The sequence below is a fragment of the Polynucleobacter campilacus genome, from assembly GCF_002206625.1.
In the GTDB taxonomy this organism is placed as follows: Bacteria; Pseudomonadota; Gammaproteobacteria; order Burkholderiales; family Burkholderiaceae; genus Polynucleobacter; species Polynucleobacter campilacus.
Window position 1 is genome coordinate 172,167 of sequence record NZ_NGUP01000003.1, and the last position, 228,692, is coordinate 400,858.

The 228,692-nt window shown below is 45.3% G+C and carries 221 protein-coding genes, 2 tRNA genes and 3 pseudogenes (1 of these 226 only partly in view); 107 read left to right on the top strand and 119 right to left on the bottom strand.

Annotated elements, in window-relative coordinates; all coding sequences use genetic code 11:
- The 10 genes from ccmD to CBI31_RS04365 form a co-directional block, all read right to left on the bottom strand.
- Positions 1-151, bottom strand: the 5' portion of a protein-coding gene (ccmD, locus tag CBI31_RS04315; protein WP_088525190.1) for a heme exporter protein CcmD. Its footprint begins 38 nt before the window's first position; the window shows 151 of its 189 coding nt (coding positions 1-151); the start codon lies at positions 149-151; its stop codon lies beyond the left edge, outside the window.
- Positions 151-927 (bottom strand): heme ABC transporter permease CcmC, encoded by a 777-nt coding sequence (gene ccmC / locus CBI31_RS04320; RefSeq protein ID WP_206075452.1) that lies wholly within the window; start codon positions 925-927, stop codon positions 151-153. The genes ccmD and ccmC overlap by 1 nt, the downstream gene beginning before the upstream one ends.
- Positions 924-1,589: a heme exporter protein CcmB gene (gene ccmB / locus CBI31_RS04325; RefSeq protein ID WP_088525191.1), complete on the bottom strand. Its 666-nt coding sequence runs from the start codon at positions 1,587-1,589 to the stop codon at positions 924-926. The genes ccmC and ccmB overlap by 4 nt, the downstream gene beginning before the upstream one ends.
- A complete protein-coding gene (gene ccmA / locus CBI31_RS04330; RefSeq protein WP_206075453.1) occupies positions 1,586-2,233 on the bottom strand; it encodes a cytochrome c biogenesis heme-transporting ATPase CcmA in 648 nt (215 codons plus the stop codon). Before ccmA ends, ccmB begins: the two co-directional genes overlap by 4 nt.
- A 342-nt stretch (positions 2,234-2,575) precedes the next feature.
- Positions 2,576-3,556 (bottom strand): quinone oxidoreductase family protein, encoded by a 981-nt coding sequence (locus CBI31_RS04340; RefSeq protein WP_088525193.1) that lies wholly within the window; start codon positions 3,554-3,556, stop codon positions 2,576-2,578.
- A 34-nt stretch (positions 3,557-3,590) separates the two neighbouring features.
- On the bottom strand, positions 3,591-4,025 hold the full coding sequence (locus tag CBI31_RS04345; RefSeq protein ID WP_088525194.1) for a DUF2452 domain-containing protein: 435 nt from the start codon (positions 4,023-4,025) through the stop codon (positions 3,591-3,593).
- A gap of 26 nt (positions 4,026-4,051) precedes the next feature.
- The gene (locus CBI31_RS04350; RefSeq protein ID WP_088525195.1) at positions 4,052-4,510 is read right to left on the bottom strand and encodes a superoxide dismutase family protein; all 459 of its coding nucleotides are present in this window, start codon (positions 4,508-4,510) and stop codon (positions 4,052-4,054) included.
- Between the two features lie 171 nt (positions 4,511-4,681).
- Positions 4,682-5,233 (bottom strand): DUF3833 domain-containing protein, encoded by a 552-nt coding sequence (locus CBI31_RS04355; RefSeq protein WP_088525196.1) that lies wholly within the window; start codon positions 5,231-5,233, stop codon positions 4,682-4,684.
- Positions 5,234-5,785 carry a chalcone isomerase family protein gene (locus CBI31_RS04360; RefSeq protein WP_088525197.1) on the bottom strand — a complete coding sequence of 184 codons (552 nt, stop codon included), beginning with the start codon at positions 5,783-5,785 and terminating at the stop codon, positions 5,234-5,236. It abuts the gene before it with no gap.
- Positions 5,782-6,192: a thiol-disulfide oxidoreductase DCC family protein gene (locus tag CBI31_RS04365; RefSeq protein ID WP_088525198.1), complete on the bottom strand. Its 411-nt coding sequence runs from the start codon at positions 6,190-6,192 to the stop codon at positions 5,782-5,784. The genes CBI31_RS04360 and CBI31_RS04365 overlap by 4 nt, the downstream gene beginning before the upstream one ends.
- Positions 6,193-6,254: 62 nt before the next feature.
- On the opposite strand from CBI31_RS04365, the gene CBI31_RS04370 reads away from it, so the two are divergent.
- Together CBI31_RS04370 and CBI31_RS04375 are read left to right on the top strand one after the other, a co-directional pair.
- On the top strand, positions 6,255-6,629 hold the full coding sequence (locus tag CBI31_RS04370; protein ID WP_088525199.1) for a DUF2237 family protein: 375 nt from the start codon (positions 6,255-6,257) through the stop codon (positions 6,627-6,629).
- A complete protein-coding gene (locus CBI31_RS04375) occupies positions 6,626-7,525 on the top strand; it encodes a histone deacetylase family protein (protein WP_088525200.1) in 900 nt (299 codons plus the stop codon). Before CBI31_RS04370 ends, CBI31_RS04375 begins: the two co-directional genes overlap by 4 nt.
- Before the next feature lie 15 nt (positions 7,526-7,540).
- On the opposite strand, the gene CBI31_RS04380 is transcribed toward CBI31_RS04375, so the two are convergent.
- Together CBI31_RS04380 and CBI31_RS10320 are read right to left on the bottom strand one after the other, a co-directional pair.
- Positions 7,541-9,244: an amidohydrolase gene (locus CBI31_RS04380; protein ID WP_088525201.1), complete on the bottom strand. Its 1,704-nt coding sequence runs from the start codon at positions 9,242-9,244 to the stop codon at positions 7,541-7,543.
- Between the two features lie 99 nt (positions 9,245-9,343).
- A complete protein-coding gene (locus CBI31_RS10320; protein WP_161491181.1) occupies positions 9,344-9,496 on the bottom strand; it encodes a hypothetical protein in 153 nt (50 codons plus the stop codon).
- A 131-nt stretch (positions 9,497-9,627) separates the two neighbouring features.
- Between CBI31_RS10320 and CBI31_RS04390 the strand changes: the two genes are divergently transcribed.
- A complete protein-coding gene (locus tag CBI31_RS04390; RefSeq protein ID WP_088525203.1) occupies positions 9,628-10,263 on the top strand; it encodes an NAD(P)H-dependent oxidoreductase in 636 nt (211 codons plus the stop codon).
- A gap of 119 nt (positions 10,264-10,382) precedes the next feature.
- Here the strand turns inward: CBI31_RS04390 and CBI31_RS04395 are convergent, their stop codons facing one another.
- From CBI31_RS04395 to CBI31_RS04405, 3 genes are read right to left on the bottom strand one after another with little or no spacing between them, the layout of a single operon-like run.
- Positions 10,383-11,351: a tripartite tricarboxylate transporter substrate-binding protein gene (locus CBI31_RS04395; RefSeq protein ID WP_088525204.1), complete on the bottom strand. Its 969-nt coding sequence runs from the start codon at positions 11,349-11,351 to the stop codon at positions 10,383-10,385.
- A gap of 27 nt (positions 11,352-11,378) precedes the next feature.
- The gene (locus CBI31_RS04400) at positions 11,379-12,278 is read right to left on the bottom strand and encodes an NAD(P)-dependent oxidoreductase (RefSeq protein WP_088525205.1); all 900 of its coding nucleotides are present in this window, start codon (positions 12,276-12,278) and stop codon (positions 11,379-11,381) included.
- Entirely contained in the window at positions 12,278-12,655 is a 378-nt protein-coding gene (locus CBI31_RS04405) for a carboxymuconolactone decarboxylase family protein (protein WP_088525206.1), read from the bottom strand. The genes CBI31_RS04400 and CBI31_RS04405 overlap by 1 nt, the downstream gene beginning before the upstream one ends.
- A 249-nt stretch (positions 12,656-12,904) precedes the next feature.
- On the opposite strand from CBI31_RS04405, the gene CBI31_RS04410 reads away from it, so the two are divergent.
- Positions 12,905-14,053, top strand: a complete 1,149-nt coding sequence (locus CBI31_RS04410; RefSeq protein WP_088525207.1) for a lactonase family protein — start codon at positions 12,905-12,907, stop codon at positions 14,051-14,053.
- A 42-nt stretch (positions 14,054-14,095) separates the two neighbouring features.
- On the opposite strand, the gene CBI31_RS04415 is transcribed toward CBI31_RS04410, so the two are convergent.
- Entirely contained in the window at positions 14,096-14,599 is a 504-nt protein-coding gene (locus CBI31_RS04415; RefSeq protein WP_088525208.1) for an alpha/beta hydrolase family protein, read from the bottom strand.
- The gene (locus tag CBI31_RS04420) at positions 14,596-15,195 is read right to left on the bottom strand and encodes an alpha/beta fold hydrolase (RefSeq protein ID WP_088525209.1); all 600 of its coding nucleotides are present in this window, start codon (positions 15,193-15,195) and stop codon (positions 14,596-14,598) included. Before CBI31_RS04420 ends, CBI31_RS04415 begins: the two co-directional genes overlap by 4 nt.
- Before the next feature lie 243 nt (positions 15,196-15,438).
- Between CBI31_RS04420 and CBI31_RS04425 the strand changes: the two genes are divergently transcribed.
- Complete coding sequence (locus CBI31_RS04425; RefSeq protein WP_088525210.1) at positions 15,439-16,443, top strand: 2-hydroxyacid dehydrogenase; 1,005 nt, start codon at positions 15,439-15,441, stop codon at positions 16,441-16,443.
- Between the two features lie 22 nt (positions 16,444-16,465).
- On the opposite strand, the gene CBI31_RS04430 is transcribed toward CBI31_RS04425, so the two are convergent.
- The 6 genes from CBI31_RS04430 to CBI31_RS04455 all read right to left on the bottom strand — a co-directional run bounded on the left by CBI31_RS04430 (position 16,466) and on the right by CBI31_RS04455 (position 21,527).
- A complete protein-coding gene (locus tag CBI31_RS04430) occupies positions 16,466-17,224 on the bottom strand; it encodes a class II aldolase/adducin family protein (protein WP_088525211.1) in 759 nt (252 codons plus the stop codon).
- 7 nt (positions 17,225-17,231) lie between these two features.
- Positions 17,232-18,209 (bottom strand): Bug family tripartite tricarboxylate transporter substrate binding protein, encoded by a 978-nt coding sequence (locus tag CBI31_RS04435; protein ID WP_133062486.1) that lies wholly within the window; start codon positions 18,207-18,209, stop codon positions 17,232-17,234.
- Between the two features lie 31 nt (positions 18,210-18,240).
- Entirely contained in the window at positions 18,241-19,038 is a 798-nt protein-coding gene (locus tag CBI31_RS04440) for a fumarylacetoacetate hydrolase family protein (RefSeq protein WP_088525857.1), read from the bottom strand.
- 146 nt (positions 19,039-19,184) lie between these two features.
- The gene (locus tag CBI31_RS04445) at positions 19,185-20,687 is read right to left on the bottom strand and encodes an amidohydrolase family protein (RefSeq protein WP_088525213.1); all 1,503 of its coding nucleotides are present in this window, start codon (positions 20,685-20,687) and stop codon (positions 19,185-19,187) included.
- 46 nt (positions 20,688-20,733) lie between these two features.
- Complete coding sequence (locus tag CBI31_RS04450; RefSeq protein ID WP_206075454.1) at positions 20,734-20,916, bottom strand: hypothetical protein; 183 nt, start codon at positions 20,914-20,916, stop codon at positions 20,734-20,736.
- Entirely contained in the window at positions 20,916-21,527 is a 612-nt protein-coding gene (locus CBI31_RS04455) for an alternative oxidase (RefSeq protein ID WP_088525215.1), read from the bottom strand. The genes CBI31_RS04450 and CBI31_RS04455 overlap by 1 nt, the downstream gene beginning before the upstream one ends.
- A 162-nt stretch (positions 21,528-21,689) precedes the next feature.
- On the opposite strand from CBI31_RS04455, the gene CBI31_RS04460 reads away from it, so the two are divergent.
- The gene (locus CBI31_RS04460; RefSeq protein WP_088525216.1) at positions 21,690-22,385 is read left to right on the top strand and encodes an SDR family NAD(P)-dependent oxidoreductase; all 696 of its coding nucleotides are present in this window, start codon (positions 21,690-21,692) and stop codon (positions 22,383-22,385) included.
- Between the two features lie 16 nt (positions 22,386-22,401).
- On the opposite strand, the gene CBI31_RS10630 is transcribed toward CBI31_RS04460, so the two are convergent.
- The 3 genes from CBI31_RS10630 to CBI31_RS04475 are packed head-to-tail and all read right to left on the bottom strand — an operon-like array spanning position 22,402 to position 24,361.
- Entirely contained in the window at positions 22,402-22,563 is a 162-nt protein-coding gene (locus tag CBI31_RS10630) for a DUF2256 domain-containing protein (RefSeq protein ID WP_088525217.1), read from the bottom strand.
- A gap of 8 nt (positions 22,564-22,571) precedes the next feature.
- The gene (locus CBI31_RS04470) at positions 22,572-24,107 is read right to left on the bottom strand and encodes a cryptochrome/photolyase family protein (protein ID WP_088525218.1); all 1,536 of its coding nucleotides are present in this window, start codon (positions 24,105-24,107) and stop codon (positions 22,572-22,574) included.
- Positions 24,104-24,361 (bottom strand): TIGR03643 family protein, encoded by a 258-nt coding sequence (locus tag CBI31_RS04475; RefSeq protein ID WP_240553733.1) that lies wholly within the window; start codon positions 24,359-24,361, stop codon positions 24,104-24,106. The genes CBI31_RS04470 and CBI31_RS04475 overlap by 4 nt, the downstream gene beginning before the upstream one ends.
- Before the next feature lie 72 nt (positions 24,362-24,433).
- On the opposite strand from CBI31_RS04475, the gene CBI31_RS04480 reads away from it, so the two are divergent.
- Complete coding sequence (locus tag CBI31_RS04480) at positions 24,434-24,781, top strand: HNH endonuclease (protein WP_088525220.1); 348 nt, start codon at positions 24,434-24,436, stop codon at positions 24,779-24,781.
- A 64-nt stretch (positions 24,782-24,845) separates the two neighbouring features.
- Here the strand turns inward: CBI31_RS04480 and CBI31_RS04485 are convergent.
- The 5 genes from CBI31_RS04485 to CBI31_RS04500 form a co-directional block, all read right to left on the bottom strand.
- A tRNA-Ile gene (locus tag CBI31_RS04485) sits at positions 24,846-24,922 on the bottom strand.
- A gap of 197 nt (positions 24,923-25,119) precedes the next feature.
- Positions 25,120-25,824: an outer membrane protein gene (locus CBI31_RS04490; RefSeq protein ID WP_088525221.1), complete on the bottom strand. Its 705-nt coding sequence runs from the start codon at positions 25,822-25,824 to the stop codon at positions 25,120-25,122.
- A 162-nt stretch (positions 25,825-25,986) separates the two neighbouring features.
- Positions 25,987-26,172, bottom strand: coding sequence for a hypothetical protein (locus CBI31_RS04495; protein ID WP_088525222.1), 186 nt, complete (start codon positions 26,170-26,172; stop codon positions 25,987-25,989).
- Between the two features lie 4 nt (positions 26,173-26,176).
- Positions 26,177-26,323, bottom strand: a complete 147-nt coding sequence (locus tag CBI31_RS10325) for a hypothetical protein (protein WP_161491182.1) — start codon at positions 26,321-26,323, stop codon at positions 26,177-26,179.
- A 4-nt stretch (positions 26,324-26,327) separates the two neighbouring features.
- The gene (locus CBI31_RS04500) at positions 26,328-26,768 is read right to left on the bottom strand and encodes a DUF6641 family protein (RefSeq protein ID WP_088525223.1); all 441 of its coding nucleotides are present in this window, start codon (positions 26,766-26,768) and stop codon (positions 26,328-26,330) included.
- Between the two features lie 1,089 nt (positions 26,769-27,857).
- On the opposite strand from CBI31_RS04500, the gene CBI31_RS04505 reads away from it, so the two are divergent.
- Positions 27,858-28,415 carry a tyrosine-type recombinase/integrase gene (locus tag CBI31_RS04505; RefSeq protein WP_338047327.1) on the top strand — a complete coding sequence of 186 codons (558 nt, stop codon included), beginning with the start codon at positions 27,858-27,860 and terminating at the stop codon, positions 28,413-28,415.
- Between the two features lie 125 nt (positions 28,416-28,540).
- Here CBI31_RS04505 and CBI31_RS04510 read toward each other — a convergent pair whose 3' ends face one another.
- The 6 genes from CBI31_RS04510 to rpsU all read right to left on the bottom strand — a co-directional run bounded on the left by CBI31_RS04510 (position 28,541) and on the right by rpsU (position 36,053).
- A complete protein-coding gene (locus CBI31_RS04510; RefSeq protein ID WP_088525224.1) occupies positions 28,541-29,128 on the bottom strand; it encodes a hypothetical protein in 588 nt (195 codons plus the stop codon).
- A gap of 23 nt (positions 29,129-29,151) precedes the next feature.
- The gene (locus tag CBI31_RS04515) at positions 29,152-30,366 is read right to left on the bottom strand and encodes a tyrosine-type recombinase/integrase (RefSeq protein WP_088525225.1); all 1,215 of its coding nucleotides are present in this window, start codon (positions 30,364-30,366) and stop codon (positions 29,152-29,154) included.
- Between the two features lie 212 nt (positions 30,367-30,578).
- Positions 30,579-33,065 carry an RNA polymerase sigma factor RpoD gene (gene rpoD / locus CBI31_RS04520; RefSeq protein WP_088525226.1) on the bottom strand — a complete coding sequence of 829 codons (2,487 nt, stop codon included), beginning with the start codon at positions 33,063-33,065 and terminating at the stop codon, positions 30,579-30,581.
- 223 nt (positions 33,066-33,288) lie between these two features.
- Complete coding sequence (gene dnaG / locus CBI31_RS04525) at positions 33,289-35,214, bottom strand: DNA primase (RefSeq protein ID WP_088525227.1); 1,926 nt, start codon at positions 35,212-35,214, stop codon at positions 33,289-33,291.
- Positions 35,215-35,265: 51 nt separating this feature from the next.
- The gene (locus CBI31_RS04530; protein WP_088525228.1) at positions 35,266-35,712 is read right to left on the bottom strand and encodes a GatB/YqeY domain-containing protein; all 447 of its coding nucleotides are present in this window, start codon (positions 35,710-35,712) and stop codon (positions 35,266-35,268) included.
- A 128-nt stretch (positions 35,713-35,840) separates the two neighbouring features.
- Positions 35,841-36,053 (bottom strand): 30S ribosomal protein S21, encoded by a 213-nt coding sequence (gene rpsU / locus CBI31_RS04535; RefSeq protein ID WP_011903537.1) that lies wholly within the window; start codon positions 36,051-36,053, stop codon positions 35,841-35,843.
- Positions 36,054-36,130: 77 nt separating this feature from the next.
- Here rpsU and tsaD point away from each other — a divergent pair, with 77 nt between their 5' ends.
- Positions 36,131-37,204, top strand: coding sequence for a tRNA (adenosine(37)-N6)-threonylcarbamoyltransferase complex transferase subunit TsaD (gene tsaD, locus CBI31_RS04540; protein WP_088525229.1), 1,074 nt, complete (start codon positions 36,131-36,133; stop codon positions 37,202-37,204).
- Positions 37,205-37,210: 6 nt separating this feature from the next.
- Here tsaD and folE2 read toward each other — a convergent pair whose 3' ends face one another.
- Genes folE2 through xseB form a run of 4 tightly spaced genes read right to left on the bottom strand, consistent with a single transcriptional unit; the run spans position 37,211 to position 41,109 of the window.
- Positions 37,211-38,038, bottom strand: a complete 828-nt coding sequence (folE2, locus tag CBI31_RS04545; RefSeq protein ID WP_088525230.1) for a GTP cyclohydrolase FolE2 — start codon at positions 38,036-38,038, stop codon at positions 37,211-37,213.
- A gap of 25 nt (positions 38,039-38,063) precedes the next feature.
- Complete coding sequence (dxs, locus tag CBI31_RS04550; protein WP_088525231.1) at positions 38,064-39,965, bottom strand: 1-deoxy-D-xylulose-5-phosphate synthase; 1,902 nt, start codon at positions 39,963-39,965, stop codon at positions 38,064-38,066.
- A gap of 20 nt (positions 39,966-39,985) precedes the next feature.
- Positions 39,986-40,876, bottom strand: coding sequence for a polyprenyl synthetase family protein (locus CBI31_RS04555; protein ID WP_088525232.1), 891 nt, complete (start codon positions 40,874-40,876; stop codon positions 39,986-39,988).
- Positions 40,876-41,109, bottom strand: coding sequence for an exodeoxyribonuclease VII small subunit (xseB, locus tag CBI31_RS04560; protein ID WP_088525233.1), 234 nt, complete (start codon positions 41,107-41,109; stop codon positions 40,876-40,878). Before xseB ends, CBI31_RS04555 begins: the two co-directional genes overlap by 1 nt.
- 161 nt (positions 41,110-41,270) lie before the next feature.
- Between xseB and CBI31_RS04565 the strand changes: the two genes are divergently transcribed.
- Positions 41,271-42,377 carry an aromatic ring-hydroxylating oxygenase subunit alpha gene (locus CBI31_RS04565; protein ID WP_088525234.1) on the top strand — a complete coding sequence of 369 codons (1,107 nt, stop codon included), beginning with the start codon at positions 41,271-41,273 and terminating at the stop codon, positions 42,375-42,377.
- A 46-nt stretch (positions 42,378-42,423) separates the two neighbouring features.
- Positions 42,424-43,257 carry a sulfurtransferase gene (locus CBI31_RS04570; protein WP_088525235.1) on the top strand — a complete coding sequence of 278 codons (834 nt, stop codon included), beginning with the start codon at positions 42,424-42,426 and terminating at the stop codon, positions 43,255-43,257.
- Between the two features lie 14 nt (positions 43,258-43,271).
- Here CBI31_RS04570 and CBI31_RS04575 read toward each other — a convergent pair whose 3' ends face one another.
- The 3 genes from CBI31_RS04575 to polA are packed head-to-tail and all read right to left on the bottom strand — an operon-like array spanning position 43,272 to position 47,786.
- Complete coding sequence (locus tag CBI31_RS04575) at positions 43,272-44,045, bottom strand: ZIP family metal transporter (RefSeq protein WP_088525236.1); 774 nt, start codon at positions 44,043-44,045, stop codon at positions 43,272-43,274.
- A gap of 5 nt (positions 44,046-44,050) precedes the next feature.
- Entirely contained in the window at positions 44,051-44,935 is an 885-nt protein-coding gene (locus CBI31_RS04580) for a dienelactone hydrolase family protein (RefSeq protein ID WP_088525237.1), read from the bottom strand.
- Positions 44,936-44,957: 22 nt separating this feature from the next.
- The gene (gene polA, locus CBI31_RS04585; RefSeq protein ID WP_088525238.1) at positions 44,958-47,786 is read right to left on the bottom strand and encodes a DNA polymerase I; all 2,829 of its coding nucleotides are present in this window, start codon (positions 47,784-47,786) and stop codon (positions 44,958-44,960) included.
- 82 nt (positions 47,787-47,868) lie between these two features.
- Between polA and CBI31_RS04590 the strand changes: the two genes are divergently transcribed.
- From CBI31_RS04590 to CBI31_RS04600, 3 genes are read left to right on the top strand one after another with little or no spacing between them, the layout of a single operon-like run.
- Complete coding sequence (locus CBI31_RS04590; RefSeq protein ID WP_088525239.1) at positions 47,869-48,282, top strand: hypothetical protein; 414 nt, start codon at positions 47,869-47,871, stop codon at positions 48,280-48,282.
- Between the two features lie 22 nt (positions 48,283-48,304).
- Positions 48,305-49,282, top strand: a complete 978-nt coding sequence (locus tag CBI31_RS04595) for a homoserine kinase (protein ID WP_088525240.1) — start codon at positions 48,305-48,307, stop codon at positions 49,280-49,282.
- A complete protein-coding gene (locus CBI31_RS04600) occupies positions 49,279-50,058 on the top strand; it encodes a BPSS1780 family membrane protein (protein ID WP_088525241.1) in 780 nt (259 codons plus the stop codon). The genes CBI31_RS04595 and CBI31_RS04600 overlap by 4 nt, the downstream gene beginning before the upstream one ends.
- A 20-nt stretch (positions 50,059-50,078) precedes the next feature.
- On the opposite strand, the gene CBI31_RS04605 is transcribed toward CBI31_RS04600, so the two are convergent.
- On the bottom strand, positions 50,079-52,442 hold the full coding sequence (locus CBI31_RS04605; protein WP_088525242.1) for a UvrD-helicase domain-containing protein: 2,364 nt from the start codon (positions 52,440-52,442) through the stop codon (positions 50,079-50,081).
- Positions 52,443-52,466: 24 nt separating this feature from the next.
- Between CBI31_RS04605 and CBI31_RS04610 the strand changes: the two genes are divergently transcribed.
- Both CBI31_RS04610 and galU read left to right on the top strand, forming a co-directional pair.
- Complete coding sequence (locus tag CBI31_RS04610; protein WP_088525243.1) at positions 52,467-55,358, top strand: valine--tRNA ligase; 2,892 nt, start codon at positions 52,467-52,469, stop codon at positions 55,356-55,358.
- 33 nt (positions 55,359-55,391) lie between these two features.
- Positions 55,392-56,276, top strand: a complete 885-nt coding sequence (galU, locus tag CBI31_RS04615; RefSeq protein WP_088525244.1) for a UTP--glucose-1-phosphate uridylyltransferase GalU — start codon at positions 55,392-55,394, stop codon at positions 56,274-56,276.
- A 27-nt stretch (positions 56,277-56,303) separates the two neighbouring features.
- On the opposite strand, the gene CBI31_RS04620 is transcribed toward galU, so the two are convergent.
- Together CBI31_RS04620 and alaS are read right to left on the bottom strand one after the other, a co-directional pair.
- Positions 56,304-56,546 (bottom strand): sulfurtransferase TusA family protein, encoded by a 243-nt coding sequence (locus CBI31_RS04620; protein WP_420812061.1) that lies wholly within the window; start codon positions 56,544-56,546, stop codon positions 56,304-56,306.
- Positions 56,543-59,167 carry an alanine--tRNA ligase gene (gene alaS, locus CBI31_RS04625; protein ID WP_088525245.1) on the bottom strand — a complete coding sequence of 875 codons (2,625 nt, stop codon included), beginning with the start codon at positions 59,165-59,167 and terminating at the stop codon, positions 56,543-56,545. Before alaS ends, CBI31_RS04620 begins: the two co-directional genes overlap by 4 nt.
- A 121-nt stretch (positions 59,168-59,288) precedes the next feature.
- Between alaS and CBI31_RS04630 the strand changes: the two genes are divergently transcribed.
- From CBI31_RS04630 to CBI31_RS04640, 3 genes are all read left to right on the top strand, one after another.
- Positions 59,289-59,750, top strand: coding sequence for a tripartite tricarboxylate transporter TctB family protein (locus tag CBI31_RS04630; RefSeq protein ID WP_088525246.1), 462 nt, complete (start codon positions 59,289-59,291; stop codon positions 59,748-59,750).
- Between the two features lie 19 nt (positions 59,751-59,769).
- Positions 59,770-61,272 carry a tripartite tricarboxylate transporter permease gene (locus CBI31_RS04635; RefSeq protein ID WP_088525247.1) on the top strand — a complete coding sequence of 501 codons (1,503 nt, stop codon included), beginning with the start codon at positions 59,770-59,772 and terminating at the stop codon, positions 61,270-61,272.
- A gap of 84 nt (positions 61,273-61,356) precedes the next feature.
- On the top strand, positions 61,357-63,129 hold the full coding sequence (locus CBI31_RS04640; RefSeq protein ID WP_088525248.1) for a glutamine--tRNA ligase/YqeY domain fusion protein: 1,773 nt from the start codon (positions 61,357-61,359) through the stop codon (positions 63,127-63,129).
- Here CBI31_RS04640 and CBI31_RS04645 read toward each other — a convergent pair.
- Positions 63,110-63,997, bottom strand: coding sequence for an SDR family oxidoreductase (locus CBI31_RS04645; RefSeq protein ID WP_088525860.1), 888 nt, complete (start codon positions 63,995-63,997; stop codon positions 63,110-63,112). The genes CBI31_RS04640 and CBI31_RS04645 overlap by 20 nt on opposite strands.
- Before the next feature lie 36 nt (positions 63,998-64,033).
- Between CBI31_RS04645 and CBI31_RS04650 the strand changes: the two genes are divergently transcribed.
- Both CBI31_RS04650 and CBI31_RS04655 read left to right on the top strand, forming a co-directional pair.
- Positions 64,034-65,074: a CDP-6-deoxy-delta-3,4-glucoseen reductase gene (locus tag CBI31_RS04650; protein ID WP_088525249.1), complete on the top strand. Its 1,041-nt coding sequence runs from the start codon at positions 64,034-64,036 to the stop codon at positions 65,072-65,074.
- A gap of 56 nt (positions 65,075-65,130) precedes the next feature.
- A complete protein-coding gene (locus CBI31_RS04655; protein ID WP_088525250.1) occupies positions 65,131-66,324 on the top strand; it encodes an acetylornithine transaminase in 1,194 nt (397 codons plus the stop codon).
- Between the two features lie 24 nt (positions 66,325-66,348).
- Here CBI31_RS04655 and CBI31_RS04660 read toward each other — a convergent pair whose 3' ends face one another.
- The 7 genes from CBI31_RS04660 to CBI31_RS04690 all read right to left on the bottom strand — a co-directional run bounded on the left by CBI31_RS04660 (position 66,349) and on the right by CBI31_RS04690 (position 72,522).
- Positions 66,349-67,062 (bottom strand): ABC transporter ATP-binding protein, encoded by a 714-nt coding sequence (locus CBI31_RS04660; protein WP_088525251.1) that lies wholly within the window; start codon positions 67,060-67,062, stop codon positions 66,349-66,351.
- Positions 67,062-67,835 (bottom strand): ABC transporter ATP-binding protein, encoded by a 774-nt coding sequence (locus CBI31_RS04665; protein WP_088525252.1) that lies wholly within the window; start codon positions 67,833-67,835, stop codon positions 67,062-67,064. The genes CBI31_RS04660 and CBI31_RS04665 overlap by 1 nt, the downstream gene beginning before the upstream one ends.
- Entirely contained in the window at positions 67,832-68,923 is a 1,092-nt protein-coding gene (locus CBI31_RS04670; RefSeq protein WP_420812062.1) for a branched-chain amino acid ABC transporter permease, read from the bottom strand. Before CBI31_RS04670 ends, CBI31_RS04665 begins: the two co-directional genes overlap by 4 nt.
- Positions 68,916-69,851 (bottom strand): branched-chain amino acid ABC transporter permease, encoded by a 936-nt coding sequence (locus CBI31_RS04675; protein ID WP_088525861.1) that lies wholly within the window; start codon positions 69,849-69,851, stop codon positions 68,916-68,918. Before CBI31_RS04675 ends, CBI31_RS04670 begins: the two co-directional genes overlap by 8 nt.
- A 69-nt stretch (positions 69,852-69,920) precedes the next feature.
- Positions 69,921-71,078, bottom strand: coding sequence for a branched-chain amino acid ABC transporter substrate-binding protein (locus CBI31_RS04680; RefSeq protein WP_088525863.1), 1,158 nt, complete (start codon positions 71,076-71,078; stop codon positions 69,921-69,923).
- Between the two features lie 52 nt (positions 71,079-71,130).
- On the bottom strand, positions 71,131-72,072 hold the full coding sequence (gene ispH, locus CBI31_RS04685; protein ID WP_088525253.1) for a 4-hydroxy-3-methylbut-2-enyl diphosphate reductase: 942 nt from the start codon (positions 72,070-72,072) through the stop codon (positions 71,131-71,133).
- Between the two features lie 3 nt (positions 72,073-72,075).
- Positions 72,076-72,522 carry an FKBP-type peptidyl-prolyl cis-trans isomerase gene (locus CBI31_RS04690; RefSeq protein WP_088525254.1) on the bottom strand — a complete coding sequence of 149 codons (447 nt, stop codon included), beginning with the start codon at positions 72,520-72,522 and terminating at the stop codon, positions 72,076-72,078.
- 30 nt (positions 72,523-72,552) lie between these two features.
- On the opposite strand from CBI31_RS04690, the gene radC reads away from it, so the two are divergent.
- The 3 genes from radC to rpmG all read left to right on the top strand — a co-directional run bounded on the left by radC (position 72,553) and on the right by rpmG (position 73,805).
- Complete coding sequence (gene radC / locus CBI31_RS04695; protein WP_276207124.1) at positions 72,553-73,248, top strand: RadC family protein; 696 nt, start codon at positions 72,553-72,555, stop codon at positions 73,246-73,248.
- A gap of 144 nt (positions 73,249-73,392) precedes the next feature.
- A complete protein-coding gene (rpmB, locus tag CBI31_RS04700) occupies positions 73,393-73,626 on the top strand; it encodes a 50S ribosomal protein L28 (RefSeq protein WP_011903570.1) in 234 nt (77 codons plus the stop codon).
- Between the two features lie 11 nt (positions 73,627-73,637).
- Positions 73,638-73,805: a 50S ribosomal protein L33 gene (gene rpmG / locus CBI31_RS04705; protein WP_015421876.1), complete on the top strand. Its 168-nt coding sequence runs from the start codon at positions 73,638-73,640 to the stop codon at positions 73,803-73,805.
- A 71-nt stretch (positions 73,806-73,876) separates the two neighbouring features.
- Here the strand turns inward: rpmG and CBI31_RS04710 are convergent, their stop codons facing one another.
- The 3 genes from CBI31_RS04710 to purN are packed head-to-tail and all read right to left on the bottom strand — an operon-like array spanning position 73,877 to position 77,290.
- Positions 73,877-75,076: a DesA family fatty acid desaturase gene (locus CBI31_RS04710; RefSeq protein WP_088525256.1), complete on the bottom strand. Its 1,200-nt coding sequence runs from the start codon at positions 75,074-75,076 to the stop codon at positions 73,877-73,879.
- A 28-nt stretch (positions 75,077-75,104) separates the two neighbouring features.
- Complete coding sequence (locus tag CBI31_RS04715; RefSeq protein WP_088525257.1) at positions 75,105-76,664, bottom strand: RsmB/NOP family class I SAM-dependent RNA methyltransferase; 1,560 nt, start codon at positions 76,662-76,664, stop codon at positions 75,105-75,107.
- Positions 76,661-77,290, bottom strand: a complete 630-nt coding sequence (gene purN, locus CBI31_RS04720; RefSeq protein ID WP_088525258.1) for a phosphoribosylglycinamide formyltransferase — start codon at positions 77,288-77,290, stop codon at positions 76,661-76,663. The genes CBI31_RS04715 and purN overlap by 4 nt, the downstream gene beginning before the upstream one ends.
- A gap of 39 nt (positions 77,291-77,329) precedes the next feature.
- On the opposite strand from purN, the gene CBI31_RS04725 reads away from it, so the two are divergent.
- From CBI31_RS04725 to dut, 5 genes are read left to right on the top strand one after another with little or no spacing between them, the layout of a single operon-like run.
- Positions 77,330-78,280, top strand: coding sequence for a bifunctional riboflavin kinase/FAD synthetase (locus tag CBI31_RS04725; protein WP_088525259.1), 951 nt, complete (start codon positions 77,330-77,332; stop codon positions 78,278-78,280).
- Positions 78,255-81,134, top strand: a complete 2,880-nt coding sequence (ileS, locus tag CBI31_RS04730; RefSeq protein WP_420812074.1) for an isoleucine--tRNA ligase — start codon at positions 78,255-78,257, stop codon at positions 81,132-81,134. The genes CBI31_RS04725 and ileS overlap by 26 nt, the downstream gene beginning before the upstream one ends.
- 12 nt (positions 81,135-81,146) lie before the next feature.
- Positions 81,147-81,635, top strand: a complete 489-nt coding sequence (gene lspA / locus CBI31_RS04735; protein WP_088525261.1) for a signal peptidase II — start codon at positions 81,147-81,149, stop codon at positions 81,633-81,635.
- A gap of 9 nt (positions 81,636-81,644) precedes the next feature.
- Positions 81,645-82,856: a bifunctional phosphopantothenoylcysteine decarboxylase/phosphopantothenate--cysteine ligase CoaBC gene (gene coaBC, locus CBI31_RS04740; protein ID WP_088525262.1), complete on the top strand. Its 1,212-nt coding sequence runs from the start codon at positions 81,645-81,647 to the stop codon at positions 82,854-82,856.
- Positions 82,857-82,886: 30 nt separating this feature from the next.
- The gene (gene dut / locus CBI31_RS04745) at positions 82,887-83,336 is read left to right on the top strand and encodes a dUTP diphosphatase (protein WP_088525263.1); all 450 of its coding nucleotides are present in this window, start codon (positions 82,887-82,889) and stop codon (positions 83,334-83,336) included.
- A gap of 64 nt (positions 83,337-83,400) precedes the next feature.
- Here dut and CBI31_RS04750 read toward each other — a convergent pair whose 3' ends face one another.
- Genes CBI31_RS04750 through clpS form a run of 3 tightly spaced genes read right to left on the bottom strand, consistent with a single transcriptional unit; the run spans position 83,401 to position 86,318 of the window.
- Positions 83,401-83,634, bottom strand: a complete 234-nt coding sequence (locus CBI31_RS04750) for a hypothetical protein (RefSeq protein WP_088525264.1) — start codon at positions 83,632-83,634, stop codon at positions 83,401-83,403.
- A 24-nt stretch (positions 83,635-83,658) separates the two neighbouring features.
- Positions 83,659-85,965 (bottom strand): ATP-dependent Clp protease ATP-binding subunit ClpA, encoded by a 2,307-nt coding sequence (gene clpA / locus CBI31_RS04755; RefSeq protein WP_088525265.1) that lies wholly within the window; start codon positions 85,963-85,965, stop codon positions 83,659-83,661.
- Positions 85,962-86,318: an ATP-dependent Clp protease adapter ClpS gene (clpS, locus tag CBI31_RS04760; protein WP_088525266.1), complete on the bottom strand. Its 357-nt coding sequence runs from the start codon at positions 86,316-86,318 to the stop codon at positions 85,962-85,964. The genes clpA and clpS overlap by 4 nt, the downstream gene beginning before the upstream one ends.
- A gap of 275 nt (positions 86,319-86,593) precedes the next feature.
- Here clpS and CBI31_RS04765 point away from each other — a divergent pair, with 275 nt between their 5' ends.
- Together CBI31_RS04765 and CBI31_RS04770 are read left to right on the top strand one after the other, a co-directional pair.
- On the top strand, positions 86,594-86,797 hold the full coding sequence (locus CBI31_RS04765; protein WP_011903586.1) for a cold-shock protein: 204 nt from the start codon (positions 86,594-86,596) through the stop codon (positions 86,795-86,797).
- Between the two features lie 83 nt (positions 86,798-86,880).
- Positions 86,881-87,333 (top strand): DUF192 domain-containing protein, encoded by a 453-nt coding sequence (locus tag CBI31_RS04770; RefSeq protein WP_088525864.1) that lies wholly within the window; start codon positions 86,881-86,883, stop codon positions 87,331-87,333.
- Positions 87,334-87,403: 70 nt separating this feature from the next.
- Here CBI31_RS04770 and ppnP read toward each other — a convergent pair whose 3' ends face one another.
- From ppnP to argF, 3 genes are all read right to left on the bottom strand, one after another.
- Positions 87,404-87,709, bottom strand: a complete 306-nt coding sequence (ppnP, locus tag CBI31_RS04775) for a pyrimidine/purine nucleoside phosphorylase (protein ID WP_088525267.1) — start codon at positions 87,707-87,709, stop codon at positions 87,404-87,406.
- A gap of 30 nt (positions 87,710-87,739) precedes the next feature.
- Positions 87,740-88,972 carry an argininosuccinate synthase gene (locus tag CBI31_RS04780; protein ID WP_088525268.1) on the bottom strand — a complete coding sequence of 411 codons (1,233 nt, stop codon included), beginning with the start codon at positions 88,970-88,972 and terminating at the stop codon, positions 87,740-87,742.
- Positions 88,973-89,036: 64 nt separating this feature from the next.
- A complete protein-coding gene (gene argF / locus CBI31_RS04785) occupies positions 89,037-89,984 on the bottom strand; it encodes an ornithine carbamoyltransferase (protein ID WP_206075467.1) in 948 nt (315 codons plus the stop codon).
- A 152-nt stretch (positions 89,985-90,136) separates the two neighbouring features.
- Between argF and CBI31_RS04790 the strand changes: the two genes are divergently transcribed.
- A complete protein-coding gene (locus tag CBI31_RS04790; RefSeq protein ID WP_088525270.1) occupies positions 90,137-90,451 on the top strand; it encodes a DUF3579 domain-containing protein in 315 nt (104 codons plus the stop codon).
- A gap of 73 nt (positions 90,452-90,524) precedes the next feature.
- Here the strand turns inward: CBI31_RS04790 and rpsT are convergent, their stop codons facing one another.
- Positions 90,525-90,791, bottom strand: coding sequence for a 30S ribosomal protein S20 (gene rpsT / locus CBI31_RS04795; protein WP_011903592.1), 267 nt, complete (start codon positions 90,789-90,791; stop codon positions 90,525-90,527).
- A 151-nt stretch (positions 90,792-90,942) separates the two neighbouring features.
- Here rpsT and murJ point away from each other — a divergent pair, with 151 nt between their 5' ends.
- Positions 90,943-92,496: a murein biosynthesis integral membrane protein MurJ gene (murJ, locus tag CBI31_RS04800; RefSeq protein ID WP_088525271.1), complete on the top strand. Its 1,554-nt coding sequence runs from the start codon at positions 90,943-90,945 to the stop codon at positions 92,494-92,496.
- Between the two features lie 5 nt (positions 92,497-92,501).
- On the top strand, positions 92,502-93,344 hold the full coding sequence (locus CBI31_RS04805; protein ID WP_088525272.1) for a SirB1 family protein: 843 nt from the start codon (positions 92,502-92,504) through the stop codon (positions 93,342-93,344).
- A gap of 23 nt (positions 93,345-93,367) precedes the next feature.
- On the opposite strand, the gene CBI31_RS04810 is transcribed toward CBI31_RS04805, so the two are convergent.
- A complete protein-coding gene (locus CBI31_RS04810) occupies positions 93,368-94,009 on the bottom strand; it encodes a VTT domain-containing protein (RefSeq protein ID WP_088525273.1) in 642 nt (213 codons plus the stop codon).
- Positions 94,010-94,067: 58 nt separating this feature from the next.
- Between CBI31_RS04810 and miaA the strand changes: the two genes are divergently transcribed.
- Positions 94,068-95,072: a tRNA (adenosine(37)-N6)-dimethylallyltransferase MiaA gene (miaA, locus tag CBI31_RS04815; protein ID WP_088525274.1), complete on the top strand. Its 1,005-nt coding sequence runs from the start codon at positions 94,068-94,070 to the stop codon at positions 95,070-95,072.
- A gap of 12 nt (positions 95,073-95,084) precedes the next feature.
- Here miaA and purM read toward each other — a convergent pair whose 3' ends face one another.
- Positions 95,085-96,137, bottom strand: coding sequence for a phosphoribosylformylglycinamidine cyclo-ligase (gene purM / locus CBI31_RS04820; protein ID WP_088525275.1), 1,053 nt, complete (start codon positions 96,135-96,137; stop codon positions 95,085-95,087).
- Between the two features lie 72 nt (positions 96,138-96,209).
- Here purM and CBI31_RS04825 point away from each other — a divergent pair, with 72 nt between their 5' ends.
- From CBI31_RS04825 to panB, 6 genes are read left to right on the top strand one after another with little or no spacing between them, the layout of a single operon-like run.
- Positions 96,210-97,199 carry an AI-2E family transporter gene (locus tag CBI31_RS04825; RefSeq protein WP_088525276.1) on the top strand — a complete coding sequence of 330 codons (990 nt, stop codon included), beginning with the start codon at positions 96,210-96,212 and terminating at the stop codon, positions 97,197-97,199.
- A 10-nt stretch (positions 97,200-97,209) separates the two neighbouring features.
- Positions 97,210-97,965, top strand: coding sequence for a DnaA regulatory inactivator Hda (hda, locus tag CBI31_RS04830; RefSeq protein ID WP_088525277.1), 756 nt, complete (start codon positions 97,210-97,212; stop codon positions 97,963-97,965).
- Positions 97,966-97,984: 19 nt separating this feature from the next.
- Complete coding sequence (locus CBI31_RS04835) at positions 97,985-98,665, top strand: histidinol-phosphatase (RefSeq protein ID WP_088525278.1); 681 nt, start codon at positions 97,985-97,987, stop codon at positions 98,663-98,665.
- Complete coding sequence (pcnB, locus tag CBI31_RS04840; protein ID WP_088525279.1) at positions 98,662-100,065, top strand: polynucleotide adenylyltransferase PcnB; 1,404 nt, start codon at positions 98,662-98,664, stop codon at positions 100,063-100,065. Before CBI31_RS04835 ends, pcnB begins: the two co-directional genes overlap by 4 nt.
- Positions 100,066-100,117: 52 nt before the next feature.
- Positions 100,118-100,645 carry a 2-amino-4-hydroxy-6-hydroxymethyldihydropteridine diphosphokinase gene (gene folK, locus CBI31_RS04845; protein ID WP_088525280.1) on the top strand — a complete coding sequence of 176 codons (528 nt, stop codon included), beginning with the start codon at positions 100,118-100,120 and terminating at the stop codon, positions 100,643-100,645.
- 17 nt (positions 100,646-100,662) lie between these two features.
- The gene (gene panB / locus CBI31_RS04850; RefSeq protein WP_088525281.1) at positions 100,663-101,478 is read left to right on the top strand and encodes a 3-methyl-2-oxobutanoate hydroxymethyltransferase; all 816 of its coding nucleotides are present in this window, start codon (positions 100,663-100,665) and stop codon (positions 101,476-101,478) included.
- Positions 101,479-101,485: 7 nt separating this feature from the next.
- Here the strand turns inward: panB and dnaJ are convergent, their stop codons facing one another.
- From dnaJ to hrcA, 5 genes are all read right to left on the bottom strand, one after another.
- Positions 101,486-102,607 (bottom strand): molecular chaperone DnaJ, encoded by a 1,122-nt coding sequence (dnaJ, locus tag CBI31_RS04855; protein WP_088525282.1) that lies wholly within the window; start codon positions 102,605-102,607, stop codon positions 101,486-101,488.
- A gap of 113 nt (positions 102,608-102,720) precedes the next feature.
- Complete coding sequence (gene dnaK, locus CBI31_RS04860) at positions 102,721-104,655, bottom strand: molecular chaperone DnaK (RefSeq protein WP_088525283.1); 1,935 nt, start codon at positions 104,653-104,655, stop codon at positions 102,721-102,723.
- A gap of 184 nt (positions 104,656-104,839) precedes the next feature.
- Positions 104,840-105,382 (bottom strand): nucleotide exchange factor GrpE, encoded by a 543-nt coding sequence (gene grpE / locus CBI31_RS04865; RefSeq protein ID WP_088525284.1) that lies wholly within the window; start codon positions 105,380-105,382, stop codon positions 104,840-104,842.
- 91 nt (positions 105,383-105,473) lie between these two features.
- Complete coding sequence (gene hemH, locus CBI31_RS04870) at positions 105,474-106,568, bottom strand: ferrochelatase (RefSeq protein WP_088525285.1); 1,095 nt, start codon at positions 106,566-106,568, stop codon at positions 105,474-105,476.
- A gap of 25 nt (positions 106,569-106,593) precedes the next feature.
- Positions 106,594-107,604: a heat-inducible transcriptional repressor HrcA gene (hrcA, locus tag CBI31_RS04875; protein ID WP_088525286.1), complete on the bottom strand. Its 1,011-nt coding sequence runs from the start codon at positions 107,602-107,604 to the stop codon at positions 106,594-106,596.
- Positions 107,605-107,641: 37 nt separating this feature from the next.
- On the opposite strand from hrcA, the gene CBI31_RS04880 reads away from it, so the two are divergent.
- Together CBI31_RS04880 and recN are read left to right on the top strand one after the other, a co-directional pair.
- Positions 107,642-108,547: an NAD kinase gene (locus CBI31_RS04880; RefSeq protein WP_088525865.1), complete on the top strand. Its 906-nt coding sequence runs from the start codon at positions 107,642-107,644 to the stop codon at positions 108,545-108,547.
- A gap of 26 nt (positions 108,548-108,573) precedes the next feature.
- Positions 108,574-110,245: pseudogene (recN, locus tag CBI31_RS04885) on the top strand (DNA repair protein RecN).
- A gap of 12 nt (positions 110,246-110,257) precedes the next feature.
- Here recN and glnE read toward each other — a convergent pair.
- On the bottom strand, positions 110,258-113,077 hold the full coding sequence (gene glnE / locus CBI31_RS04890; RefSeq protein WP_088525287.1) for a bifunctional [glutamate--ammonia ligase]-adenylyl-L-tyrosine phosphorylase/[glutamate--ammonia-ligase] adenylyltransferase: 2,820 nt from the start codon (positions 113,075-113,077) through the stop codon (positions 110,258-110,260).
- 78 nt (positions 113,078-113,155) lie between these two features.
- Here glnE and CBI31_RS10575 point away from each other — a divergent pair, with 78 nt between their 5' ends.
- From CBI31_RS10575 to CBI31_RS04910, 5 genes are read left to right on the top strand one after another with little or no spacing between them, the layout of a single operon-like run.
- Complete coding sequence (locus tag CBI31_RS10575) at positions 113,156-117,037, top strand: YhdP family phospholipid transporter (RefSeq protein ID WP_276207125.1); 3,882 nt, start codon at positions 113,156-113,158, stop codon at positions 117,035-117,037.
- 55 nt (positions 117,038-117,092) lie between these two features.
- Positions 117,093-117,323, top strand: coding sequence for a hypothetical protein (locus tag CBI31_RS10580; RefSeq protein WP_476704262.1), 231 nt, complete (start codon positions 117,093-117,095; stop codon positions 117,321-117,323).
- Entirely contained in the window at positions 117,320-118,150 is an 831-nt protein-coding gene (locus CBI31_RS04900) for a carbon-nitrogen hydrolase family protein (protein ID WP_240553738.1), read from the top strand. The genes CBI31_RS10580 and CBI31_RS04900 overlap by 4 nt, the downstream gene beginning before the upstream one ends.
- A 20-nt stretch (positions 118,151-118,170) precedes the next feature.
- Positions 118,171-119,661: a metalloprotease TldD gene (gene tldD / locus CBI31_RS04905; protein WP_088525288.1), complete on the top strand. Its 1,491-nt coding sequence runs from the start codon at positions 118,171-118,173 to the stop codon at positions 119,659-119,661.
- Between the two features lie 30 nt (positions 119,662-119,691).
- Positions 119,692-120,816 (top strand): 3-deoxy-7-phosphoheptulonate synthase, encoded by a 1,125-nt coding sequence (locus CBI31_RS04910; RefSeq protein WP_088525289.1) that lies wholly within the window; start codon positions 119,692-119,694, stop codon positions 120,814-120,816.
- 51 nt (positions 120,817-120,867) lie between these two features.
- On the opposite strand, the gene CBI31_RS04915 is transcribed toward CBI31_RS04910, so the two are convergent.
- Entirely contained in the window at positions 120,868-121,437 is a 570-nt protein-coding gene (locus tag CBI31_RS04915; RefSeq protein ID WP_088525290.1) for a cob(I)yrinic acid a,c-diamide adenosyltransferase, read from the bottom strand.
- A gap of 27 nt (positions 121,438-121,464) precedes the next feature.
- On the opposite strand from CBI31_RS04915, the gene CBI31_RS04920 reads away from it, so the two are divergent.
- The 5 genes from CBI31_RS04920 to proC are packed head-to-tail and all read left to right on the top strand — an operon-like array spanning position 121,465 to position 126,986.
- Positions 121,465-122,970, top strand: a complete 1,506-nt coding sequence (locus tag CBI31_RS04920; protein ID WP_420812063.1) for an FAD-linked oxidase C-terminal domain-containing protein — start codon at positions 121,465-121,467, stop codon at positions 122,968-122,970.
- Entirely contained in the window at positions 122,970-124,112 is a 1,143-nt protein-coding gene (glcE, locus tag CBI31_RS04925; protein WP_088525291.1) for a glycolate oxidase subunit GlcE, read from the top strand. The genes CBI31_RS04920 and glcE overlap by 1 nt, the downstream gene beginning before the upstream one ends.
- 8 nt (positions 124,113-124,120) lie before the next feature.
- Positions 124,121-125,398: a glycolate oxidase subunit GlcF gene (gene glcF / locus CBI31_RS04930; RefSeq protein ID WP_088525292.1), complete on the top strand. Its 1,278-nt coding sequence runs from the start codon at positions 124,121-124,123 to the stop codon at positions 125,396-125,398.
- A complete protein-coding gene (locus CBI31_RS04935; RefSeq protein WP_088525293.1) occupies positions 125,395-126,120 on the top strand; it encodes a YggS family pyridoxal phosphate-dependent enzyme in 726 nt (241 codons plus the stop codon). The genes glcF and CBI31_RS04935 overlap by 4 nt, the downstream gene beginning before the upstream one ends.
- Positions 126,117-126,986 carry a pyrroline-5-carboxylate reductase gene (proC, locus tag CBI31_RS04940; protein WP_088525294.1) on the top strand — a complete coding sequence of 290 codons (870 nt, stop codon included), beginning with the start codon at positions 126,117-126,119 and terminating at the stop codon, positions 126,984-126,986. Before CBI31_RS04935 ends, proC begins: the two co-directional genes overlap by 4 nt.
- Positions 126,987-127,001: 15 nt before the next feature.
- Here the strand turns inward: proC and ubiA are convergent, their stop codons facing one another.
- Both ubiA and recG read right to left on the bottom strand, forming a co-directional pair.
- Positions 127,002-127,865 carry a 4-hydroxybenzoate octaprenyltransferase gene (ubiA, locus tag CBI31_RS04945; RefSeq protein ID WP_088525295.1) on the bottom strand — a complete coding sequence of 288 codons (864 nt, stop codon included), beginning with the start codon at positions 127,863-127,865 and terminating at the stop codon, positions 127,002-127,004.
- 10 nt (positions 127,866-127,875) lie between these two features.
- Positions 127,876-129,942 carry an ATP-dependent DNA helicase RecG gene (gene recG / locus CBI31_RS04950; protein WP_088525296.1) on the bottom strand — a complete coding sequence of 689 codons (2,067 nt, stop codon included), beginning with the start codon at positions 129,940-129,942 and terminating at the stop codon, positions 127,876-127,878.
- A gap of 30 nt (positions 129,943-129,972) precedes the next feature.
- Between recG and queA the strand changes: the two genes are divergently transcribed.
- The 5 genes from queA to secF all read left to right on the top strand — a co-directional run bounded on the left by queA (position 129,973) and on the right by secF (position 135,496).
- Complete coding sequence (gene queA, locus CBI31_RS04955) at positions 129,973-131,019, top strand: tRNA preQ1(34) S-adenosylmethionine ribosyltransferase-isomerase QueA (protein ID WP_088525297.1); 1,047 nt, start codon at positions 129,973-129,975, stop codon at positions 131,017-131,019.
- Entirely contained in the window at positions 131,016-132,173 is a 1,158-nt protein-coding gene (tgt, locus tag CBI31_RS04960) for a tRNA guanosine(34) transglycosylase Tgt (protein ID WP_088525298.1), read from the top strand. Before queA ends, tgt begins: the two co-directional genes overlap by 4 nt.
- 133 nt (positions 132,174-132,306) lie before the next feature.
- Positions 132,307-132,633: a preprotein translocase subunit YajC gene (yajC, locus tag CBI31_RS04965; protein WP_087909480.1), complete on the top strand. Its 327-nt coding sequence runs from the start codon at positions 132,307-132,309 to the stop codon at positions 132,631-132,633.
- Positions 132,634-132,658: 25 nt separating this feature from the next.
- Positions 132,659-134,518, top strand: a complete 1,860-nt coding sequence (gene secD / locus CBI31_RS04970; protein ID WP_088525299.1) for a protein translocase subunit SecD — start codon at positions 132,659-132,661, stop codon at positions 134,516-134,518.
- Positions 134,519-134,521: 3 nt separating this feature from the next.
- Positions 134,522-135,496 carry a protein translocase subunit SecF gene (secF, locus tag CBI31_RS04975; RefSeq protein ID WP_088525300.1) on the top strand — a complete coding sequence of 325 codons (975 nt, stop codon included), beginning with the start codon at positions 134,522-134,524 and terminating at the stop codon, positions 135,494-135,496.
- Between the two features lie 11 nt (positions 135,497-135,507).
- On the opposite strand, the gene CBI31_RS04980 is transcribed toward secF, so the two are convergent.
- Both CBI31_RS04980 and purB read right to left on the bottom strand, forming a co-directional pair.
- Positions 135,508-136,869, bottom strand: coding sequence for a 3-deoxy-D-manno-octulosonic acid transferase (locus tag CBI31_RS04980; protein WP_088525301.1), 1,362 nt, complete (start codon positions 136,867-136,869; stop codon positions 135,508-135,510).
- Entirely contained in the window at positions 136,866-138,245 is a 1,380-nt protein-coding gene (gene purB / locus CBI31_RS04985) for an adenylosuccinate lyase (protein WP_088525302.1), read from the bottom strand. Before purB ends, CBI31_RS04980 begins: the two co-directional genes overlap by 4 nt.
- A gap of 95 nt (positions 138,246-138,340) precedes the next feature.
- On the opposite strand from purB, the gene CBI31_RS04990 reads away from it, so the two are divergent.
- Entirely contained in the window at positions 138,341-138,955 is a 615-nt protein-coding gene (locus CBI31_RS04990) for a glutathione S-transferase N-terminal domain-containing protein (protein WP_088525303.1), read from the top strand.
- 25 nt (positions 138,956-138,980) lie between these two features.
- Here the strand turns inward: CBI31_RS04990 and mnmA are convergent, their stop codons facing one another.
- A complete protein-coding gene (gene mnmA / locus CBI31_RS04995; protein ID WP_276207132.1) occupies positions 138,981-140,081 on the bottom strand; it encodes a tRNA 2-thiouridine(34) synthase MnmA in 1,101 nt (366 codons plus the stop codon).
- Positions 140,082-140,273: 192 nt separating this feature from the next.
- Here mnmA and CBI31_RS05000 point away from each other — a divergent pair, with 192 nt between their 5' ends.
- The 4 genes from CBI31_RS05000 to CBI31_RS05015 all read left to right on the top strand — a co-directional run bounded on the left by CBI31_RS05000 (position 140,274) and on the right by CBI31_RS05015 (position 144,246).
- Positions 140,274-141,404, top strand: a complete 1,131-nt coding sequence (locus tag CBI31_RS05000; RefSeq protein WP_088525305.1) for a Re/Si-specific NAD(P)(+) transhydrogenase subunit alpha — start codon at positions 140,274-140,276, stop codon at positions 141,402-141,404.
- Between the two features lie 28 nt (positions 141,405-141,432).
- Positions 141,433-141,771 carry a proton-translocating transhydrogenase family protein gene (locus tag CBI31_RS05005; protein WP_011903634.1) on the top strand — a complete coding sequence of 113 codons (339 nt, stop codon included), beginning with the start codon at positions 141,433-141,435 and terminating at the stop codon, positions 141,769-141,771.
- Between the two features lie 42 nt (positions 141,772-141,813).
- Complete coding sequence (locus CBI31_RS05010) at positions 141,814-143,181, top strand: NAD(P)(+) transhydrogenase (Re/Si-specific) subunit beta (RefSeq protein WP_088525306.1); 1,368 nt, start codon at positions 141,814-141,816, stop codon at positions 143,179-143,181.
- An 87-nt stretch (positions 143,182-143,268) separates the two neighbouring features.
- Complete coding sequence (locus tag CBI31_RS05015; RefSeq protein ID WP_161491183.1) at positions 143,269-144,246, top strand: Bug family tripartite tricarboxylate transporter substrate binding protein; 978 nt, start codon at positions 143,269-143,271, stop codon at positions 144,244-144,246.
- A gap of 99 nt (positions 144,247-144,345) precedes the next feature.
- Here CBI31_RS05015 and groL read toward each other — a convergent pair whose 3' ends face one another.
- Both groL and CBI31_RS05025 read right to left on the bottom strand, forming a co-directional pair.
- Positions 144,346-145,998: a chaperonin GroEL gene (groL, locus tag CBI31_RS05020; protein WP_088525308.1), complete on the bottom strand. Its 1,653-nt coding sequence runs from the start codon at positions 145,996-145,998 to the stop codon at positions 144,346-144,348.
- A gap of 28 nt (positions 145,999-146,026) precedes the next feature.
- Positions 146,027-146,317 carry a co-chaperone GroES gene (locus CBI31_RS05025; protein ID WP_088525309.1) on the bottom strand — a complete coding sequence of 97 codons (291 nt, stop codon included), beginning with the start codon at positions 146,315-146,317 and terminating at the stop codon, positions 146,027-146,029.
- Between the two features lie 313 nt (positions 146,318-146,630).
- Here CBI31_RS05025 and CBI31_RS05030 point away from each other — a divergent pair, with 313 nt between their 5' ends.
- From CBI31_RS05030 to dacB, 4 genes are read left to right on the top strand one after another with little or no spacing between them, the layout of a single operon-like run.
- The gene (locus CBI31_RS05030) at positions 146,631-147,473 is read left to right on the top strand and encodes a diguanylate phosphodiesterase (protein ID WP_088525310.1); all 843 of its coding nucleotides are present in this window, start codon (positions 146,631-146,633) and stop codon (positions 147,471-147,473) included.
- Positions 147,473-148,096 carry a response regulator transcription factor gene (locus tag CBI31_RS05035; RefSeq protein WP_088525311.1) on the top strand — a complete coding sequence of 208 codons (624 nt, stop codon included), beginning with the start codon at positions 147,473-147,475 and terminating at the stop codon, positions 148,094-148,096. Before CBI31_RS05030 ends, CBI31_RS05035 begins: the two co-directional genes overlap by 1 nt.
- A 7-nt stretch (positions 148,097-148,103) precedes the next feature.
- Positions 148,104-150,542 (top strand): ATP-binding protein, encoded by a 2,439-nt coding sequence (locus CBI31_RS05040; RefSeq protein ID WP_240553740.1) that lies wholly within the window; start codon positions 148,104-148,106, stop codon positions 150,540-150,542.
- 49 nt (positions 150,543-150,591) lie between these two features.
- Positions 150,592-152,130 (top strand): D-alanyl-D-alanine carboxypeptidase/D-alanyl-D-alanine endopeptidase, encoded by a 1,539-nt coding sequence (dacB, locus tag CBI31_RS05045; protein ID WP_088525312.1) that lies wholly within the window; start codon positions 150,592-150,594, stop codon positions 152,128-152,130.
- Here dacB and CBI31_RS05050 read toward each other — a convergent pair.
- Genes CBI31_RS05050 through CBI31_RS05080 form a run of 7 tightly spaced genes read right to left on the bottom strand, consistent with a single transcriptional unit; the run spans position 152,076 to position 159,574 of the window.
- Positions 152,076-153,182 carry an L-threonylcarbamoyladenylate synthase gene (locus CBI31_RS05050; protein ID WP_088525313.1) on the bottom strand — a complete coding sequence of 369 codons (1,107 nt, stop codon included), beginning with the start codon at positions 153,180-153,182 and terminating at the stop codon, positions 152,076-152,078. The genes dacB and CBI31_RS05050 overlap by 55 nt on opposite strands.
- 2 nt (positions 153,183-153,184) lie before the next feature.
- On the bottom strand, positions 153,185-154,369 hold the full coding sequence (locus tag CBI31_RS05055) for a 5-(carboxyamino)imidazole ribonucleotide synthase (RefSeq protein ID WP_088525314.1): 1,185 nt from the start codon (positions 154,367-154,369) through the stop codon (positions 153,185-153,187).
- Between the two features lie 4 nt (positions 154,370-154,373).
- Positions 154,374-154,868: a 5-(carboxyamino)imidazole ribonucleotide mutase gene (gene purE, locus CBI31_RS05060; protein ID WP_088525315.1), complete on the bottom strand. Its 495-nt coding sequence runs from the start codon at positions 154,866-154,868 to the stop codon at positions 154,374-154,376.
- 40 nt (positions 154,869-154,908) lie between these two features.
- The gene (locus CBI31_RS05065) at positions 154,909-155,805 is read right to left on the bottom strand and encodes a phosphoribosylaminoimidazolesuccinocarboxamide synthase (RefSeq protein ID WP_088525316.1); all 897 of its coding nucleotides are present in this window, start codon (positions 155,803-155,805) and stop codon (positions 154,909-154,911) included.
- Between the two features lie 7 nt (positions 155,806-155,812).
- Complete coding sequence (gene fba / locus CBI31_RS05070; RefSeq protein ID WP_088525317.1) at positions 155,813-156,877, bottom strand: class II fructose-bisphosphate aldolase; 1,065 nt, start codon at positions 156,875-156,877, stop codon at positions 155,813-155,815.
- Between the two features lie 46 nt (positions 156,878-156,923).
- On the bottom strand, positions 156,924-158,360 hold the full coding sequence (pyk, locus tag CBI31_RS05075) for a pyruvate kinase (RefSeq protein ID WP_088525318.1): 1,437 nt from the start codon (positions 158,358-158,360) through the stop codon (positions 156,924-156,926).
- A 2-nt stretch (positions 158,361-158,362) separates the two neighbouring features.
- Positions 158,363-159,574 (bottom strand): phosphoglycerate kinase, encoded by a 1,212-nt coding sequence (locus CBI31_RS05080; RefSeq protein ID WP_088525319.1) that lies wholly within the window; start codon positions 159,572-159,574, stop codon positions 158,363-158,365.
- A gap of 189 nt (positions 159,575-159,763) precedes the next feature.
- Here CBI31_RS05080 and CBI31_RS05085 point away from each other — a divergent pair, with 189 nt between their 5' ends.
- Genes CBI31_RS05085 through CBI31_RS05105 form a run of 5 tightly spaced genes read left to right on the top strand, consistent with a single transcriptional unit; the run spans position 159,764 to position 163,047 of the window.
- The gene (locus tag CBI31_RS05085; protein ID WP_088525320.1) at positions 159,764-160,687 is read left to right on the top strand and encodes a branched-chain amino acid transaminase; all 924 of its coding nucleotides are present in this window, start codon (positions 159,764-159,766) and stop codon (positions 160,685-160,687) included.
- 14 nt (positions 160,688-160,701) lie between these two features.
- Positions 160,702-160,890, top strand: a complete 189-nt coding sequence (locus CBI31_RS05090) for a zinc-finger domain-containing protein (RefSeq protein ID WP_088525321.1) — start codon at positions 160,702-160,704, stop codon at positions 160,888-160,890.
- Between the two features lie 46 nt (positions 160,891-160,936).
- Positions 160,937-161,971 (top strand): lipopolysaccharide heptosyltransferase II, encoded by a 1,035-nt coding sequence (waaF, locus tag CBI31_RS05095; protein WP_088525322.1) that lies wholly within the window; start codon positions 160,937-160,939, stop codon positions 161,969-161,971.
- 18 nt (positions 161,972-161,989) lie between these two features.
- Positions 161,990-162,424, top strand: a complete 435-nt coding sequence (locus CBI31_RS05100; RefSeq protein ID WP_088525323.1) for a YybH family protein — start codon at positions 161,990-161,992, stop codon at positions 162,422-162,424.
- Between the two features lie 8 nt (positions 162,425-162,432).
- Positions 162,433-163,047, top strand: coding sequence for a DUF2946 family protein (locus CBI31_RS05105; RefSeq protein ID WP_088525324.1), 615 nt, complete (start codon positions 162,433-162,435; stop codon positions 163,045-163,047).
- 8 nt (positions 163,048-163,055) lie between these two features.
- On the opposite strand, the gene CBI31_RS05110 is transcribed toward CBI31_RS05105, so the two are convergent.
- Positions 163,056-164,666, bottom strand: a complete 1,611-nt coding sequence (locus CBI31_RS05110) for a M48 family metalloprotease (protein WP_240553741.1) — start codon at positions 164,664-164,666, stop codon at positions 163,056-163,058.
- A gap of 113 nt (positions 164,667-164,779) precedes the next feature.
- Between CBI31_RS05110 and moaC the strand changes: the two genes are divergently transcribed.
- Positions 164,780-165,256 (top strand): cyclic pyranopterin monophosphate synthase MoaC, encoded by a 477-nt coding sequence (moaC, locus tag CBI31_RS05115; RefSeq protein ID WP_088525326.1) that lies wholly within the window; start codon positions 164,780-164,782, stop codon positions 165,254-165,256.
- Positions 165,257-165,301: 45 nt separating this feature from the next.
- Here moaC and CBI31_RS05120 read toward each other — a convergent pair whose 3' ends face one another.
- Complete coding sequence (locus CBI31_RS05120; protein ID WP_088525327.1) at positions 165,302-167,701, bottom strand: tetratricopeptide repeat protein; 2,400 nt, start codon at positions 167,699-167,701, stop codon at positions 165,302-165,304.
- A 76-nt stretch (positions 167,702-167,777) separates the two neighbouring features.
- On the opposite strand from CBI31_RS05120, the pseudogene CBI31_RS05125 reads away from it, so the two are divergent.
- Positions 167,778-167,915: pseudogene (locus CBI31_RS05125) on the top strand (cyclic pyranopterin monophosphate synthase MoaC); the annotation flags it as partial.
- A 57-nt stretch (positions 167,916-167,972) separates the two neighbouring features.
- Here CBI31_RS05125 and CBI31_RS05130 read toward each other — a convergent pair.
- From CBI31_RS05130 to CBI31_RS05165, 8 genes are all read right to left on the bottom strand, one after another.
- The gene (locus tag CBI31_RS05130; protein ID WP_088525329.1) at positions 167,973-168,494 is read right to left on the bottom strand and encodes a pilin; all 522 of its coding nucleotides are present in this window, start codon (positions 168,492-168,494) and stop codon (positions 167,973-167,975) included.
- Between the two features lie 121 nt (positions 168,495-168,615).
- Entirely contained in the window at positions 168,616-169,323 is a 708-nt protein-coding gene (locus CBI31_RS05135) for a TerC family protein (RefSeq protein WP_088525330.1), read from the bottom strand.
- A gap of 109 nt (positions 169,324-169,432) precedes the next feature.
- Positions 169,433-170,326 carry a succinate--CoA ligase subunit alpha gene (sucD, locus tag CBI31_RS05140; RefSeq protein WP_088525331.1) on the bottom strand — a complete coding sequence of 298 codons (894 nt, stop codon included), beginning with the start codon at positions 170,324-170,326 and terminating at the stop codon, positions 169,433-169,435.
- A gap of 15 nt (positions 170,327-170,341) precedes the next feature.
- Positions 170,342-171,511: an ADP-forming succinate--CoA ligase subunit beta gene (gene sucC / locus CBI31_RS05145; protein WP_088525332.1), complete on the bottom strand. Its 1,170-nt coding sequence runs from the start codon at positions 171,509-171,511 to the stop codon at positions 170,342-170,344.
- A 200-nt stretch (positions 171,512-171,711) separates the two neighbouring features.
- Positions 171,712-172,227: a recombination regulator RecX gene (recX, locus tag CBI31_RS05150; RefSeq protein ID WP_088525333.1), complete on the bottom strand. Its 516-nt coding sequence runs from the start codon at positions 172,225-172,227 to the stop codon at positions 171,712-171,714.
- A gap of 4 nt (positions 172,228-172,231) precedes the next feature.
- Positions 172,232-173,275, bottom strand: a complete 1,044-nt coding sequence (gene recA, locus CBI31_RS05155) for a recombinase RecA (protein WP_240553743.1) — start codon at positions 173,273-173,275, stop codon at positions 172,232-172,234.
- 166 nt (positions 173,276-173,441) lie between these two features.
- The gene (locus CBI31_RS05160; RefSeq protein WP_088525335.1) at positions 173,442-173,975 is read right to left on the bottom strand and encodes a DUF2878 domain-containing protein; all 534 of its coding nucleotides are present in this window, start codon (positions 173,973-173,975) and stop codon (positions 173,442-173,444) included.
- Between the two features lie 60 nt (positions 173,976-174,035).
- Positions 174,036-174,112: transfer RNA gene (locus CBI31_RS05165), tRNA-Met, on the bottom strand.
- Between the two features lie 68 nt (positions 174,113-174,180).
- Between CBI31_RS05165 and CBI31_RS05170 the strand changes: the two genes are divergently transcribed.
- Positions 174,181-174,501 carry a 7(1) septoil knot domain-containing protein gene (locus CBI31_RS05170; RefSeq protein WP_088525336.1) on the top strand — a complete coding sequence of 107 codons (321 nt, stop codon included), beginning with the start codon at positions 174,181-174,183 and terminating at the stop codon, positions 174,499-174,501.
- Between the two features lie 47 nt (positions 174,502-174,548).
- Positions 174,549-175,127, top strand: a complete 579-nt coding sequence (locus tag CBI31_RS05175) for an MOSC domain-containing protein (protein WP_240553744.1) — start codon at positions 174,549-174,551, stop codon at positions 175,125-175,127.
- Between the two features lie 55 nt (positions 175,128-175,182).
- On the opposite strand, the gene CBI31_RS05180 is transcribed toward CBI31_RS05175, so the two are convergent.
- Entirely contained in the window at positions 175,183-176,853 is a 1,671-nt protein-coding gene (locus CBI31_RS05180) for an MFS transporter (protein WP_088525338.1), read from the bottom strand.
- Positions 176,854-177,186: 333 nt separating this feature from the next.
- On the opposite strand from CBI31_RS05180, the gene CBI31_RS05185 reads away from it, so the two are divergent.
- Genes CBI31_RS05185 through maiA form a run of 5 tightly spaced genes read left to right on the top strand, consistent with a single transcriptional unit; the run spans position 177,187 to position 182,588 of the window.
- Positions 177,187-178,272, top strand: a complete 1,086-nt coding sequence (locus CBI31_RS05185) for a TRAP transporter substrate-binding protein (protein WP_088525339.1) — start codon at positions 177,187-177,189, stop codon at positions 178,270-178,272.
- Between the two features lie 20 nt (positions 178,273-178,292).
- Positions 178,293-178,835 (top strand): TRAP transporter small permease subunit, encoded by a 543-nt coding sequence (locus CBI31_RS05190; RefSeq protein ID WP_088525340.1) that lies wholly within the window; start codon positions 178,293-178,295, stop codon positions 178,833-178,835.
- Positions 178,832-180,277 carry a TRAP transporter large permease gene (locus CBI31_RS05195; RefSeq protein ID WP_088525341.1) on the top strand — a complete coding sequence of 482 codons (1,446 nt, stop codon included), beginning with the start codon at positions 178,832-178,834 and terminating at the stop codon, positions 180,275-180,277. The genes CBI31_RS05190 and CBI31_RS05195 overlap by 4 nt, the downstream gene beginning before the upstream one ends.
- A gap of 39 nt (positions 180,278-180,316) precedes the next feature.
- Positions 180,317-181,915, top strand: a complete 1,599-nt coding sequence (gene ggt, locus CBI31_RS05200; protein ID WP_088525342.1) for a gamma-glutamyltransferase — start codon at positions 180,317-180,319, stop codon at positions 181,913-181,915.
- A gap of 4 nt (positions 181,916-181,919) precedes the next feature.
- Positions 181,920-182,588 (top strand): maleylacetoacetate isomerase, encoded by a 669-nt coding sequence (gene maiA, locus CBI31_RS05205; RefSeq protein ID WP_088525343.1) that lies wholly within the window; start codon positions 181,920-181,922, stop codon positions 182,586-182,588.
- On the opposite strand, the gene CBI31_RS05210 is transcribed toward maiA, so the two are convergent.
- From CBI31_RS05210 to CBI31_RS05225, 4 genes are all read right to left on the bottom strand, one after another.
- Positions 182,581-183,525, bottom strand: coding sequence for a ketopantoate reductase family protein (locus CBI31_RS05210; protein ID WP_161491184.1), 945 nt, complete (start codon positions 183,523-183,525; stop codon positions 182,581-182,583). The two genes, maiA and CBI31_RS05210, sit on opposite strands and share 8 nt — an antisense overlap.
- A complete protein-coding gene (locus CBI31_RS05215; RefSeq protein WP_240553745.1) occupies positions 183,515-183,802 on the bottom strand; it encodes a 2Fe-2S iron-sulfur cluster-binding protein in 288 nt (95 codons plus the stop codon). The genes CBI31_RS05210 and CBI31_RS05215 overlap by 11 nt, the downstream gene beginning before the upstream one ends.
- 63 nt (positions 183,803-183,865) lie before the next feature.
- On the bottom strand, positions 183,866-185,422 hold the full coding sequence (locus tag CBI31_RS05220) for a Rieske 2Fe-2S domain-containing protein (RefSeq protein ID WP_088525345.1): 1,557 nt from the start codon (positions 185,420-185,422) through the stop codon (positions 183,866-183,868).
- Between the two features lie 46 nt (positions 185,423-185,468).
- Positions 185,469-186,308, bottom strand: a complete 840-nt coding sequence (locus tag CBI31_RS05225) for a class II aldolase/adducin family protein (RefSeq protein ID WP_088525346.1) — start codon at positions 186,306-186,308, stop codon at positions 185,469-185,471.
- Between the two features lie 148 nt (positions 186,309-186,456).
- Here CBI31_RS05225 and CBI31_RS05230 point away from each other — a divergent pair, with 148 nt between their 5' ends.
- Positions 186,457-187,353: a LysR substrate-binding domain-containing protein gene (locus tag CBI31_RS05230; RefSeq protein WP_240553747.1), complete on the top strand. Its 897-nt coding sequence runs from the start codon at positions 186,457-186,459 to the stop codon at positions 187,351-187,353.
- A gap of 14 nt (positions 187,354-187,367) precedes the next feature.
- Here the strand turns inward: CBI31_RS05230 and CBI31_RS05235 are convergent, their stop codons facing one another.
- From CBI31_RS05235 to CBI31_RS05245, 3 genes and pseudogenes are all read right to left on the bottom strand, one after another.
- Positions 187,368-188,708 carry an NAD(P)H-dependent oxidoreductase gene (locus CBI31_RS05235; protein WP_088525348.1) on the bottom strand — a complete coding sequence of 447 codons (1,341 nt, stop codon included), beginning with the start codon at positions 188,706-188,708 and terminating at the stop codon, positions 187,368-187,370.
- A gap of 74 nt (positions 188,709-188,782) precedes the next feature.
- Positions 188,783-191,422: an alpha-ketoglutarate dehydrogenase gene (gene mdeB / locus CBI31_RS05240; protein WP_088525349.1), complete on the bottom strand. Its 2,640-nt coding sequence runs from the start codon at positions 191,420-191,422 to the stop codon at positions 188,783-188,785.
- A 34-nt stretch (positions 191,423-191,456) separates the two neighbouring features.
- Positions 191,457-192,356, bottom strand: a pseudogene (locus CBI31_RS05245) (2-oxo acid dehydrogenase subunit E2); the annotation flags it as partial.
- Positions 192,357-192,557: 201 nt separating this feature from the next.
- On the opposite strand from CBI31_RS05245, the gene CBI31_RS05250 reads away from it, so the two are divergent.
- The 3 genes from CBI31_RS05250 to CBI31_RS05260 are packed head-to-tail and all read left to right on the top strand — an operon-like array spanning position 192,558 to position 194,847.
- A complete protein-coding gene (locus CBI31_RS05250; protein ID WP_088525350.1) occupies positions 192,558-193,022 on the top strand; it encodes an Lrp/AsnC family transcriptional regulator in 465 nt (154 codons plus the stop codon).
- A gap of 49 nt (positions 193,023-193,071) precedes the next feature.
- Positions 193,072-193,833, top strand: a complete 762-nt coding sequence (locus CBI31_RS05255; protein ID WP_088525351.1) for an SDR family oxidoreductase — start codon at positions 193,072-193,074, stop codon at positions 193,831-193,833.
- Positions 193,834-193,863: 30 nt separating this feature from the next.
- On the top strand, positions 193,864-194,847 hold the full coding sequence (locus tag CBI31_RS05260) for a Bug family tripartite tricarboxylate transporter substrate binding protein (RefSeq protein WP_088525352.1): 984 nt from the start codon (positions 193,864-193,866) through the stop codon (positions 194,845-194,847).
- A gap of 8 nt (positions 194,848-194,855) precedes the next feature.
- Here CBI31_RS05260 and CBI31_RS05265 read toward each other — a convergent pair whose 3' ends face one another.
- Both CBI31_RS05265 and CBI31_RS05270 read right to left on the bottom strand, forming a co-directional pair.
- Positions 194,856-195,380 (bottom strand): gamma carbonic anhydrase family protein, encoded by a 525-nt coding sequence (locus CBI31_RS05265; protein ID WP_088525353.1) that lies wholly within the window; start codon positions 195,378-195,380, stop codon positions 194,856-194,858.
- Between the two features lie 45 nt (positions 195,381-195,425).
- Positions 195,426-196,628 carry an ammonium transporter gene (locus CBI31_RS05270; protein ID WP_088525354.1) on the bottom strand — a complete coding sequence of 401 codons (1,203 nt, stop codon included), beginning with the start codon at positions 196,626-196,628 and terminating at the stop codon, positions 195,426-195,428.
- Between the two features lie 136 nt (positions 196,629-196,764).
- Between CBI31_RS05270 and CBI31_RS05275 the strand changes: the two genes are divergently transcribed.
- Both CBI31_RS05275 and CBI31_RS05280 read left to right on the top strand, forming a co-directional pair.
- On the top strand, positions 196,765-197,127 hold the full coding sequence (locus tag CBI31_RS05275; protein ID WP_088525355.1) for a Rap1a/Tai family immunity protein: 363 nt from the start codon (positions 196,765-196,767) through the stop codon (positions 197,125-197,127).
- Positions 197,128-197,174: 47 nt separating this feature from the next.
- On the top strand, positions 197,175-197,462 hold the full coding sequence (locus CBI31_RS05280; protein WP_088525356.1) for a glycine zipper domain-containing protein: 288 nt from the start codon (positions 197,175-197,177) through the stop codon (positions 197,460-197,462).
- A 34-nt stretch (positions 197,463-197,496) separates the two neighbouring features.
- On the opposite strand, the gene CBI31_RS05285 is transcribed toward CBI31_RS05280, so the two are convergent.
- Positions 197,497-197,886 carry an OsmC family protein gene (locus CBI31_RS05285; RefSeq protein WP_088525357.1) on the bottom strand — a complete coding sequence of 130 codons (390 nt, stop codon included), beginning with the start codon at positions 197,884-197,886 and terminating at the stop codon, positions 197,497-197,499.
- A gap of 30 nt (positions 197,887-197,916) precedes the next feature.
- On the bottom strand, positions 197,917-198,318 hold the full coding sequence (locus CBI31_RS05290; RefSeq protein WP_088525358.1) for a rhodanese-like domain-containing protein: 402 nt from the start codon (positions 198,316-198,318) through the stop codon (positions 197,917-197,919).
- A 58-nt stretch (positions 198,319-198,376) separates the two neighbouring features.
- Between CBI31_RS05290 and CBI31_RS05295 the strand changes: the two genes are divergently transcribed.
- From CBI31_RS05295 to CBI31_RS05335, 9 genes are read left to right on the top strand one after another with little or no spacing between them, the layout of a single operon-like run.
- Positions 198,377-199,639, top strand: coding sequence for a putative Na+/H+ antiporter (locus CBI31_RS05295; RefSeq protein ID WP_088525359.1), 1,263 nt, complete (start codon positions 198,377-198,379; stop codon positions 199,637-199,639).
- A 48-nt stretch (positions 199,640-199,687) separates the two neighbouring features.
- Entirely contained in the window at positions 199,688-201,034 is a 1,347-nt protein-coding gene (gene miaB / locus CBI31_RS05300) for a tRNA (N6-isopentenyl adenosine(37)-C2)-methylthiotransferase MiaB (protein WP_088525360.1), read from the top strand.
- Entirely contained in the window at positions 201,024-201,482 is a 459-nt protein-coding gene (gene ybeY / locus CBI31_RS05305) for an rRNA maturation RNase YbeY (RefSeq protein WP_088525361.1), read from the top strand. The genes miaB and ybeY overlap by 11 nt, the downstream gene beginning before the upstream one ends.
- A 56-nt stretch (positions 201,483-201,538) precedes the next feature.
- Complete coding sequence (locus CBI31_RS05310) at positions 201,539-202,378, top strand: HlyC/CorC family transporter (RefSeq protein ID WP_088525362.1); 840 nt, start codon at positions 201,539-201,541, stop codon at positions 202,376-202,378.
- Positions 202,379-202,422: 44 nt separating this feature from the next.
- Positions 202,423-203,919, top strand: coding sequence for an apolipoprotein N-acyltransferase (lnt, locus tag CBI31_RS05315; RefSeq protein ID WP_240553749.1), 1,497 nt, complete (start codon positions 202,423-202,425; stop codon positions 203,917-203,919).
- Positions 203,920-203,978: 59 nt separating this feature from the next.
- On the top strand, positions 203,979-204,863 hold the full coding sequence (gene glyQ / locus CBI31_RS05320; RefSeq protein WP_088525364.1) for a glycine--tRNA ligase subunit alpha: 885 nt from the start codon (positions 203,979-203,981) through the stop codon (positions 204,861-204,863).
- Between the two features lie 24 nt (positions 204,864-204,887).
- Positions 204,888-207,026: a glycine--tRNA ligase subunit beta gene (glyS, locus tag CBI31_RS05325; protein ID WP_088525365.1), complete on the top strand. Its 2,139-nt coding sequence runs from the start codon at positions 204,888-204,890 to the stop codon at positions 207,024-207,026.
- On the top strand, positions 207,023-207,595 hold the full coding sequence (gene gmhB, locus CBI31_RS05330) for a D-glycero-beta-D-manno-heptose 1,7-bisphosphate 7-phosphatase (protein WP_088525366.1): 573 nt from the start codon (positions 207,023-207,025) through the stop codon (positions 207,593-207,595). The genes glyS and gmhB overlap by 4 nt, the downstream gene beginning before the upstream one ends.
- 7 nt (positions 207,596-207,602) lie before the next feature.
- Complete coding sequence (locus CBI31_RS05335; RefSeq protein WP_088525367.1) at positions 207,603-208,337, top strand: lysophospholipid acyltransferase family protein; 735 nt, start codon at positions 207,603-207,605, stop codon at positions 208,335-208,337.
- A gap of 6 nt (positions 208,338-208,343) precedes the next feature.
- Here CBI31_RS05335 and rsmA read toward each other — a convergent pair whose 3' ends face one another.
- The 4 genes from rsmA to CBI31_RS05355 are packed head-to-tail and all read right to left on the bottom strand — an operon-like array spanning position 208,344 to position 214,079.
- Positions 208,344-209,120 carry a 16S rRNA (adenine(1518)-N(6)/adenine(1519)-N(6))-dimethyltransferase RsmA gene (rsmA, locus tag CBI31_RS05340; RefSeq protein ID WP_088525368.1) on the bottom strand — a complete coding sequence of 259 codons (777 nt, stop codon included), beginning with the start codon at positions 209,118-209,120 and terminating at the stop codon, positions 208,344-208,346.
- Between the two features lie 3 nt (positions 209,121-209,123).
- Complete coding sequence (gene pdxA, locus CBI31_RS05345) at positions 209,124-210,131, bottom strand: 4-hydroxythreonine-4-phosphate dehydrogenase PdxA (RefSeq protein ID WP_088525369.1); 1,008 nt, start codon at positions 210,129-210,131, stop codon at positions 209,124-209,126.
- Complete coding sequence (locus CBI31_RS05350) at positions 210,106-211,539, bottom strand: peptidylprolyl isomerase (protein ID WP_240553751.1); 1,434 nt, start codon at positions 211,537-211,539, stop codon at positions 210,106-210,108. The genes pdxA and CBI31_RS05350 overlap by 26 nt, the downstream gene beginning before the upstream one ends.
- Positions 211,540-211,556: 17 nt before the next feature.
- The gene (locus CBI31_RS05355; protein WP_088525370.1) at positions 211,557-214,079 is read right to left on the bottom strand and encodes an LPS-assembly protein LptD; all 2,523 of its coding nucleotides are present in this window, start codon (positions 214,077-214,079) and stop codon (positions 211,557-211,559) included.
- Positions 214,080-214,112: 33 nt separating this feature from the next.
- On the opposite strand from CBI31_RS05355, the gene CBI31_RS05360 reads away from it, so the two are divergent.
- The 10 genes from CBI31_RS05360 to ruvB all read left to right on the top strand — a co-directional run bounded on the left by CBI31_RS05360 (position 214,113) and on the right by ruvB (position 223,694).
- Positions 214,113-215,117 (top strand): aminoglycoside phosphotransferase family protein, encoded by a 1,005-nt coding sequence (locus CBI31_RS05360; RefSeq protein ID WP_088525871.1) that lies wholly within the window; start codon positions 214,113-214,115, stop codon positions 215,115-215,117.
- A 10-nt stretch (positions 215,118-215,127) separates the two neighbouring features.
- Positions 215,128-215,844: an N-acetylmuramate alpha-1-phosphate uridylyltransferase MurU gene (gene murU, locus CBI31_RS05365; RefSeq protein ID WP_088525371.1), complete on the top strand. Its 717-nt coding sequence runs from the start codon at positions 215,128-215,130 to the stop codon at positions 215,842-215,844.
- Positions 215,828-217,201 (top strand): aminopeptidase P N-terminal domain-containing protein, encoded by a 1,374-nt coding sequence (locus CBI31_RS05370; RefSeq protein ID WP_088525372.1) that lies wholly within the window; start codon positions 215,828-215,830, stop codon positions 217,199-217,201. The genes murU and CBI31_RS05370 overlap by 17 nt, the downstream gene beginning before the upstream one ends.
- Before the next feature lie 9 nt (positions 217,202-217,210).
- Positions 217,211-218,368 carry an FAD-dependent monooxygenase gene (locus tag CBI31_RS05375; protein ID WP_088525373.1) on the top strand — a complete coding sequence of 386 codons (1,158 nt, stop codon included), beginning with the start codon at positions 217,211-217,213 and terminating at the stop codon, positions 218,366-218,368.
- A 131-nt stretch (positions 218,369-218,499) separates the two neighbouring features.
- Positions 218,500-219,516 (top strand): tRNA dihydrouridine synthase DusB, encoded by a 1,017-nt coding sequence (gene dusB, locus CBI31_RS05380; RefSeq protein ID WP_088525374.1) that lies wholly within the window; start codon positions 218,500-218,502, stop codon positions 219,514-219,516.
- 50 nt (positions 219,517-219,566) lie between these two features.
- Positions 219,567-219,806 (top strand): helix-turn-helix domain-containing protein, encoded by a 240-nt coding sequence (locus tag CBI31_RS05385; RefSeq protein WP_088525375.1) that lies wholly within the window; start codon positions 219,567-219,569, stop codon positions 219,804-219,806.
- Between the two features lie 54 nt (positions 219,807-219,860).
- A complete protein-coding gene (gene purH / locus CBI31_RS05390; RefSeq protein WP_088525376.1) occupies positions 219,861-221,441 on the top strand; it encodes a bifunctional phosphoribosylaminoimidazolecarboxamide formyltransferase/IMP cyclohydrolase in 1,581 nt (526 codons plus the stop codon).
- Between the two features lie 16 nt (positions 221,442-221,457).
- Positions 221,458-221,976, top strand: a complete 519-nt coding sequence (gene ruvC, locus CBI31_RS05395) for a crossover junction endodeoxyribonuclease RuvC (RefSeq protein WP_088525377.1) — start codon at positions 221,458-221,460, stop codon at positions 221,974-221,976.
- A 35-nt stretch (positions 221,977-222,011) separates the two neighbouring features.
- Entirely contained in the window at positions 222,012-222,596 is a 585-nt protein-coding gene (gene ruvA / locus CBI31_RS05400; protein WP_088525378.1) for a Holliday junction branch migration protein RuvA, read from the top strand.
- A gap of 27 nt (positions 222,597-222,623) precedes the next feature.
- A complete protein-coding gene (gene ruvB / locus CBI31_RS05405) occupies positions 222,624-223,694 on the top strand; it encodes a Holliday junction branch migration DNA helicase RuvB (protein ID WP_088525379.1) in 1,071 nt (356 codons plus the stop codon).
- Here the strand turns inward: ruvB and tyrS are convergent.
- The gene (gene tyrS / locus CBI31_RS05410; RefSeq protein ID WP_088525380.1) at positions 223,691-224,923 is read right to left on the bottom strand and encodes a tyrosine--tRNA ligase; all 1,233 of its coding nucleotides are present in this window, start codon (positions 224,921-224,923) and stop codon (positions 223,691-223,693) included. The genes ruvB and tyrS overlap by 4 nt on opposite strands.
- Positions 224,924-224,996: 73 nt before the next feature.
- Between tyrS and CBI31_RS05415 the strand changes: the two genes are divergently transcribed.
- Positions 224,997-226,124 carry an anhydro-N-acetylmuramic acid kinase gene (locus tag CBI31_RS05415; RefSeq protein WP_088525381.1) on the top strand — a complete coding sequence of 376 codons (1,128 nt, stop codon included), beginning with the start codon at positions 224,997-224,999 and terminating at the stop codon, positions 226,122-226,124.
- Between the two features lie 18 nt (positions 226,125-226,142).
- Here CBI31_RS05415 and erpA read toward each other — a convergent pair whose 3' ends face one another.
- The 4 genes from erpA to rplM form a co-directional block, all read right to left on the bottom strand.
- Positions 226,143-226,529, bottom strand: a complete 387-nt coding sequence (gene erpA / locus CBI31_RS05420) for an iron-sulfur cluster insertion protein ErpA (RefSeq protein ID WP_088525382.1) — start codon at positions 226,527-226,529, stop codon at positions 226,143-226,145.
- Between the two features lie 91 nt (positions 226,530-226,620).
- Positions 226,621-227,679, bottom strand: coding sequence for an N-acetyl-gamma-glutamyl-phosphate reductase (gene argC / locus CBI31_RS05425; RefSeq protein WP_088525383.1), 1,059 nt, complete (start codon positions 227,677-227,679; stop codon positions 226,621-226,623).
- Between the two features lie 118 nt (positions 227,680-227,797).
- Positions 227,798-228,199, bottom strand: coding sequence for a 30S ribosomal protein S9 (gene rpsI / locus CBI31_RS05430; protein WP_088525384.1), 402 nt, complete (start codon positions 228,197-228,199; stop codon positions 227,798-227,800).
- A gap of 9 nt (positions 228,200-228,208) precedes the next feature.
- Positions 228,209-228,637, bottom strand: a complete 429-nt coding sequence (gene rplM, locus CBI31_RS05435) for a 50S ribosomal protein L13 (protein ID WP_071466176.1) — start codon at positions 228,635-228,637, stop codon at positions 228,209-228,211.
- Positions 228,638-228,692: the final 55 nt, after the last annotated feature.

A 228,692-nucleotide genomic window follows, 5' to 3' on the forward strand; every position in this document is an offset into this window, starting at 1 on the left:
GCTCTTGCTTGAGTCTGCGCACAATTGCCTTAAAGCGAGCACGCACTACTAGAGGCTCAAGCAATAAAACCAACGCGCAAACACCAAAGCTACCCCATACATAGAGCGCGTAGCCACCCATTGCAAAGAATTCTGCTGGACTATTCCACATTAGTTCTTAACCTCGCTCAATTGTCTCACCCAATCGGTATGGGCTTCACGCTCCAGAATGATGGCTCTTACTCGCATCAAACCCACTGCAATCGAGTACATCCAGAAGCACAGGGCCATTAGCAGCATCCCCCAGAGCATGGTCTGTACCATCGCAGGTGCTTTTGTCAAAGAAACAGAAGCGCCTTGGTGCAAGGTATTCCACCATTTCACCGAGAAATAAATGATAGGTACGTTCACTACTCCTACCAGAGCCAAAATGGCTCCTGCTTTATCTGCACGACGCCGATTATCAATCGATGCCTGCAAGGCCATAAAGCCCAAGTAAAGAAAGAGCAAAATTAATTCGGAAGTGAGACGCGCATCCCAAACCCACCAAGTACCCCACATGGGTTTACCCCAAAGCGCTCCAGTCCACAAAGATAGAAATGCCATCCATGCACCTACCGGAGCCAAGGCTTGAGCCATCATCGCGGACAAGCGGGTATTAAAAATCAAGCTGAGCCCAGCCCATGCCGCCATCACAAGATAGATAAACATCGACATCCATGAGGCTGGCACATGAATAAAAATAATGCGATAACCCTGGCCCTGAACTGCATCTACTGGGGCAACAAAAAAACTAATCCATAGGCCAGCCAAACCAAATCCAGCGGCAAGCGTCCAGAAAATAGGAATCAGTTTTCCGGCAACCGGATAAAAGGTGCTCGGGCTTGATAACTTAAACCAGTTGATCAAGCGGCTATTCGAAAAAGAGGGTTTATTTACCTGATTCATTCAATCGCAATCTTCACAGCAGCAGCACTTACCCAAGGTACAAATGCTAAAGCCAAAATCAATAGGGCACCCAGCAAAGAAAAGTGGCCAGAAGTATCTAAGCCAACACTATTTGCATATACAGCGCCCGCACCAAAAATTAATACCGGGATATACAAAGGCAAAATCAATAAACTCATTAATACGCTACCGCCCCGTACACCAAGAGTTAAAGCTGCACCAATAGAACCTAGCAAGGATAGCACTGGAGTGCCCAGCAGGAGAGTAGCCACCAATACCGATAAAGAACCAGCATCTAAATCAAACTGAATACCAATTACGGGCGCTAGTAACACTAGAGGTAGACCGCAAACGATCCAGTGCGCAATGATTTTTCCCATCACTAACAAAACCATGGATTGTGGCGATAAAGACAACTGCTCTAAAGCTCCATCCTGATAATCTGCTGCAAACATACGATGCAACCCCAATAAGGTAGAAAGTAAGGCAGCGACCCAAATAACACCGGGGGCAATTTTTCTCAATAAGGCGGTATCAGCACCAATGCCAAGCGGAAATAGGCTGGTCACCACTACGAAGAAAAATAATGCAGTGAGAACTTCGCTCTTGCGGCGCATGACTAAGAGCAAGTCTCGGTGGATGACGGCAAGTAAGGCTCTCATAACTCTAGCACCTGCACATTGGGAATCTTGACCTCTTGATGACTGGTGAACACTACAAGACCGCCAGCAGAAAGATGTTCAATCATTAAATTCTGTAACTCATGAACTGCTTGTATATCAAGGGCATTAAAGGGTTCATCTAAAATCCACAGCTTGGCCTGACGCGTCAACATACGCGCCATTAATACTCGTCGCTTTTGCCCTGCAGACAAACAATTGACGGGTAAATTTTCACGGCCGCGCAAACCAAAACGCCATAAAGCGGCTAAGAATTTTTCTTGCGAAAGATCAATATCATCGAGCGCCGCATACATCTGTATATTTTCTAAAGCAGTGAGATCCTCTTTTAAGGCATCTCGATGTCCTAAAAATAAGAGCTCGCGATGATAGGTAATCGGATCAAGCGCAATAGATTGATTACACCAAAGCACCTCACCAGATTCAGGTTTTGATAAGCCTGTTAAGAGGCGCAGGAGGCTAGTTTTACCAACCCCATTCTCACCACGCACATGCAAACAGTTTCCAGTACTAATACGCAAATTGAGACCAGAAAATAGCTTTCTTTCACCGCGGACACAGCAAAGTCCATGGGCTTCAAGCACCAAGGCAGGGTTAGTAGAGGTCGCGGAAATATAAGCTGTCATTTGAGGCTGTGGCTTGAATCAAACCACCGCATGCATTGTCCAAGAGCCCATCAGGGCTGTCAAACAAGCAGAAATGGATTTTTGGGAATAATCCCTTTTAATTCAGATGCTTAGAAGATTATAAGCGGAGTTAATGGAAGCTGCTTCCCTTAAATTGAGGGGTTATTCTGGTTTAATGCCAGCACTTTTAATCATCTTGCCCCAGCGCGCTGATTCTTTCTTCCGAAAGACCCCAAAAGTCTCAGGGCTTATGGGAGGAAATTTTGAATTTCATTCGCTTTCTAGCGCTAACTATAAAAAAGCCCCGCAAAAGCGGGGCTTAGGTTGTTAACTTGATACGGATTAAGGAATCATGACAATAGCGCCAGAGATCTTCCTGCCTTCAGCTGCACGATGAGCATCAGCAGCTTGTTCCAGCGGAAACTTAGCGCCAATTTGTACCTTAACGTAACCCTTGGCAATTGCATCAAATACAGCCTTTGCATTTTCTTGTAGCAATGCATGCGTAGCGTTATGAGGAAATACAGATGGTCTAGTTAAAAACAGACAGCCCTTCTTATTCAAAATCTCTGGCTGAATTTCAGGAGCGGGTCCCGAGGCAGCACCAAATAAAGCTAAGGTTCCAAAAGGAGCAACGCAGTCTAATGAGCCCATGAAGGTCGTTTTAGCAACAGAGTCGTAAACCACATTCGCTTTTTTACCACCAGTAGCCTTTAAGAATTCTTCAACCCAATTTGGCTGCGAGTAATCGACTACTGCATCACATCCTGCCGCTTTAGCTACAGCCACTTTAGCTTGTGAACCAACGCTGCCGACGACAAAAGCGCCGAGTGCTTTGGCCCAACCAGCCAAAATTTGACCGACGCCACCAGCAGCGGCGTGCACCAAAACAATATCGCCCGCTTTTACTTTGTAGGTTTTTTGAATCAGGTACTGGGCAGTCATTGCCTTAAAGAAGACAGCTGCTGCCACTTCATCAGAAACATTGCCTGGTACTGGCACCAGCTTATCAGCAGCAACGTTACGGGCACTTGCATACGCGCCGATACCGGCATTCATATACATCACACGATCTCCTACTTTAAGCCCTGCCACCCCCTCACCTAAGGCCTCAACTACGCCTACAGCCTCATGGCCAAGGCCTGTAGGCAAATCAAGCGGGTAATAACCTGAGCGCTGATAAATATCAATGAAATTGAAACCAATGGCGGTCTGACGAATCTGAACTTCGCCTTTGCCTGGAGAAGGCAATTCTTTATCAATTACCTGAATTACCTCAGCACCACCTAATTCGGAAAGACTTACTACTCGAGCTTTTGTCACGTGTTACCTTATTAATTATTGTTAAATAGAAAAATCATACTGTAAGAGCATCTTCCTCAATCACAGCCCAAGTACTATCGCCTAACTTCTTCACGGCCATTGAATAGTTCCAACCATCTGGAATACCGCAACTCCACTCTTTAGGGCCATTCTGAATAAGAACATTGACCGCATTTCTACTGTCGTAATAGAGGTGATAGATTTTTCCATGAATCGGATTAAAACCAAATTTCGCAGCATGGACCATCTCGGTAGCATCAAGCCTAGATTGCAGGGCCCGGGCTTGCTTCATCAAAACCTCTGCCTGCTCCATGATGCGCTCATACTCTAGCTTTGCATTTTGGCGCGCGACATTCACTGCCTTATCTTTTTCTTCAACTACCTTAATAGGCGCAAATACAGGAGCTCCAACCTCCATTGGATATTCAATCCCGGCATGTCTAGCTGGATCAGTATCTTCTATTCTCATTAAAACCCCTGCATCGCCTAAAGTGATTACTTAATTAAGCCACACGCAATACGCGGCCCTGAATTACCAGCTGGCTGAGACTTATAGTCATCAGGATCACGATGCACTACAACTGAGCGGCCCACAATTCCAGTGGGGCCTGTATTGACAGCAAAACCATGCATGGTTGCCGTGTAAGTAGCATTGCCATTTGCATCTGACTTGATGTTCGGCATATCACCAGCATGATTCATGCCGCTATTAGGCATGCCATGGGCTTTGGTGTCCGGATTGAAGTGACCAGCAGCACTAGTGGCATCAGGTGCAGAGCAATCGCCTTTTTCATGAACATGAAAGCCTTGCTCCGCATTAGGCTTCAATCCAGAAAATTTTCCATTGACTAAAACATTGCTACCCTGCCAGGTAAAAGTCACTTCACCTTTTGTATTGGACCCAGATCTAGAATCTAAAGTCGCACTTGCTTTTTGACCTGTGCCCTGCTCCATCGACTGGCATGCAACTAAGGTAAAAAGTCCTGCTACAGATAAACCAATTGCCTACCTTTTTTAATTTTGTATTCATATTCATCTCCATGGGTTTTAAAGTATTTTTTGGTACGCTACGAACGCCTGATATGTCACCTCAAGGAAAGTGTGACACAAATTTGGGGTATCTGCTCAACGTTTATAAAAGCTCAAGGTAACCTCCCCGAGCTCTATGCCAAACTTGCTCATTTTGGCCTTATTGAGCATTACTTTAGGGGTGACGAGATACATCCAGTCGTTAAACTGCACGTGATAAATGGTACCGTCTACTGGCAAGGCTAGGGTATAAGTCCAATTGAGTGCATTACCTGCTAGATCACCCTGTGCCTCCCCTATAACATCATCTGCCCTACCAATATATTTTCCTGGGGATTGTTCAGTCAAAGTCCAAATGCGTTTTTGCTTAGTGCCGTCTGAATAATCAAAGCTCTCATCGAGAGTGCCTACCTTCTTACCATCAACTACTTTCCAATCTGCTTTGATGAGTACTGTAAATCGCTTCTTTACCTCGCCACTGCGATCTGTGAAGATTCCATAGGCATCAATCGTCCCTGAAAAATACTCACTGAGATCTAATGTAGGCTTCTCATTTGCATATTGCTGAACATTCGGACCCGAACACGCAAGTAAGAATAATGTGAAAACTATTGCGGCAAAAGACTTTAGGTAGAGATGTTGATTCATTTAGCAAACCTCGTTAAAAAGTGGTGGTGGGCAACCTTTTCCCAGTAATTCATTTCGTAACTTTGGTGCGCTCGTCTTAGGATCCAACCAAATACCAAAGAAAGCTTTTGAAAATTCTACGTCAGGTATTTGAGCGATGAGCTTACCATCATGGTAAAAAATAGTTCCTTGTTTTGGCGCATAGACAGCAGTTAAAGTCTGACCAGACTCAATATTAGGGAAGACCTTCGCAAGCTCCCTACCCCATAGCACCACCTGTGCATCTGAAACACCCATTTTTTTCATCTCTTCAGCACTGCTATTAGCGATGGAAACACCTGAGAAAGATTTTTGATAACGAATGTCAATCGCAAATTCGGGTGAAGATGGTGTACCTGCACGATAAAAAGATGCATCATAAATATGAAAACCCCACCAATTCAATCTACCGCTACCCTGAAGCAGTGCAGGATTAAATATCTTATCGATATAGCTGACTTCTCGAGCAAAGCCATTGGACATGAGTAAAAGAATTGAGATACACAAAGGCAAAAGGATTTTGATCAATCTCATGATGCACCCTTTGAAGATGTTGCCTTAACCAAATACAAGGCTGTTGGGCCAAATAATCTAGAAATTGCGTGGCGATTTTTAGCAAAAAATCGGTAACCCACCTGCAAGGTACCTTGTAATGATTTTCTAGAGAATATCCACGCCAAGAATGGGAGATTTGCCCTGCGGTATGCCTCCGGGAAAACAGCTACGCCCTCTATTAAACCTCCGCTGGCGTATTGACCATACATAGCAGCCAAGGCCTGATCGCAGGAAATGCCAATGTTGGCAGAATCAAAGCGCTCAGAATTAACATCTATAAAATCTAATAGCCCAGCCTGGTTTCTTCTAGATAAAAATAGAATCTCAGCCTGGCACAAAGGGCAAGCAGCATCATAAAAGAGGGTCAGTTTCTCTAATGCATCCATGTCTAAGCAAGTTTAAGCCTTATTGAATAAACTGGCTGATAACCACACTATCGAAAGATGCCATGCAAAAAGAAGTTGCCTTAAATGTATTTGGAGAGCCCCTCATCCCTTGCTCCTTTGACCCACTGACAGGCTTCTTTAGGGATGGCTGCTGCAAAACCAATGAAGAAGATGTTGGCAGTCACTTAGTTTGTGCTGTAGTCACAAAAGAATTTTTGCAATTCAGTCTTGAAAAGGGCAATGATCTGATTACCCCGCGGCCAGAGTATCAATTTCCAGGGCTCGTTGCTGGAGATCAATGGTGCCTATGTATTTCTCGCTGGGTAGAGGCTGTGAATGCGCAATGTGCCCCTTTAATCAAATTGGAGAGTACTCATATTAATGCACTCAAAATAGTTCCCTTAGATACTTTGAAAGAATATTCGAGCGAAGTGTGAAGGCTTTCTATACAGATCATTTTGTATTGCCGCTACCAGCGGGACACCGCTTTCCAATGGAGAAATACTCTTGCTTAAGAGATCTAGTAAAGACTGTTGCTGATATAGAGTTAATCGAAGCTCCTGCCGCAAGTGATACCCAAATTCTGTATGCCCATGATCCAAACTATCTCATCAAAATCCTTGGGGGGAAATTAAACCCTCAAGAGCAGCGAGAAATTGGCTTTCCTTGGAGTGAAAAAATGGTTGAGCGCTCTCGCCGCTCTGCGGGCGCAACTATTGCTGCGGCAAAGTCTGCTCTTGAAGAAGGTATTGCCGTCAATTTAGCTGGAGGTACTCACCACGCGTATCGCAATATGGGCAGTGGCTTTTGTGTATTCAATGACTCTGCTATTGCAGCACGCACACTTCAGAAAGAAGTGAACACAAAGCTGAAGATTGCGATTATTGATTTAGACGTTCATCAAGGTAACGGTACAGCTTCTATTTTGCAAAATGACCCCTCAATCTTCACGCTATCCATTCATGGTGAAAATAATTTCCCCTTTAAGAAAGAGCAAAGTGATCTTGATTTAGGCCTTGCAGATGGATGCAATGATCACACCTACTTAACTTCCCTAGAGCAATGCCTAGACGATCTAAACTCTCGCTTCAAAGCAGACTGCCTAATTTATCTTGCAGGAGCAGACCCTCATGAAGGTGATCGTCTAGGTAGATTGAAGATTAGCAAAGATGGCATGCGCCTCAGAGATGAAACCGTTTTCCAGTACGCCTTAGATAAAAGGCTACCAATAGCGATATCAATGGCAGGTGGCTATGGAAAGGAAATTGAATCTACTGTAGATATCCATTTCCAGACCATCAGCACAGCCCTACGCTTTCAGCAAGAATACTAATTTAGAGCCCAGCTATCACCAAACCTGCTTTTTGCCATCAATCCAAGTTTCCTTGACTTTGATATTGGCAATTTTTTCTGGGCTTGTCTTGCGAGGGTTTTTATCCAAGATCACTAGGTCAGCTTGCTTGCCTACTTCAAGGCTTCCAATCTTATCGTCCGACATGAGTTGATAAGCTGCATTAATGGTGACTGCACGAATAGCATCATCTATAGATACACGCTCATTAGGCCCCAAGACTTCGCGGGGCGGCTTTTGCCATAGACGATCAACGCCTTCAGAAATGTAACGCAAAGGGCTTACTGGCGAGATCGGAGAATCGCTGTGATAGGTAAAGCGGGCACCTTCCTTTTTAAATGAAGCGCCCGGAGCAATTCTACTGGCACGCTCGGGGCCAACGATGTGATTATGAAAGGCTTCCCCCCAATAGTTCACGTGACCCACAGTAAATCCAGGAACAACGCCTAATTGCACAGCTTTTTTCACTTGCTCAGGTGTATTAATAGTGAAATGCTCAATTCGTAAACGGCGAGTTTCAGGCTTTGCATTACCTGCTAAAAGTTTTGCGTAGTTATTCAGAGTTTGTTCAACAGCACGATCGCCATTGGCATGAATTGATAATTGCCAACCCTGATCAAAGAATGGCTTGATCAAACCGAAGAGATCCTCATCTTTGTAATCAAGATCGCCACGTCTTTTGCTGCCAATTGGGTAAGTGTATGGCTGGTTTAAGGCGGCTGTTAATCCCTGAGTAGAGCCATCAGATACAAATTTGATGCCCACAAAACGTAGGCGGTCGTTTCCATCATTTGGCTTAATAGTATTAAAGCCTTTGGGAATTGCCGGGCCATATAAGTAGCCCCTGACGCGAAGTGGCCAGTCCTTGCTAGCGCTAGCACCTTGGAGTAACTTCACTTCATTATCTAAGCCCAACATGGCCCCTATAGTAATTTCAGTGGTCGTGGTGACGCCTTTTGAAGCAATCATCTTCCCAGTCTTTTGAACCGCCTTGAGTAAATCCGCATCCGAAGGTGGCGGCATTTTTTCTAAAAATGGTAAGTAAGAAGCGCCTTCAATCAAAACCCCAGTGAGCTTACCTTGAGCATTTTTCTGAAATACCCCACCACCAGCTGGATTGGGAGTGCTATCAGTGACACCAGCAATTTCATAAGCCTTATGATTGACATACGCAATATGACCAGATTGATTTAGAACGAAAATAGGTACTTCAGTGCTGACCTTATCTAAAACATCAGCAGTTAATTCCGCCATGAATGGATTAGTGCGGGATGGATCTACGCCAAAGCCCATCAACCATTGCCCTTTAGGTAAAGTCTTTAAATGCGCCTTTAATTTGTTGCTAAGCGTTGCAACTGTGTCGTACTTGGTGGTGAAGTTAGAGAGATCTAACCAAATATATTCACCAACTGCCGTCAAGATAATATGGACGTGAGGATCAATCAGGCCTGGCATGACTGTTTTACCTTGCAGATCGACAATCTTGGTAGAGCTCGTTTGCCATCCTTTTGTCACGTCGGATTTAGTGCCTGCAGCAACAATTTTCCCATCCTTTACAGCAAGTGCTTCCACCTCTTCATTTTTGGCGTTTACGGTAACAATAGGCCCGCCATAAAAAATCGTATCTGCATTATTTTGGGCAAAAGCCATAGACGCATGGATAGCCAATACTGCAATAAGAATATTTGATGAAAATTTCATTGAATAGAGCCCAAATGGATTAAGAGAGGAACTTAGTAATCATAATTAGTTTTCTACTACCAAGCACTTATAAATCTAGTAATGATCTGAAAACCATCTTTAAGCACATGTAGCGCCATAGGGTAATGTAGGCTCTTGGATAAATGAGAGATTGGCTTCCGCAGGCTTTGTAGTGATATAGGCAATAACGCATGCCGTAATGATTAGCAAGACGCCGACCCATAAGGCCCAAGATTTTGAATTTTTATCCATATCAAACTCCTTAAAATGATCGTTCATGCTTCATATTACCCTCTAGTGATAGATGCGTTACGCTAATCACAATTTTCAACTTAAACTAAAATAAATTATCTTTGATAACAATTAAATCCAAGGAAAGCGTAATGAGTCTGATTGAGAAGCTGCAATGGCGCTATGCCACTAAAAAGATGGATCCAGCAAAGGCTGTATCCCAAGATAAAGTTGAGAAAATTCTTGAAGCCATTCGCTTAACAGCGAGCTCTAGTGGATTACTGCCTTATGAGGTACTAGTCATTACCAATAAAGAGATTCGCGACAAGATAAAGCCGATCGCAAATGGCCAATCTCAAATCGTTGATTGCTCACACTTGCTGGTCTTCGCAGCTTGGGATAACTACACTGCAGAGCGTATTAATGATGCATTTGATATGACTGAAACAATCCGCAATTTTACAAGCGACGCCGGTACTGCTTATCGCCAAATGCTTCTCAAGGTCTACCCAGCCAGAGATTCAGAAATCAACTTTACACACGCTGCAAAACAAGCCTATATCGGACTTGGTACTGCACTGGTTGCTGCCGCTGAAGAGCAGGTGGATAGCACTCCCATGGAAGGATTTGATCCACAAGCGCTTGACACTCTTCTGAATCTCAAAGAAAAGGGCTTACGCAGTGTTGTCATGCTTCCTTTGGGCTACAGAAAAACGGATGAGGATTGGCTGCTTAACCTCAAGAAAGTTAGACGTGCCAAAGAGAGCTTTATTCGCTGGATCAAGTAAACATTTATCCTGCAGGGAGAAATAAAAACACCAACTATTCAGTTGGTGTTTTTATTTCCAGAGAACAATCATGATCAAAGATCAATCCAAGGACTCTCCATTATTTAACGAATATCAATTTACTGAGGTTTAACTCCCGCGTTTTTCATGGCGACTTTCCATCTCTCAATATCCGTCAATAAAAATTTGGATCCATAGCTAGGGTTAGCTATTGTAGGAGTAGCCACAGAAGCATCCATTTCACCAAAGCGACGCACTAAGCCTGGATCTTTCAATGCATTATTTAATGCTTTTGTTAATCGATCAATCACTGGTTTGGGGGTATCTTTGGGTGCATATAAAGCATGCCATACCGATAATTGAAAACCAGGCATACCGGATTGACTAAATGTGGGCGTTGTAGGTAAGGAGCTAATACGATCCTTGCTAGCTACAGCAAGTGCTTTGATACTACCCGCACGAATATGTTGCAATGTACTGGCTGGTTGATCGCAAATGACATCGACTTGTCCAGCCAATAAATCATTGAGTGCTGGGCCAGTTCCTTTATAAGAAACTGATAGCCAGGATGCTCCCAAAGTTGACTTTATGAGCACTTCGCACAAGTTCGATGTAGCGCCAACACCTGCATTAGCGAAATTCACCTTATCAGGGTTTGCTCGCACATAATCAACAAAACCTTGAAGGGACTCTGCCGGGAAATCTTTTCTGGCAACCAAAACCATTGGAACATCAGTTACCATACCAATCGGAATAAAGTCAGTTGCTGGGTCATAAGGTAATTTTGAATACAGCGCTGGTGCAGATGCTTGAGCCATATTATGAAAAAGTAAGGTGTATCCATCTGGACTCGCTTTGGCAACCTTAGCTGCACCAATCGTTCCACCTGCGCCGCCAGAGTTTTCAATAATGACAGATTGCCCTAAATCCTTAGACATCGACTGCGCCAAAACCCTGCCTAATACATCTGTAGAGCCGCCTGGCGGAAATGGGACAACAATCGTGATTTGCTTATCGGGATAGGCGGCAAACGCTAGGGATGCAGATAAGCAACTCAATGCTAAAAGAAGTTTGTAGATGAATTTCATAACACTCCCATCAAATAATTAGGCGAATTAAAGAGCCGCAGACCTGACATAGTCAAACATAGCGGTATGGTCTGCACCTTTACCCAGCTTCTCATCCGCCTCTTTGGCAGTGAGAACGCATTGCTTTGCCAGGTTTGCATAGCAATTCATATTCTCAATAAAGTTCAGCGCAATTTGCACATCTTTACGCATTAAAGCCAAGGAGAAGCCAGAATTAAAGGCATCATTGAGCATAAAATTTTCAACTTTATTTTCGGTCGTGTTATTACGACCGGTTGAAGCATTAAACACTTGATTTACGACATGAGGATCTAAGCCAAACTTATTCGCCGCATTGAGTGCCTCAGAGGCAGCAATCAATCCAGCTGCAGACACATAATTATTCAAAGCCTTCACTGCATGCGCTGCACCTGCATCGCCAACATGCACAATGCTCTTGCCCATACATTCCAGTAACGAATGAATCTCTCCAAAATATTCTTTTTTTCCACCAACAATAATGGCTAGCGATCCATCAATTGCTTTTTTAACCCCTCCAGATACTGGAGCATCAATAAACTTAATACCCAACTTCTCTAATTTTTGATTATTTTCTTTAGATGAGATCGGGCTAGATGAGCTCATATCCATGAGGTAGCTATCCTTACTCAACTGAGTAGCAATACCTGCAGATCCATTACTGCCCCACAAAAGCGCATCAATGATGGTGCTATCCGGCAACATTAAGATCGTTAGATTGGCATCTTGTATTGCTTGCTCAGGGCTCGATACAAACTGAAACCCTTTGTCATCTGAAAACTTTGCTGCTACCTCTTGATTAAGATCAAATCCAGAAATCTGATATCCGGCCTTCAGGAGGTTTTTTGCCATGGGGACTCCCATGAGCCCCAATCCCACAAAAGCGATCTTTGTATCGGATGCTTGCATTAGATACCCATTTCTTTAAAGACTTCCTTAGCTACACGAAAGCTATCAATGGCAGCTGGGACGCCACAATAAATTGCAACCTGTAAAAAGACTTCTTGAATCTCTTCTTTTGTTAAGCCATTATTAATAGCGCCTCTGACATGTAGCTTCAACTCATGTGGGCGATTTAGCGCTGCGATCATGGCAAGATTTAAAAAGCTACGCGTTTTTCTTTCTAGGCCTGGTCGATTCCAAATCTCGTTCCAGCAATACTCAGTCACCAACTCTTGCATTGGCATGTTGAAATCATCTGCATTCTTGAGTGAGGTCTCAACATACTCAGCGCCTAATACTTCTTTGCGGGTTTTTAACCCTTTTTCAAAATTATCGCGATTCATCACTTCTCCTAGTTATTGATTATTTTTAATTAAATGGCTGGTAGACTTTTTATAAGAAAATAATATTACCTCTTTTCCCCTCTCAACCCTAAAAAAGCTGAGATGACTGACCCTATCCAAATCTCAGTCAAGGCAGCAATTGGTATAAAACTAATGGAAGATACCAATGTTCTCAAGGCAAGCACAACCGTTATTCTGAGCCAAGAACAATAAAAACAAACTCAAAAAAATACCAAAGGGAGAATCATCATGAAAACTATTTTCGGGAAGTTAGCTTTTGCAATATCTGGAGTGGCAATAGCAAGCACAGCGTATTGCGGCACTTACGTATACATTTCAAACATTGAAGATGCCGATATTGCAGCTTATGAGCTAACGACTGGGTCAAGTCCACACTTAAATTTAGTTGGGCGCTTTCCGGCTGGAAAATTCGCTATGCCTATGGCTGTAACACCCGATGGTAAAAATTTATATGCCTCGGTCCGCTCTAAGCCCTTTTCTTTATATATGTATCAAATAGATCAGTCTAATGGACAGCTAAAATGGACTGGTGCAATACCATTGCCCGATAGCATGGTTGCTGTATCTACAGATAAAACTGGTAAATGGTTATTAGCCACCTCTTTTGGCGGCCATAACAACAGCGTGAACCAAATACAAGCCAATGGCTATGTCAATCCTATCCCAGCGGAAGCATTTCCAAGTGGCGGCAAAAATCCACATGCAATCATATTTGACCAGTCCAATAAGTTTGTCTATGTGCCCCAGCTAGGAACAGATGAAATTAAAATCCATACTTTTAATGCCTCTCAAGCCAAGCCTCTCTCTGAAACATCAACTTCAGTAGCCCTCCAAAAACAACAAGGGCCAAGACATATTGTTATTTCGGACGACAATAAATTTGCCTATGTCATTACAGAGATGACTGGTGAGGTGGTAGTTTTCTCTCGAGATATCAAATCAGGGGCATTGACTCAAATTCAGGCTGTATCTAGCCTGCCAAGTGATAGTAAATTAGTGCCCGGCAGACCAAGACCTCCAACTGGCTCACCAGAGGCAACTGCATTTGATGACTCTAATATGATTTTCTGTGCTGAAATTAAATTAACACCCAACGGTAAATTTCTCTACACATCCGAAAGAACTAAGAGCACATTAAGCGGCTTTGAAGTTAACCCTCAAACAGGCAAAGTAAAGTATCTGTTTACGATACCTACAGAAGAAATGCCGAGAGGATTTAATGTTGATCCTAGCGGTCAATTTTTAGTTGCCTCCGGACAAAAGTCTGACAAGGTATCTCTCTACTCCATCAATCAAGCTAATGGTGAATTAAGTCTGATTGAAAGAGTTGCTGGCGGCAAAGGAGCTAACTGGGTCACTTTCGTTAAAACGAAGTGAAATGATCACTCCCAGCCCTCAAGCCACCCTTGGGTGGCTTTTTTATTTATTTTTTAGCGTACTTAAAAACTGCTTAATTGCTTTATTCTGAACTTCATTCTCATTCGGCGTTACTCCTGCCCCTGAAAGATGCCCCATAGGTGCAGCCTCATTAATCGCAACATATTTCGCCTGAGGTATATATTTTACTGATTCCTTGGCATCAGATTCTGGATTAAGCAAATCCCCAGTTCCTGCCAGAATCAATGTCTTTGCTTTGATTGATTTCAATGCAGCAATCGTATCGCCATTAAAACCCTTTGTTTGCCCAATATCATGGCGATCATAAGCGCGAGATTGCCAAATCCAATCATTCGCATCCATACGCTTCCAAGAAGCATCCTGTAGCTTATTGAGAAAGTTAATTTCTGCCTCAGGACTATTGAATTGTTGATTTTGGTAGGAAGGTGTTCTAACAATCACTCCACTTAACCACCCTGCCCATAGGCGCATTCCTTTTTCAACGGGCTTGTCATATTTACCGCCCTGGTAAGCTGAGTCAGTCATGATGCTTTGCTAAGCATCTCAAGCACCCCAGAAGTCCATGCATGGGTTTTAGCCAAAGGAATGATGGGTACGATTGACTGCATCGCATTGGGATAAGAAACAGCCCACTGCAAAGCTTGCATACCGCCCATGGAGGCGCCCACCACTGTCACCAGCTTGGTGATCCCAAAATGCTCCGTCACTAATCGATATTGACTGTTCACCATATCTCGGATATTGAACTCTGGAAAACTCACATTGGCCTGTGTTTGGCTATTTGATGGAGAGCTTGTCAAGCCATTGCCTATCGCATCCGTACAAATCACAAAATACTTATCTGTATCGAGAGCCCTGCCAGGACCTATTAGGTAATCAATACGGTGATGATTTCCGCCAATCGCAGTCACCATCAAAATGGCATTGGATTTATCTGCGTTAAGAACACCCTGCGTGGTGAAGGAAATTTTGAAGTTTTCAATAGTGGCCCCATTTTCAAGGACAAGATTGCCCTCTGCATAAGTTTGATGAGGTGGATCCGTATCTTTGTGGGCGTAAGAGTTTGCCGAGAAAATGGTTAGCGTCAAACACACAACAAGAAAATGTAATTTTGTTTTCATAAGTCCCCTATTGAATCCTATTCCAAGAATGAAAAATCAGAATTTCCTTAGCATCAAGGTCGTAATCTTTTGCATTATTGGGCTATTTTTTATTTTAAGTATAGGCCAATGTTCAATATACCCCATGATATTTGAGATGATGATTTCCATCCTTATTCGCTGACTAGAACCTAGGCCTGGGACCAAAGACTGATGAGAGCAGAATTAGCTGTATATTTAAGCCATTAATGACATTGGAAGATCATGCCTAGAAATATTCTAATAGTTGGAGAATACGGAAAAATATTTCTTGTTCCACTGATCCAGGCTCTTGGAAAACCCTGGGTAGTTCAACACTGCATTGTTGAACAAGCTAAATCTGAATTGCTGGAGCTTGTATCCAAGGCGCATATTTTGGTTGTATCAGCTGAGCTGGTTTACTCCAAAGATCCGACCCTAGTAAAGGATCTCATTACGGCAGGTAAGCAACTTCAATTAATCCAAGTGCCATTTTCTGGCATGGAGTGGCTGAAAAAAGAATGGCTTCCAGCTGGCTGCATCGTTTGCAATACAAATCAGCACTCTGAACCTATCGCCGAATACGTCATGCTGGGTATTTTGGAGTTTGCTATCAATATGCGCCTCATGGACCGGGAACTCCGCCAGGGTAAATGGACTTACGGTGGCTCTATCGTACGAGGACTGAAACATAGTGAGATTCAACATAAAACCATTGGCTTTATTGGCTTTGGACATATCGCCAAAAGAGTCACTGAGCTCGCCACTCCTTTTGGGATGGAGTTTATTGCGATTAGCCGCAATCCAAAGGTAGACGCTAGATTGAAGTGGTGGAAAGACAGTTCACATCTTGAGGCCTTATTGATGGAAAGTGACTACGTTCTCATCACTGCGCCTCTGAGCGAAAGTACCAGGGATTTAATAAATGAATCCACACTAAAAAAAATGAAGCCCACTGGTGTCGTCATCAACGTTGCTAGGGGGCCGATTATTAATGAGGTAGCCATTTATCAGGCCCTCAAAAACCATGAGATTGGAGGCGCGCTACTGGATGTTTGGTATCAATATGCCAGTACTGATAATTTAGAAATGCGTCCATCAGCGCTACCGTTCCATGAGCTAGATAACGTCATCATGACTCCTCACACTGCTAGCTGGACTGATCAACTCGATGAAAGAAGGATCGAATCAGTTGTGAAAAATATACAAAACTTCATAGATCAAAAGCCTTTGGCTGAGCGTGTTTTTTAAACAGCTATAACAACTTGATATATTAGTTTTTATAAGTAGGGTCTAACTTTTCTACAATACGCAGCATTGCGGGCCATTCCATCTCCCCGAATGGCCTTCTGACGTGAGGTTGGTATAGGTGGTGAGTCTTCTGAATGACTTCATCCGGTGGCATCGTTAATTTAACCCCGGAAGAGAGCGCATCTACCTGAGCCTTACATGCCATTTCTAGCCAATATAAAGTATTAAAGGCTTGGGCTGTACTTGGGCCCACCGCTAGGAGGCCATGATTCCGCAGAATCATGGCAGTTTGATCACCCAAATCTGCAACTAGGCGTGACTGCTCGTCTAAATCAATCGCAACGCTTTCATAGTCGTGATAAGGGATGCCATAAAATCGCATCGATGTTTGTGTAATGGGTAGCAGGCCACATTCCATCGCAGAAACAGCCATACCAGCTCGCGTGTGAGTATGGATAACACAGCTGACATTCTCTCTAGCGCGATGCACAGCACTATGAATCACATATCCAGCCTGATTAATCCCAAAATCTGGATTAGGGTTATAGATCACTTCACCATCCAAATTAATAGTGATGAGATTAGAGGCAGTGACTTCGTTGTACATCAAACCATAAGGGTTAATTAAAATAAGCTCTTCTGCACTATCAGGAACTCTAGCGGTAATATGGTTGTATATCAAATCACTCATACCAAAATGAGCGACTAGTCTATAGCAGGCTGCCAAGTCAATACGGGCCTGACGCTCCGCAGGACTAACAACATAAGTGGATTTATTCATTACTCTTTTATTCCATTGGCTTAATGTTGAAATCACGAATTAACTTTCCAGTATTTTCGTAATCATTTTTTAAGAACACCGAAAATTCTCCAGAGGAAGATGAAGATCTCACCTCAGCCCCACCCTTTGCTAACTTCGCGCGTGTTTCTGGCTCTTGCAATATGAGATTGATTTCATTTAATAAGGTTTTCTGAATCGCTGGAGGTAGGCCAACTGGACCAAAAAGTCCTAGCCAAGCTCCAATTTCAAAACCGGGAAAACCTTGCTCAACCACAGTTGGGATTTCTGGCGCAAGCTCCGTTCTTTTCAGCGTAGCAACTGCCAAGGGCTTTAACTTACCGGCCCGCACCATCGCAATACTGGAAGATAGCGTATCAAAAGTGACTGGTAATTGCCCACCAATCACATCTGCTTGTGCTTGACTGCTGCCTTTATAGGGAACCTGAGTCATTTCAATATTGGCACGCTTAGCTAGCACTGACATCACTAAGTTACTAGTAGCGCCATTGCCAGTAGATCCATAGCTAATCGGGGTTGGGCTCTTTTGCGCATTTGCCAGAAATTGTTGCAAAGTATTGGCTGGATCATTCGGATTGACCACCATTAAATAGGGTAGCCAGACAAGCATTCCAATTGGTGTGAAATCCGTCAGAGGAGTGTAAGTGAGGGTTTTATAAATATGGGGGTTGATCGACATCGGTGCAGAAGCACTGACCAATAAGGTATATCCGTCTGGCTTAGCCTTAGCAGCAATTCCTGCTCCGATACTTCCTGCTACGCCCACTTTGTTTTCTACTAAAAATTGCTGTCCCATTCTCTGAGAAAGACGATCGGCCATGATGCGCGTGACTGTATCTGTGCCCGTGCCCGGCGGGAAACCAATGATGATCGTTACCGGTCTATCTGGATAAGCCGCCAACGCAACTAAAGAAATGCTGGACAAGGCAGAAAATATCAACGCCTTGACAAAGAATTGAAGCTTCACTATGCCCCCATTATTTTTAAAGTTTTCCAATTTAAACAATCTTAATGACTAAATCTGGCAATCGATCTATAGAGCAACGAATCACGTCACCCTTGATGACTGGGCCCACATTTTCAGGAGTTCCCGAGTAGATAATATCCCCAGGGTAGAGCTCGTTAGCTTCGGATAATTTAGAAATTTGCTCAGCTACTGACCAAATCATTTGCGATAAATCCGCCTTTTGTTTCACGGCCCCATTGACTGAAAGCTCAATATTCCCCTTGGTGAAATGTCCAATATTGGCAAGCGGGAAAATGGGGCCAATGGGTGCCGAGCGATCAAAGGACTTACCAATTTCCCAAGGCTTCTTTTGATCCCCCATAAAACGCTGCAGGTCTCTGCGCGTCATATCCAAGCCAAGTGCATAACCAAATACATGATCAAGTGCTTTTTCAACTGGGATATTCTTGCCGCCTTTGTTTAAGGCCGCAACCAACTCCACCTCATAGTGGTAATTCTTGGTCAAAGTTGGATAAGGATGATCCACGATTTTATTTGGCGCAACAAACTGAATGGCATCTGTTGGCTTTTGAAAGAAGAATGGGGGTTCACGCGTCGGGTCAGAACCCATTTCTCTTGCATGCGCTGCATAGTTTCTACCAATGCAATAAATCCTACGCACCGGAAATTCTTGGCTACTACCAGCAATAGGAATGTAGACCTGCTCAACATTAAAAGGAGTTTTTACACTCTTGTCATGGGCTTGACTTACGCCTGCACTACTCAGAATAGCCGTACCCACACTCATTTTTAATACATTGCGGCGTGTAATATTTTTTTCTTGTGTCATCTTCCCTATTCCATTTAATACAATCTTTGCAGCCATCAAGATTTGGTTTCTAAGAAATCAATTTATACAACAATCAGAGGTAGAAATAGACAGTAAATACCCGCATCTATTATTAGAAAAGTATTGCAGATGAAAGTTGGGCTAAATTAAGCCTGCATATAACCATATCTGAGATTTGTTCTACCATCCCCATACTGGTCATAATTCACTTTTGCGATAGCAACCTTATCAGTCATTAAGGCGGCTCGTTGTGCAGCGGTAAAGTTATATAGCCGTGCAGAATTTTCGCCAAAGATTGCTCGCTTGACTGCTCCATCTGCAGAGCCCAGAGGATTAAAACCATATTTTTTCTGCATATCCTCAGGAATTTCTAATCGACGTAAAGCCTCAATTTGCCATTGAGGGGAGCCTGTCCAGATGGCGTCGGTACCCCAAACAACGTGATCGGCGCCTAAGCCTTGAATAAGCTGACCAAGCATCGCGGCGCATAGCCTTGGTTCGGCAATAGTGCTTTGAGCAAAAATTTGACCTAAATCACCATAGACATTCGTGACACCCATTTTTTGTGGGATCTGGGCTAAATCTGTTACCCAATCAATGCGGCCAGATTGTCTAAACTGCTCCCATCCTATATCCCAGGTTCCACCTGTATAACGAAAAGCAGAATGGTAAATAACGAAATTTAATTGGGGCCAGTCTTTGGCAGCTTTTGCAACGTCATCTACTTTTGCATAAGCCAATAAGTGAGGATACTGCTGCGTGATTGATGGTGGATAAAGACCTTTATGAACACAGACATTCGCTAAGCTTGGCTTAGCTTTACTCCATTTCGCTAACTTTTCATAAAAAGGATAAAGCAATTTCTCATCATCAAGACGCCAAGGGTGCTTTGAAAGTTGCTTATTAGTGTTATCGCCGATCGTGTAACCCTTAAAAGAGTCTGGCTTTAAATTTTCGTGATCTGCTTCGGCCTTTTCTAACCAACCCGGCATTCCCGGCATAAAAATGGCATGTGAAAACATTCTTTTAGTACCGGATCCTTGATTCACTGATTCACGCGCCTGCGCTTTCATTGCATTAGTCAAAAACCAATCTCGGGGATCCTCAGATCCAGAACCAGAAATCAATGCCACTTTAGTATCGCTATCTAAATAAATCTCTTTAAAGTAATTGGCAAACTTCAAGTCATCTAAGGTTTGTGGTTTACCAACTAAAGCAGGATTCCATGAGGCTTTGCCTACAGCCTCGCGAGATCTCACAAAGCCTTCTAGCCTGGTATCGTCACGTAAGAAATGGGTATGCATATCCATAATGAACTGATCTTTTAACAAAGCAGATCTTTCATTAGCCAGCTCTGGTGTTGCGGCCTCGGCATGACTAACGCTGTATAGCGGGCCAAAGGTGTCATTCATTACCAAAAAAGCTGCTGCCATTCCTGCAGCACTTTGAAAAAATCGGCGGCGAGGTATTCCTTGATGCTTGGCAAGGGCTGTGCCGATATCCTTGATACGAGTCTCAAATTCTTTTTGCTTGGGAGTCTGCACGCCAGGCAAAAACTCATCACTTGAAATTGCTTGGGTAGGTATCGGAGAACGAAAACGGGCTTTTTCTGCCGGAATTAGTCCTGCAATCTCATCAGGAGTCATCATAATTTAAGCTTCCTATAGTCAAAAGAGAACCTGCCTGAAACTCAATTTAGGAGTTAGGCTTGATCTTATCGGAATCTTGCTCTTGGTTTTTATCGGTAGCTGCTTGTAGATTCAAGCTAGGTGCGGACATTTTTTCACCGTCCCATACTTGGCCACACCAGCACTCGCCCGCATCATTGATGATGCAAACACCAGAGCCACAGCAACGCTTATCTGGAGCCTTCATCATTAGGCCTTGTCGTAGTCACTAGCAAATTGATGGTTTGTATCCCGGTGATGGGCCTCATCATTGCGCACAGCAATCACCACATCTCGTAGAGTTGCACTAGGTTCAAGCTTCCAATAATCAATGGCGATTTGAGGAGCTGGGACATTCTCTATACGACCCTCGTCAATTTCTTTTAGATATTCGGTATAGGAATAGACTGCCTCTTCCTCAAAATAGCCAACGATGCGATGGGCAGTTCTTGGAAAGAATACATAAATAATGAAAAAGAAATTCCAGAAAATCGCCTGCGCAATCAAGACAAGGTAGCGCTCAAACATATTAGGCTTTGCAACCTCAATGAAAGTCATGAGATGCATTCTTTCATTCTCAGCTTCCGCTAAAAGCACTCGAATCTTTGGCCCATAGCCAACTTTCATACTCCGTAGGCTGGTTAAATGAGTCCACATTCCAGCAACCATTCCCGGAACCCCCGCAACAGTCTCTAAAACAACCGCTCGGTGCCCATAGCGCTTCTTAAAAAAAGTATCAGCAAAAAAACGCATGCCTTTAGTAAAAAATAAGGCAACTCGATCAGAAAATCCAAGGGGTGTGTAGTGGGCTATCTCTTCCATATAAATCACTTTAAATGATTTTTACATTTTACGCCCGCATGAAAATGACACACCCCTAGCCTACCTATCATGAAAGGGCCATAGCCTAGCAAATCAGCCCTTATTGAGCAGGTTTAAGACTTATTAACTAAACTGAATGAAGACTACATTAATTAAGACACCTTGAAACTGCTTCCAAGCCCTTTTTCTGCCCTCATTATTGGTTCCTCTGGAACCATTGGCGCAGCGTTTATGGAGCTACTTGAAAGTAATCCTCTGTGCTCAAGTGTCGTAGGTATTCATCGTCACTCAGAACAGAGTATCGATTACCAGCACCCAGACTCAATAGAATCGTGTGCCACAGCACTCTCTCAAGAAGCACCTTTTCAACTCATCATTAATACGATTGGCGTCTTGCACACTAGCAATTGGATGCCTGAAAAGAAACTAGATGATCTTAATGCTGATCAACTAGTAGAGCTGATGAAGATCAACGCGATTGGTCCAGCACTAACTATTCGGCACTTCTCTAAATTACTAGATCCTAAAAACGGCATCATGGTTACCCTGTCGGCCAAAGTTGGCAGTATTGAAGATAACCGTCTCGGTGGTTGGTATAGCTACCGAGCCTCAAAGGCTGCGCTCAATATGCTGATTAAAACAGCCTCCATTGAATGGGCGCGCACCAAGCCGAATACTGCCTTGATCGCAATGCATCCTGGTACTGTGAACTCGAGACTCTCAAAACCTTTTCGTGGCGAGCAGATTGGCAGGCCTGCGCACGATGCAGTGGCGGATATGTTTGCAGTGATTGAAAATTTAAAGAAAGAAGATTCAGGAAGCTTTCTTTCTTACTCAGGTGAAAAACTGCCCTGGTAAAAAGTCAATTACTGATTTAGGCCTGCGACTTAGGTGCTTTTTTCCTACAAGCATCTGAGCAATATTTCACTTCTTCCCAATTTTTGGCCCAAGACTTTCTCCAGGTCATCTCTTTTTTGCAGACGACGCAAATTTTGCTTGGCAGAAAACTTTTATTACCCTTAAAGGAAGCGCTCATCTCAAACCCTAGAGATCATTGAGATGGGTTAGGAGGTGATCTGCATGCTCCACGATTGACTTTTGGTCCTCATCGCTAATGCGCTTGAGATTGGCAGTCATCAGCTTTGTGCGTGGACTCGATTCAAACTGACTACGATGTTTAATTAAGAAATTCCAATACAAGGTTGTTACTGGGCAAGCTTCTTCTCCAAAGCGAACATCTGACTTGTACTGGCAGGAGCCGCAATAATTACTCATGCGCTTGATATAGGCTCCACTGGCAATATAGGGCTTACTGGTAAAGCGACCACCATTTGCAAACAGAGCCATGCCAGCAGTATTTGGCAGCTCTACCCACTCAATCGCATCGACATAGATTGCCAAGTACCAGTCACACACTTCTTTTGGCAGAATTTCTGCTAGCAAGGCAAAGTTGCCCGTTACCATCAGGCGCTGAATATGATGCGCATAACCATACTGCAGTGTTTGACCGATCGCATCTTTCATACAAGCCATATTGGTTTGACCAGTCCAATACCATTTAGGTAGAGCTCTTTGATGATCGTAATAATTATCTTGAGCCATCTTAGGCATATCTAAGTAATACATGCCTCGTACAAACTCTCGCCAACCGAGTATTTGGCGAATAAATCCCTCAACGGTAGAAAGATCTAAAGAGTATTTTTTCCAGGCCTGCAAAACAGCGGCAATCACTTCTCGTGGGTTGAGTAACTTCAGATTGAGTGAGCTCGATAGAATGGAATGCCAGCCAAACGGAGTATCCGTCCACATGGCATCCTGAAATACTCCAAAGTTTCTTAAACGATATTCCACAAAATAATCTAGCGCTTCAAGGGCTTGAGCTCGAGTTACTGGCCACCGAAAATGATCTAGTGAGCCAGGATGATTTGGGTAGGTATCGTTAACAAACTCAAGAACTTCTTTTGTCGCTGAATCTGGCTCAAATAATACGGGGGACTCAATAATGCCGGGGCCCTTTTTAGAATAGGACTTACGGTTGTCTTGATCAAAATTCCACTGTCCGCCTTGAGGATTCCCTTGGTTATCAACCAGGATATTGTGGCGCTTACGCATTAGGCGATAAAAGTACTCTAGCCGTAATTCTTTTTTATCCGCTACCCATTCCAAAAACTCTTGATGCGAGCAATAGAAGTGATCATCCTCACGCATCTCAAGTCTGAGCGATAGCTCGCCTGCCAATTCTTCTATCTGCTGCTTTAAGCGCCATTCGCCTGGTTCAACACAGATGAGGTCTGTAACGCCCTTTTTAATCAGTTTTTCTTTTAAGGCCTCAACGATTGATAGCGGTGAGTCTTTAATGTAAGTCAGAGGGTACTTGAGCTCTTTTAACTGAATGGCAAAGTGGCGCATAGCAGATAAAAACAGAGCAATCTTGGCTTTATGGGACCAAACATATTGCGCTTCTGCAATGGACTCAATCATGACTATTTCATCAGTCTTGAAATCAAAACCTCTGAGGGCAGCTCCATTTAAATCTAACTGATCCCCCAGAATCAGAACTATTCTTTTGGGAGAACTCATTTATTTTTGTACTGTGTTGGACAATAGGCGCGATCAACCAACTTACTTCGAAGCGCAACGTGCTTGGTTGCTCTTCCTGTAACGCGCTTACGCCATAATTCAAATGAACCCCGTTTAAGTTCGTGGCGCATTAATTGAATGACTTGTGGCTCAGATAATCCAAATGATTTCTCGATGGCATCAAATGGGGTACGGTCTTCCCAGGCCATCTCAATCAGGCGGGATATATCAGATTCAGAAAGTGTTTTGGACAAGAATTTTGGCACCCTGCAAGTTTATGACTTATTTACTAAACTTGTACGACACATGAATATTTCAAAAACCAGATGATTGGCAAAATTCGCAGGAAGTTAATTTCGCTTGCGCCAACACCATTCCTAAAAGCGGTGGATGTGGTCTGCCCTATCTGCGACCGCCCTATACCTGATTCCCAAAAAGATGCCCATCACCTCATACCGAAGTCCAAAGGCGGGAAAACTACCGAGTACCTACACCGGATTTGTCATCGTCAGATACACGCCCTCTTTACTGAAACTGAACTAGCCGTGCAATTTAATACTGCTACAGCTCTTCAAGAACATCCTGAAATGCAGCGATTTATTCATTGGGTTAAATCAAAGCCTAATCACTTTTATGAAAAATCACGTAAAAGTTCTCGCTTAAAAGAAATTTAACCCTTAAATAAGGCCAGAGGCGAAAGACAAAACCCCCACCATTTCTGATGAGGGTTTGCTTTTCTGGTGGGCCCACCAGGACTTGAACCTGGGACCAAAGGATTATGAGTCCTCTGCTCTAACCAACTGAGCTATAGGCCCGTATAAACCTTGTTGGAATCTATAAGTGGCTATTGTAATAGTTTCCCCGTGCTGACGAATGTGCTGACTATGCCAACCCCGTCAAACCTATACGCCTTGTAGCTTCAGAGTGTCTAATCCTAATTATTAGGGTTGGTTGATGGTGTAGAAACAAAAAAGCCACTGCGAACAGTGGCTTTTTGAGAGGCTAAGTTTGTTTAGAACTTGTAGCCAACACCAACGAGGAGTTGGTACGAGTTAATACTTGGGTTGCTTGTGAGCTTATAACCATCTGTTTGAGTGGCAGAAAAGCTTGGCTTGCCGTAACTCATATAGTTACCTTCAGCAAATCCATAAATACCGCCAGTGATGATTTGCTTGTAGCCCAAGCCAACCACATATCCGCCTTGCGTTGATGATGAGTTAGTGCTAACTAAAGAACCACTGCTACTTGTAGTGTATGTAGTTGGAGTCTGCTGCTTGATGGACACAGAGCTATAGCCTGCCTTCAGATACACTAATTTGTCTTTATCAATCTCGTATCCAGGTGTAACGAATATGTTAAGACGATTAGAGGTTTCTAGCGTGGAGCCCTTAAGTGAATATCCACCAATATTTGAGTTGTATGTTGAACTCTTTTGATTCAAGACAGAATAATCTACACCAATTCCTACCAACCACTTAGGAGCAACAGAATAGTTATAACCAGCGCCAATCACCAATGGGATACCGCCAAAAGATTGGCTACTGCTATTCCAAGTATCATTAGCACCTGCTTGACTGCCAGTGTAATTTAAATTTGAAGCATTGTTACTCTCATATCCAGTAGCAATCTGTCCATAGAATCCTTCAAATGCTGACTGAGCCATTGCTGAACTAGCCACTACTGTTGCGGCGGCTGCTACTAATAGTTTGATTTTCATTCTGTTATCCCTTGTGTCGTTAGTTATTTTTATTGCTTGTAGTAATTAATTAAAATTACCAGTATGATTATATATATTAGTATGGTTTTTGCTTGATGGATGTTTGCTACCCCCCCTTAGAGCACTGCTGGCTGGGGTTCGTGCGTTGTGGGTTTACAACATTCAGTTTTGAATGGGCATTTTGGCTTTAGCTAATTGAGTCTGAGCCTTAGCGACTTGCTGACGCTGTCGTTCAGCTTTGACAGCCTCTTGACTGCGTTTAACTTGTTGCTTGAGCGTGTCAATACGCTGTTGCTGTGGCGTCAGTGGCCGTATAGGTTTGATGGTGGTGACTTCTTTGATGAGCATAGACTTAATGTATTTGTGTAGGAATGCTAACAACGTTGTTGGCGCCAAACTGCGCTTGCAATATCTTCTGCGCCTCAAGCGTAGAAGTTGCGAAGACTACTGTAGTCACCACCATCCCACTTGCTCTGACTGTTGCACGAAACTGTTTCATATAACTACTTATCAAACACTTTACGAACATTGATGCTTGCGTTATTGATTTGCGTATCAAGTTCTCCAGCCTCAACAGCTTGCTTGACAAGCTCTAACGCTTTAATCAACGCTGTTGCACTTTCCACTTCAATACTTCCTTTGCCTTTAACAAGCTCTATAGTTTGTGTGCCATATCTAATGCTCACGCACATCTTGCCTTGTTCATTCTTAAACCACCACTCGCGAATACGTTTGGGAACTTCTACTTGTTTGCGTAAGCCTGTTTCTCTATCTACTATGCTTTTATATTTCTTGACAACAAACTGCGTGCCTTCAATTTGACTTTTGGCTAACTGAATTTGCTCCCATAGTTTGTTTGATAGTTTATTTCTGCGTAAAACGATTTGTGGCAGATGTGCTGGTTTTTTTGCTGTGCTAAGTTTCAATCCATCCAATGTGCTCATTACTCATTCTCCAAGTTGATTTATAGGTATGGTTTATCAAAAAGCAGACTTTTTTTGTTATAAAAAACCCTGCGTTTGCCTAAACCCTATATATCTACTGTAGTTGCGGTGTATGGCTTTATGCGACCTCTTTTTGCCACCAAGTTCCCATTCAAACCAAATAAAAGGATGGAAAAAATTACGGATTATTTGGTCTTGTATAAATAAAATACAAATGAGACAAAGGTTGGCACGCCAAATGTATGTGCTGTTAAATCCGTTCTGATGTGTGACGGTAGACGATTGGGTTGCTCATTACTCGCTGTATCGCACTACCTAGCTGTAGTTATCCACTATGTGCTAGATGCCTTAAATGCCACACCACTGTGTAGAAGCGTTTGCGATGCTGTAATGGTTAGTAGCGTAGCGATATGCGAATAAAGTGAGTGGGATGCCACAATTAAACCCACAAACACTCCACAAAGCTACTGATATAGGCTGTGGAAGTGTTGCGTTAGACGAGCACATAAAAGGGGATAGCAAAACCTACCTTCCTTGTTAAATCAAGTTGTGTGTATATCAGTTATGAAAACCTAAGTAAAAGTATTTACGAGATTACTTAAAAGCCACGCTTACTTGTAGAAGCGTGGCTTATGCTTCCTAGTAAAAGATATCTAAAAGCAATTTCAAATAATCAATGAATAAGAAATTAAAAAAGAAAGTGCTGAGTAAAAGCGATAGCTTTTATGAAAGCACAAGTTAGCGTAGCTAACTTCTAAACAAATACATCAATTAGCTTCTACAAGCAATTTAATCTAACTATCTAATAGCTACACAGCTGAGAATTAAACACACAGCACATAGACGCTATACGCAAGTCTATGCATTTCTGTAGTCAATGTCCCACAAACCCAATAAATAGCTATATGTAAGGAAATAAGCAAAACATTACATTTGATATTTAAAACAGCTTATCCCATTGATTATTGGAAGGAATTTAATTTGATACAGAGTTGGCACAAAGAGGTCGCAGAAAGAAACAAAAGAAAACACAATTTAGCTATAGCAAAACTTTGGTTAGGAAAGAAAACTATGGCTAAGCAAGCAAAAGTGTTAAACAACGCAGAAATTCGTAAAGTGCTTGATTATTGCGCTACACGAAAACACGCATCACGCAACAGAGCATTAGTAATGATGATGTTTAATACGGGAATGCGTGTCAGTGAAGTGGCAAGCCTACGAATACGCGATGTTATGGATACTGATAGCAGTATAAAGAACGAAATACGCTTATTGGCAGAAAACACAAAGACGAATGAGGCAAGAACAGTATTTGTAAATGAGAAGTTGCGAAGAGAGCTACAGCAATATGCCAAACTCCTTGTAAATACCAATCCTAACTGTAAGTTCTTTTACAGTCAAAAGCGAGATAGTGATGGATTTACAGCAAATACACTGACACAGCACTTCCACTATCTTTATAAGCGTGTGGGTTTGGATGGAGCAAGCTCACACTCATCTCGTCGCACTTTCATTACCACTTTAGCCAACAAAGGAATTGGTGTGCGTGTGATTATGGGTTTAAGTGGTCACAAAGCACTCAGTAGCGTTCAATGCTACATAGACTGTAATAGCGAATTGATGCGTAATGCTGTAGAGATGGTTTAACTTGGTCAGCTTGGTTGGGATGGGATGGTTGGTTTTTATGGCCTTGTAAGCCAAGTAATTATAAGGGTTTAAGGAAACGCAGGGTTTTTTACAAATAAACAAAAAACCTGCGTTTTAATAAACCACTACTTCTTCCGTTTTTTCACTGCCTTTTCGTGCTCTCTCACCAAATCTAACTGTTCTTTTTTTTCTACACTTAGCTTACTCTCAAGCATTTTCAATATTGCTTCTTCTGACTCCCTAATTTCTCTATCTCTTTTAGTAAGCCCAATACTACCTTTTGGTGTAAATCCTGCTCTCGTTAAGGCAATATTCCCTGCACTCTCTGCGCTTGCTCCACGCTTACCTTCATCTATAGCTTTACTCCACGCATCCATAAACACTCTTGCAGCCTTTGCCTCTCTCTGTCTTTGTAGTTCTCTAATATCATCCACTACATTTGCATTCAACTCTTCTAATGCTTGCTTATAAATTCCTAAACGCACATCTCTAATTTCTTTCCATCCAATAGCATCTTTTTCTTCTTGTGTTTTTGGTCTCTTATGCGTTTTCTTTAATTTCTGTTGATGAGCTAATGCCTCTTTTAATTCCTTTTGCTGTTGTTCATTCAAAAGTGTTTTATCTTTTTTAGCTTCAACTTCTTCACCACGCTCCATTTTTGCGATGTGCTCTTGTATGCGTTCTGGTAGATGGGTGTTGTTTAGTTTTGGCATAACGCCATTATTCTAACTAATCCTTATGCTAACTTCTCAGCACTTAGCATTGGGGTTATCTTGCTGTAGTGCTTTTCAATCATCAAAACACTTGTTCCCATTTGGCGCGCCAATGTGTGTATATCTACTCCTTTTGCCAATGCTCTTGTAGCGTAGGTATGGCGTAGGCTATACAGCGTTCTTCGCTGTCCTCCACTGTCATACATCAACTTGCTACGCTTCATCAAATTACGAAAGATGTTTTCCATATTGCTAATTTGCTCACCACTCGTCAGCCTAAATATCAGCTTGTCTAACTTGGCATCTATCAAATCATCCAATGTTGCGTAAGGTAGCTCGTGCCAAAGTATTATTTTCTCTAATACCGCAATCACTTCATTCTTAGCAATCAAATAGCGTGGTCCAGTTTTTCCACTCACCCATATGCGTAAGTATTTCTTCTCACCAATCCAATGCCACTGCAAGTGCTTCCATCTCAATGGCAATGCTTCTGTGCCGTGTCTAATTCCAGTATTCACGAGAAACTCTATATACGCACCACATAAAATTCGCATCAACCTTGTTCTTGCTGTGTATGAGCTTTCAATCCAACTTGGCACAAATGCTATCACCTCACTTAGCTCCTCGTCAGTAAATGCAGGACGAGCACGACTTCTTTCACCGTTGCTATCTAACATTGGCACAACACGAGTGCTACTGATAACACCAAGCTCTTTTGCTAAATTGATAACACGGATATAGGCAGACGAGTGATTACGCTTAGTGCTTTGCATAGGCACCTTGCCCATCATTGCTATACGCCAACTCTCAAAGTCTCTTACCAACTCTGTAGTAATTTTTTCTATCGTGTAATTACCAAAAAATGGAATAAGATATTTGTTGATGGCAAATATATAGTCTCTGTATGTTCTCTTACCAACCCCATTAGCCATTGCTTGCGACATATTCGCTAACTCTTCTGTAGCAATTTGCTTAAATGTTTTTGTCACTGGCGTTAGTCCAGCTTCAGTTTTTATTTGGACTGTTTGATAAATGTATTCAGCATTTGTTATTGCTTCATCTTTATCCTCTGTGTAAGTTGATTGCGAATGCCACTTGCCATTGGCTAACTTAAATCGCACTTGCCAATGCTTGGTGCTGGAACGCTTATACAGCGTGGCTTTGCCAGCCACTGCTTTTATTTTTTTATCAGCGTCAGCGTCAACTTGTGCTTTATAGAATTGTTGTAGTAGTGACATACACGCAAGTGTGCTGTCAAAGACATTTTCTCGCGACTACATACGCTTGAGAGCGTTGTCGCAAACCCACGAATATGCAACAAGATTGCTGTCAAGCGGACTTACAGTTTTGCTGTGCTTAAATCAATGTAGCAAAACTGTATTAGTCCTCTATCCAACTTTATGAGTCCTCTGCTCTAACCAACTGAGCTATAGGCCCGTTAATCTTTGGATCAATCTTCCTCGAGGAAGGTCTTGAGTTTGTCACTACGGCTTGGATGACGCATTTTTCTCAAGGCTTTCGCTTCTATTTGACGAATCCGCTCACGCGTTACATCAAACTGTTTGCCCACTTCTTCGAGAGTATGGTCTGTGCTCATCTCAACGCCAAAACGCATACGCAATACTTTTGCTTCACGTGGTGTTAATGAATCCAGAACATCTTTGACAACGTCACGCATAGATTCATGCAGGGCAGCTTCGGCTGGGGCCAAGGTATTGCCATCTTCAATGAAGTCACCTAAATGAGAATCTTCATCGTCACCAATTGGAGTCTCCATCGAGATTGGCTCTTTAGCAATCTTCATGATCTTACGAATTTTGTCTTCCGGAATCTCCATCTTCAGCGCTAGGGTTGCAGCATCTGGCTCATGGCCAGTCTCTTGCAAGATCTGACGGCTGATACGGTTCATCTTGTTGATTGTCTCAATCATGTGCACTGGAATACGGATGGTTCTGGCTTGGTCAGCAATAGAACGGGTGATTGCCTGACGAATCCACCAGGTTGCATAAGTGGAGAACTTATAGCCACGACGGTATTCAAACTTATCTACCGCTTTCATCAAACCAATATTGCCTTCTTGAATCAAGTCCAAGAACTGCAAACCACGGTTGGTGTATTTTTTGGCAATGGAGATTACGAGACGTAAGTTGGCTACCGTCATCTCACGCTTAGCCTCACGAGTACGCTTCTCACCTGCAGTCATCTGCTTATTCACTTCTTTTAACTCTGGCAGTGGAATGACCACACGGGTCTGAATATCAATCAACTTCTGTTGAAGCTCCTGAATGGCAGGTACGTTACGCTGTAAGAGTGCACCGTAAGGCTTGTTCTCTTTGAGCAGCTTGTCAGTCCAAGTCAGATTCATGGCCATCTTTGGGAAGTCTTTTAATACTTCACCACGATTGACGCCAATCTTATCTACTAACAAGCTCACAATGCCACGCTCTAGCTTCCATACTTGGTCAACCTGAGAGCGCATCGTGTCACATAACTTCTCAACACTTTTCGCAGTTAAGCGGAAACCTAACAACTCGCCACGAATCAGATCTTGTGCTTTGATATAAGCAGGACAGTTATAACCATCCTTATCAAAAGCACGACGCATTTTGTCGGCTTGTGTGCGAACGATGGCAAATTTCTCGAGGGAGATTTGTTTTAACTCTTCAAGCTGTTTAGCATTGGCTGCTGCAGCAGCAGCGCCACCGCCACCGCCCTCATCATCGCCTTCCTCTTCTTCAGCATTAGGATCAATCTCTGGCTCTTCTGGTCCCAACTTAATATCTTCAGCGTTTGGATCTACTAGGCCATCCACAAACTGGTCAATCTCCATCTCGCCAGTAGTAATCTTGTCAACGTTGCTCAAGATTTCACTAATGGTAACTGGGCAGGCAGCCAAGGCCATCACCATATCTTTTAGGCCAGCCTCAATCTTCTTCGCAATCACAATCTCGCCTTCGCGAGTCAGAAGATCTACAGTACCCATCTCGCGCATATACATACGGACTGGATCGGTAGTACGACCAAATTCTGAATCTACCGTAGAGAGGGCTGCTTCAGCCTTTTCTTCGGCCTCTTCTTCAGAAGCGGCAGCTTCCGTGTTGTCAGACAGAATTAATGTTTCTGCGTCTGGAGCCTGTTCATAAACAGTAATACCAATATCGTTCAACAAGCTAATTAAAGTCTCTAATGCATCAGCATCAGATAACTCATCAGACATTACGTCATTCATTTCACCATGGGTTAAATAACCCTTGGACATACCCATCTTGATCAAGGTCTTCAAACGAGCACGGCGTAACTCCTGCTGCTCCTCTGTACCCAATTGTTGAGCTGCAAATTCTTTTAAGAGCGCCTTCTCTTTTGCTTTGCGCTCACGTGCTTTTTGACGATCCGTTAATACTGGCTCAGCGCCATCAGTAGGAGCCTCTACTTTAGCCTTACGACCGCGCTTTTTCTCCTCCTCAACTACCGGAGCAGCAACTTCAGCGGCCTTTGCTTTTTTACCTTTAACTTCTTCAACCTTTGCTACTGCAGAGGCTTTCACTTTTTTTACAGGCTCAGGCTTAGCAGCAGCTTTCACTGGTTTAGCTGGAGCTTTCACTGCCTTCACCGGCTTAACAGGTTTAGCTGCCGCTTTTTTGGCTTCAGGCTTAGGAAGCGCTTTTGCTTTTGGAGCTGACTTAGCAGCAGCCTTCACTGGCTTAGCTGGTTTGATTGACTTAGCCGAAGGTTTCTTAGCTACTGGTTTTGCAGCAGCTTTTGCTTTTGGAGCTGGCTTAGCTGGTTTGACTGACTTAGCCGTAGGTTTCTTAGCTACTGGTTTTGTAACAGCTTTTGCTTTTGGGGCCGGCTTGGCAGCAGCCTTCACTGGCTTAGCTGGAGCTTTCGCTTTTTTAGCGACTGGTTTGACTGGTTTTTTGGTCTTGGTATTAGGCATTTATTAGCACTTACTCACATTACTGTTATTGATATCGACTGATGAAGTACAGCCCCGTAGTCCGCTTGCCCAAAATTTCATCAAAATAAAGCGCAAGTAGCTGAATTAATTCATTTTTTTCTTGGGAACAGAGGATTATAGTCGATTGCGACTTTTTTAGCCCCCGATGAACTAAAAATAGTAAGTAGTTTCAGGCTATTTTTAGGGGTGTTTGCGTAAATACTTAAGAGAATTTCAGCTTTTCGCCTAATTCACGATACCTAGCGCGATCTTGGTCATCGGCAGTGCTGCCAGCAATCTTTTGTGCAATTGCGGTCATTTCTTGTTTTAAATGGGTCAGTTCTAGCTTTTTAAAGGCGCCTTCTAGATCTGCCGTAGCCCCATCCAGATCCAAGTCTGACCCCATGACTCGATTTCTAAGTACCTCGTATAAGGGGGCAAGCTCACTGCGTGAGAGTTGGTCTTGGAACATTGCAAAAGCGCCAGCGCCTGCGGTAGCAGACTGATTACCCTCACCTGGAATTAATTCTACTAAGTCACATTGAGATAAAAGATCTTGCATCAATGAGAGAGCTTTAGTTGATCGCTGTTCTGCAGCCTTCAATGCCAGTGAACGTTTATTGGCGTCTAATGATTTTCCAAGATGTGGAAACTGAATGATTACACGCAACATTTGCTCTGCTAAATCCGTTGGCGCCTTCGGTGGCTCAATATTTTGGATAGCAACGCGTTTTGCAGAACCTTTAGATGCTTGCCAAGGTGCGCCCTGCCGATTACTGTTAGCAAAAGAATTTGAATTGATTTGTGATCTAGCTTGTTGTGCAGGAGCTGGTACTGCTGTTAAACCACAAAATGACTCAAGCTCTGCCGGGGTCGTATTCGTTCGAATCGCGAGCTCACGCAAAATCTGAGTGCGTAATGCAATGGGTGGCATCGAGAGCAATAATGGTTTGGCTGCGTGATGGGTATGCGCTCTACCCTCTGGAGTAGTGAGCTCGTGGTCCTCACTGACAACCTTAAAGAAGAAGCTGGAGATCGACATCGCTTCTTTAATAACCTTCTCAAATGCAGTTGCGCCATAAGCGCGCACATAGCTATCAGGATCATGCTCTGTCGGCAAGAATAAGAAACGAATTTCTTTATCGTCAGACATCAGCGGCAAACAAGCCTCGAGTGCACGTTGTGCTGCACGTTGACCAGCAGAGTCGCCATCAAATGAGAAAACTACTTTGTCTGTTTGTCTGAGAAGCATACGAACGTGATTTGCTGTACATGCAGTTCCCAAAGTGGCTACTACATTCGGGAAACCCAATTGCGCCAGCGCCACCACGTCCATATAACCTTCACATACCAAGACATACTCTTGCGCACGAATTGCTTGTCTTGCTTCAAATAATCCGTAGAGCGTGTTGCCTTTTGAAAACAATGGCGTCTCAGGAGAATTTAAATACTTCGGCTCGCCTTGATCCAGAATGCGCCCACCAAAGCCAATGGTTTGACCTTTGGGATTGCGAATGGGGAACATGATGCGATCACGAAAACGATCGTAGCGCTTCACTGGAGCGCCTTCAGACTGCTCTCCCTGAATTAGGAGGCCGCCCTCTACAAGCGTCTTTGCTACTTCATCATTGGTATAAGAACCAAACACCGACTCGAGTCCTTGCCAGCCATCCGGGGCATAGCCCAAGGCATAACGTTTTGCGATCTCACCGGTCAGGCCGCGACCCTTTAAATACTCTACTGCTCTGGTATTGCCTTTGAGTTGTTGGCGATACCAATCTGCTGCTGAGCTCATCACCTCACTTAAGGCCATCGCTTGCTGCGCTCTTGCAACATCATTGGCGGTGCGCTCTTCGCGCGGCAAATCTAGCCCTGCAGAGCGTGCTAAATCTTCAATCGCATCCACATAACCAAGACCAGAATATTCCATCAAGAAACTAATGGCAGATCCATGGGCCCCACAGCCAAAGCAGTGATAGAACTGTTTAGTAGGCGACACTGAAAATGAGGGGGACTTTTCTGAATGAAAGGGGCACAAACCTTGGTAATTTGCACCGGCTTTTTTTAACTTGACGTGCTGCCCAACCACATCAACGATGTCAACCCGATTTAAAAGATCGGCAATGAAGGATTGTGGAATAAGCGCCATTAGGCTAGCAGTATGAAACTGTTTTACTGAGTTGGCTAGTCGCTCAATTACTTACTTGGCGAGTGCGGCTTTTACTAAAGCAGATACTTTACCCATATCAGCCTTACCAGCCAATTGACCCTTCAGAATGCCAATCACTTTACCCATATCTTGTGGGCCAGTAGCGCCTGTAGAAGTAACTGCTGCTGCAACTGCAGCCTCTACTTCAGTATCTGACATTTGGGCGGGCAAGTAGGCTTGCAAGATGGTCATTTCAGCAACTTCGATTGCCACCAAATCATCACGATTAGCTTTTTCAAACTGCGAGATTGAGTCTTTACGCTGCTTCATCATTTTTTCAATAATCGCAATCACAGCAGCATCATCCAGAACAATACGGTCATCCACCTCACGCTGCTTAATCGCAGCAAGCAATAAACGAATAGCCCCCAGACGTGCAGTCTCTTTTGCACGCATAGCATTTTTCATATCTTCAGTGATTTGATCTTTTAGACTCATTGCATTTTCCTGATGTTGAATATATCTCGCTATATAGCTGTAGTTAGCAATTCAAAAAACAAAAACCCGCTGCGTTTCACCGTCAGCGGGTTTCAAAGCTTCTCGGTGAAGAGAGCTTTTAAATTCTATTAGTAAAGCTTCTTAGGCAACATTTGGCTGCGAATGCGCTTGTAATGGCGCTTGGCAGCAGCAGCCTTTTTACGCTTACGCTCAGCCGTTGGCTTCTCGTAAAACTCGCGGGCACGCAAGTCTGTCAAAAGACCATTTTTTTCAATGGTGCGCTTGAAACGGCGCAATGCCACTTCAAATGGTTCGTTTTCGCGGAGGCGGACTGTAGTCATACTTATTTAACTCGTATATGCTCGATAAATATCGAAAAATTAACTGAATTGCGATTCTAGCACGAGCAAACCAAAAAATGATTGTTTTAGGAATAGAAACTTCTTGTGACGAGACTGGGGTGGCTTTATACAACACCACCCCTTGGGAAGAGGGCAAACCTGCATTTCAGGGCATTTTGGGGCAAGGTTTGCACTCCCAGATCGCTATGCACCGTGATTACGGGGGTGTAGTTCCAGAACTAGCCTCAAGAGACCATATTCGGCGTGTTTTACCCCTTTTAGACCAATCTTTAAGGCAATCAGGCCTCAAACTGGCTGATATTGATGCAGTTGCCTTCACCCAGGGCCCCGGCCTTGCTGGTGCCCTTCTAGTGGGTAGTGCATTTGCCAAGTCTCTAGCCCAGGGGCTCAATTTACCCTCCATTGGGGTTCATCACCTTGAAGGACATCTACTTTCTCCGCTTTTAGGTCAAAGTGCTCCCCAATTTCCGTTTATTGCCCTGCTCGTCTCTGGTGGTCACACCCAGCTCATGAAGGTTTCTGGCATTGGCCAATATGAGCTTTTAGGCGAAACCTTAGATGATGCTGCCGGCGAAGCATTTGATAAGACTGCGAAATTATTAGGGCTGGACTACCCAGGTGGCGCAGCTATTTCTAAGTTGGCAGAAAAAGGACGGCCTGGAATTTTTGATCTACCCAAGCCGATGTTGCACTCTGGTGATTTGGACTTCTCTTTCTCAGGCCTTAAGACTGCAGTTCTCAATCAGGTGAAAAAGTTTGAAGAGAAAAAGATTGCCGACTCTACTGAGGTAGCGCAATTTCAGGCAGATCTCGCGCGTAGCTTTGTTGATGCCATCGTTGCAGTGCTAGTGAGTAAATCAGAAAAAGCTCTCAAACAAACTAGCTGCAAACATTTAGTGCTTGCTGGTGGTGTGGGGGCAAATATGCAATTACGCAATGCGCTTGATGAAAAAGCAAAGAAAAATAGTTTTGAAGTGCACTATCCACCATTTGAACTCTGTACCGATAACGGAGTCATGATTGCATTTGCTGGAGCTCTACGCATGCTGGCTAAAAATAATGGCTCCACAACTTCTGGAGCCTTTGATATCAAACCCCGTTGGGATTTACAAAGCAATAATTTGGTTTAGCTTGCTTTATTTCTTGTGGCTAATTCTGGCAAAAGCGCTATGGTTATGAATGGATTCAAAGTTCTCAGCCTCAACCACAAAGGAGCGGATACGCTGATCAGCCTTAAGATTGCCAGCCACATCACGTACTAAATCCTCTACAAATTTAGGATTGCTATAGGAATGCTCAGTGACCCACTTCTCATCGGGACGCTTTAGCAAACCCCAAAGCTCACTAGAGGCTTCGCTCTCTGCGGCAGTAATTAAATCTTCAACTGTCATCTTCGTTTGTGAATCAAGTACAACATCCATCGTGACATGGGATCGCTGATTATGTGCACCAAATTCTGAAATCTCTTTAGAGCAAGGGCACAAACTCATGACTGGTACTTGAGCGCGTAACCCTAACTCAATATCTAACTTGCCTGCAGGATTTTGCTTGGCTGTTGCCATCCAGGTCACTTCGTAATCCATCAAGCTTTCTACGCCAGATACCGGCGCTGCTTTTTTAACAAAGTGGGTATAGGTAAATTGAACATGGCCTTCTTTAGCGTCAAGTAAGGGCAACATATCGCACACCATTGCAACAACGGTTGTGCTATCAACGGCCATCTCTTGCTTTTGAAGAAGCGCCATGAAACGCGACATATGCGTTCCTTTGACATGCGCAGGTAGGGCAACATCCATCTCGAACTGACCAACAGATGGAAAGTCTCCAGATGCACTGCGAATGGTTAAGGGGTGACGTACGCCACGAATACCAACTTGCTCAATCGGCAAAGCACGCTCATCCAATGTGGATTGCACATCAGGCATTGCGCTAGCTTTCAGGAAGGCGGGGTTCATGTCGTTCATAGCTCTATTTTCAAGCAAAACGAGCTTATTTGCCCGCGAGCACTGAATTTATTCTGAATACGGCCGGAAAACGTTGTTTGATGGAATGTGTAATACCCTCCACATCCAGGCCACACTTGGTCATCAGTAGGTTGTAGTCTCCATGCTCAATGAATTGATCTGGAAGGCCTAACTGGAGAAGGGGTTTGCTAATTCCGAGATGCGCAAGCGCTTCTAAACAAGCACTTCCAGCGCCACCGGCAATCACACCATCCTCGATTGTTACAAAATAATCGTGATTCTCCGCTAAGGATTTAATGAGATCAACATCAAGTGGTTTTACAAAACGCATATTAGCAACCGTTGCATCAATTCCCTCTGCCACCTCTAGCACTGGATATAGCAAGGTACCAAATGCCAGAATTGCTAGGCGGCTTCCAGATGGCGCATTGGATTTGCGACGAATCTCGCCTTTACCAAATGGTAAGGTGCGCAGTTCCTTAGAAGGAATTAATCCAGCGCCTGAACCACGGGGGTATCTCACAGCACTAGGATGAGGTTGATGAAATGCTGTAGTCAGTAGATCGCGACACTCTGACTCGTCTGCTGGCGTCATCACCAACATATTCGGAATGCAGCGTAAGTATGGAATGTCGTAAGCACCCGCGTGGGTTGCACCATCAGCACCAACCAAGCCAGCACGGTCTAATGCAAACAAGACTGGCAGATCTTGCACAGCGACATCATGAATCAATTGATCATAAGCACGCTGCAAGAAAGTGGAATAAATTGCCACCACCGGCTTCATACCCTCACATGCCATGCCCGCAGCAAAAGTGACTGCATGTTGCTCAGCAATACCAACATCGTAGTAACGATTCGGAAAGTTTTTCTCAAACTCTACTAAACCAGAGCCCTCACGCATCGCCGGTGTAATACCAATTAATCGTGGATCTGCTTGGGCCATATCGCATAACCACTCACCAAATACTTGGGTAAAGGTTTTCTTGGTCGCCGCAGCTTTTTTGACGCCCTCTTTAGGATTAAATTTACTAGGGCCGTGATAGAGCACAGGATCGGCTTCAGCCAACTCATAGCCTTGACCCTTGCGAGTTACCACGTGCAAGAACTGTGGCCCACCGCCCTCTAGGGCTAAGCGGCGTACGTTCTGCAGCATTGGAATTAAGGCATCTAAATCATGGCCATCAATTGGCCCAAAGTAATTAAAGCCAAATTCTTCAAAGATAGTTGAAGGTGACACCATGCCTTTGGCATGATCCTCTAGACGTTTTGCAAACTCGCGCAGCGGAGGTGCAATCGATAAGACGCTATCGATACCCTTTTTAGTAGCCGAATAAATATTGCCACTCAGTAATCTCGCTAGATGACGATTGAGCGCGCCCACTGCAGGAGAGATCGACATATCGTTGTCGTTCAGAATAACAACTAAAGGCAGATCGTCATATACGCCAGCGTTGTTCATGGCCTCAAAGGCCATACCGCCAGTCATTGCACTATCACCGATGACTGCCACGGCTACATGACGCTCACCCTTTGTCTGAAAGGCACGAGCCATACCCATCGCCGCTGAGATGCTGGTTGATGAATGCCCTGTTCCAAATGCATCAAACTCACTTTCAGCGCGTTGCGGGAATCCGGATAATCCCTGGAACTGACGCAGAGTGTTCATGCGCTCACGACGACCCGTCAGTATTTTATGTGGATAGCTTTGGTGACCCACATCCCACACGATACGATCGTGTGGAGTATCAAATACATAATGCAGCGCAATCGATAACTCTACTGTTCCTAAGTTGGATGACAGGTGTCCGCCAGTTTGCGATACCGAATCCAAAACAAATTGGCGCAACTCATCAGCAAGCGCTGGCAATTCTTCACGAGTCAGTTTTTTTAATTCGTCGGGGGAGTTGATGGAATGTAAAGTCATTAAATTGATTTAATCTGTATTTATTTAGCTCTATTCACAACCAAGAGTGCTAAATCTTTTAAGGCGTCTGCCTTGCTACCAAAATCAGTGAGACTAGCGATGGCCGCTTCTTGCAACTCTTTAGCCTGCTGTTGAGCGTAGTCTAAACCCATCAAGGTCACATAGGTAGGCTTGTTTGCAGCTGCGTCCTTACCTGCTGTTTTTCCAAGGGTTTGGCTATCGGCCGTTGCATCAAGCACATCATCAACAATCTGAAAAGCTAAACCAAGGGCTGTTGAATATTTTTGGAGTTGCGCCATTTGAGTAGGGTTTAGATGCGCTGCAATACCGCCTAATTCAACAGCGCAAGAAAGTAAGGCACCGGTTTTCATGGCATGCATTTGTTTTAAGCCTGCCAGATCTAATGTTTTCCCAACGCTCTCTAAATCAATTGCTTGGCCACCAGCCATGCCACGCGAACCAGAAGCAGCGGCTAAAGAACTAATCATCAGCAAGCGTACGTCAACTTCACACTGCGCATTGGCGAGTATCTCAAAAGCGCGAGTTTGCAAAGCATCGCCAACTAAAAGAGCAGTCGCTTCATCAAACGCTTTATGGACTGTTGGCCGGCCACGACGTAAATCATCATCGTCCATACAAGGTAGATCATCATGTACTAATGAATACGCATGAATACATTCAATCGCAACTGCTGCAGCATCTAATGCTTGTGCTTTAGCATCACCAAGAGAGCCTGCCGCATAAACTAATAAAGGACGAATGCGTTTACCGCCGCCTTGCGCTGCATAACGCATGGCTTCGTGCAAACGCTTGGGCGTAGTTTGTGCAGAATCAAGCAAGCTATCCAATGCCGTCTCAGCTCGTTCAGAGTGATTAGTAAGCCACTCTTGAAATTGAAAAATGGTAGTCATTAAGCCTCGAACACTCGCACTTGTTGTTCAACTTGAGCAAGCACTCCCTGGCAATGTTTCAACAAAGCAGCGCCGCGTTGATAAGCCAAAAGGGTCTCTTCCAAGGAGAATTTTCCTGATTCCATGTCCAAAATTAACTTTTCGAGCTCTTTTACGGCTTGCTCATAGCGAAGATCTGGGTCAATTGTGACCTCAAGGCCTGATTTTTGAGTCTCTGACTTTTTGGCTGGCATACGCTGTTTCCTTCATATTTCCCATACGGATAGCCCTACATATTAAAGCGAGAAGCCCCTCCGATGGGTATAATCTACCCCTTCCTTTCCAATATCGATCCGTCGATGGTTGGATTGGTTATTCCGCTTAGCTTCGGCTGACGTTTTCGGGGGTGGGGAGAATGACTAATCTGGCTACCGCGCAGAAGCTTGCGCCGTCCAATCTACAACTGCCGGTTTCGGCATATTTTGACGCTGACCTGTATCAGCGTGAAATTGAACTGCTTTTTAAGCAGGGGCCTGGCTATGTTGGCCACGAACTCATGGTGCCTGAAATTGGCTCCTATCAAACTTTATCCGCAGAAAACGAAGGTCGCATCCTCGTTCGCAATGAATCTGGTGTTGAGCTGCTTTCTAATGTCTGCCGTCATCGCCAAGCACTCATGCTCAATGGCAAAGGTAAAGTAGACAATATTGTTTGCCCACTCCATCGCTGGACTTACGATTTAGGTGGAAGTTTATTAGGCGCGCCCCATTTTGAAGATAAACCTTGTCTTAACTTAGGCAAGTCCCCTTTACAAAATTGGCAAGGCATGTTGTTTGAAGGCCCACGCGATGTACGCGCTGATCTTGCAAAACTGGGTGTAGCTGACGATCTTCAATTTGATGGCTATATGCTGGATCATGTTGAAGTACATGACTGCAATTACAACTGGAAAACGTTTATCGAGGTTTATCTCGAGGATTACCACGTTGTGCCGTTTCACCCTGGCTTAGGTAAGTTTATTTCTTGTGAAGACTTGCACTGGGAGTTTGGTGATTGGCATAGCGTACAAACTGTTGGCATACATAAAGATTTGCAAACTCCAGGCTCACCGGTGTATCGCAACTGGCATGAAGCAGTCTTACGGCAATATCAAGGCAAGACTCCACGGCATGGGGCTATCTGGCTGACCTACTACCCTAATGTGATGGTGGAATGGTACCCAGGCGTTCTCTGTGTTTCCACTTTGCACCCAATGGGGCCAAATAAAACTCGCAATATTGTTGAGTTCTATTACCCAGAAGAAATTGCCTTATTTGAGCGCGAGTTTGTAGAGGCCGAGCGTTCCGCCTACATGGAAACTTGCATTGAAGATGATGAGATTGGTGAGCGCATGGATCAAGGTCGTGCTGCACTGTTTGCACGCGGCATTAATGAAGTAGGGCCTTATCAAAGCCCCATGGAAGACGGTATGCAACATTTTCATGAATGGTACCGTCGCGTCATGAATTTTCAAGGCGCATAATTAAGGCGCACTCTTTAACCATTTTGCATTCAAGATAGGAAGCCTTATGACTCCTCTAGTTTCCGCAAACCAGTTAGAAGAAATTCTCAACAGTGGTGAGAATGTTTTGCTCTGCGATTGCCGCTTTGATTTAACTAACCCAGAAGCCGGCAGAAAAGCTTACGAAGAAAGTCATATACCCGGCGCTATTTATGTCGATCTTGATCAAGACATGTCTGGTACTAAAACGGGAAGTAATGGTCGACATCCACTTCCCAACCCACAAGATTGGGCAAAAACCAAAGCCCGTTTAGGCATTAGTCCAAACACTTTAGTCGTAGCTTACGATAAACAAGGCTCGGTTTATGCCAGCCGCCTGTGGTGGATGCTCAAAGCCACTGGGCATGCCAATGTCCGCGTCTTAGATGGTGGCTTAGATTCCTGGAATGGTCCGATGGGCACAATACCCCGCAAACCGACACCGACATCTCAAGCCATTGAGCCCATGCCCTATGTTGGCCTAGTTTCAGTTAATGATGTGGTGAGCAATCTAGAGTCTGGCAAAAATCTCGTACTGGATGCTAGAGCAAACGATCGTTTTCATGGACAGAACGAAACTCTAGACCCTATCGGTGGGCATATCCCTGGCGCAGTCAATCACTTCTTTAAAAACAACCTGTCGGCCACTGCATTTAAAGCGCCGGAACAACTGTTTAAAGATTTTGTAGAGTTACTGGGAACTAAAAAGCCATCTGAAATCATTCATCAGTGTGGCTCAGGCGTTACTGCTTGTCATAATCTTTTGGCAATGGAAGTAGCAGGATTAAAAGGCTCACGTCTTTATGCAGGCAGCTGGAGTGAGTGGTGCGCTGACTCAACAAGACCAATTGCTACAGATTAGTAGCAATTAAGCTATCAATGCAACATTGATAGCAAGATCACAAATCCTACGCCGCACGCAATTAAAAGAGTTTGACGCAAAGACTCAGCCCAGTGAGGGCGGCGATGCATTTGCGGAATTAAATCACTCACCGCAATATAGATAAAACTACTCGATGCAATCACCAACAGATACGGCATCGCAGCGTGCGCCTTCTCTAAGAAGAAGTAGGCCAATACGCCACCAAGTACTGCTGCTAATCCACAAATCAGGTTGTACAACAATGCGCGAGTTTTTGAGAAGCCTGCATTAAGCAACACAATAAAGTCACCAATCTCTTGCGGAATCTCATGGGCGATGATTGCTATTGCAGTAAAAACGCCAACCTGATAGTCAGCCATGAAGGCAGCAGCAATCAAGATACCATCCACAAAATTATGAATGCCATCGCCAACTAAAATCATCCAACCGCTACGTCCAGCATTCTCAGCATCATGTCCATGGTGATGGGAATGACCATCCCCTTCGTGATGGTGGTCATGACGCAGAAGGGCAATTTTCTCAAGCAAGAAGAAGCCCAATAAGCCCGCAAGCAATGTCGCAAACAATAGCTGTGGGCTTGCCCCTCCCATACTGAATGCTTCAGGTAAAGAATGTAGTAAGGCGGTTGCTAACAAAATGCCGACCGATAAACTCACCATGTTATGGACCATCTTAGCAAGCAATGCTACAGAAAAGGTAGCCGCTACCAATACGCTAGCAGCGCCTGCTAAGGCAGTAACCAAGACAATGGTTTGTAATATCGTCATAGCGACTAAACCACTCCCATTTTCTTAAACCAAGCGATACACTTTTCCCAACCGTCTTTTGCAGGGCCTTCACGATAGGTAGCGCGATAGTCTGCATGAAAAGCATGGGGGGTATCGGGATAAACCTCAAATTGAGATGCTTTAGCAGCAGGATTCTTAGGGGCTGCTTGCGCTAATGCCGCCTTCATCTGATCAACACTCTCTAGAGAAATACCAGTATCAGCACCACCATACAAACCAAGCACTGGTGCCTTCAAGTCAGCAGCAATATCGACTGGATGGCGTGGATTACCTTCTGTCTTTTCACCAATCAAGCGACCATACCAGGCTACGCCTGCGCGTACTTGCGGCAATGTGGCGGATAACCAAGTAATACGACCACCCCAACAAAATCCAGTGACGCCCACTCTTTTAAGATCGCCACCATTTTTTCCAGCCCACACTAAAGCAGCCTGCAAGTCATTTAAGACTTGTGCGTCCGGGGTTTTGGAAACAATATTAGCGAAGATTTCTGCGGTAGTGCCATAGGTATTTGGATCGCCAGCACGAGTAAAAAACTCCGGAGCAATAGCGAGATAACCGAGCTTTGCAAAGCGGCGAGTGATATCGGCAATGTACTCATGTACACCAAAGATCTCACTCACTACGATAATGATCGGTACAGGTCCTTTAGAGTTTTCAGGGCGCGATACATAAGCAGGCAACTGAAAGCTGCCTACTGGAATCATTTGCTCGCCCGCCTTAAGACCTTTAAAATCAGTCACAATCGCAGAAGCCATCACTGGCTCTGATGCTGTAACAAATCCAACACCGATAGTAGTTACGGCCGTGGCACCTAGCGCTGAGGTCTTCATGAAACCTCTTCTACCATTTTGTATTTTTTCAGTCATTTTTGTCTCCTCGTCATGATTACTAATGTGCTTCTTCCCAATTATCGCCAATACCAATACTCACTACCAAAGGTACCTTTAACTCTGCAACATTACACATCAAGCCAGGCAATTTAGCTTGCAAAAGCTCGATTTCATCCAAAGGCACATCAAATACCAATTCATCGTGTACTTGGAGAAGCAGTTTTGTTTTCAATTGCTCCTTTTCAAGCCAATCCTCAACTGCAATCATGGCCAACTTAATCAGATCTGCAGCGGTGCCCTGCATCGGAGCATTAATTGCAGCGCGCTCCGCACCTTGGCGACGTGGGCCATTCGAGCCTTTAATCTCTGGCAACCAGAGACGGCGCCCAAAAACTGTTTCCACGTAACCGTTTTCTCTGGCCTCCAAGCGAGTGTGCTCCATATATTGAGCAACTCCTGGGTAACGATCAAAGTATTTGGCAATATAGTTTTGTGCAGCAGAGCGTTCGATTCCCAAGTTACCCGCAAGACCGAATGCACTCATGCCATAAATCAAGCCAAAATTAATGACCTTGGCATAACGTCGCTGCTCAGAGCTCACATCATCTAAGGGAATGCCGAAGATTTCTGCAGCTGTAGCCTGGTGAACATCCTTACCATCTCTAAAGGCTGTTAACAAATTTTCATCCTCAGCAATATGCGCCATGATGCGCAGCTCAATTTGCGAATAGTCTGCTGAAAGTAATTTACAGCCATCAGCCGGTACAAAAGCCTCCCTAATACGACGGCCTTCTTCAGTACGCACAGGAATATTCTGTAAGTTGGGATCGCTAGAGGCCAAGCGGCCAGTAACTGCAGTGGCTTGAGAGAAGTTGGTATGTACACGACCCGTCTTTGGATCAGCCATACGTGGAAGTTTCTCAATATAAGTGGACATTAGCTTCGCTAAACTGCGGTAGTCCAAGATACGTGCTGGCAAGGGGTAATCTTCGGCAAGTTTTTGCAATACCTCTTCATCTGTAGAAGGTGCGCCGGAAGGTGTTTTCTTAATGACCGGCAACTCCAGTTGGCCGAATAATATTTCAGCAATCTGCTTGGGTGATTGAATATTGAATGGTTGTCCAGCCAGCTGATGAATCTCTCCTTCTAACTCCAGAAGACGCTTACCCACTTGCTGACCTTGCTTAGCTAATAAAGCAGAATCAATCCGAATGCCGTTGCGCTCCATGATGCCCAGTACACGCATCGCTGGCATTTCAATCTTTTCATAGACATACAGCAATCCCTGATTTTCCTGAATCTGTGGCCATAGCTCTAAATGCAGACGCAAGGTAATATCTGCATCCTCTGCTGCATAGTCCGTAGCAATTTTGAGATCAACTTGATCAAAGCCAATCTGATGAACACCCTTGCCGCAAACCTCTTCGTAACGAATCGTCTTCATGCCTAGATGACGCTCAGCCAAGCTATCCATATTGTGTGGAAGATGTGATTCCAACACATAAGACTCTAGCAAGGTATCAAATGCAACGCCATTTAAGGTAACCCCATAGTTAGCAAAGATATGTGCGTCATACTTTAAGTTTTGCCCGACCTTTAAATGCGTTTTACTTTCTAACCAAGGTTTCATGCGCGCAAGAACAGTAGCGCGATCTAGCTGCACCTCTCCATTGCGATGTGCCACCGGAATGTAACAAGCCTCACCTGGCTTGACCGATAAAGAAATGCCAACTAACTCTGCAGCTAGCGCATCCAGACTAGTGGTTTCTGTATCAACGGCAGTTAATTCTGCTGAATCAATTTTCTTGAGCCATTTTTCAAAGCTCGCTTCGTCCACTACGCATTCATATGTTTTCTCAATGGCACCTTGAAAATCTTTCGCATCTTGTGACAAATCTTTGGTAGGCGAAGTTGCAATCACTGTAGATTTTTTTGGCGAAGCAAACTGATCGGCTACTTGATTAGCAATTGGAGTGCCTGCTAAGTCAACAGTAGCCGCAGGAGCGTCATTCGGTGGACTTGTTAGCTGCTTTTCTACATCCCGCAACCAAGTCTTAAAAGCATAGCGCTCAAATAGTTCTCGCAGTAAAGCGGCATCTTCAGACATTGCATGGAGATCATCTAAGCCAGGTAAATGTGGGGATAAATCACAATCGGTTTTAACAGTGATCAGTTGTCGCGCTTGAGGTAGCCATTCCAATGAGGCACGCAGATTTTCTCCAACCACGCCTTTTACTTGATCAGCATTGGACATCAAATTATCAAGGTCACCAAATTCTGCTAACCATTTATTAGCTGTCTTTGGTCCAGCCTTAGGAACACCCGGAACGTTATCGACCGCATCTCCAATAATGGATAAGTAATCGACTATGCGCTCTGGTGGAACACCAAACTTTTCAATCACGCCATTGATATCTAACTTTTCATTAGTCATCGTATTAATCAAGGTCACCGATGGATTGACTAACTGAGCTAAATCCTTATCGCCAGTGGAGATGATGGTTTCCCAACCCGCTTGCGTAGCTTGGCAAGCTAAGGTACCGATCACATCATCAGCCTCAACTCCAGAAACCATTAATACCGGCCAGCCCAATGCTTTGACAATCGCATGAATCGGCTCAATTTGTTTGACCAAATCCTCCGGCATTGGGGAGCGATGGGCCTTGTATTCGGAGTACATTTCATCTCGGAAAGTCTTACCTTTGGCGTCAAAAACACAGGCAATGTGGTCGGCCTTGAGCTCCGACCTGGCTCGGCGCATCATATTGACCATGCCATAAATGGCCCCAGTGGGCTCCCCAGCCCCATTTCTGAGGTCTGGCATGGCATGGAAGGCGCGATAGAGGTAGCTAGAACCGTCTACCAACAAGAGTCTATGTTTAGTCATACCGCAATCGTACAATCTAGTTGTGAATTGCCTACAGGTCTGGTTAAGGAACCGTCCGAGAGTAGGCTTAAAAAGGTGAAAAATGATGCATGCACTAACCAACTTAATTAGCCACGCCTTCAGTCAAAACCTGGCTCTCATGAGCTTTTTGATGGCTTTAGGACTTTTAGCAGTAGCACCTGCACATGCCCAGAATAACAGCCAAGCCCTAAGTCCTTCGGAACTCAACCGAATCAACAATCAGCCGCTTGCACCTGTTGCAACTCCATCAGGCGCCCTCAATTCTCCCCAGAGTCGCAATCCAAGCTATCAATACAAGGACGCGAATGGCACTGAAATCACAGAATACAAAGATACCAATAGCCCAACGCAAGTTCAAGTAAAAACCAAGTACACCACTTATGAGATGTCTCCGCCAGATTCTGTAAAGCCTGGAGCGCAATCTGGAGAAGGTGGTTTGCTGAGCGTGCCTAGCATCAGTATTCCACTGAAGTAAAGAAAAGAATCGTTGCTGCTTTATGGCTGTATTTACCCCAATCGAACTAAAAGATATTTCCCATTGGATTGCTAAAGACTTCAAGATTGGCCAAGCCAGCGAAATTCGGGGAATTCATGGTGGGATTGAAAACTCCAATTTTTTCCTCGATACCATGCAAGATGGAAAAAAACAGGAGTACGTTTTAACCATCTTCGAAAGATTATCTGCGCAGCAACTCCCTTATTACCTGGAATTGATGCGCCACTTGGCAAACAAAGGCATTCCGGTTCCAAAGCCGATTGAGAATCACAAAGGTGAAATTCTGTTTTCACTCAAAGGGAAGCCCGCTGCAATTGTGAGCAAGCTACCTGGATTATCTAGACTCAAGCCAGAGGTAAAACACTGCAGCATGGTTGGCGAGATGCTAGCCAAGATGCACTTAGCTGGCAAAGACTTTTCTAAGACTCAAGAGAACTTACGTAGTCTTGGATGGTGGCAAAAAACAATTCCTCTGATAACACCACATCTCAATGCAGCGCAAAAAGATTTGCTGATCCACGAGCTAGCAATACAAGAAGCTTTTTTCAGCTCAGCTGCTTATGACATGATTCCGCAGGGTGCCAGCCACTGCGACCTTTTTCGGGACAATGTCTTATTTGATCCAAGGGGATTGGCTGATAGCTCTCAGGATCAATTAGGTGGTTTCTTTGACTTCTATTTCGCCGGTACTGATAAGTGGCTATTTGACCTAGCAGTGACTGCAAATGATTGGTGTCTGGCTGATAATAAACAGGATTTAGATCCTGCACGCCTTGATGCCCTCATGCAAGCATATCAATCGGTACGCCCTCTCACTAGCGAAGAACAAGCGAGCTGGCCCCTCATGCTTCGTGCAGCAGCGCTGCGTTTTTGGGTATCTCGCCTTTGGGATTTTTATTTACCTAGGGATGCGCAAATGTTGACACCGCATGACCCAACTCACTTTGAACACATTCTTTTAAGTCGCCGATCCCTATGAAACTAAATTCCGTTCCACCTAAAGAAGGTTATACCTGGATCAGGCAAGGCATTTGGCTCTTTAAACAGAATCCATTGGGCTTCTTGATGTTGGTCTTTTTGTATATCTTTGCAGCTCAATTGGCAGTGATTATTCCGGTGATTGGTGTGTTTGCTGTGTTACTTCTCACACCAACACTATCGGTAGGCTTTATGACTGCTTGTCGCCAAGCCATTCAAAAGGAGCGCATCAGTCCGATGGTGTACTTGATCGCACTGAAGTCTGGCGCCCTCATACGCAAACGTATCTTGCAACTGGGTATCGTGTATGCGGTTCTGATTTTGCTTCTTAGCTTTGTCTTAAGTCTCTTAGTAGATTTTGAATTACTAATCCCATTAATGACAAGCGATAAGCCGATTACGCCCGAGGCCCTTCGTCAAATTTACTTGGTGCTGTTCTTTGGAGCAATTCTCTATATTCCGGTAGCCATGTTGATGTGGTTCTCACCAGTTCTAGTAGCCTGGGAAGATATGCCTGTTGCTCAAGCGCTCTTTTCTAGCTTCTTGGCCTCCTGGACTAATAAGTCAGCATTCTTTGCATATCTGACAATTTGGAGCGTTGTTTTGATTGCCATCCCATTAACGGTGGGCATGATTTTTGATGCAATGGATCTAGGTCAGGCCGCTTCTTTCATTATTGCGCCCATCTCTATGGCAGGTCTGACTGTAATGCACTGCTCCTTCTATGCAACCTGGAAAGCCTGCTTCACAGAAGATGAAGTCATTCCATCTGCTTAAGCATTAAATGAGATTTCAAACTAATCAATCGCAGCAAGCTTGGCGATACTGAGCTGCAACCATTTCACGCCATGCCGCTTGAAGTTCACTTGGGCTCGCGCGTCCGTATCAACACCTTCTAACCCCGTAACTCGCCCCTCACCAAATTTTGTATGAAACACATTTTGGCCAATCGAAAATGGATAACTTCCACGCGGTGGCGAAGCCAGTCTTTTCACTTCAGTTGAAGCTGAGCCAACTCGCTTTGTAGGTCTCGGACGTTCGCTACCAGAGTCAAAGAAATCATCAGATTCGTATTCGCGCTGGCGGGTATAGCCATCCTGCCAGGTCGCTCCAGATTTAGTGCCTCCACCCCAGCGTGCATCTTTTGCCTTTGGTGTGAGCCACTTCAAAGATTCAGAAGGTAATTCCTCTAAGAAACGGGATGGCATGTTGTAACGCACTTGGCCATGGAGCATGCGTGACTGAGTATGTGACAAATACAAACGCTCCTTAGCGCGAGTAATTGCGACATACATTAAGCGGCGCTCTTCTTCTAAGCCATTCTGCTCATTGATACTGTTCTCATGAGGAAATAAACCTTCTTCTAGGCCCGTAATGAATACGGAGGTGAACTCCAAGCCTTTGGCGGAGTGCACTGTCATTAACTGCACTGCATCTTGCCCAGCTTGAGCCTGGTTATCACCTGCCTCCAAGGAAGCATGGGATAAGAAGGCTGCTAAGGGTGAAACTTCAACGATGCCAGGAGCATTTTCACCAGGCAACATGGCCGCAGCAGCATCCTGTCCGTACCCCTCTTCAGCAATAAAAGCCGTTGCAGCATTAATCAATTCTTGTAAGTTCTCTACACGATCTTGACCTTCACGCTCCGAAAGATAGTGCTGAATCAAACCACTGTGCTGAATTACAAACTCAACGGTTTCAGGAAGGGTGTTATGACGCGTAGCTTCACGCATGTGATCTACTAAACGTACAAATCCACCCAGAGCAGCACCGGCTTTACCCTCTAAGGAAGAGGCAGCAGTGTACAGAGAGCATTGCTGAGACTTGGCTGCATCTTGTAAGGTCTCGATTGATCTTGCACCAATGCCACGTGTCGGGAAATTGACTACCCGCGAGAAAGAAGTGTCATCGTTTGGATTTTCGAGCAAACGTAAATATGCAAGCGCGTGTTTAATTTCAGCGCGTTCGAAGAATCGCAATCCACCATAGACGCGATAGGGAATGGCTGCCGAGAACAAAGCATGTTCAATAATTCGAGACTGTGCATTACTTCGATACAGCAGTGCTATTTCAGTGCGTTTAATGCCACTACTAATAAGGGCTTTAATCTCATCAACTAACCAAGCAGCCTCTGCATGATCACTCGGTGCATCAAAGATACGCACGGGTTCACCGTGGCCTGCATCGGTTCGTAGATTTTTTCCAAGTCGCTCTGAGTTATTGGCAATTAAATGATTTGCTGTATCTAATATATGTCCGTGTGAGCGATAGTTCTGCTCCAACTTCACCATCATAGGGTGATACTGCTTTTCGTAAAGGCGCATATTCTCAACATCAGCACCGCGAAAGGCATAAATACTTTGATCATCATCGCCTACCGCAAACACTGCACTGCTTCCCATGCCACTCACATTAATACGACTAGCATCATGGCCAGATAATAATTTGAGCCACGCATATTGCAAAGCATTGGTATCTTGAAACTCATCAATCAAGATATGGCGGAAGCGTTCTTGGTAATGCGTACGAATCGCCTCGCTATGTTTTAGTAACTCGTAGCTGCGCAAGAGGAGTTCAGCAAAATCAACCACCCCTTCACGTTGGCATTGCTCATCATAAGCTGCATAGAGTTGCGCCATCTTTGCCTGAAAATCATCTCCGACCGATAAATCTTTAGCACGCTGTCCGCGCTCTTTAGCATGAGCAATAAAGTACTGCAGCTGTTTTGGAGGGTACTTCTCATCATCCACCTTCAAACCCTTCAAAAGACGCTTAATGGCAGAAAGCTGATCTTGGGTATCTAATATTTGGAATGTTGATGGCAAGCCGGCATCTTTATGGTGCGCTCGTAATAAACGGTTGCAAAGACCATGAAAAGTTCCAATCCACATGCCTCGGGTATTAATCGGCAACATGGCACTTAGTCGCACCATCATCTCTTTGGCAGCTTTATTGGTAAAAGTGACCGCCAGGACCCCTATAGGCGAGACCTGACCAGTTTGGATCAACCAGGCAATACGGGTCGTGAGGACGCGAGTCTTGCCGCTACCAGCCCCAGCCAAAATCATGGCTGATTGGGCTTGGCCATTTTCATTAACGGGCGGGAGGGTTACTGCCTCGCGTTGTTCTGGGTTGAGGTTGGCGAGCAGGTCAGAGTACATCGCCCCAATTATAATTTGCCTCTTATGCCAAATGCCTCAAATACCCCTAATTCACCAGCAGCCAGTTCGGCAGACGAACTCGCTAAATCCTATGAACCTGCCCCGATCGAAGCCTACTGGGGTCCAGAGTGGGAACGTAGGGGTATTGCCGAAGCCACCATGCTCGCAGGTAAGGGTGATTTTTCCATTCAGCTACCGCCCCCCAATGTCACTGGCACCCTACATATGGGTCACGCCTTTAACCAAACCATCATGGATGGCCTGGTTCGTCATGCACGCATGTCTGGCAAAAATACTTTGTGGGTCCCTGGTACTGACCACGCTGGCATTGCTACCCAAATCGTAGTCGAGCGTCAGCTCGATGCACAAAAAGTTTCTCGTCATGACTTAGGTCGTGAAAAGTTTTTAGAAAAAGTATGGGAATGGAAGGAAACTTCCGGTACTACCATCACCCGTCAAATTCGTCGCCTAGGTGCTTCGATTGATTGGAGTAAAGAATATTTCACAATGGACAGCAAGATGTCCAAAGCAGTGGTGGAAGTTTTTGTTCGCCTGCACGAACAAGATTTGATCTATCGCGGTAAACGTTTAGTGAACTGGGATCCCGTTTTAGGTACTGCGGTATCAGATCTTGAAGTGGTGAGCGAAGAAGAAGATGGCTCGATGTGGCATATCCGCTATCCACTAACCGATGACTCCGGCCACCTGACCGTTGCCACAACTCGTCCCGAGACTTTGCTAGGTGACGTTGCCGTCATGGTGAACCCCGAAGACGAACGCTACAAGCACCTCATTGGCAAGTCAGTCAATCTGCCTTTATGTAATCGTCAAATCCCGATCATTGCTGATGACTATGTGGATTTAGCTTTTGGTACTGGCGTAGTGAAGGTAACGCCTGCACATGACTTTAATGACTACGCAGTGGGACAACGTCATCAACTACCACTCATTAATATTCTTACTTTAGATGCGAAGATTAATGAAAATGCGCCAGCTGCTTATCAAGGCATGGAACGCTTTGCTGCGCGCAAACAAGTAGTAGTAGATCTAGATGCGGCTGGCCTATTAGAAAAAGTGCAGCCACACAAGCTCATGGTGCCCCGTGGTGACCGCACCCAAACCATTATTGAGCCGATGCTCACTGACCAATGGTTTGTGGCGATGTCCAAACCCAGTCCGGATAACCAATATCAACCTGGCTCATCGATCGCTGGCGCTGCATTAGATGCAGTCACTAAGGGTGACATCAAGCTTGTTCCAGAAAACTGGATTAACACATACACCCAGTGGCTAGAAAATATTCAAGACTGGTGCATCTCACGTCAGCTCTGGTGGGGTCATCAAATCCCTGCTTGGTATGGCGATGATGGCCAGATCTTTGTAGGCCGCTCTGAAGAGGAGGCTAAAGCAAAAGCTGTTACTGCCGGCTATACCGGCAAACTGAATCGCGACCCTGATGTTCTTGATACTTGGTTTAGCTCAGCACTTGTTCCCTTTAGTTCACTAGGCTGGCCAGAAAAAACACCTGCCTTAAATCACTTCCTACCATCATCGGTATTGGTCACTGGCTTTGACATTATTTTCTTCTGGGTGGCTCGCATGGTCATGATGACCTGTCACTTCACTGGCAAAGTGCCCTTTCATACTGTGTACGTTCACGGCTTAGTGCGCGATGCTGAAGGTCAAAAGATGAGTAAGTCCAAAGGAAACACCTTGGACCCAATTGATTTAATCGATGGCATCAAGATTGAAGAGTTAGTCGGAAAACGTACTACCGGCTTAATGAACCCCAAGCAAGCAGAAAGTATTAGTAAGAAAACCAAAAAAGAGTTTCCGGATGGTATCCCTGCATTTGGAACCGATGCCTTGCGCTTTACTTTTGCATCTCTGGCCTCTCTTGGTCGCAATATTAACTTTGACCAAAAGCGTTGTGAAGGCTATCGCAACTTCTGTAATAAGCTTTGGAATGCCACCCGCTTTGTGTTGATGAATTGCCCTGATGGCGACGAAGAAAATGGCTTTGCACCTTGCGACAATCAATGCGGTCCCGATGGCTATTTGGATTTTTCACCGGCTGATAAATGGATTGTTTCTCAACTCCAAAGAACTGAGGCTGAAGTTGCCAAAGGTTTTGAGAACTATCGCTTTGACAATATCGCAAGCAGCATCTACCAATTTGTTTGGGATGAGTATTGTGATTGGTACTTAGAACTCGCCAAGGTACAGCTGCAAACCGGCACCCCAGCCCAGCAACGTGCCACACGTCGTACGCTATTAAGGGTTCTAGAAACCATCTTGCGAATGGCGCATCCACTGATTCCATTCATTACTGAGACTCTTTGGCAAACCGTTGGACCTAAATCTGGAAAGGATTTAGAAAAACAAGAAAAGCAAACTATTGCCTTCCAGTCCTACCCCGTTTCTCAGCCAGAAAAAATTGATGAGAAGAGCGAAGCTTGGGTAGCGCAAATCAAAGCCATCGTAGATGCATGCAGAAACTTGCGCGGCGAGATGCAAGTGCCCCCCGGTCAAAAGGTTCCTCTTTGGATTAGTGGATCAGAAGCCTTCCTGCAAAAAGCTACGCCTTACTTACTCGCCTTAGCTAAACTCTCTGAGGTCAAAATCTATCTCGATGAGTCTGGCTTAGAAAAAGATGCTCCTGGCGCTCCGATGGCACTCGTTGGCGATCTGAAGCTACTTCTGAAGATTGAGGTTGATGTTGCGGCAGAGCGTATTCGACTTGGCAAGGAAATAGAGCGCCTCGCCAACGAAATCACCAAAGCCCGTGGCAAATTGACCAATGAAAGCTTTGTAGCTAGAGCTCCTGAAGAGGTGGTTGCCCAAGAAAAACAGCGTCTTGCTGGTTTTGAGCAGAATCATGAGAAGCTTGTTGCACAATTAGAGCGTCTGAAATAAAGCAATAGTCAATCCAGAGTGATCGGAACCCTTATGCCATTAACTACTAAAGCTGTTACCAAAGCCGTCTTTCCTGTTGCTGGCTTAGGCACTCGCTTCTTGCCTGCAACCAAAGCAAGTCCAAAAGAGATGCTCAATGTAGTTGATAAGCCCTTGATTCAGTACGCGGTTGAAGAAGCTATAGCAGCTGGTATTACCGAGATGATTTTTGTTACTGGTCGGAGCAAACGCGCTATCGAAGATCATTTTGATAAAGCATATGAACTGGAAGCTGAACTGGAAGCCAAAAACAAACAAGCTTTACTAGAAATTGTACGGAGTGTTAAACCAAGTCACGTTGATTGCGTGTATGTGCGTCAACCCGAGGCACTCGGCTTAGGTCATGCAGTTTTGTGTGCAGAGAAACTAGTACGTGATGAGCCTTTTGCCATCATCTTGGCGGACGACTTATTGGATGGACAACCCCCCATCCTCAAACAGATGCTTAAGGTATTTAATGAGCAAAACGGCTCAGTGATCGCCGTAGAAAAAATTGATCCAGCCAAGAGTAGCTCCTATGGCATCGTATCTGGCGACGAGGTGGCTAAAGGTATCTATCGCCTTAATGGCATTGTAGAAAAGCCCCAACCAAAAGATGCGCCTTCTAATTTAGCAGTTGTTGGCCGCTACGTTCTGTCCTCTGATATTTTTAGCCACATTCGCAATCTCAAACCAGGCGCTGGTGGCGAAATTCAGTTGACTGATGCGATTGCCTCCTTACTAAAGCAAGATTCTGTATTTGCTTATGAGTACGATGGCGTTCGCTATGACTGCGGTAGCAAGCTTGGCTACCTTAAAGCTTCAGTGGAATTTGCTCTTCGTCACCCAGAAGTAGCAACTGATTTTGCGGCTTACTTAAAGAGTCGCTCTTTAACTTAAGACTCTTTTTTTCGCCGACCTGCTCACTTATCTTCTTTTCATAAAGAAAATCAATACATCACCTTCAGTAGTGCTAGCGAGTAATTCATTACCCGTTTGTTTGGCAAATGCTGGAAAGTCATGGGCGGCACCAGCATCGGTTGCTTTGATCTTTAAGACTTCACCCGACTGCATGGTTGCTAACGCCTTTTTAGTTCGCAAGATGGGCAAGGGGCAGTTCATGCCAATCGCATCGACCTCAGCATTAAATACAATATTTTGATCACTCATTTGCTTGCTATCCAATCCTTAACGCCATCCAAGGCTGCGCCTAGCTTACTAGGGTCCGTTCCGCCAGCCATTGCCATCTCTGGCTTACCGCCGCCTTTGCCGCCCACCTGCTGAGCAACAAAATTCACGAGATCACCCGCTTTAACCTTGCCAATAGAGTCTGCAGTAACACCGGCAATTAAGCTGACTTTATCGCCCTGTACGGATGCCAGAACGATTGCTGCAGTTTTGAGTTTTGCCTTGAGTGCATCCATCGTTTCACGTAAGACTCCTGCATCAGCACCATCTAAACGAGCAGCTAATACCTTGAGACCATTAACATCAATTGCCTGACCAGCTAATTCGTCACCCTGACTTGCCGCCAACTTAGAGTTCACCTTTTCTAGCTCACGCTCTGCTTGACGCAAACTCTCTTGTAACTGCGCAACGCGGTTTACTAAATCACCTGGATGGGTTTTCAGAATCGCTGCAGCTTCATTCATTCTGTCTTCCATGCCCTGCAAGAAGTGAAGTGCATTATTGCCAGTGACCGCCTCAACACGACGGATCCCCGCTGCTACACCACCCTCAGAAACAATCTTGAGGCTACCAATATCTCCAGTGCGTGATACGTGTGTGCCACCACATAGCTCTTTGGAGCTACCAATTTCTAGTACACGGACTTCTTCACCGTACTTCTCACCAAACAGCATCATGGCGCCAGTCTTCTGCGCATCCTCCAAAGACATAACCTTACCTGATGTGGCGGTGTTCTCCAGAATCTCTTGATTCACAATATCTTCTATTTTGCGAATTTGCTCAGATGTAATCGGAGCATTGTGAGTAAAGTCAAAACGGGTCTTGGTAGCATCTACCAGTGAACCTTTTTGCTGAACATGATCACCCAGCACCTCACGCAAAGCTTTGTGCAAGATATGTGTAGCACTGTGATTTCGCATCGTATCAGTTCTTTGTTGAACGTCTACCAAAGCATTGAGCGTATCACCCACTTTAAGCTCACCCTCGAGTAAGTCACCTTGGTGACCAAAGACATCAGCCTGAATCTTAAAAGTATCTTCTACTGCAAAACGGACCGTCTCATTACGAAGCTCGCCTTTGTCGCCAACTTGGCCACCAGACTCCGCGTAGAAAGGAGTGTTATCCAGTACGATAACAGTAGCATCACCAGCCTTCACCGAAGCCACTGCAGATCCATCTACATATAGACCGGTTACCTTTGCACCCACATGTTTTAAGGTGTCATAACCATAAAACTGGGTAGGCTGGCCTTTGTACTCTAAGCCTTGAGCTACCTTGAACTTGCCGGCTGCCCTGGCTTGATCGCGCTGCTTTTGCATTGCCACTTCAAAACCGGGGGAATCGACTGTCACGCCACGCTCACGGCAGACGTCTGCGGTTAAGTCCAATGGGAAGCCAAAGGTGTCATGTAAACGGAAAGCGGTTTCGCCATCAACTACTTTGGCGCCGCCAGCTAAAGCGCCATCTAAAATTTCCATACCATTGGCAATCGTCTGAAAAAAGCGCTCTTCCTCTTGCTTTAGTACTTCACCAACCTTATCTTGTGCAGCACGCAATTCTGGATAGGCATCGCCCATCTCTTTAACCAGAGCAGGAACCAATTGATAGAAGAATGGTTTGCGTGCACCTAACTTGTAGCCATGACGAATCGCACGACGTGCAATCCGACGCAATACATAACCGCGTCCTGCATTACCCGGAATTACTCCATCCACAATAACAAAGCTACAAGCACGAATATGGTCAGCAATCACTTTAAGAGAAGGACTCTGCGCATCACAGCTCCCTCCACCAGCAGCATCTACAGCATCTTTAGCAGCCTTTAATAAATTGACGAAGAGATCGATCTCATAGTTAGAGTGAACGTGCTGCAAAATAGCGGCAATACGCTCAAGGCCCATGCCCGTATCAACACTAGGCTTAGGCAGCAGGTGCATGACACCGGCTTCATCACGATTGAACTGCATGAAGACGTTATTCCAAATTTCAATATAGCGATCGCCATCTTCATCTGGACTGCCAGGAGGACCACCAGGAATATGATCACCGTGATCATAGAAAATTTCTGTACAAGGACCGCAAGGTCCGGTATCGCCCATCATCCAAAAATTGTCAGAAGCGTAACGTGCGCCCTTGTTGTCGCCGATTCGAATAATGCGATCAGTTGGAATACCGATCTGCTTATTCCAGATCTCATAAGCCTCATCATCTTCGGCATAGACCGTGACCAACAGTTTTTCTTTGGGTAACTTAAATACTTGGGTCAATAAATCCCATGCAAGCTGAATCGCATCTTTCTTAAAGTAATCTCCAAACGAAAAATTACCCAACATCTCAAAAAAGGTGTGGTGACGTGCGGTGTAGCCCACGTTATCCAAATCATTGTGTTTGCCACCAGCCCGAATGCACTTTTGGGCAGTCGTAGCGCGGTTATAAGGCCGCTTATCAAACCCTAAAAACACGTCTTTGAACTGGTTCATCCCCGCGTTGGTAAATAGCAGGGTTGGGTCATCCCCCGGGACGACCGGACTGGACGGAACGATTTGGTGGCCTTTTTGGGCAAAGAAATCTAGGTATGCCTGGCGAATTTGAGAGACTTTCATGCTGATAATTATCGCATTGGCACCCGCCTAGGGCAAACCCTAGACAAGAGACCCCCTTAGTGCCTTACAATCGCTCAACATCAATAAATCGGCATTTAAGTCGATCAATAAGGAGCACAACTTGAAAATTCGCAATCAACGGGATTTTGGGGCTGGGATCATGTATATGGTCATTGGTCTCTTCTTCGCCATCATCGCAAGACAGTATCAATATGGCACAGCAGCCAAGATGGGCCCTGGTTATTTCCCATTCTGGCTGGGCATGCTGATGGCAGCTATCGGCTTATTGGTTCTTGTCAGATCTATGAATGCTAAGGCTGCGATCGAGAGTATTCCAAAATTCAATTGGCGCATCATGCTCCAAATCACGGGCGCGGTTGTTTTGTATGGCCTTTTGCTCCCTAGGATGGGCTTCTTAGTAGCTGTTGTGGTTTTAGTTTTTGTTGCAGCTAGTGCTAGCAAAGAGTTCACCTGGAAGGGTACTGCTATCAATGCCGCCTTCTTGGTAACCTTTACTTATTCCGTGTTTGTAGTGGGTCTGAAGCTTCAGTTCCCGCTCCTGCCAGTATTCCTACAACAATAAAGAACCGGGAAATTACAAAATGGATTTATTTGCTAACTTAGGCCTCGGTTTCGAAACCGCATTTACCTTACAGAATCTCCTGTACTGTTTGATCGGCTGTGTACTGGGAACCCTCATCGGCGTATTGCCTGGTCTGGGCCCGATCGCCACTATCGCGATGCTCTTGCCAGCAACTTATGCGTTGCCTCCAATTGCTGCATTGATTATGTTGGCTGGTATTTATTACGGCTCACAGTATGGTGGATCCACAACTGCGATTTTGCTCAACATTCCGGGGGAGACGTCGTCAGTGGTAACCGCAATCGATGGCTACCAAATGGCTCGCAATGGTCGAGCTGGTGTTGCCTTGTTTACTGCAGGTTCCGCTTCATTCTTTGCAGGTTGTGTGGCAACTTTAATTTTGGCTGCATTTGCTGCACCTCTCTCACAGCTCGCCTTTAAGTTTGGTCCTGCTGAATATTTCTCACTCATGGTCTTAGGACTAATTGGTGCGGTTGTTCTAGCATCTGGCTCCCTGATTAAAGCGATTGGCATGATCATCTTAGGTCTTTTGATGGGCCTCATTGGTACCGACGTGAACTCTGGCGTCTCACGCTATGCGTTTGATATTCCAGAACTCAGTGATGGTATCGGCTTCGTTGCAGTTGCGATGGGTGTATTTGGTTTCGCAGAAATCATGGGCAACCTTGAGAAAACTGGCGATGATGAGGGCTTCCTCAACAAACTTACAACCATGGTTCCAACCAAAACTGATGTGAAGCGCATGATCCCATCTATTTTGCGCGGCACTACTATTGGTTCTATCCTGGGTATTCTGCCTGGTGGTGGCGCTGCTTTGGCCGCTTTCGGCGCTTACTCTGTTGAGAAAAAATCTTCTAAGTACAGCCACGAGTTTGGCAAAGGTGCCATTGAAGGTGTGGCGGGTCCTGAAGCAGCGAACAATGCTGCTGCTCAAACCTCATTCATTCCATTGCTCACACTGGGTATCCCTCCAAATGCTGTGATGGCTTTGATGGTTGGCGCGATGACCATTCATAACATTCAACCAGGTCCACAAGTGATGACCAGTAACCCAGCTTTGTTCTGGGGTCTGATTGCTTCGATGTGGATTGGTAACGTGATGTTGATTCTCTTGAACTTGCCTCTCATTGGTATTTGGGTCAAGCTCTTGAAGATTCCATACCGCTTCCTCTATCCAGCGATTTTGGTGTTCTGTTGTATCGGTGTATATACCGTGAACAACACCGTGTTTGACGTCTATGTCACTGCTGGCTTTGGCTTGATTGGTTACCTATTCTTCAAACTGGGTTGCGAACCTCCTCCATTGCTCTTGGGCTTCGTGCTTGGGCCCATGATGGAAGAGAACTTCCGTCGTGCCCTATTACTTTCCCGCGGTGACTTCACCACCTTCCTGACTCGCCCACTTTCACTAGGCTTGCTGATTGCTGCAGCCCTCTTGGTAGTGATCGTAGCTTTGCCGGCGGTGAAGAAGACTCGCGAAGAGGCATTCGTAGAAGATTAATTCGCTTTACCTCTGTAGAAACGAGCCCGCAGCAGTTTGCGGGCTTTTTCTTTATGGGTAAGAGGTTTTCTCTACAATATGACTATGTCAGAAGATAGCAAACCCTCAAAAGCAAGTACTGGCGCCCTAGCTGAGCCCTCCAACTTCTTACGTCAGATCATTGATCATGACTTAGCAAGTGGTGCTTTTGCCAAGCGCACTAATTTAGCCGGCGAGCCTATCCCATCGATCATTACGCGCTTTCCGCCTGAGCCCAACGGCTATTTACATATTGGTCATGCGAAAAGTATTTGCCTAAACTTTGGTCTTGCTGCTGACTACAATCATCAGCCTGGTAGTGCGCGTTGCAATATGCGCCTTGATGACACCAACCCTGTCAAAGAAGATATCGAATACGCAGTTAGTATTTTGGATGCAGTCAAATGGCTTGGGTTTGATTGGGGTACCCATCTTTATCATGCCAGCGACTACTTTGATCACCTTTATGAATTTGCGCAAATTCTGATTCAGAATGGCAAAGCTTATGTTGATAGTCAAAGTGCTGATGACATTCACACCAATCGTGGTAACTTTGGTCAAGCAGGAAAAAATAGTCCGTATCGTGAACGTAGTCCAGAAGAAAACCTTGCTCTCTTTCGCGAGATGAAGAGCGGGAAGTTCAAAGATGGTGAACATGTTCTACGCCTGAAAATTGATATGGCTCACCCCAATATCATCATGCGCGATCCTGTTGTCTACCGTATTCGGCATACGGATCACCATCGCACTGGCAGCAAGTGGTGTATCTATCCCTTATATGACTTCACGCATTGCATCTCTGATGCCCTAGAGAATGTATCCCACTCTATTTGCACTCTCGAGTTTGAAAACAACCGCCCTCTTTATGACTGGATTGTTCATTCGCTAAAAGAACTGGGTGTCTTCAAAGATCCCGTGCCACATCAGTATGAGTTTGCCCGTCTAAACTTGACTTACACCATTACCAGCAAGCGCAAACTATTACAGCTCGTTGAAGAAAAACGGGTTGATGGTTGGGATGATCCGCGCATGCCAACGATTGTGGGTATCCGTCGCCGCGGCTATACCCCAGAAAGTATTCGTTTATTTTGTGAACGTATCGGAGTCTCCAAAGCAGATAGTTGGATTGATATGAGCACTCTTGATCAAGCGCTACGTGATGATCTGGAAGCAAGAGCGCCTCGTGCCACTGCGGTACTTAAACCACTCAAACTCATCATTCAGAATTTTGATGCTACCGCCAAAGAGCCTTGCTCTGCTCCGCGTCATCCACAACATCCCGAATGGGGTAATCGTGAATTTCATTTCACACGTGAGTTGTGGATTGAAGCGGATGACTTCATGAAAGAACCCATCAAAGGATTCTTCAGATTATTTCCACCGATGGGTGATCAGCCTGGAAGCCGCGTTCGCCTGCGCCATGGCTTTGTGATTGAATGTACTGGCTTTGAGACTGACGTCAACGGCAATGTCATTGCGGTTCATGCGACCCACTTCCCCGATAGCAAGAGTGGCACAGCTGGCTCCAATAACTATAAGGTGAAAGGGAACATTCACTGGATTAGTGCTGCCGAAGCGATTCCTAGTGAAGTGCGCTTGTACGATCATCTCTTTAGTGACCCACATCCTGATAGCGGCGATAAGAATTTCTTGGATGCGATTAATCCCCATTCCAAACAAACCATTACCGCCTACCTTGAACCTTGCATGAAAGAAGTGAAAGCAGAAGAGCGCTTCCAATTTGAACGTCACGGCTACTTTGTTGCCGATCAGCTTGATTCCAAACCTGGCAAGCCAGTATTTAATCGTACAGTTGGTCTTAAGGATTCTTGGAAATAGTATTCAGAAAATGTGTCACACTCGGATAACGAAGTGGCGTTTTGAGTTCATGCAGCCGAGTATTTGTCACCCTTCTTGATTCGCGCATAAACGACCATAGCATCGGATTGACAATTTTTTGTAATTGCTCGGCTGGCATTCTGGGTGGTCGATCTAGACCAAAAGCATCCGCCACCTCATCAAAATAGTCTCCCATTTTGGTCTCACCGCCATCGCACGTATTGATCACTCTCTGCGGTTTGCCGTGATACACCGCAGCGCAAACCAACCTTGCCAAATCATCACTATGAATGTGATTTGAGTAAGCATCTTCCTCGGGCCGCAGTACTGGTGTTTGAGACTGCAGACGCTCTAGCGGTAGACGGTCTGCCGCATAAATACCGGGTACACGCAAAATAGTTAAAGCCACTCCATGAGCAGGCGCCCACAAACGCAATGCAAGCTCAGCATCGACCCTTCTTTGGGCGCGCTCACTCTGAGGGCTAACTGGGGTACTCTCGCTGACTTTAGCGCCCTGGTGATCACCATAGACGCCTGTAGTACTGATATAAATCAGGCGCCTGACGGCTTGAGATCCTTGGGCTAAAATTCGGATGAGGTTACGGGTTCGGCAATCACGACTTCCTTGGTTTTGGGGTGGCGCTAAATGAATGGCGGTTTGAGCTAAACTGGATAAGCGCCATAAAGATTCTGGCTGGTCCAGATTACCCAGAATGGGAGTTGCGCCAACCTTCCTTAACTCCTGAAAGCGACTTTTCGAAGTCGTTAAGGCAAAAACTCGATGACTACGGGAAAGCTGTTTAGCCACCCGCAGACCAATGTCACCGCAGCCAATAATCAGGATAGAAGGTTTACCAAAAGATTGCATAAGTAACATCGTAACGATTTATTGAAAGGAATGAGAGTGACTTATCAGATCACGCTCAAAACGAGCGGCAAACAATTTACTGTTAATCAGGATGAAACCCTCCTGGAAGCCGCCCTGCGTCAAGGCATTAATTTACCCTATGGCTGTAAAAATGGTGCCTGCGGCTCCTGCAAGGCTAAAGTTGTAGAAGGTCAGGTGACCCATGGCCAACATAGCGAGAGCGCTTTGAGTAAGGCGGATGAGACCACTGGCGGTACTTTATTTTGCTGTGCCCACCCTCAATCTGATCTTTTGATTGAGGCCCGTGAGGTTCAAGGTGCTAGCGATATTGCCATCCGGAAAATGCCTTGCCGAGTCAATGTGATTGATAGGCCAAGTAGCGATGTCGCCATCCTTAAACTACAGTTGCCTGCTGCTGAGCGCTTTCAATTTCTGGCAGGGCAATATCTAGAGTTCCTCCTCAAGGATGGTCAGCGTCGTGCCTACTCTATTGCGAATGCGCCTGATCAAGAAGGTCCACTCGAGCTACATATTCGCCATTTACCTGGCGGCCTCTTTACTGATTTTGTATTTGGAACTGCGACACCCGCCCTCAAAGAGAAAGATATTTTGCGCTTTGAAGGGCCTATGGGGAGCTTCTTCTTGAGAGAAGATTCAAAGAAGCCCATCATCTTTGTTGCAGCGGGTACTGGCTTTGCCCCAATTAAATCCATCATCGAGCAGATGCAGGCCAAAAAGATTCACAGACCAATCGAACTCTACTGGGGTGGACGCCGGCCCAGCGACCTCTATTTAGACGATTTATGTAAGGCCTGGCAAAACGATATTCCTAACTTCAGGTACGTGCCCGTCATCTCAGATGCCTTGGTAGAGGATGCCTGGGGAGGCCGCACTGGCTTTGTTCATCAGGCAGTGATGGCAGACCATCCTAATATGAAGGCCCTGCAGGTCTATGCCTGCGGCGCTCCGGTAATGGTCAATGCGGCACGAGAGGACTTTTCATCCAAATGTGATCTACCCGAGGAAGAATTCTTTGCGGACTCCTTTACAAGCGCAGCAGATTTAGTCGCCAACTAAACTCCAATAAAGTTAGATAATAGAAACTTCATTAGCCCCATTTACCCAAACCGAGTATGAATAAGCCAGTTCAAGCGATCGACACCCATGCAGTGATGTTCATCACCCAACGCCCAGAAATCATCATGGTCGAAGGTACGGGCTCGTGGGTAACGGACAACAATGGCAAGCGTTATTTAGATTTCTTACAAGGTTGGGCTGTTAATTGCTTAGGCCATAGCAATCCTGGAATGATTGCAGCACTGAATGCTCAAGCAAAAAAAATAATCAACCCAAGCCCTGCTTTTTATAACGAGCCTATGATTGGCTTATCCAATCTACTCACTGAAAATAGTTGTTTTGATAAAGTCTTTTTTGCTAACAGCGGCGCTGAGGCAAACGAAGGTGCCATCAAACTTGCACGCAAGTGGGGTCAGATCAATAAAAATGGTGCCTTTGAAATCATTACTTTTGAACACAGCTTTCATGGCCGCACATTAGCCACGATGAGTGCCTCCGGAAAGCCTGGTTGGGATACGATGTTTGCCCCGCAAGTGGCTGGCTTTCCAAAAGCAGAATTAAATGATTTAGAGTCCGTCAAAAAACTGGTCACCGATAAAACAGTTGCGGTGATGATTGAACCCATTCAGGGCGAAGGTGGTGTGATACCTACCACTAAAGAATTTATGCGCGAACTGCGCAAGTTCACTAAAGAAAACAATATTCTGCTAATCGCTGATGAAGTACAGGCTGGTTGTGGCCGTACCGGTACCCTCTTTGCTTACCAGCATTACGGAATTGAGCCGGACATCATGACCTTAGGCAAGGGCATTGGTGGTGGCGTCCCCTTGGCAGCCCTCATGGCAACGAATTCAGTAGCTTGCTTTGTACCAGGAGACCAAGGTGGCACCTATAACGGCAACCCACTCATGACCGCTGTAGGTATGAGTGTCATCGAACAATTATTAGCGCCAGGATTTTTGGATAGCGTCAAAGCCAAAGGTGAATTACTCAAATCAGAACTGCTCAAACTATCCGTAGAATTTAATCTCGAGGGCGAGCGTGGCGAAGGTTTGTTGCGTGCACTCATGCTTGGCAAAGATATTGGTGGAAAGCTCGTTGAACTCGCTCGTGATCGCAACCCTGAGGGATTGCTGATTAATTCACCAAGGCCAAACTTATTACGCTTTATGCCAGCCCTCAATGTGAGTGAAGATGAGATTCGCCAGATGATCAATATGCTGCGTGAGTTACTTAAACAAACCGCTTAGGGTTGTTCCTTTTCAAACGCTGACTTATTCGCCTAAATAAGCTGTTCGTACTCTAGAGTCCTCTAGCAATTCTTTACCTGAGCCACTTAAAGTAATTAATCCACTTTCCATGACATAAGCGCGATTTGCGATCTGCAAAGCCAAACGTGCGTTTTGCTCTACCAAGAGAATCGTCATGCCACTGGCTGAAAGATTTCGGATAACATCAAAAATAGTTTCTACCATGATGGGAGATAAACCCATTGAGGGCTCATCCAATAGTAATAACTGGGGTTCCGCCATCATCGCCCTACCCATGGCTAGCATTTGCTGCTCCCCGCCAGAGAGGGTTCCTGCTAGCTGCGGTAAACGCTCCTTCAATCTTGGAAAGTAAGAGTAGACCTCTTCTAACTTTTGCTGAACAGCCTTGGCATCTTTTTTCAGAAATGCCCCCATCTGAAGATTTTCTAGAATGGTCATACGCTTAAATACCCCGCGACCCTCAGGAACCATGCCCATACCGAGTTGCACCAGATCATAGGCCGGCAATTTCTCAGTAGGACGACTTGAGAACCGAATCTCACCTGCTGATGGAGTCAATACACCAGCAATGGCCTTCAAGCTTGAGCTCTTGCCTGCCCCATTAGCCCCAATTAAAGCAACTAACTCACCCTGATCAACATGTAAATCAATTCCTTTGACGGCATTAATCCCGCCATAAGAAACTTTGAGATTTTTTACACTCAGCAAGGTACCCATCACACTGCCCCCTGACCGAGATAGGCCCTAATCACTTCTGGGTGCACGCGCACATCTGCCGGCTTACCCGAGGCAATCACTTTTCCGTAATCAAGCACTGTCAGGCTGTCACAAATACCCATCACCAAACTCACATCATGTTCGATCAGTAAAATAGTTTTGCCATCCGCCCGAATACGCAGCAATAACTCACGCAACTCCAACTTTTCAGTTGCATTCATTCCTGCTGCAGGCTCATCTAGAGCCAGCAGCTTAGGTTCAGTAGCCAAGGCCCGTGCGATCTCTAGGCGGCGCTGATGTCCGTACGATAGATTGCGTGCTTCCATAGCGGCATACTCACTTAAACCAACATAAGCTAGCAGTTGCAGTGATTTATCTCGAATAGATCTCTCCTCTCGCTTAGTAGATGGAAAGCGAAAGATTGCACCCAGCACTCCCGCGCTTGATCGACAATGGCAGCCGACCATCACGTTTTCTAGAACTGACATTTCACCAAATAGGCGAATATTCTGAAAGGTTCTAGCTAATCCAGACTGAGTGACCTCAGAGACTGACTCGGGAACATAAGACTTTCCATCAAATAAAAATATCCCAGAATCAGCTGGATATAAACCCGTAATGACATTAAAGAAGGTGGTCTTACCTGCGCCATTGGGCCCTATTAACCCAACGATCGAGCCATGTGGAACTTTTAAGCCCACTGAATCGAGCGCATGGACACCGCCAAAGCATTTAGAAACATTAGCGACATCTAAAAGTAAGCGCTCCATCATGAATTATTCCCACCCTTTTGCCAGATACCGCCTGGGCGATACAGCATGATTAAGATGAGGGCTAAGCCGTAAATCAGTTGGCGAATGATTTCAACATCAATAATCACATGGCCGAACAGGGCTTGTTGCAAAGGTTGCGCAATGCCACGCAATACCTCAGGAAAGATAGCGAGTAGAACTGCGCCCAGGATGACGCCAGGGATGTGCCCAATGCCACCAAGCACCACCATTGCTAACACGACAATCGATTCCCACAGGGTAAATGATTCGGGCGAAACAAATCCCTGAAAAGCAGCAAATAAAACTCCCGCTACACCAGCAAAAGATGCTCCGATAGCAAAGGCTAACAGTTTCATATTGCGAGTATTGATACCCATCGCCTTAGCAGCTATCTCATCTTCACGAATAGCTACCCATGCACGACCGATTCGTGAGTCCTGTAGATGTAAACAAACAATCGCTATGGATATGGCCAAAAGTAAAAACAAATAGAACACCAGATATAGACCAGGAATCTGTATAAATCCGAGATCCAATGGCTTTGCAAAAGAAATTCCAAATAATTGAATTGGATCAATTGCAGCAATTCCTTTAGGACCATTGGTCAGATTAAATGGACGATCCAGATTATTCATAAAGATCCGAATAATTTCTCCAAAACCCAAAGTCACAATCGCTAAGTAATCTCCTCGCAACTGTAGAGTTGGAAAACCTAAAATGATGCCAAATAGAGCTGCTAGGATGATGGAAAACACAGCAACAATCCAAGGTGAAAAATGCATCCCCTCCGGAAAGGCTGCCGCAATAGTCTCAAACTGCTGCGGTAAGTGCGGGGATGCTAATAGCGCAAAGCTATACGCACCAAGCGCATAAAAAGCGATATATCCTAAGTCTAGTAGTCCAGCAAAGCCCACAACGACATTCAAACCCAGGGCAAGAACGATATAAAGCAAAGCAAAGTCGAGCACTCGTATCCAGTAATTACCGCCACTAGCGCCAACCACCCAAGGCAAAATCATTAAGGCAACGATGCCGATCCATAAATAGGCGGACCGAGGGAGTTGATCAAATAGGGCTTTCTTAAGCACGGTCTGAAACCCTTTCACCCAAGAGTCCCGTTGGACGCAAGACCAAAACCAAGATCAACACTAAGAAGGCAAAGATATCTTGATAGTTTGAACCAAAGACGCCACCAGTCAAATCACCAATATAGCCAGCGCCTAAAGATTCAATTAATCCTAAGAGTAGGCCACCCAACATGGCCCCCTTTAAATTTCCGATGCCGCCCAAAACAGCTGCAGTAAAAGCTTTTAGGCCGGGAATGAATCCCATATAAAAATGTACATTTCCGTAGTTACTAGCAATCATGATCCCAGCCAGAGCCGCTAGCGCTCCGCCTAACATAAAGGTAATTGAAATAACACGATTCGGATTGACACCCATGAGTGCGGCAATTTGAGTGTTCTCTGCTGTAGCTCGCATGGCTCTACCAAGTTTGGTTTTTTCGACCAAGAACAACAAACCACACATCACTGCTAACGCAACCACAATGATGACAATTTCCTTACCAGTAATCGTTGCGCCACTACCCCATAAATCAATTGGAATTGAAGGCAACAATTGTGGATAGGTCATCGGGTTACGAGACCAAATCATCATCGCAATTGTTTGGAGCAAGATCGACATACCGATTGCAGAGATCAAGGGGGCTAAACGTGGCGCATTGCGCAGAGGACGATAGGCAATCCGCTCAATCCAGTAGCTTAAGCCAGCGCAAACGGCCATCGTGATAGGTAAAACAATTAAGAGGGTTAACCAACCCGGAAGATCGCTAGTGAAACTTAAGATTAATCCCAGTAATGAAAGCGATACCATGGCGCCAATCATTAGTACTTCACCATGAGCAAAATTGATAATCCCCAGTACGCCATACACCATGGTGTAACCCAAGGCAATCAAAGCATAGATGCTACCTAGCACTAAGCCATTGATTATTTGCTGAAGAAAGATATCCATTAAGTTACTGTGTTTATGAGGCGAAAAAAAAAGAGTGCCGCTTCTGCGGCACTCTTTTATCAACAGCATTTACATCTTAATGACGTCTAAAACAGTTTTCTTCTTATCTTTAAAGTCATACAAGGTAATGACACCCTCTTTCATATCGCCTTTATTGTCAAAGGCAATATTGCCAACCAAGCCATTCATCTTGGTATCTGGCATGGCAGCGAGAATCTTTGCTGGATCAGCAGAGTTTGCACGCTTCATTGAATCCACGAGGACATAAACAGCATCATAGGTAAATGGGGCATAGATCTGTACGTCAGCATTGAAACGCTCTTTATAACGCTTCTGGAAATCAGCGCCCTGTGCCATTTTGGACAAAGCCATACCAGCTTCTGAGCAAGTCACGTTGATCACAGCCTCACCAGCTAACTCTGCAAGCTTCTCTGTGCACATACCATCACCACCAACTACTTTGGCTTTGATACCCAGTTCTGCGGCTTGCTTAGTTAATGGGCCACCAGTAGCATCCATACCGCCATACATAATGACATCAGGTTTCTTGCCCTTTACTTTAGTCAGAATGGCCTTGAAATCTGTTGCCTTGTTGTTACTTGCTTCGCGAGTAACCACTTGAACACCAGCAGCTTTAATAGTTTTTTCAAACTCATCTGCTAAGCCTTTGCCATACTGAGTAGAGTCATCGATGATGGCGACAGTTTTGGCCTTTAAGGTATTAACAACATAATTAGCCAACGCTGGGCCTTGTTGCGCATCAGTTGCGACTAAACGATAAGTTGTTTTAAAGCCCTGCTTTGTAAAGTCAGGATTAGTTGCGGATGGAGAAACTTGGGTGATACCAGCATCACTGTAGATTTTGGAGGCTGGAATACTGGTTCCAGAATTCAGGTGGCCAACTACACCAACAACCTTAGCATCTACCAATTTCTGCGCAACTTGAGTGGCAGTCTTAGGATCTTCAGCATCATCCTCAGGCACTAAAGTTAATACAACTTTTTTACCATCAATTGTTAAGCCACTTTTATTGATCTCTTCAATCGCTAGGCGCGCACCATTTTCATTATCTTTACCTAAGTGGGCGATTGGGCCAGTCAAAGGGGCGACGTGCCCGATCTTCACTTCCACTCCATCGGTAGGAGTAGCAGCAGTCTTATCACCGCCCTTGCCGCAGCCAAACAAAATTAAGGTCGCTGCCGCTGCAATAGTACTTTTCATAAACATCGCTTTTGATACTTTTCTATTAATCATCTACAGCTCCTCTGATATGAATACTTCAGCCAACTAAATTTTTAGGTAGTGAGAATGTCACATCTTCCACTACGCCATCTAATGCACGAACTTGACGCGGTCCAAATTCCAGAATACGTGCCACGATCGATTGAGCCAAACTCTCTGGCGCAGATGCACCAGCAGTTAGGCCAATACGCTTTTTGCCAACAAACCACTCTGGCTTAAGTTGCTCAGGGGCGTCCACCATGTAAGAGGGAACGCCTAATTTTTCAGATAATTCACGCAAGCGATTGGAGTTTGAGCTCGCTGCACTTCCAACCACAATGACGACCTCCACTTGAGGTGCCATAAATTTCACAGCATCCTGACGATTCTGAGTGGCATAACAAATATCTTGCTTGCGTGGCTGAACAATGTTGGGAAATTTTTTGGTGAGGGCTTCGACAATTTCTTTAGTCTCATCGATGGATAAAGTTGTTTGTGTCACAAAAGCGATTTTTTCATTGTCTGCAAAGGATAAATCGGCAATATCGGCAACCTTCTCAATTAAGAAAAGCCCCTTCTCTACTTGCCCCATCGTTCCCTCAACCTCTGGGTGCCCCGCATGACCAATCATCAAAATAGTAAAACCATCTTTGGACATCTTCACTACCTCAAGATGGACTTTGGTCACCAATGGGCAAGTGGCGTCATACACCTGCAGGCCACGTGCTTGAGCATCTTTACGTACTTCTTGAGATACACCGTGAGCACTGAACACAACGATTCCGCCTTTAGGAACCTCTTGCAAGTCCTCTACAAACACTGCACCTTTTTCGCGCAATTCATTCACAACATATGCGTTGTGAACAATCTCGTGGCGTACATAAATAGGCGCACCGAAACGTGTCAGAGCTTCATTGACGATATTGATGGCACGATCCACGCCCGCACAAAAACCGCGGGGCTGCGCCATCAAAATTTCAGGGTTGTCTGGATTATTCATCTGTTAAAGAATAGCAACAATTTCTGCTTCAAAAGTAATAGGCCTGCCGGCCAAAGGATGATTGAAGTCAAACCATGCGCCCTCATCATCAATCGATTGCAAAACACCTGCATATTGTGCGCCGCCTGGTGCATTGAATTCAATTACATCGCCCGGATTAAATTCCACATCATCAGCGCGACCTTCTTTCAAGGCCTTCAAGGAAACCCATTGCACCAAATCTTCTTTACGCTCACCAAAACTTTCTTCCGGTGAAAGTAAGGCACTTTTTTTCTCACCCAAGCCAAGTCCTAGTAATACTTTTTCAAAACAGGGAGCAAATTGTCCAGAACCCATCAGAATCGTCGCAGGACGATCAACAAAAGTATTGATGTAGTCATCCCCATTAGGCAAAGTGAGCCGGTAGTTGAGGGTCAAGTAGGAATGGGGCAAAACAGTAAGCTGAGTCATAAGCTTATTGTATCTAGGCCTGCGCCCGCTGTGCACTCCCCAATTACGGGCTGGCCCAAACATGAGCAGCCTCGTGAAAAGCTCCGAATGGAAGGTGCTGCTGCGCTTTCTGATGCGGAACTTTTAGCTATTTTTTTGCGGGTTGGCGTCAAAGGCAAAACCGCAGTGGCCCTAGCCCAAGATCTCCTGCATCATTTTGGGAGCCTGCCCCGCCTGCTCGGATGCACCCGTGAAGAACTCACTTGTATCCATGGAATGGGGCTATCCAAATGGTCGCAAATCCAAGCTGCCTATGAGCTAGTAAAGCGCAGTCTTGAGGATGGGCTGGCTCAGGACTCTATTTTTTCCTCGCCTAGCCATGTTAGAGAGTTCTTGCAGGCCAAAATTGGTCGCCTGCCCCACGAGGTCTTCCTTTGCCTCTACCTAGACTCTCGCCTACATCTCATTGAATGCCAGGAGCTATTTAGGGGGTCTATAACCCACACCGCCGTCTACCCTCGAGAAATTCTGAAGGAGGCCCTCTCCAGAAATGCCAGCGCCCTGATCGTGGCGCATAACCACCCCAGCGGCAACCCCTTACCCAGCAATGCAGATCAAGATCTGACCAGAACCCTTCAAAATGTCCTGCAATTAGTTGACATTGCACTGCTAGACCACTGCATCGTCAGCGGCAGCGGTTTTTTCTCTTTTTCAGATGCTGGCCTTATGAGTATTGGCAAAAAATGATAGTAATTACTAACTTATATTGGATTTAAGGTCCTTTCTACCCAATTTCTCGAACAGAGCCCAAAACCAAAGCCATTTAGGACTAGCCCAAAATAGGCTGGGACTGATACAATCTTCTTTTTTCGCAATTAATGGAGTTATGTCATGGCAAAAGTTTGCCAAGTCACTGGGAAGAAGCCGATGGTTGGCAACAATGTATCCCATGCAAACAATAAAACGAAGCGTCGCTTTTTGCCGAATTTGCAAAACCGTCGTTTCTGGGTTGAATCTGAAAACCGTTGGATTAGCTTGCGCTTAACCAATGCTGGTTTGCGCGTTATCGACAAGAACGGCATCGATGCTGTGTTGTCTGATCTACGTGCACGTGGCGAAATTTAAGGAGCGCACAAATGGCTAAGGGCGGCAGAGAAAAAATCAAGTTAGAGTCATCAGCAGGTACTGGTCACTTCTACACAACTTCAAAAAACAAGCGTACTAAGCCTGAGAAAATGGAGATCATGAAGTTTGATCCAACCATTCGCAAGCACGTTGCTTACAAAGAAACAAAGCTGAAGTAAATTACTTCCAGCAAATAAAAAACCCGCTATGTGCGGGTTTTTTATTGCCTAGAAATTCTTGCCCGTGGTAGTTAAGCGTAGCGACGCAATCTCAGAGAGAACTCGCGCAAGCTCGTTAAGCCACTATCTTCAGCGCGCTGACACCAAGCGTGCAACTGTGCAACTAACTGCTCTCTAGTGGCGTTAGAGCGACCCCAGATAGCCTGTAGATCGCGACGCATCTCAATCATCTTACGTAGCTGTGCATTGCTTGCCATTAATTCCTCAAGCTTTGCTCGCTCCTGCTCGCTCAGACGTGACTCGTCTTTGGCCAACCAAGTGCGAGCATCACTTAAATGAGATGCAAGCACCTGCATATGTTGCGCTTCATTGCTAAAAAACTGACGTAATGTTTTGCTATAGCGCGCCATGATTTCATAACGATTTGCAATGATGGCTTCCAAGGTGTTCTGATCGGCAGGACGCAAATCGCTCAGCACTGGCTTGGGTGGGGTTTTCTTGACATTAGCCAAGCCCACTAGGCTCAGGATCTGAATGTACATCCAGCCAATATCAAACTCGTACCATTTGTTTGATAGCTTAGCGCTAGTAGCAAAGGTGTGGTGATTGTTGTGCAGCTCTTCGCCACCAATCAAAATTCCCCAGGGGATAATATTCGTAGCGGCATCTTCACAATCGAAATTACGATAACCCCAATAGTGACCAATACCGTTAATCACGCCGGCTGCAGTAATAGGAATCCACAACATTTGGACAGCCCAAACCGTGAGACCAAGACCTCCAAATAAAAATACATCGATGATGAGCATGATGGCAACACCCTGCCAAGAAAACTTGGAGTAAACATTGCGCTCAAGCCAATCATTAGGAGTGCCATGGCCGAACTTTTCCATCGTCTCTTGGTTTTTGGCTTCATTTTTGTAAAGCTCAGCACCACGAGAAAGTACAGTACCAATTCCTAAAATTTGTGGGCTATGTGGATCATCTACTGTCTCGCATTTAGCATGGTGCTTACGATGAATTGAGGCCCACTCCTTGGTAACCATGCCTGTGGTCAGCCAGAGCCAAAAACGGAAGAAATGAGAAACAATCGGGTGCAAATCCAAGGCCCGATGCGCTTGGCAACGATGCAAGTAGATGGTGACCGCCGCGATCGTGATGTGGGTGGCTACCAAAGTAAAAATGGTAATTTGCCACCAGGACCAATCAAGGTAACCATTGGCTAGCCAATGAAGAAATAAATCAAAACCTGAGCTTGAAGCTGTATTCAAAAGTGCATCCCTAAAGAGGTCTAAACCTCTATTTTAGTTCTTTCACAGCCTTTTTGGTTTTGACTTGTGCCTCTTTTTCTATTGCTTTTTCAGAATTTGGAGCTGGGGCAGCAGCCTTCTTTTGGAAAACAGCACCAAAAAAGCCATCTGTTCCATGAATATGAGGCCAAAGCTGCCACCAAGGGTTATCTGGACTACACCCTAAAGGAAGTTTGTCATTTGGAAAGAGTGGCTTTAGGGCTTGTGCGGCAGGCACCACCTCAAATTGAGGGTGCTTTGCCAGAAAATCCTCTGCAATTGCTTGATTTTCTTGAGGCAAAAGACTGCAAGTGGCATAAACCAAGCGGCCGCCTGGTTTTAATAAACGGGCAGCAGAAGCCAAAATATTCATTTGCTTTTGATTGAGTTCTAGAACCCCTGTTGGGGTTTGGCGCCATTTGAGGTCTGGATTACGTCTCAGGGTACCCATTCCACTGCAAGGGGCATCTACTAGAACACGATCGATCTTTCCAGCCAAGCGTTTGATCTTAGCGTCGTTCTCACTATCGATCCATACGGGATGAACGTTAGAGAGGCCGCTGCGGGCTTGCCGTGGCTTTAAGTTAGCTAAGCGACGCTCAGATGTATCAAATGCATAGAGGCGCCCTGTAGAGCGCATCAAAGCTCCAATCGCCAAAGTTTTGCCACCTGCTCCAGCACAAAAGTCGACAACCATCTCGCCACGTTTAGGCGCGAGAAGATAGGCAAGAAGCTGACTACCTTCATCCTGTACTTCAAACATACCTGCTTTAAATCCAGCCGTATTTTGCAAAGCAGGCTTGCCCATAATGCGCACACCATCTGGTGCATATGGAGTTGGGATTGCTTGATAGCGACCACCCAATGCATTCATCTGCACGAGTAATTCTTCGCGATTGGTCTTCATGGTGTTTGCACGCAAATCTAATAGCGCTGGGTGCATTAATGATTTGGCTAGCTCTTCGCGTGTTTCTTCACCAGGATATTTTCCAAACGCATCCCATAACCACTCCGGCAAATTATTACGAACGAGAGAATTTAATGCGCTAGGATCTACCGTAGCAAAACGTTGTAGCCATTCATACTCACCAGGCTTTAGCACGTGTGCCAAATCCGCAATAGCACTCTCTGCACGATTCGCAGAGCCGAGCCCACCCTCAGACAGAGCGGACAGCAAACCCAATAGGGCTAGGCGTCTGGCCTGAGAGCCTTCGCCACTGGAAGCAAATTGTGAGAATTCATTTTTACGACGCAAGATTGCAAAAGCACTCTCTGCAATCAGAGCACGATCTCGATTTCCGAGTTGCGGCTCGGCGCGAAAATAGCGGCTTACAACACGATCAGATGGCTGTTCAAAGCTTAGTAGTTCGGGTAAGAGCCTTTCCAGATGAAGCGCATGCTGAGGCAATGCCTTGGCATTAGAAAAATTCTTCTGACCTTCGGGTGCAATTAAGTTTCCGCTTGCATTGCGTCGCTCTGGGCGGCGCTGTGGATCATTCGATTTAGCAGCGTAACTTTTATGTGGGGCAAGTCTGTTTCCAGATTTACGGGGTGGACGTTCTGCACTCATAATTTGAAAAATTGCGGCTCTTGGGGTTGAAGCTTCACTTGATTACCTTCTATTCGCAATCGTCCATCGAGGAACCATTTTACGGCCCGCGGGTAAATCTGATGCTCAGCCACTAAAACACGGGCTGCCAAGGTATCAGCATCGTCGCCTTCGCGGACTGGAACGGAAGCTTGGCAAATAATCGGCCCCTCATCTACGCCCTCAGTGACAAAGTGCACGGTGGCACCATGCTCCTGAACGCCAGCCTCTAAAGCCCGTTCATGGGTATGTAAACCAGGAAATGCTGGCAAGAGGGCTGGATGAATATTAATGAGGCGACCCTCAAAATGACGTATGAAGCCTGGGGTCAGAATTCTCATAAAACCCGCCAGAACGACTAAATCAGCCCCTAATTCGTCTATTTTCTCGATTAGGGCTTCATCAAAGGATTCTCGAGTGGCATGCTCTTTATGCTCCACAACGACGGCTGGAATACCCTCCGTGCGAGCAAATTCAAGGCCCCTAGCCGCAGAGTGATTGGCTATCACCCCAGCAAATTTGACTGGCCACCGCTCTTTTTGAGCAGTTTTGACGATAGCCTCGAAATTGGATCCGCGGCCTGAGATTAAGGTAACGATAGAAAGCATGCCCACAATATAATTGATGGCTACCCTGAAAGCGATTTTGTGAACGTATTCCGTGGCCCGACCCAGTTTTCTGCAGGACCTGCTTGTGCCCTTAGCATCGGTAATTTCGATGGCGTGCACAGGGGTCATCGCGCCCTACTAAAACAGCTTGTTGATGGCGCCAAAGAACGAGGCTTAGTGAGCTGCGTCATGACCTTTGAGCCACACCCTAAAGAATTCTTCTCACCAGAACAAGCTCCACCTCGTATTCTGAATCTACGCGACAAACTGGCAGCATTAGCACAGCTTGGAATTGATCAGGTGGTAGTGGAGCATTTCAATGCCGCTTTTGCACGGCTTACACCAGATGAGTTCGTCTCTGAAATTATTGTTAAGCGCCTAAATGCCAAATGGATTTTGATTGGTGATGATTTTTGCTATGGGGCAAAGCGCGCTGGTAATTTTTCGAGTCTCAAGGCTGCCGGTGAAAAATATGGCTTTGAAGTTTCTAGTATTCAAACTATCTCAGAAGATGGTGAACGTATTTCTAGTTCTGCTTTAAGGGCAGCACTTGGTAGTGGTGATATGAACCTAGCCGAAAAATTATTAGGTCGCCCTTATGGAATTTCTGGCCATGTCATTCATGGTCAGCAATTAGGCCGCAAACTTGGCTTCCCTACTTTAAATCTTGCAGTTGCCAACCACTTGCATCACCGTAAGCCAGCAACTACTGGAATCTTTACTGCGCAGGTATTAGGTCTTAGCGATAAACCCCTGCCAGCTGTAGCCAGCCTGGGAGTCAGACCAACAGTCGAAGATGAGGGACGCGTCTTGCTTGAGACACACATCTTTGATTACCAACAAGATGTCTACGGAAAAATTATTACCGTAGAGCTCTTAGAAAAAATTCGTGACGAGGCAAAGTATGATGACCTCGATGCACTCACAAAAGCAATCGCAGCAGATGCAAAGCACGCCAGAAATTATTTCCAGAAAAAAACTTATGTCTGAAAAAGAAAACTCTTACCCCGTCAATCTTCTCGATACCGCGTTTCCAATGCGGGGAGACCTAGCCAAGCGCGAACCACAATGGGTTGCTCAGTGGCAAAAAAATAAGCTTTACGAAAAAATTCGTGCGGCACACGCCAACCAAACGAAATTCATTTTGCACGATGGTCCTCCATATGCGAACGGTGATATTCATATTGGACATGCAGTAAACAAGATTCTAAAAGACATCATCGTCAAATCCCGTTGGTTAATGGGCTTTGACTCTGCCTATGTGCCGGGCTGGGATTGCCACGGTATGCCGATTGAGATTCAGATTGAAAAGCAGTTTGGTAAAAACTTGCCGACTGCTGAAGTCCAATCCAAGGCGCGCGCCTATGCACAAGTACAAGTAGATAAGCAGAAAAAAGACTTTGAGCGCTTAGGTGTACTCGGAGACTGGAACAACCCTTATCTCACTATGAGCTACCGTAATGAGGCCGATGAAATACGTGCTCTAGGCAAGATTTGGGAAAAAGGCTACGTCTTTCGTGGCCTAAAGCCCGTGAACTGGTGCTTTGATTGCGGCTCTGCTCTGGCGGAAGCTGAAGTCGAATACCAAGACAAGACTGATCCAACCGTGGATGTCGGCTTTGCATTTGATGAAGCCCAGCGTCCACAGCTTGCCAAAGCTTTTGGACTCTCAGAACTTCCAAACAAGCCTGGTCAGATTGTGATTTGGACCACTACACCCTGGACCATTCCTGCAAATCAGGCCATGAATGTTCATCCTGAGCTAACTTATGCCTTAGTTGATGTCGGTGATAAGTTATTAATTCTGGCAAAAGATCGTGTTGAAACTTGCTTACAAGACTATGGCCTCGAAGGTAAAGTAATTGCAACTTGTGCTGGCACTCAATTAGCAAACATTTCCTTCTGGCATCCACTTGCGCCATTGCATGATGGCTACAAACGTCTCTCGCCAATCTACCCAGCTGAATACGTCACTCTGGATACTGGCACCGGCATTGTTCACTCTGCACCTGCTTATGGTGAGGAGGACTTTAAGTCCTGCAAAGCAAACAAACTAGCTGACAACGATATTCTGAATCCAGTCATGGGTAATGGTGTGTACGCATCATGGTTACCGCTCTTTGCTAACGAGTACATCTGGAAAGCTAATCCAAAAATCGTTGAAGCAATGCGTGAAGCTGGCAGCTTGCTTCGCGATAAAACCTACACACACTCTTACATGCACTGCTGGCGCCACAAGTCGCCGATTATCTATCGCGCTACTTCGCAGTGGTTTGCAAGTATGGATAAAAAGCCTTCAGATGGCAAAGCGAGCTTACGTGAAACAGCATTAGCCGGTATTGAGAACACTGACTTCTTCCCTGCTTGGGGTAAACAACGTCTACACAGCATGATTGCTAATCGTCCTGACTGGACCTTGTCACGTCAGCGCCAATGGGGGGTACCAATGGCTTTCTTTATTCATAAAGAAAGTGGTGAGCCTCATCCGCGAACTGTTGAGTTACTTGAAGAAGTTGCCAAGCGCGTAGAAAAAGATGGCATTGAAGCTTGGCAGAAATTAGAAGTTTCTGAGCTACTAGGTGATGAAGCCTCCCAATATGAAAAAAACCGTGACACGCTAGACGTTTGGTTTGATTCAGGGACAACCCATTGGCATGTGATTCGTGGTTCACATCGCAATGAATTGCTTACTGCAGATGCCCAAACTCTAAATGGCCGCTTGGCTGATTTATACCTAGAAGGCTCAGATCAGCATCGTGGCTGGTTCCACTCCTCATTGCTGACTGGCGCAATGCTCGATGGCAAGCCACCCTACAAAGCGCTCCTAACTCACGGCTTCACAGTTGATGGTCAAGGTCGCAAGATGAGTAAGTCTGTTGGTAATGTGATTGCTCCACAGCAAGTTGCCGACAAACTCGGCGCTGAAATTATTCGTCTTTGGGTAGCTTCTACAGATTACTCAGGTGAAATGACGATCTCGGATGAGATTCTCAAGCGCGTTACCGAAAGTTATCGCCGTATTCGTAATACCTTGCGCTTCTTGCTGGCCAATCTTTCTGATTTTGATCCAAGCCAGCATGCCATGCCTGCTGATCAATGGCTAGAAATCGATCGCTATGCTGTCGCACTAGCAAATCAAATCCAAACTGATGTTCAGGCGCATTACAAGGCCTATGAATTTCATCCAGCGGTGGCGCGGATGCTGTCATTTTGCTCAGAAGATTTAGGTGGATTCTATTTAGACATTCTGAAAGATCGCCTCTACACCAGCGCACCTGATTCACCGGACCGTCGTGCAGCTCAAAATGCTTTATTTCATATCACCCAAAATCTTTTGAAGTGGCTTGCGCCCTTCCTCTCCTTTACTGCAGAAGAAGCATGGCAGGACTTTCCACATGGCTCGGGAAATAAACCTTCTGAGTCAATCTTCATGCAAGAGTTTGGCACCTTCCCAGAAATTAGCAAAGCAGATGAATTGCTTGCTAAATGGAGCCGTATTCGTGAAATTCGCTCTGAAGTCACTAAGGCAATTGAGATTGAACGTGAAGCCGGTAATGTCGGCTCATCTCTGCAGGCCGAACTTACGATTAAGATCGGTGATATTGACTTTGCCATCTTGCATTCACTAGAAGATGATTTACGCTTTGTCACCATTACCTCTAGCGCCAATATTGAACTCAGCAATGATGGCTTAGAGGTCTTAGTCCGTGGCAGCCAATATAAGAAGTGCGGTCGTTGCTGGCATCACACCCAGGATGTTGGTAGCAATGCAGACCACTCTGAACTCTGTGGTCGCTGTATTAGCAATCTTTTTGGTGATGGTAATCACCGCTTGTTTGCTTAAAAGATCCATTCGATGAGTATTTCATTTCTACGCTCTCTGGCAATCGCAACGATCATCTTGCTCTTAGATCAACTGAGCAAGTGGTCAGCATTAAGCAATTTGCAGTTAGGTATTCCAGAACCAGTTCTTCCTTTTATGAATTGGCTATTGCTCTTTAACCCTGGGGCAGCATTTTCTTTTCTAGCCCAAAGCTCTGGATGGCAGCGTTGGTTCTTTACGATCGTAGGTCTAGTAGCCTGTATCTATATTATTTGGCTCCTTCGTAAAAGCCAAAACGATAAAATGCTTTGTATCGCTCTCAGCCTGATTCTAGGGGGCGCTCTGGGGAATGTATTAGATCGAATCATGTACGGCGCTGTCGTTGATTTTATCGACCTTCATTACGCTAACTGGCATTGGCCAGCATTCAATATTGCTGATAGCGCTATTTGTATTGGTGCAGCCCTGATTATTTGGGGTGAATTGCGTAAGTCATTTGGCAAATCTGCCCAATCCCATTAAGCTGGCGCTATGCAATCACTTTTAAATAAGAAAATCGTGCTCGGGATCTCTGGTGGTATTGCTGCTTATAAGACCCCTGAGCTTGCACGCCAATTGATGCAAGAAGGCGCTTCTGTTCAGGTGGTGATGACTGAAGCTGCAACACAATTTGTAACACCCGTCACGATGCAAGCGCTCACAGGCAATCCTGTCTTCACTAGTCAGTGGGATAGTAGTGTTAGCAACAATATGGCTCACATAGAGCTCTCCCGTTCTGCTGACGCTATCGTCATTGCACCTGCTAGCGCTGACTTGATGGCTAAGCTCTCCCTAGGCTTAGCTGATGACTTACTCAGCACACTGTGTCTTGCCCGAGATTGCCCTCTCTTACTTGCACCAGCAATGAATAAACAAATGTGGGAGCACGCTGCAACCCAAAGAAGTGTGGAGCGCCTCAATAAAGATGGAGTTGTCTTTCTTGGTCCAACCAGCGGCTTTCAGGCGTGTGGTGAAGTAGGTATGGGCAGAATGCTAGAGCCTTTTGAAATCGCGGAGCAAGTCATTGCTTTCTTTCAAAAGAAAACTTTGACGGGTAAAAAAGTATTGATTACTGCTGGCCCTACCTTTGAGGCAATCGATCCAGTGCGCGGCATCACTAATCACAGCTCAGGCAAGATGGGCTTTGCTATCGCGCGTGCAGCTGTTGAGGCAGGCGCCCAAGTACACCTCATTGCAGGCCCCTGTGACTTAACAACTCCACTGGAAGCGACCGGAAAAATTACTCGCAGCAATGTGAGAAGCGCAAAAGAAATGCATGCGGCAACATTAAATGGCTCTGATTGCGATATCTTCTTTGCAGTTGCCGCAGTGGCTGATTGGGGTATTGCAAAGCCTGCTCAAGAAAAGATCAAGCGCCAAGACAAATCAGCTCCCAGCATTGAATTTATTGCGAACCCAGACATTCTTTTAGATGTCGCTAAAACTGTAAAAATGAAAGCTGGCAAACCTCACCCATACTGTGTAGGTTTTGCAGCAGAATCTAGCGATTTAGAAAAACATGTCCAAGAAAAACGTAAGCGCAAGGGCATTCCAATGGTTGTCGGCAATATCGGGCCGGAAACATTTGGTAGCGATCTCAATCAATTACTTGTCATCGATGAAACTGGTAGCAAGAAAATCGCTAAAGCCCAAAAACTTCAACTTGCTCGTCAACTCATTGCGCTTGTCGCCAAGAAAATTTAAATACCCTCGCTACCCGCTTTAGGAAATTCTATGCAATCACTCCAAGTCAAAATTCTCGATGAACGTATGCGCGACCAATTGCCGACTTATGGCACACCAGGTAGTGCTGGACTAGACTTACGCGCTTGCATTGATGAAATGATCGAGATAGCACCAGGTCAAACCGTCCTAGTGCCAACAGGCTTAGCTATCTTTGTTGAAGATCCGCGTTATGCTGCATTTATTCTTCCACGCTCAGGCCTTGGCCATAAGCATGGAATAGTCTTAGGAAATTTAGTTGGCTTAATCGACTCCGATTACCAAGGTCAGTTGATGGTAAGCACCTGGAATCGCGGTGCAACGCCATTTAAGCTAGAGCCTATGGAGCGCTTAGCTCAACTAGTAGTGATGCCAGTCCAGCAAGTACAGCTCAAAGTGGTTGAAGAGTTTACTGAGAGCAGTCGTGGTGCTGGAGGCTTTGGAAGTACCGGGCGAGCTTGATACAAGCTTCAATAAAAAAGCCACCCTTAGGTGGCTTTTTTATTTCACAAATCCAGACTGAGATTTATTTGCGAATATGCGCGTGACGGGCAGCATCCTGTGACATACCTGCGCCCTTACCCTCGCGGGATTCTTTTTCAGCAGAAATTTCTTTGCGGCGCTCTTTACAAGAGCCTGCAATTTCTTGCAGGGCTTTGCGAGCGCGGGTAGCAGATGCTTTAATGCCTTTGCCTTCGAACTTTTCATGCTCAGCCTTGTAAGCCTCAAAAGCGTCCAGTAATTTATCGTGGTGTGACATATTTTCCTTTAAGACTGCTATTGGTTAAATTTCTTCTGCAGGAGCTACATCTTTTTTCGATGCCTTACCAGGCAATACAGGGGCATCAAAGTTCAACTGCACCTTACCATCTTCATCTATATCAACATCCACATGTCCGCCTTGGGCTAACTTACCAAAGAGTAATTCATCAGCAAGCGCTTTGCGTACTGTGTCTTGAATAATGCGCTGCATTGGACGAGCACCCATCAATGGATCAAATCCATGCTTAGCTAAATGAGCACGTAATTTAGAGCTAAAGGTAGCGTCGACTTTCTTCTCATGTAATTGCTCCTCTAGTTGCATTAAGAATTTATCAACCACCCGCATGATGATGGTCTCATCAAGCGCTTTAAAGGAAACAATAGCATCTAAGCGATTGCGGAACTCTGGTGTAAAAAACTTCTTAATATCGGCCATCTCATCACCAGACTCGCGGACATTAGTGAAGCCCATAATGGACTTCTGCATTGCTTCTGCACCAGCGTTAGTAGTCATAATGATGATGACATTACGGAAGTCAGTCTTTCGACCATTGTTATCCGTCAAAGTGCCATGATCCATCACTTGCAGCAGAATATTAAAGATATCCGGATGGGCTTTTTCTACTTCATCAAGCAACAGCACGCAATGGGGTTTCTTGTTGACAGCCTCAGTGAGTAAACCACCCTGATCAAATCCTACATATCCTGGAGGTGCACCAATCAAACGGCTAACCGCATGACGCTCCATGTATTCGGACATATCAAAACGCAGCAGCTCAATACCTAAAATATAAGCGAGCTGTTTTGCGACCTCTGTCTTACCAACACCAGTTGGGCCGGAAAATAGGAATGAGCCAATTGGCCTATCAATCTTCCCAAGACCAGCACGTGTCATCTTAATGGCGCTAGCCAAGGCTTCAATCGCAGGATCCTGACCAAAGACCACGCTCTTAATGTCGCGATCTAATGTCTGTAATTTACTACGATCATCTACAGTCACCGACTGCGGCGGTATGCGAGCAATCTTAGCAACAATCTCTTCGATCTCTGGACGTCCAATCGTTTTCTTCTGCTTGGACTTGGGCAAAATGCGTTGCGCAGCGCCAGCCTCATCAATGACATCGATTGCCTTATCTGGCAAATGACGATCATTAATGTACCGAGCAGAGAGCTCAGCAGCAGCTACCAATGCGCCGGCTGCATACTTCACGCTATGGTGCTCTTCAAAGCGAGATTTGAGGCCGCGCAAAATTTGTACTGTCTGATCTACCGTTGGCTCAACCACATCAACCTTTTGGAAGCGGCGAGATAGGGCTGCGTCTTTTTCAAAGATGCCACGGTACTCTGTAAAGGTAGTTGCACCAATACATTTGAGTTGACCATTTGAGAGAGCAGGCTTCAATAAATTACTTGCATCTAATGTTCCACCAGATGCTGCACCCGCACCAATCAAAGTATGAATCTCATCAATGAACAAAACACCATGGGTGTGATCTTTTAAAGACTTCAAAACACTCTTTAGGCGTTGCTCAAAATCGCCGCGGTATTTAGTGCCCGCAAGTAAAGCGCCCATATCTAAGGAATAGACAGTCGCATTAGCCAAGATGTCAGGAACATCGCCCTTCACAATCCGCCAAGCTAAGCCCTCTGCAATCGCAGTTTTACCGACACCAGCCTCACCAACTAACAGTGGGTTGTTCTTGCGACGACGGCAAAGCACCTGAATCACCCGCTCTACTTCGCTATCACGCCCGATGAGTGGATCAATCTTGCCCTGACGAGCCAAAACATTCAGATTTTGGGTGTACTGATCTAGGGGACTCTCTTTTCCGGATGAAGCAGATTCTTCTGTTTCTTGGGTTGTATCAGCAGGTTTCACATTCTCAGCCTGATCTTTGCGAACACCATGACTAATGAAATTCACTACATCCAAGCGCGTCACGCCTTGCTGTTGCAGGAAGTACACCGCATGCGAATCTTTTTCACCAAAGATAGCAACCAAAACATTGGCACCAGTGACTTCTTTCTTACCATTTGAAGTAGATTGAACATGCATGATGGCACGTTGAATCACTCGCTGAAATCCAAGCGTAGGTTGTGTATCAACCTCATCGTTACCAGGTACAACTGGTGTGTTGTCATTGATGAAGTTTTTAAGTTGGGTTCGAAGCTCGGCGATATTGACCGCACATGCCTTAAGAACCTCAACTGCTGTCGCATTGTCTAGCAATGCAGCCAACAAATGCTCGACCGTAATGAACTCGTGTCGTGATGCCCTTGCGTCAACAAACGCCATATGCAAACTAACTTCTAATTCTTGGGCAATCATGCTTCCTCCATAGTGCACTGTAGTGGGTGACCCGCTTCACGGGATAATTCAACAACTTGATGCACTTTAGTGGCAGCAACATCGCGAGTGAATACCCCGCAAACACCTTTGCCAACTAAATGAACTTGCAACATGATGCGTGTAGCTGTTTCATGATCTCTACTAAAATACTCCTGAATCACCATCACCACAAATTCCATTGGCGTGTAATCGTCATTCAATAGTAAAACTTTATACATCGATGGCGCCTTAGCTTTCTCGGCCTGCTTTTCGAGAAGAATAGTGTCCTCAATGTAGGGATTGGCTGGTACGCCAGTAGTGGTATTTTTTGGTGTGCGGCTCATAAGAAACATTCTAAACACAGATATTCAAACTTTAATTTACTGGGGTCTTGTTGTTAAAAAACCTGCAAAAACCCCTATTTTCCTATATTGGGGCATTTTTCGATAAATAAAGGGTATTTACTAGGGGGTAAGTAGATATAACTCCTTGACACCCCTACAAAAAGGGCAAACAATCGGGGGGTAGGCTTCAAGAGAAGTTCTATTTAGGCGTGTTGTGGAGCGAGACTGATTAAAAAGTATTTACCCTCATCACGGTTGTTTTAAGTTTATGTAATGGAGTTCGCATGGCGACCGGAATTGTTAAGTGGTTCAATGATGCAAAAGGTTTTGGCTTTATCAAACCTGATGATGGTGAAGAAGAGTTGTTCGCGCATTTCAGCGCAATTACTATGCCTGGGTTCAAAACCCTTAAGGAAAACCAAAAGGTAACGTTTGATATTACCCAAGGCCCTAAAGGCAAGCAAGCTACCAATATCCAAGCGGCTTAATAGTCCTTAGATCATTATGAGAAACCCAGGACTTGTTCCTGGGTTTTTTTTCGTCCGCAATTTACTCACTTAAAATGCACATCATGCGCATATCAATCAATACTTTTCGCCATCTATTTGCATTCGCCCTTTTGATCGGCTCAGGCCTGATCTTCGCACAACTGAATGCCGGCCTGCCAATGGTTGAGTTGAAAACTGGCATCTATCGCATTCAAGCAGAATTAGCCGACACCCCCGAAAGAAGGCAGACTGGTTTAATGAATCGCACCAGTTTGCCGATGAATTCTGGAATGCTCTTTGTATTTGAAGAAAAAGCGGGCCACTGCTTTTGGATGTTTAGCACCAAGATTCCTCTCTCGATTGCTTTCATTGCAGACGATGGCAAGATTGTGAATATCGAAGAGATGCAAGCTGGGACAACGAATAACCACTGCCCTAAAGCTGCAGTGCGCTATGCCCTAGAAATGAATAAGCAATGGTTCTCCGAGAGAGCTATTGGCCCAGGTTCCGTGATTAGCGGTTTACCAAAGAAATAGTCAGACCCTCTATCGGACAATAAAAAACGCAGACCTTGGTCTGCGTTTTACTTTGGTGAAGCAAGACTAGTTATTCAAAGTGACAAACATAGTGCACTGCTTGCTCAGCACGAATAATAAAGTAACCGCCCTCCTCTACTTCCCAGCTTTGACCAGCCTTGAACTCTTGCTCTGGAGCGCCATTAATGCTCACGAAAGCAGTGCCATCGACCACTTCCATCACCTCTCTAGTGCTCAGGTCAAAACGCAAAGTGCTTGGCAATACAACGCCAACGGACTTGCGCACACCATTGGGCAGGGTCACCGTGTGTGACACACATTTGCCATCAAAAAACACATTGGCTTTTTTACCTACTGATACTTGATCAAATTGCATCTGGACTCTTTCTAATCTAGTTATGACTAATTACTTCTTTGCGCGTTTACGTTTCGCTATTTCAGCAATGCGCATACGTAAGGCGTTGAGTTTGATAAAGCCGCCTGCGTCAGCTTGGTTGTAGGCGCCACCATCATCATCAAAGGTTGCAATATTTTGATCAAATAAAGTATTTGCTGAATCACGTGAAATAACCGATACAGAACCCTTGTAGAGTTTTAAGCGTACAACGCCATTCACCATCTGCTGGGTATGGTCAATCAAAGTTTGCAAAGCCATACGCTCTGGCGCCCACCATAGGCCGTTGTAAATCAAGCTAGCGTAGCGTGGCATGAGGTCATCTTTCAGGTGAGCCACTTCACGATCCAAGGTGATGCTTTCGATACCGCGGTGCGCCTTGAGGAGAATCGTGCCACCTGGGGTCTCATAGCAGCCGCGGCTCTTCATGCCAACAAAACGGTTCTCGACCAAATCCAGGCGCCCAACGCCGTGCATGCCACCAATACGATTTATTTCAGCCAATAACTCGTGTGGTTTATAGGCTTTACCATTAATCGCAACCGGGTCACCCGCTTTAAATTCAATCTCAATCACTTCAGGAGCATCCGGAGCCTTCTCAGGAGAAACTGTCCAACGCCACATAGACTCTTCTGCCTCTGCGTTAGGATTCTCTAGATGACGACCTTCATAACTGATATGCAGGAGATTGGCATCCATGGAATAAGGTGAGCCCCCTTGCTTATGCTTCATCTCAACTGGAATGCCATGCTTTTCTGCATAAGCCATCAACTTCTCGCGCGAGAGTAAATCCCATTCGCGCCACGGCGCAATCACCTTGATTCCTGGCTCTAATGCGTAGTAACCCAACTCAAAGCGGACTTGATCATTGCCCTTACCAGTAGCACCATGCGATACAGCATCAGCACCAGTTAAGCGTGCAATCTCAATCTGACGCTTGGCAATTAATGGGCGAGCGATTGAAGTGCCTAAGAGGTATTCACCTTCATAGATCGTATTGGCGCGGAACATTGGGAATACAAAATCACGCACAAACTCTTCACGTAAATCATCAATGAAAATATTCTCTGGCTTAATGCCAAACTGCAGAGCCTTAGCGCGCGCTGGCTCTAACTCTTCACCTTGACCTAAGTCAGCAGTAAATGTGACGATCTCACAACCGTAAGTATCTTGAAGCCATTTCAAGATCACGCTAGTGTCAAGGCCACCAGAATAGGCTAGTACGGCTTTTTTAATATCAGACATGATTTTTTATTCAATCAAAAATTAATTAATAAACAACTAAGGCAAATTACTGAATATCTTCTAATTAGTCCAATCGACCGCAGAGCAAGTACTCCATCAAGGCCTTTTGAACATGCAAGCGATTTTCCGCCTCTTCCCAAACAATACTTTGTGGACCATCAATCACACCCGCAGAGACTTCTTCACCTCGGTGGGCTGGCAAACAATGCATAAATAATGCGTCAGGCTTAGCTAGCGAGATCAACTCTTCATTCACCATCCAATCCTGGAAAGCCTTCATACGCGAGGTATTTTCAGCCTCGTAACCCATACTGGTCCAAACATCTGTGGTCAACAAATCAGCTTCTTTACAAGCATCCCTAGGATCAGCGCAAATGGTTAAATGTTTTGCGGCTGCTTTTGTTAAACGAGAGGGATCCAACTGATAGCCCACTGGTGCGGAAAAACGGAACTGAAAATCTAAACATTCAGCTGCCTGTATCCAGGTATAAGCCATATTGTTAGCATCGCCAACCCACGCCACCGTCTTCCCTTGAATTGGGCCACGAGCCTCTACAAACGTAAAAATGTCAGCCAATACTTGGCAAGGATGATATTCATTGGTAAGACCATTAACGACTGGCACTCTGGAGTTAGCAGCAAAACGCTCAATGATGTCTTGGCCAAAAGTGCGAATCATGATGATGTCAGTCATCCGTGAAATCACCTGCGCAGCATCCTCTACGGGCTCACCACGACCTAACTGGGTGTCACGGGTGTTTAGGTATACAGCATGGCCACCAAGCTGATGGATGCCTGCCTCGAAGGAAAGACGAGTACGTGTGGAATGTTTCTCGAAAATCATTGCCAAAGTACGGTCGTGAAGTGGATGCCAAGTCTCATAACTTTTAAACTTAGACTTAAGCCATGCCGATCTTTTTAGCAAGTAGTCATATTCTTCACGAGTAAGGTCAGCAAACTGCAGATAGTGCTTGACCTGACCGGGCACTTGGGGCTTTGCCAGAGATGTCATAGTTGAGCTTTCTACTAAAGTTTTGGCTTGCATTTTTTTCTTCAAACATTCGACTGCACGAAAATAGAACTTATGGTCATCTTACGGCCAACACCCCCTGTTAAGCTAGAGGACTTAGTGATACCGATTCCAACCACCTTCCTTACGCGAACTTGAACCACAAAAAACTTTTCATTCAAGGCATTACCACTGCTGGCAAACCATTTCGACCCAGTGATTGGGCGGAGCGTCTGTGTGGAGTGATGGCTAGCTTTCGCCCTCCAGGAGGCTCTGGAGACCCTCGCTTCACCTATTCACCCTATGTCACACCAGTCGTGATTGCAACAGTGAAATGCGTTGTTATTGATACCAGACTGGGTGATCTTGATCCAAGAGCGCTGGACTTTGTAACAAACTTTGCCAAAGACAACAATCTACCGATCGAAGAGGCCTGTGAGTTTGAACCCAAACCACAAACCCAGTCCTAAAAACAAAAGCCCGCTCTGATAAGGAGCGGGCTTAGGTCGAAATCATTTCGACCAGCCTAAAACTGCGTATGTATTACGCTGCCATTGCCTTAATAGCTGCGGACAAACGTGACTTCTGACGTGATGCAGTATTTTTGTGAGCAATCTTTTTGTCAGCAATCTTGTCGATTGTTGCCTGAGTTGCTGCAAATACTTTCGCAGCAGCCGCTTTGTCACCAGTTTCGATCGCTTTACGAACTGCCTTAATGGAAGTACGGAGCTTTGAACGCAAACTGGAGTTGTGCTCATTCTGTTTTACTGCCTGGCGTGCGCGCTTGCGCGCTTGTGCTGTATTAGCCATCTTTAAACCTTGCCTCTATAAATTGCAAAATGCGATTAGTTAAAAATCCTGCGGTCTTGCCAGATTCATAAGCAAGCTCGCCAAAACCCAAGATTTTACATTAAAGGGGCAAAAAAGCCCAGCCGACCGATAAATAGGTGAAAATCGGCTCATGAACCTGCTTTCTGCTGCCGCCAAGGTGAGCTCCCTCACCATGCTGTCCCGTATTACGGGGCTGCTTCGGGAGACCCTGATTGCCCGTAGTTTCGGGGCCTCAGAGTGGACAGACGCCTTTAATGTGGCTTTCAGGATACCCAATTTACTGCGTCGTTTATTCGCTGAAGGAGCCTTTTCTCAAGCTTTTGTACCCATTTTGGGTGAAATCTCCAAGGATGGGGATCAAAAACAGGCTCAAATCCTCGTTAATGCGGTCGCCACGCTTTTATTTTGGTCTTTACTGCTCACGGTCTTGCTCGGGGTAATCGGCGCCCCCTTACTCATTCTGGTCATTGCTACGGGATTTAGTGGGGGGCCAGCCTATGAGGCTAGCGTAGTTATGACCCGAATTATGTTTCCTTACATTGGGCTGATTTCTCTAGTTTCACTGTCAGCAGGAATTCTGAATACTTTCCAGCGTTTTGCTATCCCTGCCTTTACTCCCGTTTTATTGAACCTGTCCTTAATCGGAAGTGCGCTATTTTTGGCGCCCCACTTAGAGCAACCGATCTACGCACTGAGTATTGGTGTGATCTTGGGTGGCGTCTTACAACTAGCGCTTCAGGTTCCGGCACTCTCTCGTATTGGACTTTTGCCGCGGATTGGTTTATTACCTGGCGCCATTAAATCTGCCATAGCAAATCCAGAAGCAAAACGGGTTTTGAAACTGATGGGGCCAGCGGTCTTTGCGGTGTCTGTTGCGCAAATCTCACTCATCATCAATACCAATATCGCATCACGCTTACAAACAGGAAGTGTGTCGTGGCTTTCCTATGCTGATCGCTTAATGGAATTTCCTACGGCACTACTGGGTGTAGCTTTAGGTACCGTGCTTCTGCCCAGCTTAAGTAAAGCCAATGCTAAAAATGACTTAGCTCACGCCGGTGAACTACTTATCTGGGGATTACAGCTGACATTTTTGTTGGCCGCGCCCTGTGCAATTGCACTCTTTATTTTTGGAGAACCGCTTGCAGCAGTGCTCTACCACTATGGCAAATTTAATGCCCTCGATGTTTTGATGACACAACGCGCATTGGCCGCCTATGGCGTTGGACTGATTGGACTCATTTTGGTAAAGATTTTGGCGCCGGGTTTTTATTCACGTCAAGATATTCGGACCCCAGTCAAGATTGGTTTGTTGGTGCTTGTCGCGACCCAGCTGGCTAACTTTGTTTTTGTACCTTGGCTTGGGCATGCAGGTCTTGCACTTTCTGTCGGCGCTGGGGCCTGCCTGAATGCTGCCCTCCTATGGATTGGCCTTCATCAGCGGGGCGCACTGCCTAGCTCGGCTTGGGCTAAATACCTTGGGCAGCTATTTTTAGCCCTGATCCCCTTCTCAGCAGTACTTTTTTATGCTGCTGGCGCCCATAATTGGATCGCCCTTCAAGCGGAGCCTTGGACTCGCATTGGTCTTCTGGCTGCATGGTTAGCTGCCGCTGCCATGATTTACTTTGGCGCCCTGGGTCTAGTTGGAATTCGCTGGCAAAAATTCTTGCGTCATGCAAAATAGGGCTTATGCCAACACAACAACTCGACTATTTCACTTCTTTAGTTGCTGAAGATGAACACTTACCACTAACGGAAGCGGCAATCGCTGTTGCACAACATGCGTACCCAGATTTAGACGTTCAAAGTGTCCTCGATCAACTGGATCAAATGGGCAATAAGTTGAAATCCCGAATTACTCCAGATACGCCCCAAATTCAGCGTTTGCAAATTCTGAGGAATTTCTTTTATACCGAGTTAGGTTTTGGACCAAACCCAAATGATTTTTATGCGCCCGAAAATTCTTATTTGCACTATGTGCTTGAGAACCGTAGAGGTATTCCGATTTCACTCGCGATTCTGATGATGGAGTTGGGGAATCAGATTGGCTTGAAGATTCGCGGTGTTTCATTTCCAAATCACTTCATGATGCGCATCTCCTTGCAACAAGGTGAAATCATCATGGACCCCCTCACTGGTGAATCACTCTCCAAGAATCAACTCCAGGAGATGCTTGATCCCTACCTAGACGCCAAGGGATACCGTGGCGAATTGAGTCTGCCACTGAATATCTTCCTGCGGGCCTCTAACCCACGCGAAATCTTATCTCGCTTCCTGCGAAATCTGAAAATGATTTACTCAGAAGATGAGCGCTGGGAGCGCCTACTTGGTATTCAAGAGCGCTTAGTGATTTTGCTACCCAACTCGATTGAAGAAGTTCGTGATCGCGGCCTGATCTTTGCTCAACTGGAATATTTACGCCCTGCAATAGCAGATATGCATCGCTACCTCAGTGAATCTCCGGAGGCAGAAGATGCTGGTGATATCCGCGAGCACATTGCTACGCTAGAGAGTCAGGCTAAGTTTCATTAAAGCTTAGCCCCCAACAGCAATCTTTATTGCTTGCGTTGAAAAATTTTGTAGAGCGCGGCAAAGACGACTGGGATAGCTGCAGCACCAATACCAATCAATACGATCACATTTAAGTTTTGACGAATAATGGGAATGTTGCCAAAAAAATATCCGGCAATGACCAAACCAAATACCCACAGCGCAGCACCAGTGACATTGAAAAACTGAAAACGCGAGAAGTTCATTTCTGATACGCCCGCAATAAAGGGCGCAAAGGTACGAAAAATCGGTAAGAAGCGCGCCAAGATAATGGTCTTACCACCATGTTTCTCATAGAATTCGTGTGTCTTCAGTAAGGCCCGCTGATCAATCCAACGTGACTGACTACTAAATACTCTTTTACCAATCCAGCGGCCAATAAAGTAATTGACGGTATTACCCGCCACTGCAGCAATAAATAATCCAATGCATAAGGTCCAGATATTGAAATGCTCAGTAGCGCAATAAGCCCCAGCAATGAATAGAAGGGAGTCGCCTGGTAAAAATGGGGCAATTACTAAACCTGTTTCAGCAAATACGATTGCAAATAGCAAACCATAAGCCCAAGGGCCATATTGCGCAATGACTACATCTAAATGACGGTCAATATGCAGAAATAAATCGCTGAGTTGTAAAAGGGCATCCATCCACTGGCACTCCAAATATTGGCTTGATGCGCATCTTAACAGGCTCTTATAATCAAGCATGCAAACTGAACCCTACATTCAGCAAATGCATGCTCCAGAGACTATGCCGATACTTTGTATTGTTGGCCCCACTGGTGCAGGCAAAACTCATCTCGCTATGCTGCTTGCCGAGCATGCCAAATCTATTGGCTTGACCATCGAACTCATCAGCATGGATTCAGCATTGGTTTATCGCGGCTTAGATATTGGTAGTGCAAAACCGACAAAGATAGAACAGGCGTCTGTTACCCATCACCTCATTGATATCTTGGAGCCTACCGAGGTTTGCTCGGCTGCACGCTTTGCGAGAGATGCAAAACGCCTTTGTGAAGAAATTCGTAGTAGAGGAAATATTCCTATCGTTGTTGGGGGTACGATGTTGTATTGGCGCGCTTGGGCGCATGGGCTATCCTCCTTGCCGCCAGCCAATCCAGAAATTCGTGCGCGACTAGATGAAGAAGGCAAGATCATTGGCTGGCCTGCGATGCACGCCAAACTTGAAGTAGTCGATCCAGAAACGGCGGTACGCTTAAAGCCTAACGATTCACAACGGGTACAACGCGCTCTAGAGGTATTTGAGATCACTGGCAAACCTATGTCTACATTACTGGCTGACTCACCTAGTGAGGACGGCAGAGAGGGTTCAAGCATTCCAGCCTGGATTGATTTAGTTTCTCTTGAGCCTAGCGATCGCGCAAGACTTCATGCCAATCTAGAAAAACGTTTTGATGAAATGCTAGCTGCTGGATTTATGGATGAGGTCAAAACCTTACGCACCAATCCTAACTTGCACCCAGACTTACCGGCAATTCGTTCAGTAGGCTATCGACAAGCATGGGAGTTTTTAGACAATCAAATTGACTTTGATCAGATGCGTTACAAAGCTTTAGCGGCTACTAGGCAGTTAGGTAAACGGCAATTAACTTGGTTACGCGCAATCGCAGGCAGAAAAACCTTTGACCCCTTCAAACCAGAGGAGCTTAAGGCAGCATTAGATTACTGCAAAAGCACTTTACAGAAATAAAACACTGCCGTCTTATATAACAATAGTTTGTGGTGCATCTTTTGGACGCTCCACTACTTCACCAACGGTCCATGCTTTTAAACTATGTGCACTTAATGATTTGATTGCAGCCTCTGCTTGAGTTGGGGAAACAATCAGCACCATCCCAATGCCACAGTTAAATACACGAACCATTTCTGCATCGGCAACGCCACCCTTCATTTGCAACCAACGGAAGAGTTCTGGCATCTGCCAGCTATCGCGGTGCAATACCGCTTGGGTATTTTCTGGAAGAACACGAGGCACGTTGTCGACTAGACCACCGCCAGTAATATGGGCCATACCCTTCACATCAATTTCAGAGATCAGCTTTAAGAGAGGCTTTACATAAATCTCAGTTGGAGCCATCACTACATCGCCAAGAGATCGACCGCCTAGATCATCACTTGGTTTTGCACCTACGCGCTCAATAATTTTGCGCACTAAAGAGTAGCCATTGGAATGGGCACCACTCGAAGCAATGGCCAATATAACATCGCCAGGAACAATCGTATTACCAGTAATGATTTTGGATTTTTCTACCGCGCCAACTGCAAATCCAGCCAAATCATATTCACCTGGTGGATACATGCCAGGCATCTCAGCAGTTTCACCACCGATGAGAGCGCAGCCAGATAATTCGCAACCCTTAGCGATGCCGCCAACAACTGTCGCTGCAGTATCCACAGTGAGCTTGCCGCAAGCAAAGTAATCCAAGAAAAAGAGGGGCTCTGCACCTTGAACCAAAATATCGTTCACGCTCATCGCAACTAAATCTTGACCAATGGTGTCATGGCGATTCCACTCAAAAGCTAAGCGAAGCTTGGTCCCCACACCATCGGTACCGGCCACTAAAACCGGCTCCTTGTAGCGCTTAGGAACCTCAAAAAGAGCTCCAAAGCCACCGATTCCAGCCAAAACACCCTCTCGCATGGTTTTCTTAGCCAGCGGTTTGATGCGGTCGACTAAGTCATCCCCAGCGTCAATATCGACGCCAGCATCGCGGTAAGAAAGGCCATTTGATGGGGAATTAGTAGATGAAGTCATGTCAGAGTCGGAATATTGGTGAGAAATGTCACTTGGTCAGTAGAATCATTGAATTCTAGAGGATTACTTGTAATGGCTGAAATTTTTACCCCTTTTCTGACTGCCTTTATTCTGGCCTACATCCTTAGGCCCGCTTTTCTATGGCTGGGAAGGCATCGCCTGCCAAACTCATTAGCAGCTCTTCTGACTGTAGTCTTAGGCTTGGGTGTCCTGATTGCAATTTTGGGCCTCTTTATTGGCCTACTCAAAACTGAACTGCCTTTAATTAAGGCGCAATTGCCCGGGTGGATTCAAAACACGCAAGCATGGCTCGGACCTAAATTAGCTGAATTTCATATTGACCTTGATTGGGGGGTCTTAAAAACAACCCTCTCTCAAAAAATTTCAACGCACATTAGCGACAACGCTGATGCTCTCATGACCAGCACTTTTGAAACTGTACTCATGTCTGGCAGCTCAGTGGTTGCTGGCTTTGTGAATTCTGTTTTGATTATTTTTGTAATGTTCTATTTGCTCATTGACTGGGATCATTTCTTTGGGATTATCAAAAAAATGTTTCCATTGCGTGCCCAAGAAACTATTCACCATCTCGCAATGCATACGGATGGCTTACTCTCGCAATATTTAAACGGCATGATTATTGTGATTTCTATCATGTCTGTTTTCTATAGCATTGGTTTAAGCCTCATTGGCATTCAAGGAGCGGTGGCTTTAGGCATCTTTACTGCGCTGATGATTGTGATTCCTTATATTGGCATTACCTTGGGATTTTCTCTCGCCATTTTGTCAGCCCTACTGCAATTCGGCCCTCAATACGAAATGATTGCCGTACTTGCTTTATATGGTCTTGGCCAATTCCTAGAAGGCTTTGTGCTCACACCCCGTCTAGTAGGTGAGCGTATTGGCCTTCACCCAGTTGCAGTGTTATTTGCTTTACTGCTATTTGGAAAACTATTTGGCTTTTTCGGTGTGCTACTGGCATTACCAATTAGTGCCGTGAGCTTAGTATTGGTTCAATACCTTTGGTCTGTGTATACGCAAAGCTCTTGGTATCAAAAATAATTGCGCAGTAATGAATACACCTCCACTTCCAAGACAGTTTGCTTTAGATCTCAGCCATACCCCCAAAGCCAGTCTCGACAATTACTTACCGAGCAAAGATCTGGCGCTACTATCTGCCTTGCAAAATCTTTGTAAAGGCTGGCAAGGTAACGTCATTAATCAAAGCAGCAATCCACTGAATCATCGCTGGATTTATTGGTGGGGACCAGAAGGATCTGGGCGCACCCATTTGCTTGAGGCAATGATAAATGTCGCTGAAAATATCGGTATTGAATCTTTTTTCCTTAATCCTAAAGAGCCCATCTCCTGGGTTCGTCTTGAAGAAAAAATGGGTGCCCTAGTACAAAGTGATACGCCCTCGGTCATTGCTGTCGATGATGTAGATGCTTTAGATGAGCGCTTAGTGGGCGCCCTGTTTCGCATTCTCAATGGCGTTCAGGCAAGTAAGCAAATCCACATCTTCATGGCTGGCAAGGCTGCACCAGGTAATTTGGAGTTGCGCGAAGACCTTCGGACCCGCCTAGGATGGGGTTTAGTCTTTCAAACACAACTTTTGGATGATGATGAGAAAATACAAGCCTTAGAACAAGCCGCTAAGGCGCGAGGATTGGTTTTATCCCCTGACGTATTGCCTTGGTTGTTAAATCGTTTTTATCGCGATATGCCCAATTTAATGGCCTTGATTGATGCTTTGGATGCTTATTCATTAGAAACAAAACGTGCTGTAACCTTGCCGCTCGTGCGCGAGCTTTTACAGCCAAAATAATTTACTTGATATTCAATTTGTGACCCAATTAGCCCTTTTCGACTTAGATAGCACCCTCCTCCCTTGCGATAGCGACTATGAGTGGGGACAATTTTTAGCACGCATCGGCGTAGTAGATGGTGATGATTACGCCAAAAAAAATGAGCGCTTTTATCAAGACTATAAAGAAGGCAAGCTCGATATTCATGCATTTCTCCGCTTTTCCTTAAAGCCGCTTTCGGAACATTCCCGCGCTCAACTCAAGGAATGGCATGACGCTTTCATGAAGGAAGTGATCAATGGCCAACTCCGTCAATCAGCAATTGACTTGGTAAAAAGACATCAAGATGCTGGAGATCTATGCTGCGTAATCACCGCTACCAATAGCTTTGTTACACATCCAATCGTGGCAAGCTTTGGTATCGAACACCTGATTGCGACTGAGCCCGCTACCGTTGGCAATAGTCCTTTGGGGAACTTCACTGGAGAAGTAAAAGGTATACCGAATTTTCGTGAAGGCAAGATTCAAAACCTACATGAATGGCTGGTAGCCCAGGAGCTATCTTTCGACAAAATGCCACGAAGCTATTTCTACTCTGATTCGATCAATGATCTACCCCTATTAGAAGAGGTTAGCAATCCCGTTGCTACCAATCCAGATGAACGTCTGCGTAATGAGGCCAATAAACGCAACTGGCCCATTCTTGAGTTGTTTACATGATCACTAAATTCATCAAACGTATCTTGCGGCGCGATCCTATGGTCAAGCATACGCAAGCGAATCACACTGGAGCGCCAAAACGTATTCCTAAAAAAGCCCATCGTATTGATCCGCATTTACTCTCAAAGAATGCCGTAAAAGTAACGCACACGCTTCAACAAGCTGGGTTTGAGGCTTTCATTGTGGGTGGCGCAGTCCGTGATCTGGCCTTAGGAATTGGCCCAAAAGATTTTGATGTAGCAACCAATGCAACGCCAGATCAAGTGCAAAGACTGTTCCGTAAGGCGCGCCTGATTGGCCGGCGCTTTCAGATTGTGCACGTGACTTTCTTTGGTAAAGGTCATCCTGAGATTATTGAAGTCTCCACCTTTAGAGCATTGCTAGACAACGCCGGCGATCATGTGGCTGAAAGTGGTCGGATATTGCGCGATAACGTCTGGGGCTCACAAGGTGAAGACGCTGCCAGAAGGGATTTCACGATCAACGCAATGTATTACGACCCGTCTAGCGAGACCGTTCTCGACTATCACGGCGGTATGGCAGATATGCAAAAGAAAACTTTGCGCATGATTGGTGATCCCGCAAAACGGTATCGCGAAGACCCAATACGAATGCTCAGAGCCATTCGCTTTGCCGCTAAAACTGGCTTTACCTTAGATACTGCAACGCGTGCGCCAATTGCAGAACTCGGCGATCTTTTACAGGATGTGCCATCAGCCAGACTCTTTGATGAAATTCTCAAATTACTCATGTCGGGATATTCCTGGGCTGCAATTCAGGGATTAAGAGATGCGGGACTTCATCATGGTTTGCTGCCCCTGCTGGATCATATTTTGGATAGTGGGGAGGGATCTAGGGATGCAAATGATTTTGTGAAGCTCGCATTAGCCAATACTGACCAACGAATTCAATCGGGCAAAAGTGTTTCTGCTGGATTTTTATTTGCCACTTTGCTTTGGCCTGATCTGCTCAAGAACTGGAAAGCCAATATTGCTAAAGGGGTCTCCAATATTGCTGCACTAAATAGCGCCATGGACGATACGATCGCGACACAAAGTAGTGGCATGACGATTCAACGGCGTTTTGAGACTGATATGTGTGAGATTTGGTCCATGCAACCGCGCTTTGAAAAACGGGTGGGGCGCTACCCCTTCCGCCTCATCGAATCTCCTCGCTTTAGGGCTGGGTACGACTTTATGCTCCTACGCTGCGCTACCGGTGAGCAAAACCCCAGTATTGGTCAATGGTGGACGGATTTCATTGCCGCCGATCCGGCCGGACAAGAAGCCCTTATGACTGCTGCTAAGACAGAACTAGGCAGTAGCGCAGGCTCTCCTACTAAGCGACGCCGCCGCAGAAAACCTAAATCTGACTCGCCCCCCGAACCTGAAGCAGCTTAAGCAAACTTAGAGAAATTTCAGTAAAGTAGTTCCATCTCTAGTTTGGAGTCCTATGGCACGAGCTTTTATCGGATTTGGTGGGAATATCGGCGACACACGTCAGCTCATTACTGATGCGATTGTTTGTCTAGCGTTGCGCTCTGAATTACAGATTCTGGCCAAAAGCTGCTTTTATCAAAGCGCACCGTTAGAAGCTAGTGGTGACGACTATATCAATGCAGTGATTGAAATCGAAACTGAACTCACCCCTTACGGCCTACTCCATGTATGCCAAGTGATTGAAAAAGAGTTTGGCAGAGAGCGCCCCTACTCAAATGCGCCCCGCACACTTGATCTAGATATCTTATCTTTTGAGGGCGTTACTCAAAATGAAACTGAGTTGATATTGCCTCACCCCAGAATGATTGAACGCTCTTTTGTGCTTCTCCCGCTATTGGAAATAGCCCCTGACTTCTTTTTACCAAATCTAGGTGAGCTCAAGAGCTATTTACCCAAAGTAGCTGACCAAAAAATTGAAAAACTACCCTGCAGGAACTGTAATTGTGGGGAAAAAGACGTTTATAGCCCAGCGTCGCATTAATTCATTAAACTCTCGCCATGGGTTACTTACAAGGCGATAAGCCAATCACCATTACTAATCTACTCGCTATGCATGCTGAGCGAGAGAAAATTACTATGCTCACCGCATATGACTCGACCATGTCAGCATTACTCAATCGCTGCGGGGTTGAGACTATCCTGATTGGTGATTCATTAGGCAATGTGATTCAAGGCCACTCCAGCACAACGCCCGTTACCGTTGAGCAAATGGTTTATCACACTGAATGTGTAGCTCGAGCTAATACGCATGCATTTTTGATAGCCGATCTTCCCTTTGCAAGTTATGGCGATCCAGTGCAAGCACTAGATTCAGCAGCAGAACTCATGCGTGCCGGCGCTGATATGGTCAAGCTAGAGGGCGGAGATTGGCAAGTAGATATTATTCAATATCTAGTCGAGCGTAGCGTTCCTGTTTGTGCGCACCTAGGTTTGCTTCCACAATCAGTTCATCTTTTGGGTGGCTACAAAGTGCAAGGTAAGTCTAAGGATGCCGCAAGTCATATGCTTGAACAAGCGCTTGCTTGCGAAGCAGCTGGGGCGCAAATGCTGGTACTTGAAGCCATTCCTTCTTCGCTTGGGGAAAAAATTACCGAAGAACTCCATATTCCGACTATCGGAATTGGTGCAGGGCCAGATTGCTCTGGTCAGGTATTAGTTTTACAAGATATGTTGGGCATCAGCCCAGGCAAACCACCCAAGTTTGTTAAAAACTTTATGGATGGTCACAGCTCGGTCGAAGCTGCTATTAAAGCCTACGTTCGCGAAGTTAAGTCCGGAAAGTTTCCCGGACTAGAGCATGGTTTTGCGGGTTAGTAAGCTTTTAACTAAAGAAGCTCTTTACGCCATCAAACCAGCCCTTTTGCTGTGGGCTGTGTTTATCGCCACCGGATTTCAGACTCTCATCAAACTGTGTCAGCAATTTTTTCTGGTCATCAGTCAATTTCACTGGCGTCTCAACTAAAACGTGTACAAAAAGATCGCCCACTAAAGTGGAGCGCAATCCTTTAATACCTTTGTTACGCAAGCGGAATGTTTTGCCGGTCTGCGTGCCCTCTGGAATTGGAAACTCAACTCGACCCGATAAGGTTGGAACCTCAATCTCACCGCCAATGGTTGCCGTTGCAAATGAAATCGGCATTTGCACATGTAGATCGCTTCCATCACGCTCAAATACTGGATGCGGCTTAACCCGAACTTCTACGTAGAGATCGCCTGAAGGTCCACCGTTAATACCAGGCTCGCCATTGCCAACGGAGCGCACGCGCATACCATCATCAATACCCGCTGGAATTTTAATTTCGAGAGTTTTTTGTTCTTTATGCTTACCGCTGCCATGGCAAGTTTTGCAAGGCTTCGGAATGTACTCGCCTGTGCCGCGGCATTTAGGGCAAGTCTGCTGCATGGAGAAGAAGCCTTGTTGCACACGCACTTGACCATGGCCATCACAGGTAGAGCATTTTTCTGCTTTTGTGCCAGGCTCAGCACCAGTACCATGACAAGGCTTACAGTTGCTCCAACTTGGCACGCGAATTTGTGTTGTGTAACCCTCAGCAGCTTGCTCAAGGGTGATATCCATGTTGTAACGAAGATCGGCGCCCTTATAGACCTGCGGACCAGAGTGACGTCCACCACCTTGCCCAAAAATATCCCCAAAGATATCTCCAAAGGCATCGGCAAATCCGCCGCCGCCAAAGCCGCCACCCATTGAAGGGTCAACACCTGCATGACCATACTGGTCATAGGCAGCGCGCTTATTGGGATCGGTGAGTGTTTCGTAGGCCTCTTTGGCTTCTTTAAATTGGGCTTCAGCCGTTTTACTATCAGGGTTGCGATCAGGGTGATACTTCATTGCCATTTTGCGATAGGCTTTTTTAAGCTCTTCATCGCTGGCACCTTTTGCTACGCCCAGTACTTCATAAAAATCGCGTTTACTTTTAGACACAGCCAATTCCTCTCAACAACCTGAATGACACAAGTCGGCTCGAGGCCGACTTGTTATTTAAGTACTTCAAAATTACGTTAATCAATACGTCTTTTTAACATTAAATGACTGGGTTACTTCTTGTCATTAACCTCTTTAAAGTCAGCATCGACGACATCTGCATCTGGCGCTGCACCAGGGGCTCCGCCAGGGGCTGCACCCGCAGAACCGCCGCCAGCTTTTGCTTGTTCAGCAGCCATCACCTTCTCGCCCAGCTTCTGACTTGCTTTACCCAAAGCTTCAGTCTTCGCCTCAATAGCAGCCTTATCGCTGCCCTTAATGGCTTCATCCAACTCTTTAAGGGCTGCTTCAATCGCCTCTTTCTCGGCAGCTTCTAAGCTAGCACCATGCTCTTCTAAGGCTTTCTTAGTCGAGTGAGCCAAGGCATCAGCTGTATTACGAGCTGTTACTAACTCAAGCACTTTCTTATCTTCAGCAGCATTGGCTTCAGCATCTTTCACCATACGTTGAATTTCTTCTTCAGTTAAGCCAGAGTTCGCCTTGATGGTGATCTTGTTCTCTTTGCCAGTAGTTTTGTCTTTTGCAGTGACATGCAAAATTCCGTTGGCATCAATATCAAAAGTCACTTCGATTTGCGGCATACCGCGTTGCGCTGGTGCAATACCTTCGAGATTAAATTCACCGAGCAACTTATTTGCAGCAGCCATTTCACGCTCGCCCTGGAAACACTTAATGGTTACGGCAGGCTGGTTATCTTCCGCAGTGGAATAAACCTGCGAATGCTTAGTAGGAATCGTCGTGTTCTTCGGAATCATCTTAGTCATCACGCCACCCAAGGTTTCGATGCCTAAAGATAATGGGGTAACGTCTAAGAGCAATACGTCTTTACGATCACCAGATAATACCGATCCCTGAATTGCAGCACCAACAGCAACCGCTTCATCAGGATTAACGTCTTTGCGTGGCTCTTTACCGAAAATTTCTTTTACTTTGTCCTGAACTGCAGGCATACGGGTTTGACCACCAACCAAAATGACATCATCAATATCGGCAGTGCTCACACCAGCATCTTTAATCGCAGTTAGGCAAGGACCAGCCGTACGGGTGATCAACTCCTCTACCAAGGACTCTAATTTAGCGCGGGTGAGCTTCAAATTTAAATGCTTAGGACCACTAGCATCAGCTGTCACGTAAGGTAAATTGATTTCAGTTTGCTGTGCAGATGACAACTCGATCTTGGCTTTTTCAGCAGCATCTTTTAAGCGCTGTAATGCCAACACGTCTTTACTTAAATCTACACCCTGTTCTTTTTTGAACTCAGCAATGATCCAATCAATGATGCGCTGGTCAAAGTCCTCACCGCCCAAGAAAGTATCACCGTTGGTAGAAAGTACCTCAAATTGCTTCTCACCATCCACGTTCGCAATTTCAATAATGGATACGTCAAAGGTACCGCCGCCAAGGTCGTATACGGCGATCTTGCGGTCTACCTTGTCTTGCTTGTCTAAACCAAATGCCAATGCAGCAGCAGTAGGCTCATTGATGATGCGCTTGACATCTAAACCGGCAATACGACCAGCATCTTTAGTTGCTTGACGTTGGCTGTCATTAAAGTAAGCTGGAACAGTAATAACAGCTTCAGTCACTTCTTCACCAAGATAGTCCTCAGCAGTCTTTTTCATCTTGCGCAAAATTTCAGCAGACACTTGTTGTGGCGCCATTTTCTTATCGCGTGCCTGTACCCAAGCATCGCCGTTTTCGGCTTGAATAATGGCATAAGGCATTAGACCGATGTCTTTTTGCACCTCAGGATCAGTGAACTTGCGACCCATCAAACGCTTAACAGCGTAAATGGTGTTTTTAGGATTTGTGACTGACTGACGCTTAGCAGGCGCGCCAACCAATACTTCGCCATCTTCAACGTATGCGATGATAGATGGAGTTGTGCGACCGCCTTCTGCGTTCTCAACAACTTTAGGTGCATTGTTTTCAACGACTGAAACGCACGAGTTAGTGGTTCCTAAGTCGATTCCGATAATCTTTCCCATAATTGCTCCAAAAAATTAAGTTACTTTGTTGTGCTTCTAATGTGTTTTCGGTAATCGCTACCGCTAATATTCCAATACTGACTAAATGGGGTCTAAAAAGGGGAATTCAAGGGCTGAAATAGCAAAAAAGGCAGAAATCTGCCTTTTTGATGCTTTTTTAGGGTTTTGACCCCTATTTTTTAATTTATTTCGGGGCGCTCACAGTGACTAAAGCCGGTCTAAGCACCCGATCTGCCACGGTATAACCCCGCTGGAGCACTGAAACTACCGTGTTGGCCTCTTGCTCAGAAGGCACTGAAGCAATCGCCTGGTGGTGATGCGGATCAAATTTATCCCCCACAGCAGGATTAATTTCAGTCATGCGGCCCTTATCAAACGCAGATAAGAGTTGCTTGAGTGTAATTTCTAAACCCTCTTTAAAAGCCTTGGCATCACCAGTGTCCGTACTTAAAGCTGCATACAAGCTATCGGTCACTGGGACCAAATGTTCGGCAAAACTCTCAATCGCGAACTTATGTGCCTTAGCAATATCTTCAACGGCGCGGCGACGAATATTTTCGCCTTCCGCCTTAGCGCGCAAGAAGTTATCTTCGAGCTCGCCAATCTTTTGATTGAGCTCTGCAATCTCTTCCTCTGGGGTTTTGACAACGGCAACTTCAGGAGCTGCTTCAGCCGAGGTCTGCGCTGCTGAATTTTCTTGCTCTGGATTTGGATTTTCTTGTGTCATGGATGCTCATTCACTTTTTCTGTATTTTGCTCTACCTACGCTGCTCTAACTAAGGCCAGTAGTTTTCAATATTGGGACATTTTATTGAATTTCAAGTCTTAGATTTGTCAGCCAACTCTGCCCGCTCAGCGCGCAAAGTCAGCTCCTCTTTAGATTCCGTTCCTAAAGTCCACCCCAGTAAGTGCTGATAGGCTATGTCACGTAGAGCATTAATCCATTTTGGATTGCTATTTAAACAGGGAATATAACGGTAATCATTACCGCCATGTTCTAGAAATGTTTCCTTTGCTTCCATTCCAATTTCTTCTAATGTCTCCAGGCAATCCGCCGGAAATCCCGGGCAGAACACATCAACTCTAGAGCAGCCTTCTTTTGCTAACTTCTCAATAGTTGGAGCGGTATAGGGCTTTAACCATTCCGCTTTACCAAAGCGAGACTGGAAAGTGACAATATATTGTCCTGGCTCCAACCCTAAAGACTCTCCAAGCAAGCGACCTGTTTTCAGGCACTCGCAGTGATAAGGATCACCCTGCATTAAATTGCGTTTAGGTAGGCCATGAAAAGACATTACAAAGCGATCGCCTCTTGCAAAATCTGGAGCACCATCTTTGTCCCAGGCGCTTAGCACCTGATCTGCAAGTGCAGCAATATAAGCGGGATTGTCATGGTAATGCTTGACTATACGTAGCTCGGGTTGATTTCTCCAGGTACTCAGAACCCGAAAGACGTCATCAAAGCTAGAAGCAGTAGTGGTGGCTGAATACTGAGGATACAAAGGCAATAGCAATAAACGCTCCATGCCTTGCTCCTTCAAGCTTTCCAAGACCTCTTTGGCAGAAGGCTTGCCATAGCGCATTGCTAAATCGACTAAAACAGTATGTCCCTCATCTGCAAACTTCTCGCCCAGCTCTTTGGCTTGCAAACGAGAGTAGTGCATGAGAGGTGAGCCTAGTTGCGGCAACCAAATCGATGCATATTTTTTTGCTGAGGTACTGCTACGAATCGGCAGAATAATGCCATTCAAAATGAACCACCAAATAAAGCGTGGAATTTCTACGACACGCGGATCAGAGAGAAATTCTTTTAAATAAGCTCTCACTGCTTTTGGAGTTGGTGCAGATGGCGTACCTAAGTTCAATAGCAGAACTGCTGTCTTATTGACTCGTAGGTGTGGGTTCTGATTCAAAATATTTATCTTTAATAATCGATTGTTAGGAGCTCAGCGCCCCTGATAATAACTTGGAGGTGATATCCACAATTGGAATGACCCGGTCATAAGCCATGCGAGTTGGGCCAATGACGCCCAAAGTACCAACGATCTGGCCATCCACGCTATATGGCGCACTGATCACAGCTAAATCTTCATAAGGCAATAGATCGCTCTCGCCACCAATAAAGATTTGAATGCCGTCGGCATGACTCGATACATCAAGCAATTGCATGAGTACCGATTTTTGCTCCAACATGTCAAACATCTTGCGCAGCTTATCGAGATTAGAGCTTAAATCACCTACATTCAATAAGCGTCTCTCGCCAGAGAGCACCATGTCGCCCTGACTCATATCGTAGTCAGCAACGCCGCTTTGTAATGCCAAAGCCATCAAACCAGAGATATCTGCCCTTAAATTATCTAAGTCAGATTTGAGATGCAAGCGTACTTGATCAAAACTTTTTCCCGCAAATTGTGCATTGATGTAATTACCAGCCTCAATTAATTGACTTGGCGTGTAATCCTGAGTCGTTGGCAAAATCCGATTTTGTACATCTCCCTCTGGAGTCACCATAATCAATAAGATCTTGCCTTCGCCTAAGCGTAAAAACTCAATATGCTTAAAAACTTGGGCTCGCTTGGGAGTCATCACGACCCCAGCAAAATGACTTAAGTTCGACAAAATCTGAGCGGCAGAACTCAAAACTCGTTGCGGGGAGTCTGGCAAGAGTCCTCTTTCTAGCTCGCGGGTGGCAATTTCCTCCAGGGGGCGAACCGTCACCATCGTATCTACAAATAAGCGATAGCCTCTAGGGGTTGGAATTCGGCCAGCAGAAGTATGGGGGCTAGTGACTAGGCCCATATCCTCCAAATCAGCCATCACATTACGAATAGTGGCTGCAGAGAGGTCTAAACCTGAGAATCTCGACAGCGTGCGCGAGCCAATAGGCTGGCCCTCCTCGATATATCGCTCGATGAGGGTTTTTAGTAAAGCGCGGGAACGTTCATCCATGGTGGAAGGGATTTTATGCCTATGGTTTAATCGTTATATGTTAAGCCCATCCCCCAATTCCTCCAAGAAGGCATTTAGCCGGGTGGCGCTCGTCGGCAAATTTCAGGCTGATGGCATTGAAGAACACCTCAAAGACCTCGCCAAGCTGGTCTTGGGACTAGGTTGTGAGGTTTTTATTGAGTCTGGTACTGCCGCCCATCTTGGTTTAAAGGACTATCCTACCAAAAGACCCCAAGACTTTAGTGGATCAATTGACCTAGTTGTTGTCTTGGGCGGCGATGGAACCATGCTGGGCATTGCCCGTCAATTGGCAGGTAGCAATGTTCCACTCGTAGGAATCAATATGGGTCGTCTTGGCTACATGACCGACATTCCCTTTCAGTCTGTACAAGATATCTTGCCCAAAATCATCGCAGGCGAATATGAATCTGATACACGGACATTGCTTGACGCTGTCGTCATTCGCAATGGCAAAGAAATTAATCGCGCATTAGCGCTAAATGATGTTGTCGTGAATCGCTCCGCTATTTCAGGAATGGTAGAACTGGCCCTACAAGTCAATGGCTCTTTTATGTACAACCAGCGCTCTGACGGTTTGATTGTTTCTACTCCAACTGGTTCTACTGCTTATGCTTTATCTGCTGGTGGACCCATTTTGCATCCCCACGTTCCAGGTATTTTGCTTGTTCCAATCGCCCCCCATGCCCTTTCTAATCGGCCGATTGTTCTGCCACAAGATAGCGTGACGGTCATTGAGGTTGTTAATGGACTTGAAGTCATTGTCAATTTTGATATGCAATCACAAACTAGTTTACAGAGCGGCGACAAAATTGAAGTGCGTCAATCTGATAAAACCATTGCTCTTTTACACCCCAGCAATCACAGCGACTACAAAACTTTGCGTGAGAAATTGCATTGGAATGAATACCCGTCGACTTTCTGATGTCGAGTTCTTTGCTACGCTAATACATGCTTCAAACTATCTCACTTCGTGATTTCGTCATTGTTGATCAGCTTGAGCTGGATTTTTCTGCTGGATTTACCGTCTTGACCGGTGAAACTGGCGCTGGAAAATCCATTCTGCTCGATGCTCTTAGTTTAGTTTTAGGTGAACGTGCTGATAGCAGCCAAATTCGGGAAGGTAGCAGTCGTGCAGAAATCTCTGCTCTCTTTCAAATTAATCCGGAGCTTATTCAATCTTTTGGACAATGGTTAGATGAACAAGGATTCCCCCTTGAAGATCATGGCCAAAGCCTCTTACTACAAAAGAACCATAGAAAGTAATGGTAGAAGTCGCGCTTTCATTAACGGTAGTGTTGCTACAGTGACGCAACTGCGTGAGGCAGGCGATCAACTGGTTGATATTCATGGACAACATGCTCATCAACTACTCCTCAAGGGTGGCGCCCAACGCGAGCTACTAGATCGTCATGCCGGTTTATTACCCCTCGCCACTGAAGTTGCACAGTCCTTCAAAACACTGAGCGACTCTCGTCGTCGCTTAGAGCAAGCAGAAAATGCAGGACAAGATATTGAGCGTGAGCGTGAGCGCTTAGAGTGGCAACTCGAAGAGCTTACTGAGCTATCCCCCCAAGAGAATGAATGGGTAAATATTCAAGGTGAGCATGCACGGCTTGCCAACGGCGCCAAAATCATTGGCGGCTGCCAAGAAGCAATTGAAGCTTTAAGCGATGCTGATAGCTCGATTGAATCGAGCCTCTCCAAGGTATGTAGCACTATCGGTGCATTGGCAGAGCATGATCCGGCCCTGAACGATATTAGCGAAGCGCTTGAATCCGCACAAATTCAATTGGATGAAGCCATTCATAGCCTCAATCGATACTTACAAAAAGCAGATCTTGACCCAGCACGACTAGCCCAGGTTGAAGAGCGTATGCAAGCACTGCACACCACGGCCCGAAAATATCGTACTGAGGCAGATGCACTACCAGCACTCCTTCTAGATACTACGGAACGCTTGGATGCCCTAACAGCATCCCAAAATATCGAAGCTTTACGGGAAAAAGTGCGGCAAGAAGAAGCTGCTTATCTCAAGCTCGCAAAACAGCTCTCAAAAAAACGTGGTGGCGCTGCAACTGAACTCGGAAAATTGGTCACCGATGCCATGCAAGATCTATCGATGGCTGGAGGGCGATTAGAAATAGCCTTGACTCCACTTAGTGAAGGTGGCTCTCACGGTTTAGAGCAAATCGAATTCTTGGTTGCAGGGCATGCAGGAAGCACACCACGCTCATTGGCCAAAGTTGCCTCTGGTGGCGAGCTTGCTCGTATTAGCCTAGCAATTAGCGTGATCACTAGCAAAGCCTCATTCACACCTACCTTAATATTTGATGAAGTCGATGCAGGTATTGGTGGGGCTGTTGCAGAGACTGTTGGTAAGCTATTGCACCAATTAGGGCAATCTCACCAGATCTTGTGCGTGACGCATCTACCTCAAGTTGCCGCACAAGGAAATCACCACCTGAAAGTCAGTAAATCACAGAGTGGTGATAAAACAATCTCACAAGTACAGCCCTTAGCCAGAGTAGAACGCGTTGAAGAAGTGGCACGTATGCTGGGTGGCGCAACAATCACAGATACCACCCGTCGTCATGCTCGCGAGTTACTTGAGCAACACTAGGTCTTAAGAACTTCACTCACCATTAGAAGGGGCTTGAAATATTTGGAGCCAGAGTGCCTCAACAGCAGATCTGGCAGCCCTAAGTTCAGGCTCATTATCAAGATTAATGCGTGTTTTTTCTGCCCCATCCAAACGCAAGCGATGCTGACGAGATCTTAAGAGACGGTAAGCATTGCCAACGGAATCAGCTATTTTTGGATCCATTAAACCTGCTTCTCCAGCAATGCGAAGCAAAGCAATATTGCCTAGATTACCAATCAGTTGTGGATGTTGATGTGAATAAGCCAGGACTAAGAACTGCACAATAAATTCAATATCCACCATACCGCCTGAGTCGTGCTTTAAATCAAAATCAGCACTCACATTTGGATGGCCAGCATGCACTTTGCGGCGCATCTCTAAAATTTCAACCCGCAGCTGATTGATGTTACGTTGCTGACTTAATACCTCAGAACGCACAAGGTCAAACTCCAAACCTATAACCGGATTGCCGGCAGAAAAACGTGCCCTAGTTAAAGCTTGATGCTCCCAGACCCAAGCGGCGTTATCGCCTTCACGCAACTGATATTTTTTAAATGCTTCAGTATCGGTAACTAAAAATCCAGCTGACCCATTCGGGCGAAGCCGCGTATCAATCTCAAACAAACTACCAGTTGAGGTAAACGCTGTTAACCAGTTAATCATCCGCTTAGCAAGCAGTGCATAAATTTCTTGCGCAGCGTAATCAGGCTCCACTGATTGATATAAAAATACTAAATCTAAATCGGAGGCATAACCTAACTCCTTACCCCCCAACTTTCCATAAGAAATTATTGCAAATGGCGCAAGGAAGTCTTTAGGTAAGCCAAATTTCTGAGCAACGCCCGGCCATACTCGCTCAAAAGTAGTCTGTAACATGAGATCTGCCAAAGCAGATAAATGGTCGCTTACCTTTTCAACCGCGAGAGGCTCTCTAACGCCAATTCCAAGATCAGCTAAAAGCGTAATAAACGTCTCTGTATGGTGGGTCACGCGCAGAATATCCATCGCCTGCTCTGAACTATCACCATCGGTCATGACATCATCAAGGCGCATATTCAAATTGGTTTTGACGTCTCGCCAATATTCTTCGGGCTCTTCAATTAAAGCCTTCTCAGTTCCAGAATGCAGTAAGTGATCGAGTAAATGTGGATGACGCGTAAGATACTGTGCACCCCATTGAGATGCCTTTAGCAAATCCAGCACATTTAAGAGTGCTCTTGGGTATTCTGCCAAGATGGATAAATAAGCGCTACGTCTTGCAATGGCTTCAAGTAAATCAAAAAAACGTAATAAAGTTTGATCGGCATGAGCTTGATTACCGCCGGTGAGCTGCAAACTCTCCGCAGCTTGACGTATCAAATTATCAAAGATGAGTCGACTCTTCTCGGGCAACTGTCTTTGCTTAGGGCTATCAACCCATCCACTCCAGCGCACAAGAGTTTGAGAGAAATAGCCCCCATCCGGCTCCCAAGTGACATCAAGAGGGGCAAGCTTTAGCCGAGAACTGTCATCTAGTAAGAAAGCTTTTTCAAAAAGGCGAGCAACATGATTTTGGTGAAAATCTAATTCGGCCATAAAGGATTTACCGTCCTGACCCAGATCCTCTCCTGCCATTGATATTGCCAAACGCGAGCGGACCAATTCATCATCTGGCAGGTAATGGGTTTGTTGATCATCCCAAACTTGGATGCGATGCTCTAGGCGTCTTAAAAAGATATAAGCCGCCTTCAAGGTATTCACCTCTTCTATGGGCAAGATTCCTCGTTGCCCAATCAGACTAAGAACTTCTAAAGTGGGGCGCACCCTAAAGCGAGGGTCAGTACCGCCTCGCATCAATTGAAACATTTGCGCTAGAAATTCAATTTCTCGAATCCCCCCGCGACCTAATTTAATATCGCGTGAGCGACCCTGATGCCCAGCAGATTTCTTATCAGCTTCACGCTGAATCTGGGCATGCAAATCCCTGATTGAGGCAATCACGCCATAATCCAAATGTCGTCGATAGACAAATGGACGAATGAGTTGGTCCAACTCCTTTGCGCAGTAATCATGCTCCAGTGAGCCTGGCAATGGGGAGATCAAACGACCTTTAATCCAGGCATAACGCTCCCACTCTCTGCCCTGAACTAAAAGATATTCCTCCAGCATGTCTAAGCTACAGACCAATGGACCAGAGTCCCCATTGGGACGAAGACGCATATCTACCCGAAAGACAAAGCCATTTTCATCATGCTCGGACAAGAGCTTCATCAAACGCTTACCCATGCGAGAAAACCATTCATGGTTTGAAAGGCTTTTAGGTCCACCTTCAGTATCGCCTTCCTGCTCATACAAGAAAATCAAATCGATATCGGATGAAAGATTTAGCTCAAGACCGCCTAATTTACCCATGCCTACAACCATGAGCGGCATCTCAGCGTTATTCGGTTTGCTCCATGGAATTCCAAATCGACTTTTTAAATCTTCACGAATATAGGCAATACAGTCTGCAACCGCCAACTGCGCAAAATGGCTCAAGCCATGAGTTACCTCTTCTAGACTCGCCATTCCATTGAGATCCCGAAACGCGATCCGAATCATCAGGCGCTGTCTAGCTAGCCGTAAATTGGCCATAAATTGCGCTTCATCCAGCGCTGATCCTTGCTGCGCAATTCCAGAGGTTTTCAGTAAATCCTGGATGCCCTGAAAATCGACCTTTTGCTGCCCACAAGTCCTCAGCCAGTCAACCCATTCAGGGCGAGCATTCAGCCAGCGCTGTGCATACGTGGAATGCCGTTGTAGAAACCCAATTTGCCTAGAAAAATCATCCATTCCCCCATCTTAATCCGTAGCCCAAATCCCGTGGCAGAAGCTTGGCGATCAACTGAATGCTGACGGATAATAGGGGCCATGCTGCAAAATATCATTCCGCCTCGCCTCAAGAGCGTGCTTACTAAAGGTCCTCAAGGTTCTGGCGGATACTGGCTCAAACGTGCCCTCATTCTTTACAGCCTCGTTTTGGCATTATTGTTAGTTGGTCACTTTGGTATTCGCTTCATTGTTTGGCCCCAAATTGAGAAATCTAAAGTCTCAGTAGAAAGACTCATCAGCGCTCGTATTGGTGTAGATGTCACCATGGACGATTTAAGAGTCTCCTGGACTGGCATCAGGCCCGATTTTGAAATCGATGGTCTACGCTTTAATGGCCCCGATAACTCGCAACCCTTTTTACAGATTGCAACAATTCGTGGCGAGCTCAGTTGGAATTCCTTCTATCACTTGGCGCCCTATTTTCATGAGCTCTACTTTGAAAGCGCCCAAATTTATACCCAACGTGATAACAAAGGCATCATCAGCATCGCTGGAATTCCTATTCATGGAAAGTCAAATGATCCTGGGCTAGAAAATTGGCTGCTGTCTCAAGATAAGATTGCTGTTAGCAATGTCAAATTATTTTGGACAGATAAGCTAGATAAAAAACTCACCACCGCTATAGAGATTCAAAATCTAGAGCTGACGAACGGCATTCGCAATCATCAGGCCTCACTCAAAACAATCACACCATGGACTAATGGACCTCTAGAAATCAAGGCTGACTTCGTTCACCACCTTGGCGGTCAAGCTGGAAATTGGCGCGACTGGATTGGAACTATTTCTTGGAATGTAGCGGAACTTAATCTCAGTCAAATTGCAAAAGATTTTTCCCTTCCCCTAAATACTCTGGAAGGAAAGCTTAGTTCTAAGGGAAAATTAAAAATAGATAACGGGCAGCCTGATGGTGGTGAAGCTTATGTAGCAGCAGACAATCTCACTATTCAGCTGGCAAAAAATGAAGACGCTATTGCTTTAGGTAGATTAGAGACTAATCTCACTCAAGAAAATAATAGTGGTTTTATTTCTGTTACTACGAAAACATTTGCTTGGCGAGACCTAGATAGCTCAAAGAATGCGCCATTAGAAAATTTAAGCCCAATGACGTTTAGCTGGAGACCGCCGGGGGCAGATGGCGAGATTAAAGAATTCGGATTTTCTTCGCCCAAAATTCTGGTTGAAGACGTTGCTCTATTCGCATTAAATCTCCCCCTGTCTAAAAAAGTACATCAATGGATTAAAGGGTCTCAGGCCGATGGTGAGCTGCAAAATCTTGATATTCGTTGGTCCGAGAGTAAATCTTCGCTGTCGTCATTAAACATCCCCGGAGGCTTTTTCAAATCAAACAAACTTGATTTCTCTGTTAGCGCCAAGTTAGTTGATCTCAGCTTTGTTGGTATTGACAAAAGTATGCCATCTGTTTCAAACCTCTCTGGATTTATTACCGGCAATCAGAATCAAGGCAGTTTTTCAGTTAATTCAAATGATCTAGAAGTAAATATCAATGACTTATTAGTCGATCCTAAAATTAAACTAGGCCGGGCGAATGGGCAGCTGAGCTGGTCTAAGAAAAAAGATAACTGGGTCATCGATGCTAAACAACTTGCTTTAAGCAATCCAGAAATTGACACAACCCTAGATATCAATTACGTCATTGGTGGCCCTAAAAAACCAGATCAAATGATGCTGGATATGAATTTCGCAAGAGCTGACTTAAGAACTGCATACCGATATCTACCCCTTGGGATGGGAAAAGATGCAAGGCTATACCTGAGTAAAGCATTCTCTGCGGGCAGCATACAAAAAGGTAGCCTTCATATCAAAGGCGATCCCAATGGCGTCCCTTACCCCAATAGCACTAATGGAGAGTTCACTTTAAATCTGCCAATCATCGGAGCTACCTTCAGTCCTGTTCCATTGTTACCAAATAACCAAGGGGTCTGGTCTGCATTTAGCAAAGTGAATGGCGTAGTTACAATGCAAAACTCTCGCTTTGCGGTTGATATTTCTCAGGCGAATTACAAAGATGTTGCACTCAACCAATTTCATGCGGAAATTCCGAATGTCAGCGCACAACAATTGGTTTTATCGGTGAATGGTAATGCTCAAGGTAATGCGCCACAGATGTTGGAGTATTTATACGCTTCACCGTTTGGCAAAAAACAAAGCAAGTTAGAAAAAAATCTACGAGTTAGCGGGCCCGTCAATCTTGACATAGGATTAAAGGTTCCCCTATCTATCAATGACGATATTAATGTTGATATCAAGCTAGCTTTACCCGGCAATAAAGCACAGTGGGCCAATTTACCTCCACTCGAAAATCTCAAGGGCAAAATTCGGATTACCGAAATTAATCCCGAATTTGAAGATGTCACCGCCAACTTCTTAGGCGGCTCTCTGAAAATCGGCAGCTCTCCATCGACCCCGGGGAAACAAAACTTTAATATTGCAGGCGATATTACTGCGGGCTTCATCAAGAACTATCTCGTTAATACAATAAAAACTGAGTCCACGCCATTACTTGAGGCAATGAGTGGATCTGCAAAATACGAAGGCACACTCAGCTTTAATAAAACTGGTAGCGAAACGAATCTCAAGTTTGATTTGCGTGACTGGGCTAGCGCTGCACCAGCACCGGCGAAGAAACTGATGGGCACACCAATGGTGGGACAAATTACCCTTAAAACTGCGCCTAATAGTCCATCGGGGGCAAATCGCCTTAGCTGGAATGGCAAACTTGGTGATATATACACAATTCAAGGAGACCTAAATAGTGATGACGAGTTCCGATTTGCGCTAGGCATAGGCGCAGCAGCAAACTTGTCTCAACCCGGGCTTAATCTCAACCTAGCAAGTAATGAACTCAATCTAGATGATTGGCTGGATTTTTTCAGAAAGCAAAAGCAAAAGCAAAAGCAAAAAAATAATTCCTCTAAAGCAGATTATGCGAGTGAAAGTAATATTTCTATTACCGCACAGGTTAAGAAACTCACTTTGCTTGAGCGTAACTGGCAAGATATGAATCTATCTACTAGCAATAAGAATGGCGTCTGGCGGATGCGCATCAACTCACCTCTCGCTGCTGGCCAAGTTCAATATCAGGCACCTAATCAAACCGATGTCAGCGGTCTTATTAGCGGCCATTTAAGTCGCCTCAAGGTTCCAGATGAGACTATCCTGGCGACAGATACTAAGAGCCCCCCTAAGGAAACTAACAAATCGGCCCAAAACAATAGCGCTAATAAAAGTAAGCTCTCACCTAATGCAATTCCAAGCCTAGACTTAACTATTGATGACTTTAATTGGTCAACTATCTCACTTGGAAAAACCAAGCTCAAAACGAAGACTAGCAACAACCTTCTAACGATTGAGTCTATTCAATTTAATAATCCTCAGGGCAGCTCCACTACCACTGGGCAATGGATTGGGGCAAGTACAAATCAGCAGGAACATAGTAACCTCAATATCGATTTAGATATTAAAGATGCTGGCCTCATTATTGCTAAGTGGGGTTCACAAAAATCCGTTGAGGGTGGGCAAGGTAAACTCACAGCGAATGCAGAGTGGGATGGCTCACCCTTTAATCCAAAATTTGAAACTCTTAGTGGCAAGGTCAATTTAAATCTTGAAAAAGGTCGCTTGCTAGAAGTCGACACTAGCGGCGCTCAAATTCTGGATGTGCTGAGTCTTCAAAGTCTATTTAGGTTTGCTACTCTAGATCTGCAAGGTAGTCTTGGCAATATTGTGAGTAAAGGCACGCCCTTCAACAATATCGATGCAAGCTTTGACATTGCGAGTGGCGTTGCTCAAACTAAGCAATTCACCATGAGCTTAGATCAGGCTAAGGTCACTATGACAGGACAAATTAATATACCCGAAAAAAAACCAAGATCTGCGTGTCACGATCTTCCCAACTATTGATGCCACTGCTGGCTCCTTAGCCGCTTTTGCTATTAACCCGATTGTTGGATTGGGAGTGCTGGTCGGACAGTACCTCATTACCAGTCAAATCAATCGAAATCTACAATCTGATTATTTAGTGCAGGGCTCTTGGGATAAGCCAGAGGTTATTCCATTAGATCAAAAAGGTCAGCCAATTGACACTAAGACTTTAAACACGATACGTAGTAAAGACTTATTAAAAGAACAAAGTAAACCGAGCACCAACAGCACACCAGCACCAAAACCGCAGGTGCAGTCTTTATGAGCAAATCAAACTCTGCTGAACTGAAGATTGCCGGGATTCAAATGGTGTCTAGCGCATCCTTACAAGAGAACCTAGAAACAGCCCGCAGATTGATTAAAGCTGCCGCTCATGATGGTGCGCAGATTGTTGTTCTTCCTGAGTACTTTTGCATCATGGGACTCAAAGACACGGATAAAGTGAATATCCGCGAAAAATTGGGTAATGGTCCAATTCAAGAAGCGCTTGCAGCCTTCGCTAAAGATAATGGTATTTATTTAATTGCGGGAACTATTCCTCTTGAAGCAAAAGATCCTAATAAAGTATTAAATACAACCCTAGTTTTTAGTCCAGATGGGCAGCGGGCTGGACGCTATGACAAAATTCATTTATTTGGCTTTCAGACAAACACAGAACGCTATCAAGAATCTGAAACCATTGAGGCTGGCGAACAGCCCGGCATTATCAAGATCACTATCAATGGCGCTGAATGGACCTTTGGTCTGAGCATTTGCTATGACTTACGTTTCCCAGAACTGTATCGCGCCCTAGGGCAAGTAGATTGCCACATCATTCCCGCTGCGTTTACTTATACAACCGGCAAAGACCATTGGGAAATACTGTTACGAGCTCGCGCTATTGAAAACCAGTGCTACGTCCTAGCTTCAGCGCAAGGCGGTGTGCACCAAAACCAAAGGCGTACCTGGGGTAATACCATGCTGATCGACCCATGGGGTGTGGTTCTAACTACCCTACCAGAAGGTGAGGGGCTTATTTCTGGGGTTTTGAGCAAAGATAAATTAAACGAGGTACGCTCTAAGTTACCTGCACTCGCACACCGTAAGCTTTAAAGAAAGACCTGCCGAATCACATGAATGCACCCGAAGCACTATTTCCAGTCAACTGGACCAAAGCCAAAAAGCAAGCAGACCTTCTTAAATTAGCCAAGTCGATTCTGCTTGAGCCAACTGGACTCTCAGAGCAAGATCTTCACAAAACATTTGGCAGCATGTTTACCCATCGCCTAGATGATGCTGATCTCTACTTCCAACATACTCGCAGCGAAAGCTGGAGTCTTGAAGAAGGTATTGTGAAATCAGGCAGCTTTAATATTGATCAAGGCGTAGGCGTACGCGCTATTTACGGTGATAAAACTGCCTTTGCCTACTCGGATGAAATTAATTTAGAAGCATTGAGCAAGGCCGCTAAAGCGACCCGCGTTATTGGCCCACAGGGAGGCAAGCAGGCCGTTGCTAGCAAACTATTTAATCCAATATCCAACAAGCTGTACTCAGACATGAATCCTTTGGACTCACTACAGCCCAAAGAAAAAATTGCCCTCTTAGAAAGCATTGAGCGCCGCGCAAAAGCCCGTGATCCTCGCATCATCCAGGTGATGGCCAGTCTTGCCGGTGAGTTTGACGTTGTTCTAGTAGTCCGCGCAGATGGTTTACTAGCTGCAGATGTAAGGCCGCTGGTACGCGTTTCAGTCCATGTGATTGCAGAACAAAATGGTCGCCGTGAATCTGGATCTTCAGGTGGTGGTGCACGACACGATTACCATTATTTTGATACTACCCTGATTAATCAATACGTCGATGAAGCGGTTGATGGCGCTTTAGTAAATTTAGAGTCGCGTCCTGCGCCTGCTGGCCCGATGACGGTTGTCATGGGTCCAGGCTGGCCCGGCGTACTCCTCCATGAGGCAGTGGGTCATGGCCTTGAGGGTGACTTCAATCGCAAAGGTTCTTCCGCTTTTGCTGGCCGTATCGGGCAACGCGTAGCCGCTAAGGGAGTCACTGTGGTTGATGATGGCACTCTGTCTGGTCGCAGAGGATCACTCAATATTGATGATGAAGGCACTCCTACTCAATGCACTACTTTGATTGAGGATGGAATTTTAAAAGGCTACATTCAGGACAGCCTCAATGCACGACTCATGAAAATGCCTCTCACCGGTAATGGTCGCCGCGAAAGTTTTGCATCGCTACCAATGCCCCGCATGACCAATACTTATATGCTAGCTGGCAAGGATGATCCTCAAGAAATTGTGGCTAGTATCAAGCGCGGCCTATATGCAGTGAATTTTGGTGGTGGCCAAGTAGACATTACTAGTGGCAAATTTGTGTTCTCAGCCTCGGAAGCTTATTGGGTTGAAAACGGCAAAATTCAGTACCCCGTCAAAGGCGCTACCATTATTGGCAGTGGCCCAGAGTCCCTCAAACAGGTCTCGATGATTGGTAACGACCTTAAATTAGATGGCGGGATTGGGGTTTGTGGCAAGGAGGGGCAAAGCGTCCCGGTCGGGGTTGGACAGCCCACTTTGCGGATCGACAGCCTTACCGTGGGTGGAACTGCCTGATATTACTGAATTACGGCTTAAAATAACCCTATGAGCCAACAAAATACTAATCCTGCTAACTGGTACTCTGCCGTTGATAAGACGTCAGATACCGACGACCAACGCATCGACAAAATTACTGTTCTGGCACCACCAGAGCATCTCATTCGCTTCTTTCCGATTTCAGGAACGCCCACTGAAGTATTGATCAGCAAAACTCGTAAAAAGATTCGCGACATTATTCACGGGAAAGATGATCGCCTACTCGTCATCATTGGGCCCTGCTCGATTCATGATCCACGTGCGGCACTCGAATACTGCCAGCGTCTCTTAACTGAGCGCGATCGCTTCGCTGGCGAATTAGAAATTGTGATGCGCGTCTATTTTGAAAAGCCTCGCACTACTGTTGGCTGGAAAGGTCTGATCAACGACCCGTATCTAGATGAGAGCTATCGTATTGAAGAAGGTCTGCGTCTTGCACGTCAAGTCCTCATGGAAATTAATCGTCTTGGCATGCCAGCAGGTAGTGAATTCCTAGATGTCATCTCCCCACAATATATTGCTGACCTCATTTCTTGGGGCGCAATTGGCGCCCGCACAACCGAAAGCCAAGTGCATCGCGAACTCGCGTCTGGTTTGTCTGCGCCTATTGGATTTAAGAATGGCACTGATGGCAACATCAAGATCGCTACTGATGCTATTCAAGCAGCGGGTCGTCCACACCACTTCTTATCTGTTCATAAGAATGGTCAAGTATCCGTTGTGGAAACTAAAGGCAATCAAGATTGTCACGTCATTTTGCGCGGTGGCAAAGAGCCCAACTATGAAGCGGCACACGTCAAAGCAGCCTGCGCTGAGCTAGCAGCAGCCAAGCTCCCAGCCAGTTTGATGGTTGACCTATCGCATGCTAACTCCAGCAAGAAACATGAGCGCCAAATTGTTGTGGCTGATGATATTGCCCAACAAATTGAGTCTGGTTCACATGAAATTTTTGGCGTAATGGTAGAAAGTCATCTCAATGATGGTGCGCAGAAGTTTACGCCTGGTAAAGATGATCCAAGCAAGCTCGAGTACGGCAAGAGCATTACGGATGCCTGCATTAATTGGGATGATTCTGTGAAAGTACTTGAGCGTTTAGCTGGTGCAGTCAAGAAACGCAGAAGCAAGAAAAAATAATCTTAGTTCTCAACTCAAGCAGAAATCAACGTAATACTAAAAGAGACTAGTTTATTTAGTCTCTTTTTTTTCATGCTTCCAAAGCACATCCGTACCGCCAGCTGCGCGATTGAGAATGCGTGAAAGGACGAACAATAAATCAGATAAACGATTGACATATTGACGTGGGGAGTCATACAAAGGCTCTGCCCAGCCTAAGCGCACAATCGAGCGCTCAGCTCTTCTGCAGACGGTACGACATACATGTGCTTGCGCGGCAGCACGAGTACCACCAGGCAGAATGAATTCGGTCAAAGGAGGTAATTCTTTGTTGTACTTCTCTAGCCAAACATCCAGCTGAGCCACATGGTCTGGATTTAAGAGCTTATAGTTAGGGATACAAAGCTCGCCACCCAGATCAAATAAATCATGCTGAACTTGCATGAAAAGCCCTTTTAGCTCAGTAGCAATGCTTTCTGGGAACTCCTCAGTCATCAAAACACCGATCGATGAGTTCAACTCATCGACGTCGCCCATAGCGCAAATCCGTAAATGATCCTTCTCCACGCGACTTCCATCGCCTAATCCGGTCATTCCAGCATCACCCGTTCTAGTGGCGATTTTTGATAGTCGATTTCCCATGAGCTTAATTATAGGTAAATGGCTAAAATGATTCCTATGAATATGGTGACCCCACCCCCCGATATAGCCGCTATCAGCGCACTACAGTCAAAACTGGTCTCAGCCTTGCGTCCGATTCTTCCAGAGCACGCCCTACTTTGGGAGCCTGAAGACACGATTCCCTACGAATGTGATGGTTTGGCTGCCTATAAGCGTATGCCTTTAGCAGTTGCTCTACCAGAAACAGAGGAGCAAGTCGCCAAAATCCTCAAAATCTGCTTTGAGATGCAAATCCCAATAGTTCCTCGAGGATCAGGAACTGGACTATCAGGTGGAGCAATGCCAATCTCCCAAGGCTTAGTGCTCTCCCTTGCAAAGCTCAAGAAAATTCTTAGTATTGACGCATTTACTCGCACTGCAGTGGTTCAGCCGGGAGTTCGCAACTTAGCCATCTCTGAAGCCGTTGCTCACCTGGGTCTTTACTACGCACCAGATCCCTCATCTCAGATTGCCTGCTCCATTGGCGGTAACGTGAATGAAAACTCTGGTGGAGTGCATTGTCTTAAATACGGCCTCACCTTACATAACGTTCTGCGCGTACGTGGCATTTTGATGAACGGTGAGATTGTTGAATTTGGCGGCCTAGCTCCAGATTCTCCTGGTTTAGATTTGCTTGCTATTGTTTTGGGCAGCGAAGGCATGCTAGCAGTAGTCACAGAAGTAACTGTCAAGTTAGTAGCCAAACCAAAACTGGCGCGCGTCATCATGGCAAGTTTTGACGATATTGAAAAAGGTGGTAATGCTGTTGCGGCGATCATCGCTGCCGGCATTATTCCTGCTGGTTTAGAGATGATGGACCAAGCAACCACCCGAGCTGTAGAAGAATTTGTCAATGCAGGCTACGACTTAGAGGCAGCAGCCATTTTGCTTTGTGAATCTGACGGAACTCCAGAAGAGGTTGCTGAAGAGATTGAACGCATGACGAAAGTGCTTGAAGAATCGGGCGCTAGTGGTATTCGGATTTCCAGAGATGAGACTGAACGCTTGAAGTTTTGGAGTGGCCGTAAAAATGCCTTCCCGGCAGCAGGACGAATCGCTGCGGATTACTACTGTATGGATGGGACTATCCCACGTAGACATATTGCCACCCTACTCAAGCGTATTCAGGGTATGGAAAAAAAATATGGCTTAGGTTGCTTGAACGTATTTCATGCAGGTGACGGCAATATGCATCCATTGATTTTGTTTAATGGTGCTGATGAGGAAGAATGGCATCGCGCTGAAGAATTTGGCACTGATATTCTCGAAGCTTGTGTTGAGCTTGGCGGCACAATTACTGGTGAACATGGGGTTGGTCTTGAAAAGATTAACACCATGTGTATTCAGTTTGGTGATGGTGAACGCGAGTCTTTCTGGGGCGTGAAGAGCGCTTTTGATCCAGAAAAGCTTCTCAATCCTGATAAGGGCATTCCAACACTGAGTCGCTGTGCTGAATATGGCCGCATGCGCATTAGTGGGGGCAAGCTACCACATCCGGAATTGGAGCGCTTTTAATGAAGGCTACTAATCCCACCATTGAGGCATTTCGCGAACAAATTCTGCACGCAGCAAAAAATAAAACCCCGCTTTCTATCCAAGGTGGCGCTACCAAATCTTGGTATGGCAATCCCAATACCTATGCCAAGCTAGACACCCGTACTTACTCGGGCATCCTGGAATATCAACCAGAAGAATTAGTCATTACGGCTTGTGCAGGTACACCCCTGAAAGAAATTGAAGCAGCCTTAAAAGCCAAAAATCAAATGTTGGCATTTGAGCCGCCGCACTTTGGCGAGCACGCTACTTTTGGTGGCGCTATTGCATCGGGCTTAGCGGGTCCAAATCGGATTAGCGTTGGCAACTTAAGAGACTTTGTTTTGGGTGCGCGCATTCTTGATGGCAAAGGCCAAGATTTATCTTTTGGTGGACAAGTAATGAAAAACGTAGCTGGCTATGATATTTCGCGCTTGATGCCGGGTTCTATGGGTACGCTATCGCTTTTACTAGAAGCATCCGTGAAGGTATTGCCCAAACCAGCCGCAACTGCAACACTGCGCTGCCATATCTCTCAAGAGAAAGCGTTGCGCACTTTAAATGAGTGGGCCGGTCAACCATTACCAATGTCAGCAAGCTGTTGGATTGGCAGCACTAATGGCGAGGGTCAATTGACGATTCGTTTAGCAGGCGCTGCGGCGGCAATCAAAGCCGCCATTCCTTTAATGAGCTCTTTGGTAAATGCAAGTGAAGTAGACGCTCAATCTGCCGAAACGTTTTGGAATGAATTGCGCGAGCATCAGCTGCCATTATTTGAAAATCTTGCTGCTGATCAAACTCTGTATCGCCTAGCATTACCTGCAGCCTGTGGGCCACTCAATATTCCCGGAGCAAGTAATGAAATTGTTTTGGAGTGGCATGGTCAGCAGCGTTGGATTAAAGCGCCTGGAGATGAAGCTACATTTAACTTAATCAAACAATTAGTCTCAAGTCATGGTGGGCATGTAACTCGCTTCAAACAGGGCGCAAGTGTAAACCCTGGATTCCAACGCTTTACTTTATTGAGCGAACAAGTGCACTCTAAAGCCCTTGAGGCAGTACAAGAGCGTCTAAGATCTGCATTTGATCCTGCCGGCGTATTTGCAACCAAACGTCTTCCATAAGTAACTCTATGTACACAAAACTTGCCCCCCAATTTGCAAATACTCCTGAAGGAATCGAGGCAGCTAGCATTCTGGGTAAATGTGTTCACTGTGGTTTTTGCACGGCTACTTGTCCAACCTATCAGATACTGGGTGATGAGCTTGATGGTCCGCGTGGCCGTATCTACCTCATCAAACAAATGGCCGAAGGTGCGGCACCTACAGAAAAAACTCGCCTGCATCTAGATCGTTGTCTGACTTGTCGTAATTGCGAAAGCACCTGCCCTAGCGGTGTGCAATACGGCAACTTAGTAGATATTGGCCGCAAATGGGCAGAAGAAAATACGCCCGCACGCCCCCTTGGTGAGCGCCTCACACGCTGGGCCTTAAAAGAAGGCTTAACAAAGCCGGCATTATTTAACTCAGCAATGACTTTAGGTCGTCTAGTGCGTCCATTAATGCCAAATGACATCAAACGCAAAATCCCAGAAGCCAGAAATAAAGTCTTGCATAGCTCAACAGATCCTTATTCAAGGCCTACAACTCAGCACGAACGCAAAATGCTGATTCTGGAGGGCTGTGTTCAACCCGGTATGTTGCCAAATATCAATTCTGCAACTGCAAGAGTTTTGGACGCATTAAAGGTTCAGCTGATTAGCGCTCCAAACGCAACTTGCTGTGGTGCCTTGCGTTATCACTTAAACGATCAAGCAGGTGGCTTAGAGAATGCCAAACAAAACATTGATGCCTGGTGGCCTTTAGTTGAAAGTGGTGTTGAAGCAATTGTGATGACGGCTTCTGGCTGTGGTGTGATGGTTAAGGATTATGGTCATCTCTTTGCAAATGACTCTGCCTATGCAGCTAAGGCCAAAAAGATCTCCCATCTAACTAAAGATATTTCTGAAATTCTGCCTGAGCTACAAAATGAATTGATTGGGATAGTTGGCACTGATCAAAAACCAGGCGTGGTTTACCACCCACCCTGCACTTTGCAGCATGGCCAACAAATTCGGGGCAAGGTAGAAGGTTTGCTATCGAGTATTGGTATCGGCGTTCGCTTGTGTGCTGATAGTCACCTGTGTTGTGGCTCTGCAGGCACCTATTCAGTAACTCAGCCTGAGCTCTCAGAGCAGTTACGTAAGAATAAGTTAAGCCATTTAAATGCTGCCTGTGAAGAATCTGGTGCACAAATTATTATCTCTGGAAATATTGGCTGCATTGCCCATCTTCAACAAGAAGATAAGCCAGTGCTACATTGGATTGAAGTTGTAGATCAATTAATTCGTAAATCTTCGAAGGCCCAATGAATTCTATTGTTGTTAACCTGATGCAGGTAAGGCAACGCATCGAGCTTGCTTGTTTAGCAGCAAAGCGTGAGCCTGAAGAAATAGAGCTCTTAGCGGTCAGCAAGACCTTCCCAGCACATGCAATTGAGGAAGCTATGCATGCAGGGCAATCTGCTTTTGGTGAAAACTACGTTCAAGAGGCTGTTGAAAAAATTACTCAACTCGCTAAATTGCGCCCTTGGCTAGTTTGGCACTTCATCGGCCCGCTTCAAAGTAATAAGACCAGAGAAGTTGCGGAACATTTTGATTGGGTTCATAGCGTTGACCGTCTCAAAATTGCAGAACGCCTCTCTGCTCAGCGTGGTGAATTTCCCAATCTTGCAGAATTACAACTGTGCGTTCAAGTCAATGTGAGTGATGAAGATAGTAAAAGCGGCGTACCCCTTTCTGAGGCTGAGACACTCTGTGAATCTATAGCTCAATTACCCAATGTCATTCTCAGAGGTTTAATGGCTATTCCGGCTCCAAGCGCAGATCCGAGCGAGCAGCGCAAAGCTTTTGCCCAAGTCCAAGATTGTTTTAAACGTATTCAAGCGTTCCGAGCAATAGATCCTCGGTATCAATTCTTTGATACCCTTTCTATGGGTATGTCTGATGATCTTGAGGCTGCCGTTGCCCAAGGCAGTACTATTGTTCGCGTAGGGACTGCCATTTTTGGGAAGCGCGATAAGATTAGCAAATGAGTACAAATCAGACCAGCCAAAATAATAGTAATGTGCACATCACCTTTATTGGTGGCGGTAACATGGGTCGCGCCCTGATTAGTGGCTTGCTTGCGAATGGATTTAACTCCAATCAAATTTCAGTAGTTGAAGCTAATGCAGTAACTGCCCTAAAGCTTCATGAAGACTTTGGTGTTCAAGGCATTGGTACTTTGGAGCAAATTACTTTTGATTTCTCAAAAAATAATGTCCTTGTCATGGCCATCAAACCACAGGACTTTAATGTTGTAGCTAAAGGCCTGGCTGCAAAGCTCAAGCATGCATCAGCACCAGGCCCACTGATTTTGAGTATTGCCGCTGGCATTCGTCTAAAAGATATGAGTCGCTGGCTAGACCATGCCCGCTGTGTCCGTGCTATGCCTAATACTCCCGCATTAATCGGTAAAGGAATTACTGGATTATTTGCTGATACAGCCGTAAACGAAGCTGATCGTGAACTTGCGCAAACTATCTGCAATGCAGTTGGCCAAAGCATTTGGGTATCTGAAGAGAAGCTCATGGATGCCGTTACGGCAGTTTCTGGCAGCGGCCCTGCTTATGTTTTTGCCTTTTTAGAAGCCATGCAATCGGCTGGTGAGAAATTAGGCCTAGATGAAAAGAGTGCTCGTAAACTAGCATATGCAACTCTTGAGGGCGCAACGCAACTCGCGCATAACTCTGATGAACATGCTGGCGTACTACGTGAACGCGTTACCTCTAAAGGTGGCACTACAGCAGCAGCACTTGAGGTCATGAAGCAAGAAGGTTGGAACGAGATTCTTGAAAAAGCGATTGATGCCGCAAGTCAGCGTGGCAAAGCAATGGGTGATGAACTGGGTAAGAGCTAATTACCCAAGTAACCCTTAGTGCAGACTAAGGCCAAGCACAATTCCGAGAAATAAAAATCCACCTAACCAGTTGTTATGGCGAAAAGCTGCAAAGCATTCTTCGCGTTTACGGGTAGAGATCAGCTTGAGGTGGTAAATAGCACAGGTTAAGGCTATAGACCATCCTATTAAAAAGTAATTACTCAAATTAGCTAATTGCGCTACCCAAATTTGACTGATAAACAAGATGACGTAACTTACTGCGATTGCCGCGACATCATATTGGCCAAAGGTAATTGCAGAGGTACGTAGACCTAATCGAAGATCATCTTCACGATCAACCATGGCATAAGCAGTGTCATATGCCATGGCCCAAAAAATATTTCCCACAAATAAGATCCAAGCTTCTAAAGGGATGTCATTCAAGATAGCTGCATAAGCCATGGGGATGCCAAAACCAAAAGCAATACCAAGCACTGCTTGGGGCATTGCAAAGAAGCGTTTAGTAAAGGGGTAAATGAAGGCTACTGCCAATGCAAAAAATGACAGTGTCTTCGTATAAGTATTGAGTGACTGAATCAGCAGGAAAGCAAGTAAAGCCAGAATTGCTGCAACTAGCAGCGCTTCCTTCCCTGAAATCTTGCCACTGGTTACGGGACGTCCTTGCGTTCTCAGCACATGAAGATCAAAGTTGCGATCAGCATAATCATTCATTGCACAACCCGCGCTACGCATTAAGAAAGTGCCGGCCACGAATATCAACAAGATTTTGAGGTCTGGCACACCACTACTGGCCAGCCATAAAGCCCAGAGAGTTGGCCATAAGAGTAATAAAGTACCAATTGGCTTATCTAGGCGAATCAGATAAGCGTATGAGATAAGGCGATCAATCAAGGACATAGGATAATTATCACGCCTTTAGAAATTCAGCGCGAGATCCAAGCCAACGCTCTAGATGGCGCTCTACTAAGTCAGTATGCTCCGCAAGCAATCGTTCAGCAGCTTGTTGAGCCAACTCAATCAACCAAGCATCGCGCTGTAAATCGACAAATCGCAACATGGCATCTCCAGATTGCTTGGCTCCGAGTAGCTCACCGGGACCACGCAGGGAAAGATCTCGCTCTGCGATCACAAAACCATCTGATACTTCACGCAATGTCTGTAAGCGCTCTTTTGCCGCCATAGATAAGGGTTCTGCATACATCAAGATGCAAACAGAGTCTGCAGAACCTCGGCCCACACGCCCACGCAATTGATGAATCTGGGCATAACCAAAGCGCTCGGCATGCTCAATCACCATGAGCGCCGCATTCGGCACGTCTACTCCCACTTCAATGACTGTAGTGGCTACCAACAATTGAATTTCGTTTGCCTTGAAGGCAGCCATCACCGCTGCTTTTTCTTCGGATTTTAAGCGGCCATGCACTAAGCCCACTTTAAAGTTAGGCAGGGCCTGCGTCAGTTGCTCATAACTTTCAACGGCAGTTTGTAACTGCAAGACTTCAGACTCCTCAATCAAAGGGCAAACCCAATAGGCTTGTAATCCCTTAGAGAGCCAACTTTGCAAGCCACCAATGACCTCATCACGACGACCAGCCTTCACTACCTTGGTAGTAATGGGTTTTCGACCAGGAGGTAACTCATCAATGACGGATACATCGAGGTCTGCGTAATACGTCATCGCTAATGTGCGTGGAATTGGTGTTGCCGACATCATTAATTGATGGCAATAGAACAATTCAGATCCAAGTCTTTGCTGAATTTCTAAACGCTGTCTCACACCGAAACGATGTTGCTCATCAATGACTGCTAATCCTAATTTGGAAAAACTCACGCTCTCCTGAATCAAGGCGTGGGTACCAATAATCAGTTGAGCATGACCACTCTCAATCATTTCTTGAGCCAGTCTTTTTTCTTTTGCTTTCAAGCTGCCGGATAGCCAAGCAATACGAACACCTAATGGTTCAAACCATTCCTTCATTTTTAAGTAATGTTGCTCGGCCAAGATTTCTGTGGGAGCCATGACTGCAGCCTGATAGCTATGATCCATCACCCTTGCAGCTGCTAACGCTGCGACTACCGTCTTGCCACTACCCACATCTCCTTGTAAGAGACGATTCATTGGGAACGATTTTTCTAGATCATGGCCAATCTCAGACCACACACGTTCTTGTGCAGTAGTGAGTTTGAAAGGCAAGGCCTTGAGTAAGCTCGCCTCAAGGCTTTTATCTTTTGACGGTTTTGCGAAACTCGGAGCATGCCGCTCTCTTCGAATAGCATGGGCACGCTTCAAGGAAATTTGCTGCGCCAGTAATTCTTCAAATTGTACGCGGCGCCATGCAGGATCAGTACGCTCCAATAATGCCTGGGTGTTGGCATTGGAAGGCGGTTGATGTAAATAAGTAATGGCCGCTTGCAAACTAGGCCAATCATTACTAGGAAGAAGTTCTGTCATTAACTTTTTGGGCAAGAACTCAGCCAAGCTATCTTGCAAACTAGGATCACGTAATGCTTGCGCAACTACTTTACGAATCACTGTTTGCGAAACACCAGCACTGGCTGGATAGACTGGAGTAAGACTCATTGGCAATGGAGCATCAGCCGCTACAGCCTTGACAGTGGGGTGGACCATTTCTGGGCCCTGAAATCCTTCCCGCACCTCACCACGAACTCGTATATGAACGCCCACTGCCATTTGTTTTTGCTGGCTGGGATAGAAATTGAGGAAACGAAGCTGCAAAATCTCGGTCTCATCTTCAATGGTGACCAACATCTGCCTTCTCGGTCTAAATAGGACCTGATTCCGGATCACAACCCCTTGGGTCTGGACTGAGCCAAATCTGCCCTGACTGAGAGCCTCCTCAATTGTGAATAGCTCAGTCTCGTCTTCATAGCGAGATGGAAGATGCAAAGCAAGGGCCATGGGGCTGTCTAAACCCATTTTTTGGAGTGTGCTTGGCGCTTGTTTGGTAGTCATCGTTAAAATCTAATACCTGATGGTAATGCTATGCAACTTTCTGACTTCAATTACGAACTTCCTGCCGATCTAATTGCCCAACACCCTTTGGCAAATAGAACCGATAGCCGCCTCCTCGAGGTCAAGGCTGAGAGGGGAAATCACGCCCAGCTAATAGATCGCCAGTTTAAAGACATCCTAAACATTATCAAGCCAGGGGATTTATTGGTATTCAACGATACCAAGGTAATCCCTGCACGTCTTCATGGCAAAAAAGAGACCGGTGGAATTGTCGAGCTACTCATCGAACGAATTAGTGGCGATATGCAAGCTTGGGTCCAAATTAGGGCGTCCAAGGTTCCTAAGACTGGCTCCATTGTTTATATACACAACCAATCTGGAGAAACTTTCCCAGTGGAGATGATTGGACATGATGGCCGCTTTTACGAAGTACGCTTCCCAGAAAATATATTTGAGTTGCTCGAACGCTTCGGTGAGTTACCGCTCCCGCCTTATATTGAACATCAACCCGATGGTGAGGACGCACAGCGTTATCAAACTGTAGTTGCTAAAAATCCAGGTGCAGTAGCAGCGCCTACCGCAGGGCTTCACTTTGATGAAAAGATTTTGCAGCAATTAAAAGACTTAGGGGCGCATCTAGCATCAATCACTCTTCATGTCGGAGCGGGAACCTTTACCCCGGTTCGCGAAGAAGATCTCTCAAAACACAAAATGCATCACGAGTGGTTCTCTATCCCGCAAGAAACTTTGCAAGCGATTGAAAAAACCAAACAACAAGGCGGGCGGGTCATCGCCGTTGGCACCACTAGCCTGAGAGCCCTAGAAAGCCAGGCCCTCAATCAACATAGCAGCGGCGAGACCAACCTCTTTATCACCCCAGGCTTTGAGTTCAAAACCGTGGATTGTTTGCTGACAAACTTTCATCTGCCAAAATCTACCCTATTAATGTTGGTGAGTGCTTTTGCAGGCATGGGCAATATTCGCGCCGCCTACCAACATGCCATTGATCAAAAGTATCGTTTCTTTAGTTACGGAGATGCGATGTTTCTAAGCCGACTTGAGAATACAAATTCATGACCAAACCTGTTCACTTTAATATTTTGGCGCGCGACTCGCAAAGCCCTGCTCGTCTTGGTCAACTTGATCTTCCACACGGCAGTGTGCAAACACCAATCTTTATGCCAGTTGGAACTTACGGTACTGTAAAAGCAATGACGCCACGTGACCTCAATGAAGCAAAAGCGCAGATTATTTTAGGTAACACTTTTCATCTTTGGCTGCGCCCAGGTTTAGAGGTCATCAAAAAACATGGTGGACTGCATCGCTTCATGGCTTGGGACAAACCAATCCTGACTGACTCTGGTGGCTTTCAGGTATTTAGCTTGGGGGCGCTTCGCAAAATCTCTGAGGAAGGTGTGACTTTTTCATCACCGATTAATGGCGACAAGCTTTTTATGTCACCAGAAGTATCTATGGAAATTCAAGCGGTACTAAATAGCGATATCGCTATGCAGTTTGATGAATGCACTCCTTATGAAATCAAAGGCCAACCTACTTCAGAAAAAACTGCTCGTGCATCGCTAGAAATGTCGCTTCGCTGGGGCGATCGTTCACTCAAACGCTTTCGGGAACTTAATACTGGCAACGGTCTATTTGGCATCGTTCAGGGTGGTATGTTTGAGAATCTCAGAGAATTTTCTTTAGATGCGGTAAGTCAACAGGGCTTTGATGGTATTGCCATCGGAGGTCTATCGGTTGGCGAGCCCAAACCAGAGTTCGAGCGTATTTTGCATTTCACAGCGCCCAAGTTGCCAGAGCATATGCCGCACTACCTCATGGGAGTGGGCACGCCTGAGGATCTCATGTTGGGCGTCAGCCTTGGCATTGATATGTTTGATTGTGTAATGCCTACCCGCAATGCGCGCAATGGATGGCTATTCACCCGCTTTGGTGACCTCAAATTACGCAATTCCGGGTACAAGGATGATGATCGGCCGCTAGACCCTACCTGCGTCTGCTATACCTGCCAAAACTTCACTAGATCATACTTAAATCACCTTCAAAAGGCTAATGAGATCCTAGGATCCCAGCTCAACACGATCCATAACTTGTCGTACTACCTCCAGCTCATGACTGAAGTGAGAGAGGCCTTAAGTAAAGACCGTTTTAGCGCCTATCGCGAGGAATTTCACCAGAATCGCCAGCGTGGTGTTGAGCCTGGGCAGGATTAATAACCCTACGAAGGCCTATACCCCTCCAAATCACCTCCAAAGCCACACACAGTTTAGAATTGCGGGTTTAGGGCTTTACTTAAAAGTCTAAAACTAAAAGCAGTTTCCAAATAGTCTTTAACGGAGGTTTTATATGTGGATTAGTAACGCTTTTGCCCAAGCTCCAGCTGCGGGCCCAGATTCTGGTGGCTTGATGAGTTTCCTACCATTGGTTTTGATGTTTGCAGTGTTGTATTTCATCATGATTCGCCCACAAATGAAGCGTCAAAAAGAAACTAAAGCCATGCTTGAAGCTTTAGCAGTTGGCGATGAAGTGGTTACAGTAGGCGGCATCATGGGCAAAGTAACTGCGTTAAAAGACGCAGTAGTTACTGTTGAAATTTCCGCCGGCACTGAAGTCCAATTACAAAAAGGTGCCATCACTAATGTATTGCCAAAAGGCACATTAAAGTCTGCTTAATACGCTTGTTTAAAAGTATCTCGATATGAATCGCTACCCTCTCTGGAAATATCTAGTAATCGCCTTTGCCTTAATGATCGGCGGGCTATATTCATTACCCAATTTCTATGGTGAGGCTCCAGCGGTTCAGATCTCTTCCGCCAAACCAACCATTAAGGTTGATTTGGCGACACAAGCTCGCGTTGAAAAGATTTTGTCTGATGCCGATATCAGCAACACTGGGGTTTTCTTTGAGAATGCTACAAATGTAGGCTCCATCAAAATTCGCTTCAACAATACAGACATCCAACTGCGCGCTCGCGATCTCCTGCAGCAAAAAATCAATCTTGATCAAAATGATCCTAATTTCACAGTTGCACTAAATCTCTTATCCAATACTCCAGGTTGGTTAAGCGCGATCAATGCGCTACCAATGCCTTTGGGTCTTGACTTGCGAGGTGGCGTGTATTTCCTCCTACAGGTAGACATGAAAGGCGCAGTACAAAAGAAGGTAACTTCTTTAGCAACCGATATTCGCAGTCAATTGCGTGATAAGAATATTCGTCATCAGGGTATTGAACGCGGTGCTGATAGCATCACCATTAATTTTGGCAGCACTACTGATGCTGATGCCGCTCGTACAGTTTTACTCTCCGCTCAACCGGATCTCATTTGGCAAGTAAAACCTGCCGGTCTGTCGCCAAAGTTAGTTGGTGAATTTAAGCCAACGGCATTAAAAGAAGTACAAGACAGCGCGGTTAAACAAAACATCATCACCTTAAATAAACGCGTGAATGAGTTAGCTGTTAAAGAACCTGTCATTCAACAACAAGGTGCTGAGCGCATCGTGGTGCAGTTACCAGGCGTTCAAGATACCGCTCGTGCCAAAGATATTATTGGTCGCACAGCAACACTAGAATCCCGTCTAGCCGATCCATCGGTCTCTACCATCGGTCTTGGTGAAACCCCACCTCCAGGCACGGATACCTTCCGCTTTGGAGAAAGCCGCTTAGGCGTCTTTAAGAAGTCAGTCATTTTCAGCGGCGATCGCATTACTGACGCGAGTGCTGGCTTTGATCAAAATCAACGTCCTGCTGTAAATATCTCTCTTGATGCTGCTGGTGGTCGGGTGATGCAAGAGGTCACTCGCGAGAACTTGGGCAAGCCAATGGGCATGATTCTCTTTGAAAAAGGAAAAGGGGAAGTTCTCACCATTGCCACCATACAAGGCGAATTTGGCTCAAAGTTCCAGATTACAGGTCAGCCAACTACTGCAAGCGCAAATGACTTAGCGCTTTTGCTTCGCGCCGGCTCTCTCGCCGCACCAATGGAAATCATTGAAGAGCGCACGATTGGACCAAGCCTGGGTGCAGAAAATATTGAAAAGGGATTTAAATCCCTCTTAATCGGCTTTGGCGCAATTGCTATTTTTATGATCGGTTACTACTTGCTGTTTGGCACATTCTCAGTCATTGCGTTGGCAGTGAACTTGCTCCTACTGATCTCTGTGCTGTCGATGCTGCAAGCCACCCTTACTTTGCCAGGCATCGCTGCGATGGCCCTAGCACTCGGCATGGCGATTGACTCAAACGTTTTAATTAATGAACGTATTCGTGAAGAATTACGTAGTGGAGCCGCACCACAAACTGCCATTGCCGTTGGCTTTGATAAAGCATGGGCAACTATTTTGGATTCCAACGTGACTACCTTAATTGCGGGTCTAGCCCTCTTAGCATTTGGCTCCGGTCCCATTAAAGGCTTTGCGGTGGTTCACTGCTTAGGTATTTTAACTTCCATGTTCTCAGCCGTCTTCTTCTCACGCGGTCTTGTTAATCTCTGGTATGGCAGACACAAGAAGGTTCAAAAACTTGCTATCGGCCAAGTTTGGCGCCCACAGGAGAAATAAGCCATGGAATTTTTTCGGATCAAAAAAGATATCCCCTTCATGCGCCATGCCTTGGCGCTCAATGCGATTTCTTTAATTACCTTCTTAGCTGCAGTCTTCTTCTTGTGGCAAAACGGTTTACACCTTTCGATTGAGTTCACAGGCGGCACGGTTATGGAGGTGAGTTATCCTCAATCCGCCCCACTAGATTCCATTCGTGCCAAGGTTGAGAAATTAGGTTACACAGATACGCAGATCCAGAACTTTGGTAGTTCACGCGACATCATGATTCGCCTGCCTTTGCAAAAAGATGCTGAAGGCAAGCTGATTTCTTCTGCAGACCAAAGCGCAGCGGTAATGCAGGTGCTTGAGCCAGCCAGTAGCGGAGCCAAGCTACAACGTGTAGAGTTCGTTGGCCCTCAAGTGGGTGAAGAGCTGGCATTGGATGGTTTGAAGGCCTTAATCTTTGTGATTATCGGTATTGTGATCTACCTCTCCTTCCGCTTTGAGTGGAAGTTTGCTTTGGCTGGCATCATCGCAAACTTGCACGACATCGTGATCATCTTGGGCTTCTTTGCTTTCTTCCAATGGGAGTTCTCACTCTCTGTCTTGGCAGCAGTGCTTGCCGTTTTAGGTTACTCCGTCAATGAATCTGTAGTGATCTTTGACCGTATTCGTGAAAACTTCCGCAAATATCGCAAGATGGATACCCGCGAGATTATCGACAATGCAATTACCAGCACAATCAGTCGCACCGTAATTACTCACGGCAGTACTGAAATGATGGTTCTAGCGATGCTCATCTTTGGTGGTCCAACCTTGTTCTACTTTGCCCTGGCGCTGACTATCGGTATTTTGTTTGGCATTTACTCTTCTGTATTCGTTGCCGCAGCCTTAGCAATGTGGCTGGGAGTAACACGTGAAGATTTGGCGAAGGGTGATAAAAAGCCGGATGACACTACCCGTAATGATGATCCTAATTTCGGGGCGCGCGTTTAAGTCAATCGGACTTAATTTAAAGAGAAGTCTTGTTGCTCAAGAACAGCTAATATTCGCCCAGTTGCGCCTTGATGTTCGATTGAGTAAGCTTTTGCCGCGTCACTCATTCTGCTAAGCTCAGCAGCATTCAAGAGCAAAGCCTTTAGGGCCTCCATTAAGGTAATTGACTCACCCAGCAATGGATCCCCTTCGATGCGCTTAGCAGCACCAGCTTGAATTGCATCTAGGGAGGCTTGCTGAAAGTTATAGGTGTAAGCACCTAATAAAACTGGGCATCCAGCTGCGCAAGCCTCTATCAAGTTTTGACCTCCAAATGGTAAGAGACTGCCGCCCATTACTACTAAATCAGCAGCACTGTAATACATGGGCATTTCACCCATGGAGTCACCCAACACTATATCCAAGCCATGACAATCTCTAGGCGTCCCAGACCACTCACTTCGACGACGAAACTTCAAGCCAGCCGCATGAATGGCATCTGCAACTTCTGTAAATCGCTCAGGGTGGCGAGGTACCAAGCAGAGTAATGGAGCAGGCCCAAAAGAATGACTCAATAGCAAATCTTTCCATACCTTCAGAATGATTTCCTCTTCCCCATCACGTGTGCTGGCAGCACAGACCATTAAACGCTTACTATCATGCAATTCTTTTTTCCATAACTTGCCTTGCTCCACCAATTTCACATCAAGCGGAACATCAAACTTGAGGTTACCGACGATGCTAATATTTTTCACACCAAGACTGCGGTAACGTTCTGCATCAAAATCCGTTTGCGCCAAGATGCCTGCAAAGGCTTGAAATAATGAGCAGCCTGCTTTACCAAAGCGGCTTACGCGGCGTGCACTTCTTTCTGAGAGGCGAGCATTTACCAAGAACAACGGTAAGCCAATTTCTGCACAACGAAAAATAACCGTTGGCCACGCTTCAGTTTCCATAAAGAGACCAAGCTTAGGTTTGAAAGAATTCAAAAAATGTTCAACTGACCAACAAAGGTCATAAGGTAGGTAAACCTGACGTATCTGGCCAGCAGCAATTTGCTTGGCGAATAATTGTTTGCCTGTACGACGACCATTCAAAGTCATATGCGTTAGCAAAATAGTTTCGCCCCGCGCAAGATAGGCTTCAATTAATGGCTGAGCAGCACGCGTCTCGCCAACTGATACGGCATGAATCCAAATGGATCCTTGGGTAATCGGTTTGTCATACCCAAAACCGAGACGCTCTGGGATGTGGTGCAAATATGCAAAAGAATGGCGAGCGCGCCATGCTAGGCGAACAAAAGCCAATGGCAATAAGAGATGCCACAGCAATTGATAAACAGCAAACCAGACTAGGGGGCGTGCCCCATAACCTGAATTGGAGTGCACGCTCACTTTTTGAGACGTTCGGTCAATTCAACCGCCTTGCCTAAATAAGAAGATGGGGTCATTTCAAGCAAACGTGATTTAGCATCTTCTGGAATCTTTAAGCCACGGATGAAGTTTTGTAAATCTGCTTGATTAATTCCTTTACCACGAGTCAACTCTTTTAACTGCTCGTATGGGTTCTCAATGCCGTAGCGACGCATGACAGTTTGCACTGGCTCAGCCAATACTTCCCAGCAGGAATCTAAATCCGCTGCAATTGCAGCATGATTTACTTCTAACTTACCAAGGCCCCGTAAGGCACTGTCATGAGCTAATACGCTATGGCCAAATGCTGGACCTAAATTACGCAGAACTGTTGAGTCAGTAAGGTCACGCTGCCAACGAGAAATTGGTAGCTTTTCTGCAAGGTGGCGCAGCAAGGCATTTGCAACCCCTAAGTTACCTTCCGAGTTTTCAAAATCAATCGGGTTCACTTTATGTGGCATGGTCGATGAACCAATCTCACCAGCCTTAGTGCGCTGCTTAAAATAACCCACAGAAATATAAGCCCAGAAATCTCGATCCATATCCAATAGGATGGTGTTGGCACGGGCAATCGCATCAAACAACTGCGCCATACCATCATGCGGCTCAATCTGAATGGTGTAAGGATTGAAAGTTAAACCCAGGCGCTTCTCAACTACATTTTTGGAGAAATTTTCCCAATCAAAATCTGGGTAAGCAGATAAATGCGCATTGTAATTACCTACCGCACCATTCATCTTGCCTAGCAATGGAACAGCAGCAATGGAATCAATTGCACGCTCTAAACGTTTTGCGATATTGGCAATTTCTTTACCAAGTGTGCTTGGTGAAGCAGGCTGACCATGAGTGCGCGATAGCAAGGGTACCTTAGCATTTTCCAAAGCAAGATCAGTTAATACCGAAAGTACTTTTCGCAGTTGCGGCAAGAGTACTTCATCACGTGCACCGCGCAGCATCAAACCATGCGAAGTGTTATTAATATCTTCAGAAGTGCAAGCAAAGTGAATGAACTCACTGGCCTTTAAGAGATCGGGGCGCCCTGCTACTTTTTCTTTTAGGAAATATTCAACTGCTTTGACATCATGATTAGTGACAGCTTCAATATCTTTAATGCGCTGAGCATCGACATCCGAGAAAGTCTCTGGCAGCGATAGCAAGAAAGCTTCATCGGCTGAATTGATTTTTGGTACATCAGGAAGACCGGCAGCCGCCAAGGCCAATAGCCAATGAATTTCCACAAACACGCGCTGGCGCATAAAAGCCGCTTCAGAAAGCCAAGGGCGCAGAGCATCAAGCTTGCTGGCATAACGGCCATCCAAGGGGGAAAGGGCATTAAGGGTAGAAAGCGGCTGACTCACGAATATGGCCTTTGCATTGAATACATCAATAAAAGCTCATTTTAATGCGTTCCGGACTCCAGCACGCCCCCATCAGGATAGCTATACTGTGGCCTATGAAAATAATCGGATCCCTCACCAGCCCCTATGTACGTAAAGTACGCATCGTTTTTTCAGAGAAAAAGGTCGATGTTGACCTTGAATTAGAGAACGTTTGGGCTGCAGACACCAAAATAGCCATTTCTAACCCCCTAGGCAAGGTTCCCTGCCTTATTCTCGAAGATGGCGAGGCCATCTACGACTCTCGCGTCATTGCTGAATACGCTGATGCCCTAAGCCCTGTGAGCAAGCTCATTCCGGCTGATAGCCGTGAACGTGCAAGCGTAAAAACCTGGGAAGCTCTGGTTGACGGAATCATGGATGCCGGTATTTTGGCCCGCCTCGAGCGCACTTGGCGCCCAGCCGAACTTCAGAGTTCAGCTTGGGTCGATCGCCAAATGGGCAAGATTCAAAACTCTCTGCGTCAAATGTCTGAGGTCTTGGGTGAGAATGCCTGGTGTCACGGTAACCAAATCACACTTGCTGACATTGCAACAGGTTGCGCACTTGGTTGGTTATTACTGCGCTTTCCAGATGTGAAATGGCAAGTGCAATATCCAAACTTAGATCGCCTCTACCAAAAGTTGTTGCAGCGACCTTCTTTTGCCGAAACTGAACCGCCAGCAGCGTAAATCAGTTTTCACTTGTTTATTGGGATTAGGCGGAAATAATTCCGCCGCCCAAACAAATATCGCCGTCGTATAAAACAGCAGATTGCCCTGGTGTTACTGCCCATTGCGCTTCTAAAAAACTCAAACTGAAGTTCAAAGGTGTATCACCTGTATTCAATACACACGCTGAATCCACTTGACGATAACGCGTCTTAGCAGAGTAATTTCCAGCGCTAGGAGCAGATCCTGCAATCCAACTCGCATCGATAGCCTCTAGCCTATTAGCCAAGAGCCACGGGTGTTCATGGCCCTGAGCCACATATAGGGTGTTATTTGCCATATCCTTGCGCGCAACATACCAAGCATCGCCATTGCCATCCTGACTACCGCCTAGACCAATCCCTTTACGCTGCCCTAAGGTGAAAAAAGCCAGCCCCATATGTTCTCCAACGGTCTTACCATCAGGGGTTTTAATTAGCCCAGGCGTACGCGGCAAATAACGATTTAAGAATTCTCGAAATGGGCGCTCACCAATAAAACAAATTCCAGTGCTATCTTTTTTACGTGCATTGTGTAAACCAATTTTTTCAGCAATCTTGCGCACTTCTGTTTTCGGAATATCCCCTAATGGAAATAAAACATTTGCTAATTGTTGTTGCGTTAAGCGATGCAAAAAATAACTTTGGTCTTTGCTCGCATCAACAGCTTTTAATAATTGAACTTTGCCGGCCTCATGGCGCACTCTGGAATAGTGCCCCGTAGCAATAGCATCAGCACCCAAACTCATGGCATGGTCTAAAAAAGCTTTGAATTTAATTTCAGCGTTACAGAGAACATCAGGATTGGGAGTTCGCCCAGCAGCGTATTCACGCAAAAACTCAGCAAATACCCGTTCACGGTATTCCGCAGCAAAATTGACTGCCTCGACATCGATTCCAATCATATCGGCCACTGAGACGACATCAAGCCAATCCTGGCGGGCAGAGCAATATTCGTCGCTATCGTCATCTTCCCAATTTTTCATAAACAGGCCGATAACCTCATAACCCTGCTCTTTCAGCATCCAGGCTGCCACGGACGAATCTACCCCTCCAGACATGCCAATAACGACTTTCTTAGGCTTTTTAGGGGGGGAGTACGGAAGAATTAGGCCGGCTCATCAAAAAAATGCGAAAATACTTTGTAGACAGATAAACCCCATTGTAGAAGTCTCAACCAGACTTCGCATGATTTTAGGCAAAACCATAGCCGGCAGACCTGGGGACTCAGTAAATAGGTAAAACCTACCCTGTTTATCTATAAAATAGACTTTTAAAAATTTTGCTTTTGGAGACATGCCATGCGCATAGGAGTGCCGCTGGAAACAAGGTCCGAGGAAACTCGAGTAGCCGCAACACCAGAAACCGTAAAAAAACTGATCAGCCAAGGTCATTCCGTCGTCATTCAAAAAGACGCTGGTGTGCAAGCTAGCCAACCAGACTCTGCATATGAAGCAGTAGGCGCCAGTATTGGTAGCGCTGCTGATGCATTCGGAGCAGAAATTGTTTTGAAGGTGCGCGCTCCTGAAGCCGCCGAACTCAAGCAAATTAAATCTGGCAGCGTATTAATCGGCATGCTTGACCCGTTTGATAACGACAACATTGCTGCAATGGCCGCACAAGGTGTAACCGCATTTTCATTAGAAGCTGCGCCACGCACTACCCGTGCTCAGAGCATGGACGTCTTGTCTTCACAGGCAAATATTGCTGGTTACAAGTCCGTCATGATTGCCGCCAATGAATATCAACGTTTCATGCCAATGCTCATGACGGCTGCAGGTACTGTGAAAGCTGCGCGTGTATTAATTTTGGGAGCTGGTGTTGCCGGCTTACAAGCTATCGCAACTGCTAAACGTTTAGGTGCTGTGATTGAAGCATCTGACGTACGTCCTGCAGCTAAAGAGCAAATTGAATCTTTGGGCGCTAAATTTGTTGACGTTCCTTATGAAACAGAGGAAGAGCGTGAAATTGCTAAAGGTGTTGGCGGCTATGCCCGTCCTATGCCAGAAGCTTGGATGAAGCGTCAAGCGGCTTTGGTTGCTGAACGCGCCCAGCAAGCTGATATTGTGATTACTACTGCCTTGATTCCAGGACGTAAGCCACCAGTTCTCTTGCATAGCGATACCGTTGCAAACATGAAGCCGGGCTCTATCGTGATTGATATTGCTGCAGGTCGTGGTGATAACGGTTCTGGTAACTGCCCACTCACGCAAGCTGACAAAATTGTTCAAGTCAATGGCGTCAAGATTGTTGGTTATACCAATCTTGCAAGCATGGTTGCAGCAGATGCATCAGCACTCTATGCGCGTAACTTGATCGACTTCATGAAATTGATTGTTGATAAAGATGCGAAACTCGTTATCCCCGCTGATGACGACATCGTGACTGCCTGCTTAATGTGTCGCGATGGTCAAGCCGTCCGTAAAAACTAATATAAGAAATTTAGACTAAGGAAATATCATGGATCTCGCTGCCTTTCAAAGCATCCTCACAGTCCAAAACATCACTGTGTTTGTGTTGGCTATTTTTGTTGGCTACCACGTAGTTTGGAACGTTACTCCTGCATTGCACACTCCATTAATGGCCGTTACTAACGCCATCTCTGGAATCATCATTGTTGGCGCACTTCTACAAACTGAAGTCATCGGTGGCGATGAAATCACCCTTACCAGCATTATTGGTGCGGTCGCAGTATTCCTAGCTTCCATCAATATTTTTGGTGGCTTTATGGTCACCCGTCGCATGCTGGAGATGTTTAAGAAGAAAGCTCCTAAAGCGGATGCGGCTGGAACTAAATAAAACTAGAACAAGATCCTCATAGAGATTTAAAGAGACCAAAAAATGTTAAACATAACTGCAATTTCCTATCTCATTTCATCGGTGTTGTTTATCCTAGCTTTGCGTGGACTTTCTTCACCAACTACTTCACGCCAAGGCAATACTTTCGGCATGATTGGCATGCTGCTTGCTGTCATTACGACATTCCTTATTCCTGACTTTAAGCCAGTCTTTTCGCTGATCATTGCTGCAATTGTTGGTGGCGCAATTATCGGTGTGATTGCAGCTAAACGAGTGCAAATGACCAAGATGCCTGAGCTAGTGGCCTTGATGCACTCATTTGTAGGTTTGTCAGCTGTATTGATTGCTATTGCTGCCGTATTTAATCCTGCGCAAGACCATACTGGCGCGCAGAAGATTGAACTCTTTATTGGCGCATTTATTGGCGCGATTACTTTTACTGCTTCTATCATTGCTTTTGGTAAGTTATCAGGCAAGGTCAGTGGTAAGCCAGTCACCTTCTCTGGTCAGCACTTGCTCAACTTGATCTTAGCTATTTCGATGGTTGGCGCAGGCTTTGCTTATTACATGGGTGATAGCCACGCAGCCTTCTTGGCCATGTGTGCAATTGCTTTGGTATTAGGCGTCACTTTGATCATCCCAATCGGCGGCGCTGATATGCCGGTTGTAGTGTCGATGCTTAATAGCTATTCTGGTTGGGCAGCAGCAGGTATTGGCTTTACTTTGAACAACCCTGTGTTGATTATTGCTGGTGCTTGTGTGGGCTCTTCAGGCGCAATTCTGTCTTACATCATGTGTAAGGCAATGAATCGCTCTATCGTTGCAGTATTACTTGGCGGCTTCGGTGCTGAGGCTGCTGCAAGCGGTGATGATGATAGCGGTCCAAAGAACTACAAAACAGGCTCCCCAGAAGATGCGGCTTTCTTGATGACCAACGCAGACACCGTAATCATTGTTCCGGGTTATGGTCTTGCAGTTGCTCGTGCTCAGCATGCTTTGAAAGAGTTAACTGAAAAGTTGACTCATCATGGTGTAACTGTAAAGTATGCGATTCACCCAGTTGCTGGTCGTATGCCTGGCCACATGAACGTACTCTTGGCCGAAGCTGAAGTTCCATACGATCAAGTGTTTGAGATGGAAGATATCAACAGCGATTTTGGCCAAGCCGACGTAGTGTTAGTACTTGGTGCTAACGACGTGGTGAACCCAGCAGCTCGTACGCCAGGTAGCCCAATTTTCGGCATGCCTATTTTGGAAGCGTTCAAAGCAAAAACAATCATCGTCAATAAGCGCTCGATGGCTGCTGGATATGCTGGCCTTGATAACGAACTCTTCTACATGGATAAAACCATGATGGTCTTCGGTGATGCAAAGAAGGTTGTAGAAGACATGGTTAAGGCTGTTGAATAAGAGCTTCATTTAGTCACCTAACCGCCTACGGGCGGTTTTTTATTGCGCTAAGATATGCTCAGAGAAGTCCAAATAGACCGAGGCAATATGCACAACAAACAACTTCCACTTATCTCTATTCTCTGCATCTGCAATATGCTGTGGATTGGGGTAGCTAACGCTCAAGCCAACTATCCCAGCCGGACTATTCAAACAATCATGCCCTTACAAGCTGGCAGTGGCGTTGATATCTTGATGCGCCCCATTACCCAAAAAATGAGTGAAAACTTAGGTCAGGCAATCACGATCGAAAATATTCCCGGAGGCGCAGGCTTAATTGGATCCGCCAAGGTAGCGCAGAGCCCCTCTGATGGTTATGTTTTAGGCGCATTTAATGACAGCATCCTGACGATGTTGCCCAATCTTTATAAAAAGGTTGACTACGATCCTGTCCAAAGCTTTACACCAATCTCTGAAGTGGCTGCCATTACTTTCGTTTTAGTAGCTAATCCATCTTTTCCTGGAAGTACCGCAGCTGACTTAGTACGTATTGCCAAAGATAAACCTGGGAAGATTGACTATGCTTCTGGGGGTAACGGATCTCCACAACATATCGGTATGGAAATTTTTCGTCAGTACACCGGCGCCCCAATAGTCCACATTCCCTATCGCGGTGCTGCCGCTGCTGTTACCGATGTTATGGCGGGCCAAGTACCAGTCATGATTAGTGCGTTATCAGTTGTACTCCCGCATATTCGAGCTGGTAAGCTAAAAGTACTAGGGGTTGCTAGCAAAACTCGCTCCCCGCTGTTACCAAACTCTCCAACGATTAGCGAGAGTGTTAAAGGCTACGAGTTCTCAACCTGGGGTGCACTCTTAGCACCCAAAGGTACGTCTCCAGCCATCATTGAAAAACTAAACGAGTCTTTAACGGCTGCTCTCAAAGATCAAAAGTTACGTGAACAACTAGTACAACAAGGATTTGAATTCGTACCGCTTGGTCCAGATCATCTAAAAGAAATGATTACACAAGGTCTAGCAAAGATGAAGAAGGTCATCAAGGATGGCGGGATTCAGCCGGATTAGAACCTGTTCTATCAATCTCTTATTGATTAATAAAAAACGCCTGGTCTTTTGAACCAGGCGTTTTAGTTTCTACAGCTAGAGGCTGGAGAGGTGAGGCAATTACATCATGCCGCCCATACCACCCATACCGCCCATACCACCCATATCTGGCATACCGCCGCCAGCTGAGTCATCTTTTGGTGCTTCGCAGATAGCGCAATCAGTAGTCAACAATAAGGCCGCAACAGAGGCTGCATTTACTAATGCAGTTTTTGTCACCTTAGTTGGATCGATTACACCTTGAGCTACGAGGTCACCGTATTCGCCAGTAGCGGCGTTGTAACCGTTATTGCCCTTGCTAGCCAATACCGCATTTACAACAACGCTTGCTTCGTCACCAGCGTTAGATACGATGATACGTAATGGCTCTTCCATGGCGCGCAACACGATACTGATGCCAGCATCTTGATCTGCGTTATCGCCTTTTAAGCCTTTAATGCCTTGCATAGCGCGTATTAAAGCTACGCCGCCGCCAGGAACAATGCCTTCTTCAACAGCTGCACGAGTTGCATGCAACGCGTCGTCAACACGGGCCTTCTTCTCTTTCATCTCAACTTCGGTAGCAGCGCCCACACGAATTACTGCAACACCGCCAGCCAATTTGGCAACGCGCTCTTGCAATTTTTCTTTATCGTAGTCACTAGTTGCTTCGTCGATCTGAACACGAATATTCTTCACGCGGGCTTCGATTGCTTTAGCATCGCCAGCACCGTCAATGATGATGGTGTTTTCTTTGCCAATTTCAATGCGCTTCGCTTGACCTAGGTGCTCAAGAGTTGTTTTCTCAAGCGTGAGGCCAATTTCTTCAGCAATCACTGTACCGCCAGTCAAAATGGCAATATCTTCTAACATTGCTTTACGACGATCACCAAAGCCTGGAGCTTTCACAGCACAGGTCTTGATAATGCCGCGAATGTTGTTCACAACCAAAGTTGCCAAAGCTTCGCCCTCAACATCTTCTGCAATGATCAGCAAAGGACGGCCAGACTTAGCAACTTGCTCGAGTACTGGGAGCAAATCACGAATATTACTTACTTTCTTATCAAACAAGAGAACGTATGGGCTTTCCAATACGGCAACTTGCTTTTCAGGTTGGTTGATAAAGTAAGGAGAAAGGTAGCCACGATCAAACTGCATACCTTCAACTACTTCAAGCTCATCCTCTAAAGACTTGCCATCTTCAACAGTAATCACACCTTCTTTACCTACTTTTTCCATTGCTTCAGCAATACGCTGACCAATGCTGTGATCACTGTTAGCCGAAATAGAACCAACTTGAGCGATTTCTTTAGTAGTTGTGCAAGGCTTGCTGATTTTTGCGAGCTCTGCAATAGCAGCAGTAACAGCCTTATCAATACCGCGCTTCAAATCCATTGGGTTATGGCCTGAAACTACATACTTCATGCCTTCGCGCACGATAGACTGAGCTAATACAGTAGCGGTAGTTGTACCGTCACCAGCGATGTCAGCAGTCTTGGAAGCAACTTCCTTCACCATCTGTGCGCCCATGTTCTGTAGCTTGTCTTTGAGTTCGATTTCTTTTGCTACGGATACACCATCTTTAGTCACAGTTGGACCGCCGAATGAACGCTCCATTACAACGTTACGACCTTTTGGTCCTAAGGTAGTTTTTACTGCGTTTGCGAGAATGTTTACGCCTTCTACCATTTTGGTACGGGCGCTATCTCCAAATACAACGTCTTTTGCTGCCATGATTGAATTCCTCTCTTAGATACTGAAATTACTTCTGCACAACAGCCATGATGTCTTCTTCGCGCATGACGAGAAGCTCATCGCCGTCGACCTTGACTGTTTGGCCTGCATATTTACCAAATAACACGCGATCGCCTACTTTGACATCCGGTGCATTTAATTTGCCGCTGTCATCGCGCTTGCCTGGGCCTACTGCCAAAATTTCGCCTTGATCTGGCTTTTCTGCAGCAGCATCAGGAATGATGATTCCGGAAGCAGTTTTTGATTCTTGATCTAAACGCTTGATGATTACGCGATCATGTAAGGGACGCAAATTCATCTCTTCTCCTATGTTAGTAAGTGTTAACTAATTAAATTTCTATATAAATCAATGCTTTATAATCTCTTCACACAAAACTAAGGCAGCTTCATTTAAAAATCAGCCATTTTTAGCACTCATGTGTTGGGAGTGCTGATTATATAGGTCTGATCCCCGGGATTTCAAGGGCGGGGGCATAAATTCTTAGGTAATTGGCTCTTATTTATAATGGGGACAGGCTGGTAGGGTAATTCCTACAGATAAATCAGCCTTAAGCCCTTACCGCTCCAATCCGTCCTGCCTAGACTGGACAGTCACCGATTGGAGAATGCTGATGAGCCCGAAATCCCGGCTGTACACGCTTGTAAAGGCCTGGAAGAACAAACCCTTCCAAGAAGTCCGCGACGCCTGTGGCGCGCCCTGGCTTGGCATTAGTAGCCACGCCCTAGAAGAACACCAATCCTGGTCCAAGCGACAAGCGATTAGCCATGAACCCATTTTTAACTGCAAGGGAACAAAACTGACCGGCTCTTTATTTAGACCACTACTGGCTGCCTCTGATATGCAATTACTGCGTTTATTTATGGAAGGCCTAGATACGATTGCCTACTGGTATCGCAGCGGTCGTTTTATTCCAGGTATTTTGCCCTTGCCAACAAATGTAATTGCCTCTAGTGATTACATCGATGCGTTGAGTGATTTAATTCTGAACTCACGACTACCAGTAGGTCTTATTACTTTAGGAATTCCATCGCTGCCCGAATGGGAGATTGCTGATGCCTATCAGGAGGGTTTATTGCGGATGCGCAGACTGGGCGTCTTGCTGCACTTCATGAGTTTCTCAGGAAGCGAAGAGCAGTTGCACTGGATTTCTGAAATGAAAATGGATGGTATTCACATCGACATGAGCAAGCTCCGCGACAAAATGCCATCAGACAGTATGGTTGCCCAGCTAAGACAGTCACCCTATTCGCCTACACAAATTTACGGAAGTCATGTTGGTCTTATCAAAGACCTAGAACACGCATCCGCATTGCAAATGAATCATTGCTACGGCGGCCTGATGATGTCACCACTGAGCCGACATCAGATGCTCCAGATAAACGATAGCCGTATCGCTAAGGCTATTTTTTCGCTGCACCCTCATCCACAACCCAACCAAAATGGAGACAAGTAATGAGAAAACGCGTGATGTTGGTAGATGACCATCCGGCTATGCTGATGGCTCTTAAAAGTATGTTGCAAGATCAGTTGTTATTTGAAATAGCAGGACAAGCCCAGAATGGAGAAGAATGTCTCCGATCCATGAAAGAGATGAATCCCAATATGGTGATTCTAGATCTCGATATGCCCAAGACCGATGGCTTTGATGTCATTCGACGCATTGGACTGATGTATCCAGATGTCCGAATCCTAGTGCTATCCAGCATGGATGAGGCAGTTTATGGAGGGAGGGTTCGCTCACTTGGTGGACACGGCTTTGTCAATAAAACAGCAGGTGCTGATGTTATTTTGGCCGCCTGCGTTGCTATCTCACAAGGCTATAACTTTTTCACCCATGGAAAAAATGGTAACAGCTCATTAAGCGACAACGATAAACTGGCACTCATTTCTGATCGTGAATTACAAGTCATGAAGTACCTTGGTAAAGGCAATACCAATCAGCAAATTTCAGATATTTTACACATCAGTAATAAGACTGTAGCCACTTATAAGACTAGGGTTTTTGACAAGCTCGGTATCAACAATATTGCTGACTTAATCTTGTTCTGCCGCATGAATAAGATTATCGAAAGCTAAAAGAAGCATGTATCGATTCATCGCCTATGCAGCACTACTGATTTGCCCATTGCCGAATGTGGCAAATGAGATGGCTCATGAAAAAAAGATGAGTGCAGCAGAGCAGCGATGGATCGATCAACACCCTATAGTGCACTTCAGTATTCACGAGAAATATGCACCTTACTTACAAGCTGGCAAGAATAATGAAAATTCTGGGATCTTTTATAGAGTTTTAAAAAAATTGGGAGAATTTACAGGACAAGAATATTCCCCAAAATGGAGAAAGACTGAGCAAGAAGGTCTTGAGCAGCTTGCAAATGGTGAAGTCAATTTCATCATTGATCCACCAAGCCTAAATGATGAATACCTCAGGTTTGGCTCTTTATCAGAAGCAATCTTTTGGGGGCATGATGCCATTGTGACGACTGGGCCCAAAAATATTGAGTCCATTTCGCCAGCTAAGATTGCCTACTTTGATCGTGGTTTTGAAAGTCCGCCAATCCCGCGACACTCTCAAGCAAAAGTATCTTCTCACACAGAAAAGTTAATTGCCGATTTACTCAAAAATGATATTGAGGCTTTGGTGTTGCCCATTCGACTGGCCCACCAATTCATCTGGAAGATGAACAAACCAGAGCTTAAACTTGATGGCCTATATAGCCGAGAGCCTTTTGAATATCAATGGATCATTTCCCATGAAGATAGAGCCTTACATAGCCTCTTAGGTCATTTTTTAAATGACTTGAATCCTATAGAGTCAGGCCAACTATTTGCACTTGGAGATTTTGGCTCCGCATCAAATAAAAGCGGCCATTGGAGCACCCTTCCTTGGCTATCAACCCTAGCTGTATTAATGCTTGGAACCCTCCTATTCTGGCGCCTACAACAAAAGCAATCTCTTCAAGAGGAAAAAGCGGCAGACTTAATAGCCTCTAAAGATTTAGCTGAAAAAGCGAATGCTGCTAAATCTACTTTTCTTGCGACGATGAGCCATGAAATCCGCACCCCGATGAATGCAATCTTAGGAGTACAAGAGTTATTACTTTGTAGCCGACAATTTCCAGACAAAGAAAAGTCATTATTAAAGAGTGCTCACTCCTCTGCCCAATCGTTACTAGGCATTCTGAATCAAGTACTAGACCTTTCAAAGATTGAAGCTGGCAAGCTCACTTTAAATTTAGAGCCTTGCTGCCTAAATACTCTGATTGATGATATTCATTCGGCGTTCTCAACTATGGCGAATAAGCAGAACCTAATTCTGCACACCTCCAAAGATCCGCGGATTGCTGCTGTCTTAATGATCGATACCTTGCGACTGCGTCAAATTCTGCAAAACTTACTTAGCAATGCGATTAAATTTACCGATCATGGAGAGATCTACTTTTCAATTAGCGTACTAGCAGACGATCATGCGGGACAATTGGTTGAATTTAGAGTCATCGATACTGGAATTGGTATGGGCGCTGAGGAAATTGCGCTTGCACTTCAGGCATTTGAACAAGTCCCTGGTAAAACAGATCAACAGCATGGTACTGGTTTAGGCCTTACCATCACCAATCATCTAGTGAGTTCGATGAATAGCCAGCTTTACTTTGAAAGTGCTCCTGGCTTTGGTAGCAATATTCATTTTTGTGTGGCACTGCCCCGGACAAGTATCGCGGCATCTAACAATCATTTTGGAGATGAAAACTCAACGCCACGAAGACTGCTCTCTAAAATGGCTCAGGATGAAAATCGCCTACTCCAGGCCCTAGTAGTTGAAGACCATCCTGCAAGTCGCCAAATCATTTCCTTGCAATTACAGGCATTAGGTCTTGAGGCTCAGGTTTGCGAAAGCGCCAGTGCTGCCCTTGAACTGCTATCTAAGAAGCATTTTGATCTTCTACTGACTGATCAATCGATTCCAGGTATGCAGGGCTCAGAATTAGCTAAATACATTCGCTCTTTAGGCTATCACGAGATTGTCATCATTGGCATTACTGCCGATATCTACGCCCTAGATTCGCGGCACCAATTTCTTGCTGCTGGTATGAACGGGGTACTGATCAAACCTCTAAACTTAATGACCTTAGAAAACGAACTGGCCCGCCACTTTACTTCTCGAGAAACTACAGACGAACAAGAGATGGTGGATATGTCTGGAGAATACTCTTTTGACCTCTTTTCGAATCTCTTGAAACAAAGTCCAGGCCATATTTTGCTCATCCTGGAGGAGATTAAAAAGGTTCATATTGAAACACTCGCCATACTGAAAAATGAGCCTCTTGATGAGCGCGCCTTGGCAAACATGATTCATAAGATTAAGGGTGGGGCCCAACTTTTGAGCGCTCAGCGCTTTATTAAACGCTGTGAGGCTCTAGAAATAGAGGGAGCTGTAACAGATAGAGTAAGCGCATTCATCGAGCTACTGGAAGAGCAAAATCAGATCATTGATTGCTATATGACAAAGTACGCCAGCCATTAATTAAGGGCGTGGCTTTGCCTTCTAGGCCCGTAGGTTTATCCTATCGGGAATGCTGCAATTTACACGTCATCTTGCTTCTATAACTCTAACAATTCTTTGGGTTGGGTTTTGCCTTTTTGCATCCACAGCAAAGGCTGAAGGATTACGTTCTAACCTACCCCAGATAGTTGCAAGCAGCTTAGAGCGCAATCAAATTCCAAAAGATGCTGTCAGTGTTTCGGTAATAGAGATTGAGACTACTCGCTCAGGAAAAAATATAGCAAAAAATATTCTAGATTGGCGATCTACTGAAGCAATGAACCCTGCATCAACGATGAAGCTCTTAACGACACTCGCAGGTTTAGATATATTAGGGCCACAGTATCGCTGGCGAACCAATATTTATACTGATGGCGTTATTCGGCAAGGAGTTCTCAAAGGAAATTTATATTTACAGGGAACAGGTGATCCAAAGCTGGTCCCTGAAGAGCTGGCTAAGCTGATGAAGTCCTTGCAAGCACTTGGCATTCAGAAGATTGATGGCAATTTATTCTTTGATCGCAGCGCCTATGCGCCTAGCGTAATGGAGCACAACACGATTGATGGCGAGGCGCTGCGTGCATACAACGTGCCGCCGGATCCATTATTGTATGCATTCCGAACGCTCTCATTTCAGCTAGGAAAATCCCGTACGGCCGACTTCATTGATATTGCCTATACACCGGCACTCTCGCAACTAAAGATTGATAATCAAATGCAATTGGTTGATCAGCCCTGTGAAAACTGGAAAAGTAATATTCGCTTCAACTTAGATCCTGAGGGCGCAACTAAAACAAATCAGCCGCTAGTAGCACAGTTTTCAGGGGCGCTTCCCAGCGCCTGCAAAGGGGTGAACTATAACGTGGTTGCCCTTGATGCAAATACCTTTCTTACGCAGGGCTTTGCAGCTGCCTGGGAGCTATCAGGTGGTAGCTGGGTACGAACTCCCGTTGGAAAAAATGGCAATGTACCTCTTGCCGCAAGACTCCTTCTGCAGTTTGAAGGCCTTAGTCTTGCTGATGATGTTCTGGATATTAATAAGTATTCAAACAATGTCATGGCACGGCAAGTGCTTTTGACATTAGCACTAGAAAAAATGGGGAAGCCAGCGACAACTGCCAATGGTGAATTAGTCATCCAGAGCTGGCTAAAACAGAATAATTTAGATTTTCCAGGTCTCGTAATTGAGAACGGCTCAGGCCTATCACGCACTGAAGCCATTACAGCAGAACAAATGAATCAACTCTTACTAACTGCACGCAACCTATCGGTTGGAGATGTTTTCTATAACAGCTTACCAATCGCTGGAACCGACGGCACGATGAGAAATCGTCTGATGGCCCAACTGCGCAAGTTTTTGCATCTGAAGAAAAAGCCGGAAGCTAGAATTAAGACTGGCTCACTAGCTGATGTGCGAACTGTCTCTGGCTACGTGATGAGTAAATCAGGAAAACTGTATGCAGTAACCTCATTTATCAATCATCCCAATGCGTGGAAAGGTTTAGAAGCGCACGATCAATTACTAGCATGGCTGCTGGAAGACGGCCCGGAGCCAAAACATGCACGCTGAAGTCGATCTCTAACGCCATCCCATTCCTCTCCAGCAGGCGGTTCTGGAAATAGCATTAAATCCCAGCCTTGTTGGTCTAGATCACGCAATGAGCGATATAAAAGACTAGCAAACCCAGCGCTATCACTTGGCACTTCCACTTCCTCGAAATGAACAGATGGATGGCCATCCTCGCCTAAGGAAGATTCGGAATCCCAAACTGCAACTGCTACACGAGACTTCGTATCCGGAAACTCGCTGAGCGCATCCAGAACTCGGCCGGGGGCATACAAACGTAAAGGGGTGTTTGGTGCGTAATGCGCCTTCAAGCTTCCAGAAACTCTGGGTAAAGCGCTCGCTAAATTTGTATCATCATGCGCACTCACCGTCTGGCCGACTTGATATACCTGAACACCAGTCTTTGCAAGAATCTCTGACGGTGTTATCACGCCTGGACGAAGCAGAATGGCTTTATTACCAGATGACATATCAATAATGGTTGATTCAATACCAAGCGCACAATCCCCGCCATCTAAGACCATCAGATCAAGGGTGCCCTCAAATTCATTTCGGACATCCGCCGCACTAGTAGGGGATACTCTGCCAAAACGATTGGCAGATGGTGCTACTACGCCACTTTTAAACCTTCTCAATAACTCTTGAGCCATCGGATGTGCGGGCGCACGAATAGCTACCGTATCCTGCCCACCAGTTAATTCATTCAAAACGCTCTTATCTTTTTTAAAGACTAAGGTTAGGGGGCCAGGCCAAAAAGTATTGACTAGCTTTAGCGCATCTTCGGATAAATCTCTTACCCAGGGCGCTAGCACTGGCACCCAATCTACCTGAGTTTGATCAAATTTATCAGGTGCTGCTAAATGCACAATCAGTGGATGATTGGATGGTCGACCCTTAGCGCTGAAAATTTTGTTGATGGCCTCTGGATTTTTTGCATCTGCCCCTAGTCCATATACTGTCTCAGTTGGAAACGCAACCAAACCGCCATCGCGTAATGTCTGGACTGCTTCATTAATCACTGCAGAAGATTGCAGTGGCGTACTATCGGCAGACATTTCTAGGGCTCGATACCTAGTTCAGTGGCTACAGCAGCACAATTTTGACGAGCCTCATTCAATGCCTCGCCTAAGCAGTTGATGTGACCCATCTTTCTGCCGATACGAGGAGCAGATTTACCATAGAGATGCAACTTTGCATCAGGGTGTGCAAGTACTTTATTCCAAGCGGGTTCTCTTGCTTTATCTTCACTACCCTCAAACCAAAGATCACCCAATAAATTTAACATTGAAACTGGAGCTAATTGTCGTGTATCGCCTAAAGGCAAACGAGCCATTGCTCTTACTTGCTGCTCAAACTGGCTGCTGACACAAGCATCCATGGTGTAGTGCCCGGAGTTATGTGGACGAGGCGCAATTTCATTGGCAACAATGTCGCCATTCTTGAGTACAAAAAACTCAACACAGAGAACACCAACATAATCAATCTTTCGAATGAGCGCTTTTGCTGCATCAACAATCTTTTTCTCTTGAGCAGGCTTTAGTGATGGGGCAGGCACGGTAGAGGTATGCAAAATACCGTCACGATGGATATTTTGTGACACGGGATAAGCTACGACAGCATCATCGTGACCCCGCGCCACTAAAGCAGAAACCTCGAAATCGAGCTCCATACGCTTTTCTAAAACACAGGGTACGCGCCCCAATTCATTCCAGGCAGTAGTTAACTCTGGCAGACTATAAACAGTGACCTGACCTTTGCCGTCATAGCCCATACGGGCGGTCTTCAATATTCCAGGGAAAAGATCTGCAGGAGTATGGGCAAGATCGGCATCATGTTCGATAACAAAATAAGGTGCAGGCCCAATATTGGTTTCAGACTTCCAGGTGGCTAAGAATTTTTTCTCTGCAATCCGATTTTGCGCTAGCGAAACGCAGCTACTTCGAGGCGCTACAAATACCCCTAGAGATTCCAGATCATCTAGAGCTTGTGCTGGGACATTTTCGAATTCAGTACTGACAGCCGCACATAATGCGGCCATCTCTTTTAAGGCCGCTGAGTCCGTGTAATCAGCCTGAATAAATTTTTCTGCAATAGAGCCCGCTGGACTATCAGAGCCGGGATCTAAAACACAAACCTTATATCCCATTGCTTGTGCGGCCTGGGTAAACATACGCCCTAATTGACCACCACCTAGTATTCCTAAATATGAACCCGGCAAAATGGGCTCCATACGATCTGCCATGTAATTAATATCCTGGCAAATTCATAGAGCGCGCAGTATCGGATTGCTTTGCTCGAAACTCTGCGAGACGTTTAGCAAGATCTGCATCATGTAATGCGAGCCCTGCAATGACATGCAAAGCAGCATTGGCCGCGCCAGCCTCACCAATTGCAAAAGTAGCTACTGGAACGCCTTTGGGCATTTGTACGATGGAATATAAGGAATCTTCTCCACGCAAGTATTTACTGGCAACCGGAACACCATAAACTGGCACTATGGTTTTAGAGGCAAGCATGCCTGGTAAGTGAGCCGCACCACCTGCCCCGGCAATGATGGCCTGCAAGCCATTAGCTTGCGCATCTTCTGCATACTGAAACATATCGTCTGGCATGCGATGTGCTGAGAGCACTTTAGCCTCGTGAGCGATGTCGAATTGCTCAAGCATCTGAGCGGCGTGCTGCATCGTGTCCCAATCTGAATTGGAGCCCATCACTATTCCGACTATCGGCTTCTTGCTCATCTAGCTCTCCAAATACCCTCATTGTCTACTGAGGACTCTATTATCCCTGAGTTAGACGATTCAGGGCTTCACGGTACTTTTCAGCTGTCTTTTCAATCACATTAGCCGGTAACTGCGGGGCAGGGGCAGTCTTAGGCCATAACTTGCCGTCTACTTGGGCAGTTTCCAGCCAATCACGCACAAATTGCTTGTCATAGGATGGCGGGTTTGAGCCTACATAATAGGTTTCTGCTGGCCAAAAGCGGGAAGAATCTGCCGTAAGAATCTCATCCATCAAAACCAGTTGACCCGAATCGTCCAAGCCAAACTCAAACTTAGTATCAGCAATAATGATTCCACGCGTGGCGGCATATTCAGATGCCTCTTTATAAAGACGGATGCTGACTTCACGAATTTGATTGGCTAATTTCTCGCCAATGAGTTCAACCACTTTCTCAAATGAAATATTTTCGTCATGATTACCGACTTCTGCTTTAGCGGCAGGGGTAAAAATTGGCTCGGGTAATTGTTGGGCATTCTCTAAACCAGCGGGCAATGTAATGCCACACACCTTGCCACTTTCTTTGTAGTCTTTCCAGCCGCTTCCAGCGAGATAACCACGAACAACCGCCTCTACTAGAATGGGCTTTAAGCGTTTAGCAACTACTGCGCGACCGATTACTTGAGAAACTTCGTCGGCGTTCACCACAGTTGCAGGGTCAATCCCAGTTAAATGATTAGGAATCACCGAGGCTAATTTATCAAACCAAAAATTAGCCATTTGATTAAGGACAATACCCTTCTCCGGGATCGGCTCACCCATCACGACATCAAATGCGGATAAGCGATCAGTAGTGATCATCAGTAGCTTGTCATCACCTAGAGCGTAGACATCACGCACCTTACCTTTAGATAGCAAAGGTAATGACTTAATGGAGGTGGCATACAAGGCTGGCATCTTTAATTCACTTTACGATCTGAATGAGTTTGCCGCTCTTATAGAGTTCAGCCATTTTTTCTAAGGGAATGGGCTTAATCTTGGATGCTTGACCAGCGCAACCAAAAGCCTGAAAGCGTGCAATACAAACTTTCTTAGCTGCTTCACGTGCTGGCTTCAGATAATCGCGGGGATCAAATTTGCTTGGGTTCTCCATGAGGTAACGACGGATAGCGCCAGTCATTGCTAAACGGATATCGGTATCAATATTAATCTTACGAACACCATTCTTAATGCCCTCTTGAATCTCCTCAACAGGCACACCGTAAGTTTCTTTCATATCGCCACCGAACTCACGAATCTCTGCAAGCAATTCTTGCGGAACGCTGGAAGAGCCATGCATTACCAAGTGTGTATTCGGAATGCGCGCATGAATTTCTCTAATGCGATTAATCGCCAAAATATCGCCAGTCGGCTTTTTGGTGAACTTGTATGCGCCATGGCTAGTACCAATCGCAATCGCTAAAGCATCACACTGGGTCGCTTTCACAAAATCAGCAGCTTGTTCAACATCGGTTAATAACTGTTCACGAGTCATCTTGCCATCGGCACCATGACCATCTTCTTTATCGCCCTGCATTGTTTCCAAAGAGCCTAAAACTCCCAGCTCTGCTTCGACGGTAACTCCAATGGAATGAGAAAACTTCACCACTTCCTGGGAGACGGCTAAGTTGTACTCGTAACTGGCAACTGTCTTTCCATCGGCCTCAAGCGAGCCATCCATCATTACACTAGTAAAGCCACTCTTGATTGCTGCCATACAGACAGCTGGGCTCTGACCATGATCTTGATGCATGACAACCGGAATATGGGGATAAGCCTCTACAGCAGCCGAGATTAGGTGACGTAAAAATGCTTCGCCAGCATATTTACGTGCGCCAGCAGATGCTTGCATGATGACTGGTGAGTCAGCCTCATTAGCCTCTTCCATAATCGCAGTCACCTGTTCAAGGTTATTGACGTTAAATGCCGGCAAGCCATAACCGTTCTCAGCGGCATGATCTAGCAGTTGTCGTAAAGATACTAAAGCCATGATGTTCTCTTAATAGATAAAGATAAATGGTTAATCAATGTACAAATTACTTCACATGAACAATTTTGAGAGTATTAGTGCCACCTGGTTCACCCATTGGCTCCCCAGAAGTCAACACCACGGTATCGCCCTTTTTAACTGCGCCAGCCTTTTTCAAGCATGCTTCTACCTCTTGCAAAGCGGTATCGCGGTCTTTGGTGTAATCCAAGCCTATTGGCGTGACATTACGATAAGTACTTAAAGCCCTTTGAGTTGCAATCTTTGAAGTCAATGCAAAGATGGGCACATGAATGTTATGACGGCTCATCCAAATTGGGGTTGAACCAGAGTCCGTCAGAGCAGCAATCGCATTTGCATGTAAATGATGCGCAGTAAATAAAGCGCCTAAGGCAATCGTTTGGTCAATGCGAGTAAATCTTTGATCTAAAAAATCGGTATCCAATTTCACAGTGTCTGATTTCTCAGCCTCAACACAAATCTCAGCCATCGCTTTAATCGTTTGTACTGGGTATAAGCCAGCAGCAGATTCAGCAGAAAGCATCACAGCATCTGTCCCGTCTAATACGGCATTGGCTACGTCACTCACTTCAGCACGCGTAGGAACTGGAGCATTAATCATGGACTCCATCATTTGCGTTGCAGTAATCGTAAATTTATCAGCTTCAAGCGCCCAGGCAATCATGCGTTTTTGTAATGCGGGCACTGCAGCGTTGCCAACCTCAATAGCGAGATCGCCGCGGGCAACCATAATGCCATCACTTTGCTCAATAATGCTTTTGAGTGCTTTAGGTTCAATCGCTTCAGCACGCTCGACTTTGGCAATTGTTCTCACTTTGCCAACACCATATTTAGCACTAGCAGCATCGGCTAATTTACGGGCATATGCCATATCAGCGCCATCTTTTGGAAAGCTAATCGCCAAGAAATCAACGCCCATGGCAATTGCAGCATCCAGGTCAGCAATATCTTTTTCGGTGAGTGCTGGCGCTGTCAAACCACCACCGGCACGATTGATGCCTTTGTTATTAGAGAGTGGACCGCCTTGTTCTACGAGCGTGAAAATTTCCCCACCCTTGACGCTCTCAACACGCAGTACAACCAAGCCATCATTTAATAAGAGGCGATCGCCAGGCTTCACATCATTTGGTAGTTCTTTGTAATCAAGGCCAACACGTCCTTGATCGCCAAGCTCACACGCAACATCCAAAATAAACTTCTCGCCCTCTTTAAGAAGAATTTTGCTATCTGAAAATTTGCCCACACGAATCTTTGGACCCTGAAGATCGGCCATGATGCCAACCTCTTTGCCCACTTCAGCAGATATACTTCTGACTAAATCATGGCGTGCTTTGTGATCTGCCACAGTCCCGTGTGAAAAGTTCATACGCACCACATCAACACCTGCACGAATCATCTCGCGCAATACTTCAGGCTTTTCAGATGCTGGTCCTAGAGTTGCAATGATTTTTGTTGCTCTTAACATATTTAGTCTTTCGCTCTTTCTGCAAGTACTTCAAAGGCTGGCAAAGTTTTACCTTCAAGAAATTCTAAGAAAGCGCCACCGCCAGTTGAGATGTAATCCACTTGATTTTCAATACCGTATTTAGCAATTGCTGCCAATGTGTCGCCACCGCCAGCAATTGAGAATGCTGGTGAGTGAGCAATTGCTGCGGCCAGCATTTTTGTACCACCGCCAAATTGATCAATTTCAAATACGCCCAACGGGCCATTCCATACAATCGTGCCAGCATGTGCAAGCATTGTGGAAAGGCGCGCAGCAGTCTTAGGACCGATATCCAAAATCATGTCATCTTCGGCAACTTGGTCTGCGGGCACACGGTTTGCGCGGGCTAACGGAGAGAGCTCATTTGCAACGACGACATCCTCAGGAATGGGTACATGTGCACCGCGCTTTTCCATGAGATCCATAATTTCTCTAGCTTCATTCACCAAATCTGGCTCGGCAAGCGATTTACCAATTGGTAAACCTTTAGCAAGCATGAAGGTATTGGCAATACCTCCACCCACAATCAGCTCATCCACTTTTTCAGAGAGAGCCTTCAGAATGGTGAGCTTAGAGGAAACTTTGGAGCCGGCAACGATTGCTATTAATGGACGCCTAGGATTTGCTAAGGCACGACTTAGTGCGTCTAATTCAGCTGCCATCAATGGACCAGCGCAAGCAACTGGTGCAAACTTAGCAACACCATTGGTAGTGGCTTCAGCACGATGTGCAGTGCCAAATGCATCATTTACATAAACATCGCATAGAGTCGCAATTTTTTTGGCTAGCGCGTCATCATTTTTTTTCTCGCCCACATTTACGCGGCAGTTTTCCAAGAGCACCACTTCGCCTGGCTGCACTTGAAATCCTCCATCGACCCAATTACTAATGAGTGGGACTTTGCGATGTAGCAAAGTAGCAATCCGATCGGCGACTGGGGCTAAGCTATCTTCAGATTTAAATTGGCCTTCGGTGGGACGCCCTAAGTGAGAGGTCACCATTACTGCAGCGCCAGCATCCAGGCACATTTGCACCGCTGGCATGGAGGCTCGAATACGAGTGTCTTCAGTAATGTTGCCTGCCTCATCTTGGGGCACATTGAGGTCGGAGCGAATCAGCACCCGCTTACCCTTTAATTGGCCCGCTTGGGCTAATTCACTTAAACGTTTAACTTGAAATAAGGCTTCCGGCATGGGATTGGGCAAATGTGGTGATTTATGAGGAATACTCCATTCTAAATCGTCTAGCCCAAATATCCCACAGGATCTCAGATACCCTGCAGCCCTGCCTGCTCTACAATAGGGACTTAGACGCATTTTGGGTCTAGGGCCATAAACCCTCCCTCGGCGCACCGATTAACTAGGCACAAAAAGGTAGAGAAAATGTCGATGTCCGACCGCGATGGCTTTATTTGGTCCGATGGGAAGCTTATTCCCTGGCGTGAGGCCAATATTCACGTCCTAACCCATAGTCTGCACTACGGCATGGGGGTATTTGAGGGCATCCGCGCCTACAAAACACCCCAAGGTACTGCCATTTTCCGTCTCCCGGAGCATGTCAAACGCCTCTTTAATGGCACCAAGATTTTTCAAATGAACATGCCCTACAGCCCAGAAGTGATTAACAAGGCAATTATTGATGTGGTCAACAGCAATAAGCTCGAGGCCTGCTACATCCGTCCAATCATCTTTATTGGCTCTCAGAAACTCGGCATCTCCCCCAAGGGAAATAGCATTCATACGGCAATTGCTGCCTGGGAATGGGGTGCTTATTTAGGTGAAGATGGCCTCAATAAAGGCATCCGCGTAAAAACTTCCTCATTTACCCGTCACTTTGTGAACTCCTCACTCGTGCGCGCTAAAGCGTCTGGCTACTACATCAACTCTATTTTGGCCAATCAGGAAGTCACAGCCAATGGATATGACGAAGCCTTATTGCTTGATACCGAGGGTTATGTTTCTGAAGGCTCCGGGGAAAATCTCTTCATGATTCGCAATGGCATTGTGTACACCCCTGACTTAGCATCCTGCTTAGATGGTATTACACGAGACTCTGTCATTCAGATTGCAAAAGATCTTGGATATGAGGTTCGTGAAAAACGATTGACACGCGATGAAGTTTATTCCGCAGATGAAGCCTTCTTCACTGGCACTGCAGCTGAAGTAACGCCGATTCGTGAGTTAGATGACCGCAGCATTGGTGATGGCAAGCGTGGCCCGATTACTGAAAAAATTCAGAAGACGTATTTCGATGCCGTTTACGGTAGAAATGATCAATACAAATCATGGCTCACCTACGTTAAGTAATCAGGACAAGTAAGATGACTCAAGCTCAAGTTGTGATGGTGGATGGCAAGGACCTGCCATTGCATTGCCCCACTAATCAAACTCCAGCCTGGAATTCTCATCCGCGAGTTTTCTTGGATATCACTAAAACCGGGGAAGCCAAGTGCCCATATTGTGGCGCTGAATATAAGCTCATTCCCGGCACCGAGCCACACGGACACTAAGCCTTATCAGCACCTCATCATAGGGTACTGACTCGGGATACACCATATGCAAAGTATTCTGATCATTGCCCCAAATTGGATTGGGGATGCAGTAAGTACCCAGCCTCTTCTGGCTAATCTCAAGGTGCTTTATCCAAATTCTCAGATCGATGTTCTTGCTAGCAATTGGGTGGCGCCGATCTATCGTGCCTGCTCACAAGTACATGCAGTCATTGAGGCGAAGTTTGAGCATAAAAAACTGCAATGGAGCTTACGCAAGCAATTAGCCAAAGAAATTCAGGCTAAAAACTATCAGGCCTGTTTTGTATTACCTAACAGTTTTAAATCTGCCCTCATTCCCTGGTTAGCCAATATTCCTTTTCGGATTGGCTATCGCGGAGAGTTGCGTTTTGGCCTGATCAATTTAGCCCTAGATAATCCAAGCAAAGTTAATCGCCCACCGATGGTGGAGCACTACTTATCTCTAAGCCAACTTTTAAAAGATGATGCCTTTCTTCCATCCAATAAATTAGTTCCTAGACTCAACATTTCTACTTCAGCAAAACAGTCCATCGAAATTAAATTACAAAGCGCCAATATCAGCGGTGACTCAATTTATGTAATGTGCCCTGGCGCGGAATATGGCCCATCTAAAAGATGGCCTACAGAACACTTTGCAGCGTTGGCACAACAACTCATTACGCAAAACTCAAATAATCAGATCATTCTTTTAGGTAGCAAAAATGATCATTCTCTTGCCCAAGAAGTTACCTCCCAGGCACAGCAAGCTAGGAATATTCATAACTGGTGTGGCAATACTTCACTAGATGAAGCAATTGCCTTGATTGGCATGAGTAAAGTGGTGGTTAGCAATGATTCAGGGCTGATGCATATTGCAGCGGCCCTACAAATCCCTCAGGTTGCCATCTTCGGCTCTAGTAATCCGACTCATACGCCCCCTTTGTCTGATAAAGCAAAAGTTATCTGGCTTAATATGCCTTGTAGCCCATGCTACAAAAGAATTTGTCCTTTGGGTCACTTGCGCTGCCTAAAAGATATCCTGCCAGAGCAAGTATTCGCTACACTCAACACATTGAATTAATTACCTGAAAAGTAAGCGATGACAAAACTTGCAAGGCTCTTTCATAATGCCGACGAAGTCGTAGATGCTTGGCGAGAGGCACTACGCAATCGTGATGTCAAAGGTGCCTTGGATATCTGGCTAGATGATGACTCCATCACTTGTGTTCTGCCAGAGGGTCATCGCCTCAGCGGTCATGAAGAAATTCGGAAGGGCTTGGAGAGACTTTTATCTAAGCAGCCCTTATTTTTAGAGCCGATTGCTTGTATTAGTCACTCTATTCCAGGGGCTGCTATTTATGACACTACTGAAGCAGTACATCTCAGAGCCGATCAAGTAGAAGCTGAATTTTTCCTCAATATCACTCTAGTGCTCTTACAAGATAGTCAAGGGTGGCGTATCGCACACCTTCATGCCAGTCGCTCGACTGAAGAAACTTTTGATGCCCCCTCTACCCCGCACGGCCTCCATTAAAGATCGACATGGATGAGCACGTATTAAGGTCACTCATCAAGTGGCCTAGTGTGCCTGATTGCTTTGGTTGGCTTGCTTTAGATCGTCGAGGACAATGGCGTATGCGTGATGAATTTGCGCAGCAAAATAAATTACCTGGCCAAGTCATTACTCATAGAACCTTAAATGAATTCATCTCCAGAAACTATGCATGCGATAGTCTAGGTAGATACTTTTTTCAGAATGGCCCACAGCGTGTCTTTATCACGCTCGACGCCACACCTTGGGTAGCCCGTATCACCCCAAGCGAGAGTGGCTTAGAACTGATTACTCAATGCAATAATCCGATAGAGGCTGCTCGCGCATTAAGTGATGAAAAGGGTAATATTTACATCGTTGGAAAAGTGAATCAACTAATCTACCGGCAAGAAAATAAAGATTCGTTTACTAAAGAAGATTGCCAGACAGTAGCACTTTTACATGATCATGACTTGGATCACTTCTCCCAATTGGCAAAACTGCATGAAGAAGCCTGTAGTTTTGGTGGCTCTTGGGAATGGCAAGGCAAACAATTGTCCTTAGGCCCGATCCATTCAGAAGAGTTGGCTGCTCGCTTTCAATTCATTGCAAGGCCAAGCAATTAATCGCAATCCTAACTAGGTATTTTGCCCTGCTCTTTGAGCTCATCTTGATACTGCCTTTGCATTTCTCTTAAGCGCGCGTCAATACTGGAGCCTTGATAGTAGTCAGACCCACCTGCCGAACGAGCGATCTTCAATTGCTCAATTGCTGATGGCCAAGCTCCTTCAAGAGCATATTTTTCTCCAAGAGCAAAATGACGCATTGGTACATTCTTAGCCTGATCATAGGATTTTGATAGCAAACTCCACCAGACAATTTCATTAGGCTGCAAGCGAGTACGGGCTTTAAGCCAGACAATTGCATCATTGGTACGACCGAGCACTAAATCCGCATTGATCATCGCGGCGCCCGCAGCATAAGACTGAGGGTAAGCACGCAAAGTAGCTTGTGCAATTTGTAAAGCTTCTACACCCTTGCCTTTGGCTAAGGCCAATTCAGATGCAGTAATGTCTAAAGATAAGCTTTGCCTCTGAATCGGTGAGCCTGGTGCGCTGGCAGCTTGAGCCAAATTGCGAGCTTGTTGTAAATATGCTTCTGCTTGATCTACTTTTCCTTGGCGTTGTGCAATGAGTGCTAAACCGTAAAAACCTTCCATTTGCTTACCCGCTTGAGGCTGCTTACTTAAGCTTTCAAAAGTATTTTTAAGGTCATACATACCACTCGAAGTACCAGACTGCTCCATACGCGCTCTAGCTTTAATAAAATAAAACTCTACTGCGGTGGGAACATTACGCGCAGCGACCCTCCTTGCTCTATCTTGCATGTCAGCAATACGATCAGTCGTTAAAGGATGGGTACGGACATAGGCTGGAACACCCTTATCCATCACGCCGGTAGCTCTTTGTAAGCGCTGAAAGAAGCCTGGGGCACCATTTACATCGTATCCACTGGCCTCCAAAATCTGAAAGCCAAGACGATCTGCCTCACGCTCAGCATCTCTTGAGTATGAAAGTTGATTATCGATAGCCATTGCTTGACCACCCTGCATCAGACCAGCAGCTGCCGAAGGATTGCGAGACATAGCTAATGCACCAAGTACCATACCTGCAATGGCGATCATGTTATTAGTAGACTGCTTATCCATTTGACGTGCAAGGTGACGTTGCAATACATGCCCCGTTTCATGACCCATGACAGATGCAACTTCTGAATCTGTTTCTGCACTCACCAGCAAGCCCGTATGAAAACCAATAAAGCCTCCTGGTAAAGCAAACGCATTGATACTGCTATCTTTGACTGCAAAGACTTCAAAGTTATAGGCGCCACTACCCTGTTCATTGGCGCCACCAAGCTGCAATTGTTTAGCGGCCTGCAATAATCGGCGCTCCATAGCGTTTAGAAAATCATAGATCGGCAAATCATTTGAATAATCCGGATCAGGGCGAATCTGACGCATGATCATTTCGCCATACTTTCGCTCATCAATCCGACTCAACGAGTCCCCTCCAGGATCTCCCATATCCGGCAAAATGATATTAGGCTGACTTTGTAAAGTATTGCGATTAGGCAGTTTGGAAGATTTAGCATCCGGAGACTGCATCGCTTTGCCGATATTTTGGATGGCTGCAGAATTACCGTCTACAGAGACATCTCCGACAGGAGTGGCAGCATAAGCAGGCATAACACCTGAGCAGGACAAAGCTAGTGCCAGCTGAGCGGCTAAAAGGCGTTGCCAAAACGAGGTTTTTTTAAGGAACTTTATATCCTGCATCCCTATATGGTAAAACTTATCCCATGAACAAACTAACTCATTTTGATGAAAGCGGCCAAGCCCATATGGTAAATGTGGGTGATAAAGCCTCTACCCATAGGATCGCCATTGCCACAGGCAAGATCAGCATGCTTCCCGAGACCTTCAAAATGGTTGAAGCAGGGAGCCACAAAAAGGGGGATGTCCTTGGTATCGCTAGAATTGCTGGCATTCAGGCATCTAAGAAGACATCAGATCTCATTCCACTTTGTCATCCGCTAGCATTAACCCACGTTAGCCTCGAGTTTCAATCAAACTCAAATGACAACAGTATCACTTGCCAAGTAAAAGCAGAAACTACTGGCCCTACCGGCGTCGAAATGGAAGCACTCACCGCAGTCCAAGTCGCCCTGCTCACAATATATGACATGTGCAAAGCAGTAGACCGTGGCATGGTGATGGGTGATGTGAAGCTTCTTGAGAAGAGTGGTGGCAAGAGTGGGGAGTGGAAGGCAGGATAGCAAGCATCTCTAGTTCAGAGCTGGGGCTTAATAAATATAGTCCCTTCAATCAATAGATATATGCTCGGGCTGCAAATCAGCCTGATATCTCTCATACATTTTGATATAGGCTAATTCAAGATTCTTAGCAAAAAGAGGGGTATCAAATAAAGCGGTAGTCAAGCGGTTATTGGTCAACTTCAATTTAATATCTGAAAGCTTGCTAGGATTCATGGCTAGCTCAATCGCCAAAGCCTCATATTCTTCCTGAGTATTCGTAATCAGCTCTGGCAATCCAATTGCAGTTAATAAGCTTGCCGCTACACGACTAGCAAAGGACCTTCCCATTAAAGTGAGAACGGGCAACCCAGCCCATAACGCATCACTAGCAGTTGTCCCAGCGTTATATGGAAGGGTATCTAAAAATAAGTCACAAACTCGATAACGGGCTAAATATTCATCCGCAGACATTCTATTGCCAAATATTAATCTTGCGCCATCAATGCCCTTAGCTACAGCTTCTTTTTTAAGATTTTCTTCGGCCCATTTATTGTCGACATATAAAAAAAGAATACTACCTTCTACAGCATGTAGTATCCGCATCCAACCATCAAAAGTGGTGGGCATTATCTTGTAATTGTTGTTAAAAGAACAAAAGACAAAACCTTGTTCTGGCAAGCCTAGCTCTTGCCTTCTAAATTCTCTATCTGAAATTATTCGCTTTCTATCGTTAACCTGATAGCTTGGAAGATAGGCAATTTTTTCAGAAAAAAATTGCCTAGACTTATCTGTAATCATTATTGTGTCTGATAGTACATAATCCATATAATCATGACCAGTAGTCCCCAAATAGCCTAGATAAGTTATTTGTATTGGAGCAACCCGATAAGCAAATACCCCCAAGCGACTATCAGCTGTATGCCCAGCTAAATCTATAGCAATATCCAAATCCATTTCTCTTGCGAACCTTGCAACCTCAATATCAGACATAGCACTTACGTCGACAAATTGATGAAATGCTTTACTTAAGCGCGTTCGTACTGGACTTTTGTCATCAAACCCAAATGAAAAAGCGATTAACTCAAATTGATTTTTATCGTGCAGTTCAAATAATTCTGCAATCAGAAATGACACTGGATGATTCCGAAAGTCAGCAGAAAAGTAGCCAATTCTCAACTTAGTTTTCTTTAATCTTTTAGGTATTGAGCCTAGAAGATCACTACTTTGATGTCTTTCTTTAATAAAAATTTCTGTGGCTTTTTTATGGACTGATTGATCATCAATTAAAGCTAATAAAGGAAAAGGTGTAATAGTTTTTTCGTTTCTACTTATTTTTTCGACAATATTTTTTAAATATTCATCTAACCCATCCCAGTCACATACTTTCATCTTAATACTGAGAAGCTCCCCAGCCACCCAATCACAATTAGGGTGATAGGCAATACATTTCTGATAAAAAGAAATGGCCTCGCTGTAGCGCTTAAGTCGGTCAAGAACACGGCTTTTACTGATTAATATTTCATAAGATTCAGGGGAATATTTAAGGGCTTCATCATAACTTGCTAAGGCCTTTTCAAAATATCTCATTTCATAAAGGGCATTTCCTTTGTTCAACCACGCATGATAAAAGTTGGGATTTAACCTTATAGCCTCGTCACAAGCAGTAACTGCATCTTTATAACGTTGTAAACCAATCAAACAATTAGCTTTGTTCAACCAAGATTTTTCTGAAGCCGGATCAATTTCGATTGCCTTGCTACATGAAATAAGTGCTTGATCATATTTTTTTAAATCGCACAATACTCCACTTTCATTTAACCAAATATCAAATGATTCTGGAAAAAGTTTTTTTGCTTCGGCGAAGGAACTCAATGACTGCTGTAAGCCCATTACTTCCTTCAAACATATGCATCGATTAACCCAAGCTAAGTGATTTTTTGGATCAAGTTGAATAGCAGAGTTATAGCTCTTGAGGGCTTCATCATGCCTTTCTAGGGTAAGTAATAAATTACCCTGATTACACCAAACTTCAACCAGCTGAGGCTCTATCCTTAAGATTTCGCCATAAATTTCAAGTGCTTCAATATACTTATTTAGCTTCTCAAGAATTTCAATCTTCAATAGGTATGCTTCTATTAGTTTTGGACTTACTTGAATCGCTTTTGATAGGTAATCCAGGCCCTTATTAAAATCTCCAATTTCTTTTGCAGTTAGACCCAAATATAACCATGCCTCTACCATATCATTCTCAATTCCTACTGCTTGTAATCCAAAAGCATTAGCTTCAGAATATTTTTTCTGGTTAAATAAAGCAATGGTTATATTTAATAGGGTTGAAGATCGATTTGGCATTATCTTTAAAGATTCTCGAAACTGAAGCTCAGCCTCAAAAAAACTTCCACTCTCCAACAGGCGGAGGCCTTCTAAAAAGAAATTTTTCGCTAGCTCGAATTGATCTTTTGACATCTATTGCTGCCTTCCTTTATCTATTCTCTATTTAACCATAGGCTGTTTTGCTATTACTTAGGTATCTGCTGGAGCAATGGAAGCACTCACCGCAGTTCAAGTTGCCCTTCTCACAATCTACGATATGTGCAAAGCAGTAGACCGTGGCATGGTGATGGGTGATGTGAAGCTTCTTGAGAAGAGTGGTGGCAAGAGTGGGGAGTGGAAGGCTTAAATATAATTTAACCGCCCTGGAGCGGTTAAATTATTACGAAAGCTTATTGATACACATCTATTTGTTGATTCTGCACTCTGAAGGCAGTAGTTGCGGCAATAAATTTGTCTCTGTAGATCTGCAAGACCAACCACCCGCCCAAGTAGCACCCTCTGGTTTTGAAAGGTCAATTGGTTTGGGTGCATTAGCATCTGGATCATTAGTCGGGATCAGATGTAATGTGTTCTTACCCTCTGGGGCAACACTGACCTGATAGTCGATAGCGATAGCACCTGACGGTGTTATTTCAATTAACTTCACACTGCGGGTAGGCCCAAAGGTGAATGATCCGCTTGTAGCCTCATCCATTACTACAGTCCCACGACTTGCAAATGCTTCTGTCACCGCAAGTTTTGCACTTGAAGATAAGTTCATCCCCTCTACAACACGACTGCGCGCAATGTAATCTTGATATTGAGGAACGGCAACTGCTACCAAGATACCAATGATGGCAACTACTACCATCACTTCAATCAAGGTAAATCCAGACTCTTGGTGAGCATCTTGTTGTTTTGGCTCGTCATATTTTTTACTTTGCATATCTTCTAGCTCCTGAGGTTAAATGCCTCATCATCCACTCTATACCTGTTCTACTCAAGAAATCGGGGCGTTAAAAAAGCCGGCTTTAGATGCCGGCTTTTCTGATTCATTTGAAGTCTGATTAATGAGCTTCTTTTCCAGCATTCCGTTTTTTCATATACGTACCCACCAAAATAACAATGGCAACACCAATGACCTCAAAGGCTAATTTTGCATCACCCAATGCCTCTTGGATGCTGTCTTTAATAGCTGGGTCATCTACCAACATACCGCCTGCTAGTAATCCCAATAAGCCAGCGCCCAAAGTAATAATGATTGGGAAGCGATCCATTACCTTCAAAAGAATTGCGCTACCAAAAATGATTAATGGAATAGACATTCCAAGGCCAATAATCAAAAGAAGTAAACGAGTCTCTTCAGGGCCTTTTTGTGCCGCTGCAGCGACAGCAAGAACGTTGTCTAAACTCATCACCAAGTCGGCAATCAAGATTGTACGAATAGCGGCCCAAATGCTGGTCTTAGCTTCCATGTGCTCTTCACCACCACTATCGGACAACAACTGTATACCGATATAGAGGAGCAATAAGCCCCCAACGATTTTGAGATATGGCAAAGTCAGCAAGGCCACTGCAGTAATAGTTAACACCACACGCAAAATAATTGCGGCAGCACTACCCCAGAAAATGGCCTTCTTTTGCTGAGCAGGCGGTAAGTTACGTGATGCCAATGCAATCACAACTGCGTTATCGCCTGATAGCAATATATTCGCTACGATGATTGATAGAAGTGCCGCCCAAAAGGTGGCATCTGAAAATGCTGCAAAATCCATTTTGTCTCCCTACGTTTTTATGTTTTAACTACTTTTTAAACTACTAATCACTACAAATGAGATGCTGCTAAATGGCACTAATGTCGCAGCATCTTTTGATTTATCGCTATTACAACATGGCTTTCAATAAAGCCGCCATTTCTGATGGATTCTTTGTTACTTTAAAGCCGCACTCTTCCATGACGGCAAGTTTGGCATCAGCAGTATCGGCTCCACCAGAAATCAATGCGCCAGCGTGGCCCATTCGTTTTCCAGGAGGCGCTGTTACACCAGCAATAAAACCAACTACTGGCTTTTTCATATTGTTTTTGCACCAGCGAGCAGCTTCCGCCTCATCTGGGCCACCGATTTCACCAATCATGATGACGGCATCAGTTTCTGGATCTTCGTTGAACATTCTCATGATGTCGATGTGCTTCAAGCCATTAATTGGATCGCCACCAATACCAACAGCAGTCGATTGTCCTAAACCAATCGCAGTCAATTGACCAACTGCTTCATAAGTCAAAGTACCAGAACGGCTCACAACACCGATACGGCCCTTCTTATGAATATGGCCAGGCATAATGCCGATCTTGATTTCATCAGGGGTAATGATCCCAGGGCAATTAGGGCCAAGCAGTAAAGTTTTCTTGCCGCCAGCAGCCTCTTTAGCCTGCATCTTATTTCGCACTTCCAGCATGTCACGCACTGGAATACCTTCAGTAATGCAAATCACAAAATCGAGGTCGGCCTCAACTGCTTCCCAGATGGCAGCAGCTGCGCCTGGAGGTGGAACATAAATGACAGAAGTCGTCGCACCAGTTTGCGCAGCAGCCTCTTTAACAGTTGCATAAATTGGAATGTTAAAAATGGACTCGCCAGCTTTTTTAGGATTGACGCCAGCAACAAAACAATTTTTACCGTTTGCGTATTCTTGACACTTCTCAGTATGGAACTGACCTGTCTTACCAGTAATACCTTGGGTAATGACTTTGGTGTTTTTATTGATCAAAATAGACATATTGAAATTCCTGGATTATTTGTTTTTGGCAACCGCAGCTACTACCTTGGTAGCAGCCTCAGCCATTGAATCAGCGCTAATGATTGGCAAACCAGAGTCTGCAAGAATCTTCCTGCCCAACTCTTCATTTGTACCCTTCATGCGCACAACCAGTGGCACTGTGAGGTTTACAGCCTTACATGCTGTCACCACGCCATCAGCGATCACGTCACAACGCATAATGCCGCCAAAGATGTTCACTAAAATTGCCTCAACGCTCTTGTTCTTGAGCATGATCTTAAATGCTTCGGTCACTTTTTCAGCTGTAGCGCCACCACCAACGTCTAAGAAGTTTGCCGGCTCGCCGCCGAACAACTTAATGGTGTCCATGGTTGCCATAGCCAAACCAGCACCGTTCACCAAACAACCGATATTGCCATCTAAAGAGATGTAAGCAAGGTCAAATTTAGAAGCCTCAATCTCAGCAGAATCTTCTTCATCGACATCGCGATAAGCAACGATTTCTGGGTGACGGAATAATGCATTTGGATCAAAGTTAAATTTTGCATCGAGAGCCTTAATCTTGCCATTGCCCTCAAGGATCAATGGGTTGATCTCTACTAAGGATGCATCGGTATCCCAATAGGTCTGATATAAATTCTTAAACACGTCACGCGCCATCGGAATAGAAGCCTCAGGCACGCCAATACCTTTTGCAATGATGTCACATTGAGCATCTGTCAAACCAATCAATGGATCAACAAATACTTTGATAATTTTTTCTGGATGAGATTCTGCAACCTCTTCAATATCCATACCACCTTCACTCGAAGCCATGATCACATTCTTTTGTGTGCCACGATCTGTCACGATGCTGAAGTAGTACTCTTTTTTGATATCTGCACCATCTTCGATTAAGAGGCGATTGACTTTTTGACCTTCTGGTCCTGTTTGGTGAGTCTTGAGCTGCATACCCAAAATTTCAGAAGCGTATTTTTTCACGTCGTCCATGCTTCTTGCCAACTTCACGCCACCACCTTTACCGCGACCACCTGCATGAATCTGCGCCTTAACAACCCATACTGGGCCACCCAATTTTTCAGCAGCCTTCATTGCCTCATCAACACTAAATGCAGGAATGCCGTTTGGAACAGGCACATTAAATTGGCGTAGAAGTTCTTTGCCTTGGTACTCGTGAATTTTCATAATTACTCCGAAACGGTATCTTTTTTAGTAAGCGACGAGGATTAGTTAAACCGATACTGCCTTGATCCCGTACTTACTCTAGAAATAGCGAAATTAGCCAAATGTGAATAAATGCGAACGGCTTGACCGACCCCATTAGTCTATCATGCTGCAACGCCGCATTTGCCTATTTTCGATCCGTAATTGCCCTAGTCAAGCTTTTATCCGCCAACCACCTTAGCGACGACTTCAGAGCTAAAACCCTTAGAGGCCAAGAAGCGGTATTGCCTAGCGCGCTCCTTCTGATCTTGGGCTACTTCGCCATATTTTCGAGTCCAAAGCTCATGGGCACGCTGAAATTCTGTTTCCCGCAAGGACTGCAATAGGACGGCTGACTTGGCCCCATCAACCCCTGCCCTTTGGAGCTCATCGGCAATTTTGCGCGTCCCATAGCGCTCGCCCCGCCTGCGAACCAAGGCTTCAGCAAAACGCTCGTCTGATAGCCAGCCTCTGGCCTCAAAGTCATCAAGTACTGCCGTGATTTGTGCCGTGGTCGATTCTGGAGTTTGATCAACCTGATCACCCCCCAGCTTTGCCCATCTGGCCTCTGACTCTGCCAGCTTTGCCGCTAAACCTTTGCGACTATATTCTCGGAGCGATAAAAGACGCAAAGCCCGAGCTTTGAGACTCGGGCTTTGTTTGGTTCTTTCTTTGCTCTTACTAGCTAGCTCTGACATCGAACTATTCGACTTCCTCTTCTTCGCTCAGCACATCAGTTACTACTGCTGAACCAGATTTAACACCTAACTTCGCACGAATTTTAACTTCGATATCTTTAGCAATCTCTGGATTCTCTTTCAAGAAATCACGCACATTATCTTTGCCTTGACCGATGCGATCGCCGTTATAGCTATACCAAGAGCCAGACTTTTCAACGATATCAGCTTCAACACCCATATCAATGATTTCACCTTCTCTGGAAATACCAGCGCCATACATGATGTCAAAAATAGCTTCACGGAATGGAGGAGAAACCTTGTTCTTCACAACCTTCACACGGGTTTCATTACCAACAATCTCATCCCCTTTTTTGATGCTACCAATGCGGCGAATATCCAAGCGCATAGAGGCGTAGAACTTGAGCGCATTACCACCAGTAGTGGTTTCTGGGGAGCCAAACATCACGCCAATCTTCATACGAATTTGATTAATAAAAATCACTGTTGTGTTGGTACGCTTAATAGCACCAGTCAACTTACGTAAAGCCTGACTCATCAAGCGAGCCTGTAAGCCTGGCAAGGAGTCACCCATATCGCCTTCAATCTCAGCTCTTGGAACTAAAGCAGCGACTGAGTCAATTACGATTAAATCAATAGAGCCTGAGCGCACTAATGCATCGGCAATTTCTAAGGCTTGCTCACCAGTATCTGGCTGAGAGATCAATAGATTATTGACATCAACACCAAGGCGCGATGCGTACTGTACATCTAATGCATGCTCTGCATCGATAAATGCGCAAGTACCGCCAAGCTTTTGCATTTCTGCAATCGCATGTAAAGTCAAAGTCGTTTTACCAGATGACTCTGGTCCGTAAATCTCAATCACGCGACCCCGTGCGATACCACCAACTCCTAAAGCAATATCAAGACCTAATGAACCGCTAGATACCACTTGAACATCTTGACTGATTTCAGCATCGCCCAATCTCATGATCGAGCCCTTGCCAAATTGCTTCTCAATTTGTGCCAAAGCTGCTGTTAATGCTTTTTGCTTGTCTCCGCTCATTCCCTCAAATTCTGAGGAGGCTGATTTTCTTTTGTCATCCAAGGCCATTTTTTGATTCCTTTTCGCTTTAATTGGGCTTTTTCCCGAAGTTTTATCTAGTGTTTCACAACTTAGAAGTTACTGTATATAAAAACAGTAGTATTTGCAAGCGACTTTTTAAAGGAATTTACAGATTTTTTACTAGGCTAGGTTGTATAGGGGGGCGAGCCCAATAGAAAAAAAGGGGCATCGCTATTGCCCAAACCACGCCAATGAGGCCTAAACCGAGGATTTGGGACCCAGAACCCCAATTTGCCGCCCCCAACCGTATTCCAGCCTCGTAAGATAAAGGGCCAGAAATCGCCCCTAACACTACCCCTAGGACAGGCCTACCCTTTAGCCAAGATAAGGAGCTATTGAGAGTACTGGCCACTAAAAGCCAGAGTACCCACATCCATACTGGCGATACATAAGGAGAAGGCCAAGCATCTTTAAAGTCGAGAAACCCTAAGTACATCAAGAGGCTATCGGTCAGGATCCCAAAAGAGAGGATTTTGAGCAGCAAGCTGAGCTCCAGCTTTGGGCTCTGGGAGTGCCAGATATGAAAAATAATATAGGCTAGGCTTCCGATCGCTGCCCAGAGGACCTGCTGATGAGCGGCGCCCAAGATACAAGCAAACCAACCTGCCTGGAAAAGGACAAAGTTCCAAAATTTAGCCATAGAACAATTCTAGCCAACCTAAGAAAAAGGCCACTGCCGCTGGGCAATGGCCTTGAGATTTGGTGGCGATTCAGGGATTCGAACCCCGGACCTGTGGATTATGATTCCATCGCTCTAACCAACTGAGCTAAATCGCCGAACGTGTGATTGTAGCAAATCTGCCCCATTCTGTAACGGCCCAAGCTAGAAACCGTAATATAGGGTCATGAAAAAACATCCCCAAAAATTCCTAATTGTGGCCATTTTGAGTGGTTTTCTGGTCTCGAGTGTATCTGCGGCGCAAATCTTCATCACCAACTACTCCTCGGAAGCGAATGCCAAGGTCTTTGTAACCAAATATCAATCCGAGGCCAACTGTATTGTGTATGAAACCCAATACTCGAGTGACAACGAGCCGGGAGTCTGGTTTTATACCAAGTATAAAAATGATGCGCGCGCAGTGATCTACTACACCCAATATAAATCGGATGCCGACTTGATCGTCTATTTCACAAAATACAAAAGTGATGCGCGCTGTCGCTACTAAGTGAATTTTTATTCATGAGACTCCTTTCGATTTCCACAGGTAAAGTTATGCCACTGTTTGGTAATCACCACCCAGATTACAAATCAGTTGCTTCGGCAATCCGCAAAAAGAGTACTAGTGATTTAGAAAACCCTTTGCCAGTTGAAATCCATTCTCTGGGTATCAAAGGCGACGAGCAAGCCGATCTCAGTGTGCATGGTGGCATTGAAAAAGCAATTTATGCTTATCCAGCGGAGCATTATGCTTTTTGGAACGAACTTCTCTCTCGTGAAACTAGAAAACCCACTCTACTAAAGCATGGGGCAATCGGTGAGAACTTCACCATTGAAGGTCTACTAGAAACCGAAGTCTTTATTGGTGACAAACTCCTCATTGGTGATCTTGAATTTGTCGTCGTCAAACTACGTGAACCCTGCTTCAAATTTAATGCTACCTTGGGGTATAAAGGTGCCTCCAAAGCTATGGTGCAATCTGGCTTTTGTGGATGGTATTTGCGCGTACTCAAAACGGGTACTTTGGCCGCCGGCGCGCAGATCACCCTTATTCCTGGAGCGAGAGATACTTCGATTGCCGAGCAAAATCGCAATCTACTTCAACATCGCAATCAACAAGATTTGTGGGAATAAAAAAAACCCGACCATTTTGTGGTCGGGCTTCTTATTTACTGAAGACTAAAGATACTTAGTCGTTTGCGTAGATATCTACGTCTTTAGTTTCTTTAACAAACAGCACACCGATAATCAATGTCATCGTAGCGATGATGATTGGATACCAGAGACCGTAGTAAATATTGCCGTTTTGCGCAACCAAGGCAAAGGCGATTGTTGGCATCAAGCCACCGAACCAACCGTTACCAATGTGGTATGGCAAGGACATTGAGGTGTAACGAATACGAGTTGGGAACAACTCAACCAGCATCGCAGCGATTGGGCCATAAACCATGGTTACCAAGATCACCAAAATTACCAAGATACCCAAAACTGCAGGGAGGTTAATGGCAGCAGGGTCAGCTTTTGCAGGATAACCAGCAGCATTCAATGCATCACGAATAGCTTTCTTAAACTCTGCATCTTTTGCTTTCGCATCAGCAGGAGCCATACCCTTAGCACTGTAGCCCTGAATCTCTGTATCGCCAATCTTCACAACAGCAGTTCCACCGGCTGGGCCAGGAATAGTTGTGTAGCTTGCAGAGTTTGAGGCCATCACTTGCTTAGCAATATCGCATGAGCTAGTGAACTTCACAGTACCGGTTGGGTTGAACTGGAAAGTACATTCGTTCACATCAGCAGTAATACTTGCTGGTGCAGTTGCCATTGCTTTTTCCAATGCTGGATTAGCAAAGTGGGTTAAGCCATTAAACAAGGAAACTGGTGTGTTCGGGATGTACAAAATGATCGCTAACAGCAAACCGCCCATGATGATCACTTTACGGCCAATCTTGTCTGACAGTGCGCCAAAGACGATGAAAAATGGTGTACCGATAACCAATGAAGCAGCAATCAACAAGTTTGCAGTCTTAGGATCTACTTTTAATACCTGGGTAAGGTAGAACAAAGCATAGAACTGACCTGTGTACCAAACCACTGCTTGACCAGCAACTAGACCAAACAAAGCCAAGATCACAATCTTTAAGTTTTTCCATTGACCGAATGACTCTGTCAAAGGCGCTTTGGTCAATTTGCCTTCATTCTTCATCTTTGTAAATGCTGGTGATTCAGCCATGGATAAACGAATCCAGACTGAGATACCTAGCAAAATGATGGAAGCAATGAAAGGAACACGCCAACCCCAAACATCAAAGTCTGGGCCAGTCAATTCACGTGTGAACAAAATCACGAGCAAGGAAAGGAACAAACCAAGAGTAGCGGTTGTCTGAATCCAAGCTGTGTATGCACCGCGCTTACCATGAGGAGCATGTTCTGCAACATAAGTAGCAGCACCACCGTACTCACCACCCAAAGCCAAACCTTGCAGCATACGTAAGGCAATCAACAATACAGGTGCGGAAACACCAATCGTTGCATAGTTAGGCAAAATACCCACAATAAATGTGGCTCCGCCCATCAGCACAATGGTGACCAAGAAGGTGTACTTACGACCAATCAAATCGCCTAAACGACCGAACACCAATGCGCCAAATGGACGCACGATGAAACCAGCCGCAAATGCTAACAAGGCAAAAATGAAGGCAGAGCCAGCATCTAAGCCTGAGAAAAACTGCTTGGCGATTACTGCAGCCAAAGAACCGTACAGATAAAAGTCGTACCACTCAAAAACCGTACCCAAAGAGGAAGCAAAAATAACTTTGCGCTCAGCGGCGGTCATTGGGGCTGCTTTAGTTGATGTTGACATCAGTAGCTCCTAAAATTTTTATTAAATAAAAAACAACCCGCCGATTATGCTTTGAAAAAACCCAAAGAAATCCACCGCTTAGGGTAACTCCCCATCGATTTGAGTTAGGGTTTTCCCGATATATGTGGATTGGGTGCAACATCATAAAACCTTGATAAAAGTAAGGTTTAGCCCAGCTTTATGGCAAGATGCACTTTTGGGGTGCATATTCGCGCATCCAGGTGCAAACCACATAGTTAATCAGGCGGCATTTCGCTTTAATAGTCCCAGAAGTTAACAAAAAGGCATTGTCAAAAATGCCATCCGATCAAAAATGAACAAGGAGCAATTCAAATGAAAAGACGTGACTTTCTAGGTAAGACTGCACTTGGCGCTGCTGCTGGAGTTTTGGCTGCACCGGCGATTGCCCAATCCATGCCCGAAGTGAAGTGGCGCTGTGCCTCTAGCTTCCCAAAGAGCTTGGATACGATTTATGGTGGTGGTGAATTCATTTCTAAGCGGGTGGCCGCTTTAACGGACGGCAAATTCCAAATCCGTATTTTTGGCGCAGGTGAAATTGTTCCAGCCTTCGGTACTGTAGATGCAGTACAGCAAGGAACTGTGGAGTGCACTCACACTGCTGGTTACTACTTTGTAGGTAAAAATAAAACGTTTGCTTTTGATACAACCGTTCCATTTGGCATGAATCAGCGCCAACAAAATGCCTGGATGTATTGGGGTGGTGGCTTAAAACTACAACGCGAGTTCTTACGTGACTACAACATTATTTCTTTCCCAGCTGGTAACACCGGTACTCAAATGGGTGGCTGGTTCAAAAAGCCAGTAAAAACCGTTGCCGACCTTAAGGGTCTCAAAATGCGAATCGCTGGACTTGGTGGCGAAGTGATGTCCCGCTTAGGTGCTATCCCACAGCAAATCGCTGGTGGTGATATTTATCCTGCGCTTGAAAAAGGGGTGATCGATGCTGCTGAGTGGGTCGGCCCGTACGACGATGAAAAATTGGGCTTTTACAAAATTGCGCCTTACTACTACTACCCAGGATGGTGGGAGGCTTGCTCAATGTACTCCATGTATGTGAACATTAAAGAGTGGGAAAAATTGCCTAAGCAGTATCAAGAAGCCTTGGCCTCAGCCTGCGCAGAATGCAATATCGACATGATGGCTGAGTACGACTACAAAAACCCAATTGCTTTGCAAAGCTTAATTAAGAATGGTGTGAAGCTACAGTCTTACTCCACAGACATTATGAAAGCAGCTTCTACTGCCGCTTTTGAAATGTATGAAGAAGAGGCTGGCAAGAATCCATCGTTCAAGAAGATTTACGAGCCTTGGAAAAAATTCCGCAACGATCAAATGCTGTGGAACAAAGTCGCTGAGCAAACTCTCATGAGCTTCATGTTGACTAATCCAGTCAAATAAAACCTTATTGAGAATCTGATATGCCAAAACAATTTTTAGTTTTTGCAAGTTTTGTTGATCGTTTAAATGACCGTTTTGGTGTATTAGCGAGTTGGATGGTATTGATAGCCGTACTGGTCAGCACAGCAAATGCGCTGATTCGGTATGGCTTCAATGTCAGCTCCAACGGTTGGCTTGAAGCGCAGTGGTATTTATTCGCCGGCATGGTGATGTTTGGTGCTGCAACGACTTTCCGTCTCAATGAACATGTGCGAGTAGATGTACTCTATGCAATGTACCCCAACAAATTTCGCCTCTGGCTTGACTTTTGGGGCGGCATTGTTTTCTTCTTACCAGTAACCATCATCATTGGTTATTACTCTTGGGAATTTTTTGTTACCTCGGTCATTCAAAATGAAACTTCGAGTAACCCAGGCGGTCTAATTCGTTGGCCAGTTCGCGGCGCGATTACTTTGGGATTTTTCTTGTTAACGCTCCAAGGTGTTTCTGAAATCATCAAACGCTATGCAGCCATTATTGGCATGATTCAAATCGATCCTAAGTACGAAAGACCTCTCCAATGATTAGCCATGATTTGATGGCCCCCATCATGTTTGGGGGCCTTATTATATTTTTGTTGCTTGGATATCCAGCCGCTTTTTCTCTTGGTGCTGTTGGCTTATTCTTTGCATTTATCGGCATCGAAATGGGCATGTTTCAGCCCACATTCTTGCAAGCTCTTCCTGACCGGGTCTTTGGCATTCTCTCCAATGACTTGTTGCTCTCAATTCCTTTCTTCACCTTTATGGGTGCGATTCTGGAGAAGTGTGGATTAGCTGAAGATATGCTCGAAGGATTAGGTCAATTGTTTGGTCCAATCCGTGGTGGCCTAGCTTATGCCGTCATTATTGTTGGCGCGATTCTCGGTGCGATTACTGGAACTGTGGCTGCATCAGTGATTGCAATGGGATTAATTTCCCTGCCGATCATGCTGCGCTATGGTTACAACCCACGTGTAGCTACCGGTGTGATTGCTGCTTCAGGAACCATTACCCAATTGATTCCACCATCACTCGTATTAATTGTGTTGGCTGACCAGTTAGGTAAATCTGTCGGTGATATGTATGCTGGCGCCATTGGGCCATCCATTATTCAAGTGGCTCTATTCTGTTTATTCATTTTCTTCTTGTCGATTTTTAGACCGCAAGACGTACCAGCACTTCCACCGGAAGCGCGCCCAAAAATTGATTGGAAGTTATTTAAGAAAATCCTCTGGGGCATTGTTCCTTCTATCGCACTCATCTTCTTAGTGCTCGGAACAATTTTGATGGGCCTGGCGACACCAACTGAAGGTGGTGCTATGGGTTCTGTAGGAGCATTAGTTCTCGCAGCAATGAACAAACGCCTACAAAAAACCTTAGTCTGGGAGGCAATGACCTCTACTATGCGCATCAATGCCATGGTGATCTTCATCCTGATTGGCTCTACTGTATTTGGCTTGACATTCCGCGGTGTAGATGGGGATCTTTGGATTGAGGAGCTCTTGACGGGCCTGCCAGGTGGCCAAGTAGGCTTCTTGATTGCGGTGAACTTATTTGTATTCTTCTTAGCTTTCTTCTTAGACTATTTTGAAATCGCGTTCATCATCATTCCATTGTTGGCCCCAGTTGCAGATAAGCTAGGGATCGATCTCATTTGGTTTGGCGTGCTTCTGGGCGCTAATATGCAAACCTCTTTCATGCATCCGCCCTTTGGTTTTGCATTGTTTTATTTGCGAGGGGTAGCGGATAAAACTGTCAAAAGCTCAGATATTTACTATGGGGCACTACCCTGGGTTGGCCTACAGCTGATTCTGGTAGCAATCATCATCTTCATCCCAGAAACAGTGACCTACTTTGTTGATAAGCCGACAGCCGCCTTTGATGCTAGTGGTCCATCGGTTGATCCATTAGCTGGCGTCGAGCAAAATGAGATCACGGTAGACTCTAGTGCAGATATCGAGCGGCAATTGCGCGAAAATAAATAATATAAAAATAGTCTTACAAAACAATAGAGGGGTTTTGCAATGCAGGCAAAGTGGGGTATTCAAGGGATGGCGGTCGCACCGCATTCCCTTGCTTCTGAATCAGCGTTAGCAGTTCTACGAGAGGGTGGTAATGCATTAGAGGCAATGGTTGCTGCTGCAGCCACTATTGCTGTTGTTTATCCCCATATGAATTCAATCGGTGGCGACTCTTTTTGGGTCGTACATTCACCTGGTAAGGCGATGGGTGGCATTGATGCATGTGGTGCCGCTGCTGGTTTAGCTAGCAAGCAATGGTATGCAGAGCGTGGTATTACTAAAGCCATTCCATTTCGCGGACCCGTTGCAGCCAATACCGTTGCTGGCACAATCTCTGGCTGGGGCGCTGCACATAAGCTATCTAAACAAGGCCTAGGCGGCAAGATTCCTTTATCTCGTTTATTAGCTGATGCAATTCATTATGCAGAGACTGGTGTGCCAGTTACCCATAGTCAATCCAGCTTAACCGCCAAGAAGAGTGCGGAACTCAGTGCTATTCCAGGTTTTTCCAAGACCTTCTTAGTCAATGGCAAGGCACCCGCTGTGGGCAGCATTTTCAAACAAGAACGTCTAGCAAAAACTTTGCGCCAGATTGCAAGCAAGGGTACGGATGATTTTTATCGTGGTGATCTTGCTAACCTTTTGGCAAAAGAACTCACTGATATTGGAAGTCCATTACGCTTAAGTGATCTTCAGCGGCATCAGGCAAAACTCATTGATCCACTGGAGCTTAAGCACAGCATGGCTAAGGTGTACAACATGGTGCCGCCTACTCAGGGCGTAGTGTCATTAATGATTATTGGCATCTTGGATCAATTGAACTTAAAACGCTTTAAAGTCGACAGCACTGAGTATGTGCACCACTGTGTTGAGGCAACCAAGCAAGCATTTAAAGTTCGTGATCAATTTGTCACTGATCCTGCGTACATGACAAAAAATGCACAATCATTTTTATCGCCTGCGTTTCTGAAAAAGCTGGCCAAGAACATTAATCCCAAAAAAGCACTGCCTTGGGGTCAAGGTAAAGGCCCAGCAGATACCATCTGGATGGGCGTGATTGATGGCGATGGTAACTGCGTCTCTTTCATTCAAAGTATTTATCACGAGTTTGGCGCTGGTATTGTTCTGCCAAAGTCTGGTGTCAATTGGCAGAACCGTGGCTGCAGCTTCTCTTTGGACCCTAAAACGCTGAACCATCTCGAGCCTTATCGCAAACCCTTCCACACACTCAATCCTGCGTTGGCTTTATTCAAGGATGGTCGCTCAATGGTGTATGGAACGATGGGTGGCGATGGCCAGCCTCAAACACAATGTGCACTATTCACACGCACTGCTACTTATGGACTTGATCCGCAAGATGCCATTAGCCGTCCACGTTGGTTGCTGGGAAGAACTTGGGGTCAAACGAGCGATAGCCTGAAATTAGAGTCTCGCTTTAGTCCATGGGTTGCAAAAGAATTACATGCCATGGGTCATGAAATTGAGATGTTGGACTCTTTTGATGAGACCGTAGGTCACGCTGGTTGTATCATTCGCGATCCATCCGGCACATTACGCGGCGGCTGGGACCCACGAAGTGATGGGGCTGTTAGCGCGTTTTAAGCTTATGAAACCAAAGCTATATAGCTACTGGCGAAGCTCTGCCGCCTTCCGTGTTCGCATTGCTTTGAATCTCAAAGGCATAGACTACGAAGTCATCCCGGTTCACCTTGGCAAAAATGGTGGTGAACAACTATCTGAGTCTTATCAAAATAAAAATCCTAATCGCTTGGTGCCGCTATTGGATGATGGGGAAAATAGTATTCATCAATCGCTCGCCATTATTGAATACTTAGATGAAATTCAAGCCAAACCGGCTTTACTCCCAAGCTCACCAATGGATCGTGCCTGGGTGCGATCATTAACCATGGATATGGCAATTGATATTCATCCTATTAGCAACTTACGGGTACTGCGCTACTTAATAAAAGAGCTTGGAGCCAGCAACGAGGTGAAGGATGCTTGGTATCAACACTGGATCAAGTTAGGACTGACGAGCGTTGAAAAGCAACTCAGCACTGATCAGCGCCGAGGCCGCTTTGCCTTTGGCGATCAACCCGGTCTGATTGATATTTGCTTAGTGCCACAACTCTTAAACGCAATAAGTAGCAAGATGGATATGAGTCACTACCCGACTCTGATGCAAATATTGGATGAGTGCATGAAACTACCTGCATTTATAGATGCGTCTTGGGAAAAGCAAATCGATGCAGAGGGGCCAAACCCCTCTATCTAATTTTGGATTCCATCATTTTGACCAAGGCATGAACAGATTCGTTATAGGGTGTCGGAACGCCATAGCGCTTACCCAATTCAACAATGTATCCGTTTAAAAAATCCATCTCGGTCATTTTTCCTCTCGCCAAATCCTGAGCAGTTGAGGAAACCTGCGTCACCATCGTCTTTGCAATCGACTCGTTTGCAGCAAGCGCCTCTGACATACTGATCTTCACGTCTTCAAGTGCAGCGATAGCAAGAAACTCTTTGGTAATTTCTTCAATCAGCTTCACAATCTCGGGGGACTTCACCATCTCCCCATAGGAAATCTGACCAATTCCTGAAATCGCATTAAAGGAACAGTTGACCAAAAACTTAAGCCACATATCCCTTTTAATCTGGGGCGCAATCGAGCATGGAACGCCTGCCCCTTCAAAGAGCTTGCAAATTGAGTTGAGGTTTTGATTGTCAGCAGGTAATGCCGTACCAAGACTTCCCACCAAAAGTTCGCCGCGGCCATGATGCTTCATAGTTCTTTGACCAATCATTCCTGCAGCAACATAAACCACCGCTGCATAAACCGGATTAGTAATGATTTTGGAGGCAATATCAATATTTGCCACTCCATTTTGGAGACTTAAGATCACTGCCTTGCTTGGCAAGATAGCTTTCACCTCTGCAAGCGTACGCTCAGTATCAAGCGACTTCACACTCAGCAAAACTAAATCAGCATCCTGCAGAGTGGAAAGATCAGAACTGGCCTGAACTCTCACTGTTTCATGGAATGCCTTGCAATCCATCTCTAAGCCAAATGTATTCAAGGCCTCTACACGCTCAGGTCTTGCAATAAAAGTAACATCCTGATGAGCGCGAGCTAGCATGCCGCCAAAGTAGCACCCAACTGCACCCGCACCTAAGACATATATTTTTTGATTACTTGGTGTTTTATAAATCAAGGACCAGTGTTCCGCTCTTGATATGAGAGATGCAGGGGGTTAAATACTCCTGATGCTGAGTATCACTCAAAATACAATCTCCATGCTCTACATCACCACTGATATATCTTGTCTTACAAGTGCCACATAAGCCTGATTGACATGAGGTAGGTATCTCAATACCTGATCTTGCCAAAGCATCGATCAGTGTCTCGGCTCTAGTGACACTTATTTTTTGGCCAGTACTCTGAACCTCGATCACCAACTCTTCAGAGTCCACGCTAGAAATATTATTCAATTTTTTGTCTCACTCCACAAAAGAATGGGCTGCAATCGCAGCCCATCTCTTCTGATCTATTAATTAATGCTTAAATTGTGCTTTTGCTGTTTGTTCAAGCGCTTCCATCTTTTGCTTTACGAAGTCAGTGCGCTCATTGCCTTTGTACTGCTCACTCTCGGTGAGAATCGCAATCACGCCTTTAGCTACAAAGCGTCTTTGCGCTACTTCTTCTTCAGTAGTGGCGCCAATTGGTAACTCAAATACAGTGCCAGAGCAATAACTATTGGGTGCACCATTCAATTCTTTTAACCATTCAGAAAAGGATTCTGCACTTGCCGCTGGATTGGAGCCACGAATAGCATCACGCAGCATCTTTCTAAATAAATAAGGACCCGCATCAAATTTAGTAGGATTCTCCAGGGCATGAATTGCAATCGGTCGTTGGCTAATGATGGCCTCGTAATCACCAGGCGCATATTGAGCCATCTTGTAATTAGAGCGAGCCCTATGATCAGTAGGAATATCCACAATATCGTTAATGGTGTGCTTACCAAAACGCTCGGCTCTTCTTAAAGCAACCTGGCCGTCCAAAAAGTCGATTGATTCATATCCGACCAGCTCTTTTTGACCGATTCCACGTGTATCAATGCCGGGGCCCATCACACGCCAGCCAATCATCTTGCTATTAAAGTCATCGACTGGAACTGTCCAGCGAATGATATGAAAGCGGCTAAACAATTTCTTATTTGAGCCATCCTCAGAAGTATAGGCATGCAAGCTAAGGTTTGGTAACACTTGATGTTGAACACGAATAAACAACTTATCGTTGTTAACACGACGTGCACCAGAACAAGCCAAGCCTCGCCCACCATGGATTGGCACAAACTGCATATCTGGATGCACCTCCATTGTTGGAGAACCTACCTCATCAAAGGTCGTACCTTGAAAGTGGCCGCCTACTACGTTTTTGGCAGCGTGTAATTCAGCTGTATGAAAGTTATCTGCAGCATTGTCTTGAACTTGCAACCAATTGCAGTGTTGGAAATTGCTATAAGGGACAAGCTCATCACCAGGAGCTACTGTGAAATCAGATTCCCACTCTGGGAATGGCGGCTCTTTATCAGGAGGGCCCATATAGGCAAAGACTAAGCCGTTTCTTTCGAAGGCTTTATAGGCACCCTGTTGAATGGAGCATGCGTATTTTTTTGCCTCTGCCTCTTCACCCTTAGGGAATGGGGCATTCAAACAAGTACCGTCTACATCAAATACCATGCCGTGATAACAACACTTAATGCCATGCTCTTGAATCTGTCCATACTCTAATGAAGCACCGCGATGAACGCAGTGTGCATGTAATACGCCAATGCGGCCACTACCATCACGAAACGCTACCAACTCTTCACATAGGATAGTTAAAAATTTTGGTGTGTCAGTTAATTCAATTGACATGCAAACTGGATGCCAAAAACCGCGCATGTACTCGCCCGTTGGTGTGCCAGGGCCAACCTCCGTGAGCTCAGGATCATGTCCTGGAACTTTATTGGTGTAGTAGCCACCATAAGGAACTAATTTCTTAGGCGTTGCAGATCCTGCCGATGCGCTGACCTTTTTCTCCGCTTGTTCCTGTTTACTTGTCATTAATGCTGCTCCTATTGATTAACTCGCTATATCTAAAACTATTCAATTATTCAAACATGTCTGGCTGGTTTTCTTTTAGATAACCCCAAATTGGCTGGAAATGTAACCAACCAATATATTCGCTGCCCACGTGTTCACGACTGTAACGAGCGGTTTCTGGTGATAACAACACAGGCTTAATACCTGTAGCCTCAACCAGCATTTGCTGTTTGCAGCAACGCTCTAAAGCGATAAACCAGAACGCTGCAGCCTCAATACTATGACGACTGACTGTTAATAAACCATGATTGCGGTGAATAATCGCTTTCACTTTTTTCAATGAACCTGCTACGTTGTAGCCTGAATTATCCTCAACTGCTACTTGGCCAGCTTGTTCTGCTAAAACCATATGATCCTCAAAGAATGCTGCGGCATCTTGAGAGATTGGATCTAATGGCTTACCTAGTGCTGCAAATGCTGTTCCATAGACTGTGTGTGCATGACACATTGCAACGATATCAGGATGTTTTTCATGAACTGCTGCGTGCAACACAAATCCCGCACGATTCAATGCATGCTGACCTTCCAAAATATTACCCTCATGGTCGGCCAAGATTAAGTTAGACACTTTCACTTGATCAAAATGTACGGCCATTGGATTGGTCCAATACAGATTTGGATGCTCTGGATCTCGAACCGTTAAATGTCCTGCAAATCCATAATCGAACTTTTCTAGAGCAAATGCTCGGCATGCGGCAACCAATCGCTCTTTAAGATGCTGACGCTCTTCAGCAAAGTTTTTGAATTTTGGTTGGTAAGGAAAAATCTGGGATTTGTCTTCAGGTTGATAAATGGACTCTCTATCGCCCAAGTCCAATTTACGTTCTTTTTCCATTACCGCAGCCATGTGAATTCCTTTTTTAAGATGATGCGAATTTAATCTTTTGAGAAAACTCAAAAGATAACTAAGCCGTAATCATCGGCTTTCCCGAGGATTTTGACAAACGATAAGTATTCATAGATAGATGAATGAAATTCATGTATATTATATTTACATGAGAAAAATGCCAAGTTATGTTCTTTTGCGGGCTTTTGAGGCAGCGGCACGCCTCGAAAGCTTTACCTTAGCCGCTCAAGAGCTACACCTCACTCAGTCGGCCATTAGTCATCAAATTCGAGAGCTTGAAGATTATTTTGCTAAGCCACTATTTTTACGAAAGAACCGCAAAGTAGAGCCAACATCAGAGGGAAGACGTTTATTAGACTCTCTTTCTAGGGTGTTTGATGTCATTGAGGCGGCATGCAATGAAGTCACCCTTGCTCCAAGCTCACAAGTTCTTGCCCTGCACTGCTCGCCCAGTTTTGCCGCAAAGTGGCTCAGCCCAAGACTTCCTGAGTTCATTAAAAATAATCCTGATATCGCCATTCGCCTCACTTCTGGAGCAGAGCCAATTGATCTTTTGCGTAATCAAGAAATTGATATTGCGATCTCTTATCAATTTACCCATGAAGGGCCTGGTATCACCTCTATGTCTTTGGGTGAAGAAAAAATTGTTCCCCTATGCGCACCTGAACTCATTGACGCTAGTCTTCCCGTTGAAGAACTGATGAGTAGACTCATGCTCATTGAGTCATCCTTAAATCTCCATACCTGGGAGCAATGGTTTGAGATCAATCATTTGAAAAACCCATCAACTCGCAAGATGTCATTTGATCGCGCAGCCCTCTCAATATCTGCTGCGGTGGATGGTATAGGTGCCGTACTTGAGAGCGCACGGTTTGCGGAGAGAGAAATTTCGCGTGGCGAGCTGGTAGAGCTTGGGAAAGGGATCTTTTTACCTACTACCGATAGGACTCATTTTTTATCTTATCGGTCGAACGCTAAAAACAGTCAAAAAATCAAATTGTTTAAAGAGTGGCTATGCTTAAAAGCAGGAGTGGCTGCAAACTAAATCAAGGATATGTTTTATTGGCGAAATAATTTTTCCATTTCGCGTCGAAACTGAATTGCCTGCAGAGTACCGTCGTAATCTACATCACTCCAGCATACTGGTTTGCCAGCAGCAATATCTTTATTAAGCACCATGTTGTGCGCTAAACCAATAGGTAGAGCACTGAGCTTCAGAGAGTCAGCAGCAGTCATCAATTTTCCGTAAACGGTAAAGCCACCCTCTCCATCTAATTTCTCACCTGATTTGAGTGTGCGCTTAGCAGTAGCCACCACGTCGCCCTTCCAATCTCCAGTTGCTCCCGTAGCCTCTCCTCGCACAGCAATACTTGCTACTGAGATACCGAGCTCTAAACCGATCAAGTGGTAAGGCTTATACATTGCTGCATATTTACCAGTGCTATCTGTTTTTAGGCCGTATTGTGAAAAGCAATCAATCACATATTGGCTGGGCGCTTCAAATACTGCAAAAACACCCCAACGTAAATCTCTAAATACCGGACGGCCATCTCGCTCAACTGAAGACACTACTTCAACAGTTCCTTTTTGTTTCAGAATTCCACCTTCAGATACAGGACGGAAGATATGCGGCAAGTCATCCACTCCGCAAGGTGGAAACTCTAAGCCATTACTAGGGGGAATTAAGTCGCAAGCATTTGATACTGCGGCCATTTCAAGGGCTGACTTCGTTCCATCCAAAAATGAATTGAACATTTGTGCATTAAAGTCGCCACCAGCAACTTGCGCTTCAGAAAAGCCATAATGGCCCCAAACTGTATCTGGTGTCGACTGGTGATAGATAGGTAGATACTTAGTACCCTTACCTGCACACACTACTTCTAAGCCAATCGTTCTTGCCCAATCTACTAATTCTGCAATGAGAGCGGGCTGATCACCTGAGGCCATTGAATAAATCACGCCAGCCTCTGCTGCCTTGCGCGCAAGCAAGGGTCCAGCCAAAACATCTGCTTCGACGTTGACCATAATGATGTGTTTGCGATGGTCAAAACACAGCAATGCATGACGAATACCGGCCGCCGGGCTACCCGTAGAATCGATCACAATATCGATGTGCTCACTAGCAATCATTTTTTCTGCATCGTCAGTCACAAAAGTGGCCCCTGACTTAGCGGCATCTTGTAGCGAAGTAGCGCTGTAACGAGGTACATCCCAACCTACACGAGCAAGCGATTCTTTAGCCCGTGTGGGAGATAGATCAGCCACTGCAACTAAATGAATGCCTGGAGTCCGTGGTGCTTGCGAGAGATACATAGAGCCAAATTTACCTGCGCCAATAATGCCCACGCGAACAGGATTATTGTTCGCGGCACGTGCTTTTAGCTTTTGAATAAGGGACATCTAAAAATCTCCAGTTAATTCGGTATTAAGTAATAGGCAATAGAGGGAAGATCATAAGGCATCAAGAGAAAAGATCATTTTTTCAATGATTCTTTTGCTACCTTATAAATACTGTCTGCATTGACGCCAAAATATTCACGTAATGCTGCCCTCGTGTCACTTCTGCCGAAACCATCAGTACCGAGCGTAATATATTGTCTGCCTTCAGGAATATAGGCACGAATACTTTCTGGGAGCGCATGTACATAGTCTGTAGCAGCCACAATCGGGCCATGTCCCTCAGTAAGCGTTTGACTAATAAATGCATGTTCGGTGCCAGTCTCACCAGAAAGTCTTGCCTGTTCTTTTGCCTTACCATCTCTAGATAATTCACTCCAACTGGTCACACTAAAGATATCAACATTAATGCCAGTGTTAGCAAGCATGTCTGCTGCCTTCAGCACCTCAGTCATGATGGCTCCAGAACCTAGCAAAGTTACACAAGAGTTACTATCCCCATTGCTAGCTTTTACCGTCTTTAATTTATAGCAGCCACGAATCACGCCCTCGACAGCATTCTCAGGCAAATCAGGCTGAGCATAGTTTTCATTCATGAGAGTGATGTAATAGAACAAATCTTTTTGATCAACTAACATATCGCGCATACCTTGATCCACAATCACCGCCAACTCGCCTGCAAAAGCAGGGTCGTATGCCTTGCAATTGGGGATAGTTCCAGCAACGAGCTGGCTACTACCATCTTGGTGCTGCAAACCTTCACCGCCCAATGTTGTTCTACCGGAGGTTGCTCCTAATAAAAATCCCCTAGCGCGTTGATCAGCGGCTGCCCAAATAGCATCACCAATACGCTGAAACCCAAACATCGAATAGTAGATATAGAAAGGCAGCATTGCGATGCCGTGTACGCTATAGCTAGTTGCTGCAGCAGTCCAACTTGCAATGGCACCCGCCTCACTAATGCCCTCTTCCAGAATTTGCCCGTCTAATGCTTCTCGATAACTCAAAACCGAACCAATATCTTCTGGTTCATAGCGCTGACCTACGCTCGAGTAAATACCAACCTGCTTAAATAAATTGGCCATCCCAAATGTCCGCGCCTCATCGGCCACAATCGGTACGACCCTAGGCCCAAGCTCTTTATCTTTCAGTAAATTTCCAAGCATGCGGACAAAAGCCATCGTCGTCGACATCTCTTTTGATTCAGCCTTGATTGCAAAAGCTGCATAAGAATCAATATCTGGAATATTTAATTTGTCACATTCTGAATAACGTTTAGGCAGCTGACCGCCGAGCTTAGTACGTTGCTCTTTTAAATACTTCAGTTCTTCACTATTTTCATCAGGCCTAAAGAAGGTAAGGCTAGTAGCTTGCTCATCTGTTAAGGGCAAATTGAATCGATTGCGATAGGCAATCAAAGCCTCGTCATCTAACTTTTTCTGGCTATGGGTAGTCATTTTTCCTTGACCAGCATTGCCCATGCCATAACCTTTTTTGGTATGAGCCAGGATCACTGTTGGCTGACCTGCATGATTAGCTGCAGCTTGATAGGCCGCATGAATTTTGACTAAATCATGACCACCTCTTTTGAGCCGATCAATTTGTTCATCCGTCATACCCTGAGCAAGCCTAGCTAATTCTTCATTTTGACCAAAGAAATTTTTACGATTAAAACTGCCATCTTTTGCAGCAAAAGTTTGCATTTGTCCATCAACAGTTTGAGCAAACGCTTTTACTAATGCTCCAGTAGTGTCTCTGGCAAAGAGCCCATCCCAATCACTTCCCCATACCAACTTAATGACATTCCAACCAGAACCTCTAAAGAGTTTTTCGAGCTCATCAATAATTCTGCCATTGCCACGCACAGGTCCATCCAAGCGTTGCAAGTTGCAATTGACTACCCAAACCAAGTTATCCAGCTTTTCTCTAGACGCCAATGTTAGGGCACTCATACTTTCCGGCTCATCCATCTCACCATCACCAAATACACCCCAAACTTTCCTGGTGGAGCAATCTAACAATTTGCGATCACTCAGATAGCGCATAAAGCGTGCATGGTAAATAGAGCTGATTGGGCCAATTCCCATGGAACCCGTTGGGAATTGCCAAAAATCAGGCATCAACCAAGGATGTGGATAGCTTGATAAGCCTCGCGCCCCAGATTCAGGTGCAGTAATTTCACGCCTGTAATGTAAAAGATCATTCTCTGTCAGTCTGCCTTCTAGATAAGCGCGCGCATATACCCCGGGAGCACTATGAGGCTGAAAGAAAACTAAGTCTCCGCGCTCTTTGGCATCTCCGCCCTCAGTTCTGGCGCGGAAAAAATGATTAAAACCCACTTCAAATAAATCTGCTGCGCTAGCGTAGCTGGCAATATGGCCACCCAACTCCCCATACGCTTCATTTGCTTTTGCAACCATAGCGAGTGCATTCCACCTCATCAAAGATGCGAGTTTTTCTTCAATCGCTAGGTCTCCAGGGAATGGAGGTTGCTCATTCACTGGGATTGAATTGACATAAGGCGTCACTAAATCTGGCTCCCAATTAATTTGATTTTTATTCGCTAGCCTTAGCAAACTATCTAAAATGAATTTAGCCCGTGCACCATCACCCGAGGCTAGCAAGTCCATAAATGCCTCGTTCCACTCTGCGGTTTCTGCAGGATCAGTATCAACGTGCTCAAGATTTAAATATTTTTTAATGTCGGGAGCGTTCATGAAAAATTCCTTTGTCTCTTTTTATGCTTTAAATTCACAACATCACTTTACGAAAGTCGCCCAATATCTGGGTAAGATAGTTAGTGAAATGGGTTGCTAAGGCGCCATCAATAACGCGATGATCTGCAGTCATTGAAAGCGGGCACATCAGGCGCGGAACAAATTGTGTGCCATCCCAAACTGGCCTCATGGCAGACTTATTGGCTGCCAGAATAGCTACCTCTGGTGCATTCACAATCGGGGCACAGTAGGTGCCGCCAATTCCACCCAATGAAGAGATCGTAAAACTCGCGCCCTGCATCTGATCTGGTTTCAGCCTTCCTTCGCGAGCTAGTATGGCCAGGGCAGCAGTTTCTGCCGCAATTTCTCGAATGCCTTTCTGATCTACATTCCGAATCACCGGAACGACTAGGCCACCCTTAGTATCTACGGCAAACCCAATATGGAAATATTTTTTCAAGATGAGATCTTCACCGTCAAGTGAAGAATTGAATGTTGGATACTTCTTGAGAGCAGCAACAGCGGCCTTAATTAAGAATGCTAATAAGGTAATTTTTACCTCGTCTTTTTTATTTTCTTGATTCAACTGAGCGCGAAACTCTTCAAGTTCAGTGATATCCGCATCATCGTGATAAGTTACGGCTGGAATCATCGCCCAATTGCGCGCAAGATTAGCGGCTGAAACCTTCTGAATTCGACTGCGAGCTTGACGCTCTATTTCTCCAAACTTTGCAAAGTCCACCTTAGGCCAAGGCAATAGATCAAAGCCGACATTGCCTAGTGGCACTTGAGGAGAGCTTTCTTTTGCCAACATTGAGCGCTTGATAAATTGCCCAATATCTTCTTTAGTAATTCGGCCCCTTTGGCCGCTGCCTTGAACCTGCCTAATATCAACACCAAATTCACGGGCAAATTTTCTGGTCGAGGGGCCAGCCCAGCACTCAGACCTCATCATGGCTGGATCTTTTTGGACCCCTGGAAACGCAATTTCAATACCCACAACCCCTCCAAAAATTGACGGCTGTACCTAAGGCTTAATTTTGTAGGATTACAGTCAAAATAGGATGCTAATTATTGGTCATAAACGATAATTTTCAGCATAATATGCTGATATATGTAATATTTTAGGAATTTTATGAAACTAGACCCCATAGATATCAGAATATTGAATGAACTACAAAATGACAGCTCCCATAGCAATGTGGAGTTAGCTAAGCGGGTTCACCTATCACCATCACCCTGCTTGATGAGGGTAAAGGCTCTGAAAGATAAAGGCGTTATCCGTAACTATGTTGCACTAGCTGATCCCAAGATTTTGGGGCTTGGCTTAAACGTCTTTATCTCGATTAGCCTGAAAGAGCAATCTAAAGAGGCCTTAGCGCAATTTGAACAACGCATCTCTGAGCACGATGAAGTGATGGAGTGCTATCTCATGACTGGTGATAGCGACTATTTAATTCGGGTAGCAGTCGCCGATATGGGCGCACTGGAAAAATTTATCCTAGAGCAACTCACGCCAATACCTGGAATTGAAAAAATTCGGTCTAGCTTTGCCTTAAAGCAAGTACGCTATAAAACTGCTTTACCATTACCTAAGTAAATATTGGGCAATATAGAATTTATCTGAGACATTTATTAGAAAGAAAGTAATGCCACAAACAAATAATAAGGTAGCGCTCGTCACTGGAGCTGGAGTAGGGATTGGAAGAGCAGCGGCAAAGGCACTTCTCAAAGGTGGATACCAAGTCGTTCTCACTGGACGCAATCTAGAAAAACTAGAAAAAGCAATTGTTGATATCGGCGGAAGTAATGAAAACTGTCTAGCGGTTACCTGTGACGTTGGTAAACCAGAGCAAGTAAAGAAATTATTTGCCGCGCTAAAGGAACGTTTTGGACGTATTGACGTATTGTTTAATAACGCAGGTATTGGTGCGCCCGCGATTCCGATGGAAGACCTGACATATGAGCAGTGGATGAATGTTGTGAATTCAAATCTCTGTGGTGCCTTCTTATGTTCTCAAGAAGCCATTCGCATGATGAAAGCGCAATCTCCGCAAGGCGGCAGAATTATCAATAATGGTTCAATCTCTGCGCATGCTCCAAGACCCATGTCAGCACCCTACTCTGCTACTAAACATGGAATTAGCGGTTTGACAAAAACAATTGCGCTAGATGGCCGTCCATTTAATATTGCTTGCGGTCAAATTGATATTGGCAACGCAGCAACAGAAATGACTGAACGTATGGCTGCCGGCATCATGCAGGCCGATCAATCCATTAAGGTTGAGCCGCGCATGGATGTAGAGCACGTTGGAGAGGCTGTTTTGCATATGGCGCAACTGCCACTAGAGAGCAATATTCTGTCGATGACCATCATGGCGACCAAGATGCCTTTTGTTGGCAGAGGCTAATGATTAATTAAGAACCGTCCAGGATAGATCATGAAAAATACACATCTTCGTAAATGGATTCGCCTTGCAATTACTGTTGCATTATTACCAAGCTTAAATGCAATATCTGCTCCAGAAAATGATTACCCAAGTCGTCCAATAAAAATTGTGATTCCTTTTCCAGCCGGAGGGAGTACTGACGCCATGGCTCGTAATATAGGTCCAGCGCTTGGTAAAGTCCTTGGCCAATCGATTGTGATTGAGAATAAATCTGGAGCATCTGGCACGGTAGGTGCAGACTTTGTTGCAAAAGCTACTCCTGATGGATATACCCTACTCATGGGAACTCTACATCTCACAATTGCTCAATCTGTTTTCCCAAAACTAAATTACCGTATTGATAAAGATTTGGTACCCATTGGAACTGTAGGATTGATCCCTAATGTTGTAGTAGTAAATGCGTCCGTCCCAGCCAATAACATCAAAGAATTAGTTGCCCTAGCTAAAGCCAATCCTGAAAAATATGATTACGCTTCAGTGGGGCCAGGCTCAGCTCATCACCTGATTGGGGAGATGTTCAAAATCAAAACTGGGGCAAACTTAACCCACATTCCCTATCGCGGGAGCGCGCCCGCTGTTGTAGATTTACTTGGGGGCCAAGTATCAGTCATGTTTGATACGATACCTTCGGCTCTTCCTCATATTAGAGATGGAAAAACAAAAGCGTTAGCAGTCACTACTGCAAAACGCTCAAGCGTCCTACCAAATGTACCCACGCTGATTGAATCTGGGATTGCAATAGATGTAGGTACCTGGAATGGCTTAATGGCGCCCGCAGGCACTGACCCAGCCATCATCGACAAACTGAATCGAGCAATTGTGACTGTGCTCAATGATCCTGATATGCGAAAACAACTACAAGCCCTTGGTATTGAGCCCTTGCCAAGCTCGCCGGCAGAACTCAAGGCGCGCATCAACAAAGAAATCGTTGACTATAGTAATTTAGCTAAAGAATTGAAACTCAGTGTTGAGTAATGAAAAACTTAGGCGATCTTTTTAAGCGTCTTGATGTAGCGCTGTGCATTCTTGATATAGCGTCCAGCAATATCCTCAATACCAGCGATTTGCTCTAGGCTTAATGTTTTTACTACCTTAGCGGGTGAGCCAATAATCATTGAGCCATCCGGAAACTCTTTGCCCTCGGTTACTAGGGCTCCAGCTCCCACCAAACAGTTTTTACCAATCTTGGCGCCATTTAAGATGACCGCGCCGATGCCAATCAGACTTCCGTCACCGATATGGCAGCCATGAAGCATGACTTGATGACCTACTGTGACATTCTTGCCAACCATGAGCGGAAAGCCAGGATCGGCATGTAAAACCGATGCATCTTGAATGTTGCTACCTTCACCGATTTGAATGAGATCGTTATCAGCACGGATCACGACTTTAGGCCAGATACTCACATTTTTACGAAGCTCTACTTTTCCGATCACCTCAGCGCTCTGGGCAACCCAAGCACCCTCAGATAGCTGAGGAGCATTTCCGTCTAGTTCAAATATAGCCATGACTCATTATAGGTATGAATCAGGCTATACAGAAAGAGTATGAAACTACCAATTAGGCTCGCGGTCTGGAGTAGAAGAAATGCGATGCACACTCAAATCCGCGCCATCATATTCCTCCTCCTGGGACATCCGAATACCAAACACTACCTTGAGCGCTCCGTAGACCACAAATCCACCAAGCAAGGCTATACCGACACCAAGTAAGCTGCCAATCAGTTGACCTGTAAAGGTGACGCCACCGATACCGCCTAGGGCTTTCGTTCCAAAAATACCGGCAGCCAATCCGCCCCAAAGCCCGCATAAGCCATGTAGCGGCCAAACACCCAGAACATCATCGATCTTCCAGCGGTTTTGTACGAAGGTAAACATATAAACAAACAATGCACCCGCCACTAAGCCAACGAATAATGCGCCAATCGGATGCATCAAATCAGATCCCGCACAAACAGCGACTAAACCTGCAAGAGGACCGTTGTATACAAAGCCTGGATCGTTGCGGCCAACTACCCAGGCTGCGAGTGTGCCGCCAACCATCGCCATCAATGAGTTCATTGCGACTAAGCCGCTGATCTTATCAATCGTTTGCGCACTCATCACATTAAAACCAAACCAACCTACCGCAAGAATCCATGCGCCTAAGGCAAGAAACGGAATGCTTGAAGGTGGGTGCGCAGAAATCTGACCATCTTTGGTGTAGCGCCCACGACGCGCCCCCAAAAGAATCACTGCTGGCAAAGCAATCCAGCCACCTACTGCGTGAACCACTATTGAGCCAGCAAAGTCATGAAACTCTTCGCCAGTCAACCCCTTGATCCACGCCTGAATACCGTAGTGTTGATTCCATGCGATACCTTCAAAGAAGGGATAAACAAAACCCACCAATACAAATGTAGCAATCAGTTGTGGATTAAATTTAGCGCGCTCCGCAATACCGCCAGATACAATTGCAGGAATAGCAGCAGCAAAAGTAAGCAAGAAGAAAAACTTCACTAACTCATAACCATTTTTCTCAGCCAGTAATTCTGCGCCGGAGAAAAAGCTCACGCCATAAGCAATGCTGTATCCAATAAAAAAATAAGCAATGGTTGAAACTGCAAAGTCCACCAAGATTTTGACCAGCGCATTAACTTGGTTCTTTTTGCGTACCGTTCCTAACTCTAAGAAAGCAAAACCAGCATGCATGGCCAGAACCATAATTGCACCAAGCAAAATGAATAAAGCATCAGTACCTGTTTTCAAAATTTCCATGAAATTTCCCCTCTTATTTTTTGCATCATTATGGGGAAAAAATAATCCCAAATAAGTGCCAAATGCACCTATTTAGTGCGTTAATTGGTCCAATATATGGTTTATGATGAAATTTCATATACCTTAGGGGGAACCCATGAAGAAATTCCTTGTTGTTTTGGCAGCTTTTGCAGCATTTTCTGGCCTAGCTCAGGCCCAAGAAACCATCAAAGTGTTGAGCACCCAAGAATTGGCAAATGTTTGCAAACTTCCCGCAAGCCCAGAATCCCGTAGTTTTTGTATCGGATTTACAACTGCTGTTTATGAAACCTATTTAGCAACACGTCACCCACAACGTGCCAAGCCATTTATTTGCGTTAAGCAGCCGGCCCCTGCGCGCGATGAAGTGATCGGTGATTTTGTAAAGTTTGCACAATCGAATCAACAAGTAGCTGATAAACCAGCTTCAGGTGTGTTTTTAGGTTTTATGGCTACACGCTTTCCTTGCGCTAGCAAGTAATTTAGACAACCTAGTAAACGCAAAATATATTTAAAGGATCAGTTGATATGAAAAAAATTATCGCGATTACAGCAGCCGCCCTTGCTATCACCGGTTGCTCAAATATGAGTAATACAGAACAACGCACGCTTTCAGGTGCGAGCATCGGCGCTGCTGCTGGTGCAGTCGGCACAGCTATTTTCCACGGCAATCCTATTTGGGGCGCAGTCGGTGGCGCGGCTGTTGGCGCAGCCTCTGGTTATGTATACGATGCATATAAGAAAGAGCAAGCATCAGAATATAACTCTGGCTACAAGGCTGGTAAGAATAATCAGCCAGCTAAAGCGCCTAACTAAAACTAGTATTACCTTTTAATTAACCCAGCTTGTATTAATTTACCAGCTGGGTTTTTATTTGAATCTGCCCCGCTAAAGCTTTATGTATAGGGCACTTATTGGCAATCTCCACTAAGCGCTCTTTTTCTGCTGCACTTAAATTGCCAATCAACTGAATATCGCGCGTAAATTTTTCGACATCATCTGTCCGCTCAATATCCACAATCACGATAGCGTTCTCTAGGCCCATTGCTTTACGGCTGGCATACATCTTTAAGGTCATACTTGTGCAGGCCGCTAAAGCAGCGCCTAAATATTCATGTGGACTGGGCCCAGTTCCACTACCGCCTTTGCTAACTTCTGCATCAGATAAAAAATGTAAATCACCCGTACTTAACTTTTGTTGGAGTGGGCCTTCGCCAAACTGTGACTCTACTTTTCTCATAATGACCTCAATTCAATTGAATAATGTTTCTTAGGACTTGCTCGCCTTATCGACTGTGGGTAGCTCGGCTTTTTTCCATGCACTAAACCCACCCTCTAGATGGGACACATTAGGCACCCCCATTCTTTGTAGGGTCTCAGTCGCCAAGGCAGAGCGCCAAGCGGAGGCACAATAAAGGACTAAACGCTTGCCCTCGCCAAAGATTGGTTTGTAATACGGGCTATCAGGATCAACCCAAAATTCCAACATCCCTCTAGGAGCGTGCATTGCATTTGGAATCATGCCTTCGCGCTCTAATTCTCGAACATCACGAATATCAATAAAAACAGTATTGGAATCCCCCAGCAAGTCTTGCGCCTTTGCTAGCGAAACCGTTTCAATTTGGGTCATTGCCTGAGCAATGAGCTCTTTATAGCCAATCTTCAATTTCACCAAAACCCCCTAAAGTGACAATGTATTAGAGTATTCAATCACCTGCTACCATCCAGCTATGAACTTTACCCCCACAGAACTTGGCGCCAGCATTATTTTTGCCATTGCAGTTTTACATACTTTTTGCACCGCCTACTTTGAGACTCTAGCCAAAAATACAAAGACCCATTCTGGGCTTTGGCACCTCTTGGGCGAAGTTGAAATTGTTTTTGGCTTTTGGGCCGCCATCCTAATCATCTTCATTTGTTTTATTGATGATTTGGATACTGCAAGAGCTTTTTTAGCAAAGCGTAACTTTACAGAGCCCTTATTCGTATTTGCCATCATGATTGTGGCGGGCAGCAAACCTATTCTATTTATCTCTACAGAGATTTTGCACCTGCTTGCAAAAGGGCTCCGGTTCATCTTGCGCATTAAAAGCGCGCCTTCCTTATATTTCTTGACACTATCAATCACGCCATTATTAGGATCCCTCATTACAGAACCTGCAGCCATGACGTTGGCAGCATTTTTGTTACGTGATTTAGTCTATCGGCACCAGTGCTCAAAGGCATTGCTATTTGGCACACTGGGCGTGCTCTTTGTCAATGTCTCCATTGGCGGAACCCTAACTAACTTCGCCGCACCGCCAGTACTGATGGTTGCCTCAACTTGGGGTTGGAGCTCAGCGTTCATGTTTGCTAATTTCGGCATTGAATCATGCATTGCAATCTTTGTTAATGCACTTGGGGCTACATTGCTATTTCATCGTCAGCTGATAGAACCAAGTAGCAGCACCAAGCAAGTCAAAATACCACTGGCAGTGATTTTGATGCATTTACTTTTTTTACTTGGCGTTGTGGTGTTCGCTCATGACCCAGTGATCTTTATGTGGATACTACTGTTCTTCATTGGCTACACCACTGCATACCCTAAACATCAAAACCCACTGATTTTGAAAGAGGCTTTATTGGTTGGCTTCTTCTTGGCCGGCTTAGTAGTCTTAGGCGCATTGCAAGGATGGTGGCTACAGCCGATTCTTGAAAAGATGAGTCCTACTGCAGTCTTTTATGGCAGTCTTGCACTAACGGCGATTACAGATAATGCAGCGCTGACTTATTTGGGATCCTTAGTCACAGATACTTCCTTGGATTTCAAGCTGGCCTTAGTGGGAGGGGCGGTTGCTGGCGGCGGATTGACTGTCATCGCCAATGCACCCAATCCAGCAGGGATTGCTATCTTGCGGCAACACTTTCCAAATGGAGCTGTATCAGCCCTTTATCTCCTAATAGCCGCACTTCCACCAACAATAGTGGCAATTTTGGCTTACCGACTCATATAGACGTTAAAATCTAAGCTTCGCCCCCAGTTATAAACCTGAGAACGGCATATGAAAAAGCTCTATATCAAAACTTTTGGCTGTCAAATGAACGAGTATGACTCGGGCAAGATGGCCGACCTCTTGCATGCCAACGAAGGCATGGTCATGACCGATACCCCAGAAGATGCCGATGTTGTTCTTCTCAATACTTGTTCCATTCGAGAAAAGGCCGAAGATAAAGTCTTCTCCGACCTAGGGCGTTTGCGTGAACTTAAAAAAACTAAGCCTCATTTATTAATTGGTGTTGGTGGTTGTGTAGCAAGTCAAGAAGGGCAACAAATTGTCAGTCGCGCGCCCTATGTTGACGTAGTCTTTGGGCCGCAAACATTGCACCGCCTACCTGACCTGCTTGCGCAACGTCGTAAGACTGGCACCTCTCAGGTCGACATCTCTTTTCCTGAAATTGAAAAGTTTGATCATCTGCCAGCATCGCGCCAAACACGAGGATCTGCCTATGTCTCTATTATGGAAGGGTGCTCCAAGTACTGCAGCTATTGCGTAGTTCCTTATACACGCGGAGAAGAAGTATCAAGGCCGTTTGATGATGTTCTTACAGAGGTTGCAGGACTTGCCAGCAAGGGAGTCAAAGAGATTGTTTTGCTTGGTCAAAACGTCAACGCCTATCTTGGCAAAATGGGTGATACAGATGAGATCGCCGACTTTGCTTTGCTGATTGAATACATTGCTGATATTCCAGGGGTTGAGCGTATTCGCTTCACCACTAGCCACCCTAAAGAATTCACGCAACGCCTAATAGATGTGTATGGCAAAGTTCCTAAGCTGGTGAGTCATTTGCATCTGCCAGTTCAACATGGTGCTGACTCAATGCTATCGGCCATGAAACGTGGCTATACCGCATTGGAATACAAAAGTATCATTCGCAAAATGCGGGCCGTAAGACCTAATTTGACCTTATCAAGTGATTTTATCGTGGGCTTCCCTGGTGAGACTGAGGCAGACTTTGAAAAGCTCCTTAAGATGGTTCGTGAGCTTGAGTTCGACAATAGTTTTTGCTTTATCTTTAGTCCGCGTCCAGGAACACCAGCTGCCAATCTCACTGATGACACGCCATACGAAACGAAACTAAAGCGCCTACAAACGCTGTTAGCACTTGTTGAGAGTCAGGCAAATCAAATCAGCCAAAAAATGTTGGGTAATACCGAGAAGGTTTTGATTGAAGGCTTAGCAAAAGATGGCATCAACTTACAAGGTCGTGCTGAGAATAATCGCGTTGTGCATTTCACAGCACCCGACCAGGCAACTGAATCGCTGATCGGACAGATGGTTGATATTCGCATTACTGAAGTACTCAATTACACCTTAAGAGGCGAATTAGTCGAAGTCCATGCCCACTAAACTCACCATTGATATTCAGTATGCAAGTCCAGCTATTGAGGCCGCTGTATCTAAGGCCGCCTCTGCTACTTTGATCAAAAAATGGGTGAAGGCTACAACAGACCATGGCGGCTTATTAACATTGCGTTTTGTGAATGCTACCGAAGGTCAGAAATTAAACTTTTCTTTTCGTAAAAAAGATTACGCAACCAATGTCCTGACTTTTCCGTATGAGCTCTCCAAGAATAGTTTGTCTGCAGACATTATTTTTTGCCTACCTGTCATTCAAAAAGAAGTAAAAGAGCAGAATAAGTCCCTGAAAGACCATTTGGCCCACTTGATCGTGCACGGCTGCCTCCATGCTCAAGCATATGACCATGAGATTAAAAAAGATGCCGAAAAAATGGAGGTTCTTGAGATCAAAATATTGCATCAACTCGGCTTTACTAACCCCTATCTAGACCAATAATTCATGATCTGATACAGATTCATTGATTTAACTTATTTCTACGCTATTCTTGCTAAATGCCCGACCCCAATAAATCCCTCTTAGATCGCTTAGCTGCTTTTTTATCACCATTGCCAACCAAGCCTAGTGAACGACGCCAAGAGTTAATCGCCACACTACGTGAGGCACAAACTGAAGGTCTCATTGATGCTGATGCACTCTCGATGATTGAGGGTGTATTTCAGGTTGGTCAACTCTGTGCCCGCGATATCTTGGTGCCTCGTGCTCAAATTGATTGGATCGATATCAACTTACCTCTTGGTGATTTGATTAAAACCGTTATTGAAGCAGCACACTCCCGCTTTCCAGTATTTGAGGGTAGTCGTAATAACGTGATTGGCATTCTGTTAGCTAAAGATTTACTAAGGCACGCAACAGAAAAAGATTTCCAAGTACGTGACTGGCTTCGTCCAGCGGTCTTCATTCCTGAATCAAAGCGCTTGAGCGTTCTTTTGCGTGACTTCAAAGATAACCGCAATCATTTAGCGGTTGTAGTCGATGAATATAGTGGTATAGCCGGCATTATCACTATCGAGGATGTGCTTGAACAAATCGTTGGTGATATTGAGGATGAGCACGATATCGATGAAGAGGCTGACAATATTATCTCTTTAGATAACGGTGATATTCGAGTAAAAGGCATTACTGAACTCGAGCAGTTGAATGAAGCACTCGGCACTGAATTTGCAGTGGAAGATATTGAAACTGTAGCGGGTCTTGTGGTTCAGCATCTGGGCCGCGTTCCAAAAATTGGTGAGCTGATTGCAATGGATGGTGTTGAGTTTGAAGTACTACGTGCCGACCCAAGACAAGTTCATATTTTGCTGGCACGTCAAATACCAAAAACCGTAGACTGAGAATCACCTTGCTTGATCTGGATTCTGGCAAGGCCCATCGAAGCGTGAACGTATTAGTACTCATCACGTTATCAGTTTTAGGCGCTCTCATTGCCTTAGCGGCCGAACTGCCATATGGTGGCTGGATACAAATCCCCTTACTCAGCACCCTTTGGTGGCGACTTAGCCTACTAAAAGATTGCTCACTCAAACAGTACTTTTTCTCTAGTCTCACATTTGGTATTGGCTACTTTGTTGCGGGGCTTTGGTGGCTTTATATCAGCCTGCATGATGTTGGCGGCATGAATTTTTTACTTTCCTGCATGGCGGTTTTTTTACTCTCGACGTATGTTGCTTTCTACTTCTCAATCGCATGCATATCAATAAGACTCTTTAAATCCTCTTATGTATCAGGTCTGTTGCTGGCCTCAAGTTGGGTGCTTGGTGAATACCTACGCGAAGAAATATTTACCGGCTTTCCTTGGATGGGTTTTGCAGAGACGCAAGTCAATGGACCCTTTGCATCCATAGCCCCATTTTTTGGTGGGCTGGCCTGTACTTTTTTAGTGATCTGGACTTCTTGGGAGATTTTTCATCTCAAACAGCGTTTCAAAATTAGTGTCATTAGTATTGCTGCTGTCCTTACGATTTCACAACTGGCAGGATTCATTTCTTTTACTAAACCCTTTGGTGAGCCTATTAGTATTCGTCTGATACAAGGAAATTTTGAGCAAAGTCTGAAATTCAATCCACTGGAAATCAATCAACAAATTGATTTCTACGCCAATGAAATTAAGAGGCAGAAGGCTGATCTTGTCATCATTCCTGAAACTGCATTTCCATGGCCTCAAAATAATCTTCCAGTTAGCTTGATGAATTATTTGCAAAACTTCTCAAATAGCAGCTCAAGCAATCTTCTCCTTGGTCTGATTGGTGAAGTGAGAACTGATAAGGGTATGCAGTACACGAACCGAGCAACTGGCTTATCTCCAAATACTGCTCCATACCATTACGATAAATCTCACTTGGTACCATTTGGCGAATTTATTCCACTAGGTTCTCGGTGGTTTGTCCAAGCCTTTAACGTACCGATGAGTGATTTCGCTAGAGGAAGTCTTAAGCAAGAGCCCTTTGAGATTGCACGCAAAAATCAATCTGCGATTCATGCTGCCATCACGATTTGTTATGAGGATGTATTTGGTGGCGAGCTAGCTTCTCGCATTCAGAATAGTGAAGCACCCGTTAACTTGCTGATTAATATGACCAATCTTGCCTGGTTTGGACAATCACAAGCCCCCACACAACAATTGCGCCTATCCCAAATGCGCTCGCTTGAAACAGGTCTGCCAGCCTTACGCGCTACGAATACTGGTATTACCGCGGTCTTGGGTGCCGATGGCAAGATACTGGACGCCCTCCCCGAATTTACTCAAGCAAGTTTAAGCGCCCAGCTCCAGCCATATGCAGGTAAAACACCGTATGTCATTTGGGGTAATTTGCCAATTTTGAGCATTTCCTGCCTCCTGCTGATCTGGGGCCTGATTCGTCATCGACGTTTTTAGTCATTTTTGACTCTAGACCCTGCTAGCCATGTAAAATCAACGGCTTAGCCAGGTTAATCATGCTTACTTTTCAGCAAATCATTCTCAAACTTCAAGATTATTGGGACCAACAAGGTTGTGCCCTTTTGCAGCCCATCGACCTTGAGGTTGGCGCAGGCACATCGCATACCGCGACCTTTCTTCGTGCTATCGGTCCAGAGCCTTGGAAAGCAGCTTATGTACAACCATCCCGCCGACCCAAAGACGGTCGCTATGGTGAGAATCCAAACCGCCTACAACATTACTACCAATATCAAGTTGTTCTAAAGCCGGCCCCTGAAAATATTCTTGAGCTCTACCTTGGATCACTAGCTGCATTAGGCCTTAATCTCAAAGAAAATGATGTACGTTTTGTAGAAGACGATTGGGAGAACCCCACTCTAGGAGCTTGGGGTTTAGGTTGGGAGGTTTGGTTAAATGGCATGGAAGTGACTCAGTTCACTTATTTCCAACAAGTGGGTGGCTTAGATTGCAAGCCCGTGCTTGGCGAAATTACTTACGGCATTGAACGTTTAGCGATGTATATCCAAAATTGCTCAAATGTTTATGACCTCGTTTGGGCGGACGGTATTTCTTATGGTGATGTATATCACCAAAATGAGGTGGAGCAATCTTGCTATAACTTTGAACACTCAAATACTGAATTTTTATTTGCAAACTTTGCAAATTATGAGAGTGAAGCAAAACGCTTAATGGAAGTACCGCTTGCTCTACCGGCCTATGAGATGGTCCTGAAGGCGGCACATACCTTCAACCTCCTTGATGCTCGTGGTGCTATATCAGTCACCGAACGTGCAGCCTATATTGGCCGTATTCGCAACCTTTCTCGCTCAGTAGCTCAAGCTTATTTTGAGTCACGTGAAAAGCTAGGCTTCCCAATGTGTCAACGCCAAGCTAGGGCTTAGGCTCCAGATCCCAGCAATCTATTTATGAGCACAACCAATTCATCTTCTCAGTCTGCTACTTTATTAATTGAAGTATTCACCGAAGAATTGCCTCCTAAGTCACTACGTCGCTTAGGTGATGCTTTTAGCGAGGGAATCTTTACCGCCTTAAAGTCTGCTGGCTTAGCAAATGACTTATCACAGGCAACTAGCTTTGCTACACCACGTCGCCTGGCAGTTCAAATCAGTAATGCTCTTGATCAAGCGCCCGACTATCCAGTACGCGAAAAACTACTTCCGACTAGCATTGCTTTTGATGCTCAAGGAAAAGCAACTCCGCCTTTACTAAAAAAATTAGGTGCGCTTGGTTATGGTGAGATTGATATTGCCACCCTTGAGAAGTCTGGTGAAGGTAAAAATGAAGCGCTCTACCTTAATGTGATTGCCAAGGGTGCAGCACTAGAACACACTGCACAAACAGCGCTTGAGCAAACGCTTAGTAAATTACCAATTGCCAAAATGATGCACTATCAAGTGCTGCAGAAAGATGGTCAATTAGCTGATGTTCAATTTGCACGGCCAGCGCACCGCATTCTTGCTTTGCACGGCAGTAAAACTCTGAACATTAGCGCCTTAGGCATTGATGCGGGTAACCAAACAGAAGGGCATCGCTTCTTAGCGCCTGGCAATATCACTATAGCAACTGCAGATAGCTATGAAAATGAGCTACAAACCAAGGCCAAGGTAGTTCCTAGTTTTAATCAGCGTAGGGCACAAATTGAAGTAGCACTCTTAAAGGCAGCTGGCAGTGATCTTGTATTGATGCCTGATAGCTTATTAGATGAAGTGACTGCTCTGGTTGAATGGCCAGCTATTTACGAATGTCAATTTGATCAAGAATTCTTGGAAGTGCCGCAAGAATGCTTAATTCTCACTATGCAAACTAATCAAAAATACTTTGCATTGACTGATCAGCAAGGAAAATTACGTAATCGCTTCTTAATCGTTTCTAACATTGAAACTACTAAGCCAGATGCCATTATTTCTGGTAATGAACGGGTTGTACGTCCACGCCTTGCAGATGCCCGTTTCTTTTTCCAACAAGATCAAAAACGTTCTTTGGCTTCCCGCGTTACCGATCTTGGCAAGGTGGTCTATCACAATCAACTAGGCAGTCAGCTAGAGCGCGCTAAGCGTGTTCAAGGTCTTGCTGTAGGTATTGCAAAAAAACTTCATGCCGACGAAAAGCTAGTAAGTCGTGCTGCAGAGGTTGCCAAAACTGACCTACTAACCGATATGGTTGGCGAGTTCCCCGAACTACAAGGCATCATGGGCAGCTACTATGCAGCACATGACGGTGAAGATTCTGAGGTAGCTGCCGCATGTAGCGAGCACTACATGCCACGCTTTGCGGGTGATGCCCTACCGCAGACTGCAACTGGAACAATCTTAGCTATTGCCGATAAGCTTGAAACCCTCGTTGGCATTTGGGGTGTTGGACTAGCCCCCACTGGCGATAAAGATCCCTATGCGCTGCGTCGCCATGCTTTAGGTATTTGCCGTCTACTCTTGGAAAAGAATCTCTCTTTAGGTTTACCTGAGTTAATTGATTTGGCTCGTGTACAGTTTCCGCAAAAAGACGTCCAAGCAAAAGCAAACTCTGCCGATATTTATGAATTCATCATCGATCGCTTACGTGCTTATCTCCGAGATCAGTCCGTTGCTGGAAAATCATTTACCAGTGCTGAAATCGACGCTGTTCTTAGCCAAGAACCGGCGCACATTAATGACTTAATCCAACGTTTAACTGCCTTACGTGAATTTAATGCTTTGCCTGAAGCGGGCCAACTTGCTGCTGCAAATAAACGGATTAGTAATATTCTGAAGAAAACAAGCACGCCAATTCCAGCGAACTGCTCTAGCAAGTTATTGCAAATTCCTGCGGAAGCTAGCCTGCATAAAGCTTTAGAAGGTATTACCCCTGCACTCACTGCCGCCTATGAAAAGCGTCAATTTGTTGAACTCTTAAAAACTTTAGTTGCTCTGAGCGCACCAATTGACCAGTTCTTTGCAGACGTAATGGTGATGGATCCTAATCCCGAGTTACGCGATAACCGCCTAGCTCTTCTGCAACAACTTCACCAGAAAATGAATCTCGTTGCCGATCTCGGCAAATTAGCATGAGCCTCAGCTCCTCTAAACTCATTATTCTCGATCGCGATGGCGTGATCAATGAAGATCGCGACGATTATGTGAAATCTGTTGATGAATGGGTTCCACTGCCAGGCAGCTTAGAAGCAATAGCACTACTAAATCAAGCAGGCTATCAAATAGCGATTGCTACCAACCAATCTGGTTTATCTAGAGGTTATTTTGCGATTAATGATTTGCATGCAATGCACAGCAAAATGGATAAACTCTTGCAGCCATTGGGTGGTCACATTGATAGTATCTTTTTTTGCCCGCATGTAGATTCTCATGGCTGTGATTGTCGTAAGCCTGCACCTGGCCTCATTAAAGAGATTGCCTTACGTTATAAGAAGTTGGACAGTACCCAACCCCTCTTGGGAGTACCCATTGTTGGTGATTCTTTGCGCGATCTACAGGCTGGTATTGCCTTAGGTGCTTCACCGCACTTAGTTCTTACCGGCAAAGGTCAAAAGACCATCGATCAAGGCAACCTACCCGAAGGTACACAGATTCATGCCGATCTGATGGCATTTGCAAACGCACTCCTAGAAGGCAAGGCTTAGAGACAGAATGATCTACTTGCGCTCTACTCTCTTTGCTTTATTTCTTCTCATCTTTACCCCGATTTGGTCAGTGTTATGTATGCTGGCATTTCCTTTTTTGAGCTCAGAAAACCGGTATAGCTTTATCGGACTTTGGAACAAAGTAGTCATTTGGCTTTTGTGGCATCTATGCGGTATCCATTATGAAATTCGAGGTATGGAGCATATGCGTGCAGTACTAGATCAACCGGTCGTCATCCTTAGCAAACACCAATCTGCTTACGAAACGATTGCCTATATTGCCCTTCTACCTAAACAGCTTTGCTTCGTATTTAAACGTGAGCTGCTTTGGATTCCATTTTTTGGCTGGGCCTTAGCTTTGCTGAAGATGATTCACATTAATCGCGCAAATAAACAAACAGCAGCGCTATCAGTTGCTAGCCAGGGTCGTAAACGCCTGAGCGAAGGTAAGTGGATCATGCTTTTCCCAGAGGGCACCAGAACACCTAGAGGCTCAACTAAACCTTATCGTAAAGGTGGTGCGCGTCTTGCAAGCGCCACAGGTGCTCTAGTCATACCCATTGCACACAATGCTGGTAATTTCTGGCCTAAAAATAGCTTTTTAAAGCGTCCTGGCACAGTGATCTTTTCGATTGGCCAAGCGATTATTTCTGAAGGTAAATCAGGTGAAGAATTACAACAAGAAGTTGAGGGTTGGATCGAATCTGAAATGCGAGTAATTGATCCAAGCGCCTATAAATAAGATTGCTTAAGAGGCTAAAACTTTAGCCCACTCAATATATCGCTCTACAGCAATATCCTGTGCTCTAGCTTTTAATTCAAGCTCAGTCAAAGCCAGCCTCTCCGAAAACGCTTGCAAATTAGTGCGCAGCATCTTTCTTCTTTGAGAAAAGGCTGCAGCAACTACCTGCTCTAAAGCGCTCCACTGAGTATTGCTTAAATTAAAGTCTTTGCGTGGAATCATGCGAACCACCGCAGAGTTCACTTTTGGCTTTGGTTCGAAGGCCTCAGGTGGTACCTCCAGAACAAGCTCCATATCGTAGCGAGCTTGAAGCATCACAGACAACCTACTGAAATCAGAGCCTCCCGCCTTTGCTACCATCCGTTCAACCACCTCGGCTTGTAACATAAATATTTGTTCATCAATGTATGAGGCAGCTGAAACAAGGTGGAACAATAATGGCGAAGAAATGTTGTAAGGTAAATTACCTACTACCTTACAGAACCCTTTTTTATTAGAGCGATTCTTAGCCCACTCTAGGAAATTAAATTGTAAGGCGTCGCCTTCGATGACGGTTAAGTCGTCAAGGTTTTGTTGCTTCCAATAAGTCACTAAGTCACGGTCAATTTCTAGAAGATCGAGTTGATCGAGATTTCTGAGTAAAGGTATGGTTAAAGCGCCAAGACCGGGGCCAATCTCAATCACATGCATATCTGGGCCAGGATTGATTAAAGCTATGATCGAATAAATAATCCCATCATCCTGCAAAAAATTCTGCCCAAAACGTTTGCGCGCACGATGCATTACTTAGCTGATATTTCTTTTATTGAGAGCGAGTGTATAAGCTAAACGAAGAGCTTCAAGCATGCTGCCAGAATCAGCAATGTCTTTTCCAGCAATATCCAATGCGGTTCCATGGTCTACTGAAGTACGAATGATTGGCAAACCTAAAGTGACGTTCACGCCACCGCCAAATGTGACAAATTTAAAAGGAGCCAACCCCTGATCGTGATACATCGCTATAAATGCATCAACATGCTCTAGTGCTGCGGCATCAAACATGGTGTCCCCAGGATAAGGCCCAGAAACCCTAATACCTTGCTGTTTAGCAGCCTCAATTGCAGGCGTAATCATCTCAATTTCTTCGCGCCCCAAATAACCCGATTCTCCAGCATGCGGATTTAAACCAGCAACCCGAATCACTGGGCTGGTGATACCAAATTTTGTATGCAGATCTTGGCTTACTATTTGAATCGTTTCAAGCAAAAGCTCGTAACTTAGAGATGCAGAAACTTCCTTCAAGGGAAGATGGGTACTTACCAAAGCAACTCTTAAGTCCCTTTGAGACTTAATTCCCAAAAAACCAGCAGGCAATGGAGCACATAACATCATGACTACGTGCTTTGTATTGCAGCGCTGCGCTAAATACTCAGTATGTCCAGTAAAAGGAATACCAGCACTATTAATTAGGCTTTTTTGAACTGGCGCTGTAACCATCGCATCGAAATCCCCATTTAGACAAGCTTCGCTAGCTCGATCAAGAAGATTGAGGACATATTGAGCATTGGCAGGATTTAAAACTCCTGGGACCATGGGTGAACCAAGTGAACTTGACTCAATCATTAAACGCTCAGGAGTGCTCAGGTTTTTACCTGAAGAATCTTTAAATAAGCTTGTATCGCCTAATAAAGTTATCTGTACATCAGGTTGCTCACTCAAAAAATTCTTTGCTGCAGCCAAAGAAACTTCTGGTCCGATACCAGCAGGATCACCAGTAGTGATTACTAATTTAACGAAGCGCGGCGTCGGCTGCATCGTCTGTGTTCAAGATTTTTACAGTTGCTGTATCGCGCAATTCACGCACCCAGTCCTGATAAGCTTGTTCGAATTTTCTTTCACGGATAGCAGCGCGCGCAAATTCTCGCTGTTTTTCTACCGTTAACTGTGCTTCACGACGCTCTAACACCTGAATGAGATGCCAACCAAATTCAGACCTGACCGGATTACTCACTTCACCTATTTGAAGTCGATTCATCGCCTGCTCAAATTCGGGCACTAAATCGCCGGGGCTCATCCAACCTAAATCACCGCCATTTGGAGCCGAGCCATCCTCAGAATATTTTTTAGCGAGCTCCCCAAAATCCGCAGTCTTAGCACGTACTTGATCGCGATAACCTTGCAAGCGCCTCTCAGCATCTTGATCGGTTAGCCCTGGCCTATTTTTTAACAAAATATGACGTGACATCGTTTGGGTAATTGGAATATTTTGGGGGGTTGTAGACACAGGCTCTTGCGTTGAGGCTTGCTGAGCAGGGGCTACGCCAATAGCGCGACGGTCTAAAACCTTGAGTACGTGATATCCCGCTGGACTCTTAACAACGCTGCCTGCAACCTGCCCGCCACCAGTATTTCGGACAGCCTCATAGAATAATTGTGGCAAACGATCAGGGCTGCGATAACCTAAAGCTTGAAATTTAATTTTAGGATTTTCTTTTGCGGCAGCAGCGCCGAGTTGCAAAAAGTCTACATCACCTTTTGCATCACGCAGCAAGGCCTCAGCCTGCTTCTTTGCTTCTGCTTGAGCGCTTGCGCCGGCACCCGCATCGACAGGAATAAAAATCTGAGCAACATCAATTTCTTCTGGACCCCCTTTAACTGGTGGTGCAGAACGTTGGTCGCCTCCACCAGCCATTGCCCGCATGCGATCAGCAATGAAATTATCTATCTCAGCATCTGAAATCTTGATCTGAGTGTCTACTGAACGCTCTCGATACCGGCTAACAATAATATCTTCACGTAAATTCTGTTTATAACGCTCAAATGATAGTCCCGTAGCAATGACTTTGGACTTGAACTCGGCATAACTCGCTTTATTTTTAGAGGCGATATCTCCAATAATTCGATCTAACTCTTTATTCGTGACTATGATGCCTTCTTGCTCGGCATTTTGTAATTGAATTTTTTCAATAATGAGTCGGTCTAAAATTAATGATCTTAAATTCGTAGAGTCAGGTAACTTCGTACCCTGCTTCTGAAGCATTACGATTCGATCATCGATTTCCTTGCGGGTGACATAACCTGTATTTACTACCGCAGCGACGCCATCGATATTGCGAATCTTTTTCTCTGTTGTATTGCCAGTCTTAGCAGAATCTTGGGAGTGGGCAATACCCGAAAATAAAACGGCACCTAGCAGTAGGACGGTAGTCAGGTTCTGTTTCAAGTGATTCCTACAAAGCATCATTGATAGTTCTCATATATTGAAGGGGGTATAGGCTTTGACGTGGGCATATATCCAGGTACATTTAGCTTCATGATATCAACTGGATTGCTACCGGCACTAGCAAAGCCCCTAAATTCTATTTGGAAGAGCACTTGAGTAGTAGTTATTTGAGAGGTATTTAGTATTTGTGAGTAGACGCTACGGAATGTCCAGCAATCTCTTGTCCACTCTAAACCAATCAAAGTATTTAAAGTTTTAGTCGTCAAGGCATCATAACCCCAGCGACCCAATACAGATAGTTCGCGCGAGAGTGGCCATTGTCCAGAGATGTTGTACTGATCAGTGGTAGTTGCAGATGGGGTAAAGAGTTGATTGTTTTGCACTGATGCTTGGACTGGCGGCGACCACACATTACGGTATCCAAAATTCAGGCTTCGGCCAGGGGTAGGCCTCCAGCTTCCTCCCACTGTAGTTTGTACTAAGCGATTAAGCTGAGTGTTGTACTGACCAAACATATCAGCGCTAAAATTTCCAAGTAAACGTACTGAGGCAGAACCCAAAGTATCGGAATAAGTTGAGGGATTAACAATATTGCCGTTTAAACCTACTTTCTGGCCAGTAAATTGTTGCTGCTGTGCCAGAGTTACGCTGGCTCTCTCGGCACCCGTATTGGCCTCGATCATTCTGCTAGTCATGCCCAAGGTTGCTGCATTTCTGTCAGCAATACGATCATTACCAACAAATGAATTTTCAGCAAAAATTTGAGATACGCCAAAACCGGCATCGGCAGTATCAAAAATTGGTGTCTGCGCCTGACTTTGATATGGCGTATAGACATAAAAAGCCCTTGGCTCCATTGTCAGCAACATATCGCGCCCAAAGAATCCTTTCAGCTCGGCAGCATCCCTCTCAAACGCCATACCCGAGTCCAAGCTAAATGTTGGAATGGTGAAGCCTTGAACTGGGGCCACCCCAAGAGTATTAAATGGAGTTGCGTTATAGCTATTTGATTGAAAGCTCACCTTGGGCGTAAGGTAATAACCTGGCGTAACTTGGGGCAAAGCCATTGCACCCTTCACTACCGTTCTATCGGCCTGACTATAAACACCTGGAGCTGTAGCAGCTAGATGTCCCTGAATGTTATAGGCGAAGCGCGTAAAGTCAGTAGAAAAAGTTGTTGTCGGTCCAGTCGGTAAAGTTAAATATTTATCGTTTGCACTTGCAGAAACTGGAGTTAAGCGATTGTTATATGTAGCTGTAACATTTGGCAAAACGTTATAAGGCGACTGAACAGTAACAGTAGGATCTGGTTGAAGAGTTTGAAATGTCATTGCTCTAGCTGACACATTCCAATTACTCAAACTACCTGTAAGGCCCTTTGTTGTTCCAACCTCTTGGCGGAATTGATTGGTGACAACCCCTGCTAGACTTTGTGAAAAATGCGTAGGATATAAGTTATCCGAAACTCTAGACATATTTGCATAACCCGTCCATGAGCCAGGCAAGGGCGCTCCGCCCGGTCCAACTCCTCCGGTAAATGCTTGTCGTTGCTGCCAGTCGTATTTCCATCGATCAGTGCCAGTTTGTTTGTCATATGGCAAAAACTCGCCACCGAGAGTCCCAGCGTATTTTGTATCTAAGAAACGGTATTGCGCACCCAACATCGTCCCCCGATGGTTCATGTAACGAGGCAATAAAAGTAAGTCGCGATTTGGTGCAATATTGACGTAATAAGGCTGGGTAATATCCAAACCATTGTTCGAGTTATAACCAGCAACTGGAGCAAGAAGCCCTGAACGACGTTGACCTCCTGTCGGAGCGGTGAAGTAGGGAGTGTAGGCAATCGGTACATCAAAGAATCGCATCACTCCGTGTGTACCAACCATTTCTTTTTGCTCGTTATCGATTTCTAGATTGCTGACCGTGAAATACCAGTCCATATTTTCTGGAGTACAGGTTGTATAAGTTGCTTTATCAAAGACAAAAATGTCAGGACTATCAATCGTTAATTTTTTTGCTTTGCCACTTCCGCGACTATCACGCAGTTCATAAGTAGGCGTCTCCATGAAACCTTCACGTGCATCGACTTTAAATTGTCCGCTAGGTCCCTTAAAGACAACGTTCCCTTTAGAAAGTTCTGCGTTACCGCTTAAATTGGCAATATCGGTGTCAGGGTCATAGGTAATTTCATCTGCTTTAAGAACTGCACCATTGCGACGAATCTGCGCACGACCTTTCAAATGCATATCACGATCCACTACACCATCAATTACATCGCTAGAGGTAAAGGTCAATGATTTACCATCTTCAATTGGCTGACCAACTCGTAACTGATCATCCAACTTCAATATGGTCACGTTGCCACGGTCTGGTAATAAAACAGTATTGGGATTTGACTGCGAAACTGGGGGTAATGGGGTAGGCGCCTGCGCCCGAATCGGGAGTGCGAGTTGCAGCAATATCACCCCCATGATGATGCGCAGGGTTATAGCCAAAAAAAGAGGGGCGCAAAGGCCAGCGCGACGGCGATAATGACTCATGGATCCAGACCAGCCTTATTATACGAATCGACCATGACTGACTCTCGCCTAGACACCCTCCGAAACTGGCTAAAAGCCCTAGACCCTAGCTGGCAGTTAGATCTTGACACTTTGGCTCCAGCCTCAGCAGATGCCAGCTTTAGACGGTATTTCCGAATTCAGTCCCAAAAGCACAATTGTGGGACTTTAATTGTGATGGACGCGCCTCCTCAGCACGAACCTTTGGATACTTTTATTCAGGTCGATTTATTACTCTCTTCTGCAGGGTTAAATGTTCCAAAAATCCTCGAACAAAATGTTGCACAGGGCTTTCTTTTATTAAATGATTTGGGCACCAAGACCTATCTAGCAGAACTCAATAGTGAAACCGCAGATCACCTCTACAAAGATGCAACTCATGCTTTAGTTCAAATGCAATTAGCTAGCAAGCCGAATGTACTGCCAAATTATGATGAAGCGCTATTGCAAAGAGAGCTTGATTTATTTCCTGAATGGTATTTAAGGAAACATCTCCATATTCAATTAAATGATCTTCAGCAAACCCAGCTTCGTGAAGCTTTTGAGTTGATTATTGAAAATAATCTAGCGCAAGTAAAAGTCTACGTTCATCGTGACTACCATTCACGAAATTTAATGGTGACCGAAAAAAATAATCCAGGCGTGATCGATTTTCAAGACGCCGTTTATGGTCCCATTACTTATGATGCCTCCTCCTTATGGCGAGATGCTTATATAGCCTGGCCTGAAGAGCGTGTCATCGATTGGGTTATTAAATTCTGGGAAGAGGGTCACAAAGTTGGCCTCCCAATGCCAAATGATTTCGGGCAGTTCTATCGTGATTTTGAGTGGATGGGCTTGCAACGTCATCTGAAGGTCCTTGGTATCTTTGCAAGGCTGTTTCATCGCGATGGTAAAGATGGTTATCTCAAAGATATCCCTTTAGTTTTAGAGTACGCTATTGCGACTGCAAATCGTTACATTGAGTTAAAACCCTTGGCGCGCATTTTGGAGTCAACCCGCCAAAGTAAAGAATCATAAGTAAAAAGTAATGGACAAGCAAAATTCTCTTCCTTGCTTTCTCCTGGCTGCCGGTAGAGGCGAGCGGATGCGCCCACTTACTGATAACTTACCGAAACCCTTACTCACAATTCAAAATAAGTCCTTACTAGCATGGCATCTTGAAGCCCTTGCTCAGTCAGGCATCCAAAAGGTTGTAATTAATCATGCTTGGCTTGGTAAAAAAATTGAAGAGAGCCTGGGAGATGGCCATCAATTTGGCCTCAGTATTAAGTACTCCCCAGAAGCAAGCGCTCTAGAAACTGCAGGAGGGATCCGTCAAGCACTCCCCCTACTTTCCCCGGAAGACTATTTTCTGGTGATCAATGGCGATGTATTTGCCCCAAATCTAGCAATCAAGTCTCTTTTGGAAGAGGCCTCAAAGCTTCAAAATAGTCCCAAGAAAGTATTGGCACACCTTTTAATGGTTCCAAACCCAGTTCAACATCCAAATGGTGACTTCTACCTCAAAGACTCCATAGTCAGTAGTGACACATCAGCAGGAGCAGAAAAACTGACTTTTTCAGGGATTGGCATCTACCATAAAGACCTTTTCAGAGAATTAAAAATGGGCGTCCCAGCCAAACTGGCGCCCCTACTCATCCAAGCCATGGAACAAAATAAGGTGTCTGGTGAAAAATATACCGGTCCGTGGCACGATGTAGGAACTCCACAACGCTTACAAGAGCTCAATGCAGCTTATGAATAACAAGATCTATCAAAAACGCAGAAATACTCTAGCAAGACAAATCCACGCTAAGTCTGGTGGTGGTATTGCTGTTATTTCTACTGCACCTGAGCTAGCACGTAATCGCGATAGCGAATTTCCTTATCGCCATGACAGTGATTTCTTTTACTTAACCGGCTTTGAAGAGCCGGGAGCAACCTTAGTTATGGAAGTCAACTGTAGCGGTAAAGACTACAAGCTTCAATCGCACTTATTTTGCAGACCAAAAGATACTGAACGAGAAATTTGGGATGGAATTCGTCTCGGACCTGATGCTGCACCTGCCGTGCTTGGTGTTGAGTTCGCATATAGCAACCAAGAACTTGATCATAAGTTAGGTGAACTGTTAGCTGATCAAGATGCGGTTTATATCCGTTTAGCAGAAAGCGCAGAAGCAGATCGGCGCTTACGTCACTGGATGAAGAAGGTTCGCGGACAAGCGCGCGCTGGTATTAATCCACCTTCAGAGTTCCATGATGTAGAAGCACTGATTCATGAGATGCGCCTCTTCAAAGATGCACATGAGGTTGAAACTATGCGCCGTGCCGCAGCCATCTCTGCGCGGGCCCATATTCGGGCTATGCAAGCGTGCAAACCTGGCTTGCGCGAATATCAACTTGAAGCAGAATTGCTCCATGAGTTCCGCAATAGCGGCGCACAAAGTGTTGCCTATAACAGCATTGTTGCTGGAGGTGCAAACTCATGCATCCTGCACTACCGAGCTGGATCAACCGAATTACGCAGTGGTGAACTTTGCTTAATTGATGCAGGCTGTGAACTCGATGGATATGCATCTGATATCACCCGCACTTTTCCAGTGAATGGCAAATTTACAGGTCCTCAGCGCGCACTCTACGACATCACCCTCGCTGCACAAGAAGTAGCAGTTGCAATGACCAAGCCAGGAAACACGTTTATGCAGCCCCACGAGGCGGCACTTAAAGTGCTCACCCAAGGTCTGCTAGATGAAAAGCTGCTCAAACTTTCTGAGTTGGGCTCGCTTGAGAATGCCATCGAGACTGGTGCTTATCGCCGCTTCTACATGCACCGCACCTCCCACTGGCTGGGTATGGATGTACATGATGTTGGCTCTTATCGCGAACAAAGTAATAGTTCCTCCAAAGAAGAGAAGCCTTGGCGCATTCTCAAAAATGGGATGGTCATCACGATTGAGCCTGGCTTATATGTAAGACCTGCGGATGATATTGATGAGGCTTTCTGGAATATTGGTATTCGTATTGAGGATGACGCAGTGATTAATGATTCTGGCTGCGAATTAATCTCTCGTGGAGCACCAGTCAAGGCTGATGAAATCGAAGCCATTATGAAGAACGCCTAAATTCAAATCATGAGTGCATCTCGTTGTGACATCTTGATTCAGGGAGGCGGGCCGGTTGGACTTGCTTGTGCTGCGTGGACTTTGCAAAAGTTTCCTGATGCAAAAGTTATCCTGATTGATCGAAATCCGGTCGATGATGCTGATCTAGTCGCAGCCGATAGTCGAGGCGTTGCGCTTTCTCATGGCAGCAAACTACTGCTCGATACGATTCATGCTTGGCCTGCTGACAGTGCTGATATTCATCGTGTGCATGTTTCACAAGCAGGTCGCTTTGGTCGCGCATTAATGACGCGAGAAGAGCTTCGTCAAGACGCTTTGGGACACATCATTCGCTATCGTGATATTCACATGGCATTACGGCAAGCGCTAAGATCAATTCAGAATAAGAGCCCTCATTTTGTTTGGCAACACATTAACAAAGAAGATGGGCAGGCTGAGATCAACGCCAGGTGTATTGTGCACGCTGAGGGGGGTCTATTTAAAAATCAAGACTGGGTTGAATCTGGCAGAGACTATGATCAATCGGCTTTAGTGGGTTTAGTTGAGGTAGAGAATGCTCCACCTTATCAAGCTTGGGAACGCTTTACATCAGAAGGGCCATTGGCGGTTCTTCCAAGTCATTATGGTCCCAATATTTTGAATCTTGTATGGTGCGGAACTCCTGAGTCTTCACAGCACCGTCTGCAATTAAGTGATGCTGATTTTCTGACATCATTGCAAAACGAGTTTGGCTCACGCATTGGACGCTTTCTCAAAATTCAAGATCGTCGCTTGTATCAGCTAGGCCTGAACTACCGCAAAGAAATTACTAAAGATAATGAAGTGTGGATTGGTAATGCTGCACAAACTTTGCACCCCGTTGCAGGACAGGGGTTAAATTTGGGATTGCGCGATGCTTTCTTGCTAGCTGAAAAGTTAGTCGCGGCATTTTCAGGAACAACAGAAAACCAAACGCCAGTAAACATTCAAAGTGCATTAGAGAGTTATGCGCAAAGTCGCAAAGTCGACCGCACCACCACCATTGGCCTTACAGACTTCATGGCTAGGATATTTACTTCAAATCTGGCTCCAATAGTGATGGCCCGTGGATTAGCTTTATCAGCCCTTCAGTGGCTTCCGCCAGTCAAAACAGCTTTAGCTCGCCAGATGATGTTCGGTAGGCGCTAGAGGGCTTAAAAGGCCTTACAAATCTCAGCATTCTTGGATTCATAGGAATCAAGTAATTTGCCTAAAAATTAGGCAAATTTGGACCTCTTTGTGCTAAAGTGTCATGCTCTGCGCAAGACTCAACTCAATAGATGAAGATCGGCTCCCACCTCCTCGCAAATAGACTATTTGTAGCCCCTATGGCTGGGGTTACTGACCGTCCATTTAGGCAGCTTTGCAAGAAACTAGGGGCCGGCTACGCCGTCTCAGAAATGGTGGCTTCAAATGCCCTGCTTTGGAAAAGTGAAAAGACGCAACGTCGCGCAAATCATGTTGGGGAATTCAAACCCATCGCCGTACAAATTGCAGGCGCAGATCCTGCCATGATGGCTGCTGCGGCAAAAATCAATGTAGACCATGGCGCACAAATTATTGATATCAATATGGGCTGCCCAGCAAAAAAAGTTTGTAATGTCGCTGCGGGTTCAGCCTTGTTACGTGATGAGCCATTAGTGCAACAAATTTTGGAGGCGGTAGTTAAAGCAGTTGGTACCGGACCAGATGCAGTGCCCGTTACCTTAAAAATTCGGACGGGCTGGGATCGTGAGCATAAGAATGCAATCGAGATTGCGCGTCTCGCAGAGCGCTCTGGTATCTCTATGCTGACTGTTCATGGTCGCACAAGAGCAGATCTTTATCATGGCGAAGCAGAATATGAAACGATCACTGCCGTAAAAAATAATGTGCAAATTCCAGTTGTTGCGAATGGTGATATCACTAGCCCAGAAAAGGCAGAGGCTGTTTTAAAGATTACTGGTGCCGATGCCATCATGATCGGTCGTGCTGCACAAGGCCGTCCATGGATCTTTCGCGAGATTAATCATTACCTAGAGACCGGCGGCAAGCTGCCAACCCCTGAAATTAATGAGATTCAAGACATCATGAATGCTCACTTACTAGATCACTATGAGTTTTATGGCGAATTTATTGGCCTAAGAACAGCGCGTAAGCATATTGGCTGGTATTGCAAAGGTTTGCGTGATTCGCATGCATTCCGCCAACGCATGAACACTGCTGATGATTGCAAAACTCAATTACAGCTGGTTAATGATTATTTTAATGAGATGAAATCTCATTCTGACCGTTTGCTTTTTTTAGAAGCAGCGTAGCCTTCAACTAAGTTATAGCTCAATTATTTTGTTTTTTAGATTTAAATATTATGACCAATAAACATCCAATTACTGAGTGCATTGAAACCCAGCTGCAGAGCTATTTGAATGATCTTAAAGGCACGCCTCCGACCGATATCTATCAAATGGTATTGGCAGTAGTAGAAAAACCCATGCTTGAATTAGTCATGCAGCATGCTAAACAAAACCAATCTTTGGCTGCTCAGTACCTTGGCATCAATCGCAATACCTTGCACAAGAAACTCGTCGAGCACCATTTGCTCAAATAAACCACAGCATTACATTACTGATTTCTAAGCCATTTATTAAACCTTTCGAAAATTATGATCCGTACAGCCCTACTCTCTGTCTCCGATAAAAATGGTATTGTGCCCTTCGCTAAAGCACTTCACGAGCAAGGCATCAAATTGATTTCAACTGGTGGTACCGCAAAACTCTTGGCAGAAAATAATCTGCCAGTTGTCGAAGTTTCCTCTTTAACCAAATTCCCTGAGATGTTAGATGGTCGTGTAAAGACACTCCACCCAATGGTGCATGGTGGGCTGTTGGCGCGTAGGGACTTGCCTGAACATATGACAGCTCTCAAAGAGCACGGCATTGATACGATCGATATGTTAGTGATCAACCTTTACCCCTTTAATGAGACCGTCGCTAAAGAAAGCTGCTCATTCGAAGACGCAGTAGAGAACATTGATATTGGCGGTCCAGCCATGTTACGTGCTGCAGCCAAAAATCATCAAGATGTCACCGTATTGATTTCACCTGAAGACTACGCCCCAGTATTGTCGGAGATGAAGGCTAATAAAAACATTGTTTCTTATAAAACTAACTTGACCCTAGCCAAGAAAGTATTTGCACATACAGCACAATATGATGGTGCGATTGCCAACTATCTATCTGCATTAGGAGATGACTTAGATCATAAAGCTCGCTCTGCATATCCAGATACACTGCATCTTGCTTTTGAAAAAGTGCAAGAGATGCGTTACGGTGAAAACCCACATCAATCAGCAGCCTTCTATAAAGATATTTACCCAGTAGATGGCGCGCTTGCCAATTACAAACAATTACAAGGCAAAGAGCTGTCTTACAACAACATCGCTGATGCTGATTCTGCTTGGGAATGCGTTAAGAGCTTTACGGGCAACACAGGTGGAGTTGCTGCTTGCGTCATCATTAAGCATGCGAACCCTTGTGGTGTAGCTGTAAGTGCCAGTCCATTGGAGGCCTATCAGAAGGCTTTCAAAACTGACCCAAGCTCCGCCTTTGGTGGAATCATTGCATTTAATGTTCCATGTGATGGCGCTGCTGCCCAAGAGATCTCAAAACAATTTGTCGAGGTTTTGATTGCTCCTAGTTTTAGTGATGAGGCAAAAGCTATTTTTGCAGTAAAGCAAAATGTGCGCCTCTTAGAAATTCCACTTGGTACAGCCTTTAATGCTTTTGATTTCAAACGTGTTGGTGGTGGTTTACTGGTGCAGTCGCCTGACTCTAAGAACGTCCTTCAAAACGAAATGCGTGTTGTTAGCCAAAGACAGCCAACTCCAAGCGAGATGAATGACATGATGTTTGCCTGGCGTGTGGCGAAGTTCGTTAAATCTAATGCAATTGTCTATTGCGCCAATGGCATGACTCTAGGTATTGGTGCGGGCCAAATGAGCCGCGTTGACTCAGCCCGGATGGCAAGCATTAAGGCTGAAAATGCCGGTCTTAGCCTGAAGGGCTCAGCAGTAGCCAGCGATGCCTTCTTTCCATTTCGCGATGGCTTAGATGTTGTCGTGAATGGTGGTGCGAGTTGCGCAATACAGCCCGGTGGCAGTATGCGCGATGACGAGATCATTGCAGCAGCCAATGAGCATGGCATTGCCATGATCTTTACTGGCACACGTCACTTCCGTCATTAAGCCAAAATAAGCACTTATGCGTTGGATTGGAATCGACCCAGGTTTACGTACCACCGGTTTTGGCGTCATTGATGTTGATGGCCAAAAACTCACTTACGTAGCCTCTGGGACGATTGAGAGTGGTGATCCTGCCAAAGCCTTACCAGAGCGATTAGGCGCTCTTTACGCTGGCGTAAAAGAAGTTCTAGAGACCTACAAACCAGAATCTGCTGCGATTGAAGAAGTTTTCTTGAACGTAAACCCGCGCTCGACTCTAATGCTCGGTCAAGCTAGAGGTGCTGTGATCGCTGCACTCGTGTCTGTAAAACTTCCGGTTGCTGAGTACAGCGCCTTAAGAGTAAAGCAAGCGATTGTGGGCACAGGCCGCGCTGCCAAACCACAAGTACAAGAAATGGTAAAGCGCTTACTGCGTCTTAACCGCGCACCAGGCACAGATGCTTCGGACGCCCTGGGAGTCGCCATCTGCGCAGCACATCATGCTCCAATTCCAAAAGCAATCACTGCGGCTTTAGCTCCAAAAAAGCGGGGTAAATAAAAGTGTCTGAGCACATTACAGGTTAAGATCATTAAATGATTGGTCGTATTCAAGGAATCCTCGTTTCAGTTCATCCACCTCGGCTCGTAGTAGATTGCCAAGGTATTGGCTATGAAGTGGATGTACCGATGAGCACCTTGTATCAATTGCCCCAAGCAGGTCAAAAAATTACCCTACTCACTCATTTCCAAGTACGTGAAGATGCTCAACAACTTTTTGGCTTTGCCACTGAGACTGAACGGGAAGCATTTAGACAACTCATCAAGATTAGCGGCGTTGGCTCCAGAACTGCATTAGCTGTTCTATCTGGCATGAGTGTGAATGAACTGGCTCAAGCGATTGCACTACAAGAAGCAGGACGTCTCACCCAGGTTCCTGGTATTGGCAAGAAAACTGCGGAACGTCTTTGTCTTGAACTCAAAGGTAAGCTAGCCCCCGATCTTGGCATTACTGCGGGGGGCAAGCCTCAAGCAATTGAAGCTAGCAGCGAAGTATTGCAAGCGCTTTTAGCTTTAGGCTATTCAGAAAAAGAGGCATTTTTGGCGCTTAAGCAAATCCCTCCAGATACCTCGGTTTCTGATGGCATTCGGATGGGCCTGAAATATCTATCTAAGCCCTAAGTAGATAAACACCACTACACTTGCAGCATGGCAATTCATACAGACGACCTAAGCTCTATTCCTGAAGATCTACCAGAGGGTGGTGATCGCATCGTCAGTGGTGCCGCAGGAAACTCGGAAGCTGTTTTTGAAAGAGCATTGCGCCCTAAACAACTCAATGAGTATGTTGGTCAAACCAAAGCTCGCGCCCAATTAGAGATTTTTATTAGCGCTACTAGAGCCCGCCAAGAAGCCTTAGATCACGTTCTACTCTTTGGCCCTCCAGGGCTTGGTAAAACGACTCTTGCCCACATCATCGCCAGAGAGCTTGGCGTGAACTTGCGCCAGACTAGTGGCCCAGTTCTCGATAGACCGGGCGATCTTGCTGCCTTGCTTACTAATTTAGAAGCCAATGATGTGCTCTTCATTGATGAGATCCATCGTCTCTCTCCAGTTGTTGAAGAAATTCTCTATCCAGCTCTTGAGGATTACAGTTTAGACATCATGATTGGTGAAGGCCCTGCAGCACGTAGTGTCAAGATCGATCTCAAACCATTTACATTGATCGGCGCCACCACTCGGGCCGGCATGCTCACCAACCCATTACGTGATCGCTTTGGCATTGTGGCAAGACTTGAGTTCTACACCACTGAAGAACTGACCAAAATTATTAATCGCTCAGCCAGCCTACTCAAGGCAGATATAGATCCAGAGGGTTCAGTAGAAATTGCCAAGCGTGCGCGCGGTACCCCCCGTATTGCTAACCGCCTACTCCGTCGAGTACGCGACTACGCAGAAGTCAAAGGCACAGGCACGATCACCAAGGCTATGGCTGATGCCGCATTGAAGATGCTAGATGTTGATCCGAGTGGCTTTGATGTGATGGATAGAAAACTACTCGAAGCTATTCTTCATAAGTTCGATGGCGGTCCAGTAGGTATTGATAATTTGGCAGCAGCGATTGGGGAAGAACGCGACACGATTGAGGATGTTCTAGAGCCCTACCTCATTCAGCAGGGATATCTTCAAAGAACTTCACGTGGCCGTATAGCAACACGTCAGGCCTATGAGCACTTTGGCTTAACGCCACCTAGCGGTAACGCTAGCTTAGATATTTAAACTAAAGTTACTTTCGCAAATTTGCGCTTACCAACCTGTACTACGTAGGTTCCTGCTTCAATCTTCGCTTGCTTGTCACTAACAGTTGCGCCATCAATTTTTACGCCGTTCTGCTCGATATTGCGCATAGCTTCTGATGTAGATGGGGCTAATCCTGCAGCCTTAAGCAGGTTTGCGATAACCATGGGAGCGCCAGAAAGAGTTACTTCTGGAATGTCGTCTGGCACACCACCCTTTGCGCGGTGATTGAAGTCTTCCAGGGCTTTTTCTGCTGCAGCTTGTGAATGAAAGCGTGCCACGATTTCTTGTGCGAGTAGTACTTTGCAATCTTTTGGATTTCTTCCGCTAGCGACTTCTTGTTTCATTAAATCAATTTCAGACATTGGGCGGAATGACAGCAGTGTGAAGTAATCCCACATCAAATCATCTGAGATGCTCAAGAGTTTTCCGAACATATCACCAGCAGATTCGCTGATACCAATGTAATTTCCCTTGGACTTACTCATTTTCTCAACGCCATCCAGACCAACCAAGAGCGGCATCGTCAAAATACATTGTGGCTCTTGGCCATACTCCCGCTGGAGCTCGCGGCCCACTAAGAGATTAAATTTTTGATCTGTACCGCCTAACTCTAAATCACTCTTCAGAGCAACAGAGTCATAGCCCTGCATCAATGGATATAAAAACTCATGAATCGAAATAGGTACACCATTGCGATAGCGCTTGGTAAAGTCATCACGCTCAAGCATTCTGGCAACCGTATGTTTTGCAGCCAGCTGAATCATGCCGCGCGCGCCCAATGGATCACACCACTCGCTGTTGTAGCGTACTTCTGTTTTAGAGGGATCAAGCACCATACTTGCTTGACGATAGTAAGTTTCTGCATTGACCGCTATTTCTTCCGCTGTCAATGGTGGACGGGTTGCATTACGACCCGATGGATCGCCAATCATGCTGGTGAAGTCGCCAATCAAGAAAATGACCGTATGGCCTAAATCTTGCAACTGACGTAGTTTATTCAGAACCACCGTATGCCCCAAATGAATATCAGGTGCAGTGGGATCTAAACCTAACTTAATCCGAAGTGGGGTCTTAGTGGCCTGGCTACGAGCCAATTTTTGAACCCAGTCAGCCTCAACCAATAGCTCATCACAGCCGCGCTTAGTGACTTCGAGGGCCGCAAAGACTTCAGGGGTTAAAGGATATTTTTGTTCTGGTTTAGCCGTCATGCTGGTTCGTATACTGATACAGTTATTTGGTATTTCAATTGTTAAGCATAATTGTCGCATTCCTGAGAACTAGATGAACAAACCTCACTCCCTCTACATTGGTCTCATGTCTGGTACTAGCCTAGATGGGATTGATGCCGTTCTCGCCAAGATTGGACCCAATGGAGAAACCAACGCCCAAGCGGCTGTGAGTACCCCCTTCAGCCTTGAACTTCGCAAAGCCCTGATTGAACTTCAAACTTCAAGCCCCAATGAGCTGCACAGAGAGAAACAGGCTGGCAATGCCTTAGCCATAGCTTATGCCGATGCCGTCAGCCAATTACTGAAAAAAGCCAATTTACAGCCATCCGATATTGCTGCCATTGGTGCGCATGGTCAGACTATTCGCCATCAACCACATCTTGGAGATATGGCATATACCCACCAAACACTCAACCCTGCCCTCCTAGCAGAAAAGACCGGGGTTGATGTCATCGCAGATTTTAGAAGTCGTGATCTAGCGGCTGGTGGGCATGGCGCACCTTTAGTGCCTGCCTTTCATGCGCAGCAATTTACGTCCTCTGAAAATTTAGCAATTTTGAATATCGGTGGCATCGCCAATCTGACGCTGCTACCCAAAGATGGCCCAGTGACTGGTTTTGATTGCGGCCCTGGGAATATGTTGATGGATGCCTGGATTGAAAAGCATCAAGGCAATTCCTATGATGAGAATGGTGCTTGGGCGCTGCAAGGAAAAGTGAATGAAGCACTTCTACAGTTGATGTTGTCAGATTCTTTTTTTAGCAAAGCGCCTCCAAAAAGTACGGGGCGAGATGACTTTCATTTAGCTTGGTTGCAGGAAAAAATTGGCAACAGCAATCATCATGCCGAAGATGTGCAAGCCACCTTACTGCATCTGACGGCACATGCAGCCTTGGAGGCTTTAGCACGTCATGCCCCGCAAACCCAGAAGTTGATTATCTGTGGAGGAGGCGCCCGAAATAGTGCCTTGATGAATTTACTTCAAGTCAAAGCGCAGTATTTCTTCAAAAAGCCTATAGAAATTACGACGAGTGACTCTGCTGGTATTGACCCACAACTCGTTGAAGGCCTAGCTTTTGCCTGGCTTGCATGGGCCCATAAAGAAAAACGGCCAGCAAATTTGCCAGCCGTTACAGGAGCGAAGGGTCCTAGAATTCTAGGCGCTTGCTATCCTGCTTAACTATATATGCTAATTTCTTTAAGCGGAGAAAGAAGATCCGCAACCACAAGTAGTCGTTGCATTTGGATTCTTAATCACAAACTGTGAACCGTTGATATCTTCCTTGTAGTCTATCTCAGCACCAACTAGATATTGGAAGCTCATTGAATCTACTAAAAGAGTAACGCCATTCTTTTCAAACAAGGTGTCATCTTCATTAACGGCATCATCAAATGTAAAGCCATATTGAAAGCCTGAACATCCACCACCTTGAACGAATACGCGCAACTTCAATTCTGGGTTACCTTCTTCAGCAATCAAATCGGCCACTTTTGCAGCAGCACTATCCGTAAATACCAACGGGGTTGGTGGCTCGGCTAAATCTTGTGCGGGTTGTACAACTTCTTGGCTAGCTAATTGGGTCATAGTTCACTCCTAAATCAAAAGGCAATACTGATATTCTAGGCTTTTAATCCTTAGCCTGCTGAAGGGATATTAATCGATAAAACCAGTCAAATTACGGGGATACCGCAATCTGGGTCAGTCCAGTCGTCTCAGGTAGGCCAAACATGAGGTTCATACACTGCACGCCCTGTCCTGAAGCCCCTTTTACCAAATTGTCTTCCACCACCAAAATGACCAGGGTATCTCCGCCGCCTGGACGATGGATGGCAATGCGAATACCGTTGCTACCTCTCACAGAACGAGTCTCTGGATGGCTGCCTGAGGGCATGACATCTACAAAAGGTTCATTTTGATAGAAGCTCTCGTACAGCTTTTGATAATCAAGGTCTTTGCCGGCTTCGGTCAAGCGGACATACAAGGTCGAATGAATGCCTCTTACCATAGGCGTGAGATGTGGCACAAATGTCAGCCCAATTTGATCGTGGCCGGCAATGGCTTTTAGGCCCTGCACAATCTCCGGAAGATGCCGATGGCCCTTAACACTGTAGGCTTTGAAGTTGTCACTTGCCTCGGAGAGCAAGGTGCCAATCTCTGCCTTACGTCCAGCACCAGAAGTTCCAGACTTAGAGTCAGAAATAATATGATTACCATCAATGAGCTGTTTGCCACCAGTCGACTTTGGGGAAAGCAAAGGTGCAAGGCCAAGCTGTACGGAAGTTGGGTAGCAACCCGCTAAACCCACTACGCGCGCTTTTTTAATGGCCTCACGATTAATTTCTGCCAAACCATAAACTGCTTCTGCCAGAATATCTGGACAGCTATGCTCTATGCCATACCACTTAGCGAACTCTTTCACATCCTTCAGCCTAAAGTCGGCCGCTAAATCCAAAATCTTGACATTGTGAGTAAGTAATTCTTTTGCTTGCGCCATGGCAACACCATGTGGTGTTGCGAAGAACACTGCATCACATTCATTTAATTTGGCTTCATCTGGTGTAGTGAATTTAAGATCAACACGACCGCGCAAAGATGGGAACATCTCAGCAACTGGTATGCCAGCCTCTGTGCGAGATGTAATAGCAACAATCTTTACCTCGGGGTGCTGCGCCAACAAACGCAATAATTCCACACCGGTATATCCTGTGCCGCCAACGATGCCAACCTTAATCATGTCTTTCTCCAAGATACCTACTAAGTGAAGATTAAACGAACCTCACAATACCCCAATTGTAGAAACAAAAAGGGCCGCTTGCGCGACCCTTTCGAAAAACTTCAGCGACCGAAAGAAATTAGCGCTTGCTGAACTGCTTACGACGACGTGCGCCGTGCAGACCAACCTTCTTACGCTCAACTTCACGAGCATCACGAGTCACCAAACCTGCTTTAGACAGGGTTGGCTTCAAAGTATTGTCGTAGTCAATCAAAGCACGAGTTACGCCGTGACGAACTGCACCAGCTTGGCCAGTTTCACCGCCACCAGAAACGTTTACTTTGATATCAAAGGTCGTTAAGTGGGCTGTGAGGGCTAAAGGCTGGCGAGCAATCATGCGCGATGTTTCACGAGCAAAATACGCATCGATAGGCTTACCGTTAACGATTATTTCGCCTTTGCCAGATTTAATGAAGACGCGCGCAACAGAACTCTTGCGGCGACCTGTACCGTAATTCCAATTTCCGTAATTAATAGCCATTTGGTTTCCTTAAATCTCTAACGCTTTTGGCTGTTGAGCCGCATGCGGATGATTGGCGTCGCCATAGACTTTTAATTTCTTAATCATGGCATAGCCTAGTGGGCCTTTTGGCAACATACCCTTCACAGCCTTCTCCAAAGCACGGCCTGGGAAACGGTCTTGCATTTTGTCGAAGTTAGTCGAGCTAATACCACCTGGGTATCCGCTGTGACGGTAATAGATCTTGTTTAAGCCTTTTGTGCCTGTGACACGCAGCTTAGAAGAATTAATGACAACAATAAAGTCGCCAGTATCAACGTGTGGTGTGTATTCAGGCTTGTGCTTGCCGCGTAGACGGTGTGCCACTTCACTGGCGACACGACCGAGGACTTTGTCCGTAGCGTCAATCACGAACCATTCATGCACTACCTCATGGGATTTTGCAGAAAAAGTTTTCATGATTTCTCAAATTGTTATAGTCAACAAAAAAATTACTCCAACCAAATAACGTCCA

What these genes read in the sequence shown, in the direction of transcription:
- ccmC (WP_206075452.1), bottom strand. Translation starts at nt 927, where the DNA reads ATGAATCAGGTAAATAAACCCTCTTTTTCGAATAGCCGCTTGATCAAC.
- ccmB (WP_088525191.1), bottom strand. Translation starts at nt 1,589, where the DNA reads ATGAGAGCCTTACTTGCCGTCATCCACCGAGACTTGCTCTTAGTCATG.
- ccmA (WP_206075453.1), bottom strand. Translation starts at nt 2,233, where the DNA reads ATGACAGCTTATATTTCCGCGACCTCTACTAACCCTGCCTTGGTGCTT.
- CBI31_RS04345 (WP_088525194.1), bottom strand. Translation starts at nt 4,025, where the DNA reads ATGAGAATAGAAGATACTGATCCAGCTAGACATGCCGGGATTGAATAT.
- CBI31_RS04350 (WP_088525195.1), bottom strand. Translation starts at nt 4,510, where the DNA reads ATGGAGCAGGGCACAGGTCAAAAAGCAAGTGCGACTTTAGATTCTAGA.
- CBI31_RS04355 (WP_088525196.1), bottom strand. Translation starts at nt 5,233, where the DNA reads ATGAATCAACATCTCTACCTAAAGTCTTTTGCCGCAATAGTTTTCACA.
- CBI31_RS04360 (WP_088525197.1), bottom strand. Translation starts at nt 5,785, where the DNA reads ATGAGATTGATCAAAATCCTTTTGCCTTTGTGTATCTCAATTCTTTTA.
- CBI31_RS04365 (WP_088525198.1), bottom strand. Translation starts at nt 6,192, where the DNA reads ATGGATGCATTAGAGAAACTGACCCTCTTTTATGATGCTGCTTGCCCT.
- CBI31_RS04370 (WP_088525199.1), top strand. Translation starts at nt 6,255, where the DNA reads ATGCAAAAAGAAGTTGCCTTAAATGTATTTGGAGAGCCCCTCATCCCT.
- CBI31_RS04380 (WP_088525201.1), bottom strand. Translation starts at nt 9,244, where the DNA reads ATGAAATTTTCATCAAATATTCTTATTGCAGTATTGGCTATCCATGCG.
- CBI31_RS10320 (WP_161491181.1), bottom strand. Translation starts at nt 9,496, where the DNA reads ATGGATAAAAATTCAAAATCTTGGGCCTTATGGGTCGGCGTCTTGCTA.
- CBI31_RS04390 (WP_088525203.1), top strand. Translation starts at nt 9,628, where the DNA reads ATGAGTCTGATTGAGAAGCTGCAATGGCGCTATGCCACTAAAAAGATG.
- CBI31_RS04395 (WP_088525204.1), bottom strand. Translation starts at nt 11,351, where the DNA reads ATGAAATTCATCTACAAACTTCTTTTAGCATTGAGTTGCTTATCTGCA.
- CBI31_RS04400 (WP_088525205.1), bottom strand. Translation starts at nt 12,278, where the DNA reads ATGCAAGCATCCGATACAAAGATCGCTTTTGTGGGATTGGGGCTCATG.
- CBI31_RS04405 (WP_088525206.1), bottom strand. Translation starts at nt 12,655, where the DNA reads ATGAATCGCGATAATTTTGAAAAAGGGTTAAAAACCCGCAAAGAAGTA.
- CBI31_RS04410 (WP_088525207.1), top strand. Translation starts at nt 12,905, where the DNA reads ATGAAAACTATTTTCGGGAAGTTAGCTTTTGCAATATCTGGAGTGGCA.
- CBI31_RS04415 (WP_088525208.1), bottom strand. Translation starts at nt 14,599, where the DNA reads ATGACTGACTCAGCTTACCAGGGCGGTAAATATGACAAGCCCGTTGAA.
- CBI31_RS04420 (WP_088525209.1), bottom strand. Translation starts at nt 15,195, where the DNA reads ATGAAAACAAAATTACATTTTCTTGTTGTGTGTTTGACGCTAACCATT.
- CBI31_RS04425 (WP_088525210.1), top strand. Translation starts at nt 15,439, where the DNA reads ATGCCTAGAAATATTCTAATAGTTGGAGAATACGGAAAAATATTTCTT.
- CBI31_RS04430 (WP_088525211.1), bottom strand. Translation starts at nt 17,224, where the DNA reads ATGAATAAATCCACTTATGTTGTTAGTCCTGCGGAGCGTCAGGCCCGT.
- CBI31_RS04440 (WP_088525857.1), bottom strand. Translation starts at nt 19,038, where the DNA reads ATGACACAAGAAAAAAATATTACACGCCGCAATGTATTAAAAATGAGT.
- CBI31_RS04445 (WP_088525213.1), bottom strand. Translation starts at nt 20,687, where the DNA reads ATGATGACTCCTGATGAGATTGCAGGACTAATTCCGGCAGAAAAAGCC.
- CBI31_RS04450 (WP_206075454.1), bottom strand. Translation starts at nt 20,916, where the DNA reads ATGATGAAGGCTCCAGATAAGCGTTGCTGTGGCTCTGGTGTTTGCATC.
- CBI31_RS04455 (WP_088525215.1), bottom strand. Translation starts at nt 21,527, where the DNA reads ATGGAAGAGATAGCCCACTACACACCCCTTGGATTTTCTGATCGAGTT.
- CBI31_RS10630 (WP_088525217.1), bottom strand. Translation starts at nt 22,563, where the DNA reads ATGAGCGCTTCCTTTAAGGGTAATAAAAGTTTTCTGCCAAGCAAAATT.
- CBI31_RS04470 (WP_088525218.1), bottom strand. Translation starts at nt 24,107, where the DNA reads ATGAGTTCTCCCAAAAGAATAGTTCTGATTCTGGGGGATCAGTTAGAT.
- CBI31_RS04480 (WP_088525220.1), top strand. Translation starts at nt 24,434, where the DNA reads ATGATTGGCAAAATTCGCAGGAAGTTAATTTCGCTTGCGCCAACACCA.
- CBI31_RS04490 (WP_088525221.1), bottom strand. Translation starts at nt 25,824, where the DNA reads ATGAAAATCAAACTATTAGTAGCAGCCGCCGCAACAGTAGTGGCTAGT.
- CBI31_RS04495 (WP_088525222.1), bottom strand. Translation starts at nt 26,172, where the DNA reads ATGCTCATCAAAGAAGTCACCACCATCAAACCTATACGGCCACTGACG.
- CBI31_RS10325 (WP_161491182.1), bottom strand. Translation starts at nt 26,323, where the DNA reads ATGAAACAGTTTCGTGCAACAGTCAGAGCAAGTGGGATGGTGGTGACT.
- CBI31_RS04500 (WP_088525223.1), bottom strand. Translation starts at nt 26,768, where the DNA reads ATGAGCACATTGGATGGATTGAAACTTAGCACAGCAAAAAAACCAGCA.
- CBI31_RS04510 (WP_088525224.1), bottom strand. Translation starts at nt 29,128, where the DNA reads ATGCCAAAACTAAACAACACCCATCTACCAGAACGCATACAAGAGCAC.
- CBI31_RS04515 (WP_088525225.1), bottom strand. Translation starts at nt 30,366, where the DNA reads ATGTCACTACTACAACAATTCTATAAAGCACAAGTTGACGCTGACGCT.
- rpoD (WP_088525226.1), bottom strand. Translation starts at nt 33,065, where the DNA reads ATGCCTAATACCAAGACCAAAAAACCAGTCAAACCAGTCGCTAAAAAA.
- dnaG (WP_088525227.1), bottom strand. Translation starts at nt 35,214, where the DNA reads ATGGCGCTTATTCCACAATCCTTCATTGCCGATCTTTTAAATCGGGTT.
- CBI31_RS04530 (WP_088525228.1), bottom strand. Translation starts at nt 35,712, where the DNA reads ATGAGTCTAAAAGATCAAATCACTGAAGATATGAAAAATGCTATGCGT.
- rpsU (WP_011903537.1), bottom strand. Translation starts at nt 36,053, where the DNA reads ATGACTACAGTCCGCCTCCGCGAAAACGAACCATTTGAAGTGGCATTG.
- tsaD (WP_088525229.1), top strand. Translation starts at nt 36,131, where the DNA reads ATGATTGTTTTAGGAATAGAAACTTCTTGTGACGAGACTGGGGTGGCT.
- folE2 (WP_088525230.1), bottom strand. Translation starts at nt 38,038, where the DNA reads ATGAACGACATGAACCCCGCCTTCCTGAAAGCTAGCGCAATGCCTGAT.
- dxs (WP_088525231.1), bottom strand. Translation starts at nt 39,965, where the DNA reads ATGACTTTACATTCCATCAACTCCCCCGACGAATTAAAAAAACTGACT.
- CBI31_RS04555 (WP_088525232.1), bottom strand. Translation starts at nt 40,876, where the DNA reads ATGACTACCATTTTTCAATTTCAAGAGTGGCTTACTAATCACTCTGAA.
- xseB (WP_088525233.1), bottom strand. Translation starts at nt 41,109, where the DNA reads ATGCCAGCCAAAAAGTCAGAGACTCAAAAATCAGGCCTTGAGGTCACA.
- CBI31_RS04565 (WP_088525234.1), top strand. Translation starts at nt 41,271, where the DNA reads ATGACTAATCTGGCTACCGCGCAGAAGCTTGCGCCGTCCAATCTACAA.
- CBI31_RS04570 (WP_088525235.1), top strand. Translation starts at nt 42,424, where the DNA reads ATGACTCCTCTAGTTTCCGCAAACCAGTTAGAAGAAATTCTCAACAGT.
- CBI31_RS04575 (WP_088525236.1), bottom strand. Translation starts at nt 44,045, where the DNA reads ATGACGATATTACAAACCATTGTCTTGGTTACTGCCTTAGCAGGCGCT.
- CBI31_RS04580 (WP_088525237.1), bottom strand. Translation starts at nt 44,935, where the DNA reads ATGACTGAAAAAATACAAAATGGTAGAAGAGGTTTCATGAAGACCTCA.
- polA (WP_088525238.1), bottom strand. Translation starts at nt 47,786, where the DNA reads ATGACTAAACATAGACTCTTGTTGGTAGACGGTTCTAGCTACCTCTAT.
- CBI31_RS04590 (WP_088525239.1), top strand. Translation starts at nt 47,869, where the DNA reads ATGATGCATGCACTAACCAACTTAATTAGCCACGCCTTCAGTCAAAAC.
- CBI31_RS04595 (WP_088525240.1), top strand. Translation starts at nt 48,305, where the DNA reads ATGGCTGTATTTACCCCAATCGAACTAAAAGATATTTCCCATTGGATT.
- CBI31_RS04600 (WP_088525241.1), top strand. Translation starts at nt 49,279, where the DNA reads ATGAAACTAAATTCCGTTCCACCTAAAGAAGGTTATACCTGGATCAGG.
- CBI31_RS04605 (WP_088525242.1), bottom strand. Translation starts at nt 52,442, where the DNA reads ATGTACTCTGACCTGCTCGCCAACCTCAACCCAGAACAACGCGAGGCA.
- CBI31_RS04610 (WP_088525243.1), top strand. Translation starts at nt 52,467, where the DNA reads ATGCCAAATGCCTCAAATACCCCTAATTCACCAGCAGCCAGTTCGGCA.
- galU (WP_088525244.1), top strand. Translation starts at nt 55,392, where the DNA reads ATGCCATTAACTACTAAAGCTGTTACCAAAGCCGTCTTTCCTGTTGCT.
- CBI31_RS04620 (WP_420812061.1), bottom strand. Translation starts at nt 56,546, where the DNA reads ATGAGTGATCAAAATATTGTATTTAATGCTGAGGTCGATGCGATTGGC.
- alaS (WP_088525245.1), bottom strand. Translation starts at nt 59,167, where the DNA reads ATGAAAGTCTCTCAAATTCGCCAGGCATACCTAGATTTCTTTGCCCAA.
- CBI31_RS04635 (WP_088525247.1), top strand. Translation starts at nt 59,770, where the DNA reads ATGGATTTATTTGCTAACTTAGGCCTCGGTTTCGAAACCGCATTTACC.
- CBI31_RS04640 (WP_088525248.1), top strand. Translation starts at nt 61,357, where the DNA reads ATGTCAGAAGATAGCAAACCCTCAAAAGCAAGTACTGGCGCCCTAGCT.
- CBI31_RS04645 (WP_088525860.1), bottom strand. Translation starts at nt 63,997, where the DNA reads ATGCAATCTTTTGGTAAACCTTCTATCCTGATTATTGGCTGCGGTGAC.
- CBI31_RS04655 (WP_088525250.1), top strand. Translation starts at nt 65,131, where the DNA reads ATGAATAAGCCAGTTCAAGCGATCGACACCCATGCAGTGATGTTCATC.
- CBI31_RS04660 (WP_088525251.1), bottom strand. Translation starts at nt 67,062, where the DNA reads ATGGGTACCTTGCTGAGTGTAAAAAATCTCAAAGTTTCTTATGGCGGG.
- CBI31_RS04665 (WP_088525252.1), bottom strand. Translation starts at nt 67,835, where the DNA reads ATGATGGAGCGCTTACTTTTAGATGTCGCTAATGTTTCTAAATGCTTT.
- CBI31_RS04675 (WP_088525861.1), bottom strand. Translation starts at nt 69,851, where the DNA reads ATGGATATCTTTCTTCAGCAAATAATCAATGGCTTAGTGCTAGGTAGC.
- CBI31_RS04680 (WP_088525863.1), bottom strand. Translation starts at nt 71,078, where the DNA reads ATGTTTATGAAAAGTACTATTGCAGCGGCAGCGACCTTAATTTTGTTT.
- ispH (WP_088525253.1), bottom strand. Translation starts at nt 72,072, where the DNA reads ATGAATAATCCAGACAACCCTGAAATTTTGATGGCGCAGCCCCGCGGT.
- CBI31_RS04690 (WP_088525254.1), bottom strand. Translation starts at nt 72,522, where the DNA reads ATGACTCAGCTTACTGTTTTGCCCCATTCCTACTTGACCCTCAACTAC.
- rpmB (WP_011903570.1), top strand. Translation starts at nt 73,393, where the DNA reads ATGGCAAAAGTTTGCCAAGTCACTGGGAAGAAGCCGATGGTTGGCAAC.
- rpmG (WP_015421876.1), top strand. Translation starts at nt 73,638, where the DNA reads ATGGCTAAGGGCGGCAGAGAAAAAATCAAGTTAGAGTCATCAGCAGGT.
- CBI31_RS04715 (WP_088525257.1), bottom strand. Translation starts at nt 76,664, where the DNA reads ATGAGTGCAGAACGTCCACCCCGTAAATCTGGAAACAGACTTGCCCCA.
- purN (WP_088525258.1), bottom strand. Translation starts at nt 77,290, where the DNA reads ATGCTTTCTATCGTTACCTTAATCTCAGGCCGCGGATCCAATTTCGAG.
- lspA (WP_088525261.1), top strand. Translation starts at nt 81,147, where the DNA reads ATGAGTATTTCATTTCTACGCTCTCTGGCAATCGCAACGATCATCTTG.
- coaBC (WP_088525262.1), top strand. Translation starts at nt 81,645, where the DNA reads ATGCAATCACTTTTAAATAAGAAAATCGTGCTCGGGATCTCTGGTGGT.
- dut (WP_088525263.1), top strand. Translation starts at nt 82,887, where the DNA reads ATGCAATCACTCCAAGTCAAAATTCTCGATGAACGTATGCGCGACCAA.
- CBI31_RS04750 (WP_088525264.1), bottom strand. Translation starts at nt 83,634, where the DNA reads ATGTCACACCACGATAAATTACTGGACGCTTTTGAGGCTTACAAGGCT.
- clpA (WP_088525265.1), bottom strand. Translation starts at nt 85,965, where the DNA reads ATGATTGCCCAAGAATTAGAAGTTAGTTTGCATATGGCGTTTGTTGAC.
- clpS (WP_088525266.1), bottom strand. Translation starts at nt 86,318, where the DNA reads ATGTTTCTTATGAGCCGCACACCAAAAAATACCACTACTGGCGTACCA.
- CBI31_RS04765 (WP_011903586.1), top strand. Translation starts at nt 86,594, where the DNA reads ATGGCGACCGGAATTGTTAAGTGGTTCAATGATGCAAAAGGTTTTGGC.
- CBI31_RS04770 (WP_088525864.1), top strand. Translation starts at nt 86,881, where the DNA reads ATGCGCATATCAATCAATACTTTTCGCCATCTATTTGCATTCGCCCTT.
- ppnP (WP_088525267.1), bottom strand. Translation starts at nt 87,709, where the DNA reads ATGCAATTTGATCAAGTATCAGTAGGTAAAAAAGCCAATGTGTTTTTT.
- CBI31_RS04780 (WP_088525268.1), bottom strand. Translation starts at nt 88,972, where the DNA reads ATGTCTGATATTAAAAAAGCCGTACTAGCCTATTCTGGTGGCCTTGAC.
- argF (WP_206075467.1), bottom strand. Translation starts at nt 89,984, where the DNA reads ATGACATCTCTGGCAAAGCCCCAAGTGCCCGGTCAGGTCAAGCACTAT.
- rpsT (WP_011903592.1), bottom strand. Translation starts at nt 90,791, where the DNA reads ATGGCTAATACAGCACAAGCGCGCAAGCGCGCACGCCAGGCAGTAAAA.
- murJ (WP_088525271.1), top strand. Translation starts at nt 90,943, where the DNA reads ATGAACCTGCTTTCTGCTGCCGCCAAGGTGAGCTCCCTCACCATGCTG.
- CBI31_RS04805 (WP_088525272.1), top strand. Translation starts at nt 92,502, where the DNA reads ATGCCAACACAACAACTCGACTATTTCACTTCTTTAGTTGCTGAAGAT.
- CBI31_RS04810 (WP_088525273.1), bottom strand. Translation starts at nt 94,009, where the DNA reads ATGGATGCCCTTTTACAACTCAGCGATTTATTTCTGCATATTGACCGT.
- miaA (WP_088525274.1), top strand. Translation starts at nt 94,068, where the DNA reads ATGCAAACTGAACCCTACATTCAGCAAATGCATGCTCCAGAGACTATG.
- purM (WP_088525275.1), bottom strand. Translation starts at nt 96,137, where the DNA reads ATGACTTCATCTACTAATTCCCCATCAAATGGCCTTTCTTACCGCGAT.
- CBI31_RS04825 (WP_088525276.1), top strand. Translation starts at nt 96,210, where the DNA reads ATGGCTGAAATTTTTACCCCTTTTCTGACTGCCTTTATTCTGGCCTAC.
- hda (WP_088525277.1), top strand. Translation starts at nt 97,210, where the DNA reads ATGAATACACCTCCACTTCCAAGACAGTTTGCTTTAGATCTCAGCCAT.
- pcnB (WP_088525279.1), top strand. Translation starts at nt 98,662, where the DNA reads ATGATCACTAAATTCATCAAACGTATCTTGCGGCGCGATCCTATGGTC.
- folK (WP_088525280.1), top strand. Translation starts at nt 100,118, where the DNA reads ATGGCACGAGCTTTTATCGGATTTGGTGGGAATATCGGCGACACACGT.
- panB (WP_088525281.1), top strand. Translation starts at nt 100,663, where the DNA reads ATGGGTTACTTACAAGGCGATAAGCCAATCACCATTACTAATCTACTC.
- dnaK (WP_088525283.1), bottom strand. Translation starts at nt 104,655, where the DNA reads ATGGGAAAGATTATCGGAATCGACTTAGGAACCACTAACTCGTGCGTT.
- grpE (WP_088525284.1), bottom strand. Translation starts at nt 105,382, where the DNA reads ATGACACAAGAAAATCCAAATCCAGAGCAAGAAAATTCAGCAGCGCAG.
- hrcA (WP_088525286.1), bottom strand. Translation starts at nt 107,604, where the DNA reads ATGGATGAACGTTCCCGCGCTTTACTAAAAACCCTCATCGAGCGATAT.
- CBI31_RS04880 (WP_088525865.1), top strand. Translation starts at nt 107,642, where the DNA reads ATGTTAAGCCCATCCCCCAATTCCTCCAAGAAGGCATTTAGCCGGGTG.
- glnE (WP_088525287.1), bottom strand. Translation starts at nt 113,077, where the DNA reads ATGGATGATTTTTCTAGGCAAATTGGGTTTCTACAACGGCATTCCACG.
- CBI31_RS10575 (WP_276207125.1), top strand. Translation starts at nt 113,156, where the DNA reads ATGCTGCAAAATATCATTCCGCCTCGCCTCAAGAGCGTGCTTACTAAA.
- CBI31_RS04900 (WP_240553738.1), top strand. Translation starts at nt 117,320, where the DNA reads ATGAGCAAATCAAACTCTGCTGAACTGAAGATTGCCGGGATTCAAATG.
- tldD (WP_088525288.1), top strand. Translation starts at nt 118,171, where the DNA reads ATGAATGCACCCGAAGCACTATTTCCAGTCAACTGGACCAAAGCCAAA.
- CBI31_RS04910 (WP_088525289.1), top strand. Translation starts at nt 119,692, where the DNA reads ATGAGCCAACAAAATACTAATCCTGCTAACTGGTACTCTGCCGTTGAT.
- CBI31_RS04915 (WP_088525290.1), bottom strand. Translation starts at nt 121,437, where the DNA reads ATGGGAAATCGACTATCAAAAATCGCCACTAGAACGGGTGATGCTGGA.
- CBI31_RS04920 (WP_420812063.1), top strand. Translation starts at nt 121,465, where the DNA reads ATGATTCCTATGAATATGGTGACCCCACCCCCCGATATAGCCGCTATC.
- glcE (WP_088525291.1), top strand. Translation starts at nt 122,970, where the DNA reads ATGAAGGCTACTAATCCCACCATTGAGGCATTTCGCGAACAAATTCTG.
- glcF (WP_088525292.1), top strand. Translation starts at nt 124,121, where the DNA reads ATGTACACAAAACTTGCCCCCCAATTTGCAAATACTCCTGAAGGAATC.
- CBI31_RS04935 (WP_088525293.1), top strand. Translation starts at nt 125,395, where the DNA reads ATGAATTCTATTGTTGTTAACCTGATGCAGGTAAGGCAACGCATCGAG.
- proC (WP_088525294.1), top strand. Translation starts at nt 126,117, where the DNA reads ATGAGTACAAATCAGACCAGCCAAAATAATAGTAATGTGCACATCACC.
- ubiA (WP_088525295.1), bottom strand. Translation starts at nt 127,865, where the DNA reads ATGTCCTTGATTGATCGCCTTATCTCATACGCTTATCTGATTCGCCTA.
- recG (WP_088525296.1), bottom strand. Translation starts at nt 129,942, where the DNA reads ATGACTACCAAACAAGCGCCAAGCACACTCCAAAAAATGGGTTTAGAC.
- queA (WP_088525297.1), top strand. Translation starts at nt 129,973, where the DNA reads ATGCAACTTTCTGACTTCAATTACGAACTTCCTGCCGATCTAATTGCC.
- tgt (WP_088525298.1), top strand. Translation starts at nt 131,016, where the DNA reads ATGACCAAACCTGTTCACTTTAATATTTTGGCGCGCGACTCGCAAAGC.
- yajC (WP_087909480.1), top strand. Translation starts at nt 132,307, where the DNA reads ATGTGGATTAGTAACGCTTTTGCCCAAGCTCCAGCTGCGGGCCCAGAT.
- secD (WP_088525299.1), top strand. Translation starts at nt 132,659, where the DNA reads ATGAATCGCTACCCTCTCTGGAAATATCTAGTAATCGCCTTTGCCTTA.
- secF (WP_088525300.1), top strand. Translation starts at nt 134,522, where the DNA reads ATGGAATTTTTTCGGATCAAAAAAGATATCCCCTTCATGCGCCATGCC.
- CBI31_RS04990 (WP_088525303.1), top strand. Translation starts at nt 138,341, where the DNA reads ATGAAAATAATCGGATCCCTCACCAGCCCCTATGTACGTAAAGTACGC.
- CBI31_RS05000 (WP_088525305.1), top strand. Translation starts at nt 140,274, where the DNA reads ATGCGCATAGGAGTGCCGCTGGAAACAAGGTCCGAGGAAACTCGAGTA.
- CBI31_RS05005 (WP_011903634.1), top strand. Translation starts at nt 141,433, where the DNA reads ATGGATCTCGCTGCCTTTCAAAGCATCCTCACAGTCCAAAACATCACT.
- CBI31_RS05010 (WP_088525306.1), top strand. Translation starts at nt 141,814, where the DNA reads ATGTTAAACATAACTGCAATTTCCTATCTCATTTCATCGGTGTTGTTT.
- CBI31_RS05015 (WP_161491183.1), top strand. Translation starts at nt 143,269, where the DNA reads ATGCACAACAAACAACTTCCACTTATCTCTATTCTCTGCATCTGCAAT.
- groL (WP_088525308.1), bottom strand. Translation starts at nt 145,998, where the DNA reads ATGGCAGCAAAAGACGTTGTATTTGGAGATAGCGCCCGTACCAAAATG.
- CBI31_RS05025 (WP_088525309.1), bottom strand. Translation starts at nt 146,317, where the DNA reads ATGAATTTGCGTCCCTTACATGATCGCGTAATCATCAAGCGTTTAGAT.
- CBI31_RS05030 (WP_088525310.1), top strand. Translation starts at nt 146,631, where the DNA reads ATGAGCCCGAAATCCCGGCTGTACACGCTTGTAAAGGCCTGGAAGAAC.
- CBI31_RS05035 (WP_088525311.1), top strand. Translation starts at nt 147,473, where the DNA reads ATGAGAAAACGCGTGATGTTGGTAGATGACCATCCGGCTATGCTGATG.
- CBI31_RS05040 (WP_240553740.1), top strand. Translation starts at nt 148,104, where the DNA reads ATGTATCGATTCATCGCCTATGCAGCACTACTGATTTGCCCATTGCCG.
- dacB (WP_088525312.1), top strand. Translation starts at nt 150,592, where the DNA reads ATGCTGCAATTTACACGTCATCTTGCTTCTATAACTCTAACAATTCTT.
- CBI31_RS05050 (WP_088525313.1), bottom strand. Translation starts at nt 153,182, where the DNA reads ATGTCTGCCGATAGTACGCCACTGCAATCTTCTGCAGTGATTAATGAA.
- CBI31_RS05055 (WP_088525314.1), bottom strand. Translation starts at nt 154,369, where the DNA reads ATGGCAGATCGTATGGAGCCCATTTTGCCGGGTTCATATTTAGGAATA.
- purE (WP_088525315.1), bottom strand. Translation starts at nt 154,868, where the DNA reads ATGAGCAAGAAGCCGATAGTCGGAATAGTGATGGGCTCCAATTCAGAT.
- CBI31_RS05065 (WP_088525316.1), bottom strand. Translation starts at nt 155,805, where the DNA reads ATGCCAGCCTTGTATGCCACCTCCATTAAGTCATTACCTTTGCTATCT.
- fba (WP_088525317.1), bottom strand. Translation starts at nt 156,877, where the DNA reads ATGGCTTTAGTATCTTTACGACAACTGCTAGATCATGCCGCTGAGAAC.
- pyk (WP_088525318.1), bottom strand. Translation starts at nt 158,360, where the DNA reads ATGTTAAGAGCAACAAAAATCATTGCAACTCTAGGACCAGCATCTGAA.
- CBI31_RS05080 (WP_088525319.1), bottom strand. Translation starts at nt 159,574, where the DNA reads ATGCCGGAAGCCTTATTTCAAGTTAAACGTTTAAGTGAATTAGCCCAA.
- CBI31_RS05085 (WP_088525320.1), top strand. Translation starts at nt 159,764, where the DNA reads ATGTCGATGTCCGACCGCGATGGCTTTATTTGGTCCGATGGGAAGCTT.
- CBI31_RS05090 (WP_088525321.1), top strand. Translation starts at nt 160,702, where the DNA reads ATGACTCAAGCTCAAGTTGTGATGGTGGATGGCAAGGACCTGCCATTG.
- waaF (WP_088525322.1), top strand. Translation starts at nt 160,937, where the DNA reads ATGCAAAGTATTCTGATCATTGCCCCAAATTGGATTGGGGATGCAGTA.
- CBI31_RS05100 (WP_088525323.1), top strand. Translation starts at nt 161,990, where the DNA reads ATGACAAAACTTGCAAGGCTCTTTCATAATGCCGACGAAGTCGTAGAT.
- CBI31_RS05105 (WP_088525324.1), top strand. Translation starts at nt 162,433, where the DNA reads ATGGATGAGCACGTATTAAGGTCACTCATCAAGTGGCCTAGTGTGCCT.
- CBI31_RS05110 (WP_240553741.1), bottom strand. Translation starts at nt 164,666, where the DNA reads ATGCCTGCTTATGCTGCCACTCCTGTCGGAGATGTCTCTGTAGACGGT.
- moaC (WP_088525326.1), top strand. Translation starts at nt 164,780, where the DNA reads ATGAACAAACTAACTCATTTTGATGAAAGCGGCCAAGCCCATATGGTA.
- CBI31_RS05120 (WP_088525327.1), bottom strand. Translation starts at nt 167,701, where the DNA reads ATGTCAAAAGATCAATTCGAGCTAGCGAAAAATTTCTTTTTAGAAGGC.
- CBI31_RS05130 (WP_088525329.1), bottom strand. Translation starts at nt 168,494, where the DNA reads ATGCAAAGTAAAAAATATGACGAGCCAAAACAACAAGATGCTCACCAA.
- CBI31_RS05135 (WP_088525330.1), bottom strand. Translation starts at nt 169,323, where the DNA reads ATGGATTTTGCAGCATTTTCAGATGCCACCTTTTGGGCGGCACTTCTA.
- sucD (WP_088525331.1), bottom strand. Translation starts at nt 170,326, where the DNA reads ATGTCTATTTTGATCAATAAAAACACCAAAGTCATTACCCAAGGTATT.
- sucC (WP_088525332.1), bottom strand. Translation starts at nt 171,511, where the DNA reads ATGAAAATTCACGAGTACCAAGGCAAAGAACTTCTACGCCAATTTAAT.
- recX (WP_088525333.1), bottom strand. Translation starts at nt 172,227, where the DNA reads ATGTCAGAGCTAGCTAGTAAGAGCAAAGAAAGAACCAAACAAAGCCCG.
- recA (WP_240553743.1), bottom strand. Translation starts at nt 173,275, where the DNA reads ATGAGCGGAGACAAGCAAAAAGCATTAACAGCAGCTTTGGCACAAATT.
- CBI31_RS05160 (WP_088525335.1), bottom strand. Translation starts at nt 173,975, where the DNA reads ATGGCTAAATTTTGGAACTTTGTCCTTTTCCAGGCAGGTTGGTTTGCT.
- CBI31_RS05170 (WP_088525336.1), top strand. Translation starts at nt 174,181, where the DNA reads ATGAAAAAACATCCCCAAAAATTCCTAATTGTGGCCATTTTGAGTGGT.
- CBI31_RS05175 (WP_240553744.1), top strand. Translation starts at nt 174,549, where the DNA reads ATGCCACTGTTTGGTAATCACCACCCAGATTACAAATCAGTTGCTTCG.
- CBI31_RS05180 (WP_088525338.1), bottom strand. Translation starts at nt 176,853, where the DNA reads ATGTCAACATCAACTAAAGCAGCCCCAATGACCGCCGCTGAGCGCAAA.
- CBI31_RS05185 (WP_088525339.1), top strand. Translation starts at nt 177,187, where the DNA reads ATGAAAAGACGTGACTTTCTAGGTAAGACTGCACTTGGCGCTGCTGCT.
- CBI31_RS05190 (WP_088525340.1), top strand. Translation starts at nt 178,293, where the DNA reads ATGCCAAAACAATTTTTAGTTTTTGCAAGTTTTGTTGATCGTTTAAAT.
- CBI31_RS05195 (WP_088525341.1), top strand. Translation starts at nt 178,832, where the DNA reads ATGATTAGCCATGATTTGATGGCCCCCATCATGTTTGGGGGCCTTATT.
- ggt (WP_088525342.1), top strand. Translation starts at nt 180,317, where the DNA reads ATGCAGGCAAAGTGGGGTATTCAAGGGATGGCGGTCGCACCGCATTCC.
- maiA (WP_088525343.1), top strand. Translation starts at nt 181,920, where the DNA reads ATGAAACCAAAGCTATATAGCTACTGGCGAAGCTCTGCCGCCTTCCGT.
- CBI31_RS05220 (WP_088525345.1), bottom strand. Translation starts at nt 185,422, where the DNA reads ATGACAAGTAAACAGGAACAAGCGGAGAAAAAGGTCAGCGCATCGGCA.
- CBI31_RS05225 (WP_088525346.1), bottom strand. Translation starts at nt 186,308, where the DNA reads ATGGCTGCGGTAATGGAAAAAGAACGTAAATTGGACTTGGGCGATAGA.
- CBI31_RS05230 (WP_240553747.1), top strand. Translation starts at nt 186,457, where the DNA reads ATGAGAAAAATGCCAAGTTATGTTCTTTTGCGGGCTTTTGAGGCAGCG.
- CBI31_RS05235 (WP_088525348.1), bottom strand. Translation starts at nt 188,708, where the DNA reads ATGTCCCTTATTCAAAAGCTAAAAGCACGTGCCGCGAACAATAATCCT.
- mdeB (WP_088525349.1), bottom strand. Translation starts at nt 191,422, where the DNA reads ATGAACGCTCCCGACATTAAAAAATATTTAAATCTTGAGCACGTTGAT.
- CBI31_RS05250 (WP_088525350.1), top strand. Translation starts at nt 192,558, where the DNA reads ATGAAACTAGACCCCATAGATATCAGAATATTGAATGAACTACAAAAT.
- CBI31_RS05255 (WP_088525351.1), top strand. Translation starts at nt 193,072, where the DNA reads ATGCCACAAACAAATAATAAGGTAGCGCTCGTCACTGGAGCTGGAGTA.
- CBI31_RS05260 (WP_088525352.1), top strand. Translation starts at nt 193,864, where the DNA reads ATGAAAAATACACATCTTCGTAAATGGATTCGCCTTGCAATTACTGTT.
- CBI31_RS05265 (WP_088525353.1), bottom strand. Translation starts at nt 195,380, where the DNA reads ATGGCTATATTTGAACTAGACGGAAATGCTCCTCAGCTATCTGAGGGT.
- CBI31_RS05270 (WP_088525354.1), bottom strand. Translation starts at nt 196,628, where the DNA reads ATGGAAATTTTGAAAACAGGTACTGATGCTTTATTCATTTTGCTTGGT.
- CBI31_RS05275 (WP_088525355.1), top strand. Translation starts at nt 196,765, where the DNA reads ATGAAGAAATTCCTTGTTGTTTTGGCAGCTTTTGCAGCATTTTCTGGC.
- CBI31_RS05280 (WP_088525356.1), top strand. Translation starts at nt 197,175, where the DNA reads ATGAAAAAAATTATCGCGATTACAGCAGCCGCCCTTGCTATCACCGGT.
- CBI31_RS05285 (WP_088525357.1), bottom strand. Translation starts at nt 197,886, where the DNA reads ATGAGAAAAGTAGAGTCACAGTTTGGCGAAGGCCCACTCCAACAAAAG.
- CBI31_RS05295 (WP_088525359.1), top strand. Translation starts at nt 198,377, where the DNA reads ATGAACTTTACCCCCACAGAACTTGGCGCCAGCATTATTTTTGCCATT.
- miaB (WP_088525360.1), top strand. Translation starts at nt 199,688, where the DNA reads ATGAAAAAGCTCTATATCAAAACTTTTGGCTGTCAAATGAACGAGTAT.
- ybeY (WP_088525361.1), top strand. Translation starts at nt 201,024, where the DNA reads ATGCCCACTAAACTCACCATTGATATTCAGTATGCAAGTCCAGCTATT.
- CBI31_RS05310 (WP_088525362.1), top strand. Translation starts at nt 201,539, where the DNA reads ATGCCCGACCCCAATAAATCCCTCTTAGATCGCTTAGCTGCTTTTTTA.
- glyQ (WP_088525364.1), top strand. Translation starts at nt 203,979, where the DNA reads ATGCTTACTTTTCAGCAAATCATTCTCAAACTTCAAGATTATTGGGAC.
- glyS (WP_088525365.1), top strand. Translation starts at nt 204,888, where the DNA reads ATGAGCACAACCAATTCATCTTCTCAGTCTGCTACTTTATTAATTGAA.
- gmhB (WP_088525366.1), top strand. Translation starts at nt 207,023, where the DNA reads ATGAGCCTCAGCTCCTCTAAACTCATTATTCTCGATCGCGATGGCGTG.
- CBI31_RS05335 (WP_088525367.1), top strand. Translation starts at nt 207,603, where the DNA reads ATGATCTACTTGCGCTCTACTCTCTTTGCTTTATTTCTTCTCATCTTT.
- rsmA (WP_088525368.1), bottom strand. Translation starts at nt 209,120, where the DNA reads ATGCATCGTGCGCGCAAACGTTTTGGGCAGAATTTTTTGCAGGATGAT.
- pdxA (WP_088525369.1), bottom strand. Translation starts at nt 210,131, where the DNA reads ATGCAGCCGACGCCGCGCTTCGTTAAATTAGTAATCACTACTGGTGAT.
- CBI31_RS05355 (WP_088525370.1), bottom strand. Translation starts at nt 214,079, where the DNA reads ATGAGTCATTATCGCCGTCGCGCTGGCCTTTGCGCCCCTCTTTTTTTG.
- CBI31_RS05360 (WP_088525871.1), top strand. Translation starts at nt 214,113, where the DNA reads ATGACTGACTCTCGCCTAGACACCCTCCGAAACTGGCTAAAAGCCCTA.
- murU (WP_088525371.1), top strand. Translation starts at nt 215,128, where the DNA reads ATGGACAAGCAAAATTCTCTTCCTTGCTTTCTCCTGGCTGCCGGTAGA.
- CBI31_RS05370 (WP_088525372.1), top strand. Translation starts at nt 215,828, where the DNA reads ATGCAGCTTATGAATAACAAGATCTATCAAAAACGCAGAAATACTCTA.
- CBI31_RS05375 (WP_088525373.1), top strand. Translation starts at nt 217,211, where the DNA reads ATGAGTGCATCTCGTTGTGACATCTTGATTCAGGGAGGCGGGCCGGTT.
- dusB (WP_088525374.1), top strand. Translation starts at nt 218,500, where the DNA reads ATGAAGATCGGCTCCCACCTCCTCGCAAATAGACTATTTGTAGCCCCT.
- CBI31_RS05385 (WP_088525375.1), top strand. Translation starts at nt 219,567, where the DNA reads ATGACCAATAAACATCCAATTACTGAGTGCATTGAAACCCAGCTGCAG.
- purH (WP_088525376.1), top strand. Translation starts at nt 219,861, where the DNA reads ATGATCCGTACAGCCCTACTCTCTGTCTCCGATAAAAATGGTATTGTG.
- ruvC (WP_088525377.1), top strand. Translation starts at nt 221,458, where the DNA reads ATGCGTTGGATTGGAATCGACCCAGGTTTACGTACCACCGGTTTTGGC.
- ruvA (WP_088525378.1), top strand. Translation starts at nt 222,012, where the DNA reads ATGATTGGTCGTATTCAAGGAATCCTCGTTTCAGTTCATCCACCTCGG.
- ruvB (WP_088525379.1), top strand. Translation starts at nt 222,624, where the DNA reads ATGGCAATTCATACAGACGACCTAAGCTCTATTCCTGAAGATCTACCA.
- tyrS (WP_088525380.1), bottom strand. Translation starts at nt 224,923, where the DNA reads ATGACGGCTAAACCAGAACAAAAATATCCTTTAACCCCTGAAGTCTTT.
- CBI31_RS05415 (WP_088525381.1), top strand. Translation starts at nt 224,997, where the DNA reads ATGAACAAACCTCACTCCCTCTACATTGGTCTCATGTCTGGTACTAGC.
- erpA (WP_088525382.1), bottom strand. Translation starts at nt 226,529, where the DNA reads ATGACCCAATTAGCTAGCCAAGAAGTTGTACAACCCGCACAAGATTTA.
- argC (WP_088525383.1), bottom strand. Translation starts at nt 227,679, where the DNA reads ATGATTAAGGTTGGCATCGTTGGCGGCACAGGATATACCGGTGTGGAA.
- rpsI (WP_088525384.1), bottom strand. Translation starts at nt 228,199, where the DNA reads ATGGCTATTAATTACGGAAATTGGAATTACGGTACAGGTCGCCGCAAG.
- rplM (WP_071466176.1), bottom strand. Translation starts at nt 228,637, where the DNA reads ATGAAAACTTTTTCTGCAAAATCCCATGAGGTAGTGCATGAATGGTTC.